Raw genomic sequence first — 199,904 nt, 5'->3', positions numbered from 1 at the left:
GGCCCGTGCGGCGTGCGTGCCGCCGCGCTGCGCGCGCTCGACCATGCGGGACGGCCGTGGCGCGAGCGTTTCACGGGCGGCGGCATCGCGGCGGTCACGGCCGCCGCCGCCGCCGGGCTCGCGGTCTGTCCGCTGGCCCGGCGCGTCGCACCGCGCACGCTGGTCGACGTCGGCGCGAAATTCGGCTTGCCGCCGCTACCGCATTCGCAGGTCGTGCTGTATTCGCGGGTACGCGACGCCCGGGCGGCAGCCGCGCTCCGAAGGTTTTCCGACAGCCTTGCAATCTCGGCGTAAACTAGACGGTTCGCCGCCCGCAATCCCCTGAAGAATTCCAATGAAGCCCGAATCCCGCAAGCACTTCCGCGCCAACCTGCTGATGCTCGTCGCCGCCGCGATCTGGGGTTCGGCTTTCGTCGCGCAGCGACTGAGCCTCGACGTGATCGGCCCGTTCCTGTTTACGGGGCTGCGCTTCCTGCTCGGCGCGCTGGTGCTAATCCCGCTGCTGACGTTCAACACCGCGTCGCGAGCGCAGTTCGCGGCGATTCGCCGCGCGCCGGCGCTGCTGCTGCCGGGCCTCTCGCTCGGCGGACTGCTCGCCGTGGCGATCTCGCTGCAGCAGTTCGGCCTGCAATACACGCGCGTGGCGAACGCGGGCTTCATCAGCTCGCTGTACGTCGTGATCGTGCCGCTGATGGGCGTGTTCGTCCGTCACCGGATCGGCGCCGGCACCTGGTTCGGCGCGCTGCTCGCGGCGATCGGCCTGTATTTCCTCAGCATCGACGAACATTTCTCGGTGCTCTACGGCGACTGGTTCCAGCTCGTGGGCGCCGTCATCATCGCCGCGCACGTGATGGCCGTCGGCCATTTCGCGCGGCGTCACGACCCGCTCGTGCTCGCGTTCCTGCAGTTCGTCGCGTGCGGCGTGCTGTGCCTCGCGGTCGGCCTCGTCGTCGAGCCGGTCAGCGTCGCGATGCTGCACGACGCACTGCCGACGCTGCTGTACGGCGGGCTGCTGTCGGTGGGCGTCGGCTATACGCTGCAGGTCGTCGCGCAGCGCGACGCGGCGCCCGCGCACGCGGCCGTGATCTTCAGCATGGAGGGCGTGTTCGCGGCCGTCGCGGGCTGGGCCGCGCTCGGCGAGACGCTGACGCTGCGTGCGCTGGTCGGCTGTGCGCTGATGCTGGCCGGCCTGCTCGCCTGCCAGTTGCTGCCGAACGGCGACGCACGGAAGAAGGACGAGGACGCGCTGCCGGCGTGATGCGCGCCGCTGTCCCTATAATGGCGGTTCGTAGGTTCATCATGCCAACCGCTTCCGACAGGCCTGCTCCGTGACGCCCCTTTCCGTCGATCCCGCCGCCGACCTGCTGCGCGAACGCGCAGCGCACTATGCCGCCCAGGCGGCGCTGTTCCTGCGCGACCAGGCGCTTTCCACCGCATCGCACGACCTGCGCAGCCCGCTGAACGCCATGCACAGCTGGGCGTACGTGCTCGAGCGCCAGCTCGCCGGCAGCGACCCGAACCAGCAGCGCGCGCTTGCCGGCATCCGCGCGGGGATCGACCAGCAGGTCGCGCTGATCGACGACGTGCTCGACGCGCCGCGCGCGGGAACCCGCACGCTCACGATCGCGCCGCAGCCGTTCGCGCTGCGCCCGCTGCTCGACGACACGCTCGCGCTGGCGCGCTTCGCGCTCGCCGACGCGCGGCAAGTGGGCATCGATGCGACGCTGCCCGACGGCGAGCCGGCGCTGTCGGCCGATCGCCAGCGCGTTGCACAGGCACTGTGGACGATGCTGACGAGCGCCGTCGAGGCCAGCGCCGCCGGCTCGCGCGTGACGTTCGCCTGCACGCGCGACGGCGCGCAGTGTGTCGCACGCGTCACCTGCGGCGTCGATGCCGATGCGCTCGCCGATCCGGCGCTGCCGCACGTATTCGAATCGTTCGCGCGCCGCGAGATGCTGCGCACGCGCGACGCGAAGCGGGTCGCATGGACGCTCGCGCTGTGTCAGCGCGTCGCGCTCGCGCACGGCGGCACGTTCACGCACGACCCGTTCGCCGACCGCGCGACCGTCACCCTCACGCTCGCCATCCCCTGCGAGGCGCCGGTGTAAGCAATCGGCCGCCCGACACATTACATTTTCCTTTCCGGCTCTATACTGATGAGCCTGTCATGACTGGAGCGATTCTTTGTTACAGATCTTCGCGCTCATCGGCGCGTTGTTCCTGGTGGCCCTAAACGGGTTTTTCGTCGCAGCCGAATTCGGCCTCGTCAAACTGCGCGCCACGCGCGTCAAAACACTCGCCCGCAAGCACGGCCTGCGCGGTCGCATCCTCGCCCTCGTCCACGGCCGGCTGGACGCGTATCTTTCCGCGTGTCAGCTCGGCATCACGCTCGCCTCGCTCGGCCTCGGCTGGGTCGGCGAGCCGGCGTTCGCGCAACTGATCGGCCCGCTGCTCGACCTGATCGGCGTGCAGTCCGAACGCATCGTGCACCTGGTCTCGCTCGTGTTCGCGTTCTCGCTGATCTCGTTCCTGCACATCGTGGTCGGCGAACTGGCACCGAAATCGATGGCGATCCGCCAGTCGGAGAAGGTCGGCCTGTGGGTCGCGCTGCCGCTCTATGCGTTCTACTGGGCGATGTATCCGGCGATCTGGGTGCTCAACAGCAGCGCCAACGCGGTGCTGCGGCTCGCGGGGCTGTCGGCCGACCACGGCGGCGACGCGCACTACTCGACCGACGAGCTGAAGCTGATCCTGCGCAGCCGCCGCAGCGCGGCCGGCAACGCGGCGCAGCCAGCACGCGGCACGTACACCAACGACGAGTGGAACACGCTCGCGCATTCGCTCGACTTTTCGTCGATGACAGTGTCGGACCTGATGCGGCCCGCCCATGAAATGATCGGCCTGCGGCGCGACCTGCCGCTGCCCGACAACATGGAGATCGTCGCGCGGCACCGCTTCAGTCGCTATCCGCTGTTCGAGGATGCGTCGCGCGAGCAGGTGAGCGGGCTGATCCACCTGAAGGACCTGCTGCTCGCGCGTCACGCCGGCGCGGCGCTCGAGGACTTGTCGGACTACGTGCGTCCGGTGCAGTACGTGAAGCCCGATACGCCGGCGCTGGAGCTGTTCCGCCGCTTCCGCAAGGGTGCGCCGCACTTCGCGCTGGTCGGCAACAAGGGCGCGAAGCCGATCGGCTTCCTGACGCTCGACAACCTGCTCGGCGCGCTGGTCGGCCAGATTCACGACGAGTTCCGCCAGGGCGACGCCGACTGGAGCCGCCTCGACGACGGCACGCTGATGGGCAAGGGCAGCCTGCCCGTCGTGTCGCTCGAGCAGGCGCTCGGCATCGACATCGACGAAGGGCGTGCGGAATCGGTCGGCGGCCTGGTGATCCAGGCGCTGAGCGATCTGCCGACCGAAGGGCAGCGCGTGTCGTTCGACCGCTTCGACGTCGTCGTGAAGAAGATGAACGGGCCGCGCATCGTGCTGGTGCGCGTCTATCCGAAGGCCGCGAAGGAAGCCGACGAATGACGGCTTCCGCGCACCGCGCGCGATGAACGCGATGCTGCCGCACTGCTGCGTGATCACGCCCGAGCCGGCATCGCCGGCGGCGGCCGATTGCCGCGCGTTCCTCGATCGCTTGTCGGCCGTGCTCGCGCGCGGCGAAACGCTCGTGCAGTTGCGCGTGAAATCGTTCGATGCGGCCGCGTTCGCACGGCTGGCCGCCGATGCGCTCGCGCGCTGCGACGCGGCCGGCGCGCAACTGATGCTCAACGGCCCGATCGATGCAGCCGGCGTGATGCGGCTGGAAGGCGCCGGATGGCACCTCGACGGCGTCGCGCTGCGCGCCGCCGCACGACGGCCGTTGCCGGCCGCGCGCCGTGTGTCGGCCGCCTGCCATGCCGCCGACGATCTCTCGCTGGCCGCGCGCGTCGGCGCGGATTTCGTCACGCTGTCGCCCGTGTTGCCGACGCTCAGTCACCCCGGCGCGCCGACGCTCGGCTGGACCCGGTTCGCCGAATTGGCAGCGCAGGCCACGATGCCCGTCTATGCGCTCGGCGGGATGACGCGCGCGCATCTCGACGACGCGCGCCGGCACGGCGCTCACGGCGTCGCAGGCATTCGAAGCTTCTGGTAAAGACGGCCGGGCGCGCCAGCGCCCGACCTTGCACACGTCACGCGTTCAGATCCGGGCGCATGGCGCGCCATGCGCCGTCGTCGATCCGGCGCACGTCGTGCGTGAGTGCATAGCGGTTCACGTCGCCCGTCAGCCACGCGACGAGCGAATACGGCGGCAACACCCCTTCATCGACGCGATCGCGTGCGCGGGCCGGCGTCTCGAACACGACCTGCCCGCGCGGCGCGTCGAACGGCACCGCGTCCGGCGACAGGTTCAACGCGAGGGTCAGCGTCTCTTCATCGGCAAGCCGCCACGATGCGAGCAACGCGTCGGCATCGCCGTCGCCGCCGGCCTTCAGCGTATGCGCGTCCTGCGGCCGGCAATCCGACAGCCGCGGCGAGATCAGCTTCGCGCGCACGGCGAGCGCCGACTGTACGAAATGCGCACGATCGGCATCGCGTGCGGTTTCGTCGAAGATCAGCGGAATCTGCGGCGTGAGCAGCGACAGGGCGAGCGCCGCGAGGCCCGGATCGGGATCATGATCGCCGTGCTTGCCGTGCTTGCCGTGCTCGCTCTCGCGCCATGCGCCGTCGGACAGCACCAGCGACGTCAGCGACAACCCTTCATTCGCGCAGGCGCCATCGCCCGGCATGGCCGGCTGGAACGCGGTGCCGGTCGCGGTCAGCGCGCGCGCGAGCGTGTGGATCGACTGATGCGTGGAAATGCCTTCGTGGGCCGCCCCGTCGCGGCCGGTCAGCCGATGCAGCGCGCGTTCGCCGCACCCGTTCCACTGCGCATCGAAATGGGTATCGGCGAGATGCACCGGATGGCGTTCGCTGCCGAGCACGAGATGGATGAACCGGTCGGCCGGCACGGCCGCGCGCACGCGGTCGGCGATCTCGCGCAGCCACGACGCGCCGATCCGGTCGGCTTCGCGCAGCCGCAGCCCGTCGCAGCGGTATTCGTCGATCCAGTACAGCGCGTTGTCGCAGAAGAAGTCGCACACCTCCGGATGATCGAGTGCGAGCGGCGGCGGCTGCAGCGGATCGTCGCGCATATGGAAGAACGGCGCCGCATAGTGACGCAGCGCGTCGGTACCGCTGCCGAAGCGCGCGTAATCGAGCTCCAGGATCACGCCGAGGCCATGGCCGTGCGCTTCGTCGATCAGCGCCTTCAGCGCGTCGGGGCCGCCCTCGGCCGCGAGCGGCGCGAACGGCAGGCTGTCGTGCGGCGACGCGAGCAATTCGAGCGCGGTCACGCCCAGGCGCGCGAGCGCCGGCAGCCGGCGGCGCACGCCGTCGAAGCCGCCCACCGCGTGCGGACGAATCGCGTAAAGCGCGATGTCTTCCCACGGACGCCCATGCCAGAACGTGTTGCGCCACATGAACGCGCGCGGATCGATGACCTCGCTCGCACCATTGAGCCCATCGGGCTGCGAGCGCGACGCGGGGTCGGGAATCGACACGGCGTCGTCGAGCCGGTAACGGTAACGCGCACCGGCACCGCATTCGACGAAGACTTCGAACCAGTTCGGGCCGGCCGCCGCCATCGGGACGAGCGTCGGGCCGTTGCCGGTATCGAGTTCGAGCTGGACCTGCGTGCTGCCCGGCGCCCACACGCGGAAATGCGTGCGCGGCGTCGCGCAGAGCGTGCCGCAGGGCTGCGCGCCGGACGGCAGGCAGTGAATGTAGTGCTGCGCATACGGATCGTGCGAACAATCGGACATCATGCGCTCCTCGTGCGTGCCGAGCGGCATGGCCGCGCGGGCAGCGCGGCGCATCGGGGCCCGGCATGCGACGGCCAGGCAGGGGGGGGAGAGAAAAAAGTATGCGCCGGTTTGGCAACGGTGACGCACCGGTTCCCGTCATTTTTAAATGCGAATCGACCCCGCAACCCGCTGCGCGCGACCGGCGCCGAGTCGGGTAGTCCGCATACCGGAATGGCCGCTCGCCTTGTTGCGTCGCCGGCCCGCGCTTACGCTCGGGTCGATGCGTGGGCATGCCGTCCGCGCTCCGACCCGAGGAATCCGCCATGTCGCTCCCCGACAGCGCCGCGAAATTCGATCCGGCACGCGCGCACGAATACGCCGAACAATCCCGCATCGCGCTTGCCGGCTACGACGCGTGTCACGAACTCGCCGCGTGCATGCTCGCGTCGTCGATCGCGGCGGCCGATGCGCGGCTCCTCGTGGTGGGCGCGGGCGGCACCGGACAGGAAATCTGCGTGCCCGCCGCGCTCGAGCCGGGCTGGCAATTCACGGCGGCCGATCCGTCCGCGCCGATGCTGGCGCTCGCGCGTGCGAACGTCGAAGCCGCCGGTTTCGGCGCGCGCACGCAATTCGTCGAGGCCGGCGTCGATACGCTGCCCGACGCGCCGGCCTTCGACGGCGCAACGCTGATCGGCGTGCTGCACCACGTGCCCGGCGACGATGCGAAGGCCGCGCTGCTGGACGCGATCGCACGGCGCCTGAAGCCCGGCGCACCGCTCGTGATCGCGGGCAACTACCGCCGCTATGCGGACCACCCTCGCCTGCTCGATGCATGGCAGCAGCGCTGGCGCATGAAGGGCGCCTCGCCCGACGCCGTGCGCGCGCAACTCGCGAAGATCCTGCAGGGCGCCGATCCGCCGGCTGCCGAGGAAGCCGTCTTCGCGTTGCTGCACGATGCGGGCTTCGATGCGCCGCTGCGCTTTTTTTCGAGCCTGTTCTGGGGTGCGTGGATCGCGGTGCGGCGCGGCGCCCGAGCAAACGAATGACGAAGCGGCACGCCTCGCGCGCGTTGAATCGTGGCGACGCCATCGCACGTTCGTCCCTGCGTGCGTGCCGTGGTTCGCGCTCGGTATGATGTCGTTCCCGCCCCTCTTCCGGCCTCGACATGCTGACCGTCCACCACCTGAACAACTCGCGTTCCCAGCGCGTGCTCTGGCTGCTCGAAGAACTGGATGTGCCGTACGAGATCGTGCGCTACGAGCGCGATCCGAAGACGATGCTCGCGCCGCCCGCGCTGCGTGCGATCCACCCGCTCGGCAAGTCGCCGGTCGTCACCGACGACGGCCGCACGTACGCGGAGTCGGGCGCGATCATCGAGTATCTGGTCGAGCGCTACGGGAACGGACGTCTCGCGCCGCCGCCCGGTACGCCCGAGCGGCACGAGTACACGTACTGGCTGCACTATGCGGAAGGTTCGGCGATGCCGCCGTTGCTGCTGAAACTGGTAGCGTTGCGGATCGCGCATGCGCCGATGCCGTTCTTCGCACGGCCCATCGCACGCAAGATCGCCGCGACGCTGCAATCGGGCTTCGTCGATCCGCAGATCGCGCTGCATCTCGGCTATCTCGACGACACGCTGAAACGCACGGGCTGGTTCGTCGGCGACGGTTTCAGCGCGGCCGACATCCAGATGAGCTTCCCGCTCGAAGCCGCAATGGCGCGCGGCGACGGCGGCAAGCATCCCGCGATCGCGCGCTTTCTCGAAACGATCCACGCGCGCCCGGCCTACCGTCGCGCGCTCGAGCGCGGCGGCCCGTACGAACTGCTCAAGTAAGCCACATCAGCTCAGCAAACCCGCCGCGACGTTGATCGACAGCCCGAGCACGGCCATGTTGAAGTAGAACGACAGGATCGACTGCGCGAGCACCGAGCGGCGCGCGGAGCGGTTGGCAAGCGACACGTCGGCCGTCTGCGACGCGACCGCGAGCGTGAACGCGAAATACAGGAAATCCCAGTAGTCGGGTTCGAGGTTGCGATCCGGAAAGCGCAGCGCGCGGTCGTTGCTCGGCGAGCCGTAATAGAGCCGCGCGTAGTGCAGCGTGAAGATCGTCGGGATCAGGAACCATGCGCCGAACAGCGTCGCGCCGGTGATCGCGTAATGACCGAGCCCCATGCGGAAACCGACGCTCTTCGCGGTGGCGAGCTCGATCGCGATCGCGGCGACGCTCGCGACCGTCGCCGCGCATACGACGGTCAGCACCGTCGTCGCGCTTTCGTCCTCGCGGATCGCGACTTCGCGCACCTTGTAATGATGCGCGGTAATCATGCGTCCCCACATCAACGCAAGATACAGCCAGATCGCGCAATCCCAGCCGATCAGCGCACGTGCGGCCGGACGCAGCGAAAACGGCAGCAACACCGCACACAGCACGCCCGCGACGAAGGCCGAGACCATGCGCGGCCGGTTGCGCAATACCTGCGGATAAAACGTCATCGTGTCATTCCGAAAGCGGATGGAAAGGGTTCGGCCGGCGCGCAAACTGCCCGCAACGCCATGCCGGCGGGTACCGCCCCGATTATCGCCATTCCTGCATGACGTTGCGATGGGTACGAGCGCCTAAGATATCGGGATGACTGCCTCCCTCTGCCACCATCCCGCGAACACGGCCGGCCGCGACTTCGTCGTCGGCGACCTGCACGGCTGCGTGGATGTGCTGCGCGCGCTGCTGCACGACGTGCGCTTCGATCCGGCGCGCGACCGGTTGTTTTCGGTCGGCGATCTCGTCGACCGCGGCCCCGCGTCGGAAACGGCGCTCGATCTGCTCGACCGCCCGTGGTGCCACGTCGTGCGCGGCAATCACGAAGAGGTGCTGAGCCTCGTATCGCGCGGCAAGCTGCCGCCCGACGCGTGGCGCGGGATCGGCGGCGACTGGGGCGCCGACCTGCCGCCGGAGCGGCTGCACGCGCATGCGGCACGTGTGGACGCGCTGCCGCTCGTGCGCGTGATCGGCGACGGCGCCGCGCGCTTCAACGTGCTGCATGCGGAGTTCCTCGGCCCGGACGCCGAGCTCGATACGGGCAGCTATTCGCACGACGTGCGCGAGCGGCTGATCTGGGGGCGCGATCTCGTCCAGGGGCTCGTCGATCCGGCCCGGCAAGCCGGACTGTCGCTGACCTGCACCGGCCACACGCCCGTGCGCGCACCGCAGCGCATCGGCGCGCAATGGTTCATCGATACGGGGGCATTCGCACCGTCCGGACGCCTGACGATCGTCGAACCGCGCACCGGCGATACGTGGTCGCTCACGCAGGCCGACGCGCGCGCGCGCCATGCAGGCGACCTGCCGCTGCCCTGAAGCCGTCGGCGCCGACAACGGGCACGCCGCCTACCCGACCTGATTCAGCTCGAACACCGCATCGACCGCGGAGCCGTTCCAGTTGTATTCGAGATAAGCCGCGTGATGACAGTCGCGCAGCAGCGACGTGCGAAACGCCGCGAGACATTCGCCGCGCGGGTCGCGCACCGACGGATAGACGATCCCCGCGCCGCCGGCATGGCGCACCGCGCGGCCGAGCGCCTGACCCGCGCTGTAGTCGAGCGGATCGAGCAGGCCGGGGCTGCGTTGCGGCCACGTGCGCACGTCGGCCACGTCGCCTTGCGCGAACACCGTGTAGAGCCGCATCTGCTGACGCATCGGCGCCTCTTTCGTCGCGGCCAGGAACAGCCCGCTGTGATACCGCGTTTCGGCGATCGCCGTATCGCGCGAACGCGCGCAGTAGAACACGCCGTAGCTGCCGTCGGAAAAGCGGCTGCCCTGCGGATTCAGGTGCGTGAACGCGGCCATGATCGGCCCCCAGCCCTGGCCGTAGCGGCGCTCGGCCGGCGGCACGAGGTCGAGCGTGCCGACTTCGTGGCGAATGCGGTCGTTGGTCAGCGATTCGAGCGCATAGAGCGCATCGAAATCGTCGGCCGACGCAACGCGGTCGAACAGGTTGATGGCGGGAAAGCGGGTAGGAATCACACGATAGGCAGGTGCCCAGTCGACGACGGTCGTGGGCCAGTGTTGCGTTTCGGTCGGCATCGTCACGCCCAGCCACCCCGCATCGCGTCGAGATATTGACGCACGGCGACCAGATCGCCGACGTTGCCGGCCAGCATCCGGTCGAGCGCGCGCTTGCCGCCGAACGGCGCCGCGTCGTTGGGGCGCTTGACCCACGTGTCGGCGGCCGACGGCTGCGGCAGCAGGATCTGCAGCGCCTTGTAGATGCCGAGCAGCAGCGATAGCCGCTCGAGCGTATCGCGCGGCAGGCGCGCCGATTCGGGCGAGGCCTTCCACTTGAAGAACGTCGAGCGGCCGGGCGAGCCGAGCAGCACGATCTGCTCGTCGATCGTCAGCTCCCAGTCGCGCGCGATGTTGAAAAACGCGCGCAGGCCGGCCGCCGACATGTGTGCGACCGAAGCCTGCCGCGGGGCGGAATGCGGATCGAACGCGGGTTGTGACATGATCGTTAGTCTCGAAACGAATTTACTAACAAGATTAGTCCATTTTCGTATTTTTGCAAGGGTCGGCACCTTCCGTCCGGTCATTGCATCCGCTGAATCGATATTTTTTGTCCATTCTGGACTGCAATTTTATTTTCTGCGTTAATGGCCGGACGGACAGCGCCGGCACGCGACGCCCGTCCGCTCCAACCGGGTCACCCGGAACCGGAACGACCACGCCAAGGAACGCACCATGAAGAGACTGATTGCCGCCGCTTCGATCGCCCTGCTCGCGGTATCCGCAGGCCCCGCCGCCGCGAAGGACTGGACCACGCTGCGCTTCGGCACCGACGCCAGCTATGCGCCGTTCGAATCGAAGGCGCCCGACGGCAAGCTCGTCGGCTTCGACATCGACCTCGGCAACGAGATCTGCGCGCGGCTGAAGGCGAAGTGCGTGTGGCTCGAGAACGACTTCGACGGGATGATCCCGGCGCTGAAGGCGAAGAAGTTCGACGCGGTGCTGTCGTCGATGTCGATCACGCCGCAGCGCGCGGAGCAGATCGGCTTCACGACGAAGATCTACAACCAGCCGACGCGGCTCGTCGTGAAGAAAGGCTCGCCGCTGCTGCCGACGCCCGAATCGCTGAAGGGCAAATCGATTGGCGTCGAGCAGGGCACGACGCAGGAAGCGTATGCGAAGGCGTACTGGGCGAAGCAAGGCGCGAACGTCGTGTCGTACCAGAACCAGGACGGCGTGTACGCCGATCTCACGTCGGGCCGCCTCGACGCCGCGCTGCAGGACGAGGTGCAGGCCGAGATCGGGTTCCTGAAGTCGCCGCGCGGCGCGGGCTATCAGTTCATCGGGCCCGAGCTCGTCGACGAGAAGGTGCTCGGCATCGGCGCCGGCATCGGGCTGCGCAAGGAAGATACGGACCTGAAGGCGAAGATCGATCGCGCGATCCACGACATGGTCAAGGACGGCACGTACAAGCGGCTCGCGTCGAAGTACTTCGACTTCGACATCTACGGCAGCTGAAGCGGCGGCGCGTGCGGCCGGGCGCGATGCCCGTCGTGCGCGGCCGAACCGCGTTGCCGCTTGCTCGCCGGGCGGCAACGCACCGGCTTCGCCGTCCGCAGCGCGACAGCGCGCAAACACACATCCTTCGGATTGCGAATGGATTGCTCCGCATGCAACCGCCGGTGACGCGTCAATACGCGAAGACCGGGCGCCGGGGAACCGGTGCCCGGGTACACATGCCCTTGCGGATCGTGTTGGCTGGCGGGAAAGCGCCGAGCCGGCGCGGATGACCGGGAATCAACCGGATCCGCCTCGCACCGGGCGCGGAGAGATGGCCCGTCGAAGCATGCCGGCCGGCTGCAAGGCGCGCGGTCGACCGGCGATGCGTCGAATCACTGCGATCGCGGCCTGCCGGCCGCGGCGTGTGGCGATCGTTCATTTTTCTACCCCGTTTCGGTCTGCTGCTTGGTACGGCAACCGGACGACGCCGGTGCTCCGACGATCCGCCGACGACGGTCCGTGCCGGGCGGAACGCGGCCGTGTTGCCCCGCTCCGCCGTGCATCCCCGCGGACTGCGTCCTTGCCGGCCCTCGCATGCTTCGCTGCCGAACCGGCCGGACGCCACGTCGTCGACTTTCGCACGCTCCTATCCGCAAGGACCGGGCCAGCTTCGCGCGAGGCCGTCGGCACAAGGGTTTCATCGGACGGGAACGGAACCGGAACGGGCGGAACGCCCAGGAAGTTGCGAAACTGAAACATGCGCTGCGCAAGCGGCGTCAGCCGCGCAGCGGCAACGCCTTGCGGGACAAGGCACACGGACGATGCGGAAAATTTTCCCGGCGCGCACGCCCCCCCTTCTGCCCGCGTTTGCCGCCCGGATTCGCGCATGCGCCGACGCGAAACGTTTCACGTCCTTTACACCGGTGCGGGCACCCGCGCGCGGGCCGGCCGCGCACGCTGCGCGGCCGCGGGTCAGCCCACCCGTTGATGGTCCTCGTCGCCGGACGGCGCGCCGTCCTTCCCGCCGTTGTCGCCGTTGTTGTCGTGATCGTTGAGCCCGTGCTCGATCATCATCCGGTACAGCGTGACGCGCGAAATGCCGAGTTCGGCAGCGGCCTTGTTGATCCGGTGATCGTTGCGCAGCAGCGCGTTTTCGATCGCGGTGCGCTCGGCAAGCGAGCGCGCCTGTTCGAGCGTCACCGGCTCCGCTTCGCCCGGCGTGTCGAGCCCGAGATCGTGCGGCGTCAGCAGCCGGCTCTCGGCCATCACGATCGCGCGGCGCACGCGGTTGATCAGCTCGCGTACGTTGCCCGGCCACTCGTAACGGCGCATCGCATCGAGCGCCGCGGACGTGAAGCCGCTGATCTTGCGGCCGCTGTCGGCCTTGTACTTTTGCAGCACGTAATGCGCGAGGATATCGATGTCCTTGCCGCGCGCGCGCAGCGGCGGCTCGTGAATGCGCAGCACGCAGAGCCGGTGATAAAGGTCCGCGCGGAAACGTCCGGCTTCGACCGCGCCGTCGAGATCGACGTGCGTTGCCGAGATGATCCGCACGTCGACCGGAATCGACTCCTGGCCGCCGAGCCGCTCGATTTTCCCTTCCTGCAGGAAACGCAGCAGGCTCGCCTGGCTTTCGACCGGCATGTCGCCGATTTCGTCGAGAAACAACGTGCCGCCGTTCGCGGATTCGATCCGGCCCGCGCGCCGCTGGTTCGCGCCGGTGAATGCGCCGCGCTCGTAGCCGAACAGTTCCGACTGCAGCAGGTGATGCGGAATCGCGCCGCAGTTGATCGCGACGAACGGCCCCTTGCCGCGCCCCGAACGCTCGTGGATCGCGAGCGCGGTGAGTTCCTTGCCGGTGCCCGATTCGCCGGAGATGAACACGCTCGCATCGGTCTTCGCGACCTTGCGGATCGTGCTGAACAACTGCTGCATCGCTTCGCAGTTGCCGATCATCCCGTGCTCGCCGATCGACGCCGCGTACGCCGCCCCGTCGACGCGATCGAGCGCCGCCATCCCGCGCGCGTGACCGAGCACGTGCGAAATCCATTCATTCGGCAACGGCAGCGTCACGTAGTCGAAACAGTAGCTGCGGATCAGTTCGCGCACGGCCGTGCCGATCATGTTGCCGGCCTGCGCGATGGAGATCCAGCCGATCGCCGGCTGGCTCAGGCACGCTTTCAGTGCAGGATAGTCGCGCGATGTGAAGCCCGTGAAATCGATGAGCCCGGCGGCGACGCTCACGCCTGACGTCATGTTCTGCGCGGCGCCCGCCGTCTTCGCGACCGCGATCTCCCAGCCAAGCTCGCGCAGTTGCGCCAGCAGCGACTCGTCCGGCGAACGCATGATCACGAACAGCTTGCGTCCGGCCTCGGGGGCGGTGACGGACACGAACGGCATCTCGGGCGCCGCCGTCCCGTTTGCGTCGGGTGACCTTGCAACCATCGTTGTTCCCCGCTTGGCGTTGGTATCGTGCGCCGGCTCGCCGCCGCGTACGACGGACCTCGATCGAACCGACATATTGGCCGCATTTCCGTTTGAATAAAATCCCCCCGCGCCATAATCGCGCGCACGGGCGAATCCTTTCATGACGGTATATCGATGCCGCCGACGCGCGGCTAGATGGGTGTTATCCCGGTGGCGCGACGGGCGCGACGCGGGATCGGATCGGCGTCGAACGCGCAAAGCCGCGCCGGCACTGGCGCACCGGCTCGCGCGGGCGGTCGGGCACCTGGAATCGGCCCGGTGGCGGGTAGCCATGCGACCGGCGAAAGCGCGCGGCCGCCCGCTCGCGCACCCGCTGCCGCTTGATGTCGGTCAATCGTCAGAAGAAGCGCGTTGATGCATGAACGCAACACGCGCCACGGGGGGTGCGGGCGGCTACGTCAGCGTCCCGATGCGAGCGGCGCGAGCGCGTTCGCGCGGCCGCGGCCGGCCGGTGCGTGATCGTGGTCGCCATACGCGGCGACGAGCGCCTCGACACGCGCGAGATGATGGCGGTTGTCATGGTCCCACGGGTGGAAACCGGGCCGCAGGAAGCTCAGCCATTCGCCCGCGATGCGCGGAAACAGCCCGCGCCGCGGCCCGTACAGGAACGCGAGCACACGCAGCATGCCGCGCACGTGATGCCCGGCACGACGATCGCGCCACAACAGCGTCACGTGCATCAGGAATACGGTCGGCCAGAACGTCAGCGTCGTCAGCAGATACACGCCGACGCGGATCAGATAGCGCCCCGCGCCCGGCTTCATCACGGCATTCCACACGTCGTAGGACACGGCCTTGTGCTCGGTTTCCTCGAGCGCGTGCCAGATCCACATCTGCCGGTAGCCTTCGACCGAACCGTCGAGACGCGTCGGATCGCGCAGAAGCCAGTCCGCGAGCATCGCCGTGTAATGTTCGGCCGCGACGGTATGCGCCAGCTGCACCGATCGCGGCAGCACGCGCTTCATGACGCCGAGCACCGCCCATACGCGCTTGTCCAGCTTGCGCGCGGGCAGCCGGTTGGCCTGCATCAGCTCGTTGTATTCGACGTGCTCGCGCGTGTGCATCGCTTCCTGGCCGATGAAGCCGAGCACCTGCCGCTTCAGCACGGGATCGTCGATCCGGTCGCGATAGTTGCGCACCGAATCCATGAAAAAGCGTTCGCCGGCCGGAAACAGCAGCGACAGCGCGTTGAAGAAGTGGGTCACGTGCGGGCCGAGCCCATGCCAGTCCTTCGCGCGTTCGACCGGCAGGTCGAAGCGCAGGTCGCGGCGCACCGGCATCACCTCGGCTGCGGTAGCGAAAGCGGCTGACTTCATGTTGGTCGTTCTCCTTGTTTTCGGGCGGCCCGGCATCCGTTGCGGCCGTGCCGGCGCGGGCCCGGGCGCCGCATCGCGCGGCGCCGAAATCCTGACATCGACAGATGTAACGATAGGCCGCGGCCGGCAACGCGCGCAAGCCGCGCGGTAGATGCGCGCTTCCAAACGGGGCACGGTCGAAAGCGCCCGGAAAACGGCGTGCGAACGTCGTCCGGTGATGCGGAAATTCGAACGCATGGATCGGTTCGCGGGCCGCCACTGAGCGTCGCCGCTACGACTCGCGATCGGCGGGGCAGCCCCGCCCCACGGGCGTTTCAGCGATTTTTACGGCGGCACGTGGCGCGCCGCCGACCGGCCGGGTAGCACCGATTCATACACGCGAGCGACGCGCGCGGTGCAACCGCGTTTATCCGGCTCGCGGAAAATTCAAACGCGCGTTCCATTCGCGTTTCGCGCATCACACCGCGCACTATCCCGGCGGGCCTGCCGCCGGGCCCTCGCCGCGTGCGGCGGCCCCTTGCGGGCTCGCCTACAATAGCGGTTTTACCCAACCCCTTTTCAGGAGAAGTCATGTCTGTCACCACGACCGCATCGGGCCTCAAAATCGAAGAACTGACCGAAGGCACCGGCGCGGAAGCGCAAGCCGGCAAGACCGTCAGCGTTCACTACACGGGCTGGCTGACCGACGGTCAGAAATTCGACTCGAGCAAGGACCGCAACGACCCGTTCGCATTCGTGCTCGGCGGCGGCATGGTCATCAAGGGCTGGGACGAAGGCGTGCAGGGCATGAAGGTCGGCGGCGTGCGTCGCCTGACGATCCCGCCGCAACTCGGCTACGGCCCGCGCGGCGCAGGCGGCGTGATTCCGCCGAACGCGACGCTCGTGTTCGAAGTCGAACTGCTCGACGTCTGACGACGCCGCCGGCCGACGTCCCGCCGATGCAACCCATCCCGTCTCCCGCCATCGCGCTGCGCCGTTACGACACGTGCGAAGCGTCGGACGTGCACGACTTTCATCAGGTCGTGCTCGGCGTCGACGGCGCGATGGTGATGGCGGTGGACGGCGTCGGCCAGCGCATCGACCGGCACGCGGCCTGGCTGATTCCGGCCGGCTCGCGCCACGATTACGCGGGCCTCGGCGACAATCGCCAGCTCGTGCTGGATCTCCCCGCCGCGTCGCTCGCGGTGCCGCAGCGGCTGTTCGACAGCGCGCGCGCCGTGGCGATCGACCCTGCGCTGACCTCGCTGGTCGCGCAGGTCGCGGCAACCGCCGCGCAACTCGACGGCCCGGCCGGCGACGCGCCGCGGGCGCACCGTTTCCAGTGGCAGGCGGCCGCGCGGCTGTGCGACGCGCTGCTCGGCGACGCCGGCGTTGCCGCACCCGCCGCGGGCCTCGATTTCGCGCGCATCGACCGCTGGCTGCGCGCACGGCTCGCGGAGCCGCTGCGCATCGCCGATCTCGCCGCGCACTGCGGCTACGGCATGCGCCGCTTTCACCAGCTGTTCGTCGACGCGTTCGGCGAAACGCCGCATCGCTACCTGCAGCGGCTGCGGCTCGACACGGCCGTGGTGCTGCTCACCGACGGCCGTCATCCGCTCGTCGACGTCGCCGGCATGGTCGGCTTCGCCGATCAGAGCACCTTCACGCACGCATTCACGAAACGCTTCGGCGTCGCGCCCGGGCGCTGGCGCGGCGAACGGCACTGAGCGGCCGGGCAACGCCCGGGGCCGATTGAGCGGAACGATCACGCGTCGCCGGAATCGCCTGAACTGTTGCGTGTCGTACCCTCCGCCGATACGCAACCGGGCAAGATGATCGCGCGTGGCAGCCGCCCAGCGCCTGTTTGCGCTGATAACGTGCCCTTCTGATGGCCAGCGCCACGCGTGAATTTTTCCAAATGGGGGAATGTGCCTTTCCGCCCGCCTGACGGCGTCGTTCACCGTTGCAACAGCGACGGCTATTGCGCCGCATCTCTCCCTGCATGCGCCCCGAGAGGCAGCCCGCCAAGGCGACGCGTGCGCAAGCCCGTTAGCGGGAACCGGCCCTAGTCAGCAACCTTGCGCACCACCGTCTCCGCCGCCTTCACCGGCCGGCCGTCGTCGTGCCGCAGCGCGAGCTTGCGGATCGCGCGGCCCGTCTTGCGGTCCACCAGCACCGAATGCGGCTCGCCGCGCGCGAACAGGTTCGCCTCGCCCCACTGGCGCAGCATCACGATGATCGGGAACAGCCCCTCGCCCTTCTTCGTCAGCGCGTACTCCTGATACGCGCTGCCATCCGACGCGGGCACCACGTCGAATACGCCGGCATCCACCAGCATCCGCAGCCGGTCCGACAGGATGTTGCTCGCGACACCGAGGCTCGCGCGGAAATCGCCGAACCGGCGCACGCCGTCGAACGCATCGCGCACGATCAGCAACGCCCAGCGATCGCCGACGATATCGGTCGCCCGCGCCACCGGGCACGGCGAATCCGCAAGACTTCTCTGCCTGGCCATGTTCCTCTCCACTGTCGCACCGGCCGCCTTCGCAGGCGCCGGCCGTCCATGCGCGGGCCCGTCGCCCGCCGCTTCACAGGTTGCATTTTAAAACTACTTTTCCTACACTCACACTGGTTTCAAATTGCAACTAGATAGTACGAGGAAAAACCCATGGAATCGTCCTGCCATTCAGGCCCCGTCGCGGCGAACGCGGCACCGCACGCGGATCGTCCGGCCGACGGCACGCGCGCGTCCGCGGCGCTGGTCGCGCTGCTCGCCGTCTGCTGCGCGGCGAGCGTCGCCAACGTGTACTACGCGCAACCGCTGCTGGATTCGATCGCACGCGACTTCGGCGTATCGCAGGCGGCAGTCGGCGGCGTCATCACCGCGACGCAGCTCGGCTGCGCACTCGCGCTGCTGTTCGTCGTGCCGCTCGGCGATCTGCTGAACCGCAAACGCCTGATCGCCGTTCAGCTGTTGCTGTTGACGGCGGCGTGCATCGGCGTGGCCGCATCGTCGACCCGCATCGCGCTGCTCGCGGGCATGGTGGCGGTCGGGCTGCTCGGCACCGCGATGACGCAGGGACTGATCGCCTGCTCGGCCGCACTGGCCGGCGCCGGCGAGCGCGGGCGCGTGGTGGGCGCCGCGCAGGGCGGCGTCGTGATCGGCCTGCTGGCCGCGCGTTCATTGGCGGGTGTCGTCACCGACGTCGCCGGATGGCGCGCGGTCTATCTCGTGTCGGGCGCGCTCGCGATCGCGATGCTCGTCGCACTGTCACGGCTGCTGCCCGATACCGAAGCGCCGCGCGAACGCATCGGCTACGCGGCGCTGCTGGGTTCGATGGTGACGCTGTTGCGCACCGAGCGCGTGCTGCGCGTGCGCGGCGCGATCGCGCTGCTGATGTTCGCCGCGTTCAGCATCTTCTGGAGCGCGCTCGTGCTGCCGCTGAGCGCCCCACCGCATTCGATGTCGCATACGCAAATCGGCGCATTCGGGCTCGTCGGCGCGCTGGGCGCGGCAGCAGCGGCACGCGCGGGCCGGCTCGCGGATCGCGGGCTCGGCGAAGCGACGACCCGCGCCGCACTCGCGCTGCTCGCGTTCTCGTGGCTGCCGCTGGCGTTCGGCGGCACGTCGATCGCGCTGCTGGTGATCGGCATCGTGCTGCTCGACGTAGGCGGACAGGCCGTCCACGTCGTGAACCAGAGCATGATCCTCGGCGCGCGGCCCGATGCGCATGCACGGCTCGTCGGCTGCTACATGCTGTTCTATTCGATCGGTAGCGGACTCGGCGCGATCGCGTCGACGATGATGTATGCGCACGCCGGATGGACCGGCGTCTGCGGGCTTGGTGCGGCGGTCAGCGTGATCGCGTTCGTCGTATGGGCCGCGACGCGCGCCCGGACGCGGCACGTGCCGGCGACGGCGCACAGATGACGGCACGCCCGAATCGGACGGCCGGCCTGCGAACCGGACGCACACGTGTGCGCACCGGTTCCTGCTTCGCGACGACGACAACGACGGCGCGCACTCACGCGCCGCGTTCGTTCAACCCGCCATCCGGATCGCCTCGTCGTACACGCCGGCGACGCGGCGCGCGATCACCGCATTGTCGAAGTGATCGCGCGCATAGCGCTTGCATGCGGCTTCGTCCGGCAGCTTGATCGCGCCCGACAGCGCGGCGCCGAGCCCTTCGGCGATCGCATCGGCGCCGGTGGACGGCAGCACGAGATCGTCGGACAACCCGGCGACCGCCTCGGGCAGCCCGCCGACCGGCGTGACCAGCACCGGCGTGCCGGACGCGAGCGACTCGACCGTGATCAGCCCGAAGCCCTCGAGCGCGACCGTCGGCACGACGCTGACGGTGGCCGCGCGGTACAGCGCCGCGAGATGCTGGTCGGGCACGAAGCCGAGCAGCTTCACGTTGTCCTGCAGCCCGGCCGCGTCGATGCGTTGCTGCAGTTCCTCGGCGAGCTTGCCCTTCCCCGCGATCAACAGCAGCACGTCGGGATGGCGGCGCTTGACCATGCCGATCGCGTCGACCAGATCCTCCAGCCCCATGCGCCGCACGAGCCGGCGCACGGCCAGCACGATCGGCCGGTCCTGCGGCAATTGCAGCTTGTGGCGCGCCTCGCCCGGCGTGAGCGGCGTATCGAACTGCGCGGTATCGACGCAGCCGGGAATCACGCGCACGCGCGACGGATCGATCCCGTAGCGGTTCGTCAGGATCTGGCCGAACGCCTGCGACAGCACGATCAGCCGCGACGAGCGCGTATAGACGGCCTGTTCGAGATAGCGCTTCGCGCGCTGCCCGAGCGATGCGGCGCCCTCGACCTGGCTTTCGTCGGCCCACGGCCCCTGGAAGTGCGACACCTGCGGAATCCCGCGCGTCACGTCGAGGCCGGGGAACGTATAGAGCGCGAAGTGCGACGAAATCACGTCCGGCCGGTCGCTGCGAATTTCATCGCGCAACGCGCGGCGCGCGGCGAGCATCCGGCGCGCGAGCGGCTGCGACGCGGGACCGAAGCCCTGGATCGCGCCGCCCGTGTCGTCGGCGACCTTCGGCGAGCCGGCGACGAGCCCGCGCACCTCGACACCCGCGCCCGGCAGCGCGCCGACGAGCGAGTAGTACATCCGGTCGAGGCCGCCCGCGCGTTCGGGAAACCAGTGCATGCCGATTTGCAACGATTTGATCGGCCGGGAAGAAGAAGACATCACGATTGCTCCTGCGTGACCGCATGCTCGACCCGCTCGAAAGCGGACGGCTGCGAGGGTTGGCCGATGCGCCGGTAAAGCGCGACGTACTGGGCGCCCATGTGGGCCCAGCCGAAACGGGTCATCAATTCGCGGGCGGCGGCACCCATCGCGCGGCAGGTGTCGCGCGACGCTGCAAGCGAGCCGATCGCCTGCGCGAGCGCGTCCGGATCGTCCGGGTCCTCCAGCACGATCCCGCAGTCGCGCGTGATGATTTCCGCGCCGCCCGCGGTGCGCGCGGTGACGACCGGCAGCCCGGCCGCCATCGCCTCCAGCAGCGACAGGCTCATCGCTTCGTAGCGCGAAGGGAACACGTACGCGTCGACCGAGCGCATCAGCGTCGGCATGTTCTTCACGAGCCCGAGGAAATGCACGCGCGACGCGATGCCGAGCGCGCGCGCCTCTTCCGGATACGGGCTGCCGGGCAGATAGCCGGCCACCGCGAGATGGACGTTCGCCGGCAGCCGGGTCAGCGCCTTCAACACGGTGCCGAGGTTCTTGCGCGGCGTGCGCAGGTCGCCGACGAACAGCAGCAGGAACGCGTCGCCGGGCAACTCGAACGCCGCGCGGTCGGCCTGCGCGCCCGCGAACGCGCTGCCGTCGACGCCGTTGTAGATCACGCTGATCTTGCGGCTGTCGATACCGAGCCCGGCGATCTCGTCGGCGACCTTCTGCGACACCGCGGTAATCGCGCGCGAGCGGCGGTATGCCCAGCGCTCCAGCGCGGTGTTCACGCGCGTATAGACGTACTGGTAGGCCGACCACACGCCCTTCGTCAGTCCGAACGGGTAATACGGGCTCTTGAACCAGCCGCCGTGCACGAAGTGCGCGGTATTCACGTCGGCGCGGATCCACGAGATGAAGCCGTTCACGTGCAGCACGTCGTATTCGCCGCGATGCGCGCGGAGCCACCACGCGCTCTTCAGCGCGAACACCTGCTGCTTGACGAGATTCGACGGCCAGAAACGCCCGGCCTTCACCGGCACCCAGCGCACGCGCGGGTCGGCCAGCAACTCCGGCGCGACGTGCGACGCGATCAGCGTGACCTCGTAGTTTTCGGCCAGCGCCGCGCGCGCGATTTCGTAATTGACGCGGCCCTGCCCGTCGTTATGACGCACGACGTGCGTGACGATCGCGATCCTCAATGGTCGCCTCCCGGTGAACGCGCGGCGGCCGGCAGGCGCTGCGCCTTCTGCCAGTGCGCCGCGGATAGTATGGAAAAAATGGCCGTGAACATCAGCAGGCCGCCCGTGCCGATCAGCGAGTTCGTGAACACGAGCATCGCGAACGTCGACAGGCACAGGCTCAGGCACGCGCCGACGAACTTGTCTTGGCGCAGCTTGAACGCCGCGCGCAGCGTGCGGCCGAACAGCATCACGACGCCCGCGAGATACAGCAGCGTGCCAGGCCAGCCGAGCACGAACGGCACGTTCATCACGCCGCTGTCGAAACTGCCGTACTTGCCGAGCTCGCCGCTGTCGCTCGACAGCTTGGTCGACGCGCCGGTCGCGCCCATCCCTTCGCCGGCGACGTCGGTGAACGCCGTTTGCGCGAACGTCGCGTAGAACTTGTTGCGGTCGTCGTAGCTGCGGTCGTCCTTCAGGTTCGTGATCGATTCGAGACGCTGGCCGAGCCGGTCGGCCACCGGCCCGACGGTCAGGAGCGGCACGCATAGCCCGACCAGCACGACGCCGCTGATGAGGATCCGCATCCGCACGCGGTTGCTCGACTGCACGAGCTGGATCGCAAGCGCGATCACCCAGCCGCCCCACGTCGAGCGCACGAGACACAGCGCGAACGACACGAAGCCCGCCGCGCCGGCGAACCAGCGGACCTTCTGCGGCGCCGCGAACACGAACACCAGCGCGCCCATGATCGCGAACGCGAACGGCCCGGACGAGTTCATCGTGCTGAACACGCGCACGCCGTACGGCACCGGCTCGCCCTGCGAGCCCATGTCGGAACCGACCATCCACAGCACGTCCCACTGCGGCATCACGAAGTACTGCACGACGCCGTACACGCCCATCACGAGCATGCCCCACATGAAGGTGGACAGCAGCACGTCGCGGTACTCGGGGTAGTCGCGCGAGTTGACCATGATGTGAAAGCCGATCAGCACCGGGTACACCCAGTTCGCGAGGTCGTAGGTCGCGGCCATCACGCCGCTCGACACGATCCCGACGAGATACGCATACGTGAGCCCGAAGAGGATCAACAGCACCGGAATCCCGCGCCGCTGCGCGAGCACGCGGTAGTGCCGCAACAGCCCGAGGCCGGCGATCATCGTCACCGCGAGCGGCGCGACCTGGATCAGGCTCGTCGGCGTGAAGGCGCCCTTCGACCAGTCGGCCAGGCGCCGCACCTCGGGGCTGAGGAACCACACCCACCACATGAAGCCGACGTAGCGCGCCGGGCTCTTGAAATAGAGCCAGAGGCCGACCGCGATGGCCAGCACCGGAAACGCGAGCGTCAGTATTCTTCCCTGGTGAATGGCGATCAGCGCGGCGGTCAGCGCCCACAGTCCGGCCTGCCCGGCCCAGTGCTTCGGCTCGGCGAACCAGCTGCGGGTGCGCGACGGCGCGCGTTCGGCGGCAATCGTACTCATCGATCCGTACTCACCGCGACGAAGGGCGCGAATCCGCAAGCGGCATCGCCAGGCCCGCGGCGGCCGGCGTGCGACGCCGGCGCAGCATGTCGCGCGTGATCCGCACATGCTGTTCGGCAAACGCCTGCGTGGTCAGGTCGCGCTCGCGCAGGCATTGCGCCGCGGCGCGCGCGCATTCGAGCGCGGCAGCCGGGTCGGCCACGAGGCGGTCGGCGGCCTGGCGCATCGCCTGCGCGTCGAACGGCGGCACGTACGCGGCCGTATCGTGCGGGAAGTAGTCGCTGAGCCCGCCGACGTCGGACACGATCATCGGCTTGCCGACGGCCGCCGCCTCGAGCATCACGGTGATGCCCGACGCGTGGAAGTTCGGCCGCAGCGGCACGACGATCACGTCGGCCCATGCGTACAGCTCGTGCTGCTTCGCGAGCCCCGACGCCGAGCCGATCCGCACGTTCGGCGCATGCCACTCGCGCGGCACGCGGCGGCGCGTCGCGAGCCGCACGTCGTAGCGCGCGTCGCCACCGAACGCGGCGAGGAAGGTGCGCCAGTCGCGATCGCGGTCGTTGCCGATCGCCGCGATCCGCAGCGGCCGGTTCGGCTGCCACCGTTGCGGGTCGGTAAGCGGGAAATCCTGCGTGTTCAGGCCGTAGTACACGAACTCCGCATCGCGCCCGAGATAGCGGCGGCACAGCTCGGCGTTGTCGCGGGCGAGCGTGGTCAGCGCGTCGGCGCGGGCGAGCAGCTTGCGGTACAGCCAGCGGCGCGGGCCGCCGAAGGTGCCCCACTTGTCGAACAGCCACACGCTCTGCGCGAGCAGCAGCGGACGCTTGCCGTGCGCGCCGGCCAGCTTCAGGATCAGCGCGGCGGCGAGGTGTTCCTGCTCGGTGTGCGTCCAGATCACGTCGGTGTTCAGCAGCGCGGCGCGATTGCGCCATGCGTGCACGACGTCGAAGCCGAGCGCCGCCTTCAGGCCGCGGCGCGCGAGGCTCGCGATGCGGCCCTCGCGCCGGTCCTGCGAATAGGTGAGCCGGAATTCGTCGGATTCCGCGTGGTGATAACCGTACAGGCAGCCGATGTTCTCGCCTTTCCGGTAGGTACGCGGGTCGGCGCCGTAAAACAGGTGAACGTGAACCTTCGTGGGAGTCATGTCAGCCTCCGCCGGGCCGCCCCAAGGAGACTGGCCGCCCCCTCGGGGGGCAGTGAACGTAGTGAGCGTGGGGGTCGTACCATTTCAGGCCCTCCGGGTGTGGCCGTGCGCAATGCGCGCGGCCCGTTCAAGACGTCACCGGCGGCATCGCCGCGCGGTGGGGGGCAAGGTTCGCGCGGCGCGCATCGCGGGCGCCGCGGCGCACTGCGCGCCAGTGCTCGCGCACCCGTTCGCGCCTGCCGGTATGCAGCGACAGCAGCACGTGCGCGAAGCCGGGATAGACGCGCGTACCGACCAGCGACCACCACCACCACGCGATCTCGCGCCGCAGCGGCGGCAGATGCTCGCGCAGGATCAGATGCAGGTTGTACGCGCCGTTGCTGATCGCGTTGAGCGACGCGGCATCGCGCCGGTCGTCGTCGAAGCGTTCGGCCGGAAAATGATCGACCGCGATCGCCGGGTCGTAGACGAGCTTCCAGCCTTCGCGCTGCACGTGCATGCTGAAGCCCATGTCGTTGTGCACCTGCGCGCCGGCGCCGCGCAGCCGCGTGTCGAAGCGCAGCCGCTCGATCGCGGCGCGCCGGTAGCTCATGTTCGCGCCCTTGAGCATGTCGACTTCGCGCGCGCCGCCGACGCCGAGATGATGGTTGCCGACGATCTTGCCGGACAGCGTGAGCTGGCCGACGCGTTCGCGCGACGCGTCGAGCACGCGGCCTTTCTCGTGAACCCAGTCGCGTCCGCCGACCGCGCCGACGCGCGGATCGGCCTGGAATGCGGCTTCGACGCGCGCGAGCCAGTCGGCGCGCGGCGCCGCGTCGTCGTCGGTGATCGCGACGACGTCGCCGGTCGCCGAGTCGAGCCCCTGGTTCAGGGCGGCGACCTGCCCCGGCACGTCGACCGGCACGATGCGCAGCGGCAGCGCGCCGCCGACCGACGGATCGGCGAGACGCTCGTGCGTGGCGTCGTCCTCCGGGCGCGCGACGACGATCACCTCGTCGGGCAGCCGCTGCTGGCGCTGCAGCGCCAGCAGGCAGCGCGCGAGGTCGGCGGGACGCCGATAGGTCGGAACGAGCACGGAAATTTTCATCGAGGTTCTCCAGTCGGCCGGGCCGATGCGGCTCGCACCGGCCCGGTGTCGTGCAATGCGGTCAAGCGCTCAGGTATTCATGCACGGCCGCATAGCCGCGACCGTAGCCACGCGCTTTCGGCGGCACGCCGTTGAAGATCCCGCCTTCCAGATCGACGCCCGCGGTGCGCAGGCGCTTGATCGCGTCGGCGATCTCCCCTTCGGTATGCATGCCAGAGCGCAGCACGAGGAACGTCGCGCCGGCCATGCGGCCGATGATGGTCGCGTCGGTCACCGCCAGCACCGGCGGCGAATCGATCAGCACGATGTCGTAGCGCTTGCCGAGCCCTTCGAGGTATTGCGGCAGGCGCGTCGACATCAGCAGCTCCGACGGGTTCGGCGGCCGCGTGCCGGCCGAGATGAACGACAGGCCCTGCACCGGCGTCTCGCGGACCGCCTCCTCGAGCGGCGACTGGTCGCTCAGCAGCTCGGACAGGCCCGGCTGCGCGGTGAGGCCGAAATAGCGGTCGAGCATCCCGCGGCGCATGTCGGCGTCGATCAGCAGCACGCGCTTGCCCGAATGCGCGAGCAGCACCGCGAGGTTGACCGTCAGGAAGCTCTTGCCGATGCCCGGCGTCGGGCCGGTCAGCACGATCACGCGGTTCTTCGCATCCATCATCGCGAACTGCATCGCGGTGCGCAGGCTGCGCATGCTCTCGACGCTCAGGTCCTTCGGACGCAGGCTCGCGAGGATCGGCCGCGCGCGGCCGCCGCCCTTCTCGGCCGCGGCGTCGAGCTTCACCTGCTCGGCGCTTTGCGGCACGAGCCCGTACAGCGGCAGATTGAACGCGCGCTCGACGCGGTCCGGATCCTCGATGCCCTGGAACAGGTTGCGGCGCAGGAACACGATGCCCGTGCCGAGGATCAGCCCGAGGAACACGGCGGCCGACAGGATCAGCACCTTCTTCGGCTTGACCGGATCGCCCGGACGCAGCGCCGAATCGACGAGGTGGATGTTGCCGCCCGTGCCGGCCTTCTGCACCGACAGTTCCTGCACGCGGTTCAGCAGCAGCACGTAGATGTCCTCGGCGACCTTCGCGTCGCGCTGGAGCTGGACGGCCTTCACTTCGGTCGCCGGCAGGCTGCGGAAGCGGTTGCTGAACTTGTCCTTCTCGGCCTGCAGTTCCGCGAGCTGCTGCTTCGCGGCGATCACCATCGGGTGCGAATCGGTGAAGCGCTGCGCGAGCGATGCGAGCTGCAGGCGCTGCGCGGCGATCTGCTGTTCGTACTGCACGCTGCCTTCGAGATAGACCTTCGCCTCGTCGCTCGCGTTGATCGAGCCGGACGTGCGCTGATATTCCGTGAGCGCGGCTTCCGCCCGTTCGAGGTCGGTCTTCAGACGCGGCTCCTCGCTCTTCAGGAAGTCGAGCATCTTGGTCGCCTCGGCCTGCTTCGCGATCACGTGCTGGTTCAGATACGACTGCGCGAGCGCGTTCGCGATCGCGGCGGTCTGGTCCGGATTCTTGCCTTCGAGCGAGATCTGCACGACGCCCGTCTGCTTGCCCTGCTCGGTCACCTGGATGCCGGACTGGAAGCCGGTGATCGCGTCGAGATCGTTGTAGCGGACCACCGTGAACTGCGTGCCTGGACGCGCGACCAGCTTCTGCACCAGCAGCGTCACGCCGCCGCCCTGCTCCGACTCGCCGGTGCGGCCCGACAGCAGCCGGTTGCCGTTTTCGTCGACCAGCGTGTAGGTGCCGTTCGGGCCGGCCGTCAGCGTCAGCTTCTTGCCTTCGAGCGCCGGCACGACGTTGATCGTGTCGATGTCGGCCACTTCGCCGCCCCACGCGTAGGACTTCAGGCCGAGCCACGGCCGCGCCGGGTCGCCCGGCGTCGCCATGCGCGCGGCGAGGCTGCCGAGCAGCGGAATCGTCTTCGGCACGACCGAGAAGTTCAGCTTGAATTGATCGACGACCGGCGCGACGACGCCGCGGCTCTTGATGATCTCGATTTCCGCATCGGTCGGCGCCTGCTGCGGACCGCTGTTGATCATCGCGCCCGTCTGCGTCTGCGTAAGCGCCTGCGTCGTGTTGTCGTTGCCCTCGACGCGCACGTGCACGTCGGCCTGGTACACCGGCTTCGCGACGTAGCAGTAGAGGCCGGCGAGCGCGACGACCGTCACCGCGATGCCGAGCAGCAGCCAGATGTCGTCCATGATCACCTGGAGCAGCTGGCCGAGGACGACGTCCTCTTCCTCGGTTTTCGCGGTCAGATCCGCGTAGGAGTGTTTCGCTTGCGTGTTCACCATTCGTTCCCGCTTGAGTGGTGCCGGGGCGGAGGCGCCGCCCCGGCGGGCTATCAGCGCGTGATTTGCCGCATGTAGAAGATCGTCTGGATCGTCGGCAGCACCTGCTGCAGCACGCGGTTGAACTGCACCGAGCTGGCCGTGCTGACGTAGACGACGTCGAGCGGCTGCAGCGGGAAGCGGCTCGACAGCATCAGCGCATCCGGCTGCGTCATGTCGAGCCGGAAGACTTCCGGCTTCGTCGGGTTGTCGCGCATGCCGCGCATCACGTAGATCTTGCGCGGGTTCGCATCGGTGTCGAGGATGCCGCCGCCCGCGGTCAGCGCGTCGGCGATGGTCAGCTTGCCCTTGAGCATCGGCACGGTGACCGGCGTCTTGACCTCACCCATGATGAACACGCGGCTGTCGCTGCGGTCCGGCACGTTGACGATGTCGCCCGGCTGCAGCATCACGTTCTGCTTCACTTCGCCGCGATCGAGCACGCCGTTCGCGTCGAGCGTGTACAGCTTGCCGTCGCGCATGAGCCGCACGCGCTGCAGGTCGGCATCGCTGGTCGAGCCGCCCGAGCGCGAGATCGCGTCGACGAGCGTCAGCGGCACGTCGCTCACCGCGAGCGGGCCCGGCTGCTTCACCTCGCCCGTCACCTGCACCTTCTGGCTGCGGAACGACAGCACGCGCACGTCGAGCTGCGGATTCTTCACGTAGCGCGCGAGGGTGGTGGCCATCTGTTCACGGATCTGCGCGACCGTCTTGCCCGCCACATGAATGCGGCCGACGAACGGGAAGAAGATCGTGCCGTCGGCGGCGACCGTCTGGCCGTACGGATCGGCCTGGCCCGGCAGCGCGGTCGTATACGGCTGCTGCAGCGCACCGGCGACCGACTGCGTCGTATTGCCGCCGCTCGAGAACGACTGGCCCTGCGGCGTCGTCAGCTCGGGGTGATCCCACACCGTGACGCCGAGGATGTCCTGCGGACCGACGCGGTACACGTACTGCGACGGATCCGTATAGCGGCCCGGCGGCAGCGGGTGGTCGACCTGCTGCTTCTGCAACTGATCCATCACCAGCTTCGCGTCGATGTAATGAACCGGATAGGTCTCGGCCTGGCCTTGCCGGCCTTCGTCCTTCAGGTTCGACGAGTCGAGATAGTTGCCGGGCGCGGTCGCGCAGGCCGACAGGAATGTCGTCATTGCGACGGCGAGCGCCAGCGGGCGCATGGGACGTTTCAGCATAGTTTTTGCAGCCATCCTTGAACCAGGCGTTCGATCAATGAGTAGCTCTCGCGATAGTCGGCCTCGGGGCCGCCATGCGGATCCGCGATTTCGGCGTCCTCCCACTTGCCCAGCAAATGGACCTTGCCGCGCGCGAACGGATCGACCGATTCGACGGCCTTGATCTGTTCGCGCTCGCTGACGAGAATCAGGTCGGCGTCGCGCACGATCCGGCGCGACAGCCGCCGCGAGCGGTGCGTCGTCGCATCGACGCCGCGCTCGGCAAGCAATTGCCGCATCACCGGATCGATGCCGTCGCCGTCGTTCGCACGGACGCCGGCCGAGTGGAACGTCACGCGCGGGCCGCCGCGCGACGCCGCATGCGACTTGAACAGCATTTCCGCTGCCGGACTGCGGCAGACGTTCGCGTGACAGACGATCAGGATGTTCCGGAACATGGCGTCTCGATTCGGGTGACGGGTAACGGAGGCGCGCCGGTTACGCGTTCGCGCGCACGGCGCCCGGCACGCGGGCGGCGACGGCCTGGCGCGAGCCGAGCCGGCCGATCGGGTGGTATTCGATGCCCTGCTCGGTCATCGTCTCCGGCTCGTACAGGTTGCGGCCGTCGAAGATCACCGGCGACTTCCACTGCCGGCCGAGCGCGACGAAATCGGGGCTCTTGAATGCCTTCCATTCGGTGACGATCACGAGCGCGTCGGCATCGTGCGCGGCCTGCGCCTCGTCGTCGACGAAGGTCAGGCGCGCGAGCCAGTCCGGGTGATCCGCGAGATCGAGCGCGAGCACGCGGCGCGCTTCCTGCTGCGCGACCGGATCGTAGGCGGCGATACGCGCGCCGCGCGACAGCAGTTCGGCGATCAGCTCGCGGCTCGGCGCTTCGCGCATGTCGTCGGTGTTCGGCTTGAACGCGAGGCCCCAGATGCCGAACGTGCGGCCCGTCAGGTCCTCGCCGAAGCGCGCGACGATCTTGTCGGCCAGCACGCGCTTCTGGTTCGCATTGACGGCCGACACGGCCTGCAGGATCTGCAGCGCCTGGCCGTGCTCGTCGGCGGTGCGGATCAGCGCCTCGACGTCCTTCGGGAAGCACGAGCCGCCGTAGCCGCAGCCGGCATAGAGGAAGTGATAGCCGATGCGCGGATCGGAGCCGATCCCGCGGCGCACGGCCTCGATGTCGGCGCCGAAGCGGTCGGCGAGGTTCGCCAGCTCGTTCATGAACGAGATACGCGTCGCGAGCATCGCGTTGGCCGCGTACTTCGTGAATTCGGCCGAGCGCACGTCCATGTACAGCGTGCGTTCGTGGTTGCGGTTGAACGGCGCGTACAGCTTCTTCATCAGTTCGCGCGCGCGCTCGCCCGGCACGTCGTCGTCGCAGCCGATCACGATGCGGTCCGGCCGCGTGAAATCGTCGACCGCCGCGCCTTCCTTCAGGAATTCCGGGTTCGACACGACGGAGAACATCTGGTCGCCTTCACCGCGCTTCGCGAGCTCGTCGGCGACGGCCGCGCGCACGCGCTCGGCCGTGCCGACCGGCACCGTCGACTTGTCGACGATCACCTTGAAACCCTTCATGGAGCGGCCGATGTTGCGCGCGGCCGCGAGCACGTACTGCAGGTCGGCCGAGCCGTCCTCGTCGGGCGGCGTGCCGACCGCGATGAACTGCACGTCGCCGTGCGCGACCGCGGCCTCGACATCGGTCGAGAAACGCAGGCGGCCCGCCGCGCGGTTGCGCGCGATGACTTCCTTGAGGCCCGGCTCGTGGATCGGCACGCCGCCGTTGTTCAGGACGTCGATCTTCGCCTGGTCGACGTCGAGACAGAACACGTCGTGCCCGATGTCGGCGAGACAGGCGCCGGTGACGAGACCTACATAACCGCTGCCGATGATAGTCAGATTCATGATGTGTCGGACCTCTTGACCAATGATTCGAAATTCGTAAAACCGGATTCCCGGGGGAATGTCCGTCGCGCGGCCTCGCGGCGCAGCGGCGGGCCCGGGCGCGCTCGACTCAGTAAGCGTTGCTGCCGGTGAAGCCTTTCCACAGCGTCAGCACGACGATCTTGATGTCGAGCCAGAACGACCAGTTCTGCATGTAGTACAGGTCGAGCTTCACGCGGCCCATCATCTTCTCGATCTGGTCGGTCTCGCCGCGAAAGCCGTTGATCTGCGCCCACCCGGTGATGCCCGGCTTGATCCGGTAACGGAACATGTAGCCCTTGACCAGATCCTTGTAGATGTCGTCGTGCGCGAGCGCATGAGGCCGCGGGCCGACGACCGACATTTCGCCCTTCAGCACGTTGATGAACTGCGGCAGCTCGTCGAGGCTCGTGCGGCGCAGGAACCGGCCGACCGGCGTCACGCGCGTGTCGTTCTTGGTCGCCTGCGTGACCTGCCCGGCCACTTCCTGGTGCACCTTCATCGAGCGGAACTTGTAGATCTCGAACTCGTGCCCGTCGATGCCCTTGCGCTTCTGGCGGAAGAACACCGGCCCGCGCGACGTCAGCTTGATCAGGCACGCGATCAGCAGCATCGCCGGCGCCAGCATCGTGAGCGCCGCCAGTGCGAACAGCCGGTCGAACACGAACTTCGGCAGGATCCGCACGTCGGTGATCGGCGACGCCGCCAGGTTGATCGCCGGCACGCCGAGCAACTCCACCACTTCCTGGTTGAAGAACGACAGGCTGCGCACGTCCGGGATGAAGCGGATGTTCACGAAGTCGTGGCGAAACACCGTCACGATCTGGTGCATCCGGCGCTCTTCCGCGATCGGCAGCGTGAGCCACAGCTCGCGGATCGCGCGGCTGCGCACGAGCCATACCAGCGATTCGAACTGCCGCTCGATACGCACGTCGTCGAGCGCCACGTCGCCCGCCGCCGCACTTTCGTCGTACACGCACACCGGGTTGAAGCCCGCTTCCGGCCGCGCCCGCATCTGCGCGATCAGCCGCCGCGCCGCCGGCGTGCCGCCGACGATCGCGACCGCCTTCAGGTTGTAGCCGCCGCGACGCAACCGGCGCAGCACCGCATGCACGCATGCTTTCGAGCCGGCCAGCAGCGTCATCGTCGTGACGGCCCAGTAGCCGAGCCACAACCGCGACAGCTCGCCCGACTGGTGAAAGCTGAAACTCATCAGGATGCCGGCCAGCTCGACCACCAGCCACGCGAACGCGACGCGCCCCATCAGCCCGACCAGACGCTTGCCGCGCCACGACTGGTAGATGCCGAACGCCGGAAAGCACACGACGACGAGCAGGCAGTCGAACAGCACCATCGTGCGCTGCAGGTCGTTGAGCCAGACGCCGCCGCCGTGCAGCGCCGCGGCGAGCACGGCCCCCGTCACGACCATCGCGATATCGATGACTCTCGCCAGCACGCTCAACATGTCTGCTTCCTCTCTGAACAGGCGTTTGCCGAACAGCTCCTTGCGCAGCCCATGCCGCACATTCGATTCAAACGTTGCATGACGCTATTGAAGCGGTAAGAAAATCCACTCTCAAGCGCACAAGTATTTCGAAAAATAATCGGAAATTCTTGCCGCGATATTCTGGAATTAAATCGGCAGGTTTTCCCGAATCCAGCATGAATCGGGAAGTTTTCGAAATTTTTACGGATTCCGCCAACCCTTTGCAGGAAGGCGATCCCGGGTGCTTCACCGAATTATTTTTTATTTTTTTATTTGCATCCGATGCTATCGCGGAAAATTTTCCCGGATACGTATTTCGCGAATATCGTGCAACAAGCCCGGTTTTATTGTCGATTTACTTCATGCTACAAACAGGCCTGACTTCAATCGAGGAGAGTGTCATCATGAATGCTCCGGCCGTGGTAGCCGATACGCGCCAATCTTCTTCCGCCGCAAGCGACGCCGGTACGCGCGTCGCGGTGCAGCCGGTGATCCTTGCCGGCGGTTCGGGCACGCGCCTGTGGCCGATGTCGCGCGAACACTATCCGAAACAGCTGATCGGCCTGCTCGGCGATCATTCGCTGCTGCAATCCACCGCGCTGCGCCTCGACGATCTCGAGACCGGCCACCCGCTGAACGACGACGTGCTGATCGTGTGCGGCGAGGATCACCGCTTCACGACCGCGGAACAACTGCGCGTCGCCGGCAAATCCGCGTCGATCATGCTCGAACCGCTCGGCCGCGACACCGCGCCCGCCCTGACGCTCGCCGCGCTGCGGATCGTCGCGACCGGCGGCGACGCCGTGATGACCGTGATGCCGGCCGACCACGCGGTGGCCGACCTGCCGCGCTTTCACGCGGCCGTCGCGGCCGGCGTGCACTGCGCGGCCCAGGGCAAGATCGCGACGATGGGCATCGTGCCGGCCCGTGCGGAAACGGGCTACGGCTATATCCGCGTCGGCGCGCCGCTTCGCGACGCCGCGACGGGCGCCCTCGACGTGCGCCGCCTGGATCGCTTCGTCGAGAAGCCGCATCTCGAACTCGCTCAGCAGTACGTCGCATCCGGCGAATACTGGTGGAACAGCGGGATCTTCATCGTGCGCGCATCGGTCTGGCTGAACGCGATCCGCCAGCTCGAACCCGACATCTACGCAGCCTGCGAGCGCGCCGTCGCGCAGGGCAAGCAGGACGGCGACTTCTTCCGCGTCGATCGCGACGCCTTCGCCGCATCGCCGTCGAACTCGATCGACTACGCGGTGATGGAGCCGCTCGCGAACCAGCCGCTGCTGTGCGAAAGCGTCGTCGTGCCGCTCGATGCCGGCTGGTCGGACGTCGGCTCGTGGGACGCGATCTGGCAAATCCTGCCGAAGGACGACGCCGACAACGTCGGCCGCGGCAACGTGCTGTTCGAAAACGCCGAGTCGACCTTCGCGCATTCGGAAAGCCGGCTCGTCGCGTGCGTCGGCACGCAGAACCTCGTCGTCGTCGAAACGCCGGACGCCGTGCTCGTCGCCGACAAGTCCCGCGTGCAGGACGTGAAGAAAATCGTCGGCCGCATCAAGGCCGTACGCGGCACGGAAGCCACCGATCACCGCAAGGTGCATCGTCCGTGGGGCCATTACGATTCGGTCGACATGGGCGAACGCTTCCAGGTGAAACGCATCGTCGTGAAGCCGGGCGCGCGCCTGTCGCTGCAGATGCACCACCACCGCGCCGAACACTGGATCGTCGTGCGCGGCACCGCGCGCATCACGCGCGGCGAAGAAACGTTCCTGCTGTCCGAAAACGAATCGACGTACATCCCGCTCGGCGTGTCGCACCGTCTCGAGAACCCGGGCAAGATGCCGCTCGAACTGATCGAGGTGCAGTCGGGCGCGTATCTCGGCGAGGACGATATCGTTCGCTTCGACGATACCTACGGCCGCGAATGACGCGGCAACGCATGCCGGGCACGCCGCATCGACGGCGCGCCCGGCATGACGGAGAAACGGGAAGACAACCAGGAGATCGCGCGGGCATCGCGGCACACGACGGCCCGCGCGCTTTCGTTCGGATGACGATCAACCTACGCGGTACGCATACTCGCGGCGATCCGACTGCACGGGATCGTTGCGGCTCTCGGACAGCGCACCCGCGTGACGCTCGGCGATGAAGCGCTTGATGTCCGACTCCGCCCGCGCCAGCACGGACAAGCCGGCCAGCACCTCGCTTTGCGGCGCGTGCGCCGGCTCGTCGCTCGCACCATGGCGATCGATCCACTGACGCGCCCAGTCGAGCGCGTACTGCTCCGCTTCGTCGGCATCGGTGAAGCGCGGGCCGATCAGGCCCGAGCGCTCGACGCGCCGGTCGTCCTGCATGATCTCGGCCCAGGCGCGATACATCAGGTTCTGCACCGGCTGCGCCAGACCGCAGATCGTATAGCCGCGATATTCGTCGACTTGCGGTTCGGCCGCGGCGAAGCTCGCCGCGGTCGGACGCCCGTGGCGCAGCCCGGCGGGCGCCGCGCCCGGCACCGAAAACGACGCATCGGACGACTCAGCCGCGTCGTCGCTCGGCATCGCGGCAAGCGTCGCCCCTTCGCCGCCCCACGCGCTCGCCTGCGCGACCGGCAGTTGCCACGACTCGGGGTTCTGCCAGAACACGCCGCGCAGCCGGTCGTTGTCGGGCACGGGCTCCGCGCGGCATACCGGCGCGACCGGCACGGGCGGCGGCGGAACGTACGCGAACGAGCGCCCGCTGAACTGGGTCAGCACGTCGATCATCTGCAGCAGCGTGCCGTTCGCGAGCCACTCTTCGTAGCGGCGGCGGCACGTCGGCCCGGACGGATAACGCCCGGGCAGTTTGGACCAGGCTTCACCGGTCGTCAGGATCCAGAGGACCGCGTTGGCGACGACGCGCGGCTCGGCTCGTGGACGGCCGCGACGGTTCAGCCGGATGGGTTCATCGGCGATCAGCGTTGAAAGACGAAACCACTCTTCATCGTTAAGCTCATCGAAGAACATAGTAGATCTCTCCACGCAGCCAGGCCGGGGCTGCGATTGGCGGCGCCGTCGTCACGCATCGCGTCACGGGGCGGCCCGGTTGCACATTTATGGTTATCCGAATGTTGTGCACGCCGGCGCGGCACCGCACTTTCACGGTGCCGCCATTCCCGGCAATGGCGCACAAATCACGGTCTCACTCCAATGTGGGAATTTTTGTGCACGAAGCATACCACCCTCAGGGTTTATCTCAATATGACAATGACTTAATGTTACTCACTGAAACAACCTGCCATGGATGCGCAATCTATTTACGCTTGAATTTTTTTACGCGATCGTTATGCCCGACGCTGGGAAGCCCCGTCTGGCGGGGCTTTGCGGGAGGTTGAGGGAGTCCTTACAACAGGCTTCAACGGGTGTTCCGACCCTCTCCTGAAACACTCGGTCGAATTGCTTCCCGAATTCGGTAAATCAGGGAAAAATTCGTAACAAGATATTCACGGATCGGTAAATCGTTCGAATACGGATCAACTGAATTATCTCCGTGCACAATCTTTTTATTGTTTCTCTGCGGATGATGAAAGCGCCGCGGCAGGCAGCGCACATTGTTCTCCGGCAGGCAAGTCCGGGCAGGTTTGTTACATCCTCGGCGACGGCGGCGGGCAAGCGGGCGATCAGGCGGCCGCACGTCAGCGCAGATCGCCGACGAGCGATGCACGCACGTCCGCATCGATGCGCTGCGGCGGCACCGTATAGGCCGGATGGTCGCAGCCGATCGACAGCGCCGCGCCGTCCTTGAGCGCCGCGCGCACGGGTCCGCTCAGTTGGAAGCGCACGAAGTGAACGGCCGACGTCTTCTCCGCGTTGTCGCGATCGAGATCCTCGTCGGCGATCGCATAAACATCCGGATGCCCGTCGACGCGCAGGTACACGCGATCCTCGACACCGATCAGCCGCGCGAGCGCCGCGCGCCGTTCGGCCTCGTGCTCGTATTCGATCTGCAGCGTCGCCTTCAGGTTGGTGCCGTCCGGCACGAGCGGCAGATAGGCTTCCAGTTCGCCGTCGATGCCCGCTTCGTCGAAGATCTTCTCGATGTGCAGCATCTCCTGGATCTGATAGCGGATCGTGGTCTCGTCCTCGAACAGGAAGCGCAGATGGTTGCCGAGCGCCACCGCGCGGCGGCGCTTGTACGCGACAAGCCGCGCGTGTTCGGCCTTGCGGATCTTCGCGTACGCTTCGAGCGTCAGCAGCGAGTCGCGGGTCAGCGTCATGGGATGTCCTCGAATGTCGTCGATGTCGTCACGGCGCGATCGATTCAGATGCCGTACGCGCGGCGCAACAGCGTCAGCGGATGCGCGAGCGGCGCGGCCGGCAGCCCGTGTTCGCCGATGCCCTGCTCGATGTGATGGCCGGCGAGCGCGCAGTCCGACGACACGACATCCGGTTTCGGCTCGGCCATCGCCTTGAACACGGGCGCGCCGATGCGCATCGCGTCCGCATGGAATGCCTTCTTCACGCCGAACGTGCCCGCGTGCCCCGAACAGCGCTCGACGACGTTGACACGCGTATCGGGCACGAGCGACAGCGTGTCGGCCGTCTTGCGGCCGATGTTCTGCACGCGCGCGTGACACGGCACGTGATACGACACGGTGCCGAGGCCGTTCTTGAAATCGGTCTTCAGCAGCCCGTCGCGGTGCCGCGCGATCATGTATTCGAACGGATCCCAGAATGCGTCGGCCACCGCGCGCACGGCTTCGTCGCCGGGGAACATCAGCGGCAGTTCGCTCTTGTACATCAGCACGCAGCTCGGGATCGCGCCGATCAGCGCATAGCCTTCGCGCGCATAGCGCGCCAGCACCGGCAGGTTCACGGCCTTCTTCGCGGCGACGCCCGCGAGGTTGCCCTGCTCGAGCAGCGGCATCCCGCAGCACGCTTCGCGCGTGACGAGCTCGTACGGAATCTCGTTGTGCGCGAGGATCGCGAGCAGGTCGTGACCGATGCCCGGCTCGTTGAAGTTCACGTAGCACGTCGCGTAGATCGCCACCTTGCCGGGCGTGCGCTCGCCGTCGCGCACCGGCGGGCCGTCCGAGCGTTTCGCGGCGCGCCGGAACTTGCGCGGCGCGAACTCGGGCAGCCATGCGTTGCGATCGACGCCGAGCGCCGCTTCGAGTGCGTGGCGCGCGGGCGGCGTGCGATTCACCGCGTTCACAGTCTGCGTGACGACCGGAATGCCCGCGAGATGGCCGAGCGCGTCGGTATTCGACAGTACCTTGTCGCGCAGCGTCGCTTCGCCGCGCTGGTAGCGCGCGGCCTTCGCGCGCAGCATCAGGTGCGGGAAGTCGACGTTCCATGCGTGCGGCGGCACGTACGGACACTTCGTCATGTAGCAGAGATCGCACAGATAGCACTGGTCGACGACCTTGCCGAATGCCGCCTTCGACACCTCCTCGACGTCGCCCATCGGCGTGTCGTCGACGAGATCGAACAGCGTGGGAAATGCGCCGCACAGCGACACGCAGCGCCGGCATCCCGCGCAGATGTCGAACACGCGCGTCATTTCCGCATCGATCGCGGCCTGATCGTAGAACGCGTCGGACTGCCAGTCGAGCGGATGCCGGGTCGGGGCTTCGAGACTGCCTTCCTTGTGGGGCATGAGGCGCTCCAGCATGGCGCGCATGCGCGCGGGCGCGCCGCCCGCGCGATGCGGACGGCGATCGACGCACGGCCGGCCGCGCGCCATGCCGCGGCGGGCCATGCGGCCTTGCGTGGGCCCGCGTCAGTCGACGAGACCGTCCAGCGCCTTCGTATAGCGGTTCGCGTGGCTGCGCTCGGCTTTCGCGAGCGTCTCGAACCAGTTCGCGATTTCGTCGAAGCCTTCGTCGCGCGCGGCCTTCGCCATGCCTGGATACATGTCGGTGTATTCGTGCGTTTCGCCGGCGATCGCCGATTCGAGATTCTGCCGCGACGAGCCGAACGGCAAACCCGTGGCCGGATCGCCGACGGCTTCCAGATATTCGAGGTGGCCATGCGCGTGGCCCGTTTCGCCTTCGGCGGTCGAGCGGAACAGCGCGGCGACGTCGTTCTGGCCTTCGACGTCGGCCTTCGAAGCGAAATACAGATAGCGCCGGTTCGCCTGCGACTCGCCCGCGAATGCGGCCTTCAGATTCTCTTCGGTTTTGCTGCCCTTGAGTTGAGCCATTTGCGCCTCCGTTCGAGTCGGCGCGGCCGCATGCCAAGCCGGGCCGATGATATATGTGGGGAACGATGCGCTTGCGAAAGGCGCACGCATCGTGCTCTTTAATCTAGGCGCTCGCGTTCGCATCCCCCAATAGGCTTTTTCAATGCGGCCGATAGTGAGCGGCCGGCGGGAATCCGGGGACGATACGGCATCCGTGGGCCGGAATGGCGCGCGGAGAATGGCCGGGCGAATGGCCAGGCGAATGGCCGGGCGAATGGCGGATGGGTGGCCGATGGGTGGCCGGCTCCGCGCGACACGGCCGGCGACGTGGCCGGGACGACGTGACGCGTCACGCATCCATCGCACGCTTGAGCAGCAATTCCCTTTCGCGCTCGTTACGGGTCAATTCCGCCGCACGCCGGAATTCGACCTTCGCCTCGTCCGCGCGGCCGAGCTTCGCGAGCAGGTCGCCGCGCACGCTCGGCAGCCAGTGATAGCGCGCGAGTGCGGGATCGTCGCGCAGCACGTCGACGAGTTCGAGCGCCGCGGCCGGCCCGAACGCCATGCCTACCGCCACCGCGCGATTGAGTTCGACGACCGGCGAAGGCGCGACTTCGGCGAGTGCGTCGTACAGCGCGACGATCTGCGCCCAGTCGGTATCCGACGCGTGCCGCGCACGCGCATGGCAGGCCGCGAGCGCGGCCTGCAGCGCATACGGCCCGCGCACGCCTCCGAGTTTCGTCGCCTGCTCGAGTGCCGCGAGGCCGCGCCGGATCAGCAACGGATCCCAGCGGCCGCGATCCTGGTCGAGCAGCAGCACCGGCCGCCCCTGCGCATCGGTGCGCGCATGCATGCGCGACGCCTGCAACTCCATCAACGCGACGAGCCCGAACACTTCGCTTTCGTCCGGCGCGAGCCCGGCCAGCACGCGGCCGAGGCGCAACGCCTCGTCGCACAGCGCCGGGCGTGTCCAGTCGTCGCCCGCGGTCGCCGCATGGCCTTCGTTGAATATCAGGTAGATCACCTCGAGCACCGACGCGAGCCGTGCGGGCCGCGCGTCGACGGACGGCACCTCGAACGGCACGCGCGCCGCCGCGAGCGTGCGCTTCGCGCGCACGATGCGCTGCGCGATCGTCGGCTCGGGCGACAGGAACGCGCGCGCGATCTCGCCCGTGGTCAGCCCGCCGAGCAGCCGCAACGTCAGCGCGACGCGCGCGTCGGTCGACAGCACCGGATGGCACGACGTGAAGATCAGCCGCAGCAGATCGTCGCCGATGTCGTCGTCGCGCGCATCGGCAAGCGCATCCACGATGTCGGGGACGACGTGCGCTTCGAGCGCGTCCATTTCATGGCCGAGCTGATCGCGCTTCGCCGCATGCAGCGACTCCTGCCGGACCCGGTCGAGCGCACGGCGCTTCACGGCCGTCATCAGCCATGCGGCCGGGTTGTCGGGCACGCCGTCGACGGGCCAGTGCTCGAGCGCCGCGACGAGCGTGTCCTGCGCAAGCTCCTCGGCCACGCCGACATCGCGCACCACGCGCGCGGCGCGCGCGATGATCTTCGGTGCCTCGATTCGCCACACGGCTTCGATCGCACGATGCGTCGCCTCGCGCGTCACGCCGCCGGCCCCGGTGCGGCCGCATCCTGCGCCACGTACATCAGCTCCCACGCGTGGCCGTCCGGATCGGCGAAGCTGTGGCCGTACATGCCCGGGTATTCGATCGGCGGACGCGGCGCGGTGCCGCCGGCCGCACGCGCCTTCGCGACGACTTCGTCGACTTCGGCGGGGCTGTCGCACGACAGGCACGACAACACCTGCACGTGCGTCGCCGGATCGACGATCGTCTTGTCGGTGAAGGTCTGGAAGAACGGCCGCACGAGCAGCATCGCGAAGATCGCGTCGCTGATCTTCAGGCAGGCGGCCTGATCGTTGGTATAGGCCGGCACGACCTCGAAGCCGAGCGCCTGATAAAACGCCTTCGAGCGCGGCAGGTCTGCCACGGGCAGGTTGATGAAGACCATCTTGTGCATGTCGGGTGCTCCCGGTGAGGTTGTGCTCAGGTGGACATCAGGCGCCGGGGCGGCCGACATGGAGTTCGCGGAACCGCTCGACCGCGTCGCTGGGCGCGAGGTCGTCGAGTTCGAACAACGGGCGCACCTCGATCTCGCAGTCCATCTCCGTGCCGAACGGCGCGGGAAAGCGCCGCGTCCATTCGAGCGCCTCGTCGCGTGAACGCACCTGGATCAGCGTATAGCCGGCGATCAGCTCCTTCGTCTCCGCGAACGGACCATCGACTACCGTGCCCTTGCCGCCGGCGTACCGCACGCGCCAGCCGCGCGCGCTCGGCCGCAGGCCGTTCGCATCGAGCAGCACGCCGGCCCTGGCGAGCTCCTCGTGATAGACGGTCATGGCCTCGACCAGCCGGTTGTCCGGCAATGCGTCGGATTCGCTGACGGCGTTCGCCCGGATCATGATCATGAATCGCATCGTTCACTCCCTGTCGTCGGTGGAAAGGGGCGTCCGTTCATTCATCGGCGCCTTGTCCTGACGACGGGCGGCAGGCCGACGGATCGACCTTCCGCACGACGAATCAGGGTAAACACCGAGAAGCGGCCGTCACAGGAAGCACGGACCAACCGCACGCACTTCGACCGTGCACCATTGCGCGGCCGGGCACTGGCGCGCGATCTCGATCGCTTCGTCGCGCGTATCGACGTCGACGAGGAAGAAGCCGCCGACCATCTCCTTCGCCTCGGCAAACGGGCCGTCGACGACGCGCGTCTCGCCGTCGCGAACCTGCACACGGGTCGCGCGCTCGGAGCGCTCCAGCGACTCGACGCCGCGCAGCACGCCGCGCGCTTTCAGCGTCTCGGCGAAATCGACCATCCGCGCATACAGCGCCTGCCCGTCCTTGAGCGTGCGTTCGGCGCGCTGGCCGGCCGGTTCGACAATCAACAGCATGTAGGCCATGAAGATCTCCTGGTGAAGCCGTGCGCGGAAGCGTTCGGAATGCATGCAAAAACGATGCGCAACGGCAGGTCAGGTGCAGAGCGTAACAGCCGCGGCCGGCCCCGCCGGCATCGTTGGCCATCCGGCACTGGCCGAACGGCCATTTCGATCGCGGCACGCGATTTTGCCGTCAACATGCTTTCCCGAACCTTCGAATTTTCTTCCTGTGGACCGCTCCATGTCACGCCTGCTGCCGTCGCTCGTGCCCGCCGCATCGCTCGTCTGTGCCGCCCCGCCCGCCACCGCCGCACTGCCGGTCAGCGCCGGCTGCGGCGGCGCAACCACGGCGATCGCCGACCTCCGGCATCGCAGCGGCCGTTCGCCGCTGGCCGGACGCACCACGTCGATCGAAGCGGTCGTCACCGCGGCATTCGGCGGCGCCGACGGCTTCGGCGGATTCTTCGTCCAGCAGGCCGACGCGCAGCGGCGGCAGCGGCCGGGCGTGCCCGAAGGCCTGTTCGTCTATGCACCGGACGCGCAAGCGAATCCCGGCGATCTCGTGCATCTGACGGGAAGAGTCGAACAGAAATACGGCCGCACGCAGTTCGCGCTGTCGGGCCACATGGCCGTCTGCGCGCGCGGGCAGACCGTCACCCCGGCAGCGCTCGCGCTGCCGGTCGACACGCTGTCGGTGTTTGCCGCGCACGAAGGCATGCGGGTGAGGTTCGCGCAAACGCTGACGGTCAGCGACACTTACGCGCTCGGCCGCTACGGCAGCATCGTGCTCAGCAACGGCCGCCTGCAAATCCCGACCCAGGTGGCCTCGCCGGCCGACGCCGCGGCGCAGGCGGCGGCCAATGCCCGCAACCGCATCGTGCTCGACGATGGCTCGAGTCGCGTGACGCCGGCGACCGTCCGCTATCCGCCGCCCGCGCTGAGCGCCGCCAATACGCTGCGCTCGGGCTACACGGCGCGCGGTGTCGAAGGCGTGCTCGAGCAGCGCTACGGGTCGTGGCGGCTGCAGCCGGTGCCGGCGGCGGCACCGGTCTTCGACGCCGCGTCGAACCCGCGGGCCGATGCGCCGGCACGGCATGCGCGGGCCGACGTACGCGTCGTATCGTTCAACGTATTCAACTATTTCAACGGCGACGGCGGCGGCTTCCGCGATCCGGCCAATCGGGGCGCGAAGACGCCCGCCGCGTTCGCGCGCCAGGAAGCGAAAATCGTCGCCGCGTTGCGGGCGCTGCGCGCCGACGTGATCGGCCTGATGGAAATCGCGAACAACGGTCATGGCCCCGCGAGCGCCGTGCGGCGGCTCGCGGCCCGGCTCGGCGACGGCTGGCGCGCGGTCGGCACCGCGCGGCTCGGTCGCGACGCGATCGCGGTCGCGTTGCTGTACGACAGCCGGACGATCGAACCCGTCGGACGCGCCGCCACCGTCGCGCTCGATGGCCGCAGCCGGCCGCCGCTCGCGCAGACGTTCCGGCGCATCGGCGGAACACGCGCGATCACGGTCGCGGTCAACCACCTGAAATCGAAGAATTGTCCGCACGCGACCGGCCCGGATCTCGACCAGCAGGACGGCCAGGGCTGCTGGAACGCGACGCGCACGCGCGCAGCCGCACGCGTCGCCGACTGGCTCGCCACGTCGCCGACCGGCGTCGCGGCCGACGGTGTCCTGTTGATCGGCGACCTGAACAGCTACGCGAAGGAAGATCCGCTGCGCGCGCTCGAGTCGCGCGGCTACGCGAACCTCGTCGCCCGCTTTCTCGGCAATGCCGGGTACAGCTACGTCTTCCGCGGCGAGGCCGGCAACCTCGACCACGCGCTCGCCACCGCGCCGCTCGCCGCGCGCGTGAAGGCCGTGCATGCATGGCACATCAATGCCGATGAACCGACTGCGTTGCAAGCCGTGCCCGATTACAAAACGCCGGCGCAACGGGCCGCGTATTACGCACCCGATGCATACCGCTCGTCGGATCACGATCCGATCGTCATCGACCTTGCGCTGGCGGAAGACGGCGCGTGAGCCGCGCGGGCACGAACCGTGCTGCCCGGGAACACGGCGATTAGTGCAATTGCATCAAGCCGACGCGTGCAATGGCACTATTTACCTGACCACTCGGGCGACGCCATATTTACCGTACTTTCACTTCGTGCAAATGCGACCCGGCGCCACTTCGCCAGACACGCGAAATTTTTTCAACCGCCGCCCCGCCCCGTGCGGCGGGGCTTTCACGGCATCCCGCCGACGAATTGAAAATTTGTCTCGAAACTCAATTGGATGATGTGAATCACACTGGTTGTTGGGATTCGTCTTATCTTCAAATTGGCCTGTAAATCAAATCGAAGGAGGATAACCACCATGGCGCTCACCGACTCGATCGAGCACAAGCTGGACCGCGGCCTGTCCGACATCCGCCGCACCGGCCGGCGCGTGGGACGCACGACGCGCTCGGCCGCCCGCGACCTGCATGCGGACGTGACCGACGATCTGCGCGGGCTCGTCGACGAACTCGAAGATCTGCTGAAAAACGATGGCGACGGCGACATCGCTGCGCTGCGCAAGCGCGTGCAGGCGCGGCTCGATGAAGCGCGCAGCACGCTCGATTACGCATCGGGCTCCGCAGCCGCCCGGCTGCGCGACTCGGCCGAACGCGTGTCACAAGCCGTGCACGACAATCCGTGGCAGACCGCGGGCGTCGTCGCGGGCCTCGCGTTCGTCGCCGGCCTGCTCCTTTCCCGCCGTTGAGCGGGGCCGCCCGCACCACGCCCGCCCCGCCCGTCATCAACCCGACAACGAAGGAGAATCGCCATGCAGAAGTCCCTCGCCCTGAAAGCCGCCGCCGCCGTCATGCTCGGCAGCCTCGCACTTGCCGGCTGCACCACCACGCCTGACAAACCCGAGAGCGCATCCGCCAGCGCGTCGAAACGCGAGTCGATCGACGCGAGCGTGAACGCGACGCTGTCGCGCCTCTATTCGACGGTGCCGGGCTCGCGCGAGCTCGTCGCGAAATCGCGCGGCGTGCTCGTGTTCCCGAACGTGCTGCAGGCCGGCTTCATCGTCGGCGGCCAGTCCGGCAACGGCGCATTGCGCGTCGGCGGCAGCACCGTCGGGTACTACAACACGTCGTCGCTGTCGGTCGGCCTGCAGGCCGGCGCGCAATCGAAAGCGATCGTGTTCCTGTTCATGACGCAGGATGCGCTCGACTCGTTCCGCAAGTCCGAAGGCTGGTCGGCCGGCGCCGACGCGTCCGTCGCGGTCGTGAAGGTCGGCGCGAACGGCGCGGTCGACTCCAACACGGCCACAGCACCGGTCGAGGTGCTGGTGCTGACCAACGGGGGCCTGATGGGCGACCTGTCGGTGAACGGCACCAAGGTCACCAAGCTCAACATCTGACGATCCGGCGCGGCATCGCCGCGTCCGCTTCCCGGCAGCGCCGCGGCTCCGGCCGCGGCGTTTTCATGTGCGCCGCGCGCCCCGGCTATGATGGCGACACCTTTGCGGGCATACTGCGATCGGGCCGCCCCGCCGCGCGCGTCGCCGCGAACTCGTTGACGTTCGCGAGCCGATCGCGCCCGGGGCAACGAGATTCAATCAAACCAGGCATCAATCTGCGCGAACCATCCATGGATAGCGGACACGATCACCAAAAATTCTTCTATTTCCTGCTGTTCGCGGTCACCGTCGGACTGTGCTGGATTCTCGCGCCGTTCTCCGGCGCCGTCTTCTGGGGCACCATTCTCGCGATCCTGTTCCAGCCGGTGCAGCGCTGGCTCGCCGCGCGCCTCGGCAAGCGGCGCAACCTCGCCGCGCTCGTCACGATGTCGCTGATCATCCTGATCGTGATCCTGCCGCTCGTGTTCGTCACGGCCACGCTCGTGCAGGAAATCGCGTACGTGTACCAGGAACTGAAGAGCGCGCAGCCAAACTATTCGCAGTATTTCCAGGACATCATTCACGCACTGCCGACGTCGATCCAGCACCTGCTGCAGAAGTACGGGCTGACCAACATCCCCGGCATCCAGAAGAAGCTGACCGACGGTGCCGCGCAGATCAGCCAGTTCGCGGCAACCCAGGCGCTCAGCATCGGCCAGAACACGTTCCAGTTCGTCGTGAGCTTCGGCGTGATGCTGTACATGGTGTTCTTCCTGCTGCGCGACGGCGGCGAGATCGGCCGGCGCGTGCGCCGCGCGATGCCGCTCGACGAAGAGCACAAGAACCTGCTGCTCGCGAAGTTCACGACCGTCGTGCGCGCGACCGTGAAGGGCAACATCGCGGTCGCGCTCGTGCAGGGCGCGCTCGGCGGCCTGATCTTCTGGATCCTCGGAATCGAGGGCGTCGTGCTGTGGGGCGCGCTGATGGCGTTCCTGTCGCTGCTGCCGGCAATCGGCGCAAGCCTCGTGTGGGTGCCCGCCGCGCTCTACTTCCTCGCGATCGGCGCGATCTGGAAATGCGTGATCCTCGTCGCGTTCTGCGTCGGCGTGATCGGCCTCGTCGACAACCTGCTGCGCCCGATCCTCGTCGGCAAGGACACCAAGATGCCCGACTGGGTCGTGCTGATCTCGACGCTCGGCGGGATGGCGCTGTTCGGGATCAACGGCTTCGTGATCGGGCCGCTCGTCGCCGCGCTGTTCATGGCGAGCTGGGACATCTACGCGCGCTCCGAACAGGGCGAATGACGCGACGAACGGGCACGGCCCGTCACGGATGACGCATGCGGTTCACGACGGGCGCCACGGCGCCCGTCGCATTTTCCGGCACCGCCCCGGCCATCGCTCGTCACGCCGCGCCGCGCGCCGACACGATCACCCCGATCCACACGAAAAAACGGCGGCGTGACACATCCGTCACACCGCCGTTTGCCGAAACCGCACCGGGCGAAACGCGCCCGGAATCCATCCCTTCCCGACGGTCGATCGCAGGTCGCGCGACCCGACCGCAACCGTTCACGCGTGTGGATCGACGCGCAGCACGAGCTTGCCGCGATGGTCGCCGTCGAACAGGCGGTTCAGCACGTCGGGGGCGTTTTCGAGGCCGTCGGCCACCGTTTCCTCGGCCTTGAGCCGGCCGTCGCGCAGCCACCCCGCGAGCGTCTGCACCGCTTCGCGGCTCTTGCGATAGTCGAGGATCAGGAAGCCGCGCATCGTGATCCGCTTCGAGATCAGCACGCCGACGTCGTCCGCCGCACGTCCGCTGTTGTAGTTCGAGATCACGCCGCACAGCGCGACGCGCCCGCCGATCACCATTCGCGACAGCACCGCGCGCATCACTTCGCCGCCGACGTTCTCGAAGTTCACGTGCACGCCGTCCGGCGTCGCCGCCTTGAGCTGCTGACGGAAATCGTCGGCCTTGTAGTCGACGGCCGCGTCGAAGCCGAGCGTTTCGGTCAGGTAGCGGCACTTGTCCGCTCCGCCCGCGATGCCCACGACGCGCGCGCCGTGGATCTTGCCGATCTGGCCGGCGATCGACCCGACCGATCCTGCCGCCGCCGACACCACGAGCGTCTCGCCGGGCTGCACCGGCGCGATGTCGGTCAGCCCGTAGTACGCGGTCAGGCCGCTCATCCCGCACGCGCCGAGCAGCGTCGGCAGCGGCAGCCCCGACTGCGCGGGCAGTTTCACGAACTGCGCGGCCTGGTCGGCCGGTACGACCGCGTAGTCCTGCCAGCCGACGAGCCCCTGCACGAGATCGCCTTCCGCGAAACCCGCGTTGCGCGACGCGACCACGCGCCCGATGCCGAGCGCGCGCATCACCTCGCCGATCGCGACGGGCGGCAGGTATTGCGGCACGTCGCTCATCCACACGCGGTTGGTCGGGTCCATCGACAGATACAGCACGCGCACGAGCACGTCGCCGTCGGCGAGCGCCGGCACCGGCGTATCGACCAGCGAAAAATGTTCGCGGCCGACGCGCCCTTCCGGGCGCGCCTTCAGCAGCAGTTGGCGGTTCACTTGTGTCGACACGATGTTCTCCTCCGGTTGTGGTTGTCGATGCGCGTCAGACCGCGCACATGCCGCCGTCGATCACGAGTTCGGCGGCCGTCACGAAGCGGCTCTCGTCGGACGCCAGATACACGGCCGCATGCGCGACGTCGTCCGGGTCGCCGAGCCGGCGCAGCGGAATGCCGCGTGCGAGCTTGCGCGTCGCATCGCGTTCGCCGAGCGACTGGAACAGCGGCTCGACGATCCCCGTGCGGATGAACGCCGGGTGAATCGAGTTGCAGCGCACGTCGAGTTCGCGGCGCGCGCAATCGATCGCGACCGACTTCGTCAGCGACGCGACCGCCGCTTTCGACGCGTTGTATGCGGTGAAGTCCGGTTCGACCTTGAACGCGGCCACCGACGAGATGTTGATGATCGAAGCGGGGCTGCTCTCGGCCAGATACGACAGCGCATGCTTGCAGCCGAGCACGATGCTCTCGACGTTGATCGCCATCACGCGCCGCCACTCGTCGAGCTCGATCTGCGCGGGCGAGCCGATCGACCCGACGCCCGCGTTGTTGACGAGCACCGACAGCCCGCCCAGCGCGTCGACCGCCTGCACCAGCAGCGCCTGCCAGCGCGCTTCGTCGCGCACGTCCTGCGTCGCCGCGAACGCGACCGGCGCCGCGCGCCCCGCGTTGAGTTCCTGCGCGAACGCATCGAGCGCCGCTGCTTCGGCGATGTCGGTCAGGAACACGCGCGCGCCCTGCTCGACCATCCGGCGCGCGATCGCGCGGCCGAGGCCGCCGGCGGCGCCCGTGATGTACGCGCACTTGCCTGCGAGGCGCGAAGAAACGACTGTCATGTGACCTGCTCCTATCGTGAATCGTCGTTGCGAGCCGCTGCCGCGACGGCAGTTGCCGTGCGCCGGCCGGCGGCCGCGCGGTGTTGCGCGAGTATAGCGAGCCGGCAGCGACACGCGCACCGGCGGATCGGGCGGCCCGTCGCGGCCGGCCCCCGATCGAACGACCGTCAGCGTACGCGAATGCCGCCAATCGATGAAATGAATATTCGTAATGCCCGGTCATAGATACGGCTCATGACCTGCTCGCGTCCGTGCCGATCCGGCGGTGCGGCGCGACCGGGATCTCGGCTCGACGGAAACCGGACGCCGGCACGAGCCGGCAACACGATGAAACGAATGGACTGAAGTATAGGAAGAGCGCCGCCGTGCGAGAACCGCATGCGGCACCGGGGCATCCCGTGCCCCGGCGGGAACCGTCGTCAGAATCCGTCGCCTGACGCGCGCACGAATGCGCAGAGCTGCGGAGAGTGGGTATCGATCATCTGCTGGAACGGCGCGCGATGTCCGTACGCGATGCCGGACACGAGCAGCAGGCAGACGGCCGCGATGCGCGGCGAGAACGCGCGCTTGAGCGCCCGGTCGTACGCGTGCAGGAACACCAGCGCGACCAGTGCGCCGAGCAGCCAGCCGGCGATGACTTCGGGAATCGTGTGCGAATGATCGAACACGCGTGCAACCGCCGTCACCGCGCCGACCGCGAGGCCCGCCGCCACACCCGGCAGCTTCCCCGGACGACACGCCTGCCACAGCATCGACAGCGCGACGGTCCACACCGACGTCGACAGCATCGTATGCCCGCTGATCACGCGGAAATCGAACTGCGGAAGCTCGATTCCGCACCCTGCGTAGAGAATCTTGGTGGCCCCGACGACGCCCATCCCGAGCGCGAGCAGCGCGACCCAGCGCACCGCGAGCCGCCAGTTGGACAGCGCGAGCCAGACGGCGCACGTCAGCGCGACCGGCAGGGTCAACGCGGCATCGCCGATGTTGCTGATTTCACTCCACATGACGGACTTCGAACGACAAGCGAAAGGCCGCAGTTTAACGCAAGCGCGCCGTGCGTCTGTGTCAGCCTGTGACAGGCTGTATCAGCCCGCGACACCCGTAATCAGCAACAGGTTCGTGCCGGTGATGACGGCGAACAGCGCCCACGCGGCCACCTGCATCCTGCGGCCGATCGCATGCTCGCCCATCGTGTTGCGATCGCTGACCGAGCGGATCAGCGGCCACATCGCGAACGGCAACTGCAGGCTCAGCAGCACCTGGCTCCACACCAGCAACTGCCCGACCGAGCCGTCGCCGAGCCACAGCACGCCGATCAGCGCCGGCACCAGCGCGAGCCCGCGCGTGATCAGCCGGCGCTGGTAGCACGGAATTTTCGTATGCAGGAAGCCGTCCATGATCACCTGGCCGGCGATCGTGCCGGTCAGCGTCGAGCTTTGCCCCGACGCCAGCAGCGCGATGCCGAACAGCAGCGCGGCAGCGCCGCCCGCGATCGGCGTGATGAGCCGGTACGCCTGTTCGATGTCGGTGACGTCGTGCTGGCCGGTCGCATGAAACGCGGCGCCCGCGACGACCAGGATCGCCGCATTGACGAGCATCGCGACGAACAGCGACACGCACGTGTCGATGCGCACCAGCGCGAGCGTATCGCGAACCAGGCCGCGCGCGCCGCCGACCACGTGCCGCGTCTGCACGACCGACGAATGCAGGTACAGGTTATGCGGCATGATCGTCGCGCCGACGATGCCGAGCGCGAGCACGACCGCATCCTTGCGGTCGTGGCCCGGATCGCCCGGCACGAGCCCCAGCGCGACCGCATGCCAGTCGGGCGGCGTGATCGCGACCTGCGCGACGAAGCAGAACGCCATCGTCGCGATCAGCCCGAGCACGATCGCCTCGATCTGCCGGAAGCCCTTGCCTTGCAGCCCGAGGACGATCACCGTGTCGAGCGCGGTCAGCACGATCCCCCACGCGAGCGGCACGCCCAGCAGCAGCTTGAACGCCAGCGCGCAGCCGAGCACTTCGGCGATGTCGCACGCGATGATCGACACCTCGGCCGTCACCCATTGCACGATACGGCCGAAGCGGCCGTAACGGTCGTAGCTCGCCTGCGCGAGATCCTTGCCCGCGACGAGGCCGAGCCGCGCCGCCAGCATCTGCAGGAAGATCGCGGCGAGGCTGGAAAACGCGACGACCCACAGCAACGAGTAACCGAATTGCGAGCCGGCCTGGATGTCGGTCGCCCAGTTGCCGGGATCCATGTAGCCGATCGCGACCAGCAGGCCCGGGCCGAAGAAGCGCTTGAGCTTCACCCAGCGCGACGCGCCGGCGTCGATCGTGATGCTGCCCTTTACTTCTGACGGGCAGAAGGGGGCTGTGGCGGTAGTGGGAAGCAAGGGCATGGGAACCGGGGATCGTGATCGCGACACGGTGATTTTACGGTCATCCGCCCCGTTTTCTCGCGCGCATCGGCGCGCGGGCCCCGGCTCGGCCGCTCGCCGTCGGCGCGGTCGGGCCGCGGCGCGGGCTGCGTGTCGGGCATCCCGTCGGGCGCCCCGGCACCGTTTGACAGCAGCCGCTCGCGTTCGGCGACGCGAAACTCGGTCGGCGATATCAGCAGCCGCTGGCGAAACAGCTTCGCCAGACGCTCGCCGCTGCCGAAGCCCGTGCGCCGCGCGACCTTGTCGGCCGGCAGCGTCGTGTGGATCAGCATGTGACATGCGCGCTCGAGCCGCACGTGCCGCACGAACTCGGTCGGCGTCACGCCGATTTCCTTCTTGAAGCGCCGCAGAAAATTGCGCTCGCTCATCGCGACCGCCTGCGCGATGTCCGCAATCGAGATGCGGTTCGCACTCTGCGCACGCAACTGCTGCACCGACATCCGGATCGACGGGCTCGCGCTCAACTCGCGAAACGCCCACATCGACTGCGTACAGCGCTGTTCGACCGGCCGCAGCAGGTTGCTGGCGATCTCCTGCGCGGCGCTGTCGCCGAGATCGGCGCGGAACATGTCGAGTACGGTGCCGAGCACGTCGGCTTCGTCGCCCTGCCGTTCGATCGTTGCCGCCGCCCGGCGGGCGCGCCCCGTCGTCGTCGCGCCGGCATCCTGCGGCCGCTGCGCCGCCGCGAGCGTCGACAAATCCATCCCGTCGACGATCCATCGCGCATGCCGGCGAATGTCGGTCAGCCGGCGCCGCAACGCATCGTCCCAGTTGACCGACACGCGATCGCCGTGAAGGTGAAAGAACGCGAATGCGCGGCGGCCGTGCTCGTCGCCGAGCGCCTCGGCGGCGATCTTCACGCCGGACGACGACTGCAACAACCCGCCGCTTTCGGATACGTACTTCAGCTGGTAATCCGCACTGAACGCATGCAGGCGATTCGCCAGATTGAAAGCCTCGCCGAGACGCGCGGCCTGGGCCAAAGAAAACCCCGTACTCAAATAGACAACGACCCACCTCTGATCTGCTGCTTCCACTGGCCAAGCCCCCGACTGTTTCGACTTCTTCTAATACCGTCGAACTGTCGGGCTTATATTTGGTTTGATCTCGTGCGACAGGACGGCTATCTCGAAATATGAAGCGACGGCATCTTAGCCGAACGGGTCATGTCTTTGGCGCGAAATGGCCGAGCGGGACAGCATGATGGCGGATTACTACAGGCTGTCGCCGGCTGAAGACATGGCCGCGCCGAAGTATGCATGCCGATGCGGCGCGCCGGCATCGAATGCGGCCAATGTTGCGTATCGGGACGAACGTCATCCACATGCATCGAATCGCGTCGATCGTCGTGAACGAGTGCGATAGAAACGGCATTTTCGGCAATGCCGATTCAGGCCAGCGCGCGCCTGCGCGTCCGTTGTTCGCGCATCCTTTAGAATCGGCGCACGCCCCTCCTCGACTGCATCCGTGGCCACCGATCATCGTCTCGACCTGAACCTGTTTCGCGTGCTCGACGCCGTCTACGTGCACGGCGGCATCGGCGCGGCCGCCCGCGCCCTGCATCTGACGCAGCCGGCCGTCACGCACGCGCTCAACCGGCTGCGCGCGCATTTCGACGATCCGCTGTTCGTGCGCCAGGGCAACCGCGTCGTGCCGACCGAGCGCACGCGCGCGATCATCGCGGACGTACAGCTTCATCTGGCCGGCCTGCAGCGCACCGCGCGCGCCCCGTCGGCATTCGATCCGGCAACCCTCGACCTGAGCGTCGCGGTCGGCATTCGCGACGTGCTCGAATCGATCGCGCTGCCGCAGATCGTCGCCGCGTTCGCCGACGAAGCGCCGGGCCTGCGGTTCGTGAGTCGTCGCGTCGCGGTGCACGACATCGAACGCGAACTCGCATCCGGCAATCTCGACCTCGTCGTCGACCGCCGCGTGCAGACCGGCCCGCGCATCGCGACCGAGCACCTGCTCGACGATTCGCTCGTCGTCGCGATGCGCCACGATCATCCGCTGATGAGCGGCACGCTTCGGCGCGGCGACTATTTCGCCGCGCGGCATATCGCGGTGTCGCCGCTCGGCGAACCGCAGTCGCTCGACGTGCTGCTCGGCAACGACGGGCGCTTCCGTCACATCCAGATGGTCTGCCAGCACTATTTCGCCGCATGCCAGATCGCCGCGTCGGGCGACCTGCTGCTCACGCTGCCGCGCACGTATGCGCTGCGCATGACGTCGATGCTGCCGATCGCCGTGCAGCCGCTGCCGCTTCGGCTCAAGCCGTTTCCGCTGCTCGCTTACTGGCACGAATCGCGCGAAACCGATCGCGCGCACCAGTGGGTGCGGGAACGCGTCGCGGCGCTGGTGCGGCGCAGCGCCGGCGTCGCGGCCCAGGATCGCCCTTCACGCCAATGACGCAGGCTTGCGAGCCCGCGCCAGCGCCCGCGATTCCGGCCGAACCGGTATGCTGGCGGCTCGTACGCCGCGCGCCGTCGCGGCCCTCTCTTTCCCGCTCACCGGAGTCTCGCCATGCCGCTCATCCACGCTGCCGCCACCCTCGCCGCCGACGCGCCGAACTACGTCGTCCAGCTCCAGGCCGGCACGCACGCGCTGACCGGCGACGAAGCGCCGCGCGAAGGCGGGCAGGATCTCGGCCCGGCGCCGTACGAGTTCGTGCTCGCCGGCCTCGCGCAATGCACGGCCGCGACGCTGCGCATGTACATGCAGCGCAAGTCGTGGCCGGACGCGCGCATCGACGTGCGCACCGAACTGCATGCCGATCGCGAAGGGCTGCAATACGTGCGCCGCGTCGTGACGCTCGACGGCCCGCTCGACGACGCGCAACGCCAGCGTCTCGCGGAGATCTGCGAGAAGACGCCGGTCACGCAGTTCATCAAGCGCGGCACGCGCATCGAAACGACGTTGAATTGACCATCGCCGTACGCAACACCGGCATGCGGCGCGGGAAACAGCCCGCCCCGCACGCGGCCGATACCTGACATGCAAAACGGGCGGGCCGTGCGCCATGCGCGGCCCGCCCGTTCGCGAATGTCGTCCGGCGCTTACAGGCCGAGCGCGGACAGATCCAGCTTGCCGTCCTTCACCGGCGGGCACCAGAAATACGCGCCCGTCAGCGGCCGCGTGAAGCGGAACAGGCCGTCGACGATACCGTCGTCCGCGCCGCTCATCCGGCGCATCTGCACGTCGAACGCGCGGAACGAACAGCCGAACGCGACGAAGTAGAGGCCTGCGCGACGCGCATCGGACCACGGCGACGAGCGGCGCAGCATGAACGCCTCCGGCTCGAAGCTTTCCTGCGCGGTGCGCTTCACGTGCGCGAACTCGGGCGCGTCGTCGAGTTCCTCGTTGTCCGAGCGGCGGCGGCCGATGATGTGATCCATGTCGCCGGACGCAATGCGCTCCATCTGATCGAAGTCGTGCAGCCATTGCTGGACCGCGACGAAGCTCGACCCGTCGAGCCCGGCGCCCTGCCCCGTGACGACCGCCGCGGCCACCGCGTCGTCGCCTTCCGGGTTCTCCGTGCCGTCCTCGTAACCGGACAGGTCGCGGTCGTTCGAATAGCGGAACCCGTCGACCGCGTCCTGCAGCGCGAATGCCGGCGCCAGCGCGCGCTCGATCGCGCGTGCGCGCAGCACGAGGTCGCCGCGATCGTCGCCGCGCAGCCACACCCACACGTCGGCCGGCGTGACCGGCAGCGTGCGGTCGTTCACCGCGAACGCCGGGTATTCGGCGAGGCCCGGAACCGGGCGTCCGAGGTGCGCGGCCAGCGAATGTCCGAAGCCGACGACCGTGTCGCGCCCGTCGACGAGCGCGCGCAGCGCCGTGAGCGCCGCCGCCACGTTGCCGTTGTCCGAAATCGTGAAAGTCAGGTATCGGGCCGCCGTGTCGATCGGAGCCAGGATGCCTTGCTGAACGTCGCTCATCGTTTCCTCAGGAATGTATCGGGGTGAATCCGCGGGGCCGTACCGGCCGGCGCGTGGCGCGCGGGCACTCGCCGCGCCGCACGCCGCGCAACGCGAAAGTGTAATCGATGCGGGCGGCCGCCCCCTGCGCCACCGCTGCGCGGCACGTGCCACGAAGAAGGGCCGGAACCCCGAATACTAACCGTATCGACGCTGCAACGCCGTATTCGTCAGACGTTGCAGCGAGTCCTGCACTGCTGATAAAATCCCTTCACGTCTTTTCGGCGTCCTTTCAACCGTTCACTTCAGGGAGGTGCAGATGTCCCCAATGCCAGCAACCTTCCCGAACGTGGTCCCACGGCGCGGCTGATCCAGCCCGTCGTCCGCGCCGGCTCCCGGATGCTTCGCTAACCCGCCAGCCCGCGCTTTTTTCCCGACAGCCCGTTTCGTTTTGTCCGCGTCGCTCGTGCGGCCGGCTGTTGCGTTTTCGACGTTCTCCGAACCGGAAAGTCCCGTCGCGCGATGCGCCGGGCAACGACACATGACCAGAAAAACCACCCGTCCGGGCGGCCAGGCATTCCAGGCCGTCTTCGGCTTCACTTTCCGCTACTGGCGCAAACAGCCGGTGCGCACCGCGGCGATCGCGGCGCTCGCGCTGCTCGGCGCACTCGCCGACGTGCTCACGCCGCTGTTCGCCGGCCGCCTCGTCGATGCGCTGTCGACCGGCCTGGCCGACCGCGCCGCCGCGTGGCATTCGGCCCTCGTCGCGTTCGGCACGCTCGCCGCGCTCGGCATCGGCGCGACGCTGCTGCGGCAGGGCGTCTACCTGAACATCATCACGCTCACGCTGAAGATGATGAGCGAGATCGCGGCCGCGTCGTTCCATCGCGTGCAGCGCTTCTCGACCGACTGGCACGCGAACAGCTTCGCGGGTTCGACCGTGCGCAAGATCACGCGCGGGATCTGGGCGCTCGACCTGCTCAACGACACCGTGCTGATCGCGCTGCTGCCGTCGGTGACGATGCTCGTCGGCGCGACCGTGCTGCTCGGCACGCACTGGCCGGTGATGGGGCTCGTCGTCGGCGCGGGTTCGCTGCTGTACATCTCGGTGACGATCGCCGTGTCGCTCGGCATCGTCGCGCCGGCCGCGCGGCTCGGCAACCTGTGGGACACGCGCATGGGCGGCGCGCTTGCCGACGCAGTGAGCTGCAACGCCGTCGTCAAGGCGTTCGGCGCGGAAACGCGCGAGGAAGCGCGGCTCGCGCGCGTGATCGGCAAGTGGCGTCAGCGCACGCGCCGCACGTGGGTGCGCGGCACGCTCAACGGCGGACTGCAGGGTGCGATGCTCGTCGCGATGCAGGCCGCGATGATCGGTGTCGCGCTGCGGCTGTGGGCGAACGACGAAGCGAGCGTCGGCGACATCGCGTTCTCGCTGACGATGTTCTTCATGCTGCAGGGCTATCTGCGCGACGTCGGCATGCACATCCGCAACCTGCAGCGCTCGGTCAACGACATGGAAGAACTCGTCGCGCTCGAGCGTCAGCCGCTCGGCATCGACGATCGCCCCGACGCGCCGGCGATCCGGATCGGCCAGGGCGAGATCCGCTTCGAGCACGTGACGTTCCGCTACGGCAACCATCCGGTCGCGCTGTACGACGATTTCTCGATGCGCATCGCGCCCGGCGAGCGCGTGGGCCTCGTCGGCCATTCCGGATCGGGCAAGACGACGTTCATCAAGCTGATCCAGCGTCTGTACGACGTGTCGGGCGGGCGCATCACGATCGACGGCCAGGACATCGCGCAGGTGCGGCAGGATTCGCTGCGCAGCCAGATCGCGATCGTCCAGCAGGAGCCCGTGCTGTTCCACCGCACGCTCGCGGAGAACATCGCGTATGCGCGTCCCGACGCGAGCCGCGCCGACATCGAGCGCGCCGCGCGCCTGGCCAGCGCGCACGACTTCATCGTCGCGCTGCCGGACGGCTACGACACGCTCGTCGGCGAACGCGGGATCAAGCTGTCGGGCGGCGAACGCCAACGGGTCGCGATCGCGCGCGCGTTCCTCGCCGATGCGCCGATCCTGATCCTCGACGAAGCGACGTCGAGCCTCGACAGCGAAAGCGAGGTGCTGATCCAGCAGGCGATGGAACGGCTGATGGTCGGCCGCACGACGCTGGTGGTCGCGCACCGGCTGTCGACGGTGCGCTCGCTCGACCGCCTGCTCGTGCTCGATCGCGGCAAGGTGATCGAGGAAGGCAGCCACGACGCGCTGATCCGCATCGACGGCGGGATCTATCGCCGGTTGTTCGAACGGCAGGCGCTGGAACTGGCGAAGGGCTTGATCGATTCGCCGGGGCGCATGGCGGATGACGATGCGGGGCCGTTGGGGGAGCCGGCGGCGGTTTGATGCCGGCAGGCGGTGACGTGAGCCGATGGCGACGTCGTTGCCGTCGGCTCACGCCGTCATCGGGTTGGGATCGAGGCCGTGCCGATGCACGGCCTTTTTCACTGCCGGCTTCCGTGGACGCCGCCGCGCCGCAACCACGTCGGCGATGGGGATTCCCCGGATCACTTATCATACCGGCCAGGCAATTTGCGACGAAAGGCAGATCATGTTTACAGGCATTGTTCAGGGTATTGGCGTCATCGAGACCATCAAGGATCACGGCGAGCTGCGAACGTTCAGCATCGCGTTCCCCGAGGGCTTCACCACCGACATCGAGATCGGCGCGAGCGTGTCGGTCGACGGCGTCTGCCTGACCGTGACGACGATCCATTCCCCGGCCCTGATCGACTTCGACGTGATGCTGCCGAGCCTGCGCATCACCACGCTGGCCGACCTCACGACCGGCGCGCGCGTCAACGTGGAGCGCGCCGCCAAGGATGGCGCGGAAATCGGCGGGCATCCGCTGTCCGGCCACGTCGACTTCATGGGGACCATCGCGGACATCGCGTCGTCCGAGCACAACCGGATGATCCGGATCGCCGTGCCGGCCGATTTCAAGCGCTATGTGTTCGCGAAGGGCTATATCGCGATCAACGGCTGCAGCCTCACCGTGTCGGACGTCAACCGCGACGAAGGCTGGTTCGACGTGTGGCTGATTCCGGAAACGCGCCGCGCGACGACCTTCGACGCGAAGGGCGCCAGCGACAAGGTCAACATCGAGATCGAACGCAGCACGCAGGTGGTCGTCGATACGATCCGCGAATCGGTCAAGGAAACGCTGGGTGAATTGACCGGCGTCGTCACGACGCTGCTGGCGGAAAAAGGCATCGACATCGAGGAACTGCTCGCGCGCAACGTCGCGCGGCTGCCGAAGCAGTAACGAACGCCGCTTTACCCGGCGATCCCCGGATCACCGGGTATCGGCCTGCGTTCTGCCCCCGGTTCGGCCGCCTCGCACGCCGGCCCACGCGCGGCCCCGGCGCGCCGTCAGTCGCGCGGCATGCGCGTCACGCGCGAGATCAGCTGGGGCCCGATCCGGTCGAGCGGCAGGATCGCCGACGCCGCGCCGATGGCCGCGGCCGCCTTCGGCATCCCGTAGACGGCGCTCGTCGCCTCGTCCTGCGCGATCGTGTAGCAGCCCTTCGCGCGCATCGCCTTCAGCCCGAGCGCGCCGTCGCGCCCCATTCCCGTCAGCAGCACGCCGAGCGCATCGCCCTGCCAGCCATCGGCGACGCTGTTGAAGAACACGTCGATCGACGGCCGGTACGGCGTTTCGGCCGGGTGCCGCGTATAGCCGAGCACGCCGCGCGGCGACAGGCACAGGTGATCGTTGGTCGCCGCGAGCAGCACCTCGCCCGCCTGCGGCACGCTACCCTGCCGCGCGATACGCACGGGCAGCCGCGTATAGCCGTCGAGCCAGTCCGCCATGCCGAGCGCGAATGCCTGGTCGACGTGCTGCACGATCACGAGCGCGGCCGGAAAATCGGCCGGCAGCGCGCGCAACAGCGCGGTGAGCGCGGTCGGGCCGCCCGCCGACGCACCGATCGCGATGAGCGTCGGCTGGCCGCGCGCGGGCGCCGGCCCCGGCGGCACGAGCGTGGCCGTGCGGCTTTCGAGCAGCCGGCCGATCTGGTCGATCTTCGCGAGCAGCGGCTGCCGCGCCCCATCCGACGGCAGGCCGAGCGCGAGCGTCGGCGTGTCGACCGCATCGAGCGCGCCGGCGCCCATCGCCTCGTAGACCGACGACGTGTTCGCACTGACGCTCGCCGTCACGATCAGGATCGCGCACGGCGCGCGCGCCATGATCTGCCGCGTCGCGGCCACGCCGTCGAGCTTCGGCATCACGAGGTCCATCAACACGAGATCGGGTGGATGCGCGACGCAGAAATCCACCGCCTCGTCGCCATCGGTCGCCACCCACAGCACCCGGTGATCGGTGCGCAGCGCGATCACGCGGCGCAGCGCCTCGACGGCAAGCGGCAGATCGTTGACGATACCGATGTTCATCCGCGCGCATCCCCGATCAGGTCGTGCACCGCATCGAGCAGCGCCTCGTCGTGGAAACTGCTCTTCGCGAGATAGTAGTCGGCGCCGGCATCGAGCCCGCGCCGGCGATCCTCGTCGCGATCCTTGTACGACACGATCATCACCGGTACGCGCGTGAGCATCGGATCGCCCTTGATCAGCGTGACGAGCTCGATCCCGTCCATGCGCGGCATGTCGACGTCGGTCACGACCAGATCGAACGCGTCGCTGCGCACCGCGTTCCAGCCGTCCATCCCGTCGACCGCGACGGTCACGTCGTAGCCGCGCTTCTCCAGCAGCTTGCGTTCGAGCTCGCGCACCGTCAGCGAATCGTCGACGACGAGCACGCGGCGGCGCCGGTCGGCGAGCGCGAGTTGCGGATCGCGCATGAGCTTCGCGAGCTGCCCGCCGCGCACGAGCTTGTCGACCGAGCGGATCAGGTCCTCGACATCGACGATCAGCACCGGGTCGCCGTTCTCGAGCAGCGCGCCGGCCGCAATGTTCTGGATCTTGTGCAGGCGGCTGTCGAGCGGCTGCACGACGAGCATCCGCTCGCCGAGGAAGCGGTCGACCGCGACGCCGTACAACTCGGGTTCGCCGCCGACCACCACCACCGCCGTGCTGGTGCGCGTGACATCGGGTTCGCCCGCATCGAGCAGCTGATGCGCGGAAACGAGCCCCGCGCGCCGGCCGTCGAACGGAAAATGCGGCTGGCCTTCGAGCACGTCGATGTCTTCGTGCGCGAGTTCGAGCGTGCGCCGCACGTGGGCCAGCGGAAACGCATACGGCTCGCCGCCGACCTCGACCAGCAGGCTGCGGATCACCGACAGCGTGAGCGGCAGCTGCAGCACGAAACGCATGCCCGCACCGGGCTCGTTGAAGATGCGCACCGCGCCGCGCACGCCGCGCGCCATCTCCTGCACCGCGTCGAGGCCGACACCGCGCCCGGACACGTCGGTCACCGCGTCGCGCATCGAGAAGCCCGGCAGCAGCAGGAATTCGAGCAGTTCGGGATCGGACAATCGCGCAGCCGTCTCGTCGTCGGTCAGGCGCTGGCGGACGACGGCCGCGCGCAGCGCGTCCATGTCGACGCCCGGGCCGTCGTCGATCACGCTGACGAGCAGCGAACCGGCGCTGTGACGCGCTTCGAGCGTCACGCTCGCCTCGGCCGGCTTGCCGCGCGCGCGCCGCGCATCCGGCGACTCGACGCCGTGGTCGAGCGCGTTGCGCAGCAGGTGGCCGAGCGGCGCATCGAGCAGGTCGAGAATGTCGCGGTCGACCTGCGTGCCTTCGCCGACGATCGAGAAGCGCACCTGCTTGCCGAGCGAGCGCGCGAGATCGCGGACGATGCGCGGATACGCGCGCGTCGCGTCGCCGAACGGCCGCATCCGGCACTGCAGCGCCTCGTCGTACAGCTGCTCGGCGATGTGCGTGCTGCGTCGCTCGAAGCGGTCGAATTCGTCCATCCGCTCGGCCAGCGCACGCTGCAGGTCGTTGAGCATATGCCGCACTTCGTTCACCGACGCGAGCACGCCCGCGCCGAGCTCATCGGCAAACTGTTCGTACACCAGATCGAGCGAACGGGCCGCGTCGCGCTGCGCGCGCTTCACGCGCAGCATCGATTCGGCGAACGGCTTGAGCCAGCGCGATTCGACGAGCGATTCGCCGGACAGGCTCAGCAGCCGGTTCAGCGTATCGGCCCGCACGCGGCGCATCGCGCCCGCGCCGGCCGCGCGGCCGGCCTGGACCGAATCCGGCACGGCCGCCGATACGGCCAGCGGCGGCACCTCGGCCCCCGCGCCCACCGGTTCGTTCGCGGCGCCGTCGTGCTCGCGAAGCGGCACGACGGACGGCGGCGCCGGCGGCGGCGCGAACGTCGATGCCGGCATCGCCTGCACGCCGTCCGCACCAGTGAGCGCCAGTGCGAACGCCTCGATCTCGGCCGATGACACGGGCGGCGCGTGAGGATCGGCGACACGCACCAGCAGATCGACGCCGGCCAGCAGCACGTCGACGTGCGCGGCCGTCAGCGCGATCGTGCCGGCCTGCGCGGCGACGAAGCATTCCTCCATGCGCCCCGCGATGTCGACGCCGAGCGGCACGCCGACGATGCGCGCCGCGCCCTTCAGCGAATGCGCGGCGCGCATGCATGCCTCCAGCGCGACGGAGTCGGGCTCGCCCGATTCGAGCGCGAGCAGACGCTCGGACAGCGCCTGGGTCTGCGTGCGCGTCTCCTCGCGATACAGCTCGAGCAGCGACAGGTGGCTCAGATCGTCATCGCCGCTCATCGCATGCTCCGGGTCACGGCGTCGAACAGACGATCGTCGTCGAGCAGGCCCACCGACTTGCCGCGCCACGACAGCACGCCGCGCGACAGGCCGGCGCTCGCGCGCCCGACCGTCGCCGGCACGGGTACCCATTCGGATGCGCCGAAGTGCAGCACGCCCTCGACTTCGTCGACCGGAAACACCACCGGCTCGCCCTGGTGCGCGACGACCAGCAGACGCGTGAAGCGGCCGTCCGCGTCGCCGGTGGCGTCCTTGCCGCCCTCGCCCGCATCGAGGCCGAGCAGCGCGCCGATCGAGATCGCGATGCGCAGCGTGCCACGAATGTTGACCACGCCGCGCACGGCCGAGTGCCGACGATGCGGCAGCGAATGGACCGGACGCGTGCCGGCGATCTCGCGCAGCACGCCGATCGGCAGCGCGAGCCATTCGTCGGCGACGCGAAACACCAGCGCCGCCTGGCGCGTATCGTCGTCGCCGTGCGCGCGGGTCGCGTCGAACGCGCTCATCCGGCGCGTGGCGTCGGCCATCTCGGCCGCGCCGAGCGGACGCTCGAGCAGTTTCGCCGCGTGATACGCGTAGACCGGACAGTTCAGGCAGCGCAGACAGTCGGCCAGCCGCTCGCACGAACGGTCGCCGCGCGTGCCGATCCGGTTCCAGCAATCGTCGACGCCGATCGTCGTGCCGTCAGTGACAACGGCGTCGCTGTTCATTCTTTCCTCGGTCATCCCGATCTCGGCTCCCAACCCGTATTCTCATAGTCTCTTATCCGGCCGAGCGCCGCGCACGCTCGAGCAGCCATTGCGCGCCGGCGCCATCGCCGCCGACATCGAGCAAGGTCGCAAGATGCGTCAGCGCTTCGTGGTGCGTGGGCCGCAGGTACAGCGCCTTCCGGTAGAAGTCGCCGGCTTCCGCGGCACGCCCGCGTGCATCCGCGATCAGCCCGTTCAGGTAGAACGCATCGGCGTGCGGCCCCACCCGCGCCGAAAACAACGCGAGCACGCGCTCGGCCTCGTCGAACGCCCCTGCGTTCGCGAGCGCCTGTGCCTCCTCGAGCGTCGGCGCGACGTTATCGGCAACCGGCGCGGCCGCGTCGAGCAGCTCGCCGCGCATGTCGGCCCGTATTTCAGCGCCGACATCGGAATGCGGCTCGACCGCTATCGGGCGCTCGGCCGCCGCGAGCCCCGCGACCGGTTGCTGCGCGGCACCGATCCACGTCGGCGGCACGACGGCCAGCATCGGACGCGCGGCGGCCGCCGGCGCCACCGTGAAGCGCTCCGCGCGCCGGTACGGCGCAACCGCGGGCATCGGAGCCGCATGCCGGGCCGCGTATCCGTCCGCCACCGCACCGGTGCGCGCGCGATGAAACGCGAACGCCAGCGGCACGCGTGCCGAGCGCATTCCGTGCCGCATCGCGACGCCCGTCTCGGCCGGACCGACGAACAAGGTTCCGTCGTCGGTGAGGCAGCTTTCGAGCGAACCGATCACGCGATCCTGCACGTCGCGATCGAAATAGATCAACACGTTGCGGCAGAACACGAAATCGTAGCGAATGCCCGTGTCGGCGCCCGGTTCGACCAGGTTGGCCTGGCGAAACTGCACGCATGCGCGCACGCGCTCGTCGAGCAGCCAGCCGTCCGCGGCCTGCGTGAAGTGCCGGGCGCGAAACTCGGTCGCCGTGCCGCGAAACGCATTGCGTCCGTAGCAGCCGAGCCGCGCCTGTTCGATCGCGCGGGCACTCAGGTCGATCGCGTCGATCGTGAAGCTGGCCGGATCGAGCCCCGCGTCGAGCAGCGCCATCGCCGCCGAATACGGCTCTTCGCCGCTCGAGCACGGCGCGCTCAGCACGCGGATCACGCGCCCGGGCGCGACCGCAAGCCGCTCGGCGGCGAGCCGCGCGAGCGTCGCGAAGGCCTCGCGGTCGCGGAAGAACCACGTCTCCGGCACGACGAACAGTTCGATCAGCGCGCGCCGCTCGTCGGCCGAAGCGTTGAGCTGCTGCCAGTACGCGTCGAGCGCGTCCGCGGTCACGGGCGGCCGCGCCGCCGACGGCAGCCGCTCGCTGTCGCCCTGCAGCGCATGCACGCGCTCGGTCAGCGCACGGCTCAGGAAATCGTTGCCGAGCGAATCGGGGTCGATGCCGGTCTCGCGCAACAGCCAGCCGCGAAATCGCGATTCGGACGCTTTCATGCGGACTCCCCTTCATGGCCCGGCTGGCCGTCGAACAGATACAGGCGTGCAACGTCGTCGATCAGGTCGGCCACCGCCACCTGCTGCACGATGCCGTCGGGCGTGTTCGCGACCCGCCCGAGCCAGCGCGTGCGCGCAGTCGATACGCCGCTCGCCTGGAACGTCGTGCGATCGATCCGCAGGGTCTGCGTCGCGTGCTCGACGATCAGGCCGATCACACGCCCGCGCCCGGCGGGCCCGGCGAGATAGCGAACCATCACGAGCCGCGTCGAACGCAGCGCATGCGCGCGCCGCCCGAGCGCCAGCATCGGCACGTCGATCACGGGCACCGGCTGGCCGCTGCGCATCAGCAGCCCGGCGATCCATTCGGGCGCGCCCGGCACGGCCTTGGTGGCCGCGAGCGGCAGCACCTCTTCGATGTCGGCCGCGTCCAGCGCATAGCGCTCGCCGTCGAGCTCGAACATCAGGAACAGCGCGTGCACGCCGCCGTGCGGCTCGGCGCGCGTCACGCGTCGACCTTGAAGCGCGACACGCTGGTGCGCAGCTGGTTCGCGACGAGCGTCAGGTCGTCGATCGCCTGCGACGACTGGCGCAGCGATTCGGCCGTCTGCTGCGCGGCTTCGGACAGTTGCGACAGCGCCTGCGTGATCTGCTCGGCACCGTTCGCCTGCGTCTGCATCCCTTCGTTGACCATCTGGAAGCGCGGCGCGAGCGTCTGCACCTCGGCGATGATCTGCGACAGTTGCCCGCCGACCTGCTGCACGTCGAGCATCCCGCGGCGCACTTCCTCGGAGAACTTGTCCATCCCCATCACGCCCGCCGACACCGCCGACTGGATCTCCTTCACCGTCTGCTCGATGTCGTAGGTCGCCACGGCCGTCTGGTCGGCCAGGCGGCGGATCTCGGTCGCGACAACCGCGAAGCCGCGGCCGTATTCGCCGGCCTTCTCGGCCTCGATCGCCGCGTTCAGCGACAGCAGGTTGGTCTGGTCGGCCACCTTGGTGATGGTCGCGACGACCTGGTTGATGTTCAGCGCCTTCTCGTTGAGGATCGCGAGCTTCGCGTTCACCGAGCCGGCCGCGTCCATCACGCTGCGCATCGTCTCGCCCATCCGCGTGAGCCCGCTCTGGCTCACGCCCGCGAGCGTCGCCGACTGTTCGGCCACGCCGGCCACCTCGTTCATCGTGCGCAGCAGGTCGCGCGACGTCGCAAAGATCTCGCGGGACGTCGCGCCGATCTCGGTGGTCGTCGCCGCGGTTTCATTCGCGGTCGCCTGCTGCTCGCGCGACGTCGCCGCGATTTCGGCCACCGACGTCGTCACCTGCAGCGACGACTGCTGCGCGCGGGCGACGAGCTCGGTCAATTCGTCGGCCATCCGGTTGAAGCCCGTCTCGAGCGTGCCGAATTCGTCGTGCCGGCGCAGGTCCAGGCGACGCGTCAGGTTGCCGGTGCGCATCACGTCGTGCACTTCGACGAGCCGCGCCATCGGCACGGTCACCGCGCGAAACAGCCCGTAGCCGAGCCCGAGCGCGGACAGCAGCACGATGCCCAGCGCAAGCGCGAGCACGACCTCGGTGTCCTGCACCGACTGGCGAATCACCTTCGCGGAGTTGTCGGCGAACTTGCGGTTTTCCTGCACGAGCGTGTTCGCGTTGCGCACGACCTCGGTCCAGACCGGCGCCGCCTTCGCGTAGGCGGCGGTGGCTTCCTCGTGCGACGTGCGGGTCTTCTGGATCGCATCGTTCAGCAGCGGCACGTAGCGGTCGTACGCGCCGCGGAACGTCGCGAAACGCTGCCGGTCCTCGTCGCGAAACGCCGTGTTCTGGTAGTCGACCGACAGCGATTCGATGTCCTTCAGCGAATCGGCGATCTTCGCGAGATTGTGCTGGACGGTGTCGGGGTCGGTATCGACGAACGTCGCCTGCTGCAGCAGCGAGAACGACTCGTTGACCGACGCGCGCAGCGACGCCGCGAGATAGACGCCGGGCAGCGAATCGCGTTCGATGCTGACGGCTTCGCTGTTGATCGCGCGCAGGCGCTCGTAGGACACGCCGGCGGTCACCAGCATCAGCACGAACAGCACGCCGAAGCTGAGCAGGATGCGGTTGCCGAGCGTCAGCCGGGCAGCGCCGATCGTCGGATGCAGGCTTTCATTGGTTGCGCGGGGCGTCACGGTGGCCATGTTCGTTATGGGCTTTCTAGAATCAGCGTTGAAAAAAATTCGCGCCCGCCCGCGCGCCGAACGGCGCGCCACGAGCGCATCTGGGCCAGCGGACGATGCGGCGCCGGCAGGCCGCGCCGCGATATTACCGCTCCGCCTGCGCCGGCAGTCGAAGCCCGACCATGAAACCGCGCGGCGAATTGCGCATCAGGATCTGGCCGCGATGCCGCGCCGCCGTCGCGCGAACGAACGCCAGGCCGAGGCCGAAGCCGCTGCGCGCCGCGCCGTGCGCGGATTCGAGCCGCACGAACGACTCGGTCGCGGCCGTGCGCTGCTCGGGCGCAATGCCGGCGCCGGCGTCCTCGACGCCGATCAGCCATGCACCGCCGTCGTCGCTCAGCGTGCAGTGCACGACGGTGCCGGCCGGACCGTATTTCAGTCCGTTGTCGATCAGGTTCGCGACCGCACGCGTGAGCATCATGCGGTCGCCCATCGTCACGCACGCGGTGTCGGGCACGTGCGCGACGACGCGGCTGCCGAATCCGGCCGCCTTCTCCCACAACTGGTCGACGGCGTCGAGCACGATTTCGTTGAGACTCACGACCTCGTGCGCGCGGCGCTCCGACTGCGCGCGGGTCAGGTGGATGAAGCCGTCGGCGAGTGCGAGCGCCCGGCGTGCGTGGCCGGCAATGCGCTCCATGATCGCCGGCATGTCGCCGTGCTCGCTCCGGTAGACCTCGAGCAGCGCGAGGATCGACGTCTGCGGGGAACGCATGTCGTGCGACAGGAAATCCAGTGCCTCGTCGCGCTGTCGCGACATCAGGTACGAATTCGAGTGATAGCGGATCCGCGCGGTCAGCTCCATCGCGTCCGGCAGCTTCACGAGATAGTCGTTCGCGCCGGCGATGAACGCCTCGCGCTTGACGATCGGCTCCTCCTTCGCCGACAGCACGATGATCGGCACGCGCGCGGTATCGGCGTGGGCGCGCCACGCGCGAACGAGATCGAGGCCGTCGATTTCCGGCATCACGAGATCCTGCAGGATCACCGTCGGCTTCACGTCGCGCGCGACCGCCATCGCCCTGTGCGCATCGGTGCACACATGCAGGTCGATATCGTGCTCGCTGCGCAGCGCGCGCCGGATTACCTCGCCGACGAACGGCTGATCGTCGACGAGCAGGACCGACAGCCCCGATTCAAGACAATCCGGCGCATTTTCACCGCTCGATTCTTTCATAAATACCGTTTCAAACGCCAAATCTCCAATTGATTCTTTCATAGGAGTTGTTTATCTGACTTGGGCGCCATCTTAATTTGGCGGCTGAGCAATTCACCCGTTGTTGCCGATCTGGCCTGTCGGCATTGCCTCACGGGGATTCGAACGCCGATTTTTCCCCGTCGACGGTCGCATTACCTCCGCGTGCTTTCTCTCAATAAAGATAACCGGCTGATTCTAAATGAAATTAGAACACAGCATCTATCTCCTTCCGGTTTAGTTTTGCCAAATATAGTGAAAGAGCGGGATTCAGATAAATCAGATCATTTCCGGATTCGAAAGACGGGAACGTTTGCGCGGGCGGTGCCGCGAGGTTTGCATGCGCCGCAAGGCCGGTACGCCGGCCGTATCGGGGCCGGATCTGGACGTGCCGAATCGGGGAAATGAGGGAGGCATGGCGCCACGGCGGTGGGCCGCGACGCCGACACCGACACCGACACCGACACCGACACCGACGCCGGACGCCGGACGCCGGACGCCGGACGCCGGACGCCGGGTGGCGGGTGGCGGGTGGCGGGTGGCGGGTGGCGGGCGATGCGCCAACGCCCCGCCGCCGCGCGGTCGGCCGTCAGCCGCGCGCGTGCTGCGCGGAGACTTCCTGCAGATCGAGATCGCGCTCGAGCATGTGCAGCATCTCGTCGTGGATGCGGCCCGAACGATGCAGGTGCAACAGTTCCGTGCGCCCGGCCTTGATCGCGGCCAGCACGACGTCGTAGTGCGCGATGCGCACCTCCGCCGGATAGGCCGGCTCGTTCTTCGTCCGCTCGGTCAGCTCCGCGCGATAGGTGTATTGCTCCAGCAGGCGCGGGTGAATCACCTTGCCGCTCTCGTCGCGCACCAGCGGCTGGATCGCCGCGAGCTGCGCCGCCTCGATATGTGCCCATGCCTGCGGCTCGGTCAAGTGGTGCGCGGCGCGCGCTTCGTGCTGCGGCAGCCGCAGCAGCCGGATCAGCGGACCGATGGTCGTGCCCTGCAGCAACACCGTGACGAGGATCACCGCGAACGACGCGACCAGGATCACGTCGCGGCCCGGCATCGCCTCCGGCAACGACAGCGCGATCGCCAGCGTCACGACCCCGCGCATCCCGGCCCAGCTCATGATGGTCGCGGCCTTCCAGTCGGGCGCGAAACCACGCCGGACGATTCCGCGCACCGGCACCTTCAGCACCTCGACCGCATAGATCCACACGAAGCGCGACACCACCACCGCCGCCAGCACCGCGAGCACCGGCGGCACCATCGTGGCGAGCACCTGCTCGAAACCGCCGAGCCGGTGTATCGCGCCGCGCAGCGACAGCCCGATCAGCACGAACACCAGCGCCTCGAGCAAAAACACGATGACCTGCCAGAACGCGGTGCCGCGCGTGCGCACGGCCGCCGAGAACACCTCGTGCTGATGCCAGCCGACGATCATGCCGGCCGTGACCGTCGCGATCACGCCCGACACCTCGACCATCTCGCCCGCGATGTACGCGATCCAGCCGGCGATCACCGCGACGGTGACCACCAGATAGTCGTCGTCGAGCAGCTTCAGGAACCACACGACGAGCTTGCCGACCAGGAAGCCGACCACGACACCGCCGAGCCCCAACTCCGCGAAGCGCACGACCGCATGCTCGAGGCTGAACGCGCCCGTCAGCGCGGCGGCGACCGCGAAGCGGAACAGCACGAGGCCGGCCGCGTCGTTCAGCAGGCTCTCGCCTTCGAGCAGCACCATCAGCCGGCGCGGCAGCGCGACGCGTTCGAGCACCGCCTTCGCGGCCACCGCGTCGGGCGGCGACACGATCGCGCCGAGCGCGAAACACGCGGCCCACGGCAGCGACGGCACGACCCAGTGCACGGCGAAGCCGACCGCGAACGTCGTGAACACCACCGCACCGATCGCGAGCATCAGGATGCCGCCGACGTTGCGCTTGAACTCCTCCCATACCGAGAAATACGCGCCGTCCATCAGCAGCGGCGGCAGAAACACCAGCAGCACGAGATCGGGATCGAGATTGATCGGCGGCAGGCCGGGAATGAACGCGATGCCGATGCCGCCAATCAGCAACGCGGCCGCGGGCGGCAGCCGCAGCCGCTTGGCGATGCATTCGAGCGCGACGATCGCGAGGAATGACAACAGAACCAGCTTGAATGCCGAGACGGGGGACATGAATCGACCTCGTGAAGAATGAATACGCACGCCTTCGGGTGTCGTACCCCGATGGCCATTTCGCGCGATTACATCACGATGCGATGCATGCAGTCGAGCGCGTTCGGCACACGCGGCACGCGGTGTCGCCCGACGGTGCGCGGCAAACGACCGTCGTGCCCGGATTCGCACGCCGAAATGAAAAGCGGCACGCGGGCCCGCACGATCGCCCGCCCGCGTGCCGCCGTGGCAGCGCGCCGCCCGTGAACGCGCTAGCGGCGCCGCACGACCATCAGCCGCGGCTCGGTCATGTCCTCGATCGCGTAGCGGATCCCTTCGCGGCCGAGCCCCGAATCCTTCACGCCGCCGTACGGCATGTTGTCGACGCGGAACGACGGCACGTCGTTGATCACCACGCCGCCCACCTCCAGCTCGTCCCACGCGCGCTGCGCATGCGCGAGCGAATCGGTGAACACGCCGGCCTGCAGCCCGAAATCGCTGTCGTTCACGCGCGCGAGCGCATCGTCGAAGCGGTCGAACTTCTCGAGGATCGCAACCGGACCGAACGCCTCCTTGCGGTACAGGTCCTGCTCGCGGCCCACGTTTTCCAGTAGCGTCGCCTCGAACATCGCGCCGTCGACCTTGCCGCCCGCGACGATCTTCGCGCCTGCCGCGACGGCCGCGTCCATCCAGCCCGACAGCCGGCGCGATTCGGATTCCGAGATCATCGGGCCGACGAACGTCGACGGATCCTTCGGGTCCCCCATCTTCAGCGAACGCGTCTTCGCGATCAGCTTGTCGCGCAGCGCGTCGTACAGGTCCGCATGCACGAGAATCCGCTGCACGCCGATGCAGCTCTGGCCGGACTGGTAATACGCGCCGAACGCGAGACGATCGACCACGTAATCGAGCTGATCGCGCTGATCCGCGTCGACGATCGCCGCCGCGTTGCCGCCGAGTTCCAGCACGACTTTCTTCTTGCCGGCCTTCTCCTTCAGCGCCCAGCCCACGGCCGGCGAGCCGGTAAACGACAGCAGCTTGAAACGCTCGTCGGTCGTGAACAGATCCGCGCCGTCGCGATGCGCGGGCAGCACCGAGAACGCGCCCTTCGGCAAATCGGTTTCCGCGAGCACCTCGCCGATGATCAGCGCGCCGATCGGCGTGCGGCTCGCGGGCTTCAGCACGAACGGACAGCCGGCGGCCAGCGCCGGCGCGACCTTGTGCGCGGCAAGATTCAGCGGGAAGTTGAACGGCGAGATGAACGAGCACGGGCCGATCGGCACGCGCCGCGTATAGCCGGTGTAGCCTTGCGCGCGCGCCGAGATCTCGAGGTTGATCACTTCGCCGTCGATGCGCACCGACTCCTCGGACGCGACACGAAACGTGTCGATCAGCCGCGTGACTTCGCCCTTCGAATCGTTGATCGGCTTGCCGGCCTCGATGCACAGCGCTTCGGCCAGTTCATCGAAACGCTCGCGAAAGCGCGCGACGCAATGGTCGAGCACCGCCTGCCGCCTATAGGCCGGCAACTCGCGCATCGGCTTCTCGGCCGCCACCGCCGCGCCGATGGCCGCATCGATCGCCTTCGCGTCGGCCAGCGCGACGCGCGTCGCGACCTTGCCGCTGAACTTGTCGGTCACGTCGAGATCGGTGTTCGCGTAGACCGCTTCGTTGGCCAGATAGTACGGATAGGTATCCTTCAGCATGGAACGCTCCTTCCGGTGAACTGCGGATTCAGAGTTGCGCCGACAGGCGCTTGATTTCGCGGTTGAGCACGCGCTCGTTGTCCGAATAATCGATCGGCACGTCAATCACGTGCACGCCCGGCGTCGCAAAGCAGTCGCGCAGCAGCGGCTCGAGATCGTCGGCCGATTCGACGCGATGCCCGTGCGCGCCATAGCTCTGCGCATACGACACGAAATCGGGGTTCTTCAGCGTCATCGCGAAATCGGGGAAATTCATGTTTTCCTGCTTCCAGCGGATCATCCCGAACGCATCGTCGCGCAGGATCATCACGACGATGTCGAGCTTCAGCCGCACGGCCGTTTCGAGTTCCTGCGAATTCATCATGAAGCCGCCGTCGCCGCACACCGCGATCACCTTGCGCTGCGGATGCACGATCTTCGTCGCGATCGCCGACGGCAGGCCCGCGCCCATCGATGCCAGCGCGTTGTCGAGCAGCAGCGAGTTCGGTTCGTGCGCCCGCCAGTAACGCGCGAACCAGATCTTGTACATCCCGTTGTCGAGACAGACGATCCCGTCGACCGGCAGCGCGGTGTACAGATCGTTGACGATCCGCACCGGATACATCGGGAAGCGCGGGTCGTGCTGGCCCTTCTGCAGGTGCGCGTCGAAATGCGCCTTGATCATCGCGAAGCGTTCGAAATCCCAGTGCGGCTGCGGTGTGACCGCTTCCTTCATCTGCCACACCGCGTTCGCGATGTCGCCGACCACCTCGATCTGCGGGAAATAGACCGGATCGACCTGCGCGCCGAGGAAGTTCACGTGGATCACGGTCTTGTCGTCCGCGCGCATGAAGAACGGCGGCTTCTCGATCACGTCGTGGCCGACGTTGATGATGCAGTCCGCATGCTCGATCGCGCGGTGCACGAAGTCGCCGTCGGACAGCGTCGCATTGCCGAGCCACAGCGGGTGCGTTTCGTCGATCACGCCCTTGCCCATCTGCGTCGTGAAGAACGGGATGCCCGTCTTGTCGACGAATTCGAGCAGCATCTTGCAGGTGGTCTTGCGGTTGGCGCCCGCGCCGATCATCAACAGCGGATGGCGCGCGGCCTGGATCGCGTCGATCGCATGCGCGACCGCCTTCTCCTCCGCCACCGGCCGCCGGCTGTAGCTGCGCGGGATCGGCTTGCCATCGCCTTCCTCGTGCGCGATGTCTTCCGGCAACTCGAGGTGCGCGGCGCCCGGGCGCTCCTCCTCCGCGCGGCGGAACGCCTCGCGCACCGCCGACGGGATGTTGCCGATCGACACGATCTGCCGCGTGAACTTCGTGAGCGGCTGCATCATGTCGACGACGTCGACGATCTGGAAGTGGCCCTGCTTGCTCGACTTGATCGGCTTCTGCCCGGTGATCATCAGCATCGGCATGCCGCCGAGCTGCGCATACGCGGCGGCCGTCACGAAGTTGGTCGCGCCCGGCCCGAGCGTGGCGAGACATACGCCGGTGCGGCCCGTCAGGCGGCCGTAGGTGGCGGCCATGAACCCGGCCGCCTGCTCGTGCCGGGTCAGCACGAGCTTGATCTTCGATCGCCGCAGCGATTCGAGCAGATCGAGGTTTTCCTCGCCGGGAATGCCGAACACATACTCGACGCCTTCGGCTTCCAGCGCCTTCACGAACAAATCCGATGCTTTCATGGGGGACCTCGGTTGATGCCGCCTGCCCGGCTTACGGACGCGCGGCGTTCAGAACGCGCGCCGGCCTACGGCACGCGGACGCTTTACCTGCTGGACACAGACCACGGCACGACACGCCGCGCGAAGCAGGATTGGCAACGCGCGACAGCACCTCCGGGAGACGGAGGACAAACGGATCCGCCCGCGCGACAAGCACGGGCAGCAAAGACGTTTTTGATTGTAGACGGATTCGGGAAATTCCGGCCTCGACCGGATGGCCGGGTCCGGGGACCGGGAAAGGTCGGCCCGATGGCCATTTCGACGTCAAACGACGCGTGCGGCCCTACTGTAGCGGCAAGTCCCATCACCCGACATGTGAACCATGGTTGACATACTGCGATCCATGCCCTACAGTGCCCCAACATTCAGCATCCGGACCACCGACGTCTTCGACGCGTGGTTCGCCGGCCTGCCCGACCGTGTCGCCAGGCGCCGCATCCAGGCACGCATCGACCGCCTGTCGATGGGCAATCCCGGCGACTGGAAATCCGCCGGCTCGCCCATCGTCGAAATGCGTATCGACCACGGGCCCGGCTATCGCGTCTACTACGTGCGGCGCGGAACGATATGGGTGATCCTGCTCTGCGGCGGCGCCAAGTCGACGCAACAGGCGGATATCCGCGCCGCGCACGCGATGCTCGCGCGGCTCGACTTGGAGTGATCAATGGACAAGATCAAGACCCGGCCGTGGGATTCGGCCGAACACCTGAAAACCGACGACGACATGGCCGAATACTTCGATGCCTGTCTGCGGGAAGCCGGCGACGACCCGGCCTTCATCGCGCATGCGCTCGGCGTGATCGCCCGTGCCCGCGGCATGTCGCAGGTCGCGCGCGACGCGGGCCTGTCGCGCGAAGGGCTGTACAAGGCGCTGTCGCACGACGGCAATCCGAGCTTCGGCACGATCCTGAAGGTCATCAAGGCACTCGGCCTGCAACTGCACGGCACCAAGGCGCACGCGTGAGCCGGCCGCACGCGGCGGCGCCCCACCGGCGCCATGCCCGCGGCCGCGTCAATGCAGCCATCCGCCCGCCCAGCGCGGCACCAGCGACACCAGATACAGCCCGAGCCCGATCAGCCCGCCGACCAGCGTGCCGTTGATGCGGATGTACTGCAGATCCTTGCCGATGTTCAGTTCGATCTGCCGCGACATCTCGCGCGCATCCCAGTTGCGCACCGTGTCGCGGATGTGACGCATCAGGAAATCGGCGAAATCCGGCGCCATCTCGTGCACGGCCTTCTCGATGTGCTCGTTCAGCGATGTGCGCAGTGCCGGGCTTTCCGCGAGCCGCGCACCGAGCCAGCCGCCGAGCGTCGCGGCCTGCCGGTGCAGCGCCGAATCGGGGCGTGCGAGATCGGCCTTCAGCCACGCGCGCAACTGATCCCACAGATCGCGTACATACTCGTTGAACGCGTCGCCGTCGCGAATGTAGCGCTTGATCTCGTCGCCTTTCGCGATGAACGCGGGATCATGCTTCAGCCGCTCCGTCAGCCGCACGACGGTGCGGTCGAAGCGCTGCCGCAGTTCGTGCTCCGGATCGTCGGCCACGCCTTCGAGCACGCGGCTCACCGCGCTCGCCAGCATGCGTGCGCCGTTCTCGCCGAACCACTGCGTCGGCATGATCTTCTCGATCTTCGGATATTGCGTCTTCAGCCATTCGACGATGAAGCCCGCGATCACCTCGCGGTTCTCCTCCTTGTCGAGGACGTCGACCACCTGTTCGATCGCATCGTCGAGCAGCGCCTGGTGGCGGCCGTCCTTCGTCAGCGTATCGAGGATCGCGCCGGCCGATTGCGACAGGTCGACCCGGTCGATCACCGCGCGAAACGCGTCGTGGACGAACGACTGGATCCGCGCGTCGTCGGTCATGTCGAGCGCGAAGCTCGTCAATTTCGTCACGTAGCTGCCGAGCGCATCGGTGTTCGCCGGCTCGCCGAGCCACGCACCGAGCTTCCGGGCGGGATCGTGCTGGCGGATCTGCGCGGCGAGCGCATCGGGGCCGAGGAATTTCTCGCGCACGAACACCGCGAGATTGTCGGCGATCTTGTCCTTGTTCTTCGGGATGATTTCGGTGTGGCGCGACACGAACGGGATCGGCACGCGGCGGAACAGCGCGACCACCGCGAACCAGTCGGCGAGCGCGCCGACCATCGCGGCCTCGGCCACCGCCTTGAAACCGTCGACCCACGGGCCGCGCGGCAGCAGGATCGTCGTGACGAACACCGCGACGGCGGCGAGCAGCAGCCACAGCGCGCGGCGCTTGCTTCGTTTCAGTTCGAGGGCTTTGTCTGGCGTCATGGGCGACCGGTGAAGCGGCAATGCCGCTAATATGCACCGATCGTCGACCCGAGACAAACCCGCATACGCGATGCGCAGGCCGGGAAGGTTGTCGGGAACGGACTCCCGTTCATCCGCCGCCGGATACCGGCGCGAACGCGACTGCACGCGCCGCGTTCGCGCGCCCCCTCAAAGAAACGTCTTCAGATTGACCGCCGGATCCGCCAGCTTCACCGGATCGGGCACCGCCCCGGCCGCGATCAGCCGGCGCGATGCGCCGATGTCGCGCCCCAGGTTCGCCGCGGCAACCGCCACGATTTTCCCGTCGTCATCCAGCCCGAACACCGTGAACGGCCCGCTCGCCGGATCGCCGCGCACGACGATCGTCCGTTCGCTGCCGAACAGCCCGAGCATCTGCAGATTGCAGTCGTACTGATCGGACCACAGCCACGGCAGCTCCGCATAGGTCTCGTCCGCACCCAGCAGGTTCGCGGCCGCGACGGCCGGCTGGTTTTCCGCGACCTGCCACGACTCGATCCGCACGTGCCGGCCGAGCAGCGGATTGAAGTGCATCGTCACCTCGCCCGCCGCGAAGATCGCGCGATCGGCCGTGCGGCAGCCCGCGTCGACACGAATCCCGTTGTCGACGTCGAGGCCGGCCGCCTGCGCGAGTTCGACGTTGGGCACGACGCCGATACCGACCACGACGATGTCCGCCTGCACATCGCCGCGATCGGTCTCGACGGTCGCACCGCCGCCCGCCGCACGACGAATCGCACGCGGCAGCGTCGCCAGCTGAAAATTCACGCCGCGCGCGTCATGCAACTGACGCGCATATGCGCCGACGACTTCCGGCAACGCCCGCTGCAGCAATCGCTCGGCCGGGTCGATCACCGTCACGTCGCAACCGAGCTGCCGCGCCGCAGCCGCCACTTCGAGGCCGATGAAGCCGCCGCCGAGCACCGCCACGCGCCGCCCCGGCGCAAGCTGCGCACGCAATGCACGCGCGTCGGCAACGGTACGCACGTAATGCGGCGCGACGCCTTCGTCGACCGGCCCGCCGAACGCCCGCACCCGCGAACCCGTCGCGAGCACGAGCCGCGCATACGGCAGCGTCGCGCCGTCGTCGAGTTGTACACGCTGTGCGGCGCGATCGATCGCCTCGACGCGCGTGCCGAGCCGCAACTCGATGCGCTCGGCGTCGTACCACGCCGCGTCACGCACGAACGCGCGCTGCTCGCCGCCGTCGCCGAGCAGCGCATCCTTCGACAGCGCGGGCCGGTCGTACGGCAGCTCGCGTTCCGCGCCGATCATCACGATGCGCGCTTCGGCGTCGCGCGCGCGCAGCGCTTCGGCCGTGCGGCGCGCTGCGTGGCCCGCGCCGACGATCACGAACGGATCAGCCGACATTGACTTCCACCTGTCCGTCGACGATCCGGATCGGATAGGTCCGGACCGGCTCGGTGATCGGCGCGCATTTCGGCGCGCCCGTGCGGATGTCGATCAGCCCCTGATGCAGCGGGCATTCGACGCAGCCGTCCTCCACGTAGCCTTCGGACAGCCGCGCGTGGCCGTGCGAGCAGAGGTCGTGCATCGCGAACAGTTCGTTGCCGATCCGGAACACCGCGATCGGCTTCTGGCCGGCGACGCGCGCCGCCGGTTCGTCTTCGGAGAATTCGTCGAATGTGCCCAGCGGATGCCATTCGGCGAGCGTAGCTTCGGTCATGTCGGTTCCTTGCCTGTCAGATCGGGGTGGCGAGCAGCGTCTGCACGCGCGACGTGTCGTAGATCACGCGCTTGGTCTTGTAGCGCAGCCCGTCGGGCGTGCGCACGACCGTGTCGTAATACTTGCCGGCCTGGTACACGTCCGATTCGCCGTTGCTGCGCGTCTGCACGACCACGTAGTTGCTCTCGGTGTCGATCTCGCCGTCGCGCTCCGCGACGATCGTCAGGCCCGACGTCATGTGCCGGTACGTATGCTCCTCGAAGATGTTCGCGTGCCGCAGCGACACCACGCGGTCGCGCAGCATCCGCTGGTTCGTGCAGTGGACGATCCCGACCGGCAGGCCGAGATCCGCGTTCTCCTTCGGCACGATCTCGTACGTGCAGTCCTCGGTGAACATCTCCGGCCAGTGTTCGAGCCGGTCGTTGTCGAGATGGCCGATGTAGCGGTTCTGGAGCATGTAAATCTCGAACCACGTCTTCATGTCTTCCGTCAGGTTTTCCATCATTCCGCGCTCCGCCTCAATAGCCCATCAGCTTCTGGTAGCCGACCCAGAACTTGCGGATCAGGCTTTCGGTGATCACCGTGTCCTGCTGGTCCGGATTGCCGCGCGACATCTCGATCACCGACGTCGCGTCGGCGTCGCGCACGGTGCCGCGCTGCACGAGCTCGGTCGCCTCCGTGTCCTCCATCGAGATATAGCCGGCCGGCCCGACGAGGTTCGCCTGCTTGATGCGCAGCGCGCGCAGCTCGGGCGTGTCGTCCGCGTAGCCGAAGAAGTGGAAGATCAGCTCGAAGTTGTCCGGCCCCTTCGGCAGGATCTGGCGCGCGACCAGCGTGTTGTGGATCTGCTGGATCACGAGCTGCGGGAAGATCGGCTGGATATGGTTCGTGCAGTCCTCGTCGTATTCCGACACGAGATCGAGGATCGATTCGTCTTCCAGATGGAAGCCCTCGTCGAACGACCGGATGTTCTGCTGCTTGTACGCGGCCGACGTGTCGTCGCCGGTCTTGGTCACGGTGATGATGCTGTGCAGCCCGTGGTTCGCATCCGGAATCGAGCGCGCCTTCATCCCGACGCGGAAGATGTTGAAGGTCGTATGGAACAGATGCAGCATGCTCGCGTGATACGGATCCTTCACGTTCTCCATGTACAGCTTCCAGTTCGACTTCGAATACTGGCGCGTGCAGCCGAGATACTCGATCGGCTTGTGGAAGATCCGGTCGATCCACGGACGCATCTGCTCGCCGAGATAGTCGGGCAGCGGCATCACGTCGTCGCTGAAGGTCGCGAACACGAGCCCGCGATAGCTGTCGACGCGCAACTTGCGCAGCCCGTGCTGCTTCGGATCGAAGTCGGCCGGCATCCCGGTCATCCCCTTCTGGCCGCGCCGGAACGGCACGCCGAGCAGGTTGCCCTGGTTGTCGAAGCTCCACTGGTGATAGACGCACGTGTGCGAACTCGCGTTGCCGCGCGACTTGCGGCACACCTGCGCGCCGCGGTGCGCGCAGCGGTTCACCCACGCGGACAGCGTGCCGTCCTCGGTGCGCGTGACGACCACCGGCGTGTCGCCGACGAACGTGCTCTTGAAGTCGCCGGCGTTCGGGATTTCCGCTTCCAGCGCGACGAAGTTCCAGGTCGGGCCGCGAAAGATGCGCTCCTGCTCGCGATCGTAGACCGCGCGCGAACTGAACACCTTGTACGGCACGCGCGAGCCGTCGTCGTGCGGAAAACGCACGTCGGACGCGTCGTCGCGCGCGGCGAATACGACGGGCGATTCTGTCTGCTCCATGTCGGACTCCTTGTGGTTCCGTTTCGTTGATTGCATGGAGGCGATTTTTGAAAAGCTAATATTCCGCGTCTATCCGGAAAGTGCGATTGCGGCGGCGCAATATCCACTTTCGGCGGATTTCTGCGCTAGCATGGCGACACGCACGCGCGCCGCCACACACGATCGCGGCCCATTCGCCGGATCGACGCCCGTGTCCATACCAAGGCCGATGCCCATGTCCCCAACGTCGTTCGAGCCGCATGCGCTGCGCGCGCACCGGCTGTTCGAATCCCGCGATCTCGACGAGACGCGCGAGCGGATCTCGCGCGTGATGCAGCCGCACGCGCTGCTGCCGAGCGGCCGCGTGCAAGGCGCATCGCACATGGATTTCGTCCGGCTCGGCGGCCTCGGGATCGGTACCATCGCATTCGGCGACGCCATGCGTGTGCAGGTCGACGCCGTCGACGGCTATTACCTGCTGATGTTCTGCCTGTCCGGGCAGGCGGAAGTGCACGCGATGGGGCGCCGGCTCGGCGTCGACGGGCAGACCGGCGTACTGTGCGCACCCGGCGAGCGCTTCGACGCGGTGCTGTCGGCCGACTGCGAGCAGTTCGTGCTGCGCATCGACGCGGCAACCGTCGGCGCGCTGACCGGCAACCCGCGCGCGACGCTCGACCCCGTGCTGCACATCAGCGACGCCGCGCTCGCCGCGTGGCGCCAGCAACTGATGCTCGTCGCCCGCTCGCCGGAGCTGCTCGAACGCGCGAACGCGAACCCGCGCGTCGCGTCGCAGCTCGAGCACCTGCTGATCGACCTGCTGATCGAAGGCCACCCGCCGTCGGCGCTGCGCGGGCGACGCGATCCGGCGCCGGGCTTCGTGCGGCGCGCGCAGGAGTTCGTGAACGCGCACTACGCGCAGCCGCTGCAGCTCGCCGATATCGTCCAGGCCGCCAACGTGCCGGAACGGACGCTGCGGGATGCATTCCTGCAGTTCCGCGGGATGAGCCCGATGCAATATCTGCGGGCAACGCGGCTCGATCACGCGCGCGAGTTGCTGCGCGGGGCGGGGTCCGATCGACGCATCGCCGATATCGCGCTCGATTGCGGGTTTACGCACCTCGGGCGCTTCGCGCTCGCGTATCGGGAGAAATTCGGCGAGTCGCCGTCGGAGACGCTCGACGGGAAGCGCTAGGCGCGGATCGACTCGCCGCCCTGCGCGCGGCTTGCCGGCTGGTCACCCGAGCCGCCAATGCTGATGGTTTTGCGACGCGCTATCCGGATTCGGCCGTGGACGCCGAACTTGACCGTTAGTTGCAATTAATCGACGAAAGTCGATACGCGCTTCACGCCGCCGGCGCGATCATCTCCCGCGCAATCGTGCAGAACGCGGCGGTTGCCGCGCTTTCGCCATGCAGCCGGCGGCTCATGATGATCGGCGACGTCGCCATGGGTTCCGGCAGCCGCCGGTAGACAACGCCCTTCACGCGCACCCCCTCCACGCTTTCCGGCACCAGCGATACCCCCATCTGCGCGGCGACGAGCCCGAGCGCCGTCTGCAGTTCGCGCACCTCGTGAACGGCCGCCGGCACGAGGCCGCCGTCGCGCAGCGCGGACAGCTGCTGGTCCGCGTAGCTTGGCCGCGGCGTGCTCGGATAAACGATCAGCGTCTCGTTCGCGATGTCCGCGAGCGTCAGCGGCCGGTCCGGATCCGCGAGCGGATGGCCGAGCGGCAGCACCGCGATCAGCTTTTCCTCGATCAGCGCCTCGCGCACGAGCTGGTCGTCGTCGAAGCGCAGACGGCCGAAACCGACGTCGATCCGCCCGCCCTTCAATGCGCCGAGCTGTTCGAGCGTGAACATTTCGATCAGCGACAGCTCGACGGCCGGCTGCGCCTCGCGAAACGCGCGAATCACGTCCGGCAGCGCGCCATAGAGCGTCGACGGCACGAAGCCGATCACGATCCGCTCCGACAACTGCGCGAGCCGGCGCGTCAGCGGGCCGAGCTCGTCGGCCTGGTCGACGACGCGCATCGCCTGCGTATAGAACACGCGCCCCGCGTCGGTCAGTTTCAGCGGCCGCGCACCGCGCTCGAACAGCGGCAACCCGACTTCGTCCTCGATCGCCTGGAGCTGACGGCTCAGCGGCGGCTGCGTCATGTGCAGCCGCTCCGCCGCCCGCGTGATGTTCATTTCCTCCGCGACGGCGATGAAGTACCGGAGCTGACGCAATTCCATTTCATGCCTCAAAGGTATGGAAGTAGTCGGAAAGAGTGTTGGACGACGCCGGGCGGGAATTCCTACCATGTGCACCAACAGGAGGAATCGCATGATAGCAACTGCCGCCACCATCGAACGCATCGAGACGCTGCTCGTCGACGTGCCGACGATCCGGCCCCACAAGCTGTCGGTCGCCACGATGAATTGCCAGACCCTCGTGCTGGTCCGCGTTCGATGCACGGACGGTATCGAAGGCGTCGGCGAGGCAACCACGATCGGCGGTCTCGCATACGGCGACGAGAGCCCCGAGAGCATCAAGGTCAACATCGATACGTATTTCGCGCCGCTGCTGCAGGGCATGGACGCGACGCGCCCGGGTGCCGCGATGGCGCGTGCGCGCAAGCTGTTCCAGGGCAACCGGTTCGCGAAGTGTGCGATCGAAACCGCGCTGTTCGATGCGCAGGCGCGCCGCCTCGGCGTGCCGCTGTCGGAACTGTTCGGCGGCCGCACGACCGATGCGGTCGACGTGGCGTGGACGCTCGCGAGCGGCGACACGCAGCGCGACATCGCGGAAGCCGAGGCGATGCTCGAAGCGCGTCGGCATCGCGCCTTCAAGCTGAAGATCGGCTCGAACGCGGTCGACGACGACGTCGCGCACGTGATCGCGATCAAGCGCGCGCTCGGCGATCGCGGCGACGTGCGTGTCGACGTGAACCAGGCATGGAACGAAACCGACGCGATCCGGGCCGGCGCACGGCTCGCGGATGCCGGCGTCAGCCTCGTCGAGCAGCCGATCGCCGCGACCAACCGCGCGGGGCTGAAGCGCCTCACGCAGCTCGCGCGGATTCCGATCATGGCCGACGAAGCGCTGCACGGCCCCGTCGACGCGTTCGCGCTTGCGCAGGACCGCGCGGCCGACGTGTTCGCGGTGAAGATCGCGCAATCGGGCGGCCTGCTCGGTGCGGCGAGCGTCGCGTCGATCGCGTCGGCCGCCGGCATCGACCTGTACGGCGGCACGATGCTCGAAGGCGCGGCCGGCACGATGGCGTCCGCGCAACTGTTCAGCACGTTCGGCTCGCTGAAATGGGGCACCGAACTGTTCGGCCCGCTGCTGCTCACCGAGGAAATCCTCGTCGAGCCGCTGCGCTACGAGGATTTCAAGCTGCACCTGCCGGCGACGCCCGGCCTCGGCATCACCTTCGACTGGGCCCGCATCGAACGGATGCGACGCGACGCCCGCTGATCCCACACGACACGACAACCGAAACCGGAGACACAGATGAACAAACAAGCCATCGACGCCCTGCTGAAGACCTTCGACGACGCCGCGGAAAAACCCGGCAACCCGCGCGTGCGCGCGATCGTCAACCGGATCGTGAAGGACATCTGCTACACGATCGAGGATTTCGACGTGCAGCCGAGCGAGTTCTGGACGGCGCTCAACTACCTGAACGAAGCCGGCCGGGAATTCGGGCTGATCGCCGCGGGCCTCGGGCTCGAGCGCTTCCTCGACGTGCGCATGGACGAGGCCGAGGAGAAGGCCGGCATCCAGGGCGGCACGCCGCGCACGATCGAGGGGCCGCTGTATGTCGCCGGCGCACCGGAGTCGGTCGGCCATGCGCGCCTCGACGACGGCACCGATCCGGGCCAGACGCTGATCATGCGCGGCCAGGTGCTCGGCAACGACGGTGCGCCGATCGCGAATGCGCTCGTCGAGGTCTGGCACGCGAACCACCTGGGCAACTACTCGTACTTCGACCAGTCGCAGCCCGCGTTCAACCTGCGCCGCTCGATCCGCACCGATGCGGAAGGCCGCTACAGCTTCCGCAGCGTGCTGCCGGTCGGCTACAGCGTGCCGCCGGGCAGCAAGACCGAGCAGCTGCTCGACCAGCTCGGCCGTCACGGTCATCGTCCGGCGCACATCCACTTCTTCGTTTCCGCGGACGGATATCGTAAGCTGACGACGCAGATCAACATCGAAGGCGATCCGCACATCTGGGACGACTTCGCATTCGCGACCCGCGAAGGGCTGATCCCGCAGATCAAGCAGGCCGAGGGCGCGGAAGGCAAGTCGTATGGCGTCGACGGGCAGTTCGCGCTGATCGACTTCGATTTCTCGCTGCTCAAGGACAAGCAGGACGTGCCGGCGAGCGACGTCGAGCGGGCGCGTGCACAGGCCTGAGCGGCCGTCCCGTTCGACGAATCGACAACGCAAGGAGTGCAGGATGCTGTTTCATGTGGAAATGACCGTCCGTCTGCCGACGGACATGGATCCGGTCAAGGCGGCCACGCTGAAGGCCGAAGAAAAGGCGATGTGCCAGCGGCTGATGAACGAAGGCGTCTGGCGACATCTGTGGCGGATCGCGGGGCAGTATGCGAACGTCAGTATCTTCGATGTCGAGAGCGTGCAGCAGTTGCATGATCTGCTGAGCCAGCTGCCGTTGTTTCCGTATATGGAGATGGAAGTGCGGGCGCTGTGCCGGCATCCGTCCTCGGTGCGGGAGGATGACCGGTAAGTGAAAATGAAGCGCGCCGTTACCGAACGGCCGCGAGAAACGCGACACGGGCGGCAGGTGATGTTCTCGCCTGCCGCCCGTGTCGTTTGCAGCCCCTCGCATCACGATGAAGCGGCGACGATCACTGCCCGTGCGCCAGATGCGCCGCAAACCCCACCTTCTCCGGCGCGATCTCCGTCTTCAGCGTCAGCGCCGGAATCTCGTAGTCGCCTGCATTCTGCCGCCGGAACGGGATCGGTTGCGCAGTCCACAGCGCGTCGAGACGCTTGCCGAGCGCCGCACGCGTTTCGTCGAAACGCACGTCGTCCATCCTTCCCGTCCGGTAGATCACGAACGGCGGCAACACGTCGAATCCCGGGTAATACAAGATGCCGTGCTGGATCGGGAACAACACGTCGTCGATCGGCCCGTTGATGCCGCGCGCGCTGTAGTGCGATTCCCACCCGCCCGTCGTGACGATCACCATCGCGCGCTTGCCCGCGAACGAACCTTCGCCGTAACGATCGCCCCAGTGCCGGTCGGAATGCACGCCGACGCCGTACGCAAAACCGTACGCATACACACGCTCGACCCAGCCCTTCATGATCGCCGGCATCGAGAACCACCACAGCGGAAACTGCAGGATCACCGCGTCGGCCCACTTCAGCTTGTCCTGCTCGCGCGCGATGTCGTCGCGCTGCGTGCCCGTCTCGAACGCATGCTTCGAATCGAGCGCCGGATCGAAGCGCGCATCGGGCGCGCGGTCGGTCACGTCGTTCGCATCGAATGCGGCCTTCCAGTTCATCGCGTATAGATCGGTGACCTGCACGGCATGGCCCGCCGCTTCCAGATGTTCGACCGCAAAGTCCCGCAGCGCACCGTTCAGCGAGCGCGGTTCGGGATGGGCATAGACGATCAGCACGTTCATGTTCACAGCTCCGTTGATTGAATGACTGCAGGATGCCGTTGCCGAAGGTATATTGGAAATGAATTCCGGATATTCCAGGTATAGCGATGAACAATCTCAGACGGCTGGACCTGAACCTGCTGGTCACGCTGGACGTGCTGCTCGCGGAGCACAACGTCACGCGGGCGGCCGAAAAACTGAACATGTCGCAGCCGTCGGTGAGCGTGCAGTTGCAGAAGCTGCGCGACCTGTTCGGCGACCCGTTGCTGCTGCCGGGGCCGCGTGGCATGCGGCCGACCGCGCGCGCGGAAACGCTGCGCGAGCCGCTACGGGATGCGCTCGACGCGATCGAACGCGCGGTGCTGACGGCTACGCCGTTCGATCCGGCGACCGCGACGAACACGTGGCGCGTAGCCGCGACCGACTATGGCGAATCGACGATCGTCCTGCCCGCGCTGAATACGTTGCGTTCGGCTGCACCGGAGACGCGGCTCGCCGTGGTCGAACTCGTGCCGCCGCGCATCGAGCAGGACGCGGAACGAAACGGGATCGACCTCGCGTTCCATACGACCGAAGGATCGCCGGAAGGAATGCGGCGCCTGCCGCTGTTCACGGAGCGATACGTGCTCGTCGGCCGCGCAGGTCATCCGAAGCTGAAGCGGCGCCCCACACTCGCGCAGTTCGGCGGGCTGGAACACGTGATCGTGTCGCCCGACGGCGGCGGCTTCTTCGGCGTGACGGACGAAGCGCTCGCGAAAGCGGGCGCCGCACGACGTGTCGTGCTGTCGGTTCCGCATTTCCTGTTCGTGCTATCGGCCGTCGCCACCACCGACCTCGTCGCGATGCTGCCCGAGCGGCTGGTGCGCAACACGCCCGCGTTGCGCGTGGTCGATACGCCGGTCGAAGTCCCCGGCTACGAAATGTCGATGCTGTGGCACGAGCGCGTGCATCGCGATCCGGCCCATCGATGGCTGCGGGAGACGATCGCCGCGTCGGTATGAATCACCCGCCGGACGGACGCGACTGCGCGTCGCCAACCGTCCGAAACCGGTCGCCGCACAAACACGTTCACTCGGGACTTGAAACCGCCGCGAACACTGTATATATTTACAGTGCTTTTGCACCATTTGACCCGAATTCCGTCATCCATGACGGACGGACCTTTGTGAGGCGACCATGTTCCAGTCATCCGCATTCGATCCCGAGCAACCCGGCTTCAACCCGGCCCACTTCGAACGCGCCGCGCAGCGGGCGGTCGTCGATCTGCAGCGTGTCGTCGGCGGCCCCGCGCAGCGCGCGCTCGGCCTGCGACGCCGCACCCATCCGGCCGCCGTCCGTACGATGAGCTGGCAGGCGCTGCTGAACGTCGAGGAACTCGCGTTCTCGAACGCCGGTTTCCTGAACCGCAACGATCCGACGGTCGTCGATGCATTCATCCGGCTGCGCGACAGCCGGCTGGTGGCCGCGGACGTCGAGGAATCGGTCGACTGGCGTCGCGACGACGACGATCTGCCGGCCGTCTACCTGATCGTCAAGGCGATGCTCGAAGCGGAAGAGAAAGAACGGGCCGAAGCGGCCTGACGCGCACCGGCCGGCTGCGGGATCGCGTCGCCACGTTGCGCGGCGACGCGGGAGCCCCCTTCCGTTCTGCCGGCCGCACCGCAATGCCGAGACATCGGCATGACAGTCGCGAAGCGTGGCGCACGCAAGCTATCGCCGCGCAACGTGGCTTCGTGCCGATGCCCGAAGCCACGCCCGTTACAAGCGCGCCGCGAGCCGCGAGCCTTGGTCGATCGCGCGTTTCGCATCGAGTTCGGCAGCCAGTTCCGCGCCGCCGATCAGGTGCACCGGGCGTCCGGCCGCCTGTAGCAGCGCGAGCAGCGCGCGCTGCGGCTCCTGCCCCGTGCAGAGCACGATCGTATCGGCTTCGATGCACGCGTGATCGGTGCGCTGCTCGCCGTACGACACGTGCAACCCCTGCGCATCGATCCGTTCGTAGTTCACGCCGCCGATCATCTTCACCTGCTTCATCTTCAGCGTCGCGCGGTGAATCCAGCCGGTCGTCTTGCCGAGCCCCTTGCCGAGCGGCGCGGCTTTGCGCTGCAGCAGCGTCACTTCGCGAGCGGGCGCCGCGACCTGCGCGCGCGTCACGCCGCCACGCGTCGCGGCCGGATCGGTCACGCCCCACTCGGCCTTCCATTCGTCCAGATCGAGCGTGGGCGACTCGCCGTCCTGCACCAGATATTCGGCGACATCGAAGCCGATCCCGCCCGCGCCCACCACCGCGACGCGCCGGCCGACCGGCTGCCGGCCGGCCAGCACGTCGATATAGCTGAGCACATTCGGCCCGTCCTGCCCCGGAATCTTCGGATCGCGCGGCGCGACGCCGGTCGCGAGCACGATCTCGTCGTAGCCGCCCGCGATCAGGTCGCTCGCGTCGACACGCCGGTTCAGATGCAGGTTCACGCCGGTCAGCTCGACTTGCCGGCCGAAGTAGCGCAGCGCTTCATCGAATTCTTCCTTACCCGGAATCCGCTTCGCCATGTTGAACTGGCCGCCGATCTCCGGCGCGGCATCGAACAGGTCGACCTGATGCCCGCGCTGCGCGAGCACGGTCGAGCACGCGAGCCCCGCCGGCCCCGCGCCGACCACCGCGATACGCTTCGGCCGCTGCGCACGCGTGTAGATCAGTTCCGTCTCGTGACAGGCACGCGGATTCAGCAGGCACGATGCAATCTTGTTCTTGAACGCGTGGTCGAGACACGCCTGGTTGCAGCCGATGCAGGTGTTGATCTCGTCCGCGCGGCCCTGCGCGGCCTTGACGACGAACTCGGCGTCCGCGAGCAGCGGCCGCGCCATCGACACCATGTCCGCGCAACCGTCGGCGAGTATCTGCTCGGCCACTTCGGGCCGGTTGATCCGGTTGGTCGTCACGAGCGGAATGCCGACCTCGCCCTTCATCTTCTTCGTCACCCACGCGAACGCACCGCGCGGCACCGACGTCGCGATCGTCGGCACGCGCGCCTCGTGCCAGCCGATCCCCGTGTTGATGATCGTCGCGCCCGCGCGCTCGACCGCCTTCGCGAGCTGCACGGTTTCGCCCCAGTCGCTGCCGTCCGGGATCAGGTCGAGCATCGACAGCCGGTAGATCAGGATGAAGTCGCGCCCGACCGCTTCGCGCGTGCGCTCGACGATCTCGATCGGCAGGCGGATGCGATTCTCGTACGAACCGCCCCACTGATCGGTGCGCTTGTTGGTGTGCATCGAGATGAACTGGTTGATCAGGTAGCCCTCGGAGCCCATGATCTCGACGCCGTCGTAGCCGGCTTCGCGCGCGAGCTGCGCGCAACGGACGAACGCGCGGATCTGACGCTCGACGCCGCGCGCACCGAGTTCGTGCGGGGTGAACGGCGAGATCGGCGATTTGATCTTCGACGGCGCGACCGCGAACGGGTGATAGCCGTAGCGGCCGGTATGCAGGATCTGCAACGCGATCTTGCCGTCGTCCGCATGCACGGCATCGGTGATCACGCGGTGACGCCGCGCACCGGCCGACGTCATCAGCGTGCCGCCGAACGGCTTGGTCCAGCCGGCCACGTTCGGCGCGAAGCCGCCGGTCACGATCAGCCCGACGCCGCCGCGCGCGCGCTCGGCGAAATAGTCGGCGAGCCGCGGCAGCGTCTTGCGGCTGTCCTCGAGGCCGGTGTGCATCGAGCCCATCAGCACGCGGTTCTTCAGCGTGGTGAAGCCGAGGTCGAGCGGCGCGAGCAGGTGGGGGAACGAAATCGTCATGATGATTCTGCCGGTAAGCGATGCGTATCATCGTAGGCCGCGCGCCGCCTTGAACGTGAGGGGGCAAACAGCCATAATGCTTGTCATTTCCGGCCAAAACGACATGACCTCCCCGCCACGCAAGGACCACCTCGGGCTGCGCCGGCCGACGATTCCGGTCGCCTATACGCGCCTGCTCCTGCAGGCGCTGGCCGCGCGCGGCGTCGATCTGGCCGCGGTACGCGCCGGCACCGGGCTGCGCGACGCGGTGCTGGCCGAACCGGATGCGCGCGTCGCGCCGTCGCAATGGGGGCGGCTCGTGCTCAACGCGATCGAGATCGGCGGCGACGCCGGCATCGGGCTCGCGTTCGGGCTGCTGCTGAAGCCGACGGTGCACGGCTTTCTCGGCTATGCGACGCTGACCGCGCGGGACATCCGCGAAGCGCTGGTCGTCACGCAACGCTACTTCCGGATGCGCAACCGCCAATATCGTCTGACCTATGCGGAGGACGCGCGCGGCGCGACCCTCGAACTGCACGGCGTGCAGGCGAGCCCCGTGCTGCAGCACCACGTGATGTTCGAGTTCGTGCTGACGGGGCTCGCGCAGAACATCTCGCAATGGTCCGGGCGCGCGGCGCCGCCGATCGCGCTGCGTTTCACGTGGCCGCAACCCGACTATTTCGCGCGCTATCGCGGCCAGTTGCCGCCGGTCGAATTCGGCTGCGCGGCCAACGCGCTGTGGATCGCGCACGACGTGCTCGACTGGCCGCTGCCGCTCGCGGACGAAGTCGCGCACCGGCAGGCGCTCGTGCAGGTCGAGCGCGAGTATGCGCAGGTTCGCCAGGAGGAAGGCGACCTGGTCGAGCGCGTGCGCGCGGAACTGGCGAAAAGCGCGGGCGACTATTCGAGCCCGGAAGCGCTCGCCGACGCGCTGCTCGTGTCGACCCGCACGCTGCGGCGCCGGCTCGAGGAAGCCGGGGCGAGCTACCGGCAACTGCTCGACGAAGCACGGTTTCGCGACGCGAAGCAATTGCTTTCGGCGTCGGATCTCGACCTGAAGACGATCGCCGAGCGGCTGCAATTCACCGACCCGGCGAATTTCACGCGCGCGTTCCGGAGGTGGGCCGGGCAAACGCCGAGCGCATATCGGGAGGCGACGACGGGAACCGCGCACGAATCGGTCGGATCGTGACGATCTGCGTTCCGATCGCCGTGGCGTTCGTCATCGGCATCATGTCCGCGCTGGCCCGCAGCATGAACGGGATGCTCGACATGTTCGCGTGGTTCGGCGGAACCGCGATCGGCTTCTTGGTGCTGGGCACGATCCTGCGTTCGGTGTTCGGCGTGATCGTCTGGCCCGAAATCCGGCGGATCAATCAGCCGGGCGCTAAGCCCGAGATGACTGCGGCAAGCAACGCGCTGCCGCTCGCGCCGGAAGAGACGCCGCACATTCGCTTCATCTGAACCGGCACGCGCAACGCATCAGTCGCCGATGTCGATCCGCGCGCCGCCGTCCCCGTCGTCTGCGTCGATCCGCACGTCGCCGGTCGCGGTAACGATCGCGTCATACACGTCGTCCGTCACGCACACCACCGGCACCGCGATCGCATACAGCTCGGCCGCGACGATCGCACCGATCGAGATGATCAGGTCGCGCTCCTTCAGCACGATCCCGACCGGCCCCGTGCCGTTGCGCACCGCTTCCGCCAGCACGCTGCTGCTCGAACTCGAGCCCTTCGCGTGCGGCATCACCATGATGCGGCCGGCGAGGCTCGCGCCCGTCTGCGGATGCCCGCGATCGACGATCCGCCCCGCGCCCGAATCGTAGCCGCCCCAGAAGCTGAGCGGCTTGTCGAGCACGAGCGTGCGCGCGCATGCGCTGCCCGGCACGAGCGTGTCGCCCGCGAATCCCCCCGCCCTTGTTTCAGTCATCGAATCGCACCTTTCCTTCGAACGCGGAGCGCACGCACTCGCGCATGCTGCCGTACGCCACCGTGACGCCGATGTTCGCGGGCGCATACGACGCCCACTTCCCCGAGTTGGTCATGACCAGGCCCGACAGCTGCTTCATCACCGGCGTGATGTACGTGCAGGTATCGACGACGATCTGAACGCCGCGGGCCTCGAACTTGTCCGCGAGCCCGAGCTCGCCCAGCTCCCACAGGATGAAGCGGCTCGTGTTCACGTAGAAATCGCACGTCGGCTTGCCGTCGAATCGATCGAGCAGCGCGTCGAGCGTGCGGAATTCGGCCAGCGAGAAATGCGGCGTGCCGAGCGCGACCGCGACGAGCGCATCGCCGTCGGCACCGTGGTTCAGCGTGCGGCGGATCTCGTCGAGATCGGCCAGCGCGACATCGACGCTCCGCTGCGCGGCGCGCCCGTGCAACGCGGCATCGAGCGTCGGCGCCTCCGGCGTCACGCCCACCGCGTGGAACAGCGCGACCGCGCCGCTCGATGCGGCGGCGGCGCCGAGCGCCTTGAGTTCGTCCTCGGTGGTGTCCGCGGGCAGCCCGACGATCGCGGGCACGATCGCGCCGGCGATCCTGCCGATCAACAACCCGAGCGCCGCGAAATAGATGTCGCGCGACGGGCGGCTGCCGAAGTCCGGTGCATTGAACACGATTTGGGCGGCGCGATTCGCTTCGACGTGCAGGCCCGCGTACGGCGCGCGCCCGGTGATCGCGGCGGCCAGATCGAGAAAGTCGCCGTAGCGGCTGGTGCGCGCGCCAAGCACCGAATTGGCGAACACGATCGCATTGGATTCGGCCCACGCGATCTGCTCGCCCAGGCGCGGACGGTTCTTCAGCTGATACGGCGCGCACGTGAAGCTCGATTCGCAGCCGAGCTGCAGGTGCGCGTCCATCAGGCGCTGCGCGTCGCGCTGGATCGTGCGGTCGCCGTGATACAGCTCGGGATGGATCAGGTCGAGCGACCCGACGTTCAGGGTGGTCGGCACCGCGACTTTCGCGCCCGTGTCGACGAAATACTCGACGAAGTCGAGGCTGGTCCGGCCGTGATAGAGACAGCCGTCGATATGCGCGGACGTGATGTCGATCAGATGCGGCGCCGACATCACGCCGGCCGTGCGGGCGACGATCCGCATCGCGCGTGCGACGCCGTCGCCGAATGCGCCGCGCAACATCGCCTCGTCGCGCTCGCTCAACTGCAGCATGGGGTGCTCCTCGTGTCTCGTCCGGTGGATCCGGATCGCTTTTGCAATACTACCGTGCGCGTGAGGGCCTGTTCACGCTAATAACGGGCTTGCGAACGTGCCTTTCCGTCCGCCCCCCAAGGGGACGGGCGGAAAGGCACGTTCCCCTGTTTGGGAAAATTCATTCGTGGGGCTGGCCCCCAGAAGGGCCGATCGCGGCGTCATGCTCCTCACGAATACGTTGAGTATTCGCTTCGTCGCATTCCTTGCGCTCGGCCCTTCTGGGGGCCAGCGCAAGCCCGTTATTAGCGTGAACAGGCCCTAGGCGTCGCGCATCGCCGTCAGGCTGAACAGCTCGTCGCGCAATGCCTTGGCGCGGTCGCGGCCGAACTGCGTGTCGAACTCGTCCTGTGCGGCCTGCCATGCGACTTTCGCGTGCGCGTACGTGCGCTCGCCGAGCTTCGTCAGGCTGAGCGCATGCGCGCGCGCATCATGCTCGGACGCGGCCGCGGCGACGAAGCCGTCGCGCTGCAGCGGCTTCAGCGCGCGCAGCAGCGTCGTGCGATCCATCACCAGCGTATCGGCGAGTTCGCTCATCACCAGGCCGGGCCGGTGCGACAGGTTCGCCATGATCGAAAACTGCGCGGGCGTCACGCCGACCGGGGCCAGATGACGCTCGTAAAGTTGCGTGACGAAGCGCGCCGCCTGACGCAGCGCGAGGCAATTGCAGGCCTGGGCCATCTGGATATCGTTCATGATCCGCAATTTATATGTGCATATGCATAAAGTCAATGTACACTCCGCCGTAACGGCCGGCCGCGTGCCTTCGGCGCGCCGTCATCGCCCCGAGGAGACGGACATGGACTACATCGACAAGCTGCGCATTTTCCGGTCGGTGGTCGAGATGCGCAGCTTCACGCGCGCCGCCGACATGCACGGCCTCGCGCGGCCGGTCGTATCGCGGGCGGTCGCGGATCTGGAAGCGCGCTTCGGCAGCCGCCTGCTGCACCGGACCACGCGCCAGGTCTCGCTGACCGAAACGGCCGAGCGGATCTACGAGCGCTGCGCAGCCGTGCTCGACGAACTCGACTCGCTCGAGGCGCAAGCGCAGTCGCACACGCGCGAGCCGGAGGGCCTGCTGCGCCTCGTCTCGCACACGACCGCCGCGCTGAACCGGCTGGTGCCGCTGATCGCCGGCTTCAAGGTCGCGCATCCGAAGGTGCGCCTCGACGTCACGCTGACCGAACGCCCGGTCGATCTCGTCGGCGAAGGCTACGACATCGGCATCGTCGTGCCGTACATGCTGACGAGCGAGACGACCATCGTGCGGCTGATCGAACGCATTCCGGTGGTGCTCGTCGCGACGCCTGCCTACCTGCGCGCGCACTCGCGCCCCGAAACGCCGGCCGAACTCGCCGATCATCCGTTCGTGCCGCTGTCGCCGTCGCTGCGCCGGCCCGCGCTGTCGTTCCGCGTCGACGGCAACACGCTCACCGTGCCGTTCCGCTTCGACATCTCGTCGAACAGCCCCGTCTTCAACCGCGAAATGGTGATGCACGACTTCGGCATCGGCGTCGTGCCGAAAACGCTCGTCGATGCCGAACTCGCGTCGGGCGCGCTCGTACAGTTGCTGGAAGACGCCGATCTCGTCGATGCGTTCGTGGAAATCAAGCTCGCGTACGCGAACCGCGCGCTCCTGCCCGCGAAGGTCAAGGCGTTCATCGACTACACGGCGGCATACAGCGACCGCGAAGGCCGGCGCGTTCCGGCGGCGGCCTGACCCGGCGCCCGAACGCGCCGGCCTGCCGCCGATTGGTACAGCCACGACACCAATCTGATCCCGCCCCGCCGCTCGCTTCGCGCCGTCTCGCCGCCTAACATGTGCACATGCACACGCCACCCCTCACCGATGACGATTGCTTCGCGGTCCGGCAAGCGGCGCGGCGGATCTCGCAGTTCTACGAGCGCTATCTGTCGCGTGCCGGTGTCACGCCGTCGCAGTACAGCATTCTCGCGCTGCTGCGGGAGCGTCCGGGCCTGACGATGGCGACGCTGTCGGCCGCGCTGGTGATCGAGCGCACCGCGCTGCTGCGCGCGCTCAAGCCGCTGGTCGCCGCGGCGCTGGTTGCGGGCACGATCGAGCCGCCGTGCCGCCGCCAGACGTTCGCGCTGACCGCGCACGGCGAAGCGAAGGTCGCCGCTGCGCACGTGCACTGGCGCGCCGCGCAGGAAGCGTTCGAGCGGCGCTTCGGGCCGGCGCAGGCGGCCCGCCTCAGAGACGAATTGTTCCGGATCGCGCACAACCTGCCGGCGCGTTAGCCCCTTCCCCGATCGACGACATCCCGTCGTCGCTCGACTCAATAAGTGCATATACATAGGTGAATCGATGGATACGACCCGAACCGCTGCCGCATCACGCGAGGCAGTCACAACCGAGCGGCCCGCGAAGCAGCGACGCCGCGTGCCGTGGATGCGAATCGCGGTGGCCGTCGTGGTCGTCGCGGTCGCGGCCGCCGTGCTCGACTGGTTGCTGGTGCTGCGCTTCCAGGAAAGCACCGACGATGCGTACGTCGGCGGCGACGTCACGGTGCTCGCGCCGAAGGTGAACGGCTTCGTCGACCGGATTCTCGTGACCGACAACCAGCGCGTGAAAGCCGGCGACGTGCTCGTGCAGCTCGATGCGCGCGACTACGATGCGAAGCTCGCGCAGGCATCCGCGGAAGTCGACAGCGCGCGCGCCGCCGTGGCCGAACTCGATGCGAAGCAGCAACTGCAATACGCGGTGATCGGCCAGCATGCGGCGGACAGGAATGCGTCGTCGGCCGAACTCACGCGGGCCGCATCCGATCGCGTTCGCTACCGCGAGCTCGTGAAATCCGATGCGGTGTCGAGCCAGATCGTCGAGCGCGCGGACGCCGACTATTCGAAGGCCGACGCCGCCGTCGCGCGCAGCGATGCCGCGCTGCTCGCGTCGAAGCGGCAGCTCGACGTGCTCGGCGCGCAGCTCGCCGATGCGCGGGCGCGCGTGAACACCGCGCTCGCCGCGCAGCGCGTCGCGGCGCTGAACGTCGAATACACGACGATCCGTTCGCCGGTCGACGGTTACGTCGGCAACCGCACGGGCCGCGTCGGGATGCTCGCGAACGTCGGCGTGCCGCTGCTGACGATCGTGCCGGCGTCGGGGCTGTGGATCGATGCGAACTTCAAGGAAGACCAGTTGCGCAAGATGCACGCGGGCGACAGCGTCGACGTCGCGCTCGATGCGTCGAGCACGCGCCTGCATGGCCGCGTCGACAGCCTGGCGCCCGCGACCGGCGCGACCTTCAGCGTGCTGCCGCCCGAGAACGCGACCGGCAACTTCACGAAGATCGTCCAGCGCGTGCCGGTGCGCGTGCATCTCGATCCGCAGCCGGGCATCGACCACGTGCTGCGCCCCGGCCTGTCCGCGGTCGTGACCGTGCATACCGGTCACGCGAACTGAACGGGAGCCGACGATGACCACCGCGTTTTCCGGCGACCCCGCGTCGCAACCGACGAAGCAGCGCGTCTTCGCGTTCGCGCTGATGTGCGTCGGCTTCTTCATGGCGACGCTCGACATCCAGATCGTCGCGTCGTCGCTGCGCGACATCGGCGGCGGCCTGTCCGCGAGCCAGGACGAACTGTCGTGGGTGCAGACGGCATACCTGATCGCCGAGATCATCGTGATCCCGATGTCGGGCTGGCTGTCGAAGGTGATGTCGACGCGCTGGCTGTTCGTCGCCTCGGCGATCGGCTTCACGATCACGAGCATGCTGTGCGGGCTCGCGTGGGACATCAACTCGATGATCCTGTTTCGCGGCATGCAGGGCGCGCTCGGCGCCGCGATGATCCCGACCGTGTTCACGACCGCGTTCGTGCTGTTCCCGGGCAAGCAGCGGCTGATCGCGTCGACGACGATCGGCGCGCTCGCATCGCTCGCCCCGGCGATCGGGCCCGTGATCGGCGGCTGGATCACCGACCAATGGTCGTGGCACTGGCTGTTCTACCTGAACCTCGTGCCGGGCATCGTCGTGGCCGCGCTGGTGCCGCGCTACGTGCATATCGACGAGCCCGATCCCGGCCTCGTCAAGCGAGGCGACTATCTCGGCATCGTGCTGATGTCGGGCTTTCTCGGCTGCCTCGAATACGTGCTGGAGGAAGGCCCGCGCAAGAACTGGTTCAGCGACGACGCGATCCTGATCTGCGCGTGGATCTCCGGCATCTGCGGCTTGCTGTTCATCGTGCATGCGCTGACCGCGGACGATCCGATCGTCGATCTGCGCGCGCTCGTCGTGCGCAACTTCGGCATCGGCAGCCTGCTGTCGTTCGTGACAGGCATCGGGATCTTCGTGACCGTGTTCCTCACGCCGCTGTTCCTGTCGCAGGTGCGCGCATTCAGCTCGCTGCAGATCGGCATCGCGCTGCTGTCGGTGGGCGCGTTCCAGTTGCTCGCGCTGGGCGCGTATGCGTTCGCCGCGCGCTACGTCAGCATGCGCGCGCTGCTCGTGTTCGGGCTCGTCTGCTTCGGCCTCGGCTGCTACCTGTACACGCCGGTCACGCACGACTGGGGCTGGCGCGAACTGCTGCTGCCGCAGGCGTTGCGCGGGATCGGCCAGCAGTTCAGCGTGCCGCCGATCGTGACGATGGCGCTCGGCTCGCTGCCGCAGTCACGGCTCAAATCGGCGAGCGGCCTATTCAACCTGATGCGCAATCTCGGCGGCGCGATCGGCATCGCGGTGAGCGCGACGATGCTCAACGACCGGTTGAACTTCCACTACCTGCGCCTGAACGAGCACGTGAGTGCCGGGGAACCGCAGGTCGCATCGCTGCTCGATCGCCAGGCCGCGTACTGGACAGCGGTGGCCGGCGACACGCTGAATACCGCGCAGGCCGGCCTCGCGAACCTGCACCGGCTGATCTATCGCGAAGCGCTGACGCTGACCTACGCGGATGCGTATTACGCGCTGTCGCTGTGCTTCGTCGTCGCGCTGGTTGCCGTCGCGTTTTCCAAACCCATTACCCTGAACGCGCCGCCGCCGGACGCGCACTGAGCCAAGGTCATCGTCATGAAAAAGCTACTCGTCGCGCTGGCCGTCAGCGCATTCGCCGCCGGGTGTGCGGTCCAGCCCGCGCAGCATCCGGCGCTGCACGATTCGGTTCAAGCGCTTGCACCCGCCGGATGGGACGCCGACGTCCCGCGCGGCGGCATCGACGCCGCCGCGTGGTGGGCGCAGTTTCACGATCCCGTGCTCGACCGGCTGATCGCAACCGTGCTGGATGGCAACCTCGACCTGCAGGCCGCCGCGGAACGCGTGAAGCAGGCCCAGGCGCTGACCGTGCAGAAACGCGCGGTCCTGCTGCCCGAGCTCGACGCGACCGCGCACGCGGCCGACGCACGCCAGAACACGCCGCCGCCGCTCGGCTACGTGCGGCAGGCCGGCGCGGGGCTCGCACTGAGCTGGTCGCCGGACGTGTTCGGCGGCGAACGGCTCGATCTGCTGGCCGCGCAGGCCGCGCTGGTCGGGCAACAGCATGCGGAAGACGCCATGCGGCTCGCGCTCGCGGCCGATGCGGCCGCCGCGTACGTCGACCTGCGCTGGGCGCAGCAGGAACTGAAGATCCTTCAGGATAACGCAACGATTCGGCGGCATGCGCTCGAACTGACGCGCAAGCGGCAGGCGTTCGGACTGTCGACGGAGCTCGACGTCACGCGCGCGCAGAACCAGCTCGATGCGCTCGAAGCGCGGATTCCGCCGACGCGCGCGCAGATCGCGCACCAGCTCAACCTGATCGCCGTGTATTCGGGACGCACGCCGGAATCGATCGACCGGCTCGTGCTCGCGCAGGCCGGCGAGATTCCCGCGCCGCCGGCCGGCTCGCCCGATACGTTGCCTTCGCAGGCGCTCTTGCGGCGGCCGGACGTGCTCACAGCCTATGCGCAGGTCGAACGGCGCGCGGCGCAGGTCGGTGTCGCGAAAGCCGAGCGGTATCCGAAGTTCTCGCTGAACCTGACGGACGGGATTCTGGCGGCGTCGTATCTCGGGCTGCCGACGCTGACCGACAACCTGTTCAGTGCAGCGTTGAGCGCGACGAGCCCGATCTTCAACGCCGGACGCGTCACCGCCGATATCACGCAGAGCGAGAGCCGGATGCGCGAATCGGAACTCGGGTTGAAGCAGACGATGCTGCAGGCGCTGCGGGAAGTCGAGGATGCACGGGCGAATCTCGTCGGCAGCGATGACGCGACGCGGCGGCTCGACAGCGCGCTTTCCGCGTCGAATAAAGCGCTCGGGTTGGCGAACCAGCTCTACAAGGGCGGCGCGACGGACTTTCTCGATGTGCTGTCGGCGCAGGAGGTGTATCTGCGCGACGCGGATGCGCTCAACCAGGTCAAGCGCGAGCACGCGCTGGCGGCGGTCGCGCTGTATCGGTCGCTCGGAGGCGGGTGGAGCAGGAACGATGCGGCGGGCGGGACGCCGATCGACGCCGTGGCGAAGAATTGAGCCGCAAGCGCGATTGCGAGCGCGATACGACGCCGGCTTCGACACCGGCCGGCGTCCCGCTCGTCAAGCGCTCATCCGGGATGTTCGATCGGCGGCAACGCGAATCACGCCGTTACCGGTCCAGCGCCAGCTTCGCGCCGAGCCCCAGCAGGATCGTCCCCATCACCGCGTCGATCGGCTTGCGCAGTTTCGCGTAGCCGACTTGCACGCGATTCGTCGAGAACAGCACGGCGACCGTGCAGAACCACGTCAGCGACACGGCAACCACGACGCCCAGCGTCGCGCCGTACACCCAGGCCGGCGCGTGCGCGGGCAGCAGCGTCACGAACAGGCTGCCGAAGAATGCAGCGGCCTTCGGGTTCGTCAGGCCGACCAGCAGCCCTTTCCGATAGGCGTGCACGCCGCCGCGTACGGCCGGCCGGCTCGCGGATTCGGGCTGTTGCGCGGACTGGCGCAGGCTCGACAGCGACTTGATGCCGAGATAGATCAGGTACGCGGCGCCGGCGATGCGAATCGCCTCGTACAGCCATGCGAGCTTCGCGACGATCAGCCCGAGCCCGAAAATCGCCATCGCGGCCCAGACCGCGTGCGACGACGCGATGCCCAACGCGGCCAGCAGCCCCGCGCGGCGGTTGCCGAGCGCGTGGGACGACACGGCGATCAGATCGGGGCCGGGGCTGACGCAGGCCAGCAACATCACGCCGCCGACTGCGGCGAGTTGGGGAAGATAGCTCATGGCGGTTCGGGAGGATTCGGATGAATTATTCAGGCGAAGAACGCGGGCCGGCTCACTGTAGCATGCCGATTTTCACCACGTGCGGGCCGCCGGACGCGCGGTGCGCGGGCCGCCGATATGCGCCGCGCCCCGCCCGCCGCATGGCTGCCGGCGCGCGTTACAGCGGCGGCCGCTTCAGCTTCACCCAGCGCTGCACCGACGGCCGCTCCCACTGCGCACGCGCATAGTCGGCGAGCCGCTGCGGCACCGGATCGTCGTTCAGCACCAGACGGTTCAACATCACGGCCAGGTCGACATCGGCGATGCTCCACGCGCCGAACAGATTCGCCGCGCCCGGCGCAAGCAGCTTGTCGGCAGCGGCGAACAGTTTCTGCGCGGCGATCCGCGCGAGGTTCGACAGCGGCTCGCTCGACGGGCCGTAGAACAGCACTTCGGTCGACCGCTCCGAGCGCACCGGCATCAGGTCGCTGCGCAGCCACGCCTGCACCTGCCGCGCCCGCGCGCGCTGGCGCGGATCGGCCGGATAGAGCCGCTCGCCCGCGAAGATATCGTCCAGATACTCGGTGATCGCCGACGATTCCGACAGCGCGAAGTCGTCGTGCACGAGCGTCGGCACGCGTTGCGTCAGCGACGTCGCAGCGTAGTCGGGCGCGAAATGCGCGCGGTTGCCGAGATCGACGGTCACCAGATCGTAGGGCAGCGATTTTTCCTCGAGCCCGACGAACACGGACATCGCGTAGGGGCTCGCGTATTGCGCGTCCGCGTAGAGACGGAGATGACCGGTTTGCACTGCAGGCTCCTCGTGGGTGGGAGTTCGGGCGCCATGACCTGGCGTGCCGGCGAACCCGGAATGGATCGATGCGGACGGTGCGTTCAGCCGGCGTCGGGCCACCGGTATCCGATCACCTCGCCGACCGGATACGCGAGCTCGCGCACCGCTTCCAGCTGATTGCCGCCGAACAGATGCACGTGTGCGTCGTCGTGGCGCAGATAGAAGCCGACGTGGCCCTTCCAGCTCGCCGGGTCGTCGCGCGTCAGGACGGCGATGCAGCCGTACACCGGACGCTCGAGCGGGCGCCCCCATTCGAGCCACGAACGCGCGAGCGCGGAACCCGTGCCGCGAATCCCGGCATGCGTCATGCACCAGTTGACGAACGACGAACACCACGAAATCTTGTCGTCGTAGCCGACGAGGTTCGTATGGTTGTTGTATTCGACGATGCGCGGATTGATGCTGCCGGGCGGGAACCGGCGGATGCCCAGCTCGGCCAGCGCGACCGGCATCCACGGCGGGTGGGCGGCTTGCGGGTTGCCCTCGGGGTTCGATCGGATCACGACGGTCTCGGCTTCCGGGATGGATGGTCGATCTTCGCACGAATTCGATTCATCGGGATTCCGGGTGCGGGCTGCCATCGACCATCAGACCGGTCACGTGACGGCGTCGGCGCCCGGCGCGAGCGGCGATGCGTACTCCTCGCCGGCGCCGGCACGTCGCTGCCGCCCCGCACGATCGACGAAGGCGTTGGTACGAACGGCAAGTCGCCGTCCGCTATCGCACCACCGCGTCGGCCATCGATTGCGCCTGCGCGACCAGCCGTTGATAAATCCGCTGCGACACCACCTGTTTGGCGAAACACGCCTGCCGCGCGTCCTCGGGCACGCGCGCCGCGCTGCACGCCGCGATCGGACGAAGCGTCACGTTCTTCCACTGGATATACACGCGTTGGCCCTCCCGGACCGACACGGCGAGCGTGTTCGGCCCGTCCGGCACGCCGTCCTGGCTTTCACCGAGCAGCCACGCCTTCACCACGCCATCGGCCGGCTGCCGCTTGACGGGTAACTCGGCGAAGCGAAACGCGGCGGCATCGTCGCCGAATACCTCCGTGTAAAGCGTTTCATTGTCGAACATCGTGGCGACCTCGTCGGTCGGCTCGATGCCCGCGTCCGCGGTAGCGGCCCAGGCCTTCAACAGCGGAACCGTCGTCACGACGAGATTCGTCTTGCCGTCTTCCGACTTGAAGGCCAGCCCGTCCGGCCCCGGCTGCATCCCGTCGACGGGGCCGACGCCCTGCACCGTGCTCTCGGACGCTGCGGCAAACCCTCTCGCCCGAACCGTGCCGATCAGCTTGGCAAGCCGGGCATTCACGTCGGCCGTGTACTGTTTGTCGAGACCCGCCCGATCTTCCGTTCGGGCCGCCGTCACGGCCGCCGCGGCCTTCTTCCGGTAGGCGAGATACGAATCGGCCGGCGATGCGATCACCTTCACCCCGACCCCGGCGAACACCGCCGCCGCCACCGCTGCCCCCACACCGACCTTCAATCGTGAAATGCGCTTCATTTTTATGACGTCACCGAATCCCGCGCCGATCGCTAAAACGGCCGCCGCGCACCCGCGGCAGCCGTCCCTCAGAAACGCGTCATTCTATCGTCGCGCGGAATTCACTCGTCCACCTTGAACGCCGATACCAGTCGCGTCAGTTCCGCCGCTTGCTGCTTCAGACTTTCCGCGGCCGCCGCGCTCTCCTCGACCAGCGCCGCGTTCTGCTGCGTCATCTGGTCGAGCGACTGCACCGCGTCGCCGATCTGGTCGATGCCGGCGCTCTGCTCGAGGCTCGCTTCGGCGATCTCGCTCATCATCGCGCTGACGCCCCGCACCTGCGACACGACATCGCTCATCACCCTGCCCGCCTCGGTGACGAGCCGCGATCCGGCGTTCACGGTTCCCGCGCTGTGCTCGATCAGCGCCTTGATTTCCTTCGCCGCCTGCGCGCTGCGCTGCGCGAGATTGCGCACTTCGGATGCGACGACCGCAAACCCGCGCCCCTGCTCGCCGGCGCGCGCCGCCTCGACCGCCGCATTCAACGCGAGAATGTTGGTCTGGAACGAGATGCTGTCGATCATCACGATGATCTCGGAGATCCGCTGCGACGCGTCGCTGATCTGCTCCATCGTGGTCACGACTTCGCCGACGACCTGCCCGCCGCGCGCCGCCGTATCGGATGCGCCGGTGATCAGCTTCGCGGCCGTCGTCGCCGTTTCGGTGTTGTTGCGCACGACGGCCGTGATCTCCTCCATCGACGACGCCGTGCGCTCCAGGTTGCCCGATTGCCCTTCGGTGCGTTCGCTGAGATCCGCATTGCCCGACGCGATCTGCGCCGAGCCCGTCGCGATCGACGCGGAAGCCGCGCGGATCCGGTGAACGAGCGTCGACAACGACGACACGAAGCGGTTGAACGCATCCGACAGCTGCCCGATCTCGTCCTCGCTCTCGACCGTCATCCGGCGCGTCAGGTCGCCCTGGCCGCTCGCGATCTCGGACAGCAGCGTCGCCGCACGCCGGATCGGCGCGGCGATCGCGCGGCCGACCAGCCAGATCACGATCAGCGCCACCCCGAGGCCCACCACCGCCGCGACCAGCGCCGCGCTGCGAATCGCGCGCGTCACCGGGCCGAGCAACTCCACCTGCGGCACCTCGACGACCACGTACGCGTCCAGCTCCGGGATGAACGACGTCGCGATGAAACGCGCGCCGCCGTCGCCGTCGTAGCTCAGGTACGCATACGGCTTGCCGGCCAGCAGCGTCGACGCTGCATCGCCGGGCAGGCCCGGCTCATCCTTCAGGAAATGCCTGCCGTCGATCAGCGACGTATCGCGATGCATCATGATCGCGCCGTCGGGCCGCACGAGATACGCGAATCCGGTGTCGCCGATCCGGTACGCGGCGATCCCTTTCGCGAGCGCATCGACGGACAGGCTCATGCTGGCCGCGCCGACCGGCACGCCGTCGAGCTCGACGCGGCTGTTGATGAACATCATGTAGCCGCCGACGGTGACTTCGTGATCCATGTTCACGTCGAACGGCTTGCCCGACGCGAGGAAGGTGGTCAGCCACTGGTCCTTGTCGGTGACCTTGCGCTGCAGGCCGGCTTCGTTGTAATAGTTGCCGCTCTTCAGCGACACCCACTGCACGGACGCCGCCTTCTGCTCGTCCTTCACGTTCTTCGCGAGTTGAATCCAGTTGCGCGTGCCGGCGTCGGGTTCGCCGTCGGCTTCCCACTGCAGCAGGAACGCATCGCGCGCGAGCATGCGCGACGCCGCGATCGGGCCGGCCATCTGCCGCTGCACGTCGGCGCGAATGCCGTTCACGGCGGTCGGCAGCTCGTCGCGCACGACGCGATCGCGCACCGCATCGCCGATCAAACGGACGCTCAACCCGCTCGAAATTGCGACGAACACGAGCAGACAACTCGTCATGCTGAGAATCAGCTTGTTCTGAATGGAAAGCTTGCGCCAGAAATGCATGGGGTACCCTCGATAACCGCTCGGTCTGAGCCAGTTCGGGTTATCGGCACGCGGGCGCGGAATCGCATCGCCGCTTTCAGATGTTCGACATATCGGAATTTATATATCGTTGCCGGACGGCATCACGAAACCGATTTCAGCGCATCCCGTGTAGCGGAATCGAAAGCGCGCGCCGGCGCGAATGCGCGTGCGCGGCGGCGCAATAAAAAGCGCCCCGCCGAGGTGGCGGGGCGCGAGTCCTGCCGGACTGCAGGCAACGCGCGACGTACGTCGCGCGGCCGGCTTACGAACAGGCCTTGCCGTGCGACGGATGGAAGCCCTTCGCCTTCGCATCCGCTTCCGACATGTAGCTGCCGTGCTTCGTCTTGCCGTAGTACTTGTCGGTCGAGCAATGATAGACCTTGGTGCTGTCGTTGACCCACACCTTGCCTGCGCCGCCGCCGGCTGCCGCGGTCGTCGCCGGTGCGGTCGTCGCCGGTGCGGTCGTCGCGGTTGCAGCGGCGGACGTCGAAGCCGCCGTGGCAGGCGCAGCCGCGGCCGGTGCGCTGGCTGCCGCGGCCGCCGACGCGCCGTACCACGTCTTCACCCCCTTGTGACCCGCGCATGCGCCCTTCTTCGACGCGCCCGAGTAGAACGAGCCGTCCTTGCACAGGCCGGTCGTACCGGCCGGCGCGCTGGCCGGAACCTGAGCGAACGCACCGAGCGACAGCCCCATGCCGGCAGCGAGCACGGCGATCAACATCGTCTTTTTCATTTCCTCTCCTGATTTGCCTGAATGTCGACAGCGTCCCGGGCGCACCCAAGGAAAGTCGCGATTACGCGATTACCGCACCCAGCGGCACACGCGGTGGTGGTGGTGATCGAAATGGCACACACGGTGCGAATGCGCCTCGGCAAGTGCCGGAACGAGAACGGCGCAAGCCAGTGCCGTGGCGGTCAGAATCTTCGCGATGCGGTTCATGGAACTCTCCCGGGTAGGTCAGCCGGTCATCCGGCTGGTATCTCCTTAACGCCGGTCAACGGATCCCGGTGTACCGCGCTTGCGCTGAATTGACGATGTTTGACATCGAATGCCTACAGTCTTTCGATGCTTTCGGCGGCGGGGCGAGCGGACGTGCTCGTGACGGAGGAACGGGGAGACTTCGCGACGATGGATGTCATCGCGCAGCCATAAAGGAAGGCACAAAAAACCGGCGTGTGCCGCACGCAAGCGCCGGGCCGACGCGCATGCGGCACACATTACTGCAAGCTTACTTCAGGCGTCCCGACAGGAATTGCCCGAGCCGTTCGCTCTTCGGGTTCACCAGAATCTCCTGAGGATCGCCCTCCTCCTCGATCTTCCCCTGGTGCAGGAAGATCACGTGATTCGACACGTTGCGCGCGAAACCCATTTCGTGCGTGACGACGACCATCGTGCGGCCTTCCTCGGCGAGCTTCTGCATCACCTTCAGCACTTCGCCGACCAGTTCCGGATCGAGCGCCGAGGTCGGCTCGTCGAACAGCATCACCTCGGGCTCCATCGCGAGCGCCCGCGCGATCGCCACGCGCTGTTGCTGGCCGCCCGACAGGTGCGACGGATACATGCTCTCGACGCGCGTCGGCAAGCCGACCTTCTCCAGATATTTCCGGGCCCGCGCGATGGCTTCGTCCTTGCCGACCCCGAGCACGGCCATCGGTGCCTCGATGACGTTCTCGAGCACCGTCATGTGCGCCCACAGATTGAAGTGCTGGAACACCATCGACAGCTTCGTGCGCATCCGCTGCAACTGCTTCTGGTCGGCCACGCGCAGCGAGCCGTTGCGGTCGCGCGCGGTCTGGATCGGCTCGCTGCCGATCGTGATCTGCCCCGAGCACGGCTGTTCGAGGAAGTTGATGCAGCGCAGGAACGTGCTCTTGCCGGAGCCGCTCGAGCCGATGATGCTGATCACGTCGCCGGCCTTCGCCTTCATCGACACGCCCTTCAACACTTCGTTGTCGCCGAACTTCTTGTGGAGGTTTTCAACGGTGAGCTTGTACATGCTTGGTCCTTCGTTGCGAATCTTGCGAATGCGTTAGTGGCCACGCGGCGAGAGGTACGCGAGCCAGCGCGTCTCGAGCTTGCGGAATGCCCAGATGAGCGTGAACACGACGATGGCGTACAGCACGGCTGCGACGCCGTAGGCCTGGAACGACATGTACGTCGCGGAATTGACGTCGCGCGTGACCTTCAGGATGTCGGGCACGGTCGCGGTGAACGCGAGCGTCGTCGCGTGCAGCATCAGGATCACTTCGTTGCTGTAGCTCGGCAGCGAGCGGCGCAGCGCGGACGGCAGGATGATGCGCGTATAGAGCTTGAAGCGCGACATCCCGTAGGCCATGCCGGCCTCGATCTCGCCGGCCGCCGTCGCCTTGATCGCCCCCGCGAAAATCTCCGTCGCATACGCGCATTCGTTCAGCACGAACGCGAGCAGCGTGCAGTTCATCGCGTTGCGGAAGAACGTGTCGAGCAGCACGTGGTTGTGCACGACCTGCAGGCTGTAGATGCCGGTGTAGCACATCAGCAGCTGCACGTAGAGCGGCGTGCCGCGGAATACGTACGTATAGAGCCACACCGGGCCGGAGATCCAGCGGTTCGACGACGCGCGCGCGATCGCGAGCGGCACGGCCAGCGCGAAGCCGAGCGCGATCGACACGACCAGCAGCCACAGCGTGATCGCGAGGCCGCTGAAGCGGTAGCCGTCGGTGTACAGATAGTTTTGCCAGTACTGGCTGATGATTTCGATCACAGTGCAAGCCTCCGGACGCCGACGGAATAACGCTTCTCGAGGTGGTGCAGCACGACGTTCGACACCGTCGTGATCGCGAGGTAGATCGCGCCGGCCGCGAGCGTGAAGAAGAAGAAATCGAGCGTGCTCTTGCCGGCGTCCTGCGACGCCTTCACCACGTCGGCAAGGCCGATGATCGACACCAGCGCGGTGGCCTTCACGAGCACCTGCCAGTTGTTGCCGATGCCCGGCAGCGCGAAGCGCATCATCTGCGGGAACAGGATCCGGTGGAACACGCGCCAGCCGCTCATCCCGTATGCGAAGCCCGCTTCCAGCTGGCCGCGCGGCACCGCGAGGAACGCGCCGCGAAACGTCTCGGTGAAGTACGCGCCGTAGATGAAGCCGAGCGTGATCACGCCGGCGACGAACGGATCGATGTCGATCTGGTCCCAGCCCAGCATGTCGGTCACGTTGTTCAACAGGATCTGGATCCCGTAGAACAGCAGCAGCATCAGCACGAGGTCGGGCACCGCGCGGATCAGCGTCGTGTAGAACGTGCCGACCGACTTCAGCACGCGGTTGGTCGACAGTTTCGCGGCGGCGCCGGCGAGACCCAGTATGAGCGACGCGGCCAGCGACAACACCGCGAGCTTCACGGTCTCGACCGTGCCGGCCCACAGCAGCGGGCCAAATCCTTGGAAGATCATGTAAGGGGTCCAGAACGATGTGGCTGGATTGTCAATAGCCATTAACCACGCATCAAACGATATCTGCGCACGACCTGATGCCGTCCACTCATCAAGCCAGACGCACCATGCGAAGCAAGTGGCACCCGGGAACCGATGCGGCGCGCGCCGTGGCCGATGCGCGCCGCATGGACGGTCAGCCGCCGTAGACGTCGAATGCGAAGTACTTCTTCTCGAGCTTCTTGTACGTGCCGTCCTTGATGATGTCGGCGATCGCGTGGTCGAGCTTCGCCTTCAGGTCGGCGTCGTCCTTGCGCAGCCCGATGCCGGCGCCGTTGCCGAGCGTCTTCGGATCGTCGATGTCGCCGCCCGCGAACTGGAAGTTCGCGCCGCGCGACGTCTTCAGGAAACCGAGGTCGGCCTGCACCGCGTCCTGCAGCGCGGCGTCGAGACGGCCGGACATCAGGTCCTGGTACACGCCGTCCTGGTTCTGATACGGCACGACCTGCACGCCCTTCGGCGCCCAGTAGGTCTTCGCATAGGTTTCCTGGATCGTGCCCTGCTCGACGCCGACCGATTTGCCCTTCAGCGATTCGGCCGTCGGCTGGAGATTCGAGCCCTTCTTCGCGACGAGGCGCGTCGGCGTGTTGAACAGCTTGTCGGAGAACGCGATCTGCTCGGCGCGCGCCGGCGTCATCGACATCGACGACAGCACGCCGTCGAACTTCTTCGCCTTCAGCGCCGGGATCATCCCGTCGAAGTCGTTCTCGACCCACACGCATTTCGCCTTCAGGCGCGCGCAGATTTCGTTGCCGAGATCGACGTCGAAGCCGACGACCTTGCCGCTTGCGTCCTTCGACTCGAACGGCGGATAGCTGGCGTCGACGCCGAACCGGATCGTCGACCAATCCTTGGCGTGGGCACCGACCGCGATGCAGGCAAGGGCAATACTGAGCGCGAGTTTCTTCATGGCGTTCCTGTCATAGGCAAACTGGGCGCGGGTCCCGCCGGGCGTCGCCGCCGTGAACCCTTCCAACCCGGGAGCCGTCCGTTTGACGGCACCCAAGTTGTACATACAACTTTGCCTTTTCCGGGCCGGTGCCAGCAATCCGTGTTTATCTCTAATTGTCGGCGGATTATGACCGTGGGTCAGGAATAGTCATGCATTTCAATTAATTACAGATTACGCCGCGCTGAATTCCGGCTTTCCCGGTGCGCAGGCCGGCTGGCGGCACGGTCGGCGAGCCTGTCTATACTTCCTGGCCGAGATGACCGATGCGGCCGCCTCCCGCCCGGGTTCCGGAAAAACGAAACCCCGCGTTTCGAAAAACGCGGGGTTCGTCAGCAGCCCGAGCCGCGGCATCTGCCTGCTGCCGCGGTCGCCCCGCCGCGGGCGGGGCGGGCGATCACCACTGATAGGACGCGCCGACACCAACGGCCGTGCCGTTGCCGCTCAAGCCGACTCCGGCGCGGACCTGCATGTTCTGCGTGATCCGCGCGGTGCCGCCGAGCGCGACGGCCTGCTGCCCGCGATACGATCCGCCGCCGATGCCGACGGACAGCGTCCTGCCCGGGTCGACGGACGGGATCATCGCCAGCGCGGTCGCCGCGGCGATGCCCGAATACGCGTTCTTCGCGACCTCGTTGATCTGGCCTTGCATGGTGCCCATTGCCTGATTCAACTGGTTGACGTTGACCGCATCGGTGCCGTTGACGCCCGGCGCAACGTTGCTGATCGTCCGCTCGTTGCCGGGCGAGCCGACCGACACCGTGTTCGGTGCGCTCGCGACGGAGCCCGCACCCAGGGCGACCGAGTTCGCCCCCGATGACGTCGCGTTCTGGCCGATCGCGGTGCTGTTCGCTCCGCTCGCCACGGCGTTGGCGCCCATCGCCGTGCCGTTCTCGCCGGAGGCGATCGCATTGCCGCCGGTCGCCGTGCTGTTGCTGCCCGATGCGATCGCGTTGCCGCCCGTCGCCGTGCCGTTCTCGCCAGAGGCGATCGCATTGCCGCCGGTTGCCGTGCTGTTGCTGCCCGATGCCACCGCATTGCCGCCGGTTGCCGTGCCGTTGTCGCCCGACGCCTGCGCGTTGCCGCCGGTTGCCGTGCTGTTGCCGCCCGATGCCAGCGCATTGCCGCCGGTTGCCGTGCTGTTGTCGCCCGTTGCCTGCGCGTTGCCGCCCGTCGCGGTTCCGTTGTCGCCTGTCGCCGTGGCGTTGCCGCCCGTCGCGGTGCTGTTTGCCCCCGACGCCGTCGAGTCGACGCCCATCGCCGTGCTGTTTTCGTTCGATGCCGAGCCCGACACGGTCTGCATCGCGGCGATCGTCGTGTTGATCGCCGAAACCTGCGTGCCGAGCGCGTCGTACTGGCTCTGCAGCGCATACAGCTGACTGCCGTTCACCGCATCGGTGCTGGTCGCGGACAGATCGCCCGCCGCGACGTTCGTCAGACGCACCGCCGCGGCCGCCCCCACGCCGCCAAGCGTCACGCTGTCCATCGCCGCGCTGTCGTACGACACGGTATTGCCGACTGCTGCCTGGATACTGGACAGGCTCGTACTCAGGCTGCTGACCGAACCGGTTACGGTGCTGAGGCCGGTCGACAGCGAGCCGAGGCCGGCTTCGGTCGACGTCGACAGACTCGTGATCGTGTCGTTCGTCGTGCTCAGGCCCGTCGACAACGAACCGACGCTCGTTGCCGTCGACGTCGACAGGCTCGTGACCGTGTCGTTCGTCGTGCTCAGACCCGTCGACAGCGAGCCAACGCTCGTCGCGGTCGACGTCGACAGGCTCGTCACCGTATCGTTCGTCGTGCTCAGACCCGTCGACAGCGAACCGACGCTCGTGGCCGTCGACGTCGACAGGCTCGTCACCGTGTCGTTGGTCGTGCTCAGACCCGTCGACAGCGAGCCAACGCTCGTCGCAGTCGAGGTCGACAGACTCGTGATCGTGTCGTTCGTCGTGCTCAGACCCGTCGACAGCGAACCGACGCTCGTGGCCGTCGAGGTCGACAGGCTCGTGATCGTGTCGTTGGTCATGCTCAGACCCGTCGACAGCGAGCCAACGCTCGTGGCGGTCGACGTCGACAAGCTCGTGACCGTGTCATTCGTCGTGCTCAGACCCGTCGACAGCGAACCGACGCTCGTCGCGGTCGAGGTCGACAGGCTCGTCACCGTATCGTTGGTCGTGCTCAGACCCGTCGACAACGAATCAACGCTTGTCGCGGTCGACGTCGACAGGCTCGTCACCGTGTCGTTCGTCGTACTCAGACCCGTCGACAGCGAACCGACGCTCGTGGACGTCGAGGTCGACAGACTCGTCACCGCGTCATTCGTCGTGCTCAGACCCGTCGACAGCGAACCAACACTCGTTGCCGTCGACGTCGACAGGCTCGCCACTGTGTCATTCGTCGTGCTCAGACCGGTTGACAGCGAGCCAACGCCCTCAGCCGTCGACGTCGACAAGCTCGTGACCGTGTCGTTGGTCGTGCTCAGGCCCGTCGACAACGAACCGACGCTCGTCGCAGTCGACGTCGACAGGCTCGTCACCGTATCGTTCGTCGTGCTCAAGCCCGTCGACAGCGAACCAACGCTCGTCGCGGTCGAGGTCGACAGACTCGTCACCGTATCGTTGGTCGTGCTCAGGCCCGTCGACAGTGAGCCAACGCTCGTCGCCGTCGAGGTCGACAGGCTCGTCACCGTATCGTTCGTCGTGCTCAAGCCCGTCGACAGCGAACCGACGCTCGTGGCCGTCGAGGTCGACAGGCTCGTTACCGTGTCGTTCGTCGTGCTCAGGCCCGTCGACAACGAACCGACACTCGTGGCCGTCGACGTCGACAGGCTCGTGATCGTATCGTTGGTCGTGCTCAGGCCCGTCGACAGCGAACCAACGCTCGTCGCAGTCGACGTCGACAGGCTCGTCACCGTATCGTTGGTCGTGCTCAGGCCCGTCGACAGCGAACCAACGCTCGTCGCCGTCGAGGTCGACAGACTCGTCACCGTGTCATTCGTCGTGCTCAGACCCGTCGACAGCGAACCGACGCTCGTGGCCGTCGAGGTCGACAGGCTCGTCACCGTGTCGTTCGTCGTGCTCAGACCCGTCGACAGCGAACCGACGCTCGTGGCCGTCGAGGTCGACAGGCTCGTGATCGTGTCATTCGTCGTGCTCAGACCGGTTGACAGCGAGCCAACGCCCTCAGCCGTCGACGTCGACAAACTCGTCACCGTGTCGTTCGTCGTGCTCAGGCCTGTCGACAGCGAACCAACGCTCGTCGCGGTCGACGTCGACAGGCTCGTCACCATGTCGTTGGTCGTGCTCAGACCCGTCGACAGCGAACCAACGCTCGTCGCGGTCGACGTCGACAGACTCGCCACCGTGTCGTTGGTCGTGCTCAGGCCCGTCGACAGTGAGCCAACGCTCGTCGCAGTCGAGGTCAACAGGCTCGTCACCGTATCGTTCGTCGTGCTCAAGCCCGTCGACAGTGAGCCAACGCTGGTAGCCGTCGAGGTCGACAGGCTCGTCACCGTATCGTTCGTCGTGCTCAGGCCCGTCGACAGTGAGCCGACGCTCGTGGCGGTCGACGTCGACAGGCTCGTCACCGTATCGTTCGTCGTACTCAAGCCTGTCGACAGCGAACCAACGCTCGTCGCGGTCGAGGTCGACAGACTCGTCACCGTGTCGTTGGTCGTGCTCAGGCCCGTCGACAGTGAGCCAACGCTCGTCGCCGTCGAGGTCGACAGACTCGTCACCGTATCGTTGGTCGTGCTCAGGCCCGTCGACAGCGAACCAACGCTCGTCGCCGTCGAGGTCGACAGACTCGTCACCGTGTCGTTCGTCGTGCTCAGGCCGGTTGACAGCGAACCAACGCTCGTCGCAGTCGACGTCGACAGGCTCGTGATCGTATCGTTGGTCGTGCTCAGGCCGGTTGACAGCGAACCAACGCTCGTCGCAGTCGACGTCGACAGACTCGTCACCGTGTCGTTGGTCGTGCTCAGGCCCGTCGACAACGAACCGACGCTCGTCGCAGTCGAGGTCGACAGGCTCGTGATCGTATCGTTGGTCGTGCTCAGGCCCGTCGACAGCGAACCAACGCTCGTCGCCGTCGAGGTCGACAGACTCGTCACCGTGTCATTCGTCGTGCTCAGACCGGTTGACAGCGAGCCAACGCCCTCAGCCGTCGACGTCGACAAACTCGTCACCGTGTCGTTCGTCGTGCTCAGGCCTGTCGACAGCGAACCAACGCTCGTCGCGGTCGACGTCGACAGGCTCGTCACCGTGTCGTTCGTCGTGCTCAGACCCGTCGACAACGAACCGACGCTCGTCGCGGTCGACGTCGACAGGCTCGTCACCGTATCGTTCGTCGTGCTCAGACCCGTCGACAACGAACCGACGCTCGTCGAAGTCGCGGTCGAAAGCGACGTAAGCTGCCCCATATTTACCGCATCGGTCGAATCCACGCCCGCCGCGACATTGGACAGCGTTACCGGTGCCGCTGCGCCGATACCGCCCAGCGTCACTTTCGCGTGAGTCGCATCGTCATACTGGACGGAGTTCGAAACCACGGTCGACAAACTCGTCATCGTAACGTTCGTCGCGCTCAGCCCCGTCGACAGCGAGCCAACACTCGTCGCGGTCGAGGTCGACAGGCTCGTCACCGTGTCGTTCGTCGTGCTCAGGCCCGTCGACAACGAACCGACACTCGTGGCCGTCGACGTCGACAAGCTCGTCACCGTGTCGTTCGTCGTGCTCAGGCCCGTCGACAGCGAACCAACGCTCTCGGCCGTCGTGCTCAGACCCGTCGACAGCGAGCCAACACTCGTTGCAGTCGAGGTCGACAGGCTCGTCACCGTGTCGTTCGTCGCGCTCAGACCCGTCGACAACGAGCCAACGCTCGTCGCGGTCGACGTCGACAGACTCGTTACCGTGTCGTTCGTCGTGCTGAGGCCTGTCGACAGCGAACCAACACTCGTTGCCGTCGACGTCGACAGACTCGTCACCGTGTCGTTCGTCGTGCTCAAGCCCGTCGACAGCGAACCAACACTCGTCGCGGTCGAGCTCGACAGACTCGTCACCGTGTCATTCGTCGTGCTCAGACCCGTCGACAACGAGCCAACACTCGTTGCAGTCGACGTCGACAGGCTCGTCACCGTGTCATTCGTCGTGCTCAGCCCCGTCGACAACGAGCCAACGCTCGCGGCCGTCGAGGTCGACAAGCTCGCCACCGTCCCGTTCGTCGTACTTAAACCCGTCGAGACGCTCGTCGACAGGCTGAACAACTGCCCGCCATTGACGGCGTCGAAACTGTTCGCGGCCACGTTGCCGTTCGCGACGCCCGTGAGGGCATTCGCGGTCACGCCGTCGACGCTGAACAGGCTCAAGCTGCCGTGGATCAGGTTGCCGGTGCCGTAGACTTCCATCGGCACGTTGAGGAACAGCCCGTTGCCGTTCAGCACCATATGCAGGCTCGATCCGACGGCTGCAAAACGGGCCTGGTTGCTCGCGGCGCCGATCGTCATCTGGCATGCGGAATTGTTCGCCTGCCACGTTCCGCTCGAATCGGTCACCGCGGTACACGACGCGTCGGTGCCGTCGTTGAAATACGCCACATCGTTCGAGAACGCGATTGTCGGCATCGACGTCAGCACGACGACGCCGGCCAGCGCCGACAACCGGAACACGGCGGCATGCTCGTCCGCCGCGCCGACACGACGCGCATCGCCCGCACGCACCGACGTGCTCCGCTTGCCCCTGGCCGAGCACTGCTCGCTCACGACGACCCACGCTTCGCGCACCCGATCGAATACCACTCGAAAGATTCGATTCATGACAACATCCCTGTATTTGCCGCCGCATCCCGTTTCCGGCGCCCGGCGAAGACCAATTAACGACCAACGAAGCAAAATTCCGGACCACCCGGCAAATCCCCACGGGAACCCGGGATCGGCATGCCGATCACGTTGGCAGGACGACTCGCGCAAAAGACTGGAAACGCAATCTGCGGTAGCCGATTTGGATGAGCGCCGATTAATATCGAATAAATCCTGAACAAGTGATGCGTTTACCCGAAACGCAGCAATCACTTGAAACTCGGCATATCCATCGACAATCAAGATATCGTCCCGAGCAATTTCGAGATATAGAACTTCTTCGAAAGATGTGTCATAAACTGTCAAATATGCCTCGGCAATGCGCCCGAAAAATCGGTCGCACCCGTATTTCACCGGCGCGCGAGGCCGGCCCGGTAATGCTTTGGCCCCTGGAAAACCGTGTCGATGCCGCCGGCGCCGTGCCGACCGGCCGCTTTAGCGCGCCGTCAATAGCTCCGCCTGATTTTCGAATTTATTCGATTTCCAGCCGGCACCGTGCACCTTAAAATCTCATAACACTATTTATTCGAGATCGATTTAATCCAAACTGAGCGCCGTCTATTTCGCATACCTCGTCGCCACGCCCTCTTCAGGCCGTCTGCTCGACCGATTATTCCGACTCCGATTCCCGCTATGATTTCATGGACTCGTCGTAGCAGCCGCCGCGAGCGCATATTCGTGATCTGCGAATGGTTGGCCAGCTTCGCGCTATTCCTGCTGCCGGTATTCTTTCTGCTGTTCTGTACGGTATTGTTCGGCGTCTGGTATTTCGGCTCGGTCGAAAGGTGGCTGGGCGCGGCATCGATGCTGCTCATCGTCAGCATGAGCCTGACGGCGGCCGTGTTCGGCATCGCCGGCATCGCGTCGGCCCGCTTCGCGCCGCCGCGCGACACGCTCACGCCGGCGGAACACCGCGAGCCGGAACCGGAAACGGCCACGCCGCCGCTCGATTTCATCTGGATGCGAACCGTACCGTGCTATCACCCGCAGGGCGACGAGAACGGCTTTCGTGTGAACTGCTTCAATATCGATTGCACCCGCCGCACAACCGGCGCGGGCGTGCATTGCCCGGCCGGCAAGCCGCCGTGCCGCTAGCGCACCGCGACGAATGCCCGACGCGGCCTGCGTGGCGACCGCCGCCTGCATCCAGGCGCCGGCGTCCGGCTTGCCTTTCTCGAAAAAAGCACGCAAAGTCTGTGCAGTCTCGCCACGCACGCGGCGCCCGGATGGCAGTGCCATCGGACGGCCGCATCGCAGCCGCGCCCCACGGAGCGTCGACATGACGGTATTTCAGGACACTCGGGTCGTCGTAGCGGATGATCATCCGATCACCCGGCTCGCCGTCATCCGCGCCATCAACGCGCTACCGGGCTTCAAGGTGGTCGCGGACGTCGGCTCGGGCCACGACCTCGTGCGAATACTGACCGAACAGGCCTGCGACCTGATCGTCACCGACTTCACGATGCAGCAGTCGGAACCCGACGAGGACGGCCTGCGGCTGATCGAGAAGCTCAGGCGCCTTCACGAATCCATCCCCGTGGTCGTCTTCACGATGCTGACGAACGGCGGCATCCTGCACCGGCTTTGCCAGATGGGCGTTGCCGGACTCGTCGGCAAGGACGAGGATCTGGCCGCGCTCGAAAAGACCTGCACGCTCGCGCCCGGCCCCAACCGCCCGTACCTGTCGCCGGGCATGGCCGCGCGGCTGGCGCAGGCCGGCGAACTCGCGGTCGGCGCGATCTCGTCGAGACTGTCGCCGAAGGAGCTCGAGATCGTCCGGCTGTTCGCGCTCGGCACGTCGCTGACCGACATCGCGCGCCAGTTGAACCGGTCCATCACGACGGTATCGACGCAGAAGCGCTCGGCCATGCGAAAGCTCCACGTAACGACCAACGCCGACCTGATCGCCTATGCGCGCGAGCAGGGGCTCGTCTGATGCAGAATTTCCTGAAGGACTTCGACGAATCGCCGCTGCGCTCGTTCTATTCGCTGGAGAACAATCTCAAGCGCGAGCGCCGGGTCTTCTCGATGGTGATCGTGCTGCTGATCTTCGCGGCCATCGCGGCGGCGGCGATCACGATCACCGCGCGCCTGTCGAACTCGCTGCGCCACGAAGAGCAGATCGCCCAGGCGTACGAGCAGGATACGGCCGATGCGGTCCTGCAACTGCGCAGTGCGCTGCTGACCGCGAACATGGTGCTCGAACTGCGCGCGAACGGCATACTCGCATCGCGCCAGCAATCGTTCCCGCATAACTGCACGCCGGCATTGCCGGCCACGTCGAACGACGCCGTCACGCTGCGCGAAAGCTGCGACGAAGCCGTGCAGCTCCTGTCCGCCGCCGGCCGCCGTCGCGGCGTGGAGATGATTCTGGCCGACGGCAGCGCAGCCTACGGGCATCTGTTCAATGCATGGCCGCCCCCACCTACACCCGTGCCCGCGCCCGCGTCCGCCGAAGCGTCGGTGCGCAAGCTCGTCGACATCGTGTTCGAACGGTTTCGCGCGCGCGGCTACGAACCGATCGTCGCGGCGCGCGCGAAGCGCGTCGTCTGGGTCGCGCTGCCCGAGCACGGCAAGAACGGCATGCCGGTGATGGTGGCGGCCTCGCTCGTCACGAAAGGCGATGCCGTGTACGCCGTCGCGCTGACCAGCATGGACCTGCGCGAAGTGCTGCAGTCGCAGATCGCCGATCTGTCGACACCGACGCCGATCGCGATCGACGAAGAAGGCACGCCGCTCGTCCCCGCATCGGAAACCGCCGCCGCACGGGCCGTCAACGCGGCACTGACGAACCATACCGACGGATCGTTCCACTGGATCCCCAAGTTCGGCTGGGCATTGCGACGCCCGGCGGCCGTTCCCGGCTTCGGGCACATGATCTACGTGCTGCCGTGGGAACAGCAGCTCCGCTCGATGCACTTCGAGCTGATTCTGATCCTGTCCGTCACCGCCGCGCTGATCGTGCTGCTGCTCGCGATGTTCCGCTACTGGAACTATCGCTTCCTGACCCGGACGTACTCCGAAGCATCGCGCGCGCTCGAGAACGAGATGCTCAACCATCTGCTCGTGCAGGCAACCCCCGTCGGCCTGTGCGTCGCGCGCAAGGCCAACATGGAAATCATGGTGGCCAACCAGATCGCGCGCAACGTGCTGGGGCTGCAGCCGTCCGACACGCGCCTGCCGGACGCGCTCGCGAACCAGTTCGGCGTGCGCCGGCAGGACCTGGCGACGCGCGGCAGCACGCATATCTTCCAGTTCACGCTGTCGCTGGAGCGCCACGACGTCGGCAGCATGCATCTCGAGGTCACCTATGCGCCGGCCGTGCTCAACCGCGAGGAGGTGTTCTTCTGCGCGATCACCGACATGACCGAGCATCATCGCGCCGAACGTCTGCTGCGCGAAGCCAAGCGCACGAGCGAGGAAGCCGCCCGCGCGAAGGTGAACTTCTTCGCGTCGATGAGCCATGAAATCCGGACGCCGCTCGCATCGCTCGTGGGCAATATCGAACTCGTCGCGCTAGGGCCGCTCGCGGCCGAGCAGCAGGCGCGCGTGCGCGCCATGCAGGTATCGGCGAAAGGGCTGCTCCAGGTCGTCAACGACGTCCTCGATTTCTCGAAGATCGACGTCGGCGAACTGAGCCTGAGCGAGGAATGGACGTCGATCACCGACCTGCTGTGCCGCATCGCGTCGTCGTATGCGCATCTGGCGACGCAGCAGGGGCTGCGCTTCTTCACGGTCTTCGACCGCGCCATCCCGACGCCGCTGTATTTCGATCCGGTACGGGTATCGCAGATCGTCACCAACCTGCTGAGCAATGCCTTCAAGTTCACGCAGTCGGGGAAGATCGTGCTGCGCGCGCGCTGGGTCGAGCTGAAACTCGAGATCAGCGTCGTCGATTCCGGCATCGGCATTCCCGACGAGCTCAAGACGCGGCTGTTCCAGCCGTTCACGCAAGGCAACAGCAACCGGCTGACCCAGGCGCGGGGCACCGGTCTCGGCCTGTCGATCTGCTCGCGCCTCTGCGTGCTGATGAACGGGCATATCTCGCTCGACAGCACCGTCGGCGTCGGCACGCGGATCGTCGTCGAATTGCCGCTGCGAACGCAGGACCCCGCCGTACCGTCGTCCGAGTGGACGCTGCCGGCCAGGCGGCCCGTCCTGCTCTGCCGCGCGCCCGAATACCAGGAATGGCTGACCGGCCTGTTCGACCCGGAGGCGTCCGCGCCGGTCGTCGTGTCGGACCTGCGGCAACGGCTCGAACCGGACGCCTACGATTACCTGATCGCCACCGACGAATTCGCGGCCGCCGACATCCTTGCGTGGTGGGACAAACCGGACTCGGTCGTGCTGGCCACGCAGGACGGCCCGCTGGTTCCGCGCGCCATCGATGACGGCAGCGTAGTCGTGTCCCTGTTCAGCCCGATCGGCATCAAGGCCGCCGCGCAGCTCGCGCGGCCCGACCATCGGCGCCGGGCCGCGCGGGCGGCCGCGCACGGCGCGTCGCCGCCTGCCGCGCGGCAGCGCTTCGATACGTTGACCGTGCTGATCGCCGAAGACAACCTGCTCAACCGCAGCCTGCTGCGCGATCAGCTCACGACGCTCGGCGCGCGGGTCGAGGAAGCCGGCAACGGCGAGGAAGCGCTCGCGCTGCTGGCCAAGACCCCTGTCGACGTCGTGCTGACCGATATCGACATGCCGGTGATGAACGGCTTCGCATTGCTGCATGCGATTCGCAACGCCGGAATGCGCCTGCCGATCTACGCGGTCAGCGCCAGCGCCCGCCCGGAGGACATCGCCGAAGGCCGCGCACGCGGTTTCACCGACTACCTGACCAAGCCCGTGCCGCTCGCGACGCTGGCGAACGTTCTCGAAGGCACCGCGCCGCCGGCCGGTCCGTCCGGCACGGCAACGGCGCTCGACGACGACGCGGTGCCGCCGATGCACCCGACCGTGCCGGCGGAGTACGCCGCGGTCTTCATCGAACAGGTCCGGACCGATCTGTCGGAACTCGGCGCGATCGTCTGCGCACGCGACACCGCTCGACTCGAACGGTGGCTGCATCGTCTCGCCGGCGGGCTGGCGGTGCTCGGCCCGTCGCAACTCGTCGAGCACTGTCAGGACCTGCGCGTGCTGCTCGTCGAAAGCGCGCAGTGGGATCACGACATCGACGCGCAATGCACGGCGATCGCCGATGCGCTGCGGACGATGCAGGCCGCGCTCGCGGCCGGACGGACGGATGGCACGTCCGGACGGTAGCACCGCCCTCGCCCCTTCACCCCGTCGCTCGGCCAGTCGGACGGCATGCTCCGTCGACTTGTCTATACTTGTCGGCCAGACCGCATGCCCTGCGCAATCCCGCATGGACGCGACGCGCGCGAACGGAGATCATTCACCGGCCCCGGACAGCCGCCGGCTCTTGAACAGCAATGCAATGACCACACCGATCTATCAGGAAATCAAGGACTTCATCCTCGCGCGCATTCATGCCGGCGAATGGGCGGAAGGCGACCAGGTGCCGTCGGAGAACGAGCTCGCGCGCGAATTCAACGTCGCGCGGATGACGGTCAACCGCGCGCTGCGCGAGCTGACGGCCGAGCAAGTGCTCACGCGCACGCGCGGCTCCGGCACGTACGTCGCGTCACCGAAATACGAATCGACGCTGGTCGCGATCCGCAGCATCTCGGACGAAGTCGCCGCGCGCGGCCACAGCTATCGCGCGCAGGTGTTGGAAGTCGGCGCGGCCGTCGCCGATGCGAAGCTCGCCGACGAGCTGCAGCTCGACACCGGCAGCGCGATCTTCCATTCGCGCGTGCTGCACTTCGAGAACGACACGCCCGTGCAGCTCGAAGAGCGCTGGGTGAGTCCGGTCTGCGCACCGGAATACGCGTTGCAGGACTTCACGACGACGACGCCGAACCAGTACCTGACGCGCGTCGCGCCGCTGCAGCGTGTCGAATACCGGATCGAGGCCGCGATGCCCGATACGGAAACGCGCCGCCACCTGACGATGGACGAGCGCGAACCCTGCCTGTTGCTGCATCGGCGCACGTGGTCGCAGGGGATGGTCGCGGCGGTCGCCAATCTTTGGCACCCGGGCAGCCGCTATCGGTTCACCGGGCATTTCTGATCCAGACGGGGGCGCGGGAAGCCGCGGCCGACGCGTCGGCGCGCGCCGGAGCGCACATCGCATGCATGTGGCAGCCGTTGATCGCGGCCGGCCGGCAAACCGGAGCGCTGGACGCGGCGCTGTCGCGCCGACCGGCTCGCGACGTGGTTCCATCACCTTTATCTCGCAGCGATGCTGCGCTGGCCGACCGTACCGGGGTGTCGCTTCAGCGGGAATTCCCGTCGATTGCGAAACCGTTCGTCGAAGGCGCGCACGCGAAAGCCTGAGCAGCCGCGCGGGCGCGCAGGCGTCAGAGCCGCCCGAGCACGACCGCGAGCAGCGAGCGTGCGAAACGCGCAAGCGCCGCACCGCACGCGACGAACGTGCGCTTCATTTTCTGCGCGACGATTTCGCCGCGGGCGCGCGGCGCTTCGCGCCTGCCGCCGCGCCGGCCGGCCATTGCGTCTCGTCGAGCAGCCGGTCGAACAGCCGCGCGCGCTCGTCGGCCGACAGCGGACACAGCCCGAACATCGCCGATAGCGCGATGCCCCACGCCGCCTTCCACCGCAGCAGCGCCAGATCGGGATCGTCGGATTCGGCGGCGATGCGCTGCACGTTCTTCGCATCGGTTTCACGCACCTTCTGCAACGGCTCGGGATCCTCGACGAGCGCGGCCATGATCGCGAGCGCCGCCGATGGCTGCTGGTCGATCACCTCGCGCATCGTCGCGATCTGTGCGGACAGCGTCGGCTGGGCTTCGTCCGGATCGCGCGTGGCCAGGTAATCGCGCTGAAAGCGTTCGTAGTACGCCTGCTGATGCTCCATCAGCGCATTCAGCACGTCGCCTTTCGTGCGGAACTGGTGCATCAGCCCGCCCTTGCTGATGCCGCTTTCGCGCGAAATCGCATCGAACGTGAGCTTGCCCGGGCCGTCGCGCTCGAGAATCGCGAGCGCCGCCTGGATCGCGGCAGTGCGCGTCCGCTCGGAACGCGTCGGGTTGTCCATGAGCTTTCCCCGGTATGGAATGACGCAATGCGAATGCAACCGAGCTGGCGCACGCCGCATGCAGGAAGTGCGCGGAGTCTATCACAAACAAACCGCCTGGTCGGTTTACATCCAAAAACGGCAGTGCTACGATCGGCTCCCGCATCGCCCGCGGCCGGAGCGTGAGCGCGTTCGCGCACCGCCCCCGGGCATGCGAATGCCACCCCCAGCGCGGCTGTCCGGCCGACGATCGATGCTGGACAGCCGCGTCGCGCCCCGAATTCATGGGGTAACCTCGCCTCAAAAACAAACCGCCTAGCCGGTTTTTTTGTAGAAACCTGCCGTGGCAATACCGCCTGCCGTACCACCCTTCGCACCGCTCCCCGGCGCGAAACCGACCCGGAGATATGCATGAATCGCTCGATCACTTCCCGCCATCTGACCCGCGTTGCGCTCTGCGTCGCGCTCGCCGGATGCGCCGGGGTCCAGCCTGCCCGTTATACGGGCATCGAATCGTCCCCTTATCTGCGCAGCGATCCGCAGGACAAATCCGGCCGCGTGCCGTATCGCTACACGCTGCCCGCCGACTGGCACCGCTACCGGAAACTGATTCTCGATCCGGTGGCGGTGTACCGCGGCACGGACAATCAGTTCGGAAAACTGACCGATGAGGACAAGACGACGCTCGCCGCGTACATGGGCGACACGTTCGCCAAGAAGCTCGGCAAGCGCTTCGAGCTGACGAGCACGCCGGGCCCCGACACGCTGCGCGTGAAACTGACGCTTACGGGCGCGGTAACGACGACGGCCTTTGCCGGCGCGTTCGCGCACTTCGACCTCGCGGGCAATCTCTACAACGGCGTGCAGGCGATTCGCGGCCGCGAAGGCGCTTTCACGGGCTCGGTCATCTATGCGGTGGAAATTCGCGACGCTGCAACCAACCGGCTGATCAACGCATACGTGACGAAGCAGTATCCGAATGCGATGAACATCGGCGCGAGCTTCGGCGCGCTGAGCGCGGCGAAAACCGGTATCGACAAGGGTGCGGATGCACTCGTCGCGCAATTCGACTGATGCACGGCGGGCGGCGCTCGCCGTCCTCGCGCGAATGGGCCGCAACTGGCCGCGGGCAGCGATCTGGATCGTGCCGCTCGCGGCCGCGGCGTTCTTCGTCGCCTGGGGCGTCGCGCTGCTCGGCCAGCGCGGCCCGACGATCACGATCGCGTTCGCAACGGCCGACGGGCTCGAAGCCGGCCGCTCGACGCTGCGGTTGCGCAACGTCGAAGTCGGGCGCGTCACGCGCGTCCGTGCGTTGCGCGGGCAACCGGGCGTGCGGGTCGACGTGCGGCTGAACGCCGACGCGCATGCACTGGCGAGCGCCGATACACGCTTCTGGGTCGTGCGACCGCGCATCGGCCCCGGCGGCATTTCCGGTCTGGATACCCTGTTGTCGGGCGCGTATATCGCGGCGGCACTCGGCCGCGCGCGCGAACCGCGCACGGGGTTCGCCGGGCTCGATGCGCCGCCCGTCGACGAAGACGGCAACGGGCGCCGCTACCTGCTGCACGCGAGCTCGCTCGGCTCGGTCGGCGTCGGCTCGCCGGTATATCACCGGCGCGCGCGCGTCGGCCAGGTGACGGGCTATACGCTCGATGCGGACGGGCGCGGCGTATCGATCGCGGTGTTCATCGCCGCGCCGTTCGATCGCTACGTCGATGCCGACGCACGCTGGTGGCAGGCGGGCGGCGTCGGCCTGCAGCTCGATGCGGGCGGGATGAAGCTCGGCACGCCGTCGCTCGCCGCGATGCTTGCCGGCGGTCTCGCATTCGCGGCGCCACCCGGACGCACGACCATCGTCGCGGCGCCCGACGGTGCGCGTTTTCGCGTGGCCGACGATGAAATCGATGCGATGCGCACGCCCAACGCACCGGCTGCACCGGTCGTCATGCGGTTCGACCGCTCGCTGCGCGGCCTCGACGTCGGCGCGCCGGTGGATTTTCGCGGCATCGAACTCGGCACCGTGACGGCCGTCGGCACCGAATACGATGCGCGGCGCGGCAGCGTCACGATGCGCGTGACGATGGCGCTCTATCCCAATCGCCTCGGGCAGCGCTACCGCGACGCACTCGGCAACGGCGACACCGACGCCGGCAAGGCGCTGCTGCGCACGCTCGTCGCGCGCGGTTTGCGCGGGCAATTGCGCGTCGGCAACCTGATTGCGAACCGGTCGTACGTCGCGCTCGACATGTTCCCGAACGCGCCGCCCGCATCGGTCGACACCGATCGGCTACCGATCGCACTCCCGACCGTTCCCGGCACGCTCGACGTGCTGCGCGTGCACATTGCCGACATCGCCGGCACCCTTTCGCGCATGCCGCTCGATCGCATGGGCGTGCGTGTCGACGCGGCCCTCGCGAACACCCGTGCGCTGTTCGCGCAACTCGACACCGAACTCGCACCGCAGGCACGCGACGCGCTCGGCGCCGCGCGACATGCGTTCACGACCGCGCAAGCGATCCTGGGGCAGGAGGATGCGCCCGCATCCAGTGGGCGCCGCGCGCTCGCGCAATTCACGCGAACGTCGAACGCGCTGCGTGCGCTGGCCGCTGATCTGGAGCAACATCCGGAGTGGCTGCTGCGCGGCGCCGCGAGCGATACGCCGCCGGCCGACGCGTCGCGCGCGGACCGCGACGGCCATTGACGGCCATTGACGGCCATTGACGGCCATTGACGGCATCGTGCGACGCGCACGCATTTTTGCAACGAATGCACGTACGGGATGCCAAATTTCCCGAGCCGCAGTATGCTGGTGTCGTACGGCACGCACGATACATCGGGCAATCCCCTAGTCCGCACGTCGCTGCGCCGCCGTCGAGACCGCAATCATGCATTGCAAGGAGGGATTCGTGATGGCTACCACGCATCAGCACTTCCACCTCGAACTACGGCACGCCACCGCGCCGACATACTTCATCAGCTACCTGTTTCCCGCCTTGCTGTTCGCTTACGAACTGCTGCGCGTCGGCCAGTGGATCCGCGATCACGGGATGCAATTCGCCGCGTTCAAGCAGATGGGCTACGAGTATCTGCTGATGCTGCTGTTCGTCGGATTGCAGATCGTCATCGAAGCGATCTTCCTGCTCGGCGCCGCGATGCGCCGGGATCATCGCGATTTCGAGCATCGCCTGCCGAACGTGATCCTCGGCATCGGCTGCTCGATCGCGCTGCTCGCGGTCGACCTCGCGATCCAGCTGTCGTTCTGACAACCGGCGGGCCTGCCCCGCCGGTCGTCGTGACGCTCAGGCGCCCGCGTCGCGCAGGAACGTCGCGACGGCTGCCAGCACGTCGCCGGTCCGCTCGCGGTGCGGCATGTGTCCGCATCCGTTGAGCAGCAGGAACGACGACGGCCCCGCCACGCGCGCGGCGATTCGTTTCGGATGCACGTCCGAGCCGTATTCGTCCTGCTCGCCGTGAATCGCGAGTGTCGCGCAGCGTACGCGCGGCAGTTCGTCGTCGAGATTCCAGTCGCGAAACGCCGGCGACAGCCACGTGTCGACCCACGCGCGCAGCACCCATTCCGCCTTGTCGCCGTGATAGCGCGCGAGCCGGTCGAGCTGGCCCGGCGCATCGAACTGCTCGCCCGCTGCGCGAATGCCGTCGAGCGTGCGATCTTCGACGAATGCCTGCGCGGCAACGGTCACCAGTGCACGGCAACGCGCCGGGTGCGCGGCCGCGCAGCCGACCGCCATGCCGCCGCCGACGCTGTGCCCGAACACGACGAACGCATCGACGCCGAACTGCTCGAGCAGCGCATGAAACCCGTGGCCGGCTTCGTCGCGCACGAACGTCGTGCCGAGCCGGCCCGGATGACGATCCGAGCGGCCGAAGCCGAGCCGGTCATACGCGATCACGTCGCGTTGCGTCGCGCGCGCCAGTTGTTCGGGGAAATCGCGCCATAGTTCGACGCAGCCGAGCGAATCGTGCAGCAGCACGATCGGTGCGGCCGGCATAGGTGCGGCCGGCTCAGGCGCGGCCACGTCCACCGCGGCAGCCCCCCGCCAGCGCTTCGCGAAGAGACGCCCTTGCGGCGTCTCGACAAAAGTCTCCTCGGTCACGATATCGGTCATCTGTCTGTCGTCGTTCCGCATGAAAACGGCGGCACGCCGGCGTGCCGCATCGAATGCCTGCGATGGTGGCCCGGCGCCGCGCGCCGCGTCAAGCAAGCCCCCATCGCGCGCCCGCTCATTCGGGCTGCGGCGGCAGGTATTCCATCTGCGACTCGTCGTACAGCCGGTAGATCAGCGCCTGTATCGCGCGAATGTCCTCCGACTCGTCGAGCATCCGCATGCTCATGATGATCGGCGATACGAGGTTCGGGTCGTCGAGCGGCTTGTAGCTGATGTCGTCGCGCTTCAGGCCGTAGACGCTGTGCGGCACGACCGATACGCCCTCGCCCATCGCGACGAGTCCGAGCGCGATCTGCAGTTCGCGCGTCTCGTAGATGCGCCGCGGCTGCAGCGCGCGATCGTGGAATGCCGCGAGCACCTGGTCCGCATAGCTCGGGCGCGGCGCCTTCGGAAAGATGATCAGCGTGTCGTGCACGAGATCGTGCAGCGACAGCACCGACTTCGCGCCGTCCAGCGGATGGCCGACCGGCAGCGCGACGATCATCCGCTCCTCGCGCAGCACGACGCGCCGCACGCTCGGATCCTCGTGGCGGATCCGCCCGAACCCGACGTCGATGCGCCCTTCCTTCAGCGCCTTGATCTGGTCCATCGTCGACATCTCGTGCAGGCTCAGCTCGACGGCCGGATACTCGCTGCGAAAGCGCCGGATGATCTTCGGCAGCATCCCGTACAGCGTCGAGCCGACGAAGCCGACCGACATGCTGCGCTCGATCTTGCCGACCCGCTTCGTCATCGATTCGAGCTCGGTCGTCTGCGCGAGCAGCTGCACCGCATGCGAATAGAAGAAGCGCCCGGCATCGGTCAGCTTCAGCGGCCGCGCGTTGCGCTCGAACAGCGGCACGCCGAGTTCCTCCTCGAGCTGCTGGATCTGCCGGCTCAGCGGCGGCTGTGCGATGTGCAGCCGCTCGGCCGCCCGCGTGAAATTCCGCTCCTCGGCAACCGCGACGAAGTAGCGGAGGTGTCTCAACTCCATGTTCGATCCCTCCCGGACAGGCACCGGACGTTCTCATCCGGCAGCGCGCGGGCCACGCGCGCGCCGTTCGTCCCGTGATGGCCTGCCCCGATCCCGTGACGATACCTCAGCCGGCGTCGATACCGGTTCGAACCGCGTCGCGTAAAACAAAACGGGAAGCCGCGAAGCTTCCCGTTTCTTCATCGACGCTGCGTGACGGCATCGTCGCAAACGTGCGTCATGCCTCGGTCGCGTACAGCGCGTCGCGCTGCGCGTCGCTCAGCGAATCGAGCGGCACGTCCGGCAGCCGATAGCAGATCATCGCGCCGTACAGCTCGGCCAGGCAGTTGCTGCCGGCGTCCAGCGCGTAGCCGTCCTCGCCGTCCGGGGCGGGCGGATACACTTCGCGCCACGCGTTGATCGCGGCTTCGATTCGCACGATGGAAACGGGTCCGGCCTTCCGCTCGGCGGGTGATGCGCTCATGGATTCCTCTGGGTTGCGCGCTTCGCGGGCCGGGCCGGCCCCGACGAAACGATGAAAACGCCGGGCGCCGCCGGCCGTCGCAGGCTGCGCGCACGCCGGATGCCGATCCGCGTCGCGCTCGTCGCGCCGGCCGGGCCGCAGCCCGGTAGGGTCGGGAAATATAACCGGCTTTGACCCCGTGCAGGCGAAAGCCGACAAAAAAAGCGGGTTCGGCAAGAACGGACGCGCCAACGAAAACGGGAAGCCCGTGGGCTTCCCGTTTCGTCAAGTATCGCGCGGCGGCGTGCCGCGCCCGCATCAGCCGGCGGTTTCGCGGTTCGTCACGCGCTGTGCTTGCGCGCCGCGATTCGCGGCCACCCACGGCGCGATCTCCATGTCCTCGTAGCGCACGAAGCGGCTCTTGTTCATGAACCGGTAGCCGAGCCACACGACGAGGAACAGCGGAATGCCGACGTAGGTCGCGGCCACGCCGGCCCAGTCGATCCGGTTCGCGAGAAACGCCTGATAGTCCTGCCCCAGCGCGATCACGAGACACAGCACGAACGCGAACAGCGGGCCGAACGGGAACCACTTCGACTGGTACGGCAGCTGGTCGACCGAGTAGCCCTGCTGCACGTAACCCTTGCGGAACCGGTAATGGCTGATCGCGATGCCGAGCCACGCGATGAAGCCCGTCATCCCCGACGTGTTCAGCAGCCACAGGTACACCGTCTTGTCGCCGTACAGCGACGTGAAGAAGCACAGCGCGCCGACGGCCGTCGTCGCATACAGCGCATTGCGCGGCACGCCGCCCGGCGACAGCTTCGCGAACAGTTTCGGCGCGCGGCCTTCGGTCGCGAGGTTGTAGAGCATCCGCGTCGACGCATACATGCCCGAGTTGCCGGCCGACAGCACGGCGGTCAGGATCACCGCGTTCATCACGCCGGCCGCGAACGCGAGGCCGGCATGGCGGAACACGAGCGTGAACGGGCTCACGCCGATGTCGGTCACGTCGCTCTTCAGCAGGCTCGGGTCGGTGTACGGAATCAGCACGCCGATCACGAAGATCGCGAGCACGTAGAACAGCAGGATCCGCCAGAACACCTGGCGCACCGCGCGCGGGATCGTCGTGCGCGGGTTTTCCGATTCGCCGGCCGCGACGCCGATCAGCTCCGTGCCCTGGAACGAGAAGCCCGCGATCATCGCGACGCCCATCATCGCCGGCAGGCCGCCCGCGAACGGCGCGTCGCCGATCGTCAGGTTGCCCCAGCCGTTGCCGGGGGCGCCCTTCAGAATGCCGAAGATCATCAGCAGGCCGACGCCGATGAACGCGACCACGGTGACGACCTTGATCAGCGCGAACCAGTATTCGGCCTCGCCGAAGCCGCGCACGGTCAGCGCGTTGAGCAGGAACATCACGCCGAGGAACGCGGCGCTCCACCAGACGCCCGGCACGTTCGGGAACCAGTAGTGCATCACGAGCTGCGCGGCGACGAGTTCGACCGCGATCGTCACGGCCCAGTTGTACCAGTAGTTCCAGCCGAGCGCGAAGCCGAAGCCTTCGTCGACGTATTTCGCGCCGTAGGTCGCGAACGAGCCCGATACCGGCATGAACGCGGCCATTTCGCCGAGGCTCGTCATCAGGAAGTACACCATCAGGCCGATCAGCATGTACGCGACCATCGCGCCGCCGGGGCCGGCCTGCGAGATCGACGCGCCGGACGCGACGAACAGGCCCGTGCCGATCGAGCCGCCGATGGCGATCATCGTCAGGTGGCGCGCCTTCAGCGCGCGATGAAGCTTGGGTGGGTTCGCGGACGAACCGGGTGGGTCGGAATTCGGGATTGCGGACATAAACGAGACGAACGTTGAGCGGGCCGGCATCCGGGGCCGGCGCATGCGGTATCGGGGCGCGATGCGCCACCTGCGTTGCATTCGATGCGGCCCCGATACGCGTTGCGCGCCGGGCGCCTGCGGCGAAGCGCGGATTCTACCTGATTCGTCATGGGGGCAGCTCGGGTCCGAGCGCGCCGCCGCCGCATGCAGACGCCGCAGAATCAACGAGTTGGCCGCGGCTCGGCCCCGACGCGTCGATCGCCGCCGCCGGTCGGGTCGAAAGGCCGCGACCGCCGGGAGGAGCCCGGCATGCCGAACCGCGCGATGCGCGGGAAACCGGGGACAATTGCCCGATACCCGTTAAAACGACACATCGGCGGGCTCGCGCGCCAATATTCAGACAAAAACGTCGACGCGGATAATTGATTCAAATCAAACCGAATACGCGCGATGCGGTAATGATGGGTAACGCACCCAAACCGTCATCAGGGCATGCATGTTTTGCATCTGCCGGCCAAATCCGGAATTTCGCGGGATAATACGGGTTAATGCGAAATAATCAGCGCGCGGAACCGTCCACGACGCAAATATCCGCCGCCACGCCCGTCCCGAGGATGAAGTCACACCCGCTGCTCGCTGCGCTGCGCCGCCATACCGCGTCGGCCGTCGCACGCATTTTGTCGCCTCGCGGCGTACTGGTCGCGGGCATCGTGCTGCTGATGTTCAGCTGGGGGCTTTCCGCGTCGCTTTTAATCGAGGCGCGCCGCGACGCGTATGATCATGCGGTCGAAAATGCGCGCAACCTGATGCTGCTGATCGAGCGCGATATTTCCCGCAATATCGAACTCTATGATCTGTCACTGCAAAACGTCGTCGATGGCCTCGCCGATCCGGAATTGATGGCATTGCCGCCGCGCCAGCGTCACCGGCTGTTGTTCGACCGCGCCGCCACCGGCGCGTATCTCGGCGCCATTTTCGTGATGGATCCGCACGGCAATGTCGTGATCGATTCCGCCGCGTCGCCGCCGCGGCAAGGCAATTTCGCCGATCGCGACTATTTCACCGTGCATCGCAACCGGCTCGTGCCGGGCCTCTACATCAGCCGGCCATACGCGGCCCGCTTGCGCGGCGGCGCGCTGACCATCGCGCTGAGCCGCCGGATCACGCTCGCCGACGGCCGCTTCGGCGGGATCGTCGTCGGCACGCTCAGCATCGACTACTTCCGCGCGCTGCTCGACGGCCTCGCGGTCGGCAGGCACGGCAGCGCGGCGATCGTCGAGGAAAACGGCACGCTCGTGTCGCGGCTGCCGTACGACGCGCGCGTGGTCGGCCTCGACCTGCACGACTCGCCGCTCTTCATCGAATCGCAGCGCAGCCGCGACGGCGTGCTGGCGGGCACCGGCGCGATCGACGGCACGCGGCGCGTCTACGTGTACAAGCACCTCGCCGGCCTGCCGCTGATCGTCGACGTCGCGCCCGCCGAGATCGACATCTACGCGTCGTGGCGTCATCGCGCGATCTGGACCGTCGTGCTGATGGGCCTGTTCACCGCGTTCATCGCGTGGGGCTCGCTCGCGCTGTCGCGCGAGCTCAAGCGCCGGCAGATCGCCGAAGCGAAGCTGTACCGGCTCGCGCACACCGATTCGCTGACGGGGCTCGACAACCGCGGCACGTTCGATGCGGTGCTCGTGAAGGAAGCGCAGCGCGCGTCGCGCAGCGGCCGCCCGCTGTCCGTGCTGTTCGTCGACGTCGATCATTTCAAGGCATTCAACGACTATTACGGGCATCTCGCCGGCGACGACGTGCTGCGCCGCGTCGCGCAATCCGCGTCGCGCTGCCTGCGCCGCGACAGCGACCACGTCGCGCGCTACGGCGGCGAGGAATTCGTCGTCACGCTGCCCGACACCGACGCGCGGGGCGCGGCGACCGTCGCCGAAGGGATCCGGCGCGCGATCGTCGGGCTCGACATCGCGCACGTCCGCAGCCCGTACGGGCACGTGACGGCCAGCATCGGCGCCGCCACGACCGCCGGCGGACGCGTGAATGCCGCGACGCTGCTGCGGCAGGCCGACGAGGCGCTGTACCGCGCGAAGTCCGGCGGCCGCAATCGCGTGTCGAACCCGCAGCCGAGCGCGGCCGACGCGTGACGCGACGGCTGGCCGCGTCGCGCCGCCCCGCCGTGGACAGCCCGCGCGCGTTCGGCTAGCGTTACGTCAGCTGCGCACGCGGCGCGGCGCCGGCCCGCGCAAGCCGCCCGCGCGTATTCCGGTCACCTCGCCGGTCACCCCGCCGGCCACCCTCGATACGTCATGACCGCCCAGCTCCCTTCCCTCGTGCCGCCGCTCCTGCGCCACGCGCTTCGTCCGCTGCTGGACCCGTACCGGCGCTACCGGCACGCGAAACTGATCCACGCGGCGCGCGTCGCGCTCGCGATTCTCGTATCGATCGGCTTGTCGACCGGGCTGCGCGTGCCGCACGGCGAATGGTCGACGATCACCGTGCTGATCGTCGTCGGCGGGCTGCAGCATCACGGCAACATCCGCAAGAAGGCGGCCGAGCGCGCGCTCGGCACGTCGATCGGCGCGCTCGCGGGGCTCGGGCTGATCCTGCTCTACTCGTTCCTGCACGCGCCGCTCGCGATCTATCTGCTGATGGCGATCGCGTGCGGCTTCTGCGCGTATCACGCGATCGGCAAGGCCGGCTATATCGCGCTGCTGTCGGCGATCACGATGGTGATCGTCGCCGGGCACGGCGACAACGAGATCGTCGACGGCCTGTGGCGCGCGGTGAACGTGCTGACCGGCATCGCGATCGCGCTGGCGTTCTCGTTCGCGCTGCCGCTCTATGCGACCTACTCGTGGCGCTACAAGCTCGCCGACGCGCTGCGCGCGTGCGCGGCCGTGCATGCGCGGCTCGCGGGCGACCGCCACGTGAGCGACGACGCGCACCTGAAGGAAATGGCCGCGCTGAGCACGCTGCTGGTGCAGTTGCGCTCGCTGATGCCGTCGGTGTCGAAGGAGTGCGAGATCTCGGTCACGCACCTCGAGGCGATCCAGCGCAGCCTGCGCCTGTGCATCGGCTATCTGGAGATCCTGTCGAGCACGGTGCCGGCCCGCGACGACGTGACGTCCCGCGAGTACATGCGCACCGCGATGAAGGCCGTGAACCGGCGCATCCGCGACACGCTCGTCGGCGCGAGCCGCGCGCTGAAGTTCGGCACGCCGAGCCGGCTCGCGCCGCGCCGCCGGCCGGCCGATCCGCCGCCCGACGCGCCGCCGCCGCAGTTGTCCGGCTACGTGTCGATCACGATCAAGCTGGCCGGCGAAGTGGAACAGTTGCGCGAGAAGCTGCTCGATACGGCGCAGGCGTGGAATATTTAAAATCCGGGCATTGCTGCTGAATGCCGCGCGGAGCCGGGATAACCTTTCATTTTCATTTCACCCCGAAAAGCGGCATTCCGAGGCGCGGCAGTCGGGCATGCCGACCGATCCGGCCCCGGAAACACGGGCCGGCTCGCCGGTTCGCGACGGCCCGTTTCGGCCGCCGTTCCATGCTGATGCGCGCCTGATTCTCCGGGCGGTTAACCGCCCGCCAGCCCTGTCGCGACAGGCCCGACGACGCATTTGCACGAAAATCAGCCCTTGCCCCAACCTCCCGGACAGCCGATACTCGCATATTCCGCGAAATACGCACCGGACTTCAATCCACGGTAATTCCTATGAGCACGATTCTCGAAAGCCTCCCGACCGGCCAGAAGGTCGGTATCGCCTTCTCCGGCGGCCTGGACACCAGCGCCGCGCTGCACTGGATGAAACTGAAGGGCGCTGTCCCGTACGCATACACGGCGAACCTCGGGCAGCCCGACGAAGACGATTACGACGCGATCCCGAAGCGTGCAATCGAATACGGCGCAGAAGGCGCCCGCCTGATCGACTGCCGCGCGCAGCTGGTCGCGGAAGGCATCGCGGCGCTGCAAAGCGGCGCATTCCACATCACGACGGCCGGCGTCACGTACTTCAACACGACGCCGATCGGCCGCGCCGTGACGGGCACGATGCTCGTCGCCGCGATGAAGGAAGACGGCGTCAACATCTGGGGTGACGGCAGCACGTACAAGGGCAACGACATCGAGCGTTTCTACCGCTACGGCCTGCTCGTGAACCCGGATCTGAAGATCTACAAGCCGTGGCTCGACCAGACGTTCATCGACGAGCTCGGCGGCCGTGCCGAAATGTCCGAATTCATGAACCAGGCCGGCTTCGCGTACAAGATGTCGGCCGAGAAGGCGTATTCGACCGACTCGAACCTGCTCGGCGCGACGCACGAAGCGAAGGATCTCGAAAGCCTCGAAAGCGGCATCAAGATCGTGAACCCGATCATGGGCGTCGCGTTCTGGCGCGACGACGTGAAGATCGCCGCCGAGGAAGTGACGGTGCGCTTCGAAGCCGGCCAGCCGGTCGCGCTGAACGGCGTCGAGTTCAAGGATCAGGTCGAGCTGCTGCTCGAAGCGAACCGCATCGGCGGCCGCCACGGCCTCGGCATGAGCGACCAGATCGAGAACCGCATCATCGAGGCGAAGAGCCGCGGCATCTACGAAGCCCCGGGCCTCGCGCTGCTGTACATCGCGTACGAGCGTCTCGTCACCGGCATCCACAACGAAGACACGATCGAGCAGTACCGCGAGAACGGCCGCCGCCTCGGCCGCCTGCTGTATCAAGGCCGCTGGTTCGATCCGCAGGCGATCATGCTGCGCGAAACGGCGCAACGCTGGGTCGCCCGCGCGATCACCGGCGAAGTGAAGATCGAACTGCGCCGCGGCAACGACTACTCGATCCTGAGCACGAAGTCGCCGAACCTCACGTATCAGCCGGAGCGCCTGTCGATGGAGAAGGTGGCATCGACGTTCTCGCCGCGCGACCGGATCGGCCAGTTGACGATGCGCAACCTCGACATCACCGACACGCGCGACAAGCTGCGCGTCTACACCCAGGTCGGCCTGCTGACGCCGGGTGAACAGTCGGCGCTGCCGCAGATCAAGGGCGACGGCGAGCAGTAAGCCGTTTTGCCCGAAGCCGGCGCGCGTGGCCGATACGCGCGCCGCGCCGGCAGGCCGTGTGTGCGTCGATGCATGCGCGGCCTGCGGGCTCCCTCCGCTGTTCCCCGTTTTCCCCCTCCCTGCTTCCCCCCATCGCGTCGCGCGCAAACGGCGCTGCAACGCTGCCGCGATCATGGCAAGCTGCGAGTCGTTCGATTCCCGACCCGGCTCATGACTTCCCTCCTCGTCATTCACGTGAACGGCCCGATCAACAGCGGCAAGACGACGATCGGTCGCGCACTCGCCCGCATGCTGCCCGATGCGCGCTTCATCGACGGCGACGATCACGACGCACCCGAGGACGCCCCGCGCCACGCGCAGTGGGCGATCGCGCTGGAGCGCCTCGTCACCGGCATCGCGCATGCGCGCGAACGTCATCTGGTGATCGCCTATCCGATCGGCGAAGCGGAATTCGAGCGGCTGCGCGCGGCCTGCGACGCGCGCGATGCGCGGCTGTTCGTCGCGACGCTCGCGCCGCCCGAAGCGGTCGCCGCGTCGGATCGCGGCACGCGCACGTTAACCGGCTGGGAGCGGCAACGTATCGCCGAGATGTATCGGGAAGGGTATGCGGCGCGCGCGTTCAGCGATTGCTTCGTCGATACGTCGAACGCGTCCGCCGATGCGTGCGCGGAGGAGATCGCACGCCGCGCGGCGCTTCCGGCAGCGTGACGCAGGCGCGCGCCGTCTTCAATGATGGTGCTGCACGCCCGGCACGACCGCTTCGCGCGCCCCCTTGCGGCTCAGCAGCAGCGTGACGATCGCCGACACCGCGAGCGTGCCGGCCACCACGTACAGCCCGGCCGCATACCCGCCCGTCACGTGCTTGAGCCAGCCGATCGCGAACGGCCCGACGAACCCGCCGAGGTTGCCGATCGAGTTGATCATCGCGATCCCCGCGGCCGCACCGGCGCCTGACAGGAACGCGCTCGGCATCGCCCACAACGGCGCCTTCGCGGCGCTGATCCCGATGTTGACGACCACCAGCGCGAGCACGGTCAGCAGCGCGGTGCTTGCCTGCCCCGCGAACACGAAGCCGACGCATGCGAGCACGCACGGAATCACGACGTGCCACGTGCGCTCGCCGCGGCGGTCCGAATGGCGCGCCCACACGATCATCGCGACGACGGCGGCGATGCTCGGAATGCCGGTCAGCAGGCCCGTCTGCAATGCGGTGAAGCCGAACTGCTTGACCATCAGCGGCGCCCACAGGCCGAGCGTATAGAGGCCCGCCGACGTGCCGAAGTAGATCAGCGCGAGCGCCAGCACACGCGGGTCGCGCAGCGCCTGCCACGCGCCGGCCGTGTGCCCGGCGTGCGTGTGCCGCGCGTCGGCTTCCGACTTCAGCTTCGCGATCAGCCAGTCGCGCTCGTCCGCCTTCAGCCATGCGGCCTTCGACGGCGCATCGGTCAGGCACTTCAGCACCACGAAGCCGAGCACGACCGCCGGCAGCGCCTCGACGATGTACAGCATCTGCCAGTCGGCGAGCCCGAACATCGGCGGCATCTGCATGATCGCGCCCGACAGCGGCGAGCCGATCGCGGTCGAGATCGGCGCGGCCGCCATGAACCATGCGGCGGCCACCGCGCGTTGCTTCGCGGGGAACCACAGGCTCAGGTACAGGATGATGCCGGGGAAGAAGCCGGCCTCGGCCATGCCGAGCAGGAAGCGCAATGCGTAGAAGCTCGTCGGCCCGGTCACGAATGCGGATACCGCCGACACGATGCCCCACGTGATCATCACGCGCGCGATCCAGATACGTGCGCCGACGCGGTGGAGAATCAGGTTGGAGGGCACTTCGAAGAGGAAGTAGCCGATGAAGAACAGGCCGCCGCCCAGTCCGAACGCGGTCGGCGACAGGCCGATCGCCTTGTTCATCGTCATCGCCGCGAAGCCGACGTTGACGCGATCGAGAAAGCTGACGAAGTAAAGCAGCATCACGAACGGAATGATGCGCCACATCAGTTTCCGCGCGACGCGGGTTTCCAGATCCGCTTGCATGTGTCTCCTCCTTCTTCGAGGTCGAGCCGTGCCCCTGTCCGCGGGTGCCCGGCGGGTGCTCTACGAGCGCTGACCGGCGCCGCGGCGAAGCGCGTGCGCCGGCGCCCGGCTCGCGTCGAATGCGCGAGTCGCGGGCAATCGATTTCCGCTGGCGGCGGACGAAAGGCGATCGTCGTCCGCCTCGTTGCCGTCAGGCTGCGACCGCCGCGTTCGCGACGCGCTCGCAGACGGCCGCCGTCACCTGCGCGGTCGTCGCGCGGCCGCCGAGATCGCGCGTATGCAGCGACGGGTCGGCCGTGACGGCCTCGATCGCCTGCATCACGCGCGCGGCCGCTTCCGTCTCGCCGAGATGCTCGAGCAGCATCACCACCGACCAGAACGTGCCGACCGGATTCGCGAGCCCCTTGCCCATGATGTCGAACGCGGAACCGTGGATCGGCTCGAACATCGACGGATAGCGGCGCTCGGGATCGATGTTGCCGGTCGGCGCGATGCCGAGGCTGCCGGCGAGCGCGGCGGCCAGATCGCTGAGGATGTCCGCGTGCAGGTTCGTCGCGACGATCGTGTCGAGCGACGCCGGGCGGTTCACCATGCGCGCGGTCGCGGCATCGACGAGTTCCTTGTCCCACGTGACGTCGGGGAATTCCTGCGCGATCTGCTTCGCGATCTCGTCCCACATCACCATCGCGTGACGCTGCGCGTTGCTCTTCGTGATGACGGTCAGCAGCTTGCGCGGACGCGACTGCGCGAGGCGGAACGCGAAGCGCATGATGCGCTCGACGCCGGCGCGGGTGAGGATCGACACGTCGGTCGCGGCCTCGATCGGATGACCCTGGTGCACGCGGCCGCCGACGCCCGCGTATTCGCCTTCCGAGTTCTCGCGCACGATCACCCAGTTCAGGTCGTCCGGGCCGCAGCGCTTCAGCGGCGCGTCGATGCCGGGCAGGATGCGCGTCGGGCGCACGTTCGCGTACTGGTCGAAGCCCTGGCAGATCTTCAGGCGCAGGCCCCACAGCGTCACGTGGTCGGGCACGTCCGGGTCGCCGGCCGAGCCGAACAGGATCGCGTCCTTGCCGCGCAGCGCGTCAAGGCCATCGGCCGGCATCATCGCGCCGTGCTGGCGGTAGTAGTCGGCGCCCCAGTCGAAATCCTCGAACTCGAACGCAAAGCGCTCGCTGCCGCGAGCCAGCGCTTCCAGCACCTGCTTGCCAGCCGGCACCACTTCCTTGCCGATGCCGTCGCCGGGAATGGTCGCGATACGGTAGGTCTTCATGCTGACATCCTCGATTGATCATGAGCGTGAACGCACTGTACCCAACCAGGAGCGCAGGAACCGGTGCTAGACTCAAAGCATCTTTAACTTCAATTCATGAATCCAGTCATGACGGATACCGTGCAGCCGGCCGATCTCGGCTTCTTCTCGACGCTGGCCGCGTCGGGCAGCCTGAGCGCGGCCGCGCGCGAGCTCGGGCTGACCGCGGCGGCCGTCAGCAAGCGGCTCACGCAGATGGAGCGGCGCGCGGGCGTGACGCTCGTCAACCGCACGACGCGGCGCATGATGCTGACGCCCGAAGGCGACGTGTATCTCGACTATGCGCGCCGGATCCTCGACCAGATGGACGAGCTGGGCGAACTGCTCGGCAGCGCGAAGCAGCGGCCGAAGGGGCTGCTGCGCGTGAACGCGACGCTCGGCTTCGGGCGCAGCCACGTCGGGCCGGCGATCTCGCGCTTCGTCACGCGTTATCCGGAGGTGTCGGTGCAGCTGCAGTTGTCGGTGATGCCGCCGCCGCTCACCGACGACGCGTTCGACGTGTGCATCCGCTTCGGCGAGCCGCCCGACACGCGCGTGGTCGCGCGGCGGCTCGCGCCGAACCGCCGGCTGCTGTGCGCGGCGCCCGCGTATCTCGCGCGGCACGGGACGCCCGGCACGCCGCACGAGCTGACGCGACACAACTGCATCGGCATCCGGCAGGGCGACGAAGGTTACGGAATCTGGCGCCTGACGAGCGGGCGCGGCACGGCGCGCAACACCGAAGCGGTGCGGATCAACGGCAACCTGACGACGAACGACGGCGAGATCGCGATGAAGTGGGCGCTCGACGGGCACGGGATCCTGATGCGCGCGGAATGGGACATTCGCGACTATCTGGCCGACGGGCGGCTCGTCGTCGTGCTGCCGGACTACGAGACGCCGAGCGCGGACATCTACGCGGTGTATGCGCAACGGCATCAGATGTCGACGCGGATTCGCGCGTTCGTCGAGTTTCTGGCGGGGGAACTGGGAGGGTGACCGGGTGCGGGGTGCGGGTGGCCGAGCCGCCCATGCACGCTCCGGAACGAAGTGATACCCGCGTCTCGCGTCGAATCAGCCGACCGGTACAATGCTAATATTTCGGCAATTTTTCCTAAAAAACGCCAGAATATTTACACTTCCGCTCGCGCCACCGGATCGAAACAACACTCGCTCGAGCCACCGAAGTGCTATTATTTTGGCGTTATCGTGTAAAAAGCGCTGAAATATTAGCTCTAGCCATGGCCAAGAAAACTGCCCCGCTCTTGCCGGCATCCAGTCGGCTGCTCGTCGACTTCGGCGAGCGGTTGAAATTGGCGCGCCTGCGCCGAAAGCTGACGGCCAAGCAGGTCGCGGAGCGCGCCGGCATGTCGCCGATGACGCTTCGCTCGCTCGAGGCAGGCGGTTCGGGCGTCACGATGGGCGCCTATCTTTCCGTCATGCAGGCGCTCGGGCTCCAGGCCGATCTGGAAAAGCTGGCCGCATCGGACCCGCTCGGCCGTCAGCTTCAGGACGCCCGCCTCGCCACGCCACGGCACGCGAAGCAGGCCGTGCCTCCAGCGGCCGCAGCAGCGTCGCGCACGCCCGACAGGCACGCGCGCGCGCGCGTCTCCCCCGCCACCCGAGCCGAGGGAACAGCAACAACGGCATCCGATCGCGCAGTGCCTGACGACAATCGCGGCACGACCGCTGCGGATCTGGCCGCATTGCTGAAACCCGTGGGCAGGCGACATGAGGGGCCGACCAAGAAATGACGACCCTCTCCGTCTACGCGGACTGGAGCAGCCTGTCCGCTCCCCTGAAACTCGGTCTTCTGCACGGTCGACAGACACGTGCCAGCGAACGGTTCGAATTCCAGTACGACGCGGCTGCGCTGGCCGCGCCCGAACTCGCTGGCGTGCAGCTCGACCCCGGCATCGGCCTCTTCGAAGGGCCGCAATATCCGGTTCCGCCACGGAACGCGTTCGGCGCGTTCGCCGATTCGAGCCCCGATCGGTGGGGCCGCATGCTGATGGATCGCCGGCTGGAGCGTGACATTCGCGCAGGTCTGCGACCGAAGGGTACGCGACTCCATGAGTCGGACTACCTGCTCGGCGTCCATGATCTCTATCGGGTCGGCGCATTGCGCTACAAGCTCGACGACACCGGAGAATTTCTCGATGACCGCATCGATCTCGCCGCGCCGCCGTTTGCGGAGATTCGTCAACTGGAGCAAGCCAGTCGGGCACTGGAGGAAGACGTCGACAACATCGCCCCGAACGGTCGCGATTGGCTATCGATGCTCATCGCACCCGGAGGCTCGCTCGGTGGCGCAAGACCGAAAGCCAGCGTGGCCGACGATCGCGGGCATCTGTATATCGCGAAATTCCCGAGCGCGCGAGACAGCTACGACGTGGGCGGCTGGGAAATGGTCGTCAACGCACTGGCGGTCGGCTGCGGCCTGAACGTCGCCCACGCCGAAGCGCGAAAATTCGTCAGCGACTATCACTGCTTCCTGGTGCGACGCTTCGATCGGACTGCCGATGGTCGCCGGCTGCATTTTGCATCGGCCATGACGATGACCGGCCACGTCGACGGCGACGATGCATCCACCGGCGTCAGCTACCTGGAACTGGCGGAAGTTCTCATGCGACACGGCGCGCAACCGAATGCCGACCTGCGCGAACTATGGGCCCGGATCGTCTTCAACCTGCTCGTCTCGAATACCGACGACCATCTTCGCAATCACGGGTTCATTCTCGAACCGGCTGCAGGCTGGCGACTCTCCGCAGCCTACGACATGAACCCCGTCGCCGTCGCCGATGGTCTCAAGCTCAATATCACGGAAACCGACAACGCGCTGAACCTCGAACTCGCCCGCGAGGTATGTGAATATTTCCGGCTGAGCCTGAAGGATGCCGACGAGATCATCGACGACTTCCGCGGCGTCGTCGGCCAATGGCGCACGCTCGCGACACGACTCGCGCTTTCTGCCCGGGAGCAGGAGCACATGGCCGACGCCTTCCGCCTCGCGGGCGCCTGAGCCCCCTTCATCCATTCGCCGCCCCGCCATCACGCCGCGGCCGCCAGCCTGCCGTCCGCGTCGGGCTCGCACGCGGCGCTCGCGGCAGCCGCCATCTGCCGCCCCGCTGCCCCGGGTGCGCTCACGCCCGCCCCGTCTCGCGCCCCGTCCCGCGCCGCATCCGCGAAGCGCTCCGCGATCCAGTCGACGAACGCGCGTACCCCGGGCGACACGTGGCGGCGCTTCGCATAGACGGCCGACACCGGAACCGCACCCGGCCGCCATCGCGGCAACACTTCCCGCAACTGCCCCGCGTCGATCAGCGGCTGCGCGACGACACGCGGCGGCTGGATCAGCCCGAGGCCATGCACGCCGCACGACAGGTACGCATGCTCGTCGTCGACGCTGACGACGCCGTCGAGCCGGATCTTGCGCACCGCGCCGTCGATCGCGAACTCGAGTTCGGCCGCGCGCTGGCCGGACGCGAACGCGCCGTTGACCGCGCGATGCCCGGCAAGTGCGTCGAGCGAGCGCGGCACGCCGCAGCGTTCGAGATACGCGGGGCTCGCGCACGTCACGCGCTCGAGTGCGCCGAGCGGGCGCGCCACCAGCGACGAATCGGGCAGCGCGCCCAGCCGGATGCTGCAGTCGACCGCATCGCCGATCAGGTCGGCCGCGCGTCCGGACACGCCCAGCAACAGCACGAGCTCGGGATGGCGCGCATGGAACGTGCCGAGCGCCGGCAACACGATCGCGCCCGCCACCGATCCCGGCAGCTCGACGCGCAACGGCCCGCTCGGATGCCGCGCCGCATTGCGCAGGCTCGCTTCGAGCTCGTCGACGTCCGCGGTGATGCGCCGGCACCGCTGGTAATACGCGTCGCCTTCGGGCGTCGCCCGCAGCGCGCGGGTCGTACGCACCAGCAACGGCATGCCGAGCGCCGCCTCGAGTTCCTGCACGGTGCGCGTCGCGGTTGCGCGCGAAATGCCGAGCGCGTGCGCCGCGCGCGTAAAGCTGTTCATCTCGACGATGCGCGTGAAGATGCGCATCGCGCGAATCGGATTGTCCACCGGAAACTCCCGGGAAATGCGGCATGACGCGACGCGCGCGAAGCGCGCTGCGACGCATGCCGGTCGGTGAGAAAGCCGCGCCGCCGGCGCGGCGAACGGTTCAGTCGTGCGCGGCCGCGGCCCCGGGCGCCGGCACGGCGAGCAGTTGCCGCGCCAGCGCGAGCGCCTCGTCACGATCCGCCGCCGCGTTCAGCGGATAACCCCAGACCTTCTCGAATGCGCCCGAGAACGCATCGAGCGCCGCGCGACGCTGCGCATCGGGTTCGATCGCGATCATCGCGGGAATCCATTCGCGCGACCGCGCGCGATTCGCCTTGCTCCATTTCGCGAGCTGCTTGCGCATTTCGTGATCCTGCGCATCGCGATCGTCGCCAGACGGCGCATCATCGGTCAGTAAAACGAAGCGTTCCCGACGCGCGAACAACGCATCGAGTTCGGCCAGCACGTGCGCGGGTTCGCTCGACGGCGAACGCGCGTAACGCAGCCACACCAACGGGAATTCATTCGTGACGATCTGCATGTCGACCTCCAGATGAGAATGATTCTCATGTTAGAGATCAACGCCCATCCCGTCATGTCGCGTGCCGGCCAACCGCTTGTTCGATCCGGCCAACCGCGCTCAGCGCTGCCGGTCGGTCAGGTATTGGGTCGGCGACTTGCCGGTTGCCTTGCGGAACATCGTCACGAAGCTGCTCGCGCTCTCGTAGCCGAGATCGATCGCGATCTGATGCACGCGGCGGCCCGCCGTCAGCATGCGCAGCGACAGCGCGACGTGCAGCCGCCGGCGCCAGTCGCCGAGGCTCATGCCGAGCTCCTTCACGGCGAGCCGCGTGAGGCTGCGCTCGCTGACGCCCGCGCGACGCGCGAGTTCGGGCAGCGGCGACTTGTCGGCGGGATCGTCGAGGAGGTGATCGATCAGCTTGCGCAGCCGGCGGTCGGCCGGCATCGGCAGGTACAGGTCTTCCACCGGCGCCGCGACGAGCTCGTCGAGCAGCGTCGCCATCAGTCGCCCCTGCGGGCCGTCGACGTCGTACAGGCTCGGGAAGCTCGCGGCCTTCAGCAGCAGCTCGCGCAGCAGCGGCGACATGCCGAGCGTGCAGCAGCGCGCCGGCAGGTCGGGCGCCGCATCGGGCTCGACCAGCACCGCGTAGAACGTCGCGCCGGCCGAGCCCCGCGCCGAATGCGTGACGCCGCCCGGAATCCACACCGTGCATTGCGGCGGCGCGCTCCACACGCCGCCGTCGATCTCGCAATAGATGACGCCGCTCAGCGTGTACAGCAGTTGCGCCTGCGGATGGCTGTGCCGCTCGAGCCGCCACTCGGGCTCGACCACCGAGCCGCCGAACACGACGAGCGGACGCGGCACGTGATAGACGTCGGCGTCGGCAGCGGGATCGGTAACGGCGGGCAGGTTGCGCATGGAGCGATGGTGTCGGAAGCGGCCGGACGGCGTGCCCGTGCGGCCTTGTCGTGCCTATGCGTGCTTATACCAGAAAGGCGCGGACGCGGCCGTGCGGTTCCCGGCCGGCGTCTGCAGCCCCGCGCCGATCCGAATACAATGCGCCGATCCCCTCGCCGCTGCGCCAACCTTGCCGGAGCCGCCATGTTCGACCTGACCACGCTGACCACCTTCATCGCCGTCGTCCTGGGCCTGTTCCTGATCCCCGGCCCCGCCGTGCTGCTCGTGCTGAGCCGTACCGTGCAGGGCGGGCGCAAGACCGGCATCCTGACCGGGCTCGGCGTCGCGAGCGGCGATTTCGTGCATACGCTGTTCGCGGCCGTCGGGTTGTCCGCGCTGCTGATGACGTCGGCGCTCGCGTTCAACGTCGTGAAACTGGTGGGCGCCGCGTACCTGATCTACCTCGGCGTGCGCGCGCTGCTCGACAGGCCGTCCGATCCGTCGCTGCCGAAGGTGGCGCCCGTCACGCCGCTGAAGGCCTATCTGCAGGCGATTCCCGCCGAAGTGCTGAACCCGAAGACCGCGCTGTTCTTCCTCGCGTTCATGCCGCAGTTCGTGCACCCGGAGCACGGCTCGTCGTTCGTGCAGTTCGCGGTGCTCGGGCTGATCTTCGTCGTGCTCAGCTCGCTCTACACGACGCTGATCGCCTGCTCGATCCGCCCGCTCGGCCGCCTCGTGAAGCGGCTCGCATGGCTCACGCGCTGGCAGGGGAAGATCATCGGCACGATCTTCATCACGCTCGGGCTGCGGGTGGCAGTGCAGCAGCGCTGACGCGAACGCGCGCATGACGTTCCGCGCCGCGCCCGCAGGCGACGTTCTTTATACCGACCCGCGCCTCGTCGCGGTCTACGACCTGTTCAACGCGGGCGATCGCGATTTCGCGTTCTACGCGTCGCGCATCGGCACTGCGCGGCAACGGATTCTCGATCTCGGCTGCGGCACCGGCACGTTCGCGCGCCGGCTCGCGGCGGCCGGGCACGACGTCGTCGCCATCGATCCCGCCCCGGCGATGATCGCGTACGCGCGACGCCAGCCCGGCGCCGACGCGGTGCGCTGGCTCCCGTGCGATCTCGACGGCCTGCCGCCGGGCGCATCGTTCGATGCCGTCGTGATGACCGGGCACGCGTTCCAGTGTCTGCTGACCGACGCGGCAATCGACGCGACGCTGCGCAGCGTGCGGCGCATGCTGGCCGACAACGGCCGCTTCCTGTTCGACACGCGTAATCCACGTGCCGAGCCGTGGCATGCGTGGAACCCGCAAGCGTCGGCATGCCGTGTCGCTTCGCCCGAGTTCGGCGTGGTCGAACTCCACCACGCAGTGACCGCGATCGACGGCCCGATCGTGTCGTTCGATACGGTCTACCGATTTCATCGCGACGATCTGCAGGTGACGAACGCAAGCCGGCTGCGCTTCGTCGCGCAAGCCGACCTGCAGGCACGCATCGCGGCCGCCGGCTTCTCCGCGACCGCCTGGTGCGGCGACTGGCACGGTGCGCCGTTCGACGAAGCGGCAAGCGTGGAGATCATCGCGATCTGCCGCGCGTGAACGGGCCGAGGCGGCGCGCTCGCGCCGCCGCCCGACTCATCCCAGCGCCTGCCGCACGCTGTCCCAATCGAGCCCGAACCGCGCGAGATACTTGCGCAGCCGGTCCGCGTCGTTCGGCTGCTTCTTGCTCAGGCGCGACACCGCGAACAGCGTGCGTCCGGCTTCCGACACACTCGCCGATATGCGGCACACATCCAGCACGCGTTCGAGCTGCACGCGGTCGAACAGGTCGAGTTCCGCCGCGCGCGCACCGAACACCGCGTCGACGCACGCGTCCGATGCCCGCCCGTCGCCCGGCGACGACCACGTGCGCGTCAGGCGATCGACCTCCTGTTCGGCGATGTCCTCGGTAATCCGCCCGGCATCGGCGAGCGTCGCCATCCGCGTCACCGATGCGGACAGTTCGCGGAAATTGCCGGCCCACGTCGCGCGCGGCGATGCGGCGAACGCGAGATAGCGCCGCTTCGCCTCCACGTTGAAGCGCACCTGCTCGCCCTGCTCGCGGCCGAAACGATCGAGCTCGAATTCGAGGTTCGGCTCGATGTCTTCGCGGCGTTCGGCGAGCCCCGGTAATTCGTATGTCCACAGGTTGATCCGCGCATACAGATCCTCGCGGAACGTGCCGGCCGCCACCATCTGCCGCAGGTCGCGATGCGTGCCGGCGATCAGCTCGAAATCGCTGGCCGCCTCGACGTCCGCGCCGACCGGCAGGAAACGCTTCTCCTCGATCGCCTTCAGCAGCATCGCCTGCTCGTCGAGCCCGAGCTCGCCGATCTCGTCGAGAAACAGCAGGCCGCCGTCCGCCGCGCGCAGCAGGCCCGCGCGTGCGGACTGCGCGCCGGTGAACGCGCCCTTCACGTGCCCGAACAGCGTGGACATCGCCGCGTCGCCGCGCAGCGTCGCGCAGTTGATCTCGATGAACGGCCCCGCAAGCCGATGGCGGCCGCGCTTCAGCTCGTACACGCGTTTCGCGAGAAACGACTTGCCGGCGCCCGTCGGGCCAACGAGCAGCATCGGCGCGCGCGAGCGCACGGCCACGCGCTCCAGTTGCTCGATCAGCGCGTTGAAGCGCGCGTTGCGCGTCGCGATGCCGGCCTTCAGGAACGACACCGTTTCGTCGCGCTCGTGCGTGAAGCGCTGCGCGATCCGGTTGTAGCGCGACAGGTCGAGATCGATCACCGACATCGTGCCCGGCCCGCTCGGCCCTTCGTCGGTCTGCTGCGGCGGCCCGGTTTGCACGAGGCGCGCGGGCAGGTAGCGCGCTTCCGCGAGCAGGAACCAGCAGATCTGCGCGACGTGCGTGCCGGTCGTGATGTGGATCAGGTAGTCCTCGCGGTCGAGATCGAACGGATAGGCGCGCGCGTAGTCGTGCAGCGTCGCGTAGACCTCCTCGAAATCCCACGGATCGTGGATCGTGATGGGCGTGAGCCGCACGTCGGTATGCGGCGACAGTTCCGCGAGATCGTCGCGCACCTGCTGGGCGAGGCGCGTATAGCCCGGCGGATGCAGCAATTCGAGGCGGTCGATCGCGAAATCCGGCTGCAGGCAGAGCGACACGGTCGGCCGCCACTTGCGGTAACGGCGCGGCGCGCGGCCGCCCTGATCGAGCACGGTGCCGAGAAAGCCGATGGCGACGGTTTTGCGCATGTTTATCTCATGGGATAAAAGCCGATCCGATTGTATCCAAATTCCTGGATGACACGGTAATGGCGCCCTCTTCGCGCCGCCGCCCTAAAATAAAAATCCACCTTTAATTTCAATCACTTGCCGATATTCTTACCGCCCTCGCCAGCCGCTGGCACGCTCCTCGCTAAATAGAAGACGCCGGATGTCCCGCTGGCCCGCGAGCCAGGGTTCACCAAGCCCTGCTGGTGCGCCGCCGCCGAACCTCGTTCGTTGCGGCAGTGCATGCCGCCACGGACAGAAGAAGGCAAAGGGGCGCGCGAGGCAGCTTCGTCCGGGTTCGAATCCCGGGGCGCCCACTGTTCGGTAGCTCAACAGGTAGAGCAGCCGGCGCAAGCCGGTGTGTGGCGGGTTCGAATCCCGTCCGAACGTTGTCCGCAAGGGCAATTTCCGATGAAAGCAGTACCCGCCGGCGCGGGCCGCGAAGCCCGCCGCGCGTCGAACCGGTTGCGGTTCCGCGCGATCGGCCGGGCGGCCGGACGGCCCGCGCGAATGCGCACGACGACGCGATGCAGGATGCGTCGCCGCGTGCTGCAGCGCCGGCTAACGCGCCGCCTGCCCGATCGCGTCGCACCCCGATCCGTACGATGCGTGTCGTCCGGCGGTCATTGAAGAAAAGGACAAGAATATGTGGAAGCGTCATGTAGTGAAAAAGAACGAACGCGCGCTGCTGATGAATGAGGGCGATTTCGTGAAGGTGCTGGAACCGGGCGTGTTCAAGGCCTTCGATCCGTTCAAGCGCCTGTCGGTGCAGACCGCGCGTCTCGACGCACCGCTCGCCGACGCCGCGCTGGCCGATTACCTGCGTCACGACGCACCGGACGTGCTCGCGCGATACTTCGTCGCGATGGATCTGGCCGACGACGAAGCGGGCCTGCGCTACGAAGACGACGTGCTCGTCGAGATCCTGCCGCCGGGCACGCGCCGGCTGTACTGGCGCGGCCTGATCGCGCACCGTCTGGAGCGTGTCGATCTCGCGCAGGACAGCATGCTGCCGGCCGCGCTCGCGAAGCGCATCGCGCAACCGGCGCTGCGGGCGCGCGGCGTGGCGGGGCTGACGGGCGTGCTGCTTGCGCAGGTGCCGGCGTATCACGTCGGCGTACTGAAGATCGACGGCAAGATCGAGCGGCTGCTGGACGCGGGCGTGACGGCGTTCTGGCGCTTCAACCGCGACGTGGCGGTCGAGCTCGTCGACCTGCGCCTGCAGCCGCTCGAAGTCGCGGGGCAGGAAATCCTGACGCGCGACAAGGTCGCGCTGCGGCTGAACCTGTCGGCGACGTGGCGCTATGCGGACGTGCTGCATGCGTTCGGCCAGTTGCAGAAGCCGCTCGAACACCTGTATCGCGAGCTGCAGTTCGCGCTGCGCGCGGCCGTCGGCACGCGCTCGCTCGACGAACTGCTGGAGGACAAGCAGGCGATCGACGACGTCGTGATCGCGCAGGTGCGCACACGCCTCGAGCAGTCGGGCGTGGAGGTGCGCAGCGTCGGCGTGAAGGATATCGTGCTGCCGGGCGACATGAAGACGATCCTCGCGCAGGTGGTCGAAGCCGAAAAGGCCGCGCAGGCGAACGTGATCCGCCGCCGTGAAGAAACGGCGGCGACCCGCTCGCTGCTGAACACCGCGAAGGTGATGGAAGAGAACCCGACCGCGCTGCGGCTCAAGGAGCTGGAAACGCTCGAGCGCGTCGCGGAACGGATCGACCGCATCTCGGTGTTCGGCGGTCTCGACCAGGTGCTGAACGGACTCGTCAGCATCAAGGGCGCATGATGCGCGAAACAGGATGAAACGGCGCGGCGCATGGCCGCCGCGCCGGACGCATGAACGAATGGTGAAGCCAATGAGCAACGACGATTATCAAGTGATGGAACTGGCGAACGGCAAGCCGGTGAAGATGTGGACGCAGGGCGTCGCCGTCGAGGACGACGCGCGCACGCAATTGCGCAACACCGCGCAGATGCCGTTCATCTTCAGGCACGTTGCGGTGATGCCGGACGTGCACCTCGGCAAGGGCTCGACGATCGGCAGCGTGATCCCGACGCAGGGCGCGATCATCCCGGCGGCGGTCGGCGTCGACATCGGCTGCGGGATGATGGCCGCGCGCACGACGCTCGTCGCCGCCGATCTGCCGGACTCGCTCGGCGGGCTGCGCGGCGCGATCGAACGCGCGGTGCCGCACGGCCGCGCGCCGGGCCGCCGCGATCCGGGTGCGTGGGGCGATCGCACGCCGGCCGCCGTGACGGATGCCTGGAAGTCGCTGCTGCCGGGTTTTCAGCGGATCGTCGACAAGTATCCGAAGCTGGAGAAGACGAACCACTACGCGCATCTGGGCACGCTCGGCACCGGCAACCACTTCATCGAAGTGTGCATCGACGAAGCCGATCGCGTGTGGTTCATGCTGCATAGCGGCTCGCGCGGCGTCGGCAACGCGATCGGCAGCCTGTTCATCGAACTCGCGCAGGCCGACATGCGGCAGCACATCGCGAACCTGCCGGATCGCAACCTCGCGTACTTCAACGAGGGCAGCCGGCACTTCGACGATTACGTCGAAGCGGTCGGCTGGGCGCAGGACTACGCGCGCCGCAACCGGCAGGCGATGATGGACGCGGTGATCGGCGCAGCGCGCGGCGCGATCGGCAAGCCGTTCGGGGTCGACGAACACGCGGTGAACTGCCACCACAACTACGTGCAGCGCGAACGCCACTTCGGCGAGGACGTGCTCGTGACCCGCAAGGGCGCGGTGTCCGCGCAGAAGGGGCAACTCGGGATCATTCCGGGCTCGATGGGCGCGAAGAGCTTCATCGTGCGCGGGCTCGGCAACCCGGAGAGCTTCTGTTCGTGCAGCCACGGCGCCGGCCGCGCGATGAGCCGGACCGAAGCGAAGCGCCGCTTCACGGTCGACGACCAGGTGAGCGCGACGCGTGGCGTCGAATGCCGGAAAGATGCGGGCGTCGTCGATGAAATCCCGATGGCCTACAAGGACATCGATGCGGTGATGGCGGCGCAGCGCAGCCTCGTCGAAGTGGTGCACACGCTGCGTCAGGTGGTGTGCGTGAAAGGATAGCGGGCGCGCTGCCGGCACCCGCTCGCCAACGAACGGCGCGATGCCTGCAGGCATCGCGCCGTTTCCCTTTGTGCGCGCCTTCGATCGCCATCGCGCGATTCGCTGCCGCAGCAGCGGGTATACTCGATGCTGTCCGGCCGCGCTCGATCCGCATCGCGCGCTTACGATGCGCTTGCAACCGGACGTCCGCCCTACTCCCCGTCATTGCCGATACGAACCGTCATGTTTCGTCATCTCCCGCTTGCCGTCGCCGTCATCCTGCTCACCGCGTCGCTGTCCGCTGCCGCACGCGACCCCGCGCAACATCCGGTCGCGCGCGATTTCAAGAACTGGTCGGTCGTCTGCGACAACGCGAATGACTGCGTTGCCGAGGGCGGCAACGACGACATCGACGACACGCGCACCAGCCTGATCCTGCGGCTCGCGCGCGACGCCGGCCCCGATGCGCGGCCGTCGCTGGAGATCTTCGCGTCGGCGCCGCTCGATCTGCGCACCGCGCGCGCGGACGGTCAACCGTTCGACGCAGTGCCGGCCGAGTGGCACGCGGTCGCGAAAACGGGCGACGAAGACGACGACGTCTATCCGTTCCATATTCGCACCCGCGATCCGGCGACGGTCGACGCATGGCTGACGATGTCGCACAACGCGCAGGTGCTCGGTTTCGGCGACCCGGCCGACACGCAGACGCCGCGCGTTTCGCTAGCGGGGCTCAACGCCGCGCTGCTGCTGATCGACGACACGCAGGGCCGCATCGGCACGGTCACTGCGCTGCTGCGCAAGGGCGCCAAACCCGCATCGGCGGTGCCCGCCGCGCCGGCGCTGCCGCCCGCGCCCGTTCCGGCGCCGCGCGTGGCCGATCTCACGCCCGCCGAACAACGCCCGCTCGTCGATGCGGTATTCGACAAGTTCGGCGGCAGCGTGAAGCGTTGCGCGGCCGATGCCGGCGACGAAATGTCGGCGCCCGATCGCCGCAAGGCCGCGTCGGCCACCGCGATCTCGACCGCCGATGCGATCGTGTCGATCCCGTGTCAGACGAGCAGCGCGTACAACCATACGGACCTGTGGTATCGCGTGCACCGTAGCGCGCCGTACGCGCCGACGCCGCTCGACTTCGGCGAGAACGCCAGCGCGGGCCTCGACCCGGCGTCGTTCTCGAACCAGTTGACCGAAGCCATCTACGATCCCGCGCATGCGACGCTGTCGAGCCTCGATCGCGTGCGCAGCGCCGGCGATTGCGGGTCGGGCGCGTCGTGGGTGTTCGACGGCAAGCGCTTCGTGCTGAGCGACGTCGCGATGCACGGCGCGTGCAACGGGCTGTTCCAGGATCAGTGGCCGCGGCTGTATCGAACGGCCGGTTCGACCGACAACCCGCGCTGATGCACGGGCGTCGGCTCGCTCACGCGCCGACGATCGAGATCGAGAACCCGTCCCAGCCCTTCAGCCCGACCGTCTGCACGGCGGTCGTCGCGACGTTCGGCTCGGCGACGATCCGCGCGAACCCGTTGCGCACGCCGACGACGTCCGGCTCGTGATTGTCGGGGTCGGCAACGCGCCCGCCCCGCACGACGTTGTCGACGACGATCACCGTGCCGGGCCGCGACAGCTTCAGCGCGGCGTCCAGATAAACGGCGTTGCTGTCCTTGTCCGCGTCGATGAAGATGAAGTCGAACGGCGCCTCGCCCGCATCGACGAGCCGCGCGAGGCTGTCCTTCGCGCTGCCGACGACGACCGACACGATGCTCGCGAACCCGGCACGCGCGATGTTCCGCGTCGCGACCTTCGCATGGTCGGGATTCAGTTCGAGCGTGACGAGCTGCCCGTCCGGCGGCAGCGCGCGCGCGAGCCAGATCGTGCTGTAGCCGCCGAGCGTGCCGACCTCGAGGATGCGCCGCGCACTGCGGATCGTCGCGAGCAGCTGCAGCAGCTTGCCCTGGTTCGGCGCGACGTTGATCGCCGGCAGCCCGGCCGCGTCGCTCGCCGCGAGCGCGGCGTCGAGCGCGTCGTCGGACGGCACCAGCGTCGCCGAAAAATACGCATCCACCTTGTTCCATTGATCCTGAGCCATCGCGCATCCTTTGCCGTTGTGCGTGGAAAAGGCATTCTATGCGTCGCAAGCCCATAAGCAACAAACCATTCGTTCTAAGAACAGCGGCGCGCGTGCTCCTATAATCGCTCGACGATCACAACAACATACGGAGCACCCATGACCGATCAGGCCTCTTCGAACTGGCGCCTCGAAACCATCGCCGTGCACGGCGGCTATCGCCCCGACCCGACCACGCGCGCGGTGGCGGTGCCGATCTACCAGACCGTTGCGTACGCATTCGACGACACCCAGCATGGCGCGGACCTGTTCGACCTGAAGGTCCAGGGCAACATCTACACGCGGATCATGAACCCGACGACGGACGTGCTCGAGCAGCGGATCGCCGCGCTCGAGGGCGGCATCGGCGCGCTCGCGCTCGCATCGGGCCAGGCGGCCGTCACGTACGCGATCCAGACGATCGCGGAAGCGGGCGACAACATCGTGTCCGCGAGTTCGCTGTACGGCGGCACCTACAACCTGTTCGCGCACACGCTGCCGCAATACGGGATCACGACGCGCTTCGCCGATCCGCGCGACCCCGCGTCGTTCGAGCCGCTGATCGACGCACGCACGAAGGCGATCTTCGCGGAATCGGTCGGCAACCCGCTCGGCAACGTGACCGACATCGCCGCGCTCGCCGACATCGCGCATCGCCACGGGATTCCGCTGATCGTCGACAACACGGTGCCGTCGCCGTACTTGCTGCGCCCGTTCGAGCACGGCGCGGACATCGTCGTGCACTCGCTGACGAAATATCTCGGCGGCCACGGCACGAGCCTCGGCGGCGCGATCGTCGACTCGGGCAAGTTCCCGTGGGCGCAGCACGCGGACCGCTTCAAGCGGCTCAACGAGCCGGACGTCAGCTATCACGGCGTCGTCTACACCGAAGCGTTCGGGCCGGCCGCGTATATCGGCCGCGCACGCGTGGTGCCGCTGCGCAACATGGGCGCGGCGATCTCGCCGTTCAACGCGTTCCAGATCCTGCAGGGCATCGAGACGCTCGCGCTGCGCGTCGAGCGCATCGGCGACAACGCGCTGAAGATCGCGCAGCATCTCGCGCGCCATGAAAACGTCGAATGGGTGAACTACGCGGGGCTGCCCGATCATCCGGACCATCCGCTCGTCGCGCGCTACCTGTCGGGCCGCGCGCCGGGCATCCTGACGTTCGGCGTGAAGGGCGGCCGCGACGGCGGCGCGAAGTTCCAGGACGCGCTGAAGCTGTTCACGCGGCTCGTGAACATCGGCGACACGAAGTCGCTCGCGACGCATCCGGCCTCGACGACGCACCGGCAGTTGTCGCCGGCCGAACTCGCGAAGGCCGGCGTGAAGGAAGAAACGGTGCGGCTGTCGATCGGCATCGAGCATATCGACGACTTGCTCGCCGATCTGGATCAGGCGCTCGCGCAGGTGTGAGCGGAGGCGGGCGGGCCGGTTCGCCGGTGCGCCCGCTCCAAATGTCTTGACCTTACAACGACCTCAAGGTGTTCGATTCCCGGTTGGGGCCGGGGGCAACCTTCGGCACGCACCCGCCGTGCCGCATGACGTCTGCGTGCGGCACGCTCACAGCCGAGGCCCCATGACACCGATCGCGAACTCGCGTTGCTCACGTGATCGCCGACGCTGGCGGCCTGCTCGGCGGATGCGACAGCGCACGCCCCGCACCATCGCGCCGATCGACAGCGCGGCAACGGCAATGCAATCGGGGACGTCGAATCTTTGGGTATTCGCACTCGTTGGATGCTGACCGATTCGTCCCGCCGCGTTCACGACCACGAAATAGTGGCGGAACGACTCACCAGCGTGCAGCCGCATGTCGCACGATGTCCATGCAACGCAACCGGTGCGCCGCTAATCATGCCGTTCGCGTCTCCTTCAGCAATCGTCTGCGTTCCGTGCTCCTTGCATTCGACCACATCGCCTTTGCGGGCGATCGCCTTGCCGTCCATGACATCGGCATGCGAACCTGTCGTAACAGTGCCGCCATGCGGCGCGAGCGTATCGCCCACCACAATGACCTGACGAACCATTCGTTTCCCTCTCTAGCGTGCAGCAGCGGCGGACCGGACATTTACAAACCAATCGCGTATATGCCCGGCATACCAGTTTCCGTATTGGGACTGCCTAGGTAGGTCCATTGCACATCCCTCATGGCGACGTCAATGAAACGGCTCCCGGCAGAGGGAAATGCTTGCCCCTTCTCGACGAAAGCCTGCTGATCCCAGCGGTTGTACAGCACTGCCATCGGGTGATCGACTGCAACGCGCCCTTCCCAAATCCCGGTTTCCGGGCAACCGCGATCTCCGGCACATCGGGGTCCTGCCGACGGCGAGACCTCCCGCAGCAGTCCCGCGCCGATCAGGTTTGCAAGAAAATCCGTGCGCTGCGGCGGAAGGCGGTATGCCTCACCGAGGTAATACCACTGCACGCGATCCGGCGACAACCAGTCATAAGAAGGTGCTTCGAATCGTTCACCAGCTTCGTAGCGCTCGGGCAGCCCAGAGCGGGCAATCAGCCGCGCGTCCGGTTGCGTCGACGAGCCGTACAGCGCCAGCCAATAACCGGCCCTGGGAACGGATTGATCACCGGTAATTGCTGGCGCGCTGCTATCGAGCGCAGCAACCGCATGCCCATCGGGAACGAATGATCGCCCCTCACCCACGCTGCTTTTTTGCAATACTGCTGGCGGGCTGACAGGCTTGGCCGCGTCGATCAGCGTTTTCGCATTCCCGTCCCACTTGGGGAGCGGCGCCGGTGGTAGCGGAAGAACCTTGTCCAGGTTAGGAAGTTTTAGACGGCCTTTGTAGTGCTCCAGCGCATCCCCTAGCATGAAATAGCGTTGGGCGCGTGCTGTGTCGATATGGCCAACGATATTATTTCCGCTAGTCAAATCAAATCCGCGAAATTCGGATGCCAGATCTTTTGCGCACTTTGCACAGCCCAGCTTAACACCGTCGTGCAAAACCTTGAGGGCCTGAAGCTTTGATTCAGGTGTAGTTCCCTTGTACAAGCCGCCCAGGTCATAGGCTGCCTCTCCATAACCCTGAGCAAGGGAGCACCGTAGCATTTCCAAGCCAATAGTCGAGTTTCCCCAGAATTCACCATCTGGACTGTCGTAGCTACCACTCATCTTAAAACCAAGAAACGCTTGGGCTGCAGGACTGCCCATGTCCGCAGCACGTTGAAAAAATGCATAAGCGCTGGTGGCATCGCCGCCCTTGATCAGCCCGTTCAGGTGATAGGTGCCCATCATGTCATAGGCATCGGGTACGCCCGACTGCATCGCTTTCTCGACCCATTTGATCGCAGCTTCCGGATCATGCTGTGGTACGCCGGGATAGTCACTCAGGATCAGGGAAGCAAGGTTGAGCATCGCTTTCCAGTGACCGCGATCGGCTGCCTGAACATAGAGCTGGTAGATCTTTAGATAGTCACGTTTCTCATAGTAAACATCGGGATTGTCGAGCGCGAGAGCCTGCTGGAACCATAGCTCAGCCTGGGGATCAACAGGCGGCACATGCTGATTCTGATATACGCACGTAAAGCTTTTCCGATGCGGATTGAACAAGGGCAGTTTTTCGTAGCGTGGGAGATCGGACATGGCAGCAGTTGATTTGACAGTCGAAGAAGACAATTCCCCCGCGTGTACGCTGATGGCAAACAGAGCAAGGGCTGCAAAAACAATTCTGTAGATAACAACGATCGGCATCAGGCAACCTCGATCAGGCAGTTTGAGGAGTGTCGAAGGACGAGGGTAGGTCTATCTGTGCATGCAGTATTGTATTGGCGCGACTATCTTCAAACGGAAGAATGAAGCCCCGCATGTTATTCCCCTTCATCTTGGCAATAAGATTGTCATGCATGCGCTTCTCCCAGTCATCGTAGACCATGGGCACCTGATTCCGATCCCCACTTCCTTGAGTCGCGTCACCCGAGAGCAAAGGAAACACCCGCGAGCGAAGTTTCGATGCCCAGTCGGAACCCGTGGCACCAAAATTGATTTCGCTGTCGACGGCCATGCTGCGCTGATTCATGTTTGCGCTGCCCAGCGTTACGAATACGTCGTCGATGATCATCAGCTTCGAATGGATGTAGATTTCCCGGTAGGCCATCTGGCCGCCCACTACGCCACTGGTGCGTAGCCGGGCGATACTGACCTTCAGGCCGATCGTGTCTTGCAGTTCCTTCAGGCTTTGCGGATGGAAAGTATTTTTGCCCTGAGCATCCCTATACTGTTGCGGTGTTTTACCCGCTGCGACGAGGTCATGTTGCCCCTTCATGGCGTCACCGTGTCCCAGTTCGGCCATCATGTCGTAGGTACGTGGAATCATGCCGGGGTCCTGCGGGTGCGGTGTCACCACAAACAGATGCAGCATCGGGGCCTGCTGCTGCGGCTTGTTCGCCAGTTTCGCCCACGCATCCTGGAAACGCTTTCGCTCCGCCTTCAGATGGCGTGCAAATTCCGGATAGAAGAAATACTGGTTCTCCATGTAAATGTAGTTGCGCGCGAAACTCATTGCCTGAAAGTAAAGGCTCTTGATCGTCTTCTCATGCTCATGCGGCTGCGTCCGTACGATCTGTACCTTGCACGAGGGATCGTCTGGCAGGCTCTTGATGCCGGGCGGCAGTTCTTTGTGTTCGGTCGTTTGCCAAGCGGGGGGAGCGAACAAGTTCCAGCCACGCTCGAAATTCTGGTGCAGTCGCTTCAATGCCCTCCCAACTATCCGGGTGGCGTAATCCTGGTACGGATTCACGTGCTTATAAGGCGCAGTGCTCAGGGTACCCGTCGGATTCTGTGTTTCCTGCTCGTGCTTGTGCTCATCGTCCACGTACGATTGCGCCCATTCTTCCCGCAGCGGATCATCGATTTCATGCGCGGTTCGATCCCAGTAGTCCGTGACGGAATTCAACCCCATCACATAGCCGACTGCCTGCTTGCCATCGTAGGGGCGAGCGTAGTCGATCAGGATAGGTTTCTGATGATGCGTCGCATAGTCTTCGAGGAGATTCTTCTCATCCACATAACCCCAATCGCCTTTGTCGCTGTGGGTGCTCGGCGCATCCTCTTCCTTCAGTGGAGTATTCATCAACGACTTGACGTCTTTGCTTGCAATACCGCGCAGAACAATCTGTAGTCGCTGATTCTTCGTCAGGATACCGCTGCCCTTGCTCTCGCCATCGGGCAAATTGCGGTTCCACCAGTCAATGCACCACTGAGTCCGCTTCGCATTCGCGTAGGGCGGAGCCTGCTGCACGGTCTTTTGGATTGGACTGGTCCACCCGTTGACCGGAACATCCGTGAATCCCGGCATGCTGTTCTGCTTGCGCGATCCTCGGGGGTCGAACCAAATCAGCAACCGCACGGTAACGGGATTGTCTTTGCGTTGAGTGATCTCTTCCAGTAGTGCTCCGTACACGATCCCACGTGGCCAGACACCGGCAGTAGGCGTGACGGGGGAAGGTTTTCCTTCAAACTTCGGGACGCCAACGCCCTGAGGCGATTCGGGACCACGCCAGATCTCCATTCCGGGATCGAATCCCCAGCAGCAAATGTCGACCGTTCCCTGCGCGCCCATGATGTCTGCTGCAATAGACCTGAACCCTTCCTCACCGCACACGAAGAACCGCAAATCGTTGCCGGTGGTCGGCACGACATCCTTGTCAACGCCCTTTTCGAGAAGCCACTGAACAGCGCCTTGCGCTGCGCGGCCCGCTTCATCAACGGCAACATCTACTGCGTTATGAGTTTCGAGAGGAAGCTGTGCCATGTTCTTTTCTCTGTGATTTGACGGGCATTGATATCGGAATCAGACCAGACGCTCGCCACGATTGCTGCGCTGGTCGGCATGATCGGGATCACCCTGCAACGCATCTTTCACCTTCAGGTCATACTTGCTGCCGTTGGCGAGTTTGACCTGATAGGCCGGCGTACCGGGTTGGTGATCCTTCACCACGACGCGACCGAACTCGTCGGTCACCCCGTCGTCGATCTTTGCCCCGTCCTTATACAGTTCGTAAGGTTCGCTTACGTACTGATGGGCCTCACCGCCCGGAAGTGCCCCCAACGCGAAGTGCAGTTGTTCCTTCTCCGGCGGCAGCGCTGGAATATTCGGCGTACTGACGCTGTCTGGCCCAGTAAAAGTACGGGCCGCCGAGTGCACCTCAAAACCACCCGATGTGCCGCTCTTGATTTGGCTAGACGTCCAGCGGGTATAGCTGCCGCCACCGTTGATCTCGACTTCCTGCTGGGCGCTGATGGTAATTTTGTTCGCTGTTACCGTCACGTTCAGTTTCGCCAACAGGTTGATACTGTCCTTCAGCGCCTTCACATCGATATCGCCTGCCGCCGCAACGAGCCGCATGCCGGCTTCGGCAACAAACAGACGCAACGCCCGGCGCGCGCTTGCGAAGAAGCCGCCGCCCGTACTGACCGACATATGCTCGCCAGCGGTAACGGACGTACTCTTGCCGCTGCTGACGTGAATCAGTTCCGGCGTGCTCGTGACGACACCCGCGGGACTTGCGAGCACCAAGTGTGGTTGATCGAACTGCTTCAATGTTCCGCCACCCTGGATACCCTTCGCCTGCGCCTTCAGCGTTCCGGCAACAGATTTTTGCTCGCCGTCCTGCGCACCCGCCGATTGCGCGGACTGCGCAAGGCTCGTTGCGGTGTCCTGGGCGTTGGCCAACTGAAGATTCACTTCATCGACGCTGAATGCGTCACCACTCGCGCCTTGACGCGGGTGAGTCGTCAACAGCAGCCCGCGTGCACCGCGCACGGCAGCGTTCCCATCGGTGCGCAGCTCGACGCCTTCTCCGCGTTTCTCGCCGCGACCAGCCGGTTCACTCACGCGCGTGATGTAACCCGCATGCAGACCCGACTCGAGATGGTCACTGCGTATCTGTGTCTGTACCTGCCCTTGCGTGTCGTCCTTCAACCAGACATTGTTCTGTACGCCGCCGATTTCCTTGCTGACGAAGCCCGATAGTGGGTGCTGATCCGGAAGGTTCCATTGCGGCCGATTCGTGCCGTTCCCGACACGCGCCGTGATGATCGGCCTGTCTGGATTGCTATCGAGAAACGACACGACGACCTCATCGCCGATTCTGGGCAGTTGGATGCCGCCGAAGCCGCCACTCGCCCACGGCTGCGCGACACGCACCCAGCACGAGCTGCGCTCGTTGCGCTGACCGATCCGGTCCCAGTGGAACTGGACCTTCACTCGGCCTAGTTCATCAGTATAGATTTCCTGACCTTGCGGCCCGACGACGGTTGCCGTCTGCAATTGCATGACAGGCCTGTCGTGTTCAAACGGACTGCGGAACGGAACGGACCTGCGTTGCGTTTCAATCTCGACGAAGTAGAAACCCGTGGAGCCGTCGGAATGTGTCACACTTGCCGCACCGTTTTCATCACGGTTGGCCGCCGCGTCGGCCAACCTGACTTGCAAGCTACCGGGGAGATTCGCGTGGTGGCTTGACCCTGGGAGATTGTTTTCTATCAGCCAAGCAGCCTCGACAACCACGAACTGGCGTCTTTCAGCGGAGTCCCCGTCATGTTCCGGGTGTCCCGTCAATTCGAACCATCGGCCCGCGTCGACTTCACGCAGCCCGCCCGTGCCATAGAACCGTTTTGCGCCCGACTCCCATTCCTCCATGCGGATTTTTGTCAAATGCTCGCCGCGATCGTCCTTGAGATACGTATAGGGGCCGGTGTATTCATAGACCTCTAGTTCCTCAGGCAGCTCGTGCGACAGCGTTGGAACATGCGTGCCTTTCGGATTGCCGAGTGATGATGGACTCTTGTAATCAAACGTGCGCGTCGCCAGCACCGCGCTATGCAGACTGCGCATGCCCGACCAGTGCAGCAGCGCGTCAATCTCGCTGTTCATGCCGTCTCGCGAAAACCGAGCAGTCTGCGTCGTAAGCGGTTCGCAAGTGTCAAGACGGTCTGTGATGGTCAACGTATGTGCCTTGCCGTCTTCGGCCTGTTTCCAGATACCGAACAGTCCTTCCGCTTCCATTAGACGGTGGACAAAGGTCCAGTCATCCTCATATTGCGTGCAGTATGACCGTGGATCGAGCGGTCTCGAAATCGCGAAGTTGAACTGGCCTTTCGCCTGGGAATGCGCATTGAAAACGTCGGTCAGGATTTCATCGACCGCCTTGTCCTGCCAGATGCGCTGATCGCGGCGGAATTTAAGGAAATTCATCCACGATGAAAAACGAATTTGATAGCTGGTCAACCCACCTTCTGATCCAAGCCGTCTGACCGAATATACATAGCCGTGGCGGGGAAGATAGGATTTATTGGCCTGCTGAAGCCAGAGGGTGACGGGTTGGCCAATGAGTTGTTTGAGCTTGATACTGCTGCTGCTCGACTGAACATCGAGTGTGTACTCAAAATGCCGACCAATGCGCGACCATCCTGCGACACGCTGCGGCAACAGCACGTCAGGTCCGAGCGGGGTATCAAGTTTGACCAGTCTCTCATGCTGGATCAACCCGCCCTGAATCGCTCTCACGATGTCCTGCGCATCCATATTCAGTCCCTTTTTATTGTTTTCGCCTGTTTATCGTCATTGATTTGACATACCGTTCTGGTCGATTCTACAGCCGATTGACCTGACAATTGCCCAAAATGGGTTCTTCCCGGATTACCGGGATAGGCAGCCTTGATCTCCAGGAGAAGCAGGCGCTGTCACGGTAACCGTAGGCCACACGTTCATGTTGACACGGGTGTTGAGGCCTTCGAGCTGGCCGGTGTGCATGGGCCAACGCACGCGTGAGTGGATGCCGCGCCGGCATGCAGCCAGTTCGCCGTGCTGCGCCGCTGGGTGCGGCGGCTTCAGATGGAACGTCAGGGCAAGCAATCACGCCGGACCAGCGCCAGTATGCAAGCCGGAACTTCCGGCAGCGCCTGTAGCGCTATCGGATACAGCGAGGCATGAGCCGTCGTGGAAAGAGCCGCCGATGTCGGCACGGGCCGCGTGGGCATCGGCGAGCGAGCGCGCGCACGTATCGCAATTGGCCCTGGAACTGCGTGCGCTGCACGTCACGCACGTCAGGAAAGCTGAACTTGCCGAGCGCGTAGCCGCGCGACTTCGCATCGAGCGCGTGCCGCGCAGTGCCGGGTTGCAGCGAGCCTGCGGTCGCCGCACGAAAGGAAGAAGTTCCGGCGATCCGCATGCATACGCTGAAAGCACCGGCACGCGCACGCCCGTCAGGCGCCGCCCCGCTTCTCACGCCGACGCTGCACCAGCCAGTCGAGCAGTTGCCGCCCGTCGCGTTCGCCGAACCATTGCGCATGCCCGATCAGATAACCGTCGTACGCCACGTCGACGATATCGGGCGCGTTGACGATACAGCCGAAATACGCGACTTCCGACAGCGCGAATTCCGTATGCACGATCGGCAGCAGCGCGACCAGCGCCGCATGCGCATCGTCGCTCAGCGGTTCGAGCGACTCGTAGCCGTCGAGCAGCGCGGCGATCTGTTCGTACTCGACACGACGCGCCTCGGCCGGCGCCATCCAGTCGACCGTGTTGCGCTCGATCGCGAGCGCGACGTCCATCACCGCGCAGGTACGATCCGCCAAACCGAAGTCGAGCACCGTCCGCACCTCCGCACCCGGCCCGGCACCGGTCCACAGCAGGTTCGACGCATGCCAGTCGCCATGCGTCCACAGCGGCGGCAACGCAGGCAGCAGCGGCACGAGGCGCGCGTGATACGGGCCGATGACGTTCGCAACGTCGCCGCGCCAGTCGCGCGCACCGAGCGCCTTGACGAGCAACGGTTGCGCCGTGACCCAGCGTTCGAGCGCACCGGCAAGATCGCCCGACGACAGCACGCGAAAACTCGACAGCAGCGGGCGCACCGGCCGCGCCGGCGCGTCGTAGCCGGCCGATGCGCGATGCAGCTCGGCCAGCGCGCGGCCGGCCGCGTACGCATGCGACGGATGCGTGAACGGCTTCCACGACATCACGCCGCGGTACGCATCGACACCCGGCGCGACCACGTGCATCTCATACGTCCAGTCGCCGGATGCGAACGCGGTCGCGCCGTCGCGACCGGCGAGCACGTCCGCCACCGGCACGCCGCGCTCGCGCAGATGCGCGATGAAGCGATGCTCTTCCTCGAGCCCCGCGACGTCGCGCAGGCTCACGTGATGACGCTTGACGAACAGCGCGCGCTCGTCGGTCGTGCGCACCAGCACGGCCGCCGAGAACGGCCGCGGGCTGTGCCACGTGAGGCGCGCGGGCGCGCCGACGCCATCGATGCGCGCAAGCACGGCCGCGACTTCGTCGTGCGTCATCAGCGGCCAGTCGCGTTCGGCCTGTTCGCCGTCGACGCCGAACTGCGGCGGCGCGACCTCGCGCGCATCGGCGCGCTCACGCGATGCCGGCGCATCCGGCTCGAGAGGAAATGACATGGACGACGTTGCTCCGTAGTGAATCAGCCCGCCGGGCTCGCCGCCGCGCGCAGCGCGTCGGCCGTCCGGCGCCAGTCGCGCCAGCCGATGACGGCGAGCGCGATGAACAGCGCATAGAGTCCGGCCGTCAGATACAGTTCCTTGAACACGAACATCCCGACATACACGACGTTCACGACGATCCACAGCCCCCACGACGCGATGTAGCGCCGCGCGGTCCAGTATTGCGCGACGAGGCTGAACGCGGTCAACGACGCATCGACGAACGGCAGCGCCGCATCGGTCCAGCGCGCCATCATCCCGCCGAGCAGCGCGCTGCCGACCACGGCCGCGATCAGGTCGGGCAGCATCTGGCGCGGCCGCACGCCGGTGACGGGCGCGACGTCGCCTGCGAGCGCCGCACCGCCGCTCGCCTCGAGCGTGCGTTGCGCGATCCAGCGCCGCCAGCCGTACACCTGCAGCACCGCGAACGCGCCTTGCAGCAGCATGTCCGAATACAGCTTCGCGTCGAAGAAGATCCAGCCGTACAGCGCGACCGACGCGAGCCCGACCGGCCAGCACAGCATGCGCCGCTTCGCGGTCAGCCAGATCGCGAGGGCGCTGACGATCACGCCGGCGATTTCGAGTGGGGACATCGTCTGTGCTCTCCTGGTTGGCTGCCGGGGCCGCGCATCATGCGGCCGGATCCCGACGATCAGAAATCATAGGTCAACGACACGCGCGCGGTGCGCGGCGCGCCCGGGAACAGGTACGCGTCGCCCTGCTGCTCGCCCGCGTCGCGCCAGTAGAACTTGTTGAACAGGTTGTCCACCGACACGCGCAGCACCGTGCGATGGCCGCCGATCCTGGTCGTATAGCGCGCGCCGAGATTGAACACGAACCACGACGGCACGCGCGCGGTGCCCTCTTCGTTCGCGTTGCGCGCGGCGCTATACTCGACGCCGCCGAGCACGTTCAGGCCCGCGACGCCCGGCACCGCGTAGTCCGCATACAGCGACGCGCGCAGCGCCGGCACGTTGATGATCTGGTGCCCTTCGTACGCCGGCGAACCCGAATCGTACGCGCGCGCACGGATCGCCGCGACGCTGGCCGTCAGCGACAGCCGCTCGGTCAGCCGGCCGGCCGCGCCGAGCTCGATCCCCTGGTGGCGCTCCGTGCCGCGCTGCACGAACGTATAACCCGTGCCCGACGCATCGGGATCGGCGAACTGGAACGGCTTGCTGATCGAGAACACGGCCGCCGTGAGGCTCAGCCGGTCGAGCCAGTCGTATTTCGCGCCGAGCTCGAACTGGTGCGATTCGACGGGCGGCAGGAACGCATACGCGTTGGTCGCACGCACCGGTGCCTGGTCGCCGAGCGACAGCGCCTTGCTGTACGACGCATACAGCGACAGCACGTTCACCGGCTTGTAGACGAGCGCGACCTGCGGCAGGAACACCGAGCGGTCGGTGTGCGTCGCGTCGCCGTCGAGGCTGTCCCAGCTGCGCTGGCGCAGCAGCACTTCCTTGCCGCCCGCGAGCACCTGCCAGTGTTCGCCGATGCTGATGCGATCGAGCCCGAACACGCCGTACTGCCACGCGTCGAGTTGCGGATACGACGGCCCGGCCGTATTCGGCGACGGCGCGAACGTGACGTCCGGCCCGTAGACGTTCTCGCTGCCGACGTAGTCGTACACGGCGTCGGCCATGTGCACGACGCGGCGCTGCACGCTCACGCCGAGCGTCAGCTCGTGCTGCAGCGGGCCGGTCGCGAACTTGCCCGTCGTCACCGCGCGCAGGTCGTCGTTGCGGCGATATTCGCCGGGGCTGCGGAAGTCGTACACGTCGTAGTCGCCGTTCGCGCCGAAGAAGAACGGCGACGTCGTGCCGGCCGCGCAGCTCGGTGCGTACGAGCAACCGTACGGGAACGCGCTGTTGTCGTCGATCATCGTGCGGCTGCGGCCCACGGCGACGTACGCCTTCCAGGCGTCGTTGAACTGGTAGTCGAAGCGCGCGTTCAGGTTCAGCGCGTCGGTCGTCACCGGCTTCGCCCACGGCTGCGTGCCGAGCGCCTTCGACGTCGTGTTGACGGACGGCACGACGGTGCCGCCGAGCAGTTGATAGCCCGGTGCCGAACGCTGGATCCACTGCTGGAATTCCGCGTTGAGCTGCAGGCTCGCGCGCGGGCTGATGTCCCAGTCGGCGGCGATCGAGCCGAACGTGCGTCGTCCGTTCGTGCCGTCGACGTACGAGTGCATGTTCTCCTTCGCCGCGTTGATCCGGAACCCGAACTGGTTGTCCGGGCCGAAGCGGCGGCCGAGATCGACGGCGGCCGACGTCGAGCCGCGGCTGTCGACGCCGGTCGTCACGCTCGCGACGTTGGCCGAGCGCTTCGTCACGAAGTTGATCACGCCGCCCGGCGCCACCACGCCGCTGTCGATGCCGGCCAGCCCCTTCAGGATCTCGACGCGCTCCTTGTTCTCGAGCGGCACGTTCTGCTCGCCGGACACGGTGAGCCCGTCGATCCGGATCGCGCTCGCAAGATCGACCGGGAAGCCGCGGATCGCGAAGCCTTCGTAGTAGCCGACCGGCGCATAGTCGTTGACGACCGATGCGTCGTTGCGCACCACGTCGCTCAGGCGCCTGGCCTGCTGGTCGTCGAGCTGCGCGCGCGTGACGACGCTGACGGAGGCCGGCGTGTCGCGCAGCGGCGCGTCGTCGAGCCCCGCGACCGACGCGTCGCGCGCGCGAAACGCGCTGCCGCGCTCGCCGCTGACCGTGATCGCCGGCAGCGTCGCGCTGCCCGCCGTATCGGCGTCCGGCGCCGGTGCGTCTCCCTGCGCCGCGGCAGCCTGCGCCGCGAAAAGCGTGATGCCGAGACCGACGCCAAGCCCGACCTTCGCGCGCCGCCGTCGTACGGACAACGCTGTTGTTCTATTTACCGTCATTGTTCTGGATGGAAAACTCGCCACTCGACCCTGTCGAAACACGTTACGAAGCTGCGAAGCGCGATCCCGCGAACGAATCCGCGACGGGCCCGGCGAATCTCCGGGCGCGCGCGTCGACACGACATTCATCAGACGAATCGGACGATGCGGCCGCATGCGGGCCGATCGATCGGGAAAGCGCAGGATGGGACATCGAATCCGGATGACGCGCCGGGCCCCGACGCGGCCGCCGATTCGTTCGTCGGGTGCCTGTCGGGCGGGCCGGCTGCATCGCGCGGCTTGTCTTGCGGGGGACGCTTCGAACGCCCCGGTGCGGGCGCGCGGCGCGGCGGTGCGCCGTTCGTCGGAATGGCGGCAGGCCCGGCGCGCGCGGCATCGCGGCGTGGCGCGCATTTTACCCCGGGCGGGCGCGGCGGCAGGAAAACCGCCCAGCGGGCGGGCGGTTGGGCAGACGCGGCGCAGTGCGGCGGGCGGCATGGCCGCCGCCGGACAACTACGCGGTATCGGCGGCTTTCAGCCCCCATGCGTCGATCATCTGCTGGCGCATCACGAACTTCTGCACCTTGCCGGTCACCGTCATCGGCAATTCGTCGACGAAACAGACGTACTTCGGGATCTTGTAATGCGCGATCTGGCCGTGGCAAAACGCCCTCACATCGTCCTCGGCCATCTGCTCGTTCGCGCGCAGCACGATCCACGCGCACAGCTCCTCGCCGTACTTCGCGTCCGGCACGCCGAACACCTGCACGCTCTGGATCTTCGGATGCCTGAACAGGAATTCCTCGATCTCGCGCGGATAGATGTTCTCGCCGCCGCGGATCACCATGTCCTTCAACCGGCCGACGATGTTGCAGTAGCCGTCCGCATCGAGCGTCGCGAGATCGCCCGTGTGCATCCAGCCGTCGACGATCGTTTCCCGCGTTTTCGCATCGTCGTCCCAGTAGCCCAGCATCACCGAATAGCCCTTCGTGCACAGCTCGCCCGTCGCACCGACCGGCACGATGCGCCCGTCCGGATCGACGATCTTCACGTCCAGATGCGGCTGCACGCGCCCGACCGTCGTCGTGCGCTTCTCCAGCGGATCGTCGGTCGAGCTCTGGAACGACACGGGGCTCGTCTCCGTCATCCCGTATGCAATCGTGATTTCCGACAGGTGCATCTGCGACACGACGCGCTTCATCGTCTCGATCGGGCACGGCGAACCGGCCATGATGCCGGTGCGCAGCGTCGACAGGTCGAACGTCGAGAACGCCGGATGATCGAGTTCCGCGATGAACATCGTCGGCACGCCGTGCAGCGCGGTGCAACGTTCGTCGGCCACCGCCGCGAGCGTCGCGACCGGGTCGAACGCCTCGCCGGGGAACACCATCGCGGCCCCCGTCGACACGCACGCGAGCACCGCCAGCACCATCCCGAAGCAGTGATACAGCGGCACCGGAATGCACAGCGAATCCTGCTCGGTGAAGCGCATCGCCATCGCGATGAAACGCGCATTGTTGACGACGTTGCGATGCGTGAGCGTCGCGCCCTTCGGGCTGCCGGTCGTGCCGCTCGTGAACTGGATGTTGATCGGATCGGCGGCAGCAAGCGTCGCGCCGATCGCATCGAGCGCCGCGACATCGAGCGTGTCGCGGCCGCGCGCCATCACGTCCGCGAAGCGGAACATCCCGGCCGGCGCGACCTCGCCCATCGACACGACCGTGCGCAGGGTCGGCAGCCGCGCCGCATGCAGCTCGCCCGGCGCACAATGCGCGAGTTCCGGCGCCAGCGCCTGCAGCATTTCCAGGTACTTCGACGACTTGAACTGCTCGGCCGCGATCAGCGCGCGGCAGCCGACCTTGTTCAGCGCGTATTCGAGTTCCGCGAGCCGGTAGGCCGGATTGATGTTGACGAGAATCGCGCCGATGCGCGCGGTCGCGAACTGCGTGAGCAGCCATTCGACGCGGTTCGGCGACCAGATGCCGACGCGGTCGCCCTTTTCGATGCCGAGCGCGGCGAGGCCGGCCGCGAGTACGTCGATCTCGTGCGCGAACGTGCGCCAGTCCCAGCGGATGCCCTGCTCGCGGAACACGACGGCCGGCCGCGCCGGAAAGCGCGCGGCGGTGTCGCGCAGCAGCGCGGCGACGGGCGCGTCCGACAGCGGCGCGTCGGTGCGGCCCCGCACGATCGACAGGCCGTCGCGCGGCACGCCGGTGGCGATGGCGGTGGTCATGTGTGTCTCCTGATCGGCGGCGCCGGCCCGCGGGCCGGCGCGCGCGTCATCGTGTAAAGATCTGCGCGGTCGTGATCGCCATGTCGCCGCCCGGCACGCGAATGTCCTTCAGCTTCTTCAGCGTGTCGGCGTCGTACACCGCGACGGTGTTGAAGGTGCCGGCAAGGTAGAGCTTGCTGCCCTCGCGGTTGAACGACAGGCAGTAGTACGAATGATCGAGCGGCGCGGCTTCCACCAGCTTCTCGCTCTTCACGTCGTACTTGGCGATCCGGTTCAGCACGCCGTACATCGCGTTCGGATCCTTCGGCGACAGGCCGCCCGTGAAGTACACCTCGGTGACCGGCGCGAAATCCTTGACCGTCGCGTTGCCCGTCTTCAGGTCGATGTCGATGTAGCCGTACATCGTCTGCGCGGATGCCGGATCCTTCTTCTCGTCCTTGAAGCGGTCGGCCGTGTAGAGCAGGTTGAACGTGTGCTGCGGACGCTGCTGCGGCCACACGTACAGCACGTCCGGCTGGCCGTGCAGCGGCCGCTTCCAGTTGCGCAGCGGCACCGCGACGTCGTACTTGCCGGTCTGCGCGTTCATCCGGTAGATGTCCGCGCCGACGATGAACAGCGACCCGTCGTCGGCCGCCTGCAGCATCGTCGTCTGGCGCGGCGCCGGGAACGTGCGCACCGGCTTCGCATCGAGCCCGCCGTCGGTGCGGTACACCTGCAGGCGCGGCGACTCCACTTCGTAGCTGTCGCGGTTCAGTTTCGTCGGATTGACGACGCTGTAGATCTCCTTGCCGTCCGGGCTCAGCCCGATCGAGAACATCGCGCGCGCGCGCTCGTTGCCGGCTTCCGCGAGATCCGCATGGAACACGGTCTTGCACGAATCGAGATCGATGCCGTACAGGTCGCCGTAGTGATTGTTCAGCACGTAGGCGCGCGTATGGTCCGGGCTGATCTGGATCGTGCCGGGGCCGAACGCATCGGGCAGCGTGCAGGTCTTCGCGATGCTGTCGGTGCCCGTGTCGATCACCGTCAGGTTGTTCGGATAGTTCGTGACGGCGAGGTACTCGTGGCCGGCCTGCAGCGGCGCGCCGGCCGCGGCCGACAGCGACGCGGCCGATGCGAGCGCGGCGGCGAGGAACGCGCGGCTCAGGGGTGTCGTGAATCGCATGGAGAATCCTTGATCGGTGCCGGGTGGATCACTTGTCTTTGGGGAACACGCTGCCGAGCTGGCGCCAGTCCGCGCCGGAATCGGCCGCATGCTTGTTCCAGTCGGGATAGGTGCTCATCATGTCGGGCACCTGCGCGGGCCACCAGCACGGATCGGAGCAGCCGTACAGGTCGGCTTCCATCGGCTGGCACAGCGACGCCACTCCGCCGAACACGTCCGTTTCCCAGCCGGGATCGGTCGTCGACGTGCAGCCCGCGACGGACGTCATCGCCACGACTTCCTCGAGGCGATCCTGCTGCGCGGCCTCCTCGAGCTTTCTCGCCTTGTTGTTGAGCGGCTTCAGATGTTTCATGTCAGTTCGCCTTGCGCGGAGTGATGTGGTTGTCGATGAACGCCGGGTTGCCGGCGATGATCCGGCTGTAGACCTCGATACCGAAATCGATCCAGTCGCGCATCAGCTCGCAGTAGTGATAGGTCGGATGCGCGGGGTCGCCGTAGCGCGCGTAGCTCTCGTGATAGCACCCGCCCGAGCACAGGTTGCGGATGCGGCAGGTTTCGCAGCCGGTGCCGCTGCGATCGAGGCGTTGCGACAGGAAGTCGTTGAGTTCCGCCTGCGCGACGCCTTCATGCACGTTACCGAAGGTCGGCAGCGTCGAGCCCGTGAAGCGGTGGCACAGGTTCAGGTCGCCCTTGTGATCGACCGCGAGCATCTTGAGCCCCGCGCCGCACGGCAGCGACTTCTTGTGCCCTTCGTGCAGGTCGGTGATCAGTTGATGCAGGTTCGAGAAGCCGATGTTGCGGTTCTCGAGCGCGGCGGCCAGGTAACGGCGGCCGAGCGCCTTCATGTTCGCGAATACTTGAGCAAGTTCGGCCGGCTGCAGGTTGAACGTGTCGAGCTGCCCCGACGTGACCGGTGCGAAGCCGACTTCCGCGAAGCCGAGTTCGTTGAACAGGTGATCCCAGATGCCTTCGATGTCGGTCACGCCGCTCGTGAGCGTCACGCGCGCGCCGACCGGGCGGCTGCGGTAGCGCTCGAGCAGCATCTCGACCTTGCGGCGCACGACGTCGTAGGTGCCCGCGCCGCCGACCGTGCGGCGGTTCAGGTCGTGGATCGAGCGCGGCCCGTCGATGCTGATCGACAACCCGAAGCGATGCGCGTCGAGCCAGTCGATGATGTCCTCGGTCAGCAGCGTCGCGTTGGTCGTCATCACGAACTCGACCTGCTTGCCGAGCGCACCGAAACGCAGCTCGCAATACTCGACCATGCACTCGATCAGCTTGCGGTTGCTGAGCGGTTCGCCGCCGAAGAACACGACCGTGTAGCGCGGCAGGTCGGGCGACTCCTTCAGCAGCATCTCGACCGACGCCTTGGCGGTGTCGATGTCCATCCGCCGCCCGGCGGACGGCGTGTCGAGGTCTTCCTTGTAGCAGTACGTACAGCTCAGGTTGCAGCCGGTGTTCACGTTCAGCACGACCGTATCGATCGCGGTGCGCTCGACGCGCTTCACCGCGATCTCGGGCGTGAGCGGCGAGCCGTCGCTGACGACCTCGAGGGCCATCAGCTCGCCGAGCGTCTCGGCGAGTTCGCCGTGCGGCGAGCGGCCGGCCAGCCGCGCGAACAATTCGTCGGCCGTGCAGCTGCTCGCGCGCAGCGCGTCGATGATGTCGGCCGTCACGCGATCGGCCGCGAACAGCGAACTGCTCGGCACATGGAACATCAGGCGCTCGTCGTCGACGCGCACTTCGTGCACGTTACGTTCGACCACGTTCAGCAGGGCGCTCATCGGATTCTCCTTGCATTCGTCGGATTCGGACCGGGCCGCGCGGCGGCCCGGCGCAAAGGCATGCGGACCGGTCAGGGCAGCGGCGGATTGTTCCAGCGCTGCACCGCGACGATCATGTGCCCGGTGCCCGTCACCGTGCGCGAGCCGTCCGTCACCGTCGCGACGACGTTCAGGTTGCCCGTGTTGTTGGTGCCCATCCGGCGCGCGGGGTTCGGGCCCGCGTTGCCCGGCGTGAAGATGCCCGTCGACGCCTGCATCGTGCCGGCGAACTGCGTGTCGCGATCGCCCTTCGACTGATCGTCGAACGGCGCGACCGACCATTGCGCGGGCACGACGCCGATGCGGAACGGCTTGCCCGCGCCGTCGACGCCCCATGCCACCGCGTCGAAACGCCCTTCGACCTTCGGCGTCGAGCCGCCGTTGCCGCCGATGCGCGCGACCGCGAAGTCGGGTTCGACCTTCACGTCGCGGATCTCGCGATAGACCGCGAAGCCATCCGCGTGCGCTGCACCGACGCTCACGCGGCGTGCGCCGGCCGCGCTGCCGTCGGCGGCCTTCACGCGCACTCGCACATATTCCGGCGTGCGTTCGAGCACCGATGCGACGGTCACGCCGGCGCCGAACGCGGGCGTGCCCTGCAGGTTCGCGCCGACGATCGTCACGTCGGTCTCACCGCCCGCCTTCACGTAGGCCGGCTGCACGGCGACGATCTGCGGCTGGCCGAGCTTCGCCGCGTTGAAATCGAGGCCGCGCTCGTCGTGCGCGTCGTCGAACATCCGGCCGCGCAGCGTGCCGTCGCTCGCCATCAGCACCTGACGCATCGTCGTGTCGCCGACCTTCACGCTCGCGCGCCACTCGTAGCCCGTATAGAGCACCGCGGTGCCGGTGCCCGCGAGCGGGCTGCCGTCCGCGAAGCGGCCCTTCAGCTCGACGTCGAAGCGGTCGCCCGCGCCGCCCTTCACGGTCATCGTGCCGTACGCGTCGCCCTTGCCCGGCATGTGGCCGCCGAAGCTCCACGTGCCGGCGAGCGCGGTCGCGGGCGGGTGATGCTGCTTCCAGTCGGTCCACGCCTTGCTGTCGTACGGATAGTCCTTCGCGAGCATCGGCGCCATCTCGGTCAGCGCGATCTTGAACCAGTCGCGGTCGCGGCCCATCGCCGAATACTCGATCGACGGCCACTGCCCGAGGTGGAAGTTCACGAGCTTGTCCCATTCGGCGACCGGGCGGCGCTGCAGCAGCGGACGCGCGGCCGAGTGGCAGCGCGCGCACATCTGCTTGAATGCCTCGTTGTTGACGGTCTCCTGCGTGTTCAGGCGGCGCTCGGGCGCATAGCGGAAATCCTTCGTCTCCGACGGCGCGAGGCCCTGCGTATCCGACAGGTACTTCACGAGGATGCGGCGCTCGTCGTCGCTGATCGTGAGGCCGTGCATCGTCTGCATCCGCGCGATCGTCATCAGCCAGCCTTCCGGCGTCTTGCGCTGATGGCTGATGCGGCTCCACGAATCCTTCGACTCGGCCGCGTGACAGGCCGCGCATGTCTGGCTCAGGATCGCGTGAGCGTCGCGCGGCGCCTGGGCCTGGGCCTGCGCCTGCACGGCGCCCGAGGCCAGCGCGAACGCACCGGCGGCCACGACGGCCGCGGCCGCGCGGGGCGGCCTGCTGCGTCGAATGAAAGTCTTGAACAAGGCTCTGCTCCTTTACGTGGGGTCTCGAATCGTCCGGCATGCAGCGCTGCGGCGCTTGTCTCATGCTCTTCAAGCACAGGCCGTGCCAATCGCCCGATCCGGGTTTGCCACAAGGAAAACACGCGCTTTTGCCGCCGAACGCTCGGGAAAATCCCGATTCAAACCGGCGCGCCAAATCGGCATTCGCGCGCCTTCGCGGCCGCTGCATCACGCCGGCCGGCCGCGCGCGTGCCGCATGTCGCGTCTCACGTTGCATGCGAATTCTCAAATTGAGACGTCGCGCCACGAACGCGGCGCACGGCCGGTCGTGGCCGGCATCGTCGACACGCACGCCGCGCGCCCCGCGCCGCATGGCGCGCCCGGCGCGCAGGCAGGCCGCGCTGCGGCCGTTGGTACGGAAGCTGCTTTTCGCCTCGGCACCCGAACCCCGATGAGCGAGGAGCTTTCATGCAGGCAACGTTGTCGTTACTTCCGCAAACCCAGTCGTTCATCGCACGCACGCCGTCGATGCTGATCGGCGATGCGTGGCGCAGCGCCGAAAGCGGCGCCACCCTGGCCGTCCACAACCCCGCGACCGGCGACGAACTGTGTCGCGTGCCGGCGTCCGGCGCGGCCGACGTCGATCGCGCGGTGCGCGCGGCGCGCCAGGCGTTCGACGATTCCGCGTGGAGCCGCATGCGGCCGCGCGAACGGCAGAACCTGCTGTGGCGTCTCGCGGATCTGTTCGAGCGCGACGCGCAGCAGCTCGCCGAACTCGAGTGCGTGAACAACGGCAAGAGCGTACAGATCGCCCGCGTGATGGACGTGCAGCTCGCGATCGACTTCCTGCGCTACATGGCCGGCTGGGCGACCAAGATCGAAGGCTCGACCGTCGACGTGTCGATGCCGCTGATGCCCGACAGCCAGTTCCACGGCTTCATCCGGCGCGAAGCCGTGGGCGTGGTCGGCGCGATCGTCGCGTGGAATTTCCCGCTGCTGCTCGCGTGCTGGAAGCTCGGCCCCGCGCTGGCAACGGGCTGCACGATGGTGCTCAAGCCCGCCGACGAAACGCCGCTCACCGCGCTGCGGCTCGCGGAGCTCGTGCAGGAAGCCGGGTATCCGGCCGGCGTGTTCAACGTCGTCACGGGCACCGGCGTCGAAGCGGGCGCGGCGCTCGCGCACCACCCCGACGTCGACAAGCTGACCTTCACCGGCTCGACCGAAGTCGGCAAGCTGATCGGCAAGGCCGCGATGGAATCGATGACGCGCGTGACGCTCGAACTCGGCGGCAAGTCGCCGACGATCGTGTGCGACGATGCGGACCCGGCCGTCGCGGCCTCGGGCGCGGCCACCGCGATCTTCTTCAATCACGGCCAGGTGTGCTGCGCGGGTTCGCGCCTGTACGTGCAGCGCAAGCACTTCGATCGCGTGGTGGGCGACATCGCGGGCATCGCGAGCAACATGAAGCTCGGCAATGCGCTCGATCCGTCGGTCGACATGGGCCCGCTGATCTCGGCGAAGCAGCAAAAGCGCGTGGCCGGCTACATCGAGCGCGGCCGCGAACTCGGCGCGCAGCTCGCGTGCGGCGGCGAAGCGTATGGCCCCGGCTACTTCGTGAAGCCGACCGTGCTCGTCGACGTCGACCAGAAAGGCCCGCTCGTGCAGGAGGAAATCTTCGGCCCGGTGCTGGTCGCGATGCCGTTCGACACGATCGACGACGCGATCCGTCTCGCGAACGACACGCGCTACGGCCTCGGCGCGAGCATCTGGACCAACAACCTGTCGGCCGCGCACCGGATGATCCCGAAAATCCGCTCGGGTTCGGTGTGGGTCAACTGCCACAGCGCGCTCGACCCCGCGCTGCCGTTCGGCGGCTACCGGATGTCGGGCTTCGGCCGCGAGATGGGCGCGGCCGCGATCGAGCACTACACGGAGTTGAAGTCGGTGCTGATGAACGTGTGATCGCGTCGCCGACGTGCGTCACGCTTGCGCCGCGCGGCGAGGTCGCGCGGCGCGCATGTTGCCCCGCATGCTTCCGCGCCGTTCCCCGCCTATAACGACAACGAGACACCCGATGCCCCGCCGCCCCGCTTCCCGCCGCACCTTCCTGATCGCCGCCGCCGGCCTGCTGTCGGCCGCCGCGCTGCCGCGCGCCGCCTGCGCCGCGCCGGCGCTGCTCGACGAAACCGATCCGGCCGCGAAAGCGCTCGGCTATCGCATCGACGCCGCGCACGTGGACCGCGCGGCGTTCGCGCGCTATGCCCCGGGCCAGGACTGCGGCCGCTGCGGCCTGTACCAGGGCAAGGCCGCCGACCCGAACGCGCCGTGCCCGCTGTTCGGCGGAAAACGGGTCGCGAACGGCGGCTGGTGCAACGCGTACAGCCCGCGGGCCTGAGCGCCGCCGCCCCGCGAAATCCGCACCGCTCGCCCGCCATGCGCGCCGCCCCGCCACGCTCGCCGAAGACGGCCCTCCCGCGAGCACGAATCGCCCGCATCGCCGCGCCCCGCCTGGGTCTTAGGTTTTTGACCGGATGGATTTATGCCCGGGCTTATGCCAGACTCGGCGGGCCTTTTTGCGTGCGGCCGCGCCGGATCGGACGGCCCGACATTCTCCTGAGGAGGGGCGACGTGCAAGACTACTTCCCTTCCGGCCAACGACTTCCGGACCGGCTGCAGGCAACCCGCCTGATTCGCGAACGACTCAGCTCCGACGGCGTGCTGCCGCAAGGCTGCCTGCGCATCGAAATCGACCAGTCCTGGCGGCGCAGCCTCGAACACGGCGTGCGCTGGGACGACGACGCGCGGCTGAACCTGCATGAATTCTGCAATCTCGACGAGCTGCGCGACGCGAACCGCCTGCTGCTCGACGCGGCGGCACCCGAACTCGAATTCCTCGCCGAGCGTTGCGGACGCGACGGCATGATCCTGCTGGCCGATGCGCGCGCAACGATCCTGTCGGTCGACGGCGACGCGAGGCAGCTCGCCGCACTCGGCATCGGCGACATCCGCGCCGGCGCGAGCTGGTGCGAATCGCTGCGCGGCACCAACGCGCTCGGCACCGCGCTCGTCGAAGGCTGCGCGGTCGCGATCGACAGCGGCGAGCATTTCCTCGGCCGGCTGAGCCGCTTCTCGTGCCGTTCGCTGCCGCTGTGCGATCCGCACGGCAACCCGATCGGCGTGCTCGACCTCACGCGCGAAGGCGAGTTGCCGCTCACGCTCGACGGAATGTCGATGCTGATGAGCGCAGCGGCCACGCACATCGAGACGCGCCTGTTCGATGCGTATTTCCCCGAGCACGTCGTGCTCGTCTTTCATCCGCGCCGCACGTATCTCGGCTCCAGTTGGAGCGGCGTGCTCGCCGTGTCGGAAGACGGGCGCATCGTCGCCGCGAACGCGCATGCGTGCGAGTTGCTCGGCGCCGCGCGCGACGCACTCGTCGGCCGCCGCTGCGAAAGCGCATCGCCCGCCCGCGCGCCGTCGTTCGTCGCCTTCGCCGAACAAGGCGGAATGCTGCGCGTCGAAGGCGTCGACGCCGCGTTCCACTGCAAGGCGCTGCGCCTGCCGCGCACGATGGCCGTGCCGGCCGTACGCGAACGCGTTTCGGCACCGGCAGCCAATGCGCGCGGCGAAGCCGGCACCCAGGCGCTGGCGGCCCTCGCCGGCCGCCAGCCGCGCCTGTTGCGCGCGCTGACGATGGCGCGGCAAGGGCTCAACAACGGGCTGCCCGTGCTCGTGCAGGGCGAAACCGGCACCGGCAAGGAAGTCGTGGCACGCGCGCTGCACGATGCGAGCCTGCGCGCCGGCAAGCCGTTCGTCGCGGTGAACTGCGCGTCGATCCCCGAGGGGCTGATCGAGTCGGAGCTGTTCGGCTACCGCGACGGCGCATTCACCGGCGCACGCAAGGGCGGAATGACGGGCCGGCTGATGCAGGCGCACGGCGGCACGCTGTTTCTCGACGAAATCGGCGACATGCCGCTGCACCTGCAGGCGCGCCTGCTGCGCGTGCTGCAGGAACGCAAGGTCGCGCCGCTCGGCGCGGGCGACGAGCAGGCCATCGACATCGCGGTGATCTGCGCGACCCACCGCGACCTGCAGACGATGGTGCGCGACAAGAGCTTCCGCGAAGACCTCTACTACCGGATTCACGGTGTCAACGTGCTGCTGCCCGCGCTGCGCGAACGCGACGACGTCGACCTGATCGTCACCGCGCTGCTCGCGCGGCTCGGCGCGCCGCACGTGAGCATCGATGCGGAGCTCGCCGACGTGTTCCGCCAGCATCGCTGGCCCGGCAACATCCGCCAGCTCGAGATGGTGCTGCGCACGGCGCTTGCAGTGCGCGACGAGCACGACGACGTGCTGGGCCTCGATCATCTGTGCGACGGCTTCATCGACGGCGTGTGCCCGTCGCCCGACGCGTCGTTCGGGCTGATCCGCCGCCACGAGGACGATCTGATCCGCGAATCGCTCGCGCGTCACGACGGCAACGTCGCGGCCGCCGCGCAGACGCTCGGGATCAGCCGCGCCACGCTGTATCGCCGGCTCAAGCGGCTGCAGTCATGACGGGGCGCGCACGTTCGTCCGCTGCTTGCCCTACGGATCGATCGCGCCGATGCTGAAACTCGTCCTGCGTTTCGTGAAGACCGACGACCGCGCGCAACTCGCGCAAGCGCTCGGCTGGCTGTACGGTTTCGTGCGGCCGCACCGGCTCGCGATCGCGGGCCTGCTCGCGTTGTCGGCCTGCGCGTCGCTGCTGGCGCTCGCGCAGCCGTGGCTCACGAAGGAGCTGATCGACCGCGGGCTCGTCGGCAAGGATTTCCGGATGCTCGTCGCGATCGCGTTCGCGATGGTGTTCGCCGGCTTCGTCGGCACGCTGCTCGGCGGCGTCAACCGTTACCTGCATACGCGGCTGTCCGGCCGCGTGCTGTTCTCGCTGCGCGGCGCCGTCTATGCGCACCTGCAGCGGCTGTCGCCGTCGTTCTACGGGCAGCGCCGCCTCGGCGACCTGCTGTCGCGCCTCGACGGCGACGTCGCCGAGATCCAGCGCTTCGCGCTCGACGCGCTGTTCTCCGCGGTGTCGAACGTGATCGGGCTGGTCGGCACGCTCGTGCTGCTGGTGACGCTGTCGTGGAAGCTGTCGCTGCTCGCGCTGCTGCTGATTCCGTTCGAGATCCTGTGGCTGCGCACGATGCGCCGCAAGGTCGAGCGCGATGCGCGCGCGGTGCGCGAAGGCGCGGCCGACGTGTCGTCGTTTCTCGTCGAGACGCTGCCCGCGATGAAGTTCATCCAGGCCGCCGGCCGCCAGCGTGCGGAACAGGCGCGGCTCGACGGCCTCGGCGATCGCTACATGGAGCGCCTGCTGAAGCTGCAGGTCACCGAATTCATCACGCAGTCGGTGCCCGGCACGCTGACGTCGCTGTCGCGCGCCGGTGCGTTCATCGTCGGCGGCTACTGGGTGATTCGCGGCGACTGGCCGCTCGGTTCGCTGATCGCGTTCTCGAGCTATCTCGGGATGGCGATCGGCCCCGTGAAGAGCCTGCTCGGGCTCTACGTCGCGCTGCAGCGGATGACGGTCAGCCTCGGCCGCGTGATGGAGCTGCAGCGCGCGCCGGTGGCGGTGCAGCCGCCGGCCGTCGCGCGCGAGCTGCCGCCGCGCGGCGACCTCGAATTCGTCGACGTGTGGTTCGCGCACGACGCGCGCGCGCAGCCGGTGCTGCGCGGCGCCGCCGCACGCGTGCCGGCCGGCAGCAAGGTCGCGTTATCGGGACTGTCGGGCAGCGGCAAATCGACGCTGATCGACCTGATGCAGCGCTTCTACGATCCGCAGCGCGGCAGCGTGCGCATCGACGGCGTCGACCTGCGCGACGTCGATCTCGACGCACTGCGCCGGCACGTCGCGGTCGTCAGCCAGGACATCGTGCTGTTTCGCGGCAGCCTCGCGGACAACATCCGCTACGCGGCGCCGCACGCGACGCGCGACGACATCGCCCACGCCGCGCGCGCCGCGCATCTCGACGAACTGATCGCGACGCTGCCGGGCGGGCTCGACGGGCCGGTCGGCGAGCGCGGGCAACAGCTGTCCGGCGGCCAGAAGCAGCGCATCGCGATCGCGCGCGCGCTGCTGCAGGCGCCGGCGATCCTCGTGCTCGACGAGGCGACGTCGGCCGTCGACGAAGCGACCGAGCGGCAGGTCATCGCGCAGATCGACACGCTGTTCGGCGATCGCACGCGCATTCTCGTCAGCCACCGCGCGTCGACGCTCGCCGGCGCCGACCTGCATGTCGAACTCGCGGACGGGCAACTCGCACGGCGCACACACCGGGACGTCGCGCATGCGTGACGACGCAAGCATGCGCGTCGGTGTCGTCGACAGCGGCTATCCGCCGTCGCTGAGCGTGCGCGTGGCCGAGACGCGGCGCTTCTCGCTCGACGATGCGTCGGGGTTGCGGGCCGGCGCCGCCGAACCGGACCGGCTCGGCCACGGCAGCGCGATCTGCGCGACGATCGCGGCCGCCGCGCCCGATGCGATGCTGGTCGTCGCGCAGGTGTTCGACGCGCGCGGCGTGACGAGTGCCGCGCAGATCGCGCACGCGATCGACTGGTTGCTGACACAACGTATCCGCGTGATCAACCTGAGTCTCGGCGTGCGCGCCGATCGCGACTCGCTGCGCGACGCGTGCGCGGCGGCCGTCGCGCAACGCGTGACCGTGTTCGCGTCGAGCCCCGCGCAAGGCACGCCGGTGTTTCCGGCCAGCTATCCGGGCATCGTGCGCGTGACGGGCGATGCCCGCTGCGCACCGGGTCAATGGTCGTGGCTCGACAGCGCGCAGGCCGATTTCGGCGCGGTCGTGTCGAGCGGCGCACCGCGCGCGCCGGCCGGCGCGAGCATCGCGTGCGCGGCGCTCAGCGGCCACGCGGCGCGCTGGTTCGCGCGCCACCCCGACGCGGATACCGTCGCGCTCGTCGCGCATCTGCGCGAAGACGCGGCCTACGTCGGCGTCGAACGGCGCACCCGCGCATCATGAAGCGCGCGCCGATCGCCGTGCTCGGGGCAGGCCCGGCGGGCGCCGCCGCCGCGCTCGGCCTCGCGCGGCTCGGCTATCCCGTCACGGTCGTCAGCGAATGGCGGCGCTTCGATGCGGTCGAAGGCGTGTCCGATCGCGTGCTCCAAGGGCTGCGCCATGCCGGGCTCGTGCAGGCGGCCGCGTGCGCGCTGCCGCCGTGCGCGCGCACGACGCGCTGGAACGGCGACACGCGCACGCTCAATCACGAACACCTGATCGACCGCCGCCGTTTCGACGAAGCGTTGCGCCGCGATCTCGCCGAAGCCGGCATCGAGGTACGCGAAGCAACGGTGCGCGCGGCGCAGGCCGACGGCGACGGACATGCGATCCGCATCGATACGCCCGCCGGCACCGACACGCTGCACGCGGCGTTCATCGTCGAGGCGCGCGGCCGGCTCGCGCCGCTCGCGCGCGACGCGATACGCGGGCCGCAGACGCTGAGCCTGCTGAACGTGTGGCAAGGCACGCCCGGCGATCCGGCATCGGCCATCGAGAGCCTGCCCGACGGCTGGGCGTGGATGGCGCGCCTGCCCGACGGCCGCTGCTACTGGCAGGCGACGCTCGACGTCGCGACCGCGACGCTGCCGCCGCGCGACGCACTGCCCGCGTGGTGCGCGACGCTGCGGCGCACGCCGCTTGCACGCGACTTCTTCGGGAGCGATGCCGGCGACGATACACGCGTGTTCGCACGCACCAGCAGCGCGACGCTGTGCGGCGACACGGGCGGGGCGAACTGGCTGCGTATCGGCGACGCGGCGATGGCCGTCGATCCGCTGTCCGGCAACGGCATCTTCCAGTCGCTGTCGTCCGCGCTGCAGGCGCCGGCCGTCATCCATACGTTGCTCGCGCATCCCGAGCGCGCGGCACTCGCACTGCGCTTTCACGAGCGGCGCATCACCGCGCTGTTCATGCGTTTCGCACGAATCGGCCGCGACTTTTATGCGCTCGATACGCAATGGGCCGATCGACCGTTCTGGCAAGCGCGCCGCGGGTGGCCCGACGATGCGCCATCGCATCGCGCGCCCGATTTCGGCGCGCTCGCGATCGAGCGTGCGCCCGTGATCGACGGCGATACGATCGCCGAAGCCGATGTCGTCACGAGCCCCGACCAGCCGCTCGGGATCTGGCATCTGCACGGCATCGCGCTCGCGCCGATCGTCGCCGCGCTGCGCGAGCAGCCGGCCGCGCAGGTGCTGGCGCAGTTCGCGCCGCCGCAGGCCGCGCGGGTGCGGCGCTGGCTCGAAACGCAGGGCTATCCGTTCTCGCGCGCGTAACGCACGCTTTCCGCCCTTCGTCTCCCCGCTTCGTCATTCCGTCACGCCGCGACGCACGTGCGCCCGCAGGCGTGGTTGCGCACGCATGTCGCGTCTCAAGTTGAGACGCGACATGCGACACGCGATGCGAATTGCTACGCGATTGATACGCGATCCGGCCTGAATCAACCGCATCGCTCGATAAAATGGAACGCAGCCCGCGCATTGCGGTCTTGAAACGGGTGATGGCATGCCATCTGCTTATCGAAGGTCACGCGCCGCACACGCCGCGCGCCGGACCATCGACCGTTTCATCTTTCGAGCCCGCATCCCACATGAAAAAAACACCCCTCATCCTGTCGGCAGGATTCCTGATCGGTTGCGCGAACGCGCATGCTCAAAGCTCCGTCCTGCTGTTCGGTGTCCTCGACGAAGGCATCAACTACACGAACAATGTCGGCGGGAAGTCGTCGTGGCAGATGGCGAGCGGCGATCTCGCCACCAGCCGCTGGGGCATCAAGGGCGACGAGGATCTCGGCGGCGGACTGCACGCGATCTTCGACCTGGAAAGCGGCTTCGCGGTCGAAAACGGCCAGCTCGGCTACGGCAACCGCCTGTTCGGCTACCAGTCGTACGTCGGGCTGCAGTCGGCGCGGCTCGGCACGCTGACGCTCGGCCGCCAGTTCGACACCGTCGCCGACACGATCGGGCCGCTGACCGCGAACGGCAGCTGGGCCGGCTTCCTGTTCTCGCATCCGCTCGATAACGACAACACCGACGCGTCGTTCCATGCGAACAACGCGGTGAAGTATGCGAGCCCCGTATTCGGCGGATTCTCGGGCACCGTGATGGTCGGGTTGAGCAATCTCGCGGGCGGCTTCACGCAGAACCGGATGCTCGGCGTCGGCCTGAACTACACGTACCAGACGCTGTCGGTCGCCGCCGTCTACGAGAACATGTCGAACCCGGGCACCACGGCGGGCGGCGCGCTGACGCCGGACGACACGGATTTCGTCGCGGGCAACCAGAAGATCTACGGCATCGGCGTGAACTACGGGATCGGTGCCGCGACGCTCGGCGCGGTGTATTCGCACGTGAACGTCGGCCAGCCCGACGCGTCGATCTATGCCGGCAGTCTCGGCCTCGCGAATGCGCGGCTCACGTTCGACAACATCGAAGTCAACGCGAAGTACAACGTCACGCCGGCCTTCCTGGTCGGCGGCATGTATACGTACACGCGAGGCGGCCTCGATCAGGCAGGCGTGAAGTCGTCGCTGCACTGGAACCAGTTCGGCGCGATGGCGCAGTACCTGCTGTCGAAGCGCACGTCGGTCTACACGCAGGTCGCGTATCAGCTGGTGGGCGGCAGCGCGACCGGCACGCCGCTCGACGGCGCGCTCGTGCCGGGTTCGCCCGGCGCGTCGTCGAACGGGCACCAGATCGTCGCGCGCGTGGCGCTGAATCACACGTTCTGAGCGTTCGCGCCGCGTGCCGGGCCGCCGCACACAAGCGCGGCACGCGGCGCTCAGAAGCCCTGCATCGTCACCGTCGGATCGACGACCAGATGAACGACGCCGTAGATCACCGCGCCGACCAGCACCGCGAGCACGATCGCGACGAACGGCAGCATCGTGAAGTTGACGTTCGCGAGATCGGACGCGTGCGCCTTGCTGTTGCGCACGCCGAAGAAACTCCACAGAACCAGGCGGATCATGCTGAACAGTTTCATGATGTTGCTCCTTTCCTCTATCGGTTGACGCTATCGTCGATCCGACAGGCATCCGGAAAAAGAAGCAGTTGCGCGCGGTTTTTGCGCAGCACGGGCTGTGCGACCGCGTGTCGCATGGCGGTGGCACCGGGACGGCGCGCGCGTCAGAGATCGAGCACGAGCGGCGCCGTGGCCCCTTGCGCCGGCTGCGCGACACACAGCAGCGCGCAGCCCGGCTCGACCGGCGCATCGTGCGCCTGCACGTAGTCGACCGTGCCGGACAGCACGCGCGTCGCGCACGTGCCGCACGATCCGGACCGGCATTCGGACGGCACCGCAATGCGCTGCCCTTCGGCGAATTCGAGCAGCGTGCCGTCGGCAGGCGTCCATCCGGCATCGCGCGCCGAGCGGCGAAACACGACGGGCACGCTCGTCGCCGGCAACGCCGCTGCCGTGCGGGCCGTGCTGCGCGTGACGCTCGACGGCCCGAACGCCTCGAAGCGGATGCGTTCGTCCGGCACGTTCAGCGCGCGCAGTCCTTCATACACATCGCGCATGAACGCGGACGGGCCGCACAGATAGAAGTCGTAGTCGTCGAACGGCAGGATCCGCTTCAGTTGCGCGATGTCGATGCGGCCCGGTCGCGCCGCGCCGTCGCGTTGCGGCTGGCTGTCGAACCAGTGCAGCGCGACGCGCGCGTCGGTATCCGCGATGCGTGTCAGCGCGGCGGCGAACGGCCGGTCCGCCATGTCGCGTGCGCCGTGCACGAACACCACGCGGCGTGACGGCGCATCGTCGGCGAGCGCGCGGCGCAGCATCGCGATCATCGGCGTGATGCCGATGCCGGCCGAAACCAGCACGGCCGGGCGCGGGCTTGCACCGTCGAACGTGAAACGGCCGCGCGGCATCTGCGCGTCGAGCGTCATGCCGGCCCGCGCATGGTCGTGCAGCCATGCCGACACGCGCCCTTCCCGCTTCACGGTGATCCGGTAATCCGCGCCGCCGGGCGCATCCGACAGCGTGTAGCTGCGGATCGCCGGCGCATCGTCGCCCGGCAGCACGACCCGCAGCGTCAGATGTTGCCCGGCCTCGTACGCGGGCAGCGCGCCGCCATCGGCCGGTTCGAAATGGAACGAGCGGATCGCGCGCGCTTCGTCGACGATCTTCGCGATGCGCAACGCTCGCCAGCCGGAAGCCGATGCGGATACGGCGGACGGCGATACCGCAACCGCGCCCGCACTCGCCGCCGTCGCCGCCGTCGCCACGAACTGCGGTGCCCGCTCGACCGCCGACCACCGGAACGGCAGCACGCCCCGCGTGCGCCGCACTTCGCGCACATGAAACCGCACGACGCGCTGCGCGCCGTCGAACGACGCGACGAGCGGCCCGTCCCACACGATCTCCGCATCCGCGGCGACATACACGAGGTCGCCGCGCTCGAAATCGACGAACAGCAACCCCGCGCGCGGATCGTGCCGCAGGTTGCCGAGCGTATTGAAGAAACGATTGCCGCTGAAATCCGGCGTCGTCAGCGTCCGCGCATCGTCGACGCGCACGAAGCCCGGCATGCCGCCGCGATGCGACACGTCCGCGCCGCGCGCGGCACCCGCCCCGGCCGACGTGTTCGCGCTCGCGACGAAGAACGTATCGGCATGCGCGAGCAGCGCGCGATCCGCATCGTTCAGCCGGTCCGATACGCCGGATGCGACGACCTCGGCCGATGCCCCGCCTTCGCGCCGCACGAACGTCGGCGTCCGGCCCTGGATGTACTTCGCGCAATTGCCGAAGCTCTGCTCGACCGCGACGGTGAGCGCGCCGTCGTTCACCGCGCGCACGACGCCGTTCACGCGATTGCGCCGGCGCGTGTCGAACTCGATCCCGAGCCCGCCGAGCGATGCACCCGGCTGCCACGCACCGCTCAGCGGATCGCCCGGCAGCGCGTCGCCGCCGATGCGCAGCGTGCGCGCGTCCGGCGTCGTCACGAAACCGGGCATGCCGACCCGCAGCGTCGCCCACGGCTGCCCGTACGCATCGACGCCGCCGAGCACGAAGAACGGCAACTGCCCGAAAAACGTCCGGTGCTGCTCCGGCATGAACCGCCGGATCCCGCGCCGGCCGGCCGCGTCCGCGGCCTCCGTCACGCCCGCGCGCTGCTGCACGGCGAGTTCGCCTGCATGAAACGGCGCATCGCCGGGTTCCCGGCCCGGTACGGCGGCGGTCGGCGCATTCATCGCGTTCTCCCGAAACAGGCCGAAACAGACATCTGGCGGCCGCGCCGCGTCAGGCGGCGAGCAGGCCGGCGCGCGTCGGCGGCATGCCGACGAAGCCCGGCAGCGCCTCGACGCGCGCGAGCCATGCGCGCACGTGCGGATACGGCTCGAGCGACACGCCGCCCTCCGGCGCGTGCGCGATGTACGTGTACGCGGCGATGTCGGCGATCGTCGGCTGCGCGCCGGCGGCGAACGGCTTGCCGGCCAGCTCGCCATCGATCACGTCGAGCACCTTCGCGGCCATGCGCTTCGCGGCGTCGTGATCCAGCGGCGCGCCGAACACGGTGACGAGCCGCGCGGCGGCCGGCCCCGACGCGATCGGGCCGGCTGCGTACGACAGCCAGCGCTGCACGGCCGCCGCGCCGCGCGCGTCGTCGGGCAGCCAGTGCGCGTCGCCGTAACGCTTCGCGAGATAAACGAGGATCGCGTTCGAATCGGCGATCACGATGCCGTCGTCGTCGATCACGGGCACCTGCCCGAGCGGATTGAGCGCGAGGAACGCGGGCGCGCGCTGCGCGCCGGCCGCGAGGTCGACGTCGACGGTCTCGAACGGCAGCCCGAGCAGCGCCAGGAACAGCCGGACCCGATGCGCGTGCCCCGACAGCGGGAACGAATAGACGCGAATCGGACGGGCAGGCGTGCTGGCAGCGGACATGGAAGATCTCCTGAATCTCGCGCCGCCGGAAGTCGGCGACGAACGGCTCCAGCGTAGCGCTCGCCGTTCACGCGCAGAAGACGGATAATCGATGAAACATTATCCTCTTCCATAGGACAATCGACGATGGCCGACCTGCGCGACGTGAACCTGAACCGGCTGGCGATCTTCGTCGCGGTGGTCGATGCCGGCTCGCTGACGGCCGCGGCCGAGCGGCTCGGCCTCGCGAAGACGGTCGTCAGCACGCACATGCAGCGCCTCGAATCCGAGGTCGGCGCGAACCTGCTGGTGCGCACGACGCGGCGGCTGAGCGTGACCGATGCGGGGCGCGCGTTCTACGACGCATGCCGCGACATCGTGCGCGCGACCGAAAGCGCGCTCGACGCGGTGTCGTCCGACGCGGGGCCGCTGCGCGGCACGCTGCGCGTGAGCGTGCCGATCGACTATGGCGCGCTGGTCGTCGCGCCGGCCATCGTCGCGCTGCGCGACGCACATCCGGGGCTCGACGTCGAGCTGATCGCGAACGACCGCGTCGTCGATCTGGTCGCGGACCATCTCGACGTCGCGATCCGCATCGGCCGTCTCGCGGATTCGAACCATCGCGCGGTGCAGTTGGGCGAATACGAGAAATGGCTGGTCGCGAGCCCGGCGTTCGTCGCGCGGCACGGGCTGCCGCGCGAACCGGACGCGCTGGCCGCGCTGCCGTTCGTGATGCTGTCGACACTGCCGCGCCCGCATACGATCGAGCTCGACCGCGCGGGCGGCGGCCATGCGTCGGTGCGCTGCGTCGCGCCCGTCGTGTCGAATACCGCGACCGCGTGCCGCGCGATCGCGCTCGCGGGCGGCGGCTTCGGGCTGCTGACGGATTTCTCGATCGCGGACGACGTCGCGACCGGCCGGCTCGTGCGGCTGCTGCCCGCGTGGCGCTCGGCGCCGGCCGGGATCCATGCTGTGTATCCGTCGACGCGGCTGCCGTCGCCGAAGGTGCGCGCGTTCATCGACGCGATGAAAACGCGGATCGCCGAAACGCGGCCGGGCGCACCGGCGGGCCGCGCGCAATCGAAACGCACGGCCCGCTGAAAGCCGGCCGCCGGATGCGCCGGGCGCGTCCGGCACACGATGTTTCCGTGCGCTTTCAACTGCTTTTCACCGGGTTTCCACACCCGAATCAATCACTCCATTTGTTCACAAAAAATCTCATATTGATTTTCGAGATTTTTGACTAACCTTATTCCCGGTAATACGCTGAATTGCGTTTACCGAAACGTTTCAATTCTCCGCTTCATTCCAATCAAGGAGTTTGAAAATGCAAACCGCCGCAATTTCATGGGGAAGCACGCCGTCGATCCGCGTCTACACGGCCAACGGCAACAAGATCACCGAACGCTGCTACGACGGCCAGAACTGGTACACCGGCGCGTTCGCCCAGGCGGGCGACAACGTCTCGGCGACTTGCTGGCTGGTCGGCAGCGCCGTTCACATCCGCGTGTACGCGACCAGCGGGGGTTCGACGACCGAGTGGTGCTGGGATGGCGACGGCTGGACCCGCGGCGGTTATACGGGCTCCTGATCCCGCCTCCCGCCGGCGCGACACGAACCGGTTTCGCGCCGGCCGGGGCACGCTTAATTCGGGCCGTATTATTTTATCGACAGGACAAGAAATCGAATCGAAATATAAATAATTAATACCCTGCTTAATGCATTGCCACCGCCAATGCACGATAGATTTATTTCATTCATGCGGAATGAAATTGAATCGCGACAGGTCATCGACGCGAAGCCGGCGCCGAACCGCGCGTTCAGGCGAGCCCGTTGCCCACCGCGTAGTGGAACAGCTCGGCATCGCTCGTGATGCCGAGCTTGTCCATCGCGTTGTGCTTGTGGGTGCTGATCGTCTTGATGCTGCGGCCGAAATGCAGCGCGATGTCCGTCATCGACATGCCGTGCGCGCACAGCCTCACGATCTCGATTTCGCGCGGGCTGAGCGGACGCGCGCCGTCTTCGGCGCTCGCGGCCGGTGCCTGCCGCTGCGGCAGGCTCGCATAGCTGCGGCCGTGATACGCGGCGGCGATCGCGAGCGGCAGCGCGCTCAGGTTGCTGCGCTTGCCGACCACGGCCAGCACGCCGGCGTCGCGGATATGCTGCAGCAGCGCGGGATTGTCGAGCATCGTGAGCACGACGAGCCGCACCAGCGGGAAGGTCGTGCGAATCGTCTCGAGCATCAGCAGGCCGTCCGCCTGCGTATATCCCGGCATCGCGAAATCGGTCACCGCGACGTCGCAGCACGTCCGGGCCAGACAGTCGAGCAGCGAACCCGGCTCGCCGGCCTCGCCGACCACGACCAGATCCGGCGCCTGCGCGAGCACCTGACGAATCCCCACAACAGTCAACGGATGGTCATCCGCTATCACAACCCGCATCTTCACCCGTCGCCCCCCTTTGCGTTGTCCTTTCCAGGCGCCGCCGGTACGCTCGCCGCCAGACGCATCACATGCCCGATCAGGTAATCCATCAGCCGCAAAACCTCCTCACCCTCGGCCCGGATCGCGCCGGGCTCGCCCGTCGCCGCGCTGGCGCGCAACGCGTCGACGAGCATGTCGACATGCACTTGACGAAACAGGCCGAACGCACCGCTCACGGTGTGGCACCACCTGCGTAGCGCGGCCCGGTCTCCGTCGTCGAGCGCCCTCGCGAGCGCCGCGCGATCGTCCGACAGGGACCGGCGGCACAGCGCGAGTATATCGAGCGCGGCCCCGTCGGGATTCGTCGAAACCCCGAACGCCTGCAACAACGCGTCCTCGTCGAGCGCGGCCGCATCGAAGCGCCGAGCCGCCACGACCGGCTCCCCCGCGCCGCCGGCTCGATCGCGCGCCGCCGCCGTCACCGCGTCGAGCGTGCGGCCCAGCACGTCCAGCGCGACCGGTTTGCGCAGATACGCCGTTGCGCCCGCTTCCGCGCCGGATCGCGCGCCGTCACCGACGTCGCTCCCGGCCAGCCCCGTCAACACGACGACGGGCAGCGCCCGCAGCCGCGGCCGCGCATGCGCGCGCAATGCGGTCGCCAGCGCGATTCCGTCCATCACCGGCATCAGGAGATCCGTCAGCACGACGTCGACGTCGGCCGTACCGGTTTCGAGTACGTCGAGCGCGTCGCGGCCGTTGCGGCATGCGCTGACTCGATGGCCGAGTTGCTCGAGCTGGCGTTGCAGCGCTTCGCGCTGAAGCGCGTGATCGTCGACGATCAGCACCCGATAGCGGCCGGCCGGTTCGCGATGCCCGCCGGCCGGCGTCCCGTCATTCGTCGCGGCGTTCGTCCCCGCGTGCTGCGCGAGCGCCGTCTCGCAGGCATCGACGAAGCCGCGCCAGGTGAGTGGATCGCAGTCGAGCAGCACCCGCGCCTGCGGATCGGCGAGTGCGCCCGCATCGAGCCATACGATCGCCTGGCCATGCGCGGCCGCGCTCAGCCGCACGGTCCGTTCCGCCGTATCGGGCGCGACGATGCGCATGCCGGCCGCGCGCGCATGGTCGCGTAACGCGGCCGCGACGGCCGGCTCGTCATGTTCGATCGCCATCGCGAGCCCGGCGAGCGACGCGGGCGGGCGATGCGCGGCGACGACCGGGCAATGCAGCCGCAACGTCGCGACCGTGCCGCCTCCCGCCTCGCTCGCCAGCAGCAGATCGCCGCCCAGCGATGTCGCGATGCGCCGCGAAATCGCCAGGCCGAGCCCCGCCCCCGCGTGCGGCCGCCGGCCGGCGCGCGAACCCGTCGCATACGGCTCGAACACATGCGCGCGGACGTCGCCGTCGATGCCGCGCCCCGTATCGGCAATCTCGACGGTCAGCTCGATCGTGCCGCCCGCCGCCGCGGCGCGCGCATCGAGCGACACCGTGCCGGATTCGGTGAACTTGATCGCGTTGCCGAGCAGATTGACGAGAATCTGGCGCACCCGGTCGCCGTCGACGCACAACACCGCCGGCACGTCCGCGCGCACACGCAGCCGCAAGCGCAGCCCTTTGTCGCGCGCCTGCGGCGCGAGCAGCGCGAACACGCCATCGAACAGCGCGCGCGGCTCGACGGCTGCCGGCCGGATGGGCAACCTGCCCGCATCGGCGCGCGCATGATCGAGCAGATCGTCGAGCAGGCGCGCCAGCGATTCGCCGGACTCGTACGCGAACGCCAGCCGTTGCCGCTGCGCCTCGGTCGACGCGTCGCGCCGGGCCAGCTCGACGAGCGCAAGCAACGCGTGCAGCGGTGTGCGGCATTCGTGTGCGGCTGTCGCGAGCATGTCGCGCGTCGCGGCCGACGCATGCCGTGCATGTGCCAGTTCGCGCCGCGCAAGACCGGCGGCGAGCAGGCCGGCCGCCAGCGCTGCCCATGCGGCCCCCTGCATCGCGGCGGACATCTCGTCGGCCACCGCCGTCGCGCACGCCATGCACGCCGCCACGCACGCCGCGGCGTACAGGCCCCGCACGATCCAATGCCGCTGATTTTCTACGCGATCCGAAGCGTCATGCATACCTTCGTGTCAACCGCCGTCAGCCATCCGCACCTCCGTTCGACCGGCGCGGCAAGCGTCGCCGGCAAATACGGCGCCGCGGCACGCCGGCCCCGCATCGTCGCCCTTGCATCGCCCGCGCGATCACGGTCGATCCTCGCCCCCGCACATGCCGGCGTCGCAAACTACGTCAATACCGCACGTCGACGATCACGCTGTCGGTGTACGTGCCGATCGGCGGTGTCGGCTGGTCGGTATAGATGCGCGCCGTGTACGGGAACGGCTGGGTCGACTGGCCGTCGGCCGCGCCCGGGCTGTTCACGCGATTGGTCGCCTGTTTCCATACCGTGCCGCCACCCGAGCCGTAGATGTCGTACTGCAACCGGTTCGCGCCGCTCGCCATCTGCCGCCGTCCGTTCGCCGCCGCATTATTGCCCGGACTCAATCCGACCGTGTAGACCATGCCCTTCGTGCAGGTCAGCGACAGGCTGCCGTTGACCGGCGCGAAGCTCGCGACCGTCGGCGCGGCGCCGAAGTTGACGTCCGGTGCGTTGATCAGGCAGTCGTTCGTCACGGTGAGCGTCACCGGCACGGTCACCGACGTCGAGCCGTCGGTCCAGCCGATACAGACGATGATGCCGATCCCGCTGCAAACGTGCCAGCTCCAGTTGATCGTCAACGTGTCGGTATAGGTGCCCGCCGCGACGTTCGCGCCGATCCCGGTGCGCAGGTACAGCGGCAGCGGTACCGACGAGCCGCCGCCGATCCCGATGAAGCTGAGGAACTGCGTGCTCGCCCAGTTGTTCGTCTGGCCGAAGTTGAGCTGCGTCGAATAGTTCTTGTCGGCGAATATCGAATACGTGATCTTGTCGCCGGTCGGGCCAGCCAGCACGCCGCCATTGGCCGACGAGATCGTGCCGTTGATATAGTTGCCGATGACCAGGAACGCGGCCAGCGCGCCGCCGCACGACAGGCCGATGTTGCTGGACGACGTCGATTGCGCCTGATTCTTCACGACGAACGAGGTCACCGTGCCGAACGCCGCCGGCATCGGGCTTGCCGCCGTGCAGTCGGCGTGAGCCTGCAGCGGAACAAGCAGCGCGAGCAACGCCGTCAATGCAACGCGTCGCAGCAGTTTGCGGATCGTTTTCATTCGGTTGATCTCGTTTTCATTGGCCGCACACGAGCGGACCGACGCGATGCATGCCGTGCGCGTCGACGTCGACATCGAAGCGCGCGTCGCATACGCGGCCGTCCGGCTGCGTCACGCTCAGATGATTGACGGCGGACAGCCCCTCGAAATAGGTTTCGCCGTTCCAGCCGACCAGCGCCGTCTGCCCGCTTTCGCGATGGGTGACGCGCGAGCCGATCCGGATCGGCTTGCCCGCGCCGTCGACCAGCACGATGCTCGCCGACACGACCCGCTCGACCGGGAACGTGACCAGCGCGCCGGCCTGCTGGCGCACCGCGACACGGCGCTCGACCGTCGGCACGCGCATGTCGGCCGGCAGGCCGAGCGGATCGATCTCGTACTTGGCCGCGTAATACGACGGCGACCACGGCACCAGCAGATGCCCCTGCCCGTCGGTCGTGCCGATCAACTGGTTCTCGTAGCGCACCGGAATGCCCTTCTGCCCTTGCGTGTCGATCAGCACGAACGCGTCGTCGACACGATTGGCCGGCAGCACCGCGCCGTCCATCACGACGACCGAGCCCTGCATCTCGCCCCAGCGCGTGTAGCCCTGGCTCGGCCCGTAGCCGTACAGGCCGCCCTGCACCTGGAAGTAGCGGTTGCGCCACGTCATGTCGGCCTGCTGGTAATGCGACGCGCCGCCCGCATACGCGAGGTTCCAGCCAAGCCCGCCGTCGCTCGGCACGCTGCGGCTGTACTGGGTGCGCTCGGTCCAGTTGCCGTCGCCGTCGCGCGTCGCGCCCGCGCTCACCACGCCCTTGTCGCCGAGCGGCACGATCAACTGCATCTGCGCGGCGATGCCGCGATCGCCGATCGTCTTGTTGAGCGCCGCATAAAGCGTCGCGCGGCCGAACAGCGGCCGCGTATACGACACGTTCGCGATCCGCGTGCGCGAGCCGTCGCCGCCGCGCACGTCGAAGTAGCCGGCGCCGAGCGTGCCGCCCAGTGTGCCGAGATTCAGCGCGCCGGTCGCCTGCGTGCTGCTGCGGACCAGCCGGTAGTTGACGTTGGACGGCAGGTCGTACACGGACAGGTCGCGGAACCCGCCGGTGCGCTGGGTGCGCTGCAGCGCGACGCTGAAGCGCTGCGACGTGTAGCTATAGCCGAACGCGTACTGCTGCCCTGACGTGCCTTCGGCGCTGCTCTGCGTGAGCGCCGCATTGAGCACGCCGAGCCGGCCGACACCGACGTCGAAGCCGAGGCCGCCGAGCGCGAGCCGCTCGCCGCCTTCCGCATGCCCCTCGACAGTCAGATAATCGGTGACGCCGTAGCGGGCGGTGCCCGACGCCGCAAATTTTCCGTAGGAAAACGAACTGATTCCATAATCGCGCCGCATCGCGCCGAGCGACAGCGAATAGTCCGTCAGGCCCTTCTGCAACAGCGTGTTGGCGACGTAGAACGGGATCGTGGTCGCGACCTGGCGACCGAGCGCGTCGGTCGTCACGACGGTCGCCTCGCCGGCGCCGTTGATGAACGGCACGTTGTTCAGCGCGAACGGCCCGGGATTCACCTGCCCGGTCGCCGTCTTGCTGCCGTTGATGAACAGGTCGACCGCGGTCGGCACCGCCGCCTGTCCGGCGAACTGCGGCAGCGGATACGTGACGATGTCGGGCCGCACCGCGAAGTCGCGCGCGACCGACACGCCGCCGAGCCGCACCGCGCTCGTCCACGACAACGCGCCCGTGATCAGGTCGCCTGCCGTGTAGGTGATCATCCGGTCCTGGTCGGAATAGCGCCATGTCGTGTCGTAGCGCAGATAGCGGTTGTCGCCGGACGCGCCCGCCGCCCCCGCGCCTTCGCCATACGAGCGGCGATAAACGCCGGTGTTGACGAGCGTGCCCCACCGGTCGAACACGCGCTGCTCGGTCCATGCGGACGTATAGCCGGGCCCGTGCGTCGGCGCACTCGTATAGACGTCGTAGTTGAACAGCATCCCGAAGCTGACCGCCGCCGGCGTGCGGTCGTAGAGCCGCGCGGACCCGACCGTCTGCTGCGGCAGCCAGTCGGGCGGCACGTCCAGCCGGAGCTGCTGCGCGGTGCTGTCGTAGGCGACGGTGACGCCGTCGAGCTTCGCGAGATCGACCATCCGGTCCGGCGCGGCGCCGGTGCGCACCGACACCTTCGCGAGATCGGCGGCGCGCACGTAATACGCGCCGTCCTGATAGCGCACCGGCACGACTTGCCCGGTCGGCAGCGCGTTGACCACCAGTTCCAGGTACAGCGTGCCGCTGCGCATCGCCTGGCTCGGCATCGGCAGCGCACGGCCGAAATTGTCCGCCAGCAGCATCGCGTCGTACGCGTGCGCCGGCCCCGTCGCCGCGAACACAAGCCCCACGGCCCAGGCGGCGTCGCACAAGCGCGGCGACCGCTCGCCGTTGATTCGATTCCTCCGCCTCAAGGCCATCCCCGTATTGGTTTGATTCGATCGATCGCCGTTCGTGACACGGTCTCGTCAGTGCGCGTCGGCGGCGTCCGGCTCGATCGCGACGCCTGCCACTCCGTTGACGGTCGCGACCAGCTTCGGCTGCGCCGCGAGCTTCACGCTGTCAGGCAGTTCCCAGCGCATCCGGGCGCCGGGCAGCACGTAGCCGAGCAGGCCGCGCGCGACGTCGCTGCGCGCACCCGGCGCATCGAACGCGACCTGCGTGATGCGCGCATGCACGCGGCCCCGGTTCGTCATCACGAGCCAGCGCCGGCCGCCGTCGCGCTCGAGATGCCAGCCGAGCGCCGGCTGCGCGGCCGTCGCCGGATCGCGCTTGCGTTCCGGGTCCGGCTTCGTCCATATGCCCTGCCCATACACGAACAACGGAATCGAGTAATGCATCTGGAACTTCACGCCGAGCTGCGCCTGCTTGTCCTGCGCCGCCGCGTCGTCGTCCGGTTGCGGGATTTCGTCGATCAGCACGCGATAGGCGTCCTCGGTGCCGGGCGCGGTGTCTGCGAGCCGCGTGAGGCGGATCAACTGACGCTTGCCGGGCGGCACCGTCGCCATCGGCGGGCTGCCGGCGACGCGGGTCTGGTCTTCCGCGTACAGATCCTCGCCGCCCTCCTCGCGCCAGCCGAGCACGCGAATCTGCAGCGTCACCGGCCGGGTATCGCGGTTCTCGAGCCACAGCGCGCCCGCCCGCTGGTCGCTCTCGATCACGGGATCGATCGGCCAGATCATCACGGAGGCGGCCGCGTGCGCGGCACCCGCGCCCGTCACCGCCAGTGCGGCCAGTGCGGCGCGCACCGCGCGCCGGAGACCGGTAGCGGCGCGTCGGTCGACGACAGCATCATTCATCGTGCATTCCTAATTGGATTCAGTAACTCAGGGTGACCTGGGCGACGTCGGTATAAGTGCCGGCCGGCGCGGCGCCGCCCGGCAGCGTCAGCGCGCCGTAGATCGGCAGGCTCGCCACGCCCGATACGGGAATCGAGATCGCCTGCCCGACACCGATCGCCTGCGTGTGGGCCGCGTCCGCATAGAGCCGGTACGCGACCTGCACCCCGCCCGGGCCCTGCAGGTTGCGCTGCGTATTGCCCGCGCTCGGCTGGATGCCGCCGTCGATCACCATCTTCAGCGTCGAGCCGGGCGAGCATTCGATCTGCAGCGCGCTGCCGGCCGTCGCCGCGCTCACGTTGCCGGTGGCAACCGCCGGATGCGCGCCGAAGTCGAGCTTGCCGAAGTTGAGACCGGCGGTGCCGCCGCCCGCCACGCCGCACCCCGCGACGATCTGCGCGCTGACCGTGAAGACCCCGGTCGTCGGCACCGCCGTGTCGGCCAGGCCCAAGGCGGGCAGCGTCACGGCCCCCAGCAGCAGCACCACACTTTTGCTCGTCCGCATAACGCTCGTCCGCATAACGATAGGCAGGAAAGAGGCCGCCTTGCCGCTCTCGGGTGAAAGCCGCAAGGCAGGAACGGCCGGCAGCGCGAGGCTTACCAGCCGAGCGTGACGTTCAGCACGTCCGTATAGGTGCCGGCAGCCAGGGCGGTGCTGCTCGTCTTGTTCGCAACACCGTAGATCGGCAGTGCGAACGCGGCGCCCGGCGAAGGCACCGCCACGGCCTGCGCGGTGCCCGCGACGTATTGCTTCGCGTGCGCGGAATCGGCGTAGACCTCGTACGGGACGTACGCCGTGCCGTTCGCCAGCGCGCGCGTGCCGGTGCCGATGCCCGTGCCCTTGCTGGCGTTCTGGCCGCCGTCTACCGTCACCTGCACCGACGTCACGTCCGGCGAGCAGGTCACCTGCGTGGCGGTCGAGCCGCCGCCCGTCGCCTGCGAATTCAGCGAGCCGGTGAAGCCGCTCGGCTGGGTGCCGAAATCGAGCGTCCCGAAGCTGGTCGCGCCGACCGAGCCCGAGCCCGTATCGATGGCGCAGCCGGTGGTGAGCACGAGTTGCGAGTTCACCGTCCCCGTAAGCGGGCTCGTCTGGGCTTGGGCGGCTGCGCAAACCGACGCGAAGGCGACCGCCGCCAAAAGTTTCCACTGAGCATTCATGTTGTTTCCCTGGATGATTGAAAGAACCGCTATTGCGTCATTCGCCCTGCATCACCAGTCGAGCGTGATGCCGAGCAAATCCTCGTAAATCCCGGCCGGGAGCGCCTGCGCCTGACCCTGGACGACACCGAACAACGGCAGCGCCACCTCGGTGTGCGCGTCGTCGATGAGAAACGACTGGGGGATCAGCGGCACGTACGGCAGGCTGCGCGCCGGATCGCGATACACGTTGTAGGGCACCCGGGCGACGACGCGCCCGGCGGCATCGCGCTTCACGACGTAGCGCGTCGCCTGCGTGCCGTTGCGGCCGCTGTCGATCGACACCAGAAAGCCGTCGATGTCGGGGCTGCACGCCACGCGCACCTGCCCGCCGGCGGCCGTCGAGCGACCGTCGGCGGTCAACGGGTCGACCCAGGTCGGGCCGTGCTCGCCGAACGCCAGACGGCCGAAATCCGCCGTGCCCGCGAGCGCGCCCACCTGGCAGCCGCTGCGCACGTGCAGGCTGACGTCCATCGCGCCCGACAATTGCCCCGCGTGCGCGCAAAGGAAAGGAAACGCCAATAATCCACCGATTATTTTCTTCGGCATTCTTCCGACCATTCTGGCCTCCGGCAAACTCTCTTTTCTCGCTAACTCTATTAAATATCGAGACCGAGCCGGAAACGCATTCGAATTTGCCTCTCTCGTGAGACAAATCATCACGCGTGTAAATACCACCCCGCGCACCTCGCGAATCGGAGATTTTTCCGTACGGATGCCCCTGCCCGCCGGAGCATGCTCGACGCACGCCGGACCGGGCCGGATTTCCGTTACGCTGTTAATACATCCCGTTATCGCTTCAGGGAAACCACTCATTCCGAGTGGTTTTCACGCAGATGTCATTTCATTTCCCGGCCTGAATTTAGTTCTTAATATTTATCGAGATAATGAATAGCTTACATTTTCCGCACCATCGGAATATTCCGATACCGGATGGATTTGACGAAATTTAACGGTTCGCGAACTATTTTAAACAAAGGCGAATCGGCCGCGCCGGCCGCGCCAGCCGGCCGAGGCGCGCGGTGCCGGCCGGAACGGCGCGACGCCGTTGCGGAAACCGGAAATGTGTCGGAACGTGAACATCGGGAACGGGAACGGGAACGGAAAAGCGACGAAGCGAATACTCGACGTATTCGTGAAGAGCATGACGCGGCGATCGCCCCTTCCGGGGGCCAACCTCGCGAATGAATGTTCCCAAAACAGGAGGACGTGCCTTCCGCCCGCATGGCGGCGTCGTTCGTCGTTGCAATCGCTATGGCTATTGCGCCGCCTCTCTCCTTGCACGCGCCCGGAGGAAGCCCTTGGGGGACGGGCGGAAAGGCACGTTCGCAAGCCCGCGATGAGCGGGAACAGACTCTACCCTTCCCGCAGCGTCCCCAGCAGCACCTTCCTGCAGCTCGCGACCATCTGCGCCTCCGGATCGCGATAGCCGGTGAGCAGCCACGCCGCGCCGACGTTCGTCATCGCGCCGACGAGCGCGAGCCCGATCAGCCGCTGCTCGGTGCGCGCCGCGGGCGTCACGGCTTCGCGCGCCGCGCCGATCGCCATGATCAGCTTGCCGAAGTCGATCAGCATCCGCTGGTAGGTCATGTCGGTATCCGCGCTGACGCCCATCACTTCGAGCAGCAGCACACGCGCCGCGCACGGATCGCGCAGGAAACCGAAGAACGCGGCGAGCCCCGCGTCGACGCTCTCGCGCAGATCGCCGCCGCGCTCGGCCACCGCGCGCGCGACCGCGTCGCGCAGCTGCTGCGCATGATGCAGATAAGTACAGCGCAGCAGATCCTCGGTGCTGTCGAACGCCGCGTAGAAATAGCGATCGTTGAGCTTCGCTTCCTGACAGATCGACCGCACGGTCGCCTTGCGGAACCCGACCGTGCCGAACACGCGCGTCGCCGCGCGAATCAGCGCATCGCGCCGCTCCGCGGCCCGCACCTCGGGCGCCACGCCGCCGTACGCCCGACCCCGTTTTTCCGTTTCGAATGCTTTCTCCATTTCGCTATTTGACATCAGGACACCCGAAAACTAAAGTGGTGACGAATAACACCACAATAGGCGCACCGCCGGTGCAGCGCAAGCGGGAACGGGAGGAACGACACATGAAGGGTTTTTCCGGCAAGGTCGCCGCGATCACGGGCGCCGGTTCGGGCATGGGCCGCAGCCTCGCGGTCGAGCTTGCGCGGCGCGGCTGCGAGGTCGCGCTCGCCGACGTCAACGACGTCGGGCTCGCCGGCACGGCGGCCGCCTGCGCGCGGCACGGCGTGCGCACGAGCACGCGGCGGCTCGACGTCGCCGATCGCGACGCGGTGTTCGCGTGGGCCGATTGCGTGCGTGCGGAACACGGCAAGGTCAACCTGATCTTCAACAATGCGGGCGTGTCGCTGGCCGCGAGCGCCGAGACCGCGCGCCTCGCCGATCTCGAATGGATCGTCGGCATCAACTTCTGGGGCGTCGTGCACGGCACGCAGGCGTTCCTGCCGCATCTGCGCGCGTCGGGCGACGGGCATGTGATCAACACGTCGAGCCTGTTCGGGCTGATCGCGATGCCGACCCAAAGCACATACAACGCGACCAAGTTCACGGTGCGCGGCTTCACCGAAGCGCTGCGCATGGAGCTCGAGCTCGACGGCGCGCCGGTGAGCGCAACCTGCGTGCATCCGGGCGGCGTCGCGACCAACATCGTCGATGCGAGCCGCGTCGACACCAGCATCCATGCGCTCACGGGTCAGGACGAAGCGACCCATCGCCGCCAGGCGAACCGCCTGATCAACGCGACGACGGCCGACGATGCCGCTCGGCAGATCCTCGCCGGCGTCGAGCGCAACGCGCGCCGCGTGCTGGTCGGCGCCGATGCGCGCCGTCTCGACAAGATCGCGCGCCTGCTCGGCGCCGGCTATCAGCGGCTGATGCTGCGCCACGTGCGCCGCGCCCGCGCACGCAACCTCGAACGCGCGCCTGCCCCGACCACGCCGACCCAGGACCCAGCATGACCTCGACCACGACCGACCGGCGCGATGCGCCGCCCGCCCGCGGCGACAGCCGCGACCTCGACGTGCTGATCGTCGGCGCCGGCCTGTCCGGCATCGGCGCCGCGTATCACCTGAAGAAGCGCTGCCCGCATGCGAGCGTCGCGATCGTCGAGGCGCGCGATGCGATCGGCGGCACCTGGGATCTGTTCCGCTATCCCGGCGTTCGTTCGGATTCCGACATGTTCACGCTCGGCTACAGCTTCCGCCCGTGGCACAGCGACAAGGCGATCTCCGACGGTCAGACGATCCTCGACTACATCCGCGACACCGCGCGCGCGTACGGCATCGACAAGACGATCCACTACGGCCGGAAAGTCGTCTCGGCCGACTGGGATTCGAGCCGCGCGCGCTGGACGGTGCGCGTCGAACGCACGCAGGACGGCGCGCGCGACACGCTCGTCTACACGTGCCGCTTCCTCTACATGTGCAGCGGCTACTACGACTACGACGGCGGCTACCTGCCCGACTGGGCCGGCATGGCATCGTTCGAAGGCCGCATCGTGCATCCGCAGCAATGGCCGAAGGACCTGTCGTACGCGAACCGGCGCGTCGTCGTGATCGGCAGCGGCGCGACGGCCGTCACGCTGGTGCCGTCGATGGCGGCCGACGCGAAACACGTGACGATGCTGCAGCGCTCGCCGACCTACATCGTGTCGCTGCCGGCCCGCGACAGGATCGCGAACGCGTTGCGCCGCGTGCTGCCGTCGCAGCTCGCGCACCGGCTCGTGCGCGTGAAGAACGTATTGCTGACGATGTACCTGTACAACGTGTCGCGCCGCAAGCCCGAGCGGACCAGGCGGTTCATCATCCGCGCGGCCGGCAAGCAGCTCGGCGCCGACTTCGACGTCGCGAAGCACCTGACGCCGCGCTACATGCCGTGGGACCAGCGCGTGTGCCTCGTGCCGAACGGCGACCTGTTCAAGTCGATCCGCGCGGGCCGCGCGTCGATCGTCACCGACGAGATCGAACGCTTCACGCCGACCGGCCTGAAGCTGAAAAGCGGCCAGCAGCTCGACGCCGACGTGATCGTCACGGCCACCGGGCTGAAGGTGAAGATGCTCGGCGGCGCGCGCGTCACGGTGGACGGCCGCCCGGTCGACTTGCCGCAGACCGTGTCCTATAAAGGGATGATGTACAGCGACGTGCCGAACCTCGCGTCGTCGTTCGGCTACACGAACGCGTCGTGGACGCTGAAGGCCGAGCTGATCTCGCGCTACGTGTGCCGGCTGCTGAACCACATGCGCGCGCACGGCTACGACACGTGCGTGCCGCGGCTCGGCGCCGGCGACCTCGGCGACGTGCCGGCCGTGAACCTGAGCTCGGGCTACATCCAGCGCGCAGCCGGCATCCTGCCGAAGCAGGGCCACCGCAAGCCATGGAAATTCCACCAGAACTACGTGCTCGATCTCGCATCGCTGAAGTTCAGCGGACTCGCCGATTCGGCGATGCATTTCGAACGCCGCGCGCAAGCCGACCCGGCCGCCGCGCCGGTTGCCGAACCCGTACTCGAAACCCGTTGAGGCCGACATGAGCCATACGCTCCATCTGATCCAGAACGTGCTGCTCGGCGCCGTCGCGGTGCTCGCCGCGCTCGCGCTGTTTTCCGGTTACGTCGCGAGCCGCGTGACGCGCGCGTTTCCGCCCGAAGGCCGCTTCGTCGACATCGGCGGCGACCGCCTCCACTACGTCGAGTACGGCAGCGGCCCGCCGATCGTGTTCGTGCACGGGCTCGCCGGCCAGTTGCGCAACTTCGCATACCTGCCGCTCGCGCGGCTCGCGCAGCAGCATCGCGTGATCCTCGTCGACCGGCCCGGCGCCGGCCGCTCGCTGCGCGGCGCCGGCTCGCAGGCGAACGTGTTCGCGCAGGCCCGCACCATCGCCGCGTTCATCGACGCGCTGAAGCTCGACCGGCCCGTGCTCGTCGGCCACTCGCTTGGCGGCGCGATCGCGCTCGCCGTCGGCCTCAACCATCCCGAGCACGTGAGCCGGCTCGCGCTGATCGCGCCGCTGTCGCACGAGCAGACCGAGCCGCCGGGGCCGTTCAAGCCGCTGCTGCTGCCGTCGCCGCTGGTGCGCCGCTTCGTGTCGTGGACCTTCGCGATCCCGATGACGATCCTGACCGGCCGCAAGGCCGTGCAGCAGGTATTCGCGCCGGAAGCGGTGCCGCGCGACTTCCCCGTCAAGGGCGGCGGGCTGCTCGGGCTGCGCCCGCGCGTGTTCTACGCGACGGCGACGGACCTGCTGTCGGCGCCCGTCGACCTGCCCGCGATGACGCGCCGCTACGCGGAACTGTCGTTGCCGGTCGACGTGCTGTACGGCCGCGCCGATCCGATCCTGAACTGGCGCGACCATGGCGAGGCGCTCGCGAAAAAGTCGGCGCGCGTGCGGCTGAAGGTCGTCGAAGGCGGGCACATGCTGCCGGTCACGATGCCGGAGGCGACGGCGGACTGGCTGCTCGACGTCGCCGCCGAGCCCGTCGATGCGGCCGCGCAGGACGCGCACGTCGAGCATTGACCGGCAGCGGGTGCCGGGGGGCTGCAGCGGTGTGACGGGGCGCGTGTGGCCGCGTTCCTTCCTCTTCCTGACAGGCAAGCGGCTGTATCGAGCGTCCGGCGGGCGCTCGGCACGTTGTCGGCAACGGCCACCGCGCGCTGCGGCTCGCGGCATTGCCGCTTGCATGCGCCGCACCGGCAGTACGGCGGCCGGTCGCGGCCGGTCACGCGCCGTCTGACGTCTGACTGCTTGGCGCGCCGCGATCGACGGTGCGCTTCGATCAGGCTTCGTCGTCGGGCAGCGACAGCCCGAGCTCCGCGATCACCTCGCGCGCGCTGCGGAATGCCTCGACCGCGGCCGGCGCGCCCGCGTACAGCGCACTGTGCAGCAGCACCTCGCGGATCTCGACGAGGCTCGCGCCGTTGTTGAGCGCGCCGCGCACGTGCCCCTTCAGCTCCGTGCCGCGGCCCAGCGCGGCCAGCATCGCGCAGGTGCAGAGGCTGCGCGTCTTCAGGTCGATCCCGCCGCGCTGCCACGTGCTGCCCCACGCATGTTCGTTCAGCCAGTTCTGCAACGGACGCGAAAAGCCGTCGAGATCGCGCATCGCACGCTCGACGAACGCTTCCCCCATCACGTCGACGCGCCGCGCCTTACCCTGCGCCCTGTCCTGTTCGCTCATGTCCATGTCCTGTTCGAAGTCGTGGCCGCTCGCGCGTGGCCCGCGGCCGGGTGGGTTCGCACCATGTTCGCGGCACGCGGGCGTTTCGTCAAAGACGCGCCCGGTTCGCCGCGACCCGGCCGGGCGCGAGTCGAACGCTACGTAACATCCGGGCGCGCGTTACGGCGTCCGTCGGGAACACCGCTTCGGCCGCACCGGCGCAACGGGCCCGCGCGTCTCGTGAAATCTTCAAATCGGCGTTTAAATCGCGCCTAAATTCCCGATTTCCGCAACAAAGCACCCGAGCGTTCCATGAAAGCTGTCATGGCTCGGAATTTGCAGTTCTGGCTTGGCACACTTCCAATGTCGAGGCCAACATGCACCAACACTTAATAAAGAAGACGACGGTATCGCTGGCTGTCTTGTCATTGCTCACGCTGTACGGCTGCGGCTCCGTCGACGGACCGACAACGCCGCCGACGATCAAGCCGAGCACGTCGGGGACGGGGGGTAGTTCGGGGACGTCGGGAAGCTCGGGTACTTCTGGTACTTCGGGTTCGTCGGGCACCTCCGGTACGTCGGGTACTTCCGGTACGTCGGGTACTTCCGGTACCTCGGGTACTTCCGGTACGTCGGGTACTTCCGGTACGTCGGGCACTTCCGGTACGTCGGGCACCTCCGGTACGTCGGGTACTTCCGGCACCTCGGGTACTTCCGGTACGTCGGGTACTTCCGGCACCTCGGGTACTTCCGGTACGTCGGGTACTTCCGGCACCTCGGGCACCTCCGGTACGTCGGGCACTTCCGGCACGTCGGGTACTTCCGGTACCTCGGGTACTTCCGGCACGTCGGGCACGTCTGGTACCTCGGGCACCTCCGGTACCTCAGGCACTTCCGGCACGTCGGGCACCTCCGGTACCTCGGGCACTTCCGGCACCTCGGGTACTTCCGGTACGTCGGGTACTTCCGGTACGTCGGGTACTTCCGGTACCTCGGGCACCTCCGGTACGTCGGGCACTTCCGGCACTTCCGGTACTTCCGGTACTTCCGGTACTTCCGGTACTTCCGGTACTTCCGGTACTTCCGGTACTTCCGGTACTTCCGGTACTTC

Annotated in this window: 168 protein-coding genes, 1 tRNA gene and 5 pseudogenes; 71 read left to right on the top strand and 103 right to left on the bottom strand. The window is 67.5% G+C overall.

What is annotated here, in order from left to right; genetic code table 11:
- The 5 genes from BME24068_RS18410 to BME24068_RS18390 form a co-directional block, all read left to right on the top strand.
- The coding region (locus tag BME24068_RS18410) for a type 2 periplasmic-binding domain-containing protein (protein ID WP_483398659.1) at positions 1–294 on the top strand (294 nt) is incomplete at its 5' end.
- Positions 295–334: 40 nt separating this feature from the next.
- Positions 335–1,258, top strand: coding sequence for a DMT family transporter (locus BME24068_RS18405; RefSeq protein ID WP_174926928.1), 924 nt, complete (start codon positions 335–337; stop codon positions 1,256–1,258).
- A gap of 70 nt (positions 1,259–1,328) precedes the next feature.
- Positions 1,329–2,108, top strand: a complete 780-nt coding sequence (locus tag BME24068_RS18400; RefSeq protein WP_174926927.1) for a sensor histidine kinase — start codon at positions 1,329–1,331, stop codon at positions 2,106–2,108.
- A 76-nt stretch (positions 2,109–2,184) separates the two neighbouring features.
- On the top strand, positions 2,185–3,528 hold the full coding sequence (locus tag BME24068_RS18395) for a hemolysin family protein (RefSeq protein ID WP_174926926.1): 1,344 nt from the start codon (positions 2,185–2,187) through the stop codon (positions 3,526–3,528).
- A 22-nt stretch (positions 3,529–3,550) separates the two neighbouring features.
- The gene (locus tag BME24068_RS18390; RefSeq protein WP_096505483.1) at positions 3,551–4,135 is read left to right on the top strand and encodes a thiamine phosphate synthase; all 585 of its coding nucleotides are present in this window, start codon (positions 3,551–3,553) and stop codon (positions 4,133–4,135) included.
- 37 nt (positions 4,136–4,172) lie between these two features.
- Here the strand turns inward: BME24068_RS18390 and BME24068_RS18385 are convergent, their stop codons facing one another.
- Positions 4,173–5,843 (bottom strand): DUF3459 domain-containing protein, encoded by a 1,671-nt coding sequence (locus tag BME24068_RS18385; protein WP_174926933.1) that lies wholly within the window; start codon positions 5,841–5,843, stop codon positions 4,173–4,175.
- A gap of 305 nt (positions 5,844–6,148) precedes the next feature.
- Between BME24068_RS18385 and BME24068_RS18380 the strand changes: the two genes are divergently transcribed.
- A complete protein-coding gene (locus tag BME24068_RS18380) occupies positions 6,149–6,871 on the top strand; it encodes a class I SAM-dependent methyltransferase (protein ID WP_174926925.1) in 723 nt (240 codons plus the stop codon).
- 119 nt (positions 6,872–6,990) lie between these two features.
- Complete coding sequence (locus BME24068_RS18375; protein ID WP_174926924.1) at positions 6,991–7,659, top strand: glutathione S-transferase; 669 nt, start codon at positions 6,991–6,993, stop codon at positions 7,657–7,659.
- A 6-nt stretch (positions 7,660–7,665) separates the two neighbouring features.
- Here BME24068_RS18375 and BME24068_RS18370 read toward each other — a convergent pair whose 3' ends face one another.
- On the bottom strand, positions 7,666–8,319 hold the full coding sequence (locus BME24068_RS18370; protein WP_096505489.1) for a DUF1345 domain-containing protein: 654 nt from the start codon (positions 8,317–8,319) through the stop codon (positions 7,666–7,668).
- Positions 8,320–8,455: 136 nt separating this feature from the next.
- Here BME24068_RS18370 and BME24068_RS18365 point away from each other — a divergent pair, with 136 nt between their 5' ends.
- The gene (locus BME24068_RS18365) at positions 8,456–9,181 is read left to right on the top strand and encodes a metallophosphoesterase (RefSeq protein WP_174926923.1); all 726 of its coding nucleotides are present in this window, start codon (positions 8,456–8,458) and stop codon (positions 9,179–9,181) included.
- Positions 9,182–9,211: 30 nt separating this feature from the next.
- Here BME24068_RS18365 and BME24068_RS18360 read toward each other — a convergent pair whose 3' ends face one another.
- Positions 9,212–9,907, bottom strand: a complete 696-nt coding sequence (locus BME24068_RS18360; RefSeq protein WP_096505493.1) for an RES family NAD+ phosphorylase — start codon at positions 9,905–9,907, stop codon at positions 9,212–9,214.
- Between the two features lie 2 nt (positions 9,908–9,909).
- Complete coding sequence (locus BME24068_RS18355) at positions 9,910–10,329, bottom strand: MbcA/ParS/Xre antitoxin family protein (RefSeq protein ID WP_096505495.1); 420 nt, start codon at positions 10,327–10,329, stop codon at positions 9,910–9,912.
- A 232-nt stretch (positions 10,330–10,561) separates the two neighbouring features.
- Between BME24068_RS18355 and BME24068_RS18350 the strand changes: the two genes are divergently transcribed.
- Positions 10,562–11,344 carry an ABC transporter substrate-binding protein gene (locus BME24068_RS18350; RefSeq protein WP_096505497.1) on the top strand — a complete coding sequence of 261 codons (783 nt, stop codon included), beginning with the start codon at positions 10,562–10,564 and terminating at the stop codon, positions 11,342–11,344.
- A 954-nt stretch (positions 11,345–12,298) separates the two neighbouring features.
- Here the strand turns inward: BME24068_RS18350 and BME24068_RS18345 are convergent.
- Together BME24068_RS18345 and BME24068_RS18340 are read right to left on the bottom strand one after the other, a co-directional pair.
- Positions 12,299–13,771 carry a sigma-54 dependent transcriptional regulator gene (locus tag BME24068_RS18345; RefSeq protein WP_096505502.1) on the bottom strand — a complete coding sequence of 491 codons (1,473 nt, stop codon included), beginning with the start codon at positions 13,769–13,771 and terminating at the stop codon, positions 12,299–12,301.
- A gap of 440 nt (positions 13,772–14,211) precedes the next feature.
- Positions 14,212–15,129 carry a metal-dependent hydrolase gene (locus BME24068_RS18340; protein ID WP_174926922.1) on the bottom strand — a complete coding sequence of 306 codons (918 nt, stop codon included), beginning with the start codon at positions 15,127–15,129 and terminating at the stop codon, positions 14,212–14,214.
- Between the two features lie 570 nt (positions 15,130–15,699).
- Here BME24068_RS18340 and BME24068_RS18335 point away from each other — a divergent pair.
- A complete protein-coding gene (locus tag BME24068_RS18335; protein ID WP_174926921.1) occupies positions 15,700–16,041 on the top strand; it encodes an FKBP-type peptidyl-prolyl cis-trans isomerase in 342 nt (113 codons plus the stop codon).
- A gap of 26 nt (positions 16,042–16,067) precedes the next feature.
- Positions 16,068–16,835 (top strand): AraC family transcriptional regulator, encoded by a 768-nt coding sequence (locus tag BME24068_RS18330; protein ID WP_174926920.1) that lies wholly within the window; start codon positions 16,068–16,070, stop codon positions 16,833–16,835.
- A 338-nt stretch (positions 16,836–17,173) separates the two neighbouring features.
- Here BME24068_RS18330 and BME24068_RS18325 read toward each other — a convergent pair whose 3' ends face one another.
- Positions 17,174–17,623 (bottom strand): winged helix-turn-helix transcriptional regulator, encoded by a 450-nt coding sequence (locus BME24068_RS18325; protein ID WP_096505510.1) that lies wholly within the window; start codon positions 17,621–17,623, stop codon positions 17,174–17,176.
- Between the two features lie 153 nt (positions 17,624–17,776).
- Here BME24068_RS18325 and BME24068_RS18320 point away from each other — a divergent pair, with 153 nt between their 5' ends.
- A complete protein-coding gene (locus BME24068_RS18320; RefSeq protein WP_174926919.1) occupies positions 17,777–19,039 on the top strand; it encodes an MFS transporter in 1,263 nt (420 codons plus the stop codon).
- A gap of 111 nt (positions 19,040–19,150) precedes the next feature.
- Here the strand turns inward: BME24068_RS18320 and BME24068_RS18315 are convergent, their stop codons facing one another.
- The 10 genes from BME24068_RS18315 to BME24068_RS18270 form a co-directional block, all read right to left on the bottom strand.
- A complete protein-coding gene (locus BME24068_RS18315; protein ID WP_096505514.1) occupies positions 19,151–20,317 on the bottom strand; it encodes a glycosyltransferase family 4 protein in 1,167 nt (388 codons plus the stop codon).
- Complete coding sequence (locus BME24068_RS18310; protein WP_174926918.1) at positions 20,317–21,501, bottom strand: glycosyltransferase family 4 protein; 1,185 nt, start codon at positions 21,499–21,501, stop codon at positions 20,317–20,319. Before BME24068_RS18310 ends, BME24068_RS18315 begins: the two co-directional genes overlap by 1 nt.
- A complete protein-coding gene (locus tag BME24068_RS18305; RefSeq protein ID WP_174926917.1) occupies positions 21,498–22,964 on the bottom strand; it encodes an O-antigen ligase family protein in 1,467 nt (488 codons plus the stop codon). Before BME24068_RS18305 ends, BME24068_RS18310 begins: the two co-directional genes overlap by 4 nt.
- A 10-nt stretch (positions 22,965–22,974) precedes the next feature.
- On the bottom strand, positions 22,975–24,111 hold the full coding sequence (locus BME24068_RS18300) for a glycosyltransferase family 4 protein (protein ID WP_096505520.1): 1,137 nt from the start codon (positions 24,109–24,111) through the stop codon (positions 22,975–22,977).
- Positions 24,112–24,238: 127 nt separating this feature from the next.
- Positions 24,239–25,198, bottom strand: coding sequence for a glycosyltransferase family 2 protein (locus BME24068_RS18295; protein ID WP_174926916.1), 960 nt, complete (start codon positions 25,196–25,198; stop codon positions 24,239–24,241).
- Positions 25,199–25,259: 61 nt separating this feature from the next.
- Positions 25,260–27,485 (bottom strand): polysaccharide biosynthesis tyrosine autokinase, encoded by a 2,226-nt coding sequence (locus BME24068_RS18290; protein ID WP_174926915.1) that lies wholly within the window; start codon positions 27,483–27,485, stop codon positions 25,260–25,262.
- 50 nt (positions 27,486–27,535) lie between these two features.
- A complete protein-coding gene (locus BME24068_RS18285; protein WP_174926914.1) occupies positions 27,536–28,714 on the bottom strand; it encodes a polysaccharide biosynthesis/export family protein in 1,179 nt (392 codons plus the stop codon).
- Entirely contained in the window at positions 28,708–29,151 is a 444-nt protein-coding gene (locus BME24068_RS18280) for a low molecular weight protein-tyrosine-phosphatase (RefSeq protein ID WP_057924068.1), read from the bottom strand. Before BME24068_RS18280 ends, BME24068_RS18285 begins: the two co-directional genes overlap by 7 nt.
- Positions 29,152–29,191: 40 nt before the next feature.
- Positions 29,192–30,607: a UDP-glucose dehydrogenase family protein gene (locus BME24068_RS18275; RefSeq protein ID WP_174926913.1), complete on the bottom strand. Its 1,416-nt coding sequence runs from the start codon at positions 30,605–30,607 to the stop codon at positions 29,192–29,194.
- Positions 30,608–30,716: 109 nt separating this feature from the next.
- A complete protein-coding gene (locus BME24068_RS18270; RefSeq protein ID WP_096505791.1) occupies positions 30,717–32,090 on the bottom strand; it encodes an undecaprenyl-phosphate glucose phosphotransferase in 1,374 nt (457 codons plus the stop codon).
- Positions 32,091–32,515: 425 nt separating this feature from the next.
- Here BME24068_RS18270 and BME24068_RS18265 point away from each other — a divergent pair, with 425 nt between their 5' ends.
- Positions 32,516–34,042, top strand: coding sequence for a mannose-1-phosphate guanylyltransferase/mannose-6-phosphate isomerase (locus BME24068_RS18265; RefSeq protein WP_096505530.1), 1,527 nt, complete (start codon positions 32,516–32,518; stop codon positions 34,040–34,042).
- A 129-nt stretch (positions 34,043–34,171) separates the two neighbouring features.
- On the opposite strand, the gene BME24068_RS18260 is transcribed toward BME24068_RS18265, so the two are convergent.
- From BME24068_RS18260 to BME24068_RS18225, 8 genes are all read right to left on the bottom strand, one after another.
- On the bottom strand, positions 34,172–35,113 hold the full coding sequence (locus tag BME24068_RS18260) for a transposase (protein ID WP_174926912.1): 942 nt from the start codon (positions 35,111–35,113) through the stop codon (positions 34,172–34,174).
- A 668-nt stretch (positions 35,114–35,781) separates the two neighbouring features.
- Complete coding sequence (locus tag BME24068_RS18255; RefSeq protein ID WP_174926911.1) at positions 35,782–36,363, bottom strand: DUF3501 family protein; 582 nt, start codon at positions 36,361–36,363, stop codon at positions 35,782–35,784.
- Between the two features lie 44 nt (positions 36,364–36,407).
- On the bottom strand, positions 36,408–37,745 hold the full coding sequence (locus BME24068_RS18250; RefSeq protein ID WP_174926910.1) for a heterodisulfide reductase-related iron-sulfur binding cluster: 1,338 nt from the start codon (positions 37,743–37,745) through the stop codon (positions 36,408–36,410).
- A gap of 123 nt (positions 37,746–37,868) precedes the next feature.
- Positions 37,869–38,291 (bottom strand): rubrerythrin family protein, encoded by a 423-nt coding sequence (locus BME24068_RS18245; protein WP_096505537.1) that lies wholly within the window; start codon positions 38,289–38,291, stop codon positions 37,869–37,871.
- 328 nt (positions 38,292–38,619) lie between these two features.
- On the bottom strand, positions 38,620–39,888 hold the full coding sequence (locus BME24068_RS18240) for an RNA polymerase sigma factor (protein WP_174926909.1): 1,269 nt from the start codon (positions 39,886–39,888) through the stop codon (positions 38,620–38,622).
- Positions 39,885–40,301, bottom strand: coding sequence for a VOC family protein (locus BME24068_RS18235; RefSeq protein ID WP_174926908.1), 417 nt, complete (start codon positions 40,299–40,301; stop codon positions 39,885–39,887). The genes BME24068_RS18240 and BME24068_RS18235 overlap by 4 nt, the downstream gene beginning before the upstream one ends.
- A gap of 37 nt (positions 40,302–40,338) precedes the next feature.
- Positions 40,339–40,758 (bottom strand): YciI family protein, encoded by a 420-nt coding sequence (locus BME24068_RS18230; RefSeq protein WP_174926907.1) that lies wholly within the window; start codon positions 40,756–40,758, stop codon positions 40,339–40,341.
- Between the two features lie 129 nt (positions 40,759–40,887).
- Complete coding sequence (locus BME24068_RS18225; protein WP_174926906.1) at positions 40,888–41,241, bottom strand: YciI family protein; 354 nt, start codon at positions 41,239–41,241, stop codon at positions 40,888–40,890.
- 217 nt (positions 41,242–41,458) lie between these two features.
- On the opposite strand from BME24068_RS18225, the gene BME24068_RS18220 reads away from it, so the two are divergent.
- The 4 genes from BME24068_RS18220 to BME24068_RS18205 all read left to right on the top strand — a co-directional run bounded on the left by BME24068_RS18220 (position 41,459) and on the right by BME24068_RS18205 (position 45,903).
- Positions 41,459–43,249 carry an ExeM/NucH family extracellular endonuclease gene (locus tag BME24068_RS18220; protein ID WP_174926905.1) on the top strand — a complete coding sequence of 597 codons (1,791 nt, stop codon included), beginning with the start codon at positions 41,459–41,461 and terminating at the stop codon, positions 43,247–43,249.
- Positions 43,250–43,585: 336 nt separating this feature from the next.
- Complete coding sequence (locus tag BME24068_RS18215; RefSeq protein ID WP_096505549.1) at positions 43,586–43,972, top strand: ElaB/YgaM/YqjD family protein; 387 nt, start codon at positions 43,586–43,588, stop codon at positions 43,970–43,972.
- Positions 43,973–44,035: 63 nt separating this feature from the next.
- A complete protein-coding gene (locus tag BME24068_RS18210; protein WP_096505551.1) occupies positions 44,036–44,620 on the top strand; it encodes a BPSL1445 family SYLF domain-containing lipoprotein in 585 nt (194 codons plus the stop codon).
- Between the two features lie 230 nt (positions 44,621–44,850).
- Entirely contained in the window at positions 44,851–45,903 is a 1,053-nt protein-coding gene (locus BME24068_RS18205) for an AI-2E family transporter (protein WP_096505553.1), read from the top strand.
- Positions 45,904–46,170: 267 nt separating this feature from the next.
- Here BME24068_RS18205 and BME24068_RS18200 read toward each other — a convergent pair whose 3' ends face one another.
- The 5 genes from BME24068_RS18200 to BME24068_RS18180 form a co-directional block, all read right to left on the bottom strand.
- Positions 46,171–47,187 carry an NADP-dependent oxidoreductase gene (locus BME24068_RS18200; protein ID WP_096505555.1) on the bottom strand — a complete coding sequence of 339 codons (1,017 nt, stop codon included), beginning with the start codon at positions 47,185–47,187 and terminating at the stop codon, positions 46,171–46,173.
- A gap of 34 nt (positions 47,188–47,221) precedes the next feature.
- Positions 47,222–48,010 (bottom strand): SDR family oxidoreductase, encoded by a 789-nt coding sequence (locus BME24068_RS18195; protein ID WP_096505557.1) that lies wholly within the window; start codon positions 48,008–48,010, stop codon positions 47,222–47,224.
- Between the two features lie 419 nt (positions 48,011–48,429).
- Complete coding sequence (locus BME24068_RS18190; RefSeq protein ID WP_174926904.1) at positions 48,430–49,017, bottom strand: phosphatase PAP2 family protein; 588 nt, start codon at positions 49,015–49,017, stop codon at positions 48,430–48,432.
- 81 nt (positions 49,018–49,098) lie between these two features.
- Entirely contained in the window at positions 49,099–50,415 is a 1,317-nt protein-coding gene (locus tag BME24068_RS18185; RefSeq protein WP_174926903.1) for an Nramp family divalent metal transporter, read from the bottom strand.
- Positions 50,364–51,437 carry a helix-turn-helix domain-containing protein gene (locus tag BME24068_RS18180; RefSeq protein ID WP_096505563.1) on the bottom strand — a complete coding sequence of 358 codons (1,074 nt, stop codon included), beginning with the start codon at positions 51,435–51,437 and terminating at the stop codon, positions 50,364–50,366. Before BME24068_RS18180 ends, BME24068_RS18185 begins: the two co-directional genes overlap by 52 nt.
- 484 nt (positions 51,438–51,921) lie before the next feature.
- Here BME24068_RS18180 and BME24068_RS18175 point away from each other — a divergent pair, with 484 nt between their 5' ends.
- Positions 51,922–52,863 carry a LysR family transcriptional regulator gene (locus BME24068_RS18175; RefSeq protein ID WP_174926902.1) on the top strand — a complete coding sequence of 314 codons (942 nt, stop codon included), beginning with the start codon at positions 51,922–51,924 and terminating at the stop codon, positions 52,861–52,863.
- Positions 52,864–52,977: 114 nt separating this feature from the next.
- Positions 52,978–53,379 carry an OsmC family protein gene (locus BME24068_RS18170; RefSeq protein WP_096505567.1) on the top strand — a complete coding sequence of 134 codons (402 nt, stop codon included), beginning with the start codon at positions 52,978–52,980 and terminating at the stop codon, positions 53,377–53,379.
- Positions 53,380–53,510: 131 nt separating this feature from the next.
- Here BME24068_RS18170 and BME24068_RS18165 read toward each other — a convergent pair whose 3' ends face one another.
- A complete protein-coding gene (locus tag BME24068_RS18165; protein ID WP_174926901.1) occupies positions 53,511–54,392 on the bottom strand; it encodes a Dyp-type peroxidase in 882 nt (293 codons plus the stop codon).
- A 520-nt stretch (positions 54,393–54,912) separates the two neighbouring features.
- On the opposite strand from BME24068_RS18165, the gene BME24068_RS18160 reads away from it, so the two are divergent.
- Positions 54,913–56,775: an ABC transporter ATP-binding protein gene (locus tag BME24068_RS18160; protein ID WP_174926900.1), complete on the top strand. Its 1,863-nt coding sequence runs from the start codon at positions 54,913–54,915 to the stop codon at positions 56,773–56,775.
- Positions 56,776–56,980: 205 nt separating this feature from the next.
- Entirely contained in the window at positions 56,981–57,694 is a 714-nt protein-coding gene (locus BME24068_RS18155) for a riboflavin synthase subunit alpha (RefSeq protein WP_096505573.1), read from the top strand.
- Between the two features lie 107 nt (positions 57,695–57,801).
- Here the strand turns inward: BME24068_RS18155 and cheB are convergent, their stop codons facing one another.
- From cheB to BME24068_RS18105, 10 genes are all read right to left on the bottom strand, one after another.
- Complete coding sequence (gene cheB / locus BME24068_RS18150; RefSeq protein ID WP_096505575.1) at positions 57,802–58,821, bottom strand: chemotaxis response regulator protein-glutamate methylesterase; 1,020 nt, start codon at positions 58,819–58,821, stop codon at positions 57,802–57,804.
- Positions 58,818–61,127, bottom strand: a complete 2,310-nt coding sequence (locus tag BME24068_RS18145; protein ID WP_174926899.1) for a hybrid sensor histidine kinase/response regulator — start codon at positions 61,125–61,127, stop codon at positions 58,818–58,820. Before BME24068_RS18145 ends, cheB begins: the two co-directional genes overlap by 4 nt.
- Positions 61,124–61,837 carry a chemotaxis protein CheW gene (locus BME24068_RS18140; protein WP_174926932.1) on the bottom strand — a complete coding sequence of 238 codons (714 nt, stop codon included), beginning with the start codon at positions 61,835–61,837 and terminating at the stop codon, positions 61,124–61,126. The genes BME24068_RS18145 and BME24068_RS18140 overlap by 4 nt, the downstream gene beginning before the upstream one ends.
- A gap of 52 nt (positions 61,838–61,889) precedes the next feature.
- Positions 61,890–63,314 (bottom strand): CheR family methyltransferase, encoded by a 1,425-nt coding sequence (locus BME24068_RS18135; protein WP_174926898.1) that lies wholly within the window; start codon positions 63,312–63,314, stop codon positions 61,890–61,892.
- Entirely contained in the window at positions 63,311–63,823 is a 513-nt protein-coding gene (locus BME24068_RS18130; RefSeq protein WP_096505582.1) for a chemotaxis protein CheW, read from the bottom strand. Before BME24068_RS18130 ends, BME24068_RS18135 begins: the two co-directional genes overlap by 4 nt.
- A complete protein-coding gene (locus BME24068_RS18125) occupies positions 63,820–65,496 on the bottom strand; it encodes a methyl-accepting chemotaxis protein (protein ID WP_096505584.1) in 1,677 nt (558 codons plus the stop codon). The genes BME24068_RS18130 and BME24068_RS18125 overlap by 4 nt, the downstream gene beginning before the upstream one ends.
- Before the next feature lie 124 nt (positions 65,497–65,620).
- Positions 65,621–66,754, bottom strand: a complete 1,134-nt coding sequence (locus BME24068_RS18120; protein WP_096505586.1) for a hybrid sensor histidine kinase/response regulator — start codon at positions 66,752–66,754, stop codon at positions 65,621–65,623.
- 565 nt (positions 66,755–67,319) lie between these two features.
- Positions 67,320–68,903, bottom strand: a complete 1,584-nt coding sequence (locus BME24068_RS18115) for a Na+/H+ antiporter (protein WP_096505588.1) — start codon at positions 68,901–68,903, stop codon at positions 67,320–67,322.
- Positions 68,904–69,154: 251 nt separating this feature from the next.
- Positions 69,155–70,588, bottom strand: a complete 1,434-nt coding sequence (locus tag BME24068_RS18110) for an aldehyde dehydrogenase family protein (RefSeq protein ID WP_174926897.1) — start codon at positions 70,586–70,588, stop codon at positions 69,155–69,157.
- Between the two features lie 28 nt (positions 70,589–70,616).
- Positions 70,617–72,257 carry an acetolactate synthase large subunit gene (locus tag BME24068_RS18105; protein WP_096505592.1) on the bottom strand — a complete coding sequence of 547 codons (1,641 nt, stop codon included), beginning with the start codon at positions 72,255–72,257 and terminating at the stop codon, positions 70,617–70,619.
- Between the two features lie 382 nt (positions 72,258–72,639).
- Between BME24068_RS18105 and BME24068_RS18100 the strand changes: the two genes are divergently transcribed.
- Together BME24068_RS18100 and BME24068_RS18095 are read left to right on the top strand one after the other, a co-directional pair.
- Entirely contained in the window at positions 72,640–72,957 is a 318-nt protein-coding gene (locus BME24068_RS18100) for a type II toxin-antitoxin system RelE/ParE family toxin (protein ID WP_338138589.1), read from the top strand.
- Between the two features lie 3 nt (positions 72,958–72,960).
- Complete coding sequence (locus BME24068_RS18095) at positions 72,961–73,260, top strand: addiction module antidote protein (protein WP_096505596.1); 300 nt, start codon at positions 72,961–72,963, stop codon at positions 73,258–73,260.
- 48 nt (positions 73,261–73,308) lie between these two features.
- Here the strand turns inward: BME24068_RS18095 and BME24068_RS18090 are convergent, their stop codons facing one another.
- The 5 genes from BME24068_RS18090 to andAc form a co-directional block, all read right to left on the bottom strand.
- Entirely contained in the window at positions 73,309–74,595 is a 1,287-nt protein-coding gene (locus BME24068_RS18090) for a DUF445 domain-containing protein (RefSeq protein ID WP_174926895.1), read from the bottom strand.
- A gap of 168 nt (positions 74,596–74,763) precedes the next feature.
- The gene (gene andAa, locus BME24068_RS18085) at positions 74,764–75,984 is read right to left on the bottom strand and encodes an anthranilate 1,2-dioxygenase system ferredoxin--NAD(+) reductase (protein ID WP_174926894.1); all 1,221 of its coding nucleotides are present in this window, start codon (positions 75,982–75,984) and stop codon (positions 74,764–74,766) included.
- Positions 75,974–76,300: an anthranilate 1,2-dioxygenase ferredoxin subunit AndAb gene (andAb, locus tag BME24068_RS18080; RefSeq protein WP_174926893.1), complete on the bottom strand. Its 327-nt coding sequence runs from the start codon at positions 76,298–76,300 to the stop codon at positions 75,974–75,976. The genes andAa and andAb overlap by 11 nt, the downstream gene beginning before the upstream one ends.
- Positions 76,301–76,316: 16 nt before the next feature.
- Positions 76,317–76,805, bottom strand: coding sequence for an anthranilate 1,2-dioxygenase small subunit AndAd (andAd, locus tag BME24068_RS18075; RefSeq protein WP_174926892.1), 489 nt, complete (start codon positions 76,803–76,805; stop codon positions 76,317–76,319).
- A 13-nt stretch (positions 76,806–76,818) separates the two neighbouring features.
- Positions 76,819–78,090: an anthranilate 1,2-dioxygenase large subunit AndAc gene (gene andAc, locus BME24068_RS18070; RefSeq protein WP_096505602.1), complete on the bottom strand. Its 1,272-nt coding sequence runs from the start codon at positions 78,088–78,090 to the stop codon at positions 76,819–76,821.
- A 214-nt stretch (positions 78,091–78,304) separates the two neighbouring features.
- Between andAc and andR the strand changes: the two genes are divergently transcribed.
- Complete coding sequence (gene andR, locus BME24068_RS18065; protein WP_174926891.1) at positions 78,305–79,261, top strand: anthranilate 1,2-dioxygenase regulatory protein AndR; 957 nt, start codon at positions 78,305–78,307, stop codon at positions 79,259–79,261.
- A 151-nt stretch (positions 79,262–79,412) separates the two neighbouring features.
- Here andR and BME24068_RS18060 read toward each other — a convergent pair whose 3' ends face one another.
- Positions 79,413–80,303, bottom strand: coding sequence for a LysR family transcriptional regulator (locus BME24068_RS18060; RefSeq protein ID WP_174926890.1), 891 nt, complete (start codon positions 80,301–80,303; stop codon positions 79,413–79,415).
- Between the two features lie 91 nt (positions 80,304–80,394).
- Here BME24068_RS18060 and BME24068_RS18055 point away from each other — a divergent pair, with 91 nt between their 5' ends.
- The 3 genes from BME24068_RS18055 to catC are packed head-to-tail and all read left to right on the top strand — an operon-like array spanning position 80,395 to position 82,801.
- Positions 80,395–81,528 (top strand): muconate/chloromuconate family cycloisomerase, encoded by a 1,134-nt coding sequence (locus tag BME24068_RS18055; RefSeq protein WP_174926889.1) that lies wholly within the window; start codon positions 80,395–80,397, stop codon positions 81,526–81,528.
- Between the two features lie 36 nt (positions 81,529–81,564).
- Positions 81,565–82,467, top strand: a complete 903-nt coding sequence (gene catA / locus BME24068_RS18050) for a catechol 1,2-dioxygenase (protein WP_174926888.1) — start codon at positions 81,565–81,567, stop codon at positions 82,465–82,467.
- A 43-nt stretch (positions 82,468–82,510) separates the two neighbouring features.
- Positions 82,511–82,801 carry a muconolactone Delta-isomerase gene (catC, locus tag BME24068_RS18045; protein WP_027790983.1) on the top strand — a complete coding sequence of 97 codons (291 nt, stop codon included), beginning with the start codon at positions 82,511–82,513 and terminating at the stop codon, positions 82,799–82,801.
- 121 nt (positions 82,802–82,922) lie between these two features.
- On the opposite strand, the gene BME24068_RS18040 is transcribed toward catC, so the two are convergent.
- Positions 82,923–83,708 (bottom strand): NAD(P)H-dependent oxidoreductase, encoded by a 786-nt coding sequence (locus tag BME24068_RS18040; protein ID WP_174926887.1) that lies wholly within the window; start codon positions 83,706–83,708, stop codon positions 82,923–82,925.
- An 86-nt stretch (positions 83,709–83,794) separates the two neighbouring features.
- Between BME24068_RS18040 and BME24068_RS18035 the strand changes: the two genes are divergently transcribed.
- Positions 83,795–84,688 carry a LysR family transcriptional regulator gene (locus BME24068_RS18035; protein ID WP_174926886.1) on the top strand — a complete coding sequence of 298 codons (894 nt, stop codon included), beginning with the start codon at positions 83,795–83,797 and terminating at the stop codon, positions 84,686–84,688.
- Between the two features lie 175 nt (positions 84,689–84,863).
- A complete protein-coding gene (locus BME24068_RS18030; protein WP_174926885.1) occupies positions 84,864–85,268 on the top strand; it encodes a DUF2471 family protein in 405 nt (134 codons plus the stop codon).
- Positions 85,269–85,445: 177 nt separating this feature from the next.
- Here BME24068_RS18030 and BME24068_RS18025 read toward each other — a convergent pair whose 3' ends face one another.
- Complete coding sequence (locus BME24068_RS18025) at positions 85,446–87,479, bottom strand: NADPH-dependent 2,4-dienoyl-CoA reductase (RefSeq protein WP_174926884.1); 2,034 nt, start codon at positions 87,477–87,479, stop codon at positions 85,446–85,448.
- A 76-nt stretch (positions 87,480–87,555) separates the two neighbouring features.
- Between BME24068_RS18025 and BME24068_RS18020 the strand changes: the two genes are divergently transcribed.
- The gene (locus BME24068_RS18020; RefSeq protein WP_174926883.1) at positions 87,556–88,650 is read left to right on the top strand and encodes an AraC family transcriptional regulator; all 1,095 of its coding nucleotides are present in this window, start codon (positions 87,556–87,558) and stop codon (positions 88,648–88,650) included.
- A 20-nt stretch (positions 88,651–88,670) separates the two neighbouring features.
- On the top strand, positions 88,671–88,922 hold the full coding sequence (locus BME24068_RS18015) for a hypothetical protein (protein ID WP_174926882.1): 252 nt from the start codon (positions 88,671–88,673) through the stop codon (positions 88,920–88,922).
- Between the two features lie 18 nt (positions 88,923–88,940).
- Here the strand turns inward: BME24068_RS18015 and BME24068_RS18010 are convergent, their stop codons facing one another.
- The 3 genes from BME24068_RS18010 to BME24068_RS18000 all read right to left on the bottom strand — a co-directional run bounded on the left by BME24068_RS18010 (position 88,941) and on the right by BME24068_RS18000 (position 91,365).
- On the bottom strand, positions 88,941–89,390 hold the full coding sequence (locus BME24068_RS18010) for an aconitase X swivel domain-containing protein (protein ID WP_174926881.1): 450 nt from the start codon (positions 89,388–89,390) through the stop codon (positions 88,941–88,943).
- Positions 89,383–90,630 carry an aconitase X gene (locus BME24068_RS18005; RefSeq protein WP_174926880.1) on the bottom strand — a complete coding sequence of 416 codons (1,248 nt, stop codon included), beginning with the start codon at positions 90,628–90,630 and terminating at the stop codon, positions 89,383–89,385. Before BME24068_RS18005 ends, BME24068_RS18010 begins: the two co-directional genes overlap by 8 nt.
- A 300-nt stretch (positions 90,631–90,930) precedes the next feature.
- Entirely contained in the window at positions 90,931–91,365 is a 435-nt protein-coding gene (locus BME24068_RS18000; RefSeq protein ID WP_174926879.1) for a MarR family winged helix-turn-helix transcriptional regulator, read from the bottom strand.
- 103 nt (positions 91,366–91,468) lie between these two features.
- Here BME24068_RS18000 and BME24068_RS17995 point away from each other — a divergent pair, with 103 nt between their 5' ends.
- The 5 genes from BME24068_RS17995 to BME24068_RS17975 all read left to right on the top strand — a co-directional run bounded on the left by BME24068_RS17995 (position 91,469) and on the right by BME24068_RS17975 (position 97,130).
- Positions 91,469–92,389, top strand: a complete 921-nt coding sequence (locus BME24068_RS17995) for a LysR family transcriptional regulator (protein WP_174926878.1) — start codon at positions 91,469–91,471, stop codon at positions 92,387–92,389.
- A gap of 107 nt (positions 92,390–92,496) precedes the next feature.
- Positions 92,497–92,928, top strand: coding sequence for a MarR family winged helix-turn-helix transcriptional regulator (locus tag BME24068_RS17990; protein WP_096505632.1), 432 nt, complete (start codon positions 92,497–92,499; stop codon positions 92,926–92,928).
- 67 nt (positions 92,929–92,995) lie between these two features.
- Complete coding sequence (locus BME24068_RS17985) at positions 92,996–94,090, top strand: HlyD family secretion protein (RefSeq protein WP_174926877.1); 1,095 nt, start codon at positions 92,996–92,998, stop codon at positions 94,088–94,090.
- 13 nt (positions 94,091–94,103) lie between these two features.
- Positions 94,104–95,678, top strand: coding sequence for a DHA2 family efflux MFS transporter permease subunit (locus BME24068_RS17980; protein ID WP_096505636.1), 1,575 nt, complete (start codon positions 94,104–94,106; stop codon positions 95,676–95,678).
- Between the two features lie 15 nt (positions 95,679–95,693).
- On the top strand, positions 95,694–97,130 hold the full coding sequence (locus tag BME24068_RS17975) for an efflux transporter outer membrane subunit (RefSeq protein ID WP_174926876.1): 1,437 nt from the start codon (positions 95,694–95,696) through the stop codon (positions 97,128–97,130).
- A 112-nt stretch (positions 97,131–97,242) separates the two neighbouring features.
- Here BME24068_RS17975 and BME24068_RS17970 read toward each other — a convergent pair whose 3' ends face one another.
- From BME24068_RS17970 to BME24068_RS35520, 14 genes and pseudogenes are all read right to left on the bottom strand, one after another.
- Complete coding sequence (locus BME24068_RS17970) at positions 97,243–97,866, bottom strand: LysE family translocator (RefSeq protein ID WP_174926875.1); 624 nt, start codon at positions 97,864–97,866, stop codon at positions 97,243–97,245.
- A 157-nt stretch (positions 97,867–98,023) separates the two neighbouring features.
- Complete coding sequence (yfcF, locus tag BME24068_RS17965) at positions 98,024–98,656, bottom strand: glutathione transferase (protein WP_174926874.1); 633 nt, start codon at positions 98,654–98,656, stop codon at positions 98,024–98,026.
- A gap of 83 nt (positions 98,657–98,739) precedes the next feature.
- Positions 98,740–99,150 (bottom strand): TIGR02594 family protein, encoded by a 411-nt coding sequence (locus BME24068_RS17960; protein WP_096505644.1) that lies wholly within the window; start codon positions 99,148–99,150, stop codon positions 98,740–98,742.
- Between the two features lie 265 nt (positions 99,151–99,415).
- On the bottom strand, positions 99,416–100,204 hold the full coding sequence (locus BME24068_RS17955) for a hypothetical protein (protein ID WP_174926873.1): 789 nt from the start codon (positions 100,202–100,204) through the stop codon (positions 99,416–99,418).
- 101 nt (positions 100,205–100,305) lie between these two features.
- Positions 100,306–102,168: a methyl-accepting chemotaxis protein gene (locus tag BME24068_RS17950; protein WP_174926872.1), complete on the bottom strand. Its 1,863-nt coding sequence runs from the start codon at positions 102,166–102,168 to the stop codon at positions 100,306–100,308.
- A gap of 283 nt (positions 102,169–102,451) precedes the next feature.
- On the bottom strand, positions 102,452–102,922 hold the full coding sequence (locus BME24068_RS17945; RefSeq protein WP_174926871.1) for a hypothetical protein: 471 nt from the start codon (positions 102,920–102,922) through the stop codon (positions 102,452–102,454).
- A gap of 69 nt (positions 102,923–102,991) precedes the next feature.
- Entirely contained in the window at positions 102,992–103,129 is a 138-nt protein-coding gene (locus BME24068_RS17940; RefSeq protein ID WP_006488624.1) for an HHHH-motif protein, read from the bottom strand.
- A 289-nt stretch (positions 103,130–103,418) separates the two neighbouring features.
- Positions 103,419–104,186: an ABC transporter ATP-binding protein gene (locus BME24068_RS17935; RefSeq protein WP_096505652.1), complete on the bottom strand. Its 768-nt coding sequence runs from the start codon at positions 104,184–104,186 to the stop codon at positions 103,419–103,421.
- Positions 104,187–104,219: 33 nt separating this feature from the next.
- Positions 104,220–104,933 carry an ABC transporter permease gene (locus BME24068_RS17930; RefSeq protein ID WP_096505654.1) on the bottom strand — a complete coding sequence of 238 codons (714 nt, stop codon included), beginning with the start codon at positions 104,931–104,933 and terminating at the stop codon, positions 104,220–104,222.
- On the bottom strand, positions 104,930–105,619 hold the full coding sequence (locus tag BME24068_RS17925; protein ID WP_096505656.1) for an ABC transporter permease: 690 nt from the start codon (positions 105,617–105,619) through the stop codon (positions 104,930–104,932). Before BME24068_RS17925 ends, BME24068_RS17930 begins: the two co-directional genes overlap by 4 nt.
- A 175-nt stretch (positions 105,620–105,794) precedes the next feature.
- Entirely contained in the window at positions 105,795–106,568 is a 774-nt protein-coding gene (locus tag BME24068_RS17920; RefSeq protein ID WP_174926870.1) for an ABC transporter substrate-binding protein, read from the bottom strand.
- 436 nt (positions 106,569–107,004) lie between these two features.
- Positions 107,005–107,853, bottom strand: a pseudogene (locus BME24068_RS35615) (YadA family autotransporter adhesin); the annotation flags it as partial.
- Between the two features lie 72 nt (positions 107,854–107,925).
- Positions 107,926–111,885, bottom strand: a pseudogene (locus tag BME24068_RS35525) (beta strand repeat-containing protein); the annotation flags it as partial.
- Between the two features lie 471 nt (positions 111,886–112,356).
- Positions 112,357–112,419: pseudogene (locus BME24068_RS35520) on the bottom strand (ESPR-type extended signal peptide-containing protein); the annotation flags it as partial.
- Between the two features lie 675 nt (positions 112,420–113,094).
- Here BME24068_RS35520 and BME24068_RS17910 point away from each other — a divergent pair.
- The 5 genes and pseudogenes from BME24068_RS17910 to BME24068_RS17890 form a co-directional block, all read left to right on the top strand.
- Positions 113,095–113,556 carry a hypothetical protein gene (locus BME24068_RS17910; RefSeq protein WP_143331686.1) on the top strand — a complete coding sequence of 154 codons (462 nt, stop codon included), beginning with the start codon at positions 113,095–113,097 and terminating at the stop codon, positions 113,554–113,556.
- Positions 113,557–113,740: 184 nt separating this feature from the next.
- Complete coding sequence (locus tag BME24068_RS17905) at positions 113,741–114,397, top strand: response regulator (RefSeq protein ID WP_096505664.1); 657 nt, start codon at positions 113,741–113,743, stop codon at positions 114,395–114,397.
- Positions 114,397–117,717 carry a hybrid sensor histidine kinase/response regulator gene (locus BME24068_RS17900; RefSeq protein WP_174926869.1) on the top strand — a complete coding sequence of 1,107 codons (3,321 nt, stop codon included), beginning with the start codon at positions 114,397–114,399 and terminating at the stop codon, positions 117,715–117,717. The genes BME24068_RS17905 and BME24068_RS17900 overlap by 1 nt, the downstream gene beginning before the upstream one ends.
- 175 nt (positions 117,718–117,892) lie before the next feature.
- Positions 117,893–118,588, top strand: coding sequence for a histidine utilization transcriptional repressor HutC (hutC, locus tag BME24068_RS17895; RefSeq protein WP_096505668.1), 696 nt, complete (start codon positions 117,893–117,895; stop codon positions 118,586–118,588).
- A gap of 47 nt (positions 118,589–118,635) precedes the next feature.
- Positions 118,636–118,854 (top strand): annotated as a pseudogene (locus tag BME24068_RS17890) (TetR/AcrR family transcriptional regulator); the annotation flags it as partial.
- A 103-nt stretch (positions 118,855–118,957) separates the two neighbouring features.
- On the opposite strand, the gene BME24068_RS17885 reads toward BME24068_RS17890, so the two are convergent.
- Entirely contained in the window at positions 118,958–119,572 is a 615-nt protein-coding gene (locus tag BME24068_RS17885) for a TetR/AcrR family transcriptional regulator (protein ID WP_096505670.1), read from the bottom strand.
- 390 nt (positions 119,573–119,962) lie between these two features.
- Here BME24068_RS17885 and BME24068_RS17880 point away from each other — a divergent pair, with 390 nt between their 5' ends.
- The 3 genes from BME24068_RS17880 to BME24068_RS17870 all read left to right on the top strand — a co-directional run bounded on the left by BME24068_RS17880 (position 119,963) and on the right by BME24068_RS17870 (position 122,814).
- Complete coding sequence (locus BME24068_RS17880; RefSeq protein WP_174926868.1) at positions 119,963–120,625, top strand: DUF3313 domain-containing protein; 663 nt, start codon at positions 119,963–119,965, stop codon at positions 120,623–120,625.
- Between the two features lie 34 nt (positions 120,626–120,659).
- Complete coding sequence (locus BME24068_RS17875) at positions 120,660–122,252, top strand: PqiB family protein (RefSeq protein ID WP_174926867.1); 1,593 nt, start codon at positions 120,660–120,662, stop codon at positions 122,250–122,252.
- 208 nt (positions 122,253–122,460) lie between these two features.
- Complete coding sequence (locus BME24068_RS17870; RefSeq protein WP_096505674.1) at positions 122,461–122,814, top strand: hypothetical protein; 354 nt, start codon at positions 122,461–122,463, stop codon at positions 122,812–122,814.
- A 36-nt stretch (positions 122,815–122,850) separates the two neighbouring features.
- Here the strand turns inward: BME24068_RS17870 and BME24068_RS17865 are convergent, their stop codons facing one another.
- The 4 genes from BME24068_RS17865 to BME24068_RS17850 all read right to left on the bottom strand — a co-directional run bounded on the left by BME24068_RS17865 (position 122,851) and on the right by BME24068_RS17850 (position 127,007).
- On the bottom strand, positions 122,851–123,678 hold the full coding sequence (locus tag BME24068_RS17865; RefSeq protein WP_174926866.1) for an alpha/beta fold hydrolase: 828 nt from the start codon (positions 123,676–123,678) through the stop codon (positions 122,851–122,853).
- Positions 123,679–123,793: 115 nt separating this feature from the next.
- A complete protein-coding gene (locus BME24068_RS17860; protein WP_174926865.1) occupies positions 123,794–124,711 on the bottom strand; it encodes a LysR family transcriptional regulator in 918 nt (305 codons plus the stop codon).
- A gap of 217 nt (positions 124,712–124,928) precedes the next feature.
- Positions 124,929–125,174 carry a DUF3717 domain-containing protein gene (locus BME24068_RS17855; RefSeq protein ID WP_006761486.1) on the bottom strand — a complete coding sequence of 82 codons (246 nt, stop codon included), beginning with the start codon at positions 125,172–125,174 and terminating at the stop codon, positions 124,929–124,931.
- 297 nt (positions 125,175–125,471) lie between these two features.
- Positions 125,472–127,007 carry an amino acid permease gene (locus tag BME24068_RS17850; protein WP_174926864.1) on the bottom strand — a complete coding sequence of 512 codons (1,536 nt, stop codon included), beginning with the start codon at positions 127,005–127,007 and terminating at the stop codon, positions 125,472–125,474.
- Positions 127,008–127,603: 596 nt separating this feature from the next.
- On the opposite strand from BME24068_RS17850, the gene BME24068_RS17845 reads away from it, so the two are divergent.
- The 4 genes from BME24068_RS17845 (at position 127,604) to BME24068_RS17830 (ending at position 132,753) form a co-directional block, all read left to right on the top strand.
- Positions 127,604–129,136, top strand: coding sequence for a sensor domain-containing diguanylate cyclase (locus BME24068_RS17845; RefSeq protein ID WP_096505680.1), 1,533 nt, complete (start codon positions 127,604–127,606; stop codon positions 129,134–129,136).
- Between the two features lie 162 nt (positions 129,137–129,298).
- The gene (locus BME24068_RS17840) at positions 129,299–130,369 is read left to right on the top strand and encodes an FUSC family protein (RefSeq protein WP_174926863.1); all 1,071 of its coding nucleotides are present in this window, start codon (positions 129,299–129,301) and stop codon (positions 130,367–130,369) included.
- 338 nt (positions 130,370–130,707) lie between these two features.
- The gene (argG, locus tag BME24068_RS17835) at positions 130,708–132,045 is read left to right on the top strand and encodes an argininosuccinate synthase (RefSeq protein ID WP_096505684.1); all 1,338 of its coding nucleotides are present in this window, start codon (positions 130,708–130,710) and stop codon (positions 132,043–132,045) included.
- Between the two features lie 210 nt (positions 132,046–132,255).
- Positions 132,256–132,753, top strand: a complete 498-nt coding sequence (locus BME24068_RS17830) for a nucleoside/nucleotide kinase family protein (RefSeq protein ID WP_174926862.1) — start codon at positions 132,256–132,258, stop codon at positions 132,751–132,753.
- An 18-nt stretch (positions 132,754–132,771) separates the two neighbouring features.
- On the opposite strand, the gene BME24068_RS17825 is transcribed toward BME24068_RS17830, so the two are convergent.
- Both BME24068_RS17825 and BME24068_RS17820 read right to left on the bottom strand, forming a co-directional pair.
- Complete coding sequence (locus BME24068_RS17825) at positions 132,772–134,082, bottom strand: MFS transporter (protein WP_174926861.1); 1,311 nt, start codon at positions 134,080–134,082, stop codon at positions 132,772–132,774.
- Positions 134,083–134,272: 190 nt separating this feature from the next.
- Positions 134,273–135,355 carry a tartrate dehydrogenase gene (locus tag BME24068_RS17820; RefSeq protein ID WP_174926860.1) on the bottom strand — a complete coding sequence of 361 codons (1,083 nt, stop codon included), beginning with the start codon at positions 135,353–135,355 and terminating at the stop codon, positions 134,273–134,275.
- A gap of 108 nt (positions 135,356–135,463) precedes the next feature.
- On the opposite strand from BME24068_RS17820, the gene BME24068_RS17815 reads away from it, so the two are divergent.
- The 3 genes from BME24068_RS17815 to BME24068_RS17805 all read left to right on the top strand — a co-directional run bounded on the left by BME24068_RS17815 (position 135,464) and on the right by BME24068_RS17805 (position 138,395).
- Positions 135,464–136,372: a LysR family transcriptional regulator gene (locus tag BME24068_RS17815; protein ID WP_174926859.1), complete on the top strand. Its 909-nt coding sequence runs from the start codon at positions 135,464–135,466 to the stop codon at positions 136,370–136,372.
- A 242-nt stretch (positions 136,373–136,614) separates the two neighbouring features.
- The gene (locus BME24068_RS17810) at positions 136,615–137,127 is read left to right on the top strand and encodes a helix-turn-helix domain-containing protein (protein WP_174926858.1); all 513 of its coding nucleotides are present in this window, start codon (positions 136,615–136,617) and stop codon (positions 137,125–137,127) included.
- Positions 137,124–138,395: a type II toxin-antitoxin system HipA family toxin gene (locus BME24068_RS17805; protein WP_174926857.1), complete on the top strand. Its 1,272-nt coding sequence runs from the start codon at positions 137,124–137,126 to the stop codon at positions 138,393–138,395. The genes BME24068_RS17810 and BME24068_RS17805 overlap by 4 nt, the downstream gene beginning before the upstream one ends.
- 29 nt (positions 138,396–138,424) lie before the next feature.
- Here BME24068_RS17805 and BME24068_RS17800 read toward each other — a convergent pair whose 3' ends face one another.
- The 3 genes from BME24068_RS17800 to BME24068_RS17790 form a co-directional block, all read right to left on the bottom strand.
- Complete coding sequence (locus BME24068_RS17800) at positions 138,425–139,444, bottom strand: LysR family transcriptional regulator (RefSeq protein WP_174926856.1); 1,020 nt, start codon at positions 139,442–139,444, stop codon at positions 138,425–138,427.
- Between the two features lie 100 nt (positions 139,445–139,544).
- The gene (locus BME24068_RS17795; protein ID WP_096505696.1) at positions 139,545–139,964 is read right to left on the bottom strand and encodes an ATP--cob(I)alamin adenosyltransferase; all 420 of its coding nucleotides are present in this window, start codon (positions 139,962–139,964) and stop codon (positions 139,545–139,547) included.
- A gap of 99 nt (positions 139,965–140,063) precedes the next feature.
- A complete protein-coding gene (locus BME24068_RS17790; protein ID WP_174926855.1) occupies positions 140,064–140,864 on the bottom strand; it encodes an AraC family transcriptional regulator in 801 nt (266 codons plus the stop codon).
- Between the two features lie 183 nt (positions 140,865–141,047).
- Here BME24068_RS17790 and BME24068_RS17785 point away from each other — a divergent pair, with 183 nt between their 5' ends.
- Both BME24068_RS17785 and BME24068_RS17780 read left to right on the top strand, forming a co-directional pair.
- The gene (locus BME24068_RS17785; RefSeq protein WP_096505700.1) at positions 141,048–141,674 is read left to right on the top strand and encodes a LysE family translocator; all 627 of its coding nucleotides are present in this window, start codon (positions 141,048–141,050) and stop codon (positions 141,672–141,674) included.
- A 13-nt stretch (positions 141,675–141,687) separates the two neighbouring features.
- Entirely contained in the window at positions 141,688–142,449 is a 762-nt protein-coding gene (locus tag BME24068_RS17780) for a class I SAM-dependent methyltransferase (RefSeq protein WP_174926854.1), read from the top strand.
- Positions 142,450–142,485: 36 nt separating this feature from the next.
- Here the strand turns inward: BME24068_RS17780 and rtcR are convergent, their stop codons facing one another.
- Positions 142,486–144,096 (bottom strand): RNA repair transcriptional activator RtcR, encoded by a 1,611-nt coding sequence (gene rtcR, locus BME24068_RS17775; RefSeq protein WP_174926853.1) that lies wholly within the window; start codon positions 144,094–144,096, stop codon positions 142,486–142,488.
- A 336-nt stretch (positions 144,097–144,432) separates the two neighbouring features.
- Here rtcR and BME24068_RS17770 point away from each other — a divergent pair.
- The 4 genes from BME24068_RS17770 (at position 144,433) to BME24068_RS17755 (ending at position 148,571) form a co-directional block, all read left to right on the top strand.
- Positions 144,433–144,504 (top strand) — tRNA-Cys (locus tag BME24068_RS17770).
- Positions 144,505–144,760: 256 nt separating this feature from the next.
- The gene (locus BME24068_RS17765; RefSeq protein WP_174926852.1) at positions 144,761–145,900 is read left to right on the top strand and encodes a slipin family protein; all 1,140 of its coding nucleotides are present in this window, start codon (positions 144,761–144,763) and stop codon (positions 145,898–145,900) included.
- A 70-nt stretch (positions 145,901–145,970) separates the two neighbouring features.
- A complete protein-coding gene (locus BME24068_RS17760) occupies positions 145,971–147,194 on the top strand; it encodes an RtcB family protein (RefSeq protein ID WP_174926851.1) in 1,224 nt (407 codons plus the stop codon).
- A 222-nt stretch (positions 147,195–147,416) separates the two neighbouring features.
- Positions 147,417–148,571, top strand: a complete 1,155-nt coding sequence (locus tag BME24068_RS17755; RefSeq protein ID WP_174926850.1) for a DUF1176 domain-containing protein — start codon at positions 147,417–147,419, stop codon at positions 148,569–148,571.
- A gap of 19 nt (positions 148,572–148,590) precedes the next feature.
- Here the strand turns inward: BME24068_RS17755 and BME24068_RS17750 are convergent, their stop codons facing one another.
- Positions 148,591–149,259, bottom strand: coding sequence for an O-methyltransferase (locus BME24068_RS17750; RefSeq protein ID WP_174926849.1), 669 nt, complete (start codon positions 149,257–149,259; stop codon positions 148,591–148,593).
- A gap of 138 nt (positions 149,260–149,397) precedes the next feature.
- On the opposite strand from BME24068_RS17750, the gene BME24068_RS17745 reads away from it, so the two are divergent.
- The gene (locus BME24068_RS17745) at positions 149,398–150,693 is read left to right on the top strand and encodes an O-acetylhomoserine aminocarboxypropyltransferase/cysteine synthase family protein (protein ID WP_096505713.1); all 1,296 of its coding nucleotides are present in this window, start codon (positions 149,398–149,400) and stop codon (positions 150,691–150,693) included.
- 350 nt (positions 150,694–151,043) lie between these two features.
- Here BME24068_RS17745 and BME24068_RS17740 read toward each other — a convergent pair whose 3' ends face one another.
- From BME24068_RS17740 to peaA, 12 genes are all read right to left on the bottom strand, one after another.
- Entirely contained in the window at positions 151,044–151,307 is a 264-nt protein-coding gene (locus BME24068_RS17740; protein ID WP_174926848.1) for a PAAR domain-containing protein, read from the bottom strand.
- Positions 151,308–151,348: 41 nt separating this feature from the next.
- Positions 151,349–152,986, bottom strand: a complete 1,638-nt coding sequence (locus tag BME24068_RS17735; protein ID WP_174926847.1) for a tetratricopeptide repeat protein — start codon at positions 152,984–152,986, stop codon at positions 151,349–151,351.
- Positions 152,987–152,999: 13 nt separating this feature from the next.
- Complete coding sequence (locus BME24068_RS17730; protein ID WP_174926846.1) at positions 153,000–155,045, bottom strand: phospholipase D-like domain-containing protein; 2,046 nt, start codon at positions 155,043–155,045, stop codon at positions 153,000–153,002.
- A gap of 39 nt (positions 155,046–155,084) precedes the next feature.
- Positions 155,085–157,820, bottom strand: a complete 2,736-nt coding sequence (locus BME24068_RS17725) for a type VI secretion system Vgr family protein (RefSeq protein WP_174926845.1) — start codon at positions 157,818–157,820, stop codon at positions 155,085–155,087.
- 680 nt (positions 157,821–158,500) lie between these two features.
- Positions 158,501–159,709, bottom strand: coding sequence for a phosphotransferase enzyme family protein (locus BME24068_RS17720; RefSeq protein WP_174926844.1), 1,209 nt, complete (start codon positions 159,707–159,709; stop codon positions 158,501–158,503).
- A 23-nt stretch (positions 159,710–159,732) separates the two neighbouring features.
- A complete protein-coding gene (gene pnuC, locus BME24068_RS17715) occupies positions 159,733–160,344 on the bottom strand; it encodes a nicotinamide riboside transporter PnuC (protein ID WP_174926843.1) in 612 nt (203 codons plus the stop codon).
- A gap of 59 nt (positions 160,345–160,403) precedes the next feature.
- The gene (locus BME24068_RS17710) at positions 160,404–162,635 is read right to left on the bottom strand and encodes a TonB-dependent siderophore receptor (RefSeq protein ID WP_174926842.1); all 2,232 of its coding nucleotides are present in this window, start codon (positions 162,633–162,635) and stop codon (positions 160,404–160,406) included.
- Positions 162,636–163,128: 493 nt separating this feature from the next.
- On the bottom strand, positions 163,129–164,847 hold the full coding sequence (locus BME24068_RS17705; protein ID WP_174926841.1) for an AMP-binding protein: 1,719 nt from the start codon (positions 164,845–164,847) through the stop codon (positions 163,129–163,131).
- Between the two features lie 46 nt (positions 164,848–164,893).
- Positions 164,894–166,012, bottom strand: a complete 1,119-nt coding sequence (peaD, locus tag BME24068_RS17700; RefSeq protein WP_174926840.1) for a quinohemoprotein amine dehydrogenase subunit beta — start codon at positions 166,010–166,012, stop codon at positions 164,894–164,896.
- A gap of 28 nt (positions 166,013–166,040) precedes the next feature.
- Positions 166,041–166,364: a quinohemoprotein amine dehydrogenase subunit gamma gene (gene qhpC, locus BME24068_RS17695; RefSeq protein ID WP_174926839.1), complete on the bottom strand. Its 324-nt coding sequence runs from the start codon at positions 166,362–166,364 to the stop codon at positions 166,041–166,043.
- Between the two features lies 1 nt (position 166,365).
- Complete coding sequence (gene peaB, locus BME24068_RS17690) at positions 166,366–167,796, bottom strand: quinohemoprotein amine dehydrogenase maturation protein (RefSeq protein WP_174926838.1); 1,431 nt, start codon at positions 167,794–167,796, stop codon at positions 166,366–166,368.
- A gap of 71 nt (positions 167,797–167,867) precedes the next feature.
- Positions 167,868–169,481, bottom strand: a complete 1,614-nt coding sequence (gene peaA, locus BME24068_RS17685; protein WP_174926837.1) for a quinohemoprotein amine dehydrogenase subunit alpha — start codon at positions 169,479–169,481, stop codon at positions 167,868–167,870.
- 447 nt (positions 169,482–169,928) lie between these two features.
- Between peaA and BME24068_RS17680 the strand changes: the two genes are divergently transcribed.
- The 7 genes from BME24068_RS17680 to BME24068_RS17650 all read left to right on the top strand — a co-directional run bounded on the left by BME24068_RS17680 (position 169,929) and on the right by BME24068_RS17650 (position 179,249).
- Complete coding sequence (locus tag BME24068_RS17680; RefSeq protein WP_174926836.1) at positions 169,929–171,422, top strand: aldehyde dehydrogenase family protein; 1,494 nt, start codon at positions 169,929–169,931, stop codon at positions 171,420–171,422.
- Between the two features lie 112 nt (positions 171,423–171,534).
- Entirely contained in the window at positions 171,535–171,855 is a 321-nt protein-coding gene (locus BME24068_RS17675) for a high-potential iron-sulfur protein (protein WP_174926835.1), read from the top strand.
- Between the two features lie 233 nt (positions 171,856–172,088).
- A complete protein-coding gene (locus BME24068_RS17670) occupies positions 172,089–174,020 on the top strand; it encodes a sigma-54-dependent Fis family transcriptional regulator (RefSeq protein ID WP_174926834.1) in 1,932 nt (643 codons plus the stop codon).
- Positions 174,021–174,069: 49 nt separating this feature from the next.
- Positions 174,070–175,797 carry an ABC transporter ATP-binding protein gene (locus BME24068_RS17665; RefSeq protein ID WP_174926833.1) on the top strand — a complete coding sequence of 576 codons (1,728 nt, stop codon included), beginning with the start codon at positions 174,070–174,072 and terminating at the stop codon, positions 175,795–175,797.
- The gene (gene qhpE, locus BME24068_RS17660; protein ID WP_174926832.1) at positions 175,790–176,482 is read left to right on the top strand and encodes a subtilisin-like serine protease QhpE; all 693 of its coding nucleotides are present in this window, start codon (positions 175,790–175,792) and stop codon (positions 176,480–176,482) included. Before BME24068_RS17665 ends, qhpE begins: the two co-directional genes overlap by 8 nt.
- On the top strand, positions 176,479–177,795 hold the full coding sequence (gene qhpG, locus BME24068_RS17655; protein WP_174926831.1) for a flavin-dependent monooxygenase QhpG: 1,317 nt from the start codon (positions 176,479–176,481) through the stop codon (positions 177,793–177,795). Before qhpE ends, qhpG begins: the two co-directional genes overlap by 4 nt.
- 314 nt (positions 177,796–178,109) lie before the next feature.
- Positions 178,110–179,249 carry a porin gene (locus tag BME24068_RS17650; RefSeq protein WP_096505753.1) on the top strand — a complete coding sequence of 380 codons (1,140 nt, stop codon included), beginning with the start codon at positions 178,110–178,112 and terminating at the stop codon, positions 179,247–179,249.
- A 50-nt stretch (positions 179,250–179,299) separates the two neighbouring features.
- Here BME24068_RS17650 and BME24068_RS17645 read toward each other — a convergent pair whose 3' ends face one another.
- From BME24068_RS17645 to BME24068_RS17635, 3 genes are all read right to left on the bottom strand, one after another.
- Positions 179,300–179,503 (bottom strand): DUF2970 domain-containing protein, encoded by a 204-nt coding sequence (locus BME24068_RS17645; RefSeq protein ID WP_096505755.1) that lies wholly within the window; start codon positions 179,501–179,503, stop codon positions 179,300–179,302.
- 143 nt (positions 179,504–179,646) lie between these two features.
- Positions 179,647–181,713 carry a pyridoxamine 5'-phosphate oxidase family protein gene (locus BME24068_RS17640; protein WP_174926830.1) on the bottom strand — a complete coding sequence of 689 codons (2,067 nt, stop codon included), beginning with the start codon at positions 181,711–181,713 and terminating at the stop codon, positions 179,647–179,649.
- A gap of 49 nt (positions 181,714–181,762) precedes the next feature.
- Complete coding sequence (locus BME24068_RS17635; RefSeq protein ID WP_174926829.1) at positions 181,763–182,407, bottom strand: glutathione S-transferase family protein; 645 nt, start codon at positions 182,405–182,407, stop codon at positions 181,763–181,765.
- Positions 182,408–182,533: 126 nt separating this feature from the next.
- On the opposite strand from BME24068_RS17635, the gene BME24068_RS17630 reads away from it, so the two are divergent.
- Both BME24068_RS17630 and BME24068_RS17625 read left to right on the top strand, forming a co-directional pair.
- On the top strand, positions 182,534–183,487 hold the full coding sequence (locus tag BME24068_RS17630; RefSeq protein ID WP_174926828.1) for a LysR family transcriptional regulator: 954 nt from the start codon (positions 182,534–182,536) through the stop codon (positions 183,485–183,487).
- Between the two features lie 220 nt (positions 183,488–183,707).
- The gene (locus BME24068_RS17625) at positions 183,708–183,977 is read left to right on the top strand and encodes a fucose-binding lectin (RefSeq protein WP_338138586.1); all 270 of its coding nucleotides are present in this window, start codon (positions 183,708–183,710) and stop codon (positions 183,975–183,977) included.
- A gap of 229 nt (positions 183,978–184,206) precedes the next feature.
- On the opposite strand, the gene BME24068_RS17620 is transcribed toward BME24068_RS17625, so the two are convergent.
- From BME24068_RS17620 to BME24068_RS17580, 9 genes are all read right to left on the bottom strand, one after another.
- Positions 184,207–184,833, bottom strand: coding sequence for a response regulator (locus tag BME24068_RS17620; protein ID WP_162826169.1), 627 nt, complete (start codon positions 184,831–184,833; stop codon positions 184,207–184,209).
- Positions 184,830–186,839: a hybrid sensor histidine kinase/response regulator gene (locus BME24068_RS17615; protein WP_174926827.1), complete on the bottom strand. Its 2,010-nt coding sequence runs from the start codon at positions 186,837–186,839 to the stop codon at positions 184,830–184,832. The genes BME24068_RS17620 and BME24068_RS17615 overlap by 4 nt, the downstream gene beginning before the upstream one ends.
- A gap of 253 nt (positions 186,840–187,092) precedes the next feature.
- Entirely contained in the window at positions 187,093–188,055 is a 963-nt protein-coding gene (locus BME24068_RS17610; protein ID WP_174926826.1) for a Csu type fimbrial protein, read from the bottom strand.
- Positions 188,056–188,071: 16 nt separating this feature from the next.
- On the bottom strand, positions 188,072–190,498 hold the full coding sequence (locus BME24068_RS17605; protein ID WP_338138585.1) for a fimbria/pilus outer membrane usher protein: 2,427 nt from the start codon (positions 190,496–190,498) through the stop codon (positions 188,072–188,074).
- A gap of 48 nt (positions 190,499–190,546) precedes the next feature.
- Positions 190,547–191,377: a fimbrial biogenesis chaperone gene (locus tag BME24068_RS17600; RefSeq protein ID WP_174926825.1), complete on the bottom strand. Its 831-nt coding sequence runs from the start codon at positions 191,375–191,377 to the stop codon at positions 190,547–190,549.
- A gap of 19 nt (positions 191,378–191,396) precedes the next feature.
- Positions 191,397–191,921, bottom strand: a complete 525-nt coding sequence (locus BME24068_RS17595) for a Csu type fimbrial protein (RefSeq protein ID WP_239007872.1) — start codon at positions 191,919–191,921, stop codon at positions 191,397–191,399.
- A 92-nt stretch (positions 191,922–192,013) separates the two neighbouring features.
- Positions 192,014–192,574, bottom strand: a complete 561-nt coding sequence (locus tag BME24068_RS17590) for a Csu type fimbrial protein (protein ID WP_096505775.1) — start codon at positions 192,572–192,574, stop codon at positions 192,014–192,016.
- 51 nt (positions 192,575–192,625) lie between these two features.
- On the bottom strand, positions 192,626–193,135 hold the full coding sequence (locus tag BME24068_RS17585) for a Csu type fimbrial protein (protein WP_425117361.1): 510 nt from the start codon (positions 193,133–193,135) through the stop codon (positions 192,626–192,628).
- Between the two features lie 834 nt (positions 193,136–193,969).
- The gene (locus BME24068_RS17580; RefSeq protein ID WP_240327259.1) at positions 193,970–194,608 is read right to left on the bottom strand and encodes a TetR/AcrR family transcriptional regulator; all 639 of its coding nucleotides are present in this window, start codon (positions 194,606–194,608) and stop codon (positions 193,970–193,972) included.
- A gap of 104 nt (positions 194,609–194,712) precedes the next feature.
- Between BME24068_RS17580 and BME24068_RS17575 the strand changes: the two genes are divergently transcribed.
- From BME24068_RS17575 to BME24068_RS17565, 3 genes are read left to right on the top strand one after another with little or no spacing between them, the layout of a single operon-like run.
- The gene (locus BME24068_RS17575) at positions 194,713–195,603 is read left to right on the top strand and encodes an SDR family NAD(P)-dependent oxidoreductase (protein WP_174926824.1); all 891 of its coding nucleotides are present in this window, start codon (positions 194,713–194,715) and stop codon (positions 195,601–195,603) included.
- Entirely contained in the window at positions 195,600–197,162 is a 1,563-nt protein-coding gene (locus BME24068_RS17570) for a flavin-containing monooxygenase (RefSeq protein ID WP_174926823.1), read from the top strand. Before BME24068_RS17575 ends, BME24068_RS17570 begins: the two co-directional genes overlap by 4 nt.
- A 7-nt stretch (positions 197,163–197,169) precedes the next feature.
- Entirely contained in the window at positions 197,170–198,156 is a 987-nt protein-coding gene (locus BME24068_RS17565) for an alpha/beta fold hydrolase (protein ID WP_174926822.1), read from the top strand.
- 259 nt (positions 198,157–198,415) lie between these two features.
- Here BME24068_RS17565 and BME24068_RS17560 read toward each other — a convergent pair whose 3' ends face one another.
- A complete protein-coding gene (locus tag BME24068_RS17560) occupies positions 198,416–198,814 on the bottom strand; it encodes a carboxymuconolactone decarboxylase family protein (protein ID WP_174926821.1) in 399 nt (132 codons plus the stop codon).
- A gap of 356 nt (positions 198,815–199,170) precedes the next feature.
- Here BME24068_RS17560 and BME24068_RS17555 point away from each other — a divergent pair.
- Positions 199,171–199,904, top strand: a pseudogene (locus BME24068_RS17555) (collagen-like triple helix repeat-containing protein); the annotation flags it as partial.

This window comes from Burkholderia anthina, from assembly GCF_902498995.1.
GTDB classification, from domain to species: domain Bacteria; phylum Pseudomonadota; class Gammaproteobacteria; order Burkholderiales; family Burkholderiaceae; genus Burkholderia; species Burkholderia anthina.
This window is presented reverse-complemented; position numbering and strand designations above follow the sequence as displayed.

Excerpts from the sequence above, each read along its gene's own strand:
- BME24068_RS17645 (WP_096505755.1), bottom strand. The coding sequence starts at position 179,503 with ATGAAACTGTTCAGCATGATCCGCCTGGTTCTGTGGAGTTTCTTCGGC.
- hutC (WP_096505668.1), top strand. The coding sequence starts at position 117,893 with ATGACCACACCGATCTATCAGGAAATCAAGGACTTCATCCTCGCGCGC.
- BME24068_RS18165 (WP_174926901.1), bottom strand. The coding sequence starts at position 54,392 with ATGAGCGACGTTCAGCAAGGCATCCTGGCTCCGATCGACACGGCGGCC.
- BME24068_RS17840 (WP_174926863.1), top strand. The coding sequence starts at position 129,299 with ATGACCGCCCAGCTCCCTTCCCTCGTGCCGCCGCTCCTGCGCCACGCG.
- BME24068_RS18110 (WP_174926897.1), bottom strand. The coding sequence starts at position 70,588 with ATGCTGAAGGATACCTATCCGTACTATCTGGCCAACGAAGCGGTCTAC.
- BME24068_RS17830 (WP_174926862.1), top strand. The coding sequence starts at position 132,256 with ATGACTTCCCTCCTCGTCATTCACGTGAACGGCCCGATCAACAGCGGC.
- qhpC (WP_174926839.1), bottom strand. The coding sequence starts at position 166,364 with ATGAAACATCTGAAGCCGCTCAACAACAAGGCGAGAAAGCTCGAGGAG.
- BME24068_RS18125 (WP_096505584.1), bottom strand. The coding sequence starts at position 65,496 with ATGGCCACCGTGACGCCCCGCGCAACCAATGAAAGCCTGCATCCGACG.
- BME24068_RS18225 (WP_174926906.1), bottom strand. The coding sequence starts at position 41,241 with ATGGCCTACATGCTGTTGATTGTCGAACCGGCCGGCCAGCGCGCCGAA.
- BME24068_RS17570 (WP_174926823.1), top strand. The coding sequence starts at position 195,600 with ATGACCTCGACCACGACCGACCGGCGCGATGCGCCGCCCGCCCGCGGC.
- BME24068_RS17565 (WP_174926822.1), top strand. The coding sequence starts at position 197,170 with ATGAGCCATACGCTCCATCTGATCCAGAACGTGCTGCTCGGCGCCGTC.
- BME24068_RS17630 (WP_174926828.1), top strand. The coding sequence starts at position 182,534 with ATGGCCGACCTGCGCGACGTGAACCTGAACCGGCTGGCGATCTTCGTC.
- BME24068_RS18030 (WP_174926885.1), top strand. The coding sequence starts at position 84,864 with ATGTTCCAGTCATCCGCATTCGATCCCGAGCAACCCGGCTTCAACCCG.
- BME24068_RS17805 (WP_174926857.1), top strand. The coding sequence starts at position 137,124 with ATGACGACCCTCTCCGTCTACGCGGACTGGAGCAGCCTGTCCGCTCCC.
- BME24068_RS17825 (WP_174926861.1), bottom strand. The coding sequence starts at position 134,082 with ATGCAAGCGGATCTGGAAACCCGCGTCGCGCGGAAACTGATGTGGCGC.
- BME24068_RS18385 (WP_174926933.1), bottom strand. The coding sequence starts at position 5,843 with ATGTCCGATTGTTCGCACGATCCGTATGCGCAGCACTACATTCACTGC.
- BME24068_RS17710 (WP_174926842.1), bottom strand. The coding sequence starts at position 162,635 with ATGACGGTAAATAGAACAACAGCGTTGTCCGTACGACGGCGGCGCGCG.
- BME24068_RS17950 (WP_174926872.1), bottom strand. The coding sequence starts at position 102,168 with ATGCATTTCTGGCGCAAGCTTTCCATTCAGAACAAGCTGATTCTCAGC.
- BME24068_RS17595 (WP_239007872.1), bottom strand. The coding sequence starts at position 191,921 with ATGCGGACGAGCAAAAGTGTGGTGCTGCTGCTGGGGGCCGTGACGCTG.
- pnuC (WP_174926843.1), bottom strand. The coding sequence starts at position 160,344 with ATGTCCCCACTCGAAATCGCCGGCGTGATCGTCAGCGCCCTCGCGATC.
- BME24068_RS17865 (WP_174926866.1), bottom strand. The coding sequence starts at position 123,678 with ATGACCGATATCGTGACCGAGGAGACTTTTGTCGAGACGCCGCAAGGG.
- BME24068_RS18040 (WP_174926887.1), bottom strand. The coding sequence starts at position 83,708 with ATGAACGTGCTGATCGTCTATGCCCATCCCGAACCGCGCTCGCTGAAC.
- BME24068_RS18275 (WP_174926913.1), bottom strand. The coding sequence starts at position 30,607 with ATGAATCTGACTATCATCGGCAGCGGTTATGTAGGTCTCGTCACCGGC.
- BME24068_RS18325 (WP_096505510.1), bottom strand. The coding sequence starts at position 17,623 with ATGGCCAGGCAGAGAAGTCTTGCGGATTCGCCGTGCCCGGTGGCGCGG.
- BME24068_RS17575 (WP_174926824.1), top strand. The coding sequence starts at position 194,713 with ATGAAGGGTTTTTCCGGCAAGGTCGCCGCGATCACGGGCGCCGGTTCG.
- BME24068_RS18230 (WP_174926907.1), bottom strand. The coding sequence starts at position 40,758 with ATGCGATTCATGATCATGATCCGGGCGAACGCCGTCAGCGAATCCGAC.
- BME24068_RS18250 (WP_174926910.1), bottom strand. The coding sequence starts at position 37,745 with ATGCCCCACAAGGAAGGCAGTCTCGAAGCCCCGACCCGGCATCCGCTC.
- BME24068_RS17920 (WP_174926870.1), bottom strand. The coding sequence starts at position 106,568 with ATGAAGAAACTCGCGCTCAGTATTGCCCTTGCCTGCATCGCGGTCGGT.
- BME24068_RS17705 (WP_174926841.1), bottom strand. The coding sequence starts at position 164,847 with ATGACCACCGCCATCGCCACCGGCGTGCCGCGCGACGGCCTGTCGATC.
- BME24068_RS17765 (WP_174926852.1), top strand. The coding sequence starts at position 144,761 with ATGTGGAAGCGTCATGTAGTGAAAAAGAACGAACGCGCGCTGCTGATG.
- BME24068_RS18000 (WP_174926879.1), bottom strand. The coding sequence starts at position 91,365 with ATGAACGATATCCAGATGGCCCAGGCCTGCAATTGCCTCGCGCTGCGT.
- BME24068_RS18220 (WP_174926905.1), top strand. The coding sequence starts at position 41,459 with ATGTCACGCCTGCTGCCGTCGCTCGTGCCCGCCGCATCGCTCGTCTGT.
- BME24068_RS18365 (WP_174926923.1), top strand. The coding sequence starts at position 8,456 with ATGACTGCCTCCCTCTGCCACCATCCCGCGAACACGGCCGGCCGCGAC.
- BME24068_RS18380 (WP_174926925.1), top strand. The coding sequence starts at position 6,149 with ATGTCGCTCCCCGACAGCGCCGCGAAATTCGATCCGGCACGCGCGCAC.
- andR (WP_174926891.1), top strand. The coding sequence starts at position 78,305 with ATGTCCCCAACGTCGTTCGAGCCGCATGCGCTGCGCGCGCACCGGCTG.
- BME24068_RS17560 (WP_174926821.1), bottom strand. The coding sequence starts at position 198,814 with ATGAGCGAACAGGACAGGGCGCAGGGTAAGGCGCGGCGCGTCGACGTG.
- BME24068_RS18255 (WP_174926911.1), bottom strand. The coding sequence starts at position 36,363 with ATGACGCTGACCCGCGACTCGCTGCTGACGCTCGAAGCGTACGCGAAG.
- BME24068_RS18375 (WP_174926924.1), top strand. The coding sequence starts at position 6,991 with ATGCTGACCGTCCACCACCTGAACAACTCGCGTTCCCAGCGCGTGCTC.
- BME24068_RS18270 (WP_096505791.1), bottom strand. The coding sequence starts at position 32,090 with ATGTTGAGCGTGCTGGCGAGAGTCATCGATATCGCGATGGTCGTGACG.
- BME24068_RS17820 (WP_174926860.1), bottom strand. The coding sequence starts at position 135,355 with ATGAAGACCTACCGTATCGCGACCATTCCCGGCGACGGCATCGGCAAG.
- peaD (WP_174926840.1), bottom strand. The coding sequence starts at position 166,012 with ATGCGATTCACGACACCCCTGAGCCGCGCGTTCCTCGCCGCCGCGCTC.
- andAa (WP_174926894.1), bottom strand. The coding sequence starts at position 75,984 with ATGTCGGCTGATCCGTTCGTGATCGTCGGCGCGGGCCACGCAGCGCGC.
- BME24068_RS17680 (WP_174926836.1), top strand. The coding sequence starts at position 169,929 with ATGCAGGCAACGTTGTCGTTACTTCCGCAAACCCAGTCGTTCATCGCA.
- argG (WP_096505684.1), top strand. The coding sequence starts at position 130,708 with ATGAGCACGATTCTCGAAAGCCTCCCGACCGGCCAGAAGGTCGGTATC.
- BME24068_RS18100 (WP_338138589.1), top strand. The coding sequence starts at position 72,640 with ATGCCCTACAGTGCCCCAACATTCAGCATCCGGACCACCGACGTCTTC.
- BME24068_RS17870 (WP_096505674.1), top strand. The coding sequence starts at position 122,461 with ATGGCTACCACGCATCAGCACTTCCACCTCGAACTACGGCACGCCACC.
- BME24068_RS17955 (WP_174926873.1), bottom strand. The coding sequence starts at position 100,204 with ATGAAGCGCATTTCACGATTGAAGGTCGGTGTGGGGGCAGCGGTGGCG.
- rtcR (WP_174926853.1), bottom strand. The coding sequence starts at position 144,096 with ATGCGCAAAACCGTCGCCATCGGCTTTCTCGGCACCGTGCTCGATCAG.
- catC (WP_027790983.1), top strand. The coding sequence starts at position 82,511 with ATGCTGTTTCATGTGGAAATGACCGTCCGTCTGCCGACGGACATGGAT.
- BME24068_RS17875 (WP_174926867.1), top strand. The coding sequence starts at position 120,660 with ATGGGCCGCAACTGGCCGCGGGCAGCGATCTGGATCGTGCCGCTCGCG.
- BME24068_RS17985 (WP_174926877.1), top strand. The coding sequence starts at position 92,996 with ATGGATACGACCCGAACCGCTGCCGCATCACGCGAGGCAGTCACAACC.
- BME24068_RS17725 (WP_174926845.1), bottom strand. The coding sequence starts at position 157,820 with ATGGATGCGCAGGACATCGTGAGAGCGATTCAGGGCGGGTTGATCCAG.
- BME24068_RS17635 (WP_174926829.1), bottom strand. The coding sequence starts at position 182,407 with ATGTCCGCTGCCAGCACGCCTGCCCGTCCGATTCGCGTCTATTCGTTC.
- BME24068_RS17615 (WP_174926827.1), bottom strand. The coding sequence starts at position 186,839 with ATGGCGTGCGCGACGGCGGTGGCCGACGAGATGTCCGCCGCGATGCAG.
- BME24068_RS18345 (WP_096505502.1), bottom strand. The coding sequence starts at position 13,771 with ATGGTTGCAAGGTCACCCGACGCAAACGGGACGGCGGCGCCCGAGATG.
- BME24068_RS18260 (WP_174926912.1), bottom strand. The coding sequence starts at position 35,113 with ATGTTCTTCGATGAGCTTAACGATGAAGAGTGGTTTCGTCTTTCAACG.
- BME24068_RS18355 (WP_096505495.1), bottom strand. The coding sequence starts at position 10,329 with ATGTCACAACCCGCGTTCGATCCGCATTCCGCCCCGCGGCAGGCTTCG.
- qhpE (WP_174926832.1), top strand. The coding sequence starts at position 175,790 with ATGCGTGACGACGCAAGCATGCGCGTCGGTGTCGTCGACAGCGGCTAT.
- BME24068_RS17940 (WP_006488624.1), bottom strand. The coding sequence starts at position 103,129 with ATGAACCGCATCGCGAAGATTCTGACCGCCACGGCACTGGCTTGCGCC.
- BME24068_RS18335 (WP_174926921.1), top strand. The coding sequence starts at position 15,700 with ATGTCTGTCACCACGACCGCATCGGGCCTCAAAATCGAAGAACTGACC.
- BME24068_RS17885 (WP_096505670.1), bottom strand. The coding sequence starts at position 119,572 with ATGGACAACCCGACGCGTTCCGAGCGGACGCGCACTGCCGCGATCCAG.
- BME24068_RS17995 (WP_174926878.1), top strand. The coding sequence starts at position 91,469 with ATGGACTACATCGACAAGCTGCGCATTTTCCGGTCGGTGGTCGAGATG.
- BME24068_RS17970 (WP_174926875.1), bottom strand. The coding sequence starts at position 97,866 with ATGAGCTATCTTCCCCAACTCGCCGCAGTCGGCGGCGTGATGTTGCTG.
- BME24068_RS17990 (WP_096505632.1), top strand. The coding sequence starts at position 92,497 with ATGCACACGCCACCCCTCACCGATGACGATTGCTTCGCGGTCCGGCAA.
- BME24068_RS18405 (WP_174926928.1), top strand. The coding sequence starts at position 335 with ATGAAGCCCGAATCCCGCAAGCACTTCCGCGCCAACCTGCTGATGCTC.
- BME24068_RS18190 (WP_174926904.1), bottom strand. The coding sequence starts at position 49,017 with ATGTGGAGTGAAATCAGCAACATCGGCGATGCCGCGTTGACCCTGCCG.
- BME24068_RS18330 (WP_174926920.1), top strand. The coding sequence starts at position 16,068 with ATGCAACCCATCCCGTCTCCCGCCATCGCGCTGCGCCGTTACGACACG.
- BME24068_RS18360 (WP_096505493.1), bottom strand. The coding sequence starts at position 9,907 with ATGCCGACCGAAACGCAACACTGGCCCACGACCGTCGTCGACTGGGCA.
- BME24068_RS18010 (WP_174926881.1), bottom strand. The coding sequence starts at position 89,390 with ATGACTGAAACAAGGGCGGGGGGATTCGCGGGCGACACGCTCGTGCCG.
- BME24068_RS18035 (WP_174926886.1), top strand. The coding sequence starts at position 83,795 with ATGAACAATCTCAGACGGCTGGACCTGAACCTGCTGGTCACGCTGGAC.
- BME24068_RS17795 (WP_096505696.1), bottom strand. The coding sequence starts at position 139,964 with ATGCAGATCGTCACGAATGAATTCCCGTTGGTGTGGCTGCGTTACGCG.
- BME24068_RS18060 (WP_174926890.1), bottom strand. The coding sequence starts at position 80,303 with ATGGAATTGCGTCAGCTCCGGTACTTCATCGCCGTCGCGGAGGAAATG.
- BME24068_RS18005 (WP_174926880.1), bottom strand. The coding sequence starts at position 90,630 with ATGCTGCAGTTGAGCGAGCGCGACGAGGCGATGTTGCGCGGCGCATTC.
- BME24068_RS17925 (WP_096505656.1), bottom strand. The coding sequence starts at position 105,619 with ATGATCTTCCAAGGATTTGGCCCGCTGCTGTGGGCCGGCACGGTCGAG.
- BME24068_RS18115 (WP_096505588.1), bottom strand. The coding sequence starts at position 68,903 with ATGTCCCCCGTCTCGGCATTCAAGCTGGTTCTGTTGTCATTCCTCGCG.
- BME24068_RS18215 (WP_096505549.1), top strand. The coding sequence starts at position 43,586 with ATGGCGCTCACCGACTCGATCGAGCACAAGCTGGACCGCGGCCTGTCC.
- BME24068_RS17790 (WP_174926855.1), bottom strand. The coding sequence starts at position 140,864 with ATGCGCAACCTGCCCGCCGTTACCGATCCCGCTGCCGACGCCGACGTC.
- BME24068_RS17815 (WP_174926859.1), top strand. The coding sequence starts at position 135,464 with ATGACGGATACCGTGCAGCCGGCCGATCTCGGCTTCTTCTCGACGCTG.
- BME24068_RS18170 (WP_096505567.1), top strand. The coding sequence starts at position 52,978 with ATGCCGCTCATCCACGCTGCCGCCACCCTCGCCGCCGACGCGCCGAAC.
- BME24068_RS17960 (WP_096505644.1), bottom strand. The coding sequence starts at position 99,150 with ATGCCGGTCGCGCTGGCCGAGCTGGGCATCCGCCGGTTCCCGCCCGGC.
- andAc (WP_096505602.1), bottom strand. The coding sequence starts at position 78,090 with ATGGAGCAGACAGAATCGCCCGTCGTATTCGCCGCGCGCGACGACGCG.
- BME24068_RS17665 (WP_174926833.1), top strand. The coding sequence starts at position 174,070 with ATGCTGAAACTCGTCCTGCGTTTCGTGAAGACCGACGACCGCGCGCAA.
- BME24068_RS18105 (WP_096505592.1), bottom strand. The coding sequence starts at position 72,257 with ATGAAAGCATCGGATTTGTTCGTGAAGGCGCTGGAAGCCGAAGGCGTC.
- BME24068_RS17580 (WP_240327259.1), bottom strand. The coding sequence starts at position 194,608 with ATGGAGAAAGCATTCGAAACGGAAAAACGGGGTCGGGCGTACGGCGGC.
- BME24068_RS18280 (WP_057924068.1), bottom strand. The coding sequence starts at position 29,151 with ATGTTCCGGAACATCCTGATCGTCTGTCACGCGAACGTCTGCCGCAGT.
- andAd (WP_174926892.1), bottom strand. The coding sequence starts at position 76,805 with ATGATGGAAAACCTGACGGAAGACATGAAGACGTGGTTCGAGATTTAC.
- BME24068_RS18145 (WP_174926899.1), bottom strand. The coding sequence starts at position 61,127 with ATGAGCGGCGATGACGATCTGAGCCACCTGTCGCTGCTCGAGCTGTAT.
- BME24068_RS18185 (WP_174926903.1), bottom strand. The coding sequence starts at position 50,415 with ATGCCCTTGCTTCCCACTACCGCCACAGCCCCCTTCTGCCCGTCAGAA.
- BME24068_RS17600 (WP_174926825.1), bottom strand. The coding sequence starts at position 191,377 with ATGAATGATGCTGTCGTCGACCGACGCGCCGCTACCGGTCTCCGGCGC.
- BME24068_RS18020 (WP_174926883.1), top strand. The coding sequence starts at position 87,556 with ATGCTTGTCATTTCCGGCCAAAACGACATGACCTCCCCGCCACGCAAG.
- BME24068_RS18140 (WP_174926932.1), bottom strand. The coding sequence starts at position 61,837 with ATGAACAGCGACGCCGTTGTCACTGACGGCACGACGATCGGCGTCGAC.
- BME24068_RS17905 (WP_096505664.1), top strand. The coding sequence starts at position 113,741 with ATGACGGTATTTCAGGACACTCGGGTCGTCGTAGCGGATGATCATCCG.
- BME24068_RS18135 (WP_174926898.1), bottom strand. The coding sequence starts at position 63,314 with ATGAAAGCGTCCGAATCGCGATTTCGCGGCTGGCTGTTGCGCGAGACC.
- BME24068_RS18025 (WP_174926884.1), bottom strand. The coding sequence starts at position 87,479 with ATGACGATTTCGTTCCCCCACCTGCTCGCGCCGCTCGACCTCGGCTTC.
- BME24068_RS17650 (WP_096505753.1), top strand. The coding sequence starts at position 178,110 with ATGAAAAAAACACCCCTCATCCTGTCGGCAGGATTCCTGATCGGTTGC.
- BME24068_RS17935 (WP_096505652.1), bottom strand. The coding sequence starts at position 104,186 with ATGTACAAGCTCACCGTTGAAAACCTCCACAAGAAGTTCGGCGACAAC.
- BME24068_RS18370 (WP_096505489.1), bottom strand. The coding sequence starts at position 8,319 with ATGACGTTTTATCCGCAGGTATTGCGCAACCGGCCGCGCATGGTCTCG.
- cheB (WP_096505575.1), bottom strand. The coding sequence starts at position 58,821 with ATGAACATCGGTATCGTCAACGATCTGCCGCTTGCCGTCGAGGCGCTG.
- BME24068_RS17780 (WP_174926854.1), top strand. The coding sequence starts at position 141,688 with ATGACGTTCCGCGCCGCGCCCGCAGGCGACGTTCTTTATACCGACCCG.
- BME24068_RS17745 (WP_096505713.1), top strand. The coding sequence starts at position 149,398 with ATGACCGATCAGGCCTCTTCGAACTGGCGCCTCGAAACCATCGCCGTG.
- BME24068_RS17980 (WP_096505636.1), top strand. The coding sequence starts at position 94,104 with ATGACCACCGCGTTTTCCGGCGACCCCGCGTCGCAACCGACGAAGCAG.
- andAb (WP_174926893.1), bottom strand. The coding sequence starts at position 76,300 with ATGACCGAAGCTACGCTCGCCGAATGGCATCCGCTGGGCACATTCGAC.
- BME24068_RS18305 (WP_174926917.1), bottom strand. The coding sequence starts at position 22,964 with ATGAGTACGATTGCCGCCGAACGCGCGCCGTCGCGCACCCGCAGCTGG.
- BME24068_RS18095 (WP_096505596.1), top strand. The coding sequence starts at position 72,961 with ATGGACAAGATCAAGACCCGGCCGTGGGATTCGGCCGAACACCTGAAA.
- BME24068_RS17640 (WP_174926830.1), bottom strand. The coding sequence starts at position 181,713 with ATGAATGCGCCGACCGCCGCCGTACCGGGCCGGGAACCCGGCGATGCG.
- BME24068_RS17590 (WP_096505775.1), bottom strand. The coding sequence starts at position 192,574 with ATGAATGCTCAGTGGAAACTTTTGGCGGCGGTCGCCTTCGCGTCGGTT.
- BME24068_RS17605 (WP_338138585.1), bottom strand. The coding sequence starts at position 190,498 with ATGGCCTTGAGGCGGAGGAATCGAATCAACGGCGAGCGGTCGCCGCGC.
- BME24068_RS18290 (WP_174926915.1), bottom strand. The coding sequence starts at position 27,485 with ATGGTGAACACGCAAGCGAAACACTCCTACGCGGATCTGACCGCGAAA.
- BME24068_RS17975 (WP_174926876.1), top strand. The coding sequence starts at position 95,694 with ATGAAAAAGCTACTCGTCGCGCTGGCCGTCAGCGCATTCGCCGCCGGG.
- BME24068_RS18195 (WP_096505557.1), bottom strand. The coding sequence starts at position 48,010 with ATGACAGTCGTTTCTTCGCGCCTCGCAGGCAAGTGCGCGTACATCACG.
- BME24068_RS17810 (WP_174926858.1), top strand. The coding sequence starts at position 136,615 with ATGGCCAAGAAAACTGCCCCGCTCTTGCCGGCATCCAGTCGGCTGCTC.
- BME24068_RS18235 (WP_174926908.1), bottom strand. The coding sequence starts at position 40,301 with ATGCACAAGATGGTCTTCATCAACCTGCCCGTGGCAGACCTGCCGCGC.
- BME24068_RS18090 (WP_174926895.1), bottom strand. The coding sequence starts at position 74,595 with ATGACGCCAGACAAAGCCCTCGAACTGAAACGAAGCAAGCGCCGCGCG.
- BME24068_RS17760 (WP_174926851.1), top strand. The coding sequence starts at position 145,971 with ATGAGCAACGACGATTATCAAGTGATGGAACTGGCGAACGGCAAGCCG.
- qhpG (WP_174926831.1), top strand. The coding sequence starts at position 176,479 with ATGAAGCGCGCGCCGATCGCCGTGCTCGGGGCAGGCCCGGCGGGCGCC.
- peaB (WP_174926838.1), bottom strand. The coding sequence starts at position 167,796 with ATGAGCGCCCTGCTGAACGTGGTCGAACGTAACGTGCACGAAGTGCGC.
- BME24068_RS18055 (WP_174926889.1), top strand. The coding sequence starts at position 80,395 with ATGATAGCAACTGCCGCCACCATCGAACGCATCGAGACGCTGCTCGTC.
- BME24068_RS18300 (WP_096505520.1), bottom strand. The coding sequence starts at position 24,111 with ATGACTCCCACGAAGGTTCACGTTCACCTGTTTTACGGCGCCGACCCG.
- BME24068_RS18205 (WP_096505553.1), top strand. The coding sequence starts at position 44,851 with ATGGATAGCGGACACGATCACCAAAAATTCTTCTATTTCCTGCTGTTC.
- BME24068_RS18285 (WP_174926914.1), bottom strand. The coding sequence starts at position 28,714 with ATGCTGAAACGTCCCATGCGCCCGCTGGCGCTCGCCGTCGCAATGACG.
- BME24068_RS17720 (WP_174926844.1), bottom strand. The coding sequence starts at position 159,709 with ATGTCATTTCCTCTCGAGCCGGATGCGCCGGCATCGCGTGAGCGCGCC.
- catA (WP_174926888.1), top strand. The coding sequence starts at position 81,565 with ATGAACAAACAAGCCATCGACGCCCTGCTGAAGACCTTCGACGACGCC.
- BME24068_RS18350 (WP_096505497.1), top strand. The coding sequence starts at position 10,562 with ATGAAGAGACTGATTGCCGCCGCTTCGATCGCCCTGCTCGCGGTATCC.
- BME24068_RS17785 (WP_096505700.1), top strand. The coding sequence starts at position 141,048 with ATGTTCGACCTGACCACGCTGACCACCTTCATCGCCGTCGTCCTGGGC.
- BME24068_RS17735 (WP_174926847.1), bottom strand. The coding sequence starts at position 152,986 with ATGCCGATCGTTGTTATCTACAGAATTGTTTTTGCAGCCCTTGCTCTG.
- BME24068_RS18160 (WP_174926900.1), top strand. The coding sequence starts at position 54,913 with ATGACCAGAAAAACCACCCGTCCGGGCGGCCAGGCATTCCAGGCCGTC.
- BME24068_RS17910 (WP_143331686.1), top strand. The coding sequence starts at position 113,095 with ATGATTTCATGGACTCGTCGTAGCAGCCGCCGCGAGCGCATATTCGTG.
- BME24068_RS18155 (WP_096505573.1), top strand. The coding sequence starts at position 56,981 with ATGTTTACAGGCATTGTTCAGGGTATTGGCGTCATCGAGACCATCAAG.
- BME24068_RS17855 (WP_006761486.1), bottom strand. The coding sequence starts at position 125,174 with ATGAGCGCATCACCCGCCGAGCGGAAGGCCGGACCCGTTTCCATCGTG.
- BME24068_RS18315 (WP_096505514.1), bottom strand. The coding sequence starts at position 20,317 with ATGTCTTCTTCTTCCCGGCCGATCAAATCGTTGCAAATCGGCATGCAC.
- BME24068_RS18265 (WP_096505530.1), top strand. The coding sequence starts at position 32,516 with ATGAATGCTCCGGCCGTGGTAGCCGATACGCGCCAATCTTCTTCCGCC.
- BME24068_RS18245 (WP_096505537.1), bottom strand. The coding sequence starts at position 38,291 with ATGGCTCAACTCAAGGGCAGCAAAACCGAAGAGAATCTGAAGGCCGCA.
- BME24068_RS17740 (WP_174926848.1), bottom strand. The coding sequence starts at position 151,307 with ATGGTTCGTCAGGTCATTGTGGTGGGCGATACGCTCGCGCCGCATGGC.
- BME24068_RS17860 (WP_174926865.1), bottom strand. The coding sequence starts at position 124,711 with ATGGAGTTGAGACACCTCCGCTACTTCGTCGCGGTTGCCGAGGAGCGG.
- BME24068_RS17610 (WP_174926826.1), bottom strand. The coding sequence starts at position 188,055 with ATGAAAACGATCCGCAAACTGCTGCGACGCGTTGCATTGACGGCGTTG.
- BME24068_RS17675 (WP_174926835.1), top strand. The coding sequence starts at position 171,535 with ATGCCCCGCCGCCCCGCTTCCCGCCGCACCTTCCTGATCGCCGCCGCC.
- BME24068_RS18295 (WP_174926916.1), bottom strand. The coding sequence starts at position 25,198 with ATGAAAATTTCCGTGCTCGTTCCGACCTATCGGCGTCCCGCCGACCTC.
- BME24068_RS17750 (WP_174926849.1), bottom strand. The coding sequence starts at position 149,259 with ATGGCTCAGGATCAATGGAACAAGGTGGATGCGTATTTTTCGGCGACG.
- BME24068_RS17850 (WP_174926864.1), bottom strand. The coding sequence starts at position 127,007 with ATGTCCGCAATCCCGAATTCCGACCCACCCGGTTCGTCCGCGAACCCA.
- BME24068_RS18340 (WP_174926922.1), bottom strand. The coding sequence starts at position 15,129 with ATGAAGTCAGCCGCTTTCGCTACCGCAGCCGAGGTGATGCCGGTGCGC.
- BME24068_RS17755 (WP_174926850.1), top strand. The coding sequence starts at position 147,417 with ATGTTTCGTCATCTCCCGCTTGCCGTCGCCGTCATCCTGCTCACCGCG.
- BME24068_RS18390 (WP_096505483.1), top strand. The coding sequence starts at position 3,551 with ATGAACGCGATGCTGCCGCACTGCTGCGTGATCACGCCCGAGCCGGCA.
- BME24068_RS18120 (WP_096505586.1), bottom strand. The coding sequence starts at position 66,754 with ATGAAAGAATCAATTGGAGATTTGGCGTTTGAAACGGTATTTATGAAA.
- BME24068_RS17900 (WP_174926869.1), top strand. The coding sequence starts at position 114,397 with ATGCAGAATTTCCTGAAGGACTTCGACGAATCGCCGCTGCGCTCGTTC.
- BME24068_RS17880 (WP_174926868.1), top strand. The coding sequence starts at position 119,963 with ATGAATCGCTCGATCACTTCCCGCCATCTGACCCGCGTTGCGCTCTGC.
- BME24068_RS17845 (WP_096505680.1), top strand. The coding sequence starts at position 127,604 with ATGAAGTCACACCCGCTGCTCGCTGCGCTGCGCCGCCATACCGCGTCG.
- BME24068_RS17945 (WP_174926871.1), bottom strand. The coding sequence starts at position 102,922 with ATGAAAAAGACGATGTTGATCGCCGTGCTCGCTGCCGGCATGGGGCTG.
- BME24068_RS18210 (WP_096505551.1), top strand. The coding sequence starts at position 44,036 with ATGCAGAAGTCCCTCGCCCTGAAAGCCGCCGCCGCCGTCATGCTCGGC.
- BME24068_RS17730 (WP_174926846.1), bottom strand. The coding sequence starts at position 155,045 with ATGGCACAGCTTCCTCTCGAAACTCATAACGCAGTAGATGTTGCCGTT.
- BME24068_RS18320 (WP_174926919.1), top strand. The coding sequence starts at position 17,777 with ATGGAATCGTCCTGCCATTCAGGCCCCGTCGCGGCGAACGCGGCACCG.